Here is a 230,686-nt window from a genome sequence, read left to right on the forward strand (position 1 = left end):
GCAAGGTAGGCCGCTGTCCGGAGCGACCTGCCGACTTGCAGCGCCTGTTGAGCCTGAATTTTGATGTCGCCCGTTTGCATGGCTGCTGGTTCGCCATTGACCAAGGGGATGTGCGCCTGTGTGCCCAGCGTGAGTTGTTATCCCTCGATGAACCTGGATTCTGTAACACTGCTCGAGGTTTTATCGCCCAAGCACGCGAAGCTCGGACGTTTTTGCAGGCTTGAAGCGAGAAAGCGCCGCCTTGCACCGGCGCTTTCCCCTGGACTGTCAGGTCTTGAGTTCAAACCCCTCCTGTTTCAATAGCTCAGCCGCATTCTTAAGTGGCTCTGACGGCCGTGACAGCTCACCGTCAAAGCTATAGCCAATGGGCGTGTCCTGGTCTTCACCGTAAATGAAATTGATACGCCCGAGCGTTTTGGTGACGCTCAGCGTCGCCCCGCTGTTATAGCTGACCAGCGGCGTTGGAGACGTGAAGGGCTCTGCCTGGGTGACCGAATGGAAAACCGTCAGCCGCATGATCCGCATGTTTTTGCGATTTTCCAATTGGGTCGCGAGTTGGCCCTGGGTCATCGTGCCGTTGCGGCTCCCCTCATCAATTTCGTCGATCAGTGAATCCTTCGGCTCCAGACGGACGCGGGCAAGCGTACCTTCACTCGCTTGCATTTCCTTGAGCATGGCCTTGAGTTTCGGATCCCGGTTCATCAGGTCGGCGACCTTCGAGGCATTACCGGGAGCGCTCAGGTTGCTTACCGAGCTGATGATTTTGGTGATCATGCTCGGCTGATCCAGGCCCGAGAGATCGGTTTTGCTCGTCTCAAAGCGAGCGTTGCTCAATACGCTGTGGTTGTTGGTCGATGCCTCCTGTCGCACCGTTGCACGTTTCAGCTCCCGCAGGGCCTTGTATTGCGCATCGCTCTGCGAAGACTTACCGGCAAACAGCTCGTTAAGACCATCAAGCTGCGCCTGAATCGCTTCCTCAGGGCTCTTGCCGGTGTAGCGTGCATTGAGTGGGTCGGCCAATTCAGCCAGGCTGGTTTTCATGGCATTGTCCTTGAAGGCGTCCGCCAGTTTGGTCGACAGTTTTTCGAGGGTTTTCGAGGTCATTGGCGTCGCGACCTCATAGCGGAACTTGACCCGTTTGGTGGTTCTTGCCTCCACGGTCACCGATGCAGCCACGCCCAGGTTGTTGGTGGCCGATTGCGTGCCTGGCGTGGGCGCCGGTCCGGAGGCAGGGGTTATCGTCGGGTCGGTATGGGTGCCGCCAAGCTGTCCGCGCAGCCCTCCACCGAGGGCCAGGCTGTTGAACAAGCGTGGGCGATTCTTCCCGCCCTCGCGCAATTGGACCTTGTCATTCTTCTGCTCCAGGGAATAATCGGTGTAGGTCAATAGATTGACCGTGACATTCGCGGCGATTCCCAGGCGCGCCACTGCCGAGAGTGGCTTGCTGTCGTTCTCGGACAGGCCGAAACCGACGCGCAGTTCGGCGCTACCGCCTGCGGTGATATCGAAGTTGAACCGCCGGGCTTCGTACGTTTCGTGGTCCACTGCTTTTTTCAGGACGTCCAGTGGATTGAGCTTTCCTTCGAACAGGTCATCGACGAATTCGTCGATGTTTTCATCGGGAACGCTGAAGACCACCCCGGCGCGTTGGCTAGCCGCCGCGGTGGCGGTCACGTCCACCCCCAGGCGAAAGTTTGGCCTCATCGTGCGGTTGTTACCGATGTCGACACTGCGAGCCGGATCGTTCTCGTCGAAAAAGCCCGGCCAGAAATCCTTGCCACCGCCGGTGCCCGCGCTGATATTACCCGCAGCCTCGTTTATCAGGTAAAGGGTGATGCCAGCATCGCTACGTTCGGCATTGAGGATGTAGTTCCGGTTGCCAGTGGCGCCAGCGGTCAGCCAAGGCCCCATTGCTTTATCGGCGAAGGTGGTGAACGGGCTGGTGAGGTTCAGCCCATAGCTGCGTTGCAAGGCGATTTCATCGTCGCCATGTTCCAATTGCTTGAGAATGCCTTTGAACTTGTCAGCGAGTTCTGCCTGGTTCTTGCTGCCGGTCGCGGCCCGCATGTTGACGCTGACGGCATGGTCGGGTTTTTTGAACGACTTCAGGAATGTCTTGACCGCATCATAGGCACTTTCCAAAGCGGCGTTATCGGTGAAGCCCATGTCGGTGACTTCTTTGACCGGGTTCTCCCCGTAGGTGGTATCGCGTAGCGTGGCCAGTTTCTGTTGTAGCGCGTCCATGTCGCTCTGCGGCGTGAGCATTTCGACCTGGTCCAGAAGCGAACCAAGGCTTTTCAAGGTCACCAGGTCCAGGGCCATGCGCGCTTTGCTCAAGCCATGATCGTCGCCGGCATCGCGACGTTGCCCCAAGGGAATATCGGCTTTTTGATGACTGAGTTTCAGGCCGTGGTCCTTGAGCGTGCCAAGCAATTGCGCGGTGCGATTTTGCTCCGAAGGGGCGATCTGGGTTAGCGCGTCCTGCAGCTCCTTGACCAAGTCATGACCGGAGCTTTTAAGGTTGAGGCGGGTGCCGAGGTCAGCGAGTTTTGTGCCGAATTGAGTGCGTATCGACGGCTTCGCCAGTTCGCCGTGCATATTGAGCAAACCGTCGCGCTGACGCATGTTCTTATACTGACCATAGCCCTGACCGATGGACATCAGTGCCGTGTAGCTATGCTTTTCCAACTCGTCGCGAAAAGCCTCCAATTCCTTGATCAGTGTGGCGCCCGCGGGCCCCAGTTCCAGCCGGGCGATGCGTGCCTTGAGGTCGTTGCCCGGGAGCGGGGGCCTTCCTCCGGTTTCATGAATCAGCTCCAGTTGCTTGAACAGGATCGACTGGCTGTCATATACGTCTTTCAGGCCGTCCCGGCCGTGATAACGGTGTTGAATATAGTTGCCGACATTCTTTGTCCAGCGGGGCATTTCCAACGTGTTCTTGTACACGTTGGCGCGAATGAATTCACTTTTGCTGGCCCGGTTGCCTTTTTCCATGCCGCCACGGCCTAGTACGTTGACGTCCACTCTGGCGGTCAGCCCGGTGCCTGGAATACGCGCGGTCTTATGCGTTCGCTTGATTTGGGCGTACGTATCGTTCAGGCCATTCTCTTCAACGGGCCGCGGCGTGAACGGCTGCCACTGGCCGCCCTTGAGCTGCATCGGCACGGGCTCCTCTTCATCCTCAACCAGGGCGCTGAGCACATTGTTATCGTTGCTGTAGAGCGCACTGACCGGTTGCCCCCCTGGCGTGGGCACAGGTGTCCATCTGGCTCGGAGATGGTCAGCCAGATTCACCGCCTGCCAATCCTCCTTGGAGAGGCGGAAAAGCTCGCCGGTGCTGGTGAGTGCGTGCAGGTTATGCTTCTCGTCCAGCGACAGCGTCTTGATATCACCTTGCATCCCGGGAAATTCCAGCGTGATGGGCTTGCCGTCCTTGCTGTGAGCGGTCAGGCAATGGGTGTCGTCGAGTGCGACGAATTGTGTGTCGCTGACCATGGCGAAGGCCGTGATCACCCGGTCTTCGAGCCCTTCGATTTCTTTGCCCATGGCGACCTTGGTCGAACGCGGCGTTTGAGCCAGCGCTGTGTTGGGGCTGAACGCGACGCTGGGGTGTTCGGGGGTTACATCAAGTTTGAGGAGCTTGCCGCCCTTGAGCACATAGGCGTTGCTGTCGGCCCCGCGTTGCAGGCGATCGATGTCCTTGATTCCTGCGTCCTTCCAGCACTGAGCAGTGGCTTCCCAGCGCTGGACGCGTCCGGCGCTGAGGCCTACCAGCCCTGACCTGTCCAGGTTGAGCCGGTCAGCTGCCGGGGGCGTTGCAGGCACCGTCAGCCCCCGTACATTCTGCAGAACCAGCGCGCTGCTCAGATTCCAGCCGCTTTCGAGGCGGGAGCCCTGTTCATCGAGCACGTGGGAGTGTGTTTCACCCTGACGATTCTTGACCAATGCATGGACACGCCCATCGTCACCGCTGATGAACCCGCTGACGCTGTGATGGCCGCCCATCGCCTGGTCGGCCAACCGATAATCTGCCTGTTCGGGCGTGAGCTGCAGCACGGGTTCGTCGTTCTCAAAGGCGCTGCGGTCTGCGCTGTAGAGCCGGCCCTGGGTGTCAGCGACAAATAACCGGTCGGCGCTCAGGCCAACGGCAGCCGCCCGGGCTTGACCGCCGTCGAGTTCCAGGGTTTTTGTTGTTGCCTTGCGCGGCCCATCGATTCCAGCGCGCATATCAGCCAGCAGGATCACCTGGGGTTGATCGCCGCTAAGCAACGCAGCTGTACTGTCTGATGCAATCGAAAATGACTTGAGATCAGTGACCTCAATGTGTGGCATCAAGGGGCTGGAGAGATCGACGACGACATCATCACTTTTGGCGTAGATCGAGCCGTTCCCGCCCGTTGCGAGACTGTTGAAGGCGAGGTCTTCGGTGCCTTCAGGCGCCTTCCAACGGGCGGCCATCGGATCAAACTGATACAGCCGGTCTTCATGCACACGCAGGCGTTCGCCATCGTGCTGATGATGCACGCCGGTGAGATGGGCGATGTGTGCCTTGCCTGGCAATTCCTGGGTCTGACTGCCGTCCGAAGTATTGACGTGGACCTGGTTGGCTTCGCGTTGCAGGCTTACGGCCTGTGGGCCATTACCAGTGACCTCGAGTGTTTCCTTGCTGCTGCGGATTAACGCCAGGGCACTGTCGTCATGCGTCAGATGTAACAAGTGTCCATTCTGCTCCAGCAATTGATGCCCTTGAACGCCTTGCTGACTCTGATGGGCCAGATAAGTTTGTCCTGGCTTGGCGAGGACATTGCTCAGCAAGGGCGCCAGGCCAGAGGTGCTGAACGTGGAGAAATCCGCCTTTCCATGGGCATCCAGCGCGATAGCGCCCTGCGGTTGTGCATGGCTCGCGAGGGTGTCTGGCGTCAGGTCGAAACGTCCGCCACCGCTGCGCTGCAACACAGGCCCCGTCGGTGGCGGGAGGGGAGGCGATTGATTGGATTGCTCTACCGCGCCCCCAGAGCCGCCGGCCTCGTTCGGATCGGGACGCAGCAGTGACTGGCGCGTGCCATCGGCACCTTGCAGCCGGCTCTGGGGTGAGCGCGCCATGCGCGCTGCCTGCGTTGCAACCTGTTCATTCGACAGCGGACGAAGGGGCTGGGTGTTTCTCGGCTCGCGCGGCTGGACAGGTTTTTGCCGAGGATGTGTGATTTTCTGGAACAGCTTGCCGGCATTTTTCAGCATTCGTTTTCCCACGCCGCTCAGAGAGTGGGAGGAGCCTTGGGTCGGTTGTTCGGTTCGTTGGAGCAGACCTGAGTGAGGGCGTGAGCCTTCTAGTGGCTCTGGTTGAACGATATTACTGGTGGTGCGGTTGACTGTTGGTGCCGGCATTTCGTATCTCCCCGTCCATGTCATGGTCTGACATCAGCTTCGGTTGCATTCTGGAAAGCTCCCTTTGTCGTTGAGTGGTGCGCAACGCTGACAGGTTCCGTGCAGCGATAAGTACATCAGCTGTCTGCGAAGCTTGGGGCTACCGGGAACGCCTTCTTTAAGGGAACCGGAACGGCACGCACGCCACGTAGGGGGACACCACTTGGACATCCTGCCAATGCCAACCGCCACCGCTAACGCCCCGAACCCACGCTCGCTTGCCCGTTCGATTCAAATTGCTATCTTGGCGTTGGGATCCCTGTGTGCAGGCTGCCAGACAGTTGAATATTCGCAGCCTCGCCTGGAGCGCACGCCGCGCCTGGCGGCTGGCCTGGCTTATAAACCGGATGGCTACTCATTGAATGCGGAGCCCGAGGCCTTGTTCAGCGACTTGCCGCGCTACAACGGCGAAGATGTCTGGCTGCGGATCGCCCAGCGAAGCGGGTTGGCGCAGGGGCAGAGCATCAATAAGCGGATCGCCGGCCAGCGTGACTGGCTGCTAAGCCATCCAGGTTTTATGCACGAGGCCAGCCGCAGTGCCGGCCCTTACCTGCATTACATTGTCGAGCGTCTGGATGAGCGCCAGCTGCCGCTGGAGCTGGCGCTGTTACCGATGATCGAAAGCTCCTACAACCCGACGGCTTATTCCCCGCGCGCGGCGGCGGGGCTGTGGCAGTTCGTTCCCGCTACAGGGCGCGATTTCAATTTGCACCAGAGCGCCACGTACGATGCACGTCGCGATGTAGTCGCCTCGAGCAAGGCGGCGATGGATTACCTCACACGCCTGCATGATCAATTCAACAATGACTGGCTATTGGCTCTGGCGGCCTACAACGCCGGCGAGGGCACCGTCGGGCGGGCCATCGAAGCCAATCGCCGGCGCGGCTTGCCGGTCGACTATTGGCACCTGACATTGCCCAGGGAAACCGAGGACTACGTGCCTCGGTTGCTGGCGCTGTCTTTGATCGTCCGAAGCCCTGAAATTTACGGTGTACAGCTCAATCCGGTGGCCAATGCGCCTTACTTCGACGTGGTTGAACTTAACCACGCCGTGGACCTTGACCAGCTCGCGAGCATGGCAGGGGTCGGCAATAGCCAGTTGTTGAAGCTGAACTCGGCTTTTTTGCGCAAAAAGACCCTGGATGGGCCGAGCCGATTGCTGATACCACGGGCTCAGAGTCAGGCGGTGAAGGCGGGCATTGAACGACTCACCGGCGGCTTTGCGGTAACCCCCGTTGTTTTTAAGCGCAACGAAAGTCCAGTGACTGAGCGCCGGCCAGTGCGCCCGACATTGAAGTCAGCCAAGGTGGTCGAGCCTGCGCTGCCAGTCCCTGTGGTCGACAGCTCAACCCTGTCTCAGACGGCACAAGCGACACAGCCGATCGAAGACCGTTCGTCGCCACGCAGACGTGAATTCACTGAGTATCACGTAGAGGGCGAGAGGATGATCAGCCCGCGAGTGGTGGTTTACGCCAGTGACCCGCGCCAATAAAAATCTGAATTTCGCCCTTTCTTAGTGCGCTTTTCGCGCCTGCCATCCAGATGCGGCTTTTGTGACGGGCTCCACTGGCCGCGTGCGATCGGTTTTTTTTGCCTGGGAGCTGATCACCGCAGATTTTTTTGAACGAAAAGCTTTTGAACTTTCCTCGGTTTTTGTGAGCCGATTTTTACTACATATTTAGTAATACTATTTTTTGCGAATGACCCACGCCAGAATATTACAGCGCGTATCCGCGATGCCCAAAACCTCCCGCTACGAAAATTGATCCGATTATCGGGGTCAGCTGATTCCTCGGATCCAATATTTTTAATGTCGTCAGACGACTCCCGGGACCATTCGGATTCCCGACTCCGTGATGGCGCAAAGCTATCGTCGGCTCGGCCCCCAAAAACCGGAACACCTTAGGTGCTTAAAGCAAGTATCTCGGTTTTCGTTCGGAAAACCGAATGCTCTATCGTCCTTCATTTTCCTTATTTAACTTTTGATGGGAAGTTGGAGAATTTTTATCTGGCATGATTATTTGAGTTAAAGTTTTGCTAGTAAAGCATCCACATTCAAGGGCTATCGAGTCATGCCGCTTATATGTTGTTGGGTTGAAGTTAGCGGCGGGCGAGGGTCGGCAGTATCTTGAACTTTTCAGTGCTATTTTTCAATTAACTCGGCCTTTATTGAAGTGTGATGTAGCTCACGTTATGTGCGGGCGTTGTTGATTGAGCCTGAGCCCTGTGTTAGCTGGAGCGCCGAGTGCGAATTCTTCTCAGGAGTGCTCCGGAGCCTGCGGGGGTAGGGGGAATCCTACTCTTTGCCGATGTGGACAGAAGTGCTTGACTGGACCGAGATAACGTTTATTTAATTACCTGTCTTGAAGATCTCTCAGGCCTTGGAGCGTTCATCGGCAAATGATATTGCGCTGGGTTTTTATAGGGGAATCCAAGATTTTGCTTGTTGGTCCAGGGAACTAAATTTGTATATTTCTGCCTTGTAAGGCGTGCGATTAATATTCGCCTACATCCACAGAGAGAGTGTTCGATGGGCACCAGAAACGATGTCGCTGGTTACGAGGGTTGGGGCAGCACCGCATTTTTACTCAGTCATAAAATTGAAATAAATGATGCTTTTCTCGACATGGATCTGTTGTTGTGCGGAGAGACGGGCTCCGGCAAGGATGCGTTGGCCAGCCATTTCCATGAGCGGTCCAGCAGGTCCGGGCCATTTGTAGGCATGAACTGCGCCGCGATTCCAGAACAGCTCGCCGAAAGCCAGCTGTTTGGCGTGGTCAATGGGGCGTTTACCGGCGTTTGTCGCTCCCGCAAGGGCTACATCGAAGCGTCCGCAGGGGGCACGTTGTACCTGGACGAGATCGACAGCATGCCGTTGAGCTTGCAGGCAAAGTTGTTGCGTGTCCTGGAAACGCGGGGTGTTGAACGCCTCGGCTCCACGACCTTCATTCCCGTGGATCTAAGGGTCATTGCATCGGCCCAACGGCCGCTGGATAAACTGGTGGAACAAGGGCTTTTTCGTCGCGACCTGTTTTTTCGGCTTAACGTGCTGACGCTCCACTTGCCAGCCCTGCGTAAGCGCCGCGAACAGATCCTGCCATTGTTCGACCAGTTCACCCAAAGCATCGCCGCAGATTTTGGTCGTCCCGCTCCCATTCTCGACAGCGCTCGGGTGCAACTTTTGCTCAGCCATGATTGGTCGGGCAACATTCGTGAACTTAAATCGGCCGCCAAGCGGTTTGTGTTGGGGCTTCCATTGCTGGACGCGGAGGCGGTAGCAGTCCGCAGCCCGGCACCCGATTTGCGCGCTCAGTTGCGCATGATCGAGAAAACGCTCATCCAGGATGCGCTGAAGCGGCACCGGCAAAATGTGGCTGCTGTGGTTCAAGAGTTGGAGATTCCCAGGCGCACCCTCTATCACCGCATGAAGGAGCTGGGGGTCGAGGCGCAGCTCACTGCTTGGACTTGAAACTGCAACGCTGCTGTATTCGCGCAAACCTGATGGGCTAGAGGTCGTGGATGAGTCTTGATGATGGGTTCGAAGAAGATTTTGCCGAAGAATGCATTCCCAATCTGGATATCGTCGCCGAAAGTATTTCACAGCTGGGTATCGATGTACTGTTGTGCGGGGAGACCGGCACGGGCAAAGACACGATCGCGCAACGCATCCACGTGATGTCAGGCCGCAAGGGGCCGCTGGTGGCGATGAACTGCGCGGCGATCCCCGAGTCATTGGCCGAGAGCGAGTTATTTGGTGTGGCCAGCGGCGCCTACACCGGGGCGGATCGTTCGCGGGTCGGTTATATCGAAGCGGCACAAGGCGGCATCCTGTACCTGGATGAAATCGACAGCATGCCGCTCAGCCTGCAGGCCAAGTTGCTACGCGTATTGGAAACCCGTGCGGTTGAGCGGCTGGGCTCAACGTCAACCATCAAGCTCGATATCCGGGTAATAGCCTCGGCACAACGTTCGCTGGGCGATGCGGTGGAGCAGGGACACTTTCGCCGCGATCTGTACTTCCGCTTGAACGTGCTGACCCTCAAACTTGCGCCGCTGCGTACGCAGCGTGAGCGCATCGTGCCGTTGTTCAACCGTTTTGCTGCCGCAGTCGCCAACGATCTTGACTTGCTGTCGCCCCATGTCACCTCTCTGTTGCAACAGCAACTGCAGGCACACGACTGGCCCGGCAATATCCGTGAGCTCAAGGCTGCGGCGAAGCGATTCGTGCTCGGCTTTCCTGTGTTGAATGCCGGGCCGGTCGAAGAAGAAAACCCGGCCGGTGGGCTCAAGTCACAGCTGCGAGTGATCGAAAAAGCCTTGATCCAGCAATCGCTCAAGCGCCATCAAAACTGTGTCGATGCGGTCAGCACCGAACTGGGCATGCCACGCCGTACGCTCTACCGGCGCATCAAGGAACTGCGCATCTGATTTTTTTGCGCAGGGGCTGGAACCGATCCGCCGCTCGTTGCCACCTAGTCAGTACCAAGCAATCACGCTGGTGCATACCAAGGGGTAATTTACGATGTCTAGAGTTAATGGCAACGGCGGTGGTCAACAGTACAACCTGCCTCCGAGCTCCAGCAACAACAACCAGGCTCTCGATGCACAGACAAAAGCCAGTAAGGAACAGGATGCCAACCAGGCAAAACTGATCGCGTTGCAGTCGGCGGAAACCATCAAGAAGCAGACCCTGGACGTGTACAACGCCATTCAGTCGGGCAAGGACGATTCTTCCAACAAGAAGATCAGTGCCACGGCCCAGAGCGCGAAAGGCGTTAGTTACTAATTCTTTCTGATTGCCCCCCCCTCGTCAGAGGGGGGTTGCTACTTGAGGATGGACGTTCCATGCACAGTCCCAACAGCGTTAATTCACTGCAAGGCTCGGCGTTGGTGCTCGTCTTGCCGCTCGACAACAGCGCGACCGCTGGCTCAAGCAAGTCCAGCAAGGCGCTACAGGATGTGATCGCCCAGTTGGTCAAGGCGCTGACGAAAGACGGCCAGTTGGACGAAAGTTCGCCCCTGGGCAAAATGCTCGCCAAGGTCATGGCCGCCCTGGGCAAGCACGGGAGGGGCGCCGAAAATATCGCGGCAGCGCTCGACAAACTGATTCACCAGAAACTGGGGGATAATTTCGGCGCTGGCGCAGACATGGTGTCCGGTGACGGCGGTTCGGGTGCCGGGCAGTCCGATTTGATGGCAAAGGTGTTGAACGGCCTCGGTAAAGCCTTGCTGGATGATCTGTTGACCAAGCTGGGCGACGGTGCAAAGTTCTCCCGGGACGACCTGCCGATACTGGCGAAGGTCGCGCAGTTCATGGATGACAACAAGGCTCAGTTCCCACGTCCAGACTCGGGCTCGTGGATGAAGGAACTCAAGGAAGACAACTTTCTGGACGCCGATGAAACCGCGAAATTCCGTTCGGCCCTTGACCTCATCAGTCAGCAGTTCGGCCAGCAACAGAATGATGCGAGCCCCGTTGACGGTGGTCTTGGCAGCCTTGTAGGCAACACTGAAAATTCGCCCGTTTCGCTGGGGGATTCTGACCTCGATACCCAACCCGTTTCCAACCTCAATGGCAACGGTGACGCCAACGAAGGTATCGCTCAGGCCTTGGGCGAACTGGTGGAGCGTGGCGTGCAGTCGCTGTTGTCTGGCGGAGGTTTGGGTACGCCGCTCAATAACTCGCCGCAGCTGCAGGCCACCACCCCGGGTGGCGATACATCGAAGCTCGATCTGGGACGGCTATTGGGTGGGTTGGTCGAAAAGGGCTTGGAAGTCTCCCTGAAAGGCAATGACTTGCAAGACAGTGCAGCGCAAGCCGCGGCCCAGATAATCAACGTATTGCTGCAAGGCAACAATAAACAGTCAGTGGCCTGACGGAGAACGCATGTGAGCATTTCCCACGTTACTCACCTGAAAAACATTTCGCCGGAGCTTGGGCAGGATGTGCAACAAGCGATCGTCTCCGAGCCGGTCCAGGCAGATGTCGATCTGTTCAACGCGGCGGTACGTCCGGATAGCTCACAGGCGGGTTCCCATCTGTCCGATCAGGTAGCCGGGGCATTGTCCGAACGCCTCGGCGATACCGAAAAGCTTTCGCAGCAGGCGCTGCGAGCGGTGAAGAAAGTCGCTGGTACTGAAGACAGTGCGGACATTCTCCAGATGGGCCGTGCGCTGTCGCAATGTTCGTTGCAAATGGCGTTAACGACCAAGGTCGTGAGCAAGAGTGCCCAGGCGCTCGATAAGCTGACCAATCTGCAGTAGAGGTTTTCCGTGAGATTCTTGAGCGCAGGACTGCTGCTGTTGTGCATGCTGTTGCTCGGCGGCTGCAGCGACGAAACTGATCTGTTCACCGGTTTGTCCGAGCAGGATGCCAACGAGATCGTTGCTCGTCTTGCGGATCAGCACATAGATGCGCGAAAACGCTTGGAAAAAACCGGGGTGGTGATCACTGTCGCCACACGGGAAATGAATCGTGCCGTGCGTGTGCTGGACGCCGCGGGCTTGCCTCGGCGTTCGCGTACCAGTTTGGGAGAAATCTTCAAGAAAGAAGGCGTGATCTCGACGCCTCTCGAGGAGCGGGCCCGTTATATCTACGCCTTGTCCCAGGAGCTTGAAGCGACCCTGTCGCAGATCGACGGCGTGATCGTTGCCCGGGTGCATGTGGTGTTGCCTGAGCGTGTCGCACCGGGTGAGCCGATTCAACCTGCCTCCGCCGCGGTCTTTATCAAATATTCCGCCGCGCTCGATCCTGATAGCGTACGCGGGCGTATTCAGCAGATGGTCGCGAGCAGTATTCCGGGGATGTCCGGACAGTCTGTCGACGCCAAGAAGTTTGCCATCGTCTTCGTGCCCGCCGCGGAGTTCCAGGAAACCACCCAGTGGGCCAGCTTTGGCCCGTTCAAGATTGACAGTGCGAACCTGGCGTTCTGGGACCTGATGCTCTGGCTGATACCCGCGGGCGCGGTGTTTTTTCTGCTGATCGTCGCACTGCTGTTGCGCGGTGACTGGCGTGCCGCCTTGTTGAGTCGAATAGGGCTCGCTCGCCGCAATCATTCGAACCTACCGGCCCGCGCATGACGAGCCTGCCCCCTGAGGATCAATGGGTCCGTTGGTGGTGCAACCCCTGGGACTGGGCCCACCCGGGCTGGCAGAGCCGGTTTGCCGATTCGGTGGGCTTATCGACCCGTGCCTGCGAAGCGCTCATGGCCAGCCGCCACGGGGCGTTTCTGCAAAGCGTCGGCATCGATCCCAGCCAACCACCGATGGCCCCCGAGCCGGTGTTGCGTTGGCTCCAACTATCGACGTCACAGCGCGATCGGGCGTTGGCGCTGGCGCAGTGCATCTGTTTTGCCCAGATAGAACGTGACGGGGTCGATGGGCAGTGGTGTTGGGCGGTGACCAGGGCGCTGCGCCCCGGCACCTGGCTGAACCCCGAAAGTGACGATGTTCGGCCTTTGCTTGGCGCCTGGCTCGGGGCCGCGTGCTGGTCGCGATTGCGCCTGGCATGGGCGCCCGGGGACGTAGCCGAGCGCCCGGCGCAGGCTCCTGAACACAAACTCCAGACGTTGTGGCAGGCCATCCTTTGGCGCGTCATGTCGAGCTGAGCCCCTTTTTCCCCCGCGCGCCAGGAGTTGTCCATGCTCGCTAAACGCAGTATTGCTCTGACGGACGCAGCGGTGTTGCCTGAGCCGATTTTACGCCATGAAGACATCGCGGGCAGCCTGCGTGCGTGCGAGGTTCTCGTTGATGCGCGCCGACAAGCGCAGCAGATCTTGGTGCGTCAGCAAGAACAGAGTGACCGCCTTCATGCCCAGGCATTGGCCGGTTTCTGGGAAACGGCCAACGCTTTTCTCGCAGAACTGAAGGTCCAGCGAGACGCATTCGAGCAACAAGCAATGGACGCTTTGGAAACGTTGCTGAACGAGGCGTTGCGGCATTTGCTCGACGACACAACCCTGGCGGAGCGAACGCGGGCACTGGTAAAAAATCTGGCCGCCAGCCAGCCCGATAAAACCGTCGCGACGCTCAGCGTTCACCCGGATATGGTTGATCCCCTGGCCGAGTGGCTGGCGCAGAGCCGGTTTTCCGAGCATTGGCAGTTGCGCGGCGATGCAGCCATGGCGCTGGGCACTCTGCGCCTGAGCGACGCCAACGGCGCGTTCGACATTGACTGGGCAAGCCTTCGCGACGGCTTGCTGAATGTTGATCGAGCCGATTGAAGACTACTTGAGCGGGCTTTGGAACCGCTTGGCCGTTTGCTCCACTCAAGGGATGAACCCTTCAGCAGGAGTACCGGTGAGTGATCAACTTCAAGAGCTTGCAAAACCACCTCGACCACTCGATGAGTCGCGCCCAGTCCGACATGGATGATGCGGCGATGGACGCCTCGGAGAGTGGTTCCGTCGAAGACCTGCAGGCGTTCAACGATGCCCAGCGGGAAACTGATGTCGCCAGCATCGCCGTCAATGAAACCCTGCGAGCCAAGCACGGCATCACCAAAGCGATCATCGATGGAATTCAGTGACTTCGCCGACATCCTCGACCAGTGGTCCAAGCAGCTTGCGCCGACGCCGCTGGATTGCTGGATCGATGACGCCAACGCACGGCTGGCGGTGATCGGCGGTGGGGTGTGCTGCAGCATCGATTTACTCGATCCCTATGATGCCTGCGACCCACAAAGGATCGGAGCCTTGCTCAGCCAAGGTGGCGCCAGTCTGGCGTGTTCCTGTGAGGGCGCGCTGGCCATCGATCCGCAAACCCGCTGTGTAGTTCTGGTCAGCTGGCTGCCGGCCCCGTGTAACGCCGATCATTTGCTGGACCGTCTGGAAAGCCTGGCCAACCAGCGTGCGGCCATGCTCAGCCTGATGCACGTTGCCATCCACAATCAGGCGCCATTGTCCGGCCGCACCAACCTCAATCACCGGCAATCAGGAGTGTGAAATGCGCAAGGCCTTAATGTGGTTGCCTCTATTGTGGATCGGAGTGACCCCCGCCACTTGGGCAGCCATTCCCGAATCCTGGAAACATACGGCCTATGCCTATGACGCCCGCGAGACTGAACTGGCGACCGCGCTGGCGGACTTTGCCAAGGAGTTTGGCTTGGGGCTGGACATGAGCCCTATCGCCGGCAAACTCGATGGCCGCATCCGCAGCGAGAACCCCGAGGGCTTCCTGGAGCGGCTGGGCCAGGAATACCATTTCCAGTGGTTCGTTTATAACGACACGCTGTACATCAGCCCGTCCAGCGAGCATACCTCTGCGCGTATCGAGGTCTCATCCGACGCGGTGGATGACCTGCAAACCGCCTTGACCGATGTGGGCCTGCTGGATAAGCGTTTCGGCTGGGGCGCATTGCCGGACGAAGGCGTGGTGCTGGTTCGTGGTCCGGCCAAATATGTCGAGTTGGTGCGTGACTACAGCAAGAAAGTCGAGCCGCCGGAAAAGGCCGACAAACAGGACATCGTGGTGCTGCCCCTGAGGTATGCCAACGCAGCGGATCGCACCATCCGCTACCGCGACCAGGAACTGACAGTGGCCGGCGTCGCCAGCATTCTCCAGGACCTGTTGGAAAGCCGCTCGCGAGGCAACGACATCAGCAGTGTCAAGCTGCTGTCGGGGGCCGTTGGCAACAGCGGTTCGAGCGTCGGCGCGCAGGGCTCCGTAGGACTGCCTTACAACATCGGCTCCGGCGGGTTGGACACCGGCATCCTGCAACAAGGCCTCGACAGGGTCCTGAGCTACGGCAGTCGCAAACCTGGCAAGGGCAAGGAAGGTGGCCGTGCGAGCATTCGTGTCAGTGCCGATATACGCAACAATGCCGTGCTGATTTATGACTTGCCTGAGCGCAAGGCCGTGTACGAGACACTGGTCAAGCAGTTGGATGTCCCGCGCAATCTGATCGAAATCGATGCCGTTATCCTGGACATCGATCGCAATGAATTAGCCGAGTTGTCCAGCCGCTGGAATTTCAATGCGGGCAGTTTCAGTGGCGGCGCCAATCTGTTCGACGCCGGAACCAGTTCGACGTTATTCGTTCAGAACGCCAGCAAGTTTTCGGCGGAACTGCATGCCTTGGAGGGGAATGGGTCAGCATCGGTCATCGGTAATCCATCGATCCTCACGCTTGAGAACCAACCCGCGGTGATTGATTTGAGTCGCACGGAGTACCTCACCGCCACGTCTGAGCGGGCTGCCACTATCCTACCCATCACCGCCGGTACGAGCTTGCAAGTGATTCCGCGCTCGCTGGACCACGAGGGCAAGCCTCAGGTACAGATGATCGTCGACATCGAGGACGGTCAGATCGATGTATCGACCATCAATGACGCGCAGCCGAGTGTGCGCAGGGGCAACGTCAGCACTCAAGCGGTGATCGCCGAGCATGGCTCACTGGTGATTGGGGGCTTCCATGGACTTGAGGCCAATGACCGGCTCCACAAGATTCCCTTGCTGGGCGACATTCCCTACATCGGCAAGTTGCTGTTCCAGTCTCGCAATCGTGAGTTGAGCCAGCGCGAGCGGCTGTTCATCCTGACGCCGCGATTGATTGGCGATCAAGTCAACCCGGCGCGCTACGTGGAAAATGGCAATCCCCACGACATCGATGACCAGATGAAAAAAATCAAGGAGCGACGCGACGGAGGAGAGCTGCCGACCCGGGGCGACATCCAGAGAGTCTTTACCCAGTTGGTCGACGGTGTCGCTCCCGCGGGTATGCGCACCGGCGAAACCTTGCCATTTGAAACCGACAGCCTCTGTGACCCGGGTGAAGGCCTGACGCTCGACCATCACCGTTCGCAGTGGTTCGTGCAGAAAGACTGGGGTGTTGCGGTGACCGTGGCGCGCAACAATACCGACAAGCCGGTACGTATCGACGAAAGCCGATGCGGCGGTCGCTGGGTCATCGGCGTTTCCGCCTGGCCTCATGCCTGGCTGCAACCGGGCGAGGAAAGCGAGGTGTACATCGCCATGCGCCTGCCACAGATCTCAAAAATGGCCAAAGAGAGCCGACCGTCGCTGCTCCGGGGAGTGAAACCATGAAGACCGCCAGTGTTGCCCTCCTGTTCGTGCTGTTGGCTACCCTGATCGGGTGCGCCACGCATGGTTGCTCCGGGTACGCCTGCAAGCGTCCGGACTCCAATGACCGCGAGCTGGTCATCTGGTGGCCAGCGGATATGCGCGAAGGCTTGCAGGAAAGTGACAAGGATCGCGATTACACCGTCGTGCAATTGAAGGATTAGAAATGATCGAGGTCACGGAAAAAGCGGCTTTCTACGCACAGGTGGCCGCCCGGCGCATGGCGGTCTGGCCGGTAGCGAAAGGGGTCGTGTTTGCCAGTCGCTGTGAACATCATGACTGGGGCATCGCGCTGCACATCGAAGGCCGTGCCCTACGCCCCGAGCAACTGAATGATGCGCTGCAACGGCGGTTCACCCAGGCCGAGCAATTCAATCATTACTACCTGTTCCTCGATGTCCGTAACGATTTGGTCGTGTGGCATGCGGTGAGTGACGCAGCCGCCACCGTCGCAAGCCTGGATGAGATCCGGGGCCATGCCTTGCAGCTGGCAGGGTTGGATCACCTGGGCGAATCCACCCACTGACCACAGCCATGTTGGCTATCCACCGAACGCGTGGCTTCACGTTAATGCAAGTCAGTTAAACCGTGGGAGCAAAGCTTGCTCGCGATAGCGGTGGAACAGCCAGTGCAGTTGTCGATTGACTTACCCCATCGCGAGCAAGCTTTGCGCCCACGGATTTTGCACCTTTTGATCGCGGATTGACCGGCATAAGGCTTCACGGTGTGTCGTCGATGCGAATCACTTCGTCGGTGACTTCATCGAGCTGGCGGACCATCTTGTAGATATGAGCGACAGCCAGCAGTGTGGGCCGGGGGATGTATTTGCCAGGCTTGACCTTGTACAGGGTGCGTGCGAGCCAGATGTTCTGTACCACCGGGATCCCGGCTTGTTTGGCGCGTGCGATCAGCGCCAGTGCGTCTTCGTCTTCGCCTTTGCAATGAATCCTGGGCAGTGGTGTTTCCCCTGGGCGGTAGTAGAGAGCCACTGCGTAGTGGGTCGGATTGACCAGCAGCATGTCCGCTTCCTCCACCGGCTTTGGCGCCGCGCTGGGTTCCTGGTTGAGGATTTCATGGGCCAGGTGCCGACGATGGCCTTTCACGTGGGGATCGCCTTCGGACTGTTTGTATTCCTTCTTGATGTCTTCATGACTCATGCGCAGTTTCTTGGCGTGGAAGTACTTCTGCATGGCGAAGTCGATCATGGCGATCGCCAACAGCAGGCCCAGGGTTACCCGCAAAATGTGCCGAAACAGCTCCACCAGCGCATGCAAATACGTCGTCAGATCGCTGTTGGCCAGTAGGACCAGCGTCCCCAACGCAGGTTTGATCAGTGCATACATCGTTGCGCCGATGGCGGTGGCCTTGAGTACGCTGAGCAGCAGGTTGGTGATGTTTTGCCCCGAAAACATCTGCTTGGCGTGGGAGAAGGGGTTGATCTTGTTGATGTCGACTTTCAATGCTTTTGGCGCGAACAGAAAACCGATCTGTACCCAGGTGCCGAGCAGGCGCATCAGCATGGCCAGGCCGACGCTGCACAGCGTGAAATAAAGCAGCATGGCGAGGCCTTCGCTGGCGATCACCTCGACCGCCGATGTGAACGGGGAGCCGATGCTTTTAAACGAAAGCGCCAGCAATGCCTGCAGGCGATCGATGCTTTCATCGGCCAGGCTGAAGGTGATTTCGCTGACGGCCACCAACGTCATCAGTTTCCCCAAGTCCTGACTTTGACCGACCTGGCCTTTTTCCCGGGCGTCGCGTAACTGTTTGGGGGTGGCTTTTTCGGTTTTTTCGCTCACGGCACCTGCACCAGAAGGCTGAGCAGCGACTTCAGATCGGCCAGTTCCGCCAGTTGGCCGTTGCCCAGTTCCAGTAGCGTGGGCAAGTAAATCAACAGGAATGCCAGGCCGGCCATGCTCTTGGCCGGCATGGCCAACACCGAGACATTGAGCTGTTGCGCATACAATCCGATGATCGCCAGTGCTGCCTCGATCAATAGCAACAGGCCAATGAAGGGCGCGGCATATTGCAGCATATGGTGCAGGGTCTGGCTCAGTTGATCGAGAAACACATCCAATCCGTCCACTGTCATCCCCGGTAGCCAGGCCGTGGGCGGCCAGACCTCATAGCTGTCCCAGATGACCTGGGTGATCAGCGACAGGCCACCAGATAGAATCACCAGCATGATCAGGGTTTCCTGGAACAACTCACCCAATGGGGTCGCGTCCGGCCCCAGGGTCGGGTTCATCTGGCCGCCGCTGAGTGCGCCGCGCTGGCTGTCCAGCAGGGCGCCGACCGAGGCGAACATCCAGAACGGGGCATACAGCAGCAGCCCCAACAACGTACCGAGTACGGCTTCCTTGAGCAGTAGGCCGCCAATGGCCAGCCAATTCTCGTCGAGCGAGCTCAAGGCGCGGCTGATGCCCGGCGCCGGGATCATGGCGACGACCGCCACCACGGCATAACGCAACGGACCCTTCAGGTATTTGAAACAGAACGCCGGCACCAACAGCATGCAGGGCAGCAAGCGCGCCATCGCCAGGCCCATGCCCAGCATCAGCTCGAAGGCGTCCTGCGCATTGAAGGGCATTTAGTGGGCGACTCCAGATCGTGCAATCAGATCAAAGGACATGTTGATGAACTGGATCAGCTCGACACCGATCCAGCGGCCGGTCATGGCCAGGGTCAGCCCGACCGCCCCCAGTTTGATACCAAATGGCAGGGTCTGATCCTGGATCTGCATCAGCGCCTGCAACAGCGAGGTGACCACGCCGACCAGCACCGCAACGCCGAGCGGCGGGGCGGTCAGGATGACCACCAGGAACATGCCTTGCTTGAACAACGCCAACGCTTCCATGGCTGCCTCACATGTACGAATAAAACAGGCTGTCGAGCAGGCGCGACCAACCCGAGACCAGCACGAACAACAACAGCTTGAGGGGCAGTGACAGGGTCATGGGCGAAACCATCTGCATGCCCAGGGCCAGCAACAGGTTGGAAACGATCAGGTCAATGACGATGAACGGGATGTAGATCAGAAAGCCGATCTCGAAACCGGCTTGCAGCTCCGACAGCACAAATGCAGGAATGGCCAGCAACAAGTCATTTTTGCTCGCTTGATCGGCCATTTCCTTGGGCCACATGCGCTGGGTGTTGTCGAGCAGATGGTTGATGACATCGGGATCGGTGTTACGTGTCATAAAGCGTTGCAGCGGCTCGATCACGGTTCTGACACTGGCCTGGAGCTTGTCGGTGTCGCCCAGTTCCAGCGGATGAGCCTGCACCCGTTGCTGGATTTCGTGGGCCACCGGGGCCATGACGAACATCGTGGCAGCCAGGGCGATGCCATACAACGCCATGTTTGGCGGGACCTGTTGGACACCAATGGCGTTGCGGGTGATCAGCAGCGTCATGGCGATCTTCAGAAACGCGGTACAAACGATCAACAGGAACGGAATCAGCGACAACGCTCCAAGAAACAGCGCCAGTAGAACCGGATTCATGCCCTCCATGATCATGATGGGGTCGCCAGCCGGATGATCTGCAGGCCAAGCCGGCCATCGATATCGACCAGTTCGCCCTCCGCCACCACGTGCTCGCCGTGGCACAACGTGGCGTGGCCGGGCGCGATGCCACTGACTTCGACGATGGTTCCGGTGCTCAACCTTTGCAGTTCGCCGAGGGTCAGCTTGAGTTCTCCGCAGCGCAGGGTCAGGTCCAGTGCCAGCGATTGAAGTCCAGGCGCGTCAATCCGTTCCGGCTGCTCGTGAGATGCGTAATGGTCATGCTCCTCGAACGGCTCGGACAGCGGCGGGACAATGTCCGCCTCATCGGTTTCGTCTGGCGCAACGTCATAGTCGTTGAGGGTTTCGACCTCGTCATGATAGAGATCTTCAGTGCTCATCGAGCGGGGGCTCCTCGTGATTTAGCTGCAAGAAAAGTTGCTGCGCCCGGTCGGTGGCCTGTACCGCCCAGCGTCGTCCAGCGAGGGCGAGATGACCTTGGCCGCGGCTGTCGAACTGGCAACGGGCGGGCAATACCACGTCACCCGGGCGCAATGAACTCAGTTGTTCCAAGGTCAATACCAACTCGCCAATCACCAGTGGCGTGGTCACTTGCAATGCTGGGTCCAGCGGTTGCTGGCGGGCTTGCCAGGGGGCTGAGCGCAACAGCCGAAGCAGGGTGTCGGGCGTCGTATGCAAATGGGCGTGGAGGGTCTGGCCGGCGCGGCGAACCTGGAGACGGCAGCCGACAGTCGCTGTCGCCGGGTTGTCGAGCAGCGGCTCAACCGGCGCGAGCAAGGCGGCGATGGCCGGGCTCAAACGCTGATTGAAAAACTGCCAGTACCAGGCCTGGTGCTCGCCCGTCAGGGTCAACGGTGCATCGCCGAGCAGGCTTAGCAGCGCCTCGGCATCAGTGAGGCACAACGCACCGACTGCGCTGTTGAACCAAACGCCGGCGGCGGGGATGGCGGTCTCGGTCAGTGGTGGTAAAAGCGTCAGTTCGGCGTCCTGGTCCCGGGTGCGCAAACCCAGGCGTTGGCCCGCGCCAAACTCACGGCTGGCGCGGGCCTGGAGCCCATTGACCTGGCGTAGCTTCAGCGTGTTCATGTCTCAAGGTCTTCGTGCAGGTCCAGTTCGACGTCCAGGCCCAACGCTTGCGAGAGTGAGTCCCGGCAGGCACTAACATGTCCTTGCAGGCGCTTGAGCACGTCGCGGCGAGCAAAGCCGAGCTGGACGTTCCAGCGATTATCGATTTTCTGGGAGTGAACCCGCACGCAACCGAGGTTGGGCATCATCAGGGTGAAACTGAGCGGACCTTCCGGCTGATCCGGCAGGCTTCGCGCCAACTCGTCGATCAATTGGCTTGGCACCTGCTCGGCTCGCACCGGGAACGTGACGCCGCCACCACCGGCGAAGCCTTGCTGGTCAGGCTCGGCGCCCACTGGCAGCACCAGCAGTTGCGAAAAAAACAGGCCGTCGGTGCTCATTGGTGTGTCCGGCGACTGTTTGTTCAAGGTTGTTCGATTGACGTGTGCATCGCTGCGGCCTAGGGAGCCAAGGACGGGCCGTTTTCCGCTCGAAGGGGGCGTCGGTAACTCTGTGGGTGCAGGGTGCGGCGGCGCGGTCGGCGGCTTTTGCGCCGGCTTGATCGGTGGAGTCATCGGCTTTTAACCTTCTTCACTGAGGGTCTCGCTCAGGCAGGAGAGTTTCTCGACTGCCCGTTGAAAAGCCTTGGCTTGCAGGCGTTTGCGTTCAAGCAAGGCCTGTTGCTCGGCGATCTGCAATTGCTGTTGCTGCACGTCCTGGCGGATCAAGGCGAGGCGGTCGAGCATGTTCTTCTCTTTCTCGTGCCAACGATCTACGTCCTTCAGACTGATGGTTTTTTCCAGATGAGCCGCCGACAGGCTTTGACGGCGCTGCCGATGGTTGTCGCGCTCCTGACTCAATACCAGCCTGGTTTCTGATAAGTGGTCGAGCATTGAATTCAGTTCCACCTGGGCCTGGCGTTGCGCCCGTTCGGCGCTGGCCTGGCGGTGTTGGCGCAGAGGGGTGATCAGGCTGATCACCTGTTCCAGGGCGACCCGCTGCGGATCTTCTTCCAGGGCTTCTTCCACGGTTAGGCCGGTAACCGCGAGGTGAGCTGCAGCAGTTCGTGCAGGGTTTGCTCCAGGGCAACCGGCTCGCGCAGGTCCTGGCGAAGGAAGGCGTTGATGGCGTCATTCAGTTCTACGGCGCAATCGGTGACTGGATCGGCGCCGGCCTGGTATTCACCCAGGCGCAGGAGCATCTCGACTTGCTTATAGGCGGCCATCAGTTGGCGTAAGCGGTTGTTTGCCCGCTGGTGGTCGCGGCTGCTGACGTTGCTGAGGATCCGACTGATGCTGGCGGACACATCGATGGCCGGATAATGTCCGCGCTCGGCCAGCTTGCGCGACAGCACGATGTGGCCGTCGAGCAGCGAGCGCACCTCGTCCGCCACCGGATCGTTCATCGAGTCCTGTTCGATCAGTACGGTATAGAGCGCAGTGATCGAGCCGTTTTCGCTCATGCCGGCGCGCTCCACCAGACGTGGCAGCAAGGTGTACACCGACGGCGGCAAGCCACCGCGGCCCAACGGTTCGCCGGAAGCGATGCCTATTTCACGCTGTGCGCGAGCGAACCGGGTTAACGAGTCGAGCAGCAGCAGTACCTTCTGGCCCCGAGCGCGAAACGCTTCGGCGATAGCCGTCGCGGTGAACGCGGCGCGGGCTCGCTCCATGCTGGACCGATCGGACGTAGCGCAGACCAGTACCGAGCGGCTGCGCAATGTTTCGTCCAGTTCATGATCGAGAAACTCGCGCAGTTCACGGCCCCGCTCGCCGATCAAGCCAAAGACAATGACGTCGCAGCCCATGTTGCGGGCCAGCTCCGCCATCAGGGTTGTCTTGCCGCAGCCAGCGCCCGCGAACAACCCGACACGCTGGCCTTCGCCCAGCAGAATGGCGCTGTCGATGGCGCGCACACCGGTGGGCAGGGCGTTGCTGATACGCGGTCGCTGGGTCGGCGGTAGAGCGTCGGCGATGACCGGCAGGGTTGTGCGGCGATCGTCCGGACCTGCGAAGGCACCCAGGCAATCACCGAGCAGGGGCCGTCCGAAGCCATCCAGCACACAGCCGAGCAGGCTGTCATCCACGCCAATTCGGTGGGCCATGCCCAGCGGACGAATCGGTGCGCCCACCTGAATCCCGTCCGGGGCTCCAAGGGCGCTGAGTAAAGTGCAATCCTGAGTAAAACCGACGATTTCGGCGAGCAGCAGGCTGCCGTCCGCCTTGCTCACTTCACACAAGTCACCGACCTTGGCGGCGGGAATCTTGCACTCCAGCAAAATGCCGCGCACCGCGCTTACCCGACCACTGACACGCACGGCGCAGTGGCGCGCAAGACGCTCCAGATGCCGGTGCTTCCATTGGTTCAGCGCCGCATTCACCAGTTCACCTCGATGTGCCGGTCACCGTCGAATTGCAGGCGCTGAGCGTCGATACGGGTCAGGCGCAGGCCTTGTACCTCATCGCCTACGTACAGGCGACGTCCGTCGGCTGTCACCAGATGGGCATGCGGTCCGGTCATGATTTGCACAATCACGAAGGGCAGGCCATTGCGCGCACTGGCAACGTTGTCGAGCACCGTCACTGGCGATTCGTAGCTGTCCTTGAAGCGTTGCAGCATGCGTTGGTACACCAGCAGCGCCTCGTCCTTGAGATTGCCATTGAGCACCAGCCCCTGCGGCGTTTCCTCGACGCTTACGTCAGTGAGCAGACGGTCGCTGAGCATTCTGTCGAGCGTGCGTCGAGCCGCGTCCGTGCTGGCCAGGCGGGTGCGTTTGTCGGCTACCTTGCGGGTGTCGTTTACTGAGGCCTGCGCAGGTTTTTCCGGCGCTGCCGGCTCTACCTGAGCGATGCTATCTGGTGGTGGGGTCGTGGCGGTCGGGCGGGTCAGGCTCCAGGCGCTGCCGATGATGCCAATCAACACGCCGGCAACGATTCCGGTGGTACGGTTGAGAAACTGCGAACGCGGTTTGACTTTTTCCAGGGGGGGCGTGCTGCGTAACGGTTCGGCCTCGACCTTTGGCTGCTTGGGGATGAGCGCCGGTACTGTTGGCCAGGTATCCTCGGCGGGCGAGACGCACAGCCACACCGAGCCCAGCATAAAGGCGTTGTTGGGGATCAGTTCGACGCTGGCCGTGACGTTTCCTTCTGCATCGCAGACTGAGCCCTGTTCGGCTTCCAGGCTCCAACTGTCGTCCGACCGTTGCAGGCGGCAATGCAGGTCCGCAATGCCAGGGTCATCCAGGGACAGGTCCTGCTGTTCGGCAGCGCCAATCGACCACTGCTCGCCGATCAACGGCAGGGCGGCGCCTTGATGCTGGCCGTTCAGTACTCGTAATTCAAACATCAAAAAAACTCCCGATGCTGAGCAAGACCGGCTTAAGCGGCATGATCGCTATCCATTGCTTCGAGATCGTCTTCCAAATCGAAGCGACCCATGACCTTGACCTTGGCCGCGTTGCTGATCTCGGCGAACGACAGCACGGGCACGTGATAAAACTCTTCCTTGAGCAGTGTGCGCAGCGGGCTGCGCAGGTCTTGCGCCACCAGCAAGACGGCCTGCTCGGGGGTTCGCACGGGAAAAGCCATGTGCAATTGCTGCACGAGTGTCTGGCTGATCTCGCTGCTCAATGAGAAGAAGGTTTCGGTTTGCGTCTGACGCAGGCCATCGCGCAGCAAGCCTTCGCTTTCCGGTGTCAACAGCCACACCATCAGGCCGTCGACACCACAGTACTGGTGATAGATCTGCGTTTTGAGGGCGATACGCACGTAGTCCGTCAGCACGCTGATGTCACGTTCGTGCTGGCAATGTTCGATCAGGGTTTCGGCGATCAATCGGATCGCGCGTAGCGGCACGCACTCTGAGGCTAAACGTTGCAGGACCGCCGAAAAACGCGTCAAGGTGATCACCCGTTGCATTTCCTGGGCGAGTTCGGGTTGCTCGGATTCCAGCCAGTTGAGAATCGCCTTGGTTTCCTGCAGGCCTATGAATTGCGGCCCGCAGGACTGCAATGCACGCTCCATGCGTTCGATGATCAGTGTGCTGGCGTCGACCATGGCGAGCGCGCCGTCGTGCAGGTCCGGCGTGTTGGCAGGCAGCCAGACCCATTGCTCTTCCTGGCGGTCGGCGGTGCCGGGTATGGCTGTCGAAGGGGCCTCGCTGTCCAGCAAGCGTTCATCCACCGCGACATGGGTATGAGAAAAGGTCGCCTTGAGTAACGGTACGTCATACACGGTGAAGCGAAACTCATCCGGCGACAGGTGATCGACGTACTCGATGATGAACGAGGGCAGTGTCAGGCCGTACTGCACCACCAGGCGGTTGCGTCGCTGGCGTATTTCGCTGACCAGCGCGTCGATCCGGCCAGAGTCCTGCCCAGGATGAAACTGGAGCACGAATTGCCGGCTGGGAGAGAACGTGCGCAGGTCCTCCTGGCCGTTCATTTCCGGAGCGACGACCACCGCGCTTTCCTGTTCCGCCTTGGGTTTGGCCCGCTGCAACTGCAACAGGCCGCCGCAGCCACAGATGATGGCGATGGTGATGAACACCCCCGTCGGCATTCCCGGCAACATGGCAAAGCCGAACATGGCAACAGCGGCGATGATCCAGGCCTTCGGCTGGCTGGTGATCTGCTCGGCGATCTCCCGGCCGATGTTGGCTTCCACGCCGGCTTCGGTATTAGGCACACGGGTGATGATCATGCCGCAGGTGACGGAGATCAGCAGGGCCGGAATCTGCGCGATCAGGCCGTCGCCGATGGTCAGTACGGTGTAGAGCTGCAAGGCATCACCGGCGCTCATGCCGTGTTGCACCACGCCGATGGAGATCCCGCCGATCATGTTGATGGCAACGATGATCAGGCTGGCGATAGCGTCGCCGTTGACGAACTTCATCGCCCCGTCCATGGCACCGAACAATTGGCTTTCCTTGTTCAGCTCGGCGCGACGGTTGCGTGCTTCATACACGCTGATCAGATTGGCACGCAGGTCGCTGTCGATCGACATCTGCTTGCCGGGCATGGCATCGAGGGTAAATCGCGCACCGACCTCGGCCACCCGTTCCGAACCCTTGGTAATCACTAGGAAGTTGACCACCGTCAGGATCAGGAAGATCACCAGGCCCACCGCCAGATTGCCACCGACCACAAATTCACCGAACGCTTCGACGATGTGCCCGGCATCCTGATTGAGCAAGATCAGCCGCGTGGTGGAAATCGACAGCGCCAGGCGAAACATGGTGGTCAACAGCAGCACGGCGGGGAACGTCGAGAACGCCAGGGGGCGGGGCAAGTGCATCGCCAGCATGATCAGCAGGCAGGAAATACAGATGTTGACCGCGATCAGTACGTCGACCAGCCCGGTGGGCAGCGGCGTGATCATCATGAACACCACGGCGATCACGAAAAGCGCGCCCACTATCTCGGAACGGCGCATGGCGGAGAGGGCAATCATGTTCAGCGCGTTGATGACTTGATGCATCAGGCAAGGCCCCCGTAAAGCTGTTTTTGTTCTTGCTGCGTGAGTTCGGCCATCAGCGTCAGTAGGTTGCCGAGTGCGTTCTGGCGGCTTTTCATGTCTCGCCAAAGCAGGATCGGCAACTGCAACAGCATCGGGCGCAGGCCGTTAAGGAATGCCAGTTGGTGCTTGAGTGGCTTGCCGGCGATGTGCTGGGTCAGTTGCAGGGTCTGGCTCAGATTCATGCCGTTGGCGGTGAGCGTCAGCAAGTGCTTGAGAAAGGCCGGCGGGTCGACATTCAGTTCGGGGTTCTTGGTGCGCATGCGGCCCAGCAGGTGTTCACAGCCATGCAATAGCGTCGTTACGTGTCGGGCGGTATTGAGGCCGTGCATCAAGGTGCGCAATTGTTCGTGGGACGCGGAGGGGGTCAAGGCCGACAGGTCGTCGGCGATCGCGCTGCGCATGTCGCGCAGGTTAAGGTCGAATTGCCCAGGCTCCTGCTGCTCGTCGAGCAGCGCTTCGATCAGCCCGGTGATATTCGGCTGTCCGGAAACCGCCACGCTGTAAAGGTTGCGCAAAGTCACTCGGCGTTTGCTGTCCAGGCTTGGGCGAGCGAACGCCTTGGCGGTATTGATCCCGGCCCGAGCCCGTGGTCCGTACTTGCGTCGCAACAGCTTCAAGTGCTGGGTCAGTACAACGTGCTCGCCCGTCGCGCCATCGGACTGGGCTTGCTTGCGGGCTGCTTGCAGCAGCACATGGGCCTTGGCTGCGTCGCCGTCGGTGTAGGCAAGGACCTGTGACAGATCCGCCGAATTCTCCATCTGCAGTTTCTTGCGCAACATTCTGGCGGCGTTATCCAGCCCGGTGTCCTGCGCGCCCATCAGCAACTGATAGAGCTCGCCCAGTTTGACCGCTCGCGACTGCAGGGCATTGATGCTGGCGATCAGCTCGCGCTGACTCAGGATACGGCTGTGCTGCACCAGCGCTGCGGCGAAGCGCGAGACCTGTTGCGGCGAAGTCCCTGCGTTGTGCTGAACGACGTGTTGCAACGGCTGCGCAACGGGCACCGCCACCCGGGTGGGCGCGACAGCGGGTGGGGGCTGCAATAGAGATGGCGCGACGATTTTCATAGGGCGATTCTGAACCTGGTCATACCCCGCTGAGTGGGCCGCACACCGAGTTCAGTTCCCTGCTGGAGCACACCGCGCGTCTGTGCCAAATGTCGTCGAGCCAGAAAGGCAGTTGTGCAATATTTTGTATCTAAAAAAATATTGAAATTAAAATATCGTTAATTTTCAAAAGCTTGAGCTGTAGTTTGGGTTGGTATGGATATCGCTATAGGGATTGCCCACGGTAGAGAAGGGTAATTCCCATGTTGCAACGTTTTGTAGTTCTTGATGGAGCATCCCCCCATTCGCAGGCGTCGCCCTCCGGGATCCGTCAATTGAGCAGCGAACAGATAAAGATGCTCAGGGCGTTTATTCAGAAACGGGTAATGAACCCCGATGATGTCGATGATCTGCTGCAATGCGTTTTTCTCGAGGCCTTGCGCAGCGAGCATAAATTTCAACATGCCAGTAAACCGCAGACGTGGTTATGTGGCATTGCGCTGAACTTGATCCGTAACCACTTTCGCAAAATGTACCGGCAGCCGTTTCAGGAAAGCTGGGAAGATGAAATGCATTCCGAACAGGACGGGCATGGGGACATCGGCCATCAGGTGGACGGCCATCGGCAATTGACGCGGGTGATCCAGGCGATTGATTGCTTGCCGCCGAACATGCAGAAGGTGCTGGAGGTCTGTCTGGAAATGGACGGCAACTATCAGGACACGGCCAGCAGCCTCGGCGTGCCCATTGGCACGGTGCGTTCGCGGCTTTCACGGGCGAGGGTGCAGCTCAAGCAACAAATAGATCCGTTTGCCTGAGCGAGTCTTTCGATCGTTTTTCGGGAACCAACTTTGTTCGCCAACCACACAGTTGCCATCCTTCATTCCCGGATGGCGACTTCCCATGCGAATTTCCAGTTCTCCCTACAGCGGTAACGTGCATCGACCCACCTCTGGTGAACTGGCGGGTGATATGCCAACTGCCCGGGCTCCACGTGACAATGGCGGCGCCCAGGTCGGGGTGCAGTTCGGCCTGGACACGGCGGACTCATTGGGCGTGACGCAAAATGCCACGCAGGCGGCAGGGTCGTTCCTGAATCAACTGTTCCAGGGCAAAGGGGATACCAAGACCCAGTCGCCGTCATGCGGTTCGCCAAAACAGGTCACCCCCAGCGCTCCGGTTGCGCCTGCCAAAGCTCCGAGCACCGATGCCTCCGACCCCGCCAACGCGCCGAAAGCGGCCGATGCGGCCTTTCTCGATAACTCCGATTTCTCGTCCCCTGAAGCCTTGAAACGCTGGGAACCATTGGTGGCGCATTTGCCGCCCGAGGAGCGTCTGCAAGCAGAAAAGGAGCTCAACCGGCCGATTGCGGCCGCGCGAATGGCCAGGGGCGATGGGCCCGAAGCGGCCCAGGCGATGGCGTTCATCAACGCCAACCCGGCGCTGAAAACGGCGGTGGATGTCGCCCAGGGTGGCGGCAGCGCGGATGGCAAGATCACCAACAAAGACCTCAAGGTGTTCGCCAAGAATATGGAGAAGGCCGCCGACAAGGCAGACAAAGATCTGGCCAGGTATCAAAAGGATAATCCCAACGCCGATCCGCAATCTCTGGAAATGGTACGCAATGCCTCGTTGATGCAAGCGAACCTGCCACTGGTAACGGCTGCCGATCCCCACAACGCAGTGGGAGCCGCCAACAAGACCAAGGTAGACGGTAATATCAGCGCCGATGACTTGAACGGTTTGTCCAAAAACAACCCCGGGCTCTCGGGGGCGCTCAAGCAATCCTGCAACACGTGGGCACAGCCGGGCTTTCTCGGCCAGCTTGACGAGGCGGGGATGAGCGGGCGCGCCAAGGCCGCACACAGCCCCGACCTGTTGTTCAGCGCCAAGAACCTGAGTGAATGGATCAAGAAGAGTGCGCCCACCAACGGCGGGCAGTTCGCCGGGATGCTCAGCGATGCCGCGACCCTCAACGCGGTGGCCGGCATCGATATCAGCAAGCTCGATGAAAAAGTGTTCACGCAACCCAAATCCTATACAGGGGCGCAGAAGGCCGCCGTCATGGTCAAGTTGCAACAGACCCAGCAGAGCGTGATCGCCGGGCGCAGCTTGCGTAACACCGAGAAAACCGAGCAGGGGCTGGCCGACAAAATCGCTCAACTACAGGCCGATCCAGGCGTGCAGGCGTATCTTAACAAGAGCATCCCCGAGCAGGAGCGAGCCCTGGTGGGCAGCGATGCCGCACTGCAAAAGGCCGTCAAGGAACAGGCGAAGAACGTCAACAGCGGCAAGGCGCTGCAAATCGACATGGAGACCGCTGACAGGGCCGTCGACAAACATAACCCCATCGCCGACTACAGCGGTGCCATCAGCGGACTGTCCGCCCAGTTGGAATTGCAGAAAGACCTGTTCCCCGAAACCAAGGTGCCGAGCGCTGCCGACGTCCTGGACAAGCGTGTGGAGTTGCACGCACGAATCGGTGAGTCCTATGCGCGCAACTTCAGTGAAGGTGGGGCGCTGAAGCAATTGCTCGGACAGAAAAACGTCGATGCCAATCAGGCCCTGCAAACAGCGGATGCGCGCAAGGCCGCCTACGACAGTGTCATGCCCAGCGATCTCACCGAAGGCCAGCATGAGAACTACCTGGACGCCACGTTTGCGCAGCTACAGGACACAAAAAAGGGTCGCAAGCTGCTCGAAGGCAAGACCGATGACGGCGATAAGGGGCCTTCGATGGCGAGCCAGATCGCGGCACAAATGGGCCCCAAGGCGCTTCAGTCGGTCATGGGCTTCGCCTCGGTCTCCGACATGCTTGCCCACGGCGACAAGCTGGGCGCGACACAAACCATTTACGACAGCACCAAACTGGCTGGACAGGCGGCCAAGGAAAGCATCGAGGCGGGTGCCAAGCTGCTCGGTCGTGAGGCATCAGGTGGCCTCGGCCGCATGGCCGGTCAACTCGCCGGCCGTGCCGTCGCCATGGTCGCCGGCGAAGCCACCGGCCTCGCCGCTGGGGCTGCGCTGGGGGCGGCGATTCCGGTGATTGGCTGGGCCATCGACGGTGCCATGGCCCTGGGGCTCGGCATTTCGATGATTATCGACGCCGTCAAGAAGCACAAAGCGCAAAAGGCGTTCGACCATAACGTCGACCCGGTATTGAACCAGTTCGGCATCGCCAAGGCGCATTGACATCCTGCGGAGATTATTTGATGAGACCCATCGGTGGCCCTGCGCCGCGCTACCAACCACCTGAACCTTCAACGCAGGCCTCGGCCTCGCGATCCACTCAACAGCCGCAGGCTCCATCCAACGCTTCGGAAGAAGCGCCTGTGGCGCCGACGTTGGGCAATCTGCAGCGCTATCCCGGTGGGCGCTATGCCCATCTGGGCGAAGCGATCGTCCACATGAAGGTTGCCGACCCAGGCAAGAAGCGCCAGGGCGAACATGGAGCGAGTGCCGCTACCGCAACACCCGTGGCCACTCCTCAGAACGTTGCTTCATCCTCTCGGCAGATCGCCGGGGGAACGGTTGAAAGCGTTTTCTGCACAGACCTTGCAGAGTTGGCGAGCAGGAGCGAGAGAACGCATACCTATCTGGCTGATCCCGCCGTAGCTTATGGCCATGCCGCAAAAGTACCTCATGCGATAGGCCATAAGATTCTTGGTGATGCAAAACGGTATATCGAATCGAGACTTCAACCGCATGGGCTGAAACTGGACGATGTGTTGACGAAGGCCACCGACAAACGCCTTGAGATTAATCTCAATTACCTCGAAATGAGGGATTACGTGGGCCGGGAGGGTTTTTGGGTTCAAGCAGATGGCGATCGACTCAGAGAAAAGCTGATGGACAAAGCGGATGCTTACCTCAATCACTTCCTTGCACTGGACCTGCCCGCGCTTGCTCCACTGGCTGGGTTAAAGAGCAAAAACAGCCTTGGCGTCATGCGCGAGCTGCTTCAGGACGCCCCCGGCCTGGTGATTGGCGAAGCGCACAGCTCCAAATCCAGCAAGCGTGTGGTGATCGACAACATCAAAGCGTTGAAGGCCGCCGGCGTGACCACGCTCTACCTTGAGCACCTGTGCGCAGATTCCCATGGCAAAGCTCTGGACGATTATCTGGCGGCGCCCAAAGGCAGCCCGATGCCTGCCAGGTTGAAGGTCTACCTCGACACGCTGACCATGGGCAATCTGCCTCCCAATGCAAAAAAACCTGCGCAGGGTTTCACCGAGCTGGTCCAGGCGGCGAAGGAGGGCGGGTTGAACATCATCCCACTCGATACCGCCGAAACCTATGCCACGTCAGAGGCCTCCGGCAATACGCGCACTAAAGTGATGAACTACTACGCCGCGGAAAAAATACGGTTGAGCAAACCCGAAGGCAAATGGATTGCTTTCGTTGGTTCTACACATGCCACCACCTTCAAGGAGGTGCCGGGGCTTGCGCAGTTGCATGGGGTCAGGAGTCTGATTGTGGATGATTTCGGCAGTAAGGCCCGGGGGGCGGAAATTGAGGTCAATGTGGAGGGCTATGGTGAGGAGATTAATCCGGATGTAGTGATGTCTTATAAGGTTTGATGGGCAGGTGCTGCTGACTATTGAAAACCTCCAGGTTGGGCTGGTTTAGCGAACGCCAGGGAGGTGAGTGAAGGGGTGCTAAGCCAAGTCCAGCGCTCCCCAACTGCTGAACGTGAATGGCGTGGCGACGAAAAGCAGCCGCTACGGGACTGTGGCTGCCAAAAGGTCGGTCGCTCTCCTTGGGGGCCTTCTGTAAGCGTATGGACAAACCATCTTGCACGACTAAGCCGGACGCCAGCGATGCTGCAGCAACGCTGCAATCTCGCTCGCCCGCTGCAAATGAGTTTGATGAAAACCGAGTTTTCGTTAATTACCCCATCTCGCTGCGATAAAACGTCTTTCGATCACACTCGTTGAATAATTAGGCGGCGTTTTAGGCGCGCAGTAAAAGAACCAGACGATTTGTAAGAGCGCCGGGGTACAGCGGCAGAACTCGATGAATAGCTGTGCTGGCCAGTGAATGAAGAACCAACGGTTCAACGTCATAAGACTCAGGAAGAACCCAAGGACCAGCCGGGCGCTGGGTGCACCGAGTGCCTGCCAGCTCATCGGACGTGATCGCGGAATCGAAGCGATATTGAGCCGCGGTGACTATGACGCAGAACTGGCAGAACGATATGGATGGGTTACGCGATCTATCCCTGATGAGGAATTGGACAGACTTTTGAAGGGCATGAGGTTCCGACTTGCGTTATTCGACAAGTCAGCAGTGGCTGCCGCCAAAGCCCAGAACAACAGAGCAACACTGCCGCCGGATGCTGATCTCCTGACAGCCTATTATGAGTACGTTGAGTCGCTGACGTGGGCGAGGGGGCAGGCGGGATTGCCTCAGCTTCGGATGCACATTGCTGAAAAAGGGATCAAGGAGGTGGAGTCGCGCCTGGGGTACTACATAGGTCTCACAAATCAACCGCCTTTGATCTGGCGAAGCTTGTTATTGCAACTCTAGCGACTTTATTGAGCGATTTAGGTCGAGGGGGCATAATTTCTTCGATCCACAATCAGGTCTGGTCACTAGGTCGCCCAGGTGTGGGGTCAGTTGTGTCCCGGTGTATTGCCCAGGGCGGGCAGTCGTTGCGGTAATGCTGGCGAGCGTATGGCGCCGGCAGTGCGCTAGACCTTTGTGCGAATCTACCGCGAGAGCGTGGACGACAGCGCTGAGGCAGCCAATGACTGGGCCGGTCGCATCGAACGTGGACACGCCGCTACGTGGTGGATATCTTCTCCTGAGAGCAGGATCACGATTTCGCAAGTCCCCGTGGCGTGCGGACATGAAACTCTTCAAAGTGCCATACCGCTGGCCGATTGCATTCATGTGCGGATTGGGCCTAGCACCGTTGCGACGAGCTTCAAGGAGAATGGCTTGCCGTCGACGCCATCAGATAAGCTCAGGGGCGAGCTGCCGTGCCGTCTGGCAGTCGCGCATTGGTCCAGTTTGGTATGCCACCCTGGCACGGATAACGCTTGGCTTTCTCTTCGTCGATGTCCACGCCGATGCCCGGGCGGTCATTGAGGTAGGCATAACCTTGTTCGATTTCCGGGCAGCCGGGGAAGACGTCCAGCAGGTTGTCGTTGAGCGGGGTCCATTCCTGAATGCCGAAGTTGGTGGTGCTCAGGTCTAGATGGAGGTTGGCGGCCATACCAATCGGCGAGATATCTCCCGGACCGTGCCAGGCGGTGCGTACACCGTGGAACTCGGCAAAGGTGGCAATTTTTTTCGCCGGTGTGATGCCACCAATTGTGCTGACATGGCACCGGATAAAATCGATCAGGTTGTTCTCGATCAGCGGTTTGTATTCGTTGACGTTGGTAAACAATTCGCCCATGGAGATAGGTGTCGAACTCTGCGCGCGCAGGGTTTTCAACCACTCAATGTTTTCCGGCGCAACCGGGTCTTCGAGGAAAAACAGCTGATGTTGTTCGAGGTTTTTCGCAAGCTGCACGGCAGCGATGGGTGATACGCGTTCATGGACATCGTGGATGAACTCGACCCCGAAGCCAAGTTTTTCACGCAGGTGGTCGAACAATTTCGGTACGGCGCGCAGGTAGGCATCTGGGTCGAAATAGATACCATGGGTCTTGTTGCGCGGCGAAATCTTCGGCTGGATGTTTTTTGCTCTGGCCAGTTTGCCGGCGATCAGCTTGAGGTCTTCGGTGCCGGAGCCGCCGTACATGCCCATCTGGCAGCGCACATGCTGATAGCCTTCCTCCATCGCGGCACGAATGCTGTCTTCCACCGCCACTTCATCTTCGCCGTCGCAGTGACGATACAACGGCACACCATCGCGGCAGCGGCCGCCGAGCATTTGGTAAACCGGCATTCCAGCGACTTTCCCCTTGATATCCCACAACGCCATGTCCACACCGGACAATGCATTGTTCATGATCGGCCCAGAGCGCCAGTAACCGCTGACTGCGGCCGATTGCCAAATGTCCTCGGTGCGTAGAGCGTCCTTACCGATCAAGAAGGGCTTCATGTACTGCTCAATGGCTGCTTCCACTGCAAAGATACGTTGGGTGAACGTCGCACAGCCCAATCCGTAGAGCCCTGGTTGGTTGGTTTCGACTTTCACCACCACCAGATCAATCCCGCCAGGGGCGGTAAGAATCGTTTTTACATTTGTGATTGTTATAGATTCCATCTCGGTCTCCTTTGAGCCGTCGTTTCGTTTAAGTTTTGAGCCCGTCGCCAGCGATGGCCCGTGACTCATTGATCGCGTCTACATTGTTGGCCATCGCTTCGTTGAGGGTTTCGGCCGCGGCGACGGCATCATGGTTCTTGATGGCCATGTAGACTTTGATGTGCGCGTTGACGCTTTCCAGGGTGACGCCCAGCACGCGATTGAGTTCTTCGAGGTAATACAGATAGATATGCCGGATCGAATCCATGGCGTGGATGAAGATCTTGTTGTGCGAAGCCTTGACGATTGCGTAGTGGAAATCGAAGTCGGCCTGGGAATAGCGCTTGTAGTCATCCTTGTTCACCAGCATCCGGTTCAAGGCCGCTTCCAGCAGCGCGATGTCTTCGGTAGTGGCGTTCTTCACTGCCAATTCCATGCAGCGAAACTCCACGGCCTCGCGAAAAACCCGCATGTCTTCGAATTCTTCCTGAGACAGATGCATGATCGGCTTGTTGTCGTTGAGCAGGCCATGTTGTTCAAGGTCCTTGATAACGAAAGTGCCCTTGCCCTGATGCGTAATCACGATGCCCAGGCCGCGCAACCGCTGGACGGCGCTGCGCACGCTGACTCGACTGACGTCGAAAGTGGCGATCAATTCCGATTCGGAAGGCAGCTTGCTGCCGGGCAGCCAGACCCCCTCCAGAATGTTGCGTTTCATCTGCTCGTAAACGATGTTGACGGTGTTGTGGGTTTTGCCAGTCTCGTCGTTCATTTGTTGTTGTTCAACTCGTCACATAAGTTGTGACCTTTGTAGCATCTGCCGCCGTAAAAAGTCAAAAGTAAATACATCTCAGCGAAAAATCTGATTTATTTTCTTGATTATTGCCATAAAACGGGATCACGATAGGGGTAGCTTGTCCTATGAGCTAGCATCTGTTGGACAACTTGTTAGCTATGTTGCGTGGGTAAGGCGTCAGTCCCAGGCGCGTCAACCTCATGCCAAGAATGAAAACCGTTGAAAGGAGAGGAAATCATGTCATCACTTTTCGATCTGAGCGGACGCACCGCGCTGATAACCGGCTCCACCCGCGGCTTGGGTTTCTCCTATGCACTGGGGCTTGCGGAGGCGGGCGCCACGGTGATTCTTAACGGCACCGACGCAGCGCGGATGGAAGACGCCATCGGTCAGCTCGCCACCAAGGGGCATCGTGCCACGGGGCATCTTTTCGATGTCGCGGACGAGTCGGCGGTAGAGGCGGTGTTCCGTGAACTCGACAGCCAGGGCGTGTTGGTCGATATCCTCATCAATAACGCCGGGATCCAGCACCGGCAGCCGATGCTTGAACTGGCGCTGGCCGATTGGCAGCGTGTACTTGACGTTAACCTGACCAGCGCTTTCATCGTTGGGCGAGCAGTAGCCAAGCGCCTGGTGGCCGCTGGATGTGGCGGCAAGATTATCAACATCGGTTCACTGACCAGCGAAGCAGCGCGTGCCACGGTCGCGCCTTACACCGCTGCCAAAGGGGGTATCAAGATGCTAACCAAGGCCATGGCCGCCGAGTGGGCGCAGTTTGATATTCAGTGCAATGCCATCGGCCCCGGCTACATCCTTACCGAAATGAATTCTGCGCTGGTGGACAACCCGGACTTCGATAGTTGGGTCAAAAGCAGCAACCCGACGCAACGTTGGGGGCACGCCGATGAGTTGATCGGCACGGCGGTCTACCTCTCATCCCAGGCCTCAAGCTATGTGAGCGGCCAAATCATTTACGTCGACGGAGGCTGGCTGGCCACCCTGTGATTTGACTCGTCCGACATAACGGTCGCGGCTGATCGTGGCCTAAGAACTTACCTGATAAATACAAATAAATAGGTAGTGCAATGAAACCCACACGCGCAAGACTTTCGGTCTTGGCCATGCTGTTTGTGGTCACAGCAATCAATTACATGGACCGCGCCAACCTGTCTGTCGCCGGCTCGGCGATTCAAGGTCAATTCTCCCTGTCTGCGACCCAGTTGGGCCTGCTGTTTTCGATGTTCACTTGGTTCTACGCCATGAGCCAAGTTCCGGTCGGCTATGTGCTCGACCGCGTAGGTCCGCGGCGTTTGTACGGCAGCGCGATCATCCTGTGGAGTTTCTTCACCCTCCTCATGGGTTTTGCGTCCCATCATATTTTTGCCACCGCGTCGGCGTCATTTGTAATGCTGTTGGTCTGCCGCGCCTTGATTGGTGTCGCTGAGGCGCCGTCGTTTCCCTCCAACACCAAGATCATCGCCAACTGGTTTCCCGATCATGAGCGGGCGCGGGCCACGGCGGTTTATTCGAGTGCGCAGTACATCGGGCTGGCTGTGCTCACGCCAGTGCTATCTTACATCGTCGCCACCTGGGGCTGGGAAGCGTCGTTCTACATTTCAGGCGCGGTGGGCATCGTGTTCGGCATCTATTGGTTAATCGCTTATCGTGACCCGCAGGACAGCACCAAGGTCAACCAGGCTGAACTGGACATGATCCGCGACGGCGGCGGTTATGGCTCAGAAAATCAGCGCGACAACAGCTCTAAGGTCAACTGGCCGGACGTGCGCCATGTACTGCGTCAGCCAACCGTATGGGGGCTATTTATCGCGCAGTTCGCCGCGTCCTCAACCCTGTATTTCTTCCTCACCTGGTTCATCGTCTATCTGGAAAAAGGCCTGGGCCTGTCGATCGCCAAAGCCGGGATCGGGGCTATGTTCCCATACTTGATGGCCATGTGCGGCGTGCTATGTGGCGGTGTGCTCAGCGACATGCTGCTCAAGCGCGGCCACTCGCGCACCAAGGCGCGCAAGATTCCGGTAATGCTCGGACTGGCGGTGACGACCAGCATCTGCCTGGTGAATTTTTTCGAAGACCAGCCGGTAATCGCCATTGCGATTCTGTCAGTGGCGTTCTTCGCCAATGCCTTCTCCAATCTTGGCTGGGTGGTGTGCAGTGACGTGATCCCGCGTCACCTGATTGGCACTTTGGGTGGTTTTCTGAATATTTTCGGCAATCTGTCGGGGATCGTCAGCCCCATTGTCATTGGGGTGATTCTGGAGCGCACGCACAGCTTCCAGTACGCAATGTTCTACATAGCCGCCGTCGCACTGATGGGGTTTCTCGCTTACACGTTTCTGGTGGGCAAGATCGAGGTCGTGGAGCTTCCTAACGCCGAATCCAAATCCGATCGCCCTTTGGGCAAACACTCCGAGGCATGAGGTAAATCACAATGGCCATTCAAACAATAGAAAACCGCGCTTGTGTCGCCTACGGGATCAAGGACGTTCGCCACACGTCGCTGCCACTCGCGTACTCCGCCGAGGAGCAAGTGTTGATCAAAGTCAGTCGTGGCGGCATCTGCGGCTCCGACATCCATTACTACCAGCATGCCAAGGCCGGGATGTCGATTCTCAAGAACCCGCTAGTGCTGGGTCATGAATTCATCGGGGTGATCGCGGCAGTGCCGACCGGCAGCGCGCTCAAGGTGGGCCAGCGGGTCGCGGTCAATCCGTCGCAGCCGTGCAACAAGTGCGCGCTGTGCCTGGAGGGCAAACAGAATGTTTGTCGCAGCATGAAATTCATGGGCAGTGCGCAATTCAATCCCCATGTAAATGGTGGTTTTTCTGAGTACGTCGCGGTTACTGAGCAGCAGTGCGTGCCGTATGCCGACAACTCCAAAGACAGCGTGATGGTTTTCGCTGAGCCTTTGGCGGTGGCGATTCACGCGGTGCATCAGGCGGGTGGCCTGGTCGGGAAAAAGGTTCTGGTCACCGGTTCCGGTCCGATTGGTTGTCTGGTAATGGCTGCTGCCTTCAACGCCGGCGCTGCCGAAGTGGTCGCTACCGACATGAGCGAGCGTTGCCGTGAACTGGCAGTGCAGATGGGGGCGACCCTTGCGGCGGACCCGACCGATACCGAGTCCACGGCACAATGGGCCGAGGAGGGTGGTTACTTCGATGTCTGCTTCGAAGCATCTGGTTCGCCGGCAGCGATCGCTTCCACAGCATCGTTCACTCGCCCGAAAGGCACAGTGGTGCAATTGGGGATGGGCCACAACACGGTCGAGATGCCGCTGGGCCTGCTGCTGGTCAAAGAGATAAAGCTGGTTGGGTCGTTCCGATTTATCGACGAGTTCACCACCTCGGTGCGCTGGCTGGAGAGTGGTCGTATCGATCCGCTGCCGCTGCTGTCCGCCGAGTTCAACCAGGACCAGGTCGTCGAGGCGTTGGAGCTGGCCGGTGACAAGAGCAAAGCGGCGAAGGTGCAGCTGATCTTTGCTTGAATGCTGCTTTAAGTGCATCAGCCCCTCTCTTGCGAGGGGCTTTTCATGACCCGTATCGGATAGTTGAACTTCATGACTTTCATTACGCCGACCCAAGCGCCTTTACGTATCGCCCTTATCGGCGAATGCATGATCGAGCTGCAACAACGCCCCGACGGCCAACTGCTGCAAAGCTTTGGGGGTGATACTTTGAACACTGCGGTCTATCTACGGCGTCTGGCTGCCGCGGATTGGCAGGTGTCCTACGTCACCGCGTTGGGTGATGACAGTTTCAGTGAGACCATGTGTGCTGCCTGGGCAGATGAAGGAATCGACCTGTCACTGGTACGGCGTTTGCCGGGACGCCTGCCGGGGTTGTATTGCATCCAGACCGACGCCCATGGCGAAAGGCGCTTTTTGTATTGGCGCAACGAAGCCGCCGTACGCGAATGCTTTACCAATGCGACGGCTGCGCAGGTGTTGACAGCGCTGGACGATTACTCGGTGTTTTATCTGAGTGGCATAACTCTAGCGGTGCTCGGTGAGGCTGGCCTTGATCGCTTGTTGCCACGGCTGATAGCGGCGCGCGCTCGCGGCGCTAAACTGGTGTTCGACAACAATTTTCGACCTCGCCTGTGGCGCGACCGTCACCACGCGTCAGACACCTATCAACGGCTGCTGCCGCATCTGGATCTGGCTTTGCTGACCTTGGACGATGAGCAGGCATTGTTCGAGAAGACTGACGTCGAATCGATCCTCAATCGCTATCGGCAAATGGGTGTAAGTGAAGTGGTGATCAAACGTGGCGCGCAGAGCTATCTGGTCCAGCACGACGGCGCGTTGCATGAAGTCTGTGCGACAACGGTCGACAGGGTAGTCGATACCACGGCCGCCGGCGATTCGTTCAGCGCGGGCTACCTGGCGACCCGGCTGCACGGCGGCTCCCCACAACATTCGGCTGCAGAAGGTCATCGGCTGGCAGGGCGAGTGATTCAGTATCCGGGAGCGTTGATTGCGCGGGAGGTGATGCCGGACTGACGACTACTGTTTCGCCGCTTTTCCTGAAACGGTCGAACGGTGCTCTTTCTGTTTGCGAAAACAAAGCGCTTAAAAACGATAACTTTCGGGGAGGGCAGCAGACGGGGGAGACTTACAGATTACTTGGAGCAGCCAGCTTGTTGATACGTAATCGGGCGCAGCGGAACCCAGTAGCGTATCTTGGATTAATTCCCTTTCTTGCTCTTGATACAGCCAAAAAACAAGTCCAGAATTGAGTCTTTTCCTGCTCCGGAAAGAAAAGAAACCCCTTAGATTTCAATGGGTCGGACACCAGATACGAGTCTCGTTTCCCGCTCCAAGATTCAGAAAAAAGCCACTCAGATGAGTGGCTTTTTTTTTGCTTGTTTCGAATCTAGGTCTTTGTAACTGATAAGCCAGAAGGCTTGAAGCTATCGTGCGTAAATGGCGGTGGACACAGCTCCAGCGTGGTGCGGGGCGAGCTATTTTCTTGGCTCGGTGTTTTGTAGAGACCAATATGACTGGAAGGCCTCGGTCAGCATGCTGATCGAGGCAGGCGAGAGTGGAATGCAAATCCTACCCATCCAACTGGGTTCGGTGATGGATGGGAGTCCATCGTTCCGCGAAATCATCTCGCGATGGAAATCGGAAATTAGGCGATCTAACCGCCTCAATTTGAGCAGAGACTGGGGCAGTCGCAATTGTCAGCTCCGGCTCGAATCACTCAGGAGTCCGCGGAAGCGTCAGAAGCGTACCTCCTTGCCTAGCTGAAGCGTAGGCCGCGTCCATGACCTGCATGATGGCCTCGGCATCTCGTAATGATGCAATGGGCTTGGCCCCGTTACGGCATTCAGCAAGCACTTGCTTGACGAACAATGGGTAATAGACGTCTGTGTCCAGTTGTAGCCGGCGGCTTCGAGTGCCGGCCGCAAGGTTATGTCTATCCCTTATTTCGATTCGGTCGGGACCGGATTTGGCATACAGGTGATCAGATGAAAGGGTGAAGGAGAACTCGCGCTGCTCATCAAAGGTACTAGGGAAACTGTATCCCGTTTCCACGACACCGATCACACCATCTTCAGTCTGCAGGGTCAATAACGAATAGTCTTCGACGGCACCCCGGTGCGTAAGAGAATTCATGACGGCCGAGACTCGCGCTACCTCCTTGCCGGTCAATAGCCTGAAGAGATCGATGAAATGCGTAGCCACGTTGATCGTGGATCCGCCCCCAGAAAAAGCGGGATCGATGGCCCAGCCTGAGCCCGCTGTTTCATAACGAGCGGGCGGACCTACGATGAAACGGAAAGACATGTAGGTGAAGTTCGCGGCCAAGTGGCCCTCAGCATCTTGCAGTGCGCTAAGCAGTTCACTCATACGGAAGATCAGCGGTACAGCACAGTAGAGATCGGCTTGCTCGACCAGCTCACGTAGCCGTGTAACCTGCGCCATGTTGACGCCGCAGGGCTTTTCCAGGGCAAAGGGAATGTTTCGTGCGATCACGGCCTCTGCCAGCGACGGCATTTCCGAATGCCTGCCGAACACGAAAGCAAAATCGACGTCCTCGCGCTCAAGCAACTCATAGGAGGAGCTATACAACGGGCATTTGAATCGCTCGGCAATGGCCTCACCCTTCACGTGCTCCGAATCCGAGACAGCCACCACTTGGACCCCATTGGTCTCGAGGGCATTCAGATACAGCGGGACATGCCAATGGCTGACCTCCAGCAACGCAACTTTCATAGGTACTCACTCCTGGGGTGGTGCTATTACGTTATCGGGGTGGTAATCGAACCCAAGGAAGCGCAGGGCAAGCAACGCCTGACCTCTATGCATGGGACCCCCGTCCTGGGTGCGACAACCTCGTTTACGCGCAGCGTCGCAAAGCGGTGTCGAGTCCGGCGAGTTGATGATATCCACGACGAGGGTGCCGGGCTCGAGTCGGTTGGGGTCCACAGGCATGGGATCATTCTTGCTCATGCCAAGCGGCGTGGCATTGATCACGATTTCATAGCCATGGGGGTCGGGTGGGCCGGAATGCATGATGCAACCTGTCTCGGCAGCAACGGCTTTCACCAGATCTTCGGCTCGGTGCTCGTCGACATCGGAGATAGTCAAAGATCGAGCACCCGCCGACGCGACGGCAAATGCAATTGCTCTGCCTGCACCTCCAGCACCGACCAACAGGACTTTTTTATTCGCTGGGTGATAGCCTTCCCATTGCATGCCAAGCACACAGCCGAGGCCATCGAATACGGCACCGACCCAGCGTCCGTCTGCCTCGCAACGAATGACGTTGATTGCACCGATCTGGCGCGCAGTAGGGTGAAGCACATCCACGATGTCCAGCATGCTCTGCTTGTGCGGCATGGTGACCAGCAGTCCAGCGAGGTTGCGCACGGCTCGCACGCCTCTGACAAACTCAGCCAGGTCCCCCGCGCCGATCTCCAATGGAATACAGACGGCGTCAGCCTGTGCTTCCGCAAACAACTTATTCAACAGCATTGGAGACTTGGCGTTCTTGAGTGGATCGCCTATCAATCCATATATACGCGTAGTGCCTGTGATGCGTGGATGCATGTCAACCTACTTGTCGTTGGCTATTGCACGCCAGTTGCCAGTATGCAGATATCGAAATCCACCCCTGACAGGGCGTGCGTATTCACTGCCGTGCTGCTCGAAGCGTTGTGCAAAATGCTGAGCAGCATGGCGGTGGTGAAGGGGCGGCCGTCAGGAGCGCATCACTGGCGCTGCTTTTTTAAACGCTTGATTGGAGGCATTGGCGTTCAACTTGGTATTGGATTTTTCCCGCACCTCTTCGTATTCCTCCTCTGACATGGGGACAGCATTGGGGTCACCGAGGTCTTTCAGACGAATCCGGAAGGTTTCCCGGGTAGTAATAGCGGCAATAGCGGAAATTACACAGATACCAAAAGTCAGTGCCCCGATTTTCAGAGGGATATTGTCGCTACCGGGAGGTGCAACGGATACGAAAAGGGCCGGCAGAAACGCTGTGCAGGCCACGCCTATGTTCTGCCCAATGGCCATGCCGGTAACACGTACCTGTGTACGGAACAGTTCCGGGAACAGACTCGGGAACACACCATTAAAGCCTTGGTAAGCCACACCCCACATCAGCAGCGATAGAATCAGCGAAAGCCACATATTGTGAATGCTGATTGCGTAGAGGTAGCCAAATGACAACATGCCGCCGCACAGAACGCCAACGATCACCGGAGGCTTGCGGCCAATTCTATCGGAGAGCTTACCGACGAAGGGGATAAGGATAACTGCGCATATGTTGCCTAGCACCGGTATCCACATGAATAAGCCAGAAGGAAATCCAATGCCGTAGGCGGGTTGCACGGCATAAGTCGCACCGAATACAGAGGCGACGATTGCAAGTACCGCAGAGAGCGCCATGCAGATGACGCGTAGCAGATCGCCCCAACTCTGCGTGAGCACTTCGATCACAGGTAGCTTACGGGGCTTGGTCTGTGTCTGCGCCTCAGTGAAGATCGGAGCCTCATGAACCTGACGACGGATGGTCCACCCCATGACGAGCACCCCTGCGCTGAGCAGGAATGGAATCCGCCAGCCCCAAGAAGCAAACTGATCGGCTGGCATGAACTGGGCAAGCGGCAGGAAAACCGCAGCGGCTAGCAGTTGCCCGGCTTGGACGCCTTGAAGGGTAAAACTTGCGAAGTAACCGCGACGCCCATCAGGCGCATGTTCCAGGATCATGGAACTGGCGCAAGACATTTCACCCGCGACCGCAAAACCTTGAATCAGGCGCAACAGTATCAATAGGGCAGGTGCCCAGATACCAATCTGTGCATAGGTAGGAAGCAGGCCGATGCACATCGTCGACGCGCCCATCATGAACATACAGTAGACGAGCACTGTCTTGCGTCCATGGCGGTCGCCCATGTGCCCTAAGACCACAGCGCCCAGCGGCCGGGCGATATAACCAACGCCGAAGCTGGCCAGCGAAATGATAATCCCAACCGTTGGGTTGTCTGACGGGAAAAACAGCTGTGGGAAAAGTAGCGCTGCCGCAGTGGCATAGATAAAAAAGTCGTAGTACTCCAGCGCCGAGCCTATCCAGCCGCTCGCTGCGGCCTTTTTTGACTGACGCTTGGAGTGTGGATCGCCTTGAATGCTTTGGCTCATGACATGTCTCCGGATTCTTGATTGTTGTTATTGTAACGTCGTTCCATCAGTAATTCTGTTACCAGCTTCTCCGCCTTGTCAAGGGAGTCCTTTGGCTGATCAAGGCATGGCACTGGTTATCTGCGGAGTGCGTCGCCACGTCGAGCGAGCACGCTGGAGCCCGCTCACGCAATAGAACGAATGGTTGTTAGGAGGATGAACTACAAGCGATCTCTCGAGGGACGTCCGTCGATGAGCCTCGAAATGTTCAACGGATTCGCGTTCTTGAGCGCATCGGGAAGCAATGCGTCGGGGTAGTTCTGGAAGCAGGCTGGCCTCAGGAAGCGGTCGATGGCCAAGGTGCCGACCGAAGTGCCACGGCTATCGGACGTGGCAGGATAAGGGCCACCGTGCACCATTGAATCGCAGACCTCGACACCCGTTGGGTAGCCATTGATGAGGATGCGACCAACCTTCATCTCCAACAAAGCAGTCAGCTCTGCAAATTGCGTAAGGTCTTCTGGCTCGCCAATCAAGGTTGCGGTCAATTGTCCGTGAAGGGCATTGATGGCCGCGTTGAGTTGGACCTGGTCAGTGACCTCGATGAAGATGGACGTGGGGCCGAAGATTTCTTCTTGAAGAATCTTGTCGCCGTTCAGCAGCAACGCAACGTCGGCTTTGAACAACTGTGGCTGGGCCTGGTGGCCCTGTTGGTTGCTCCCAGCCAGGTGCGCGATACCGGGGTGCGCGTGCAGGTTCTGCAAGCCGGCCGCGTAGCTGCGCAGGGTGCCCGCATTGAGCATTGTCTGTGCCGGTTGGTCGTTGATCAACGCTGCCACTCGGTCCTGAAACGCAGTGAACGCAGCTGAGCGAATGCCAACCACCAGTCCGGGATTGGTACAAAACTGCCCACAACCTTGAACCACCGAGGCGGCAAGATCGTGAGCGATACTGTCGGCTCGACGCGAGAGTGCCTCAGGCAGGATCACGACCGGGTTGATGCTCGACATCTCGGCGAAGACTGGAATGGGCTCGGGGCGAGCGGCGGCCATATCGCACAATGCTCGACCGCCTTTGAGCGAGCCAGTAAAACCCACGCCCTTGATGAGCGGGTGTTTTACCAAGGCCTCGCCTACGCCACTGCCATAAATCATATTGAAGACACCGGCGGGCATGCCACTGCGCTCGGCCGCCCGGATAATCGCGTTGGCGACCTGTTCAGCAGTCGCCATGTGACCGCTGTGGGCCTTGAATATCACCGGACAACCTGCCGCGAGGGCCGAAGCGGTATCGCCGCCGGCCGTGGAGAAAGCCAACGGGAAATTACTTGCCCCAAACACAGCGACCGGACCGATTGCGGTGCGGTACTGGCGCAGGTCAGGGCGTGGCAACGGTTTGCGAAGGGGCAGTGCCTGGTCGATGCGAGCCCCATAGAAATCACCACGCCGCAGTACGTTTGCAAACAAGCGCATTTGACCGCTGGTACGTGCGCGCTCGCCCTGGATGCGAGCGACAGGCAGTGCAGTTTCACGGCAAACCAGCGCAATGAACTCATCGTCCAAAGCCTCTAGCTCTTGCGCAATGGCATCAAGAAATTCAGCCCGTTTGCTCGCGCTCAGAATGCGGTAGCTGGAAAAAGCATTGTTGGCTGCATGAACTGCGTCCTCGATTTCTTGCGCAGTCGCCTGGTGGAAAGCATAGGGTAAGGTTTCCCCCGTGCTGGCATCCACGCTCTTGACGATGATGGTGCCAGCGGCGCTACGCTGACCGCCGATAAAGTTCTGGCCGGTGATGAGGGACATGGTTGTCTCCAGGTTGAATGTGCATGTGATAGAAGGGCAAGGCGTCCCGAGGACTGAAAATCAGGTGACGGCGCCGATCTGCCAAGGCACGAACTCGTTTTGTCCGTATCCGTGTTGTTCGCTCATGCTGCGTTCGCCCGAGGCAATGCGCAGCATGGTTTCAAAGATCGCTGCGCCGCACGCCTCGATGGTCAACTTGTCTTCAGCTATTTCGCCGCAGTTGATGTCCATGTCTTCTCGTTGACGCGCCCATAAGGCGCTGTTGGTTGCCAGCTTGATTGATGGGGCAGGGGCACAGCCATAGGCCGATCCGCGCCCGGTGGTAAACGCAATCAGGTTCGCCCCACCGGCGACCTGACCGGTTGCCGAGACCGGGTCATAGCCAGGGGTGTCCATGAAAACCAGCCCGTTGGCCGTGACGGTCTGGGCGTATTCGTAGACATCCATCAGGTTGCTCGATCCCGCCTTTGCCACAGCGCCCAGTGATTTTTCCAGGATGGTGGTCAAGCCACCGGCCTTGTTGCCGGCAGAGGGGTTATTGTTTAGTTCGGCCCCCATACGCTCGCAGTACTGTTCCCACCAATGAATGCGAGCGATGAGTTTTTCGCCGACTTCACGGCTGACAGCCCGCCGGGTCAGCAAGTGTTCGGCACCGTATATTTCTGGGGTTTCGGAGAGAATCGCGGTACCGCCGCAGGCGACCAGACGATCCACCGCGTTGCCTAGCGCCGGGTTGGCAGTAATGCCGGAGTAGCCATCCGAGCCACCGCACTGAAGTCCGACGGTCAGATGGCGAGCGCTGACGGTTTCACGCTGAATTTGGTTGGCTTCGCCAAGCAATTGCTTCACGTGGTCAATGCCACTGGCGATGGCCTTGGATGTACCGCCACTGTCCTGGATATTGAATGTGCGTAGGGTATTGCTGCGGGTGAGTCCTTGCGTTGTGAGTAATGAGTCGATCTGGTTCGTCTCGCAGCCCAACCCGATCACCAACACGGCCGCAAAGTTGGCGTGGGTCGCATAGCCGGCCAATGTCCGGCGCAACATGCTCAAGCCGTCGCCTGCAGGATCAACGGCGCAGCCGGCGGAGTGCGTGAGAGCGACAACACCGTCGACGTTTGGATACGCTTGCAGTGCAGCGGGATTGATGTCCCGGCGAAAATGATCGGCGATGGCCCGGGCGACTGTGGCAGAGCAGTTCACGGACGTGAGAATGCCGATGTAATTGCGCGTCGCGACGCGTCCGTCCGGGCGTACGATACCCATGAACGACGGGGCTTCACTGGGCGCGACGTTGGGCTTTGCATCGACGCTGAAAGCATAGTCTCGAGCGAATTCCCCCATCGCCAGGTTGTGCACATGGATATGCTCGCCTGCTTCTATGTCGACAACGGCAAAACCAATGATTTGCCCATAACGCCTCACCGGTTGGCCAGCTTCGATACGTCGGGAAGCCACTTTATGGCCCGGTACGATCGCTTGCCGGATGGTCACGCCTTCCTGTTCAAGGATTTCGCCAGCGAGTAGCGGTCGGCGTGCGATCAGCACATCGTCCAGCGGATTCAAACGCAGCACAGCTGCTGCGCCGGTTTTCATGATCAGTTCCATCGCATCCTCACGGGCTGCTGGGTGGTGGGCGGTCGCTAATAGCGCCGCACTTTTGTGCCGGCACTATAGGATTCACGGAAATGGCTGCCTAATGAGAGCTTTCGATTGCTCGATAACTTTGCCTCATCGACTTTTTCTGAAATGGCTGCGGTGTCTCTTCTCTGTAGCCGTTTGCCGCTGTTCGGCGAACGCTAACAAGGTCGCAATAAGCGTCCTTGTCGGCTCTGACAGGGGCTCATCCTTGCGAGTGATAACCCCGTAATCCTGGGATTCAACGTTGAAGGGCGTGTTGAGGATTTGAAGCTGCCCATTTTGCAGTTGTGACTGGACCATGGACTCGGGGAGCATGGCGAGCATTGGCCCGGACTGAAGCAACTGCAGGAAGGTTTGCATCGAAATGGTCTCCACCGTGTTGGTCGGCGGGACGATCTTGAACGTCCTGAAAGCGCGCTCCATGCGTTGTCGGATCGGTGTATTGAAGGGATACATGACCCATGGCCATTCACTGAGTGCTTCAGTGGGGACCTCTTCAAGCCGGCACAGAGGGTGTGTGCTGTTCGCGACAAGGCAAAAGGGTTCAGGTCCCAGCGACGTAAATTCGAACGGCTGACAATCTTCATCGGTGAAGCGCGCGATGATCAAATCGAGTTTCTTTTGTTCGAGCATTTCCAGCAGATGGTTACTGGTTTGTTCGATCACTTCGATAGAAAGGAGGGGGCGCTCCCGTTTTATGCTGGCAATGGCTTCAGGCAGCACCACGGATGTCGCGGCGAAAATGGTGCCGACTTTTAAATGACCATGCCCGCCTTTTCGCAGTTTGTTGACTTGGTCGACGAACGACTCCGTGTCTTCCAAGGTAATACGCGCAAAACGGGCTACGAACTCCCCTAGTTCGGTAAGAACCAGACTGCGCGTTTGACGCTCAAACAGCGGAAAACCGAGGAGAAGTTCCAGATCACGCAGCAATTTGCTGATGGCCGGCTGCGTAACATTCATGTGTTCGGCGGTTGTGTGCATGTTACGGGTCTTGGCCAAACTATTGACCAGTACCAAATGTTTGATCTTCAGCCATCGGCTGACACTGGCAAAAGTAATTTGATCATTTTCCATCGGATAAGGCCTTGTCTGTCGATAACGAAACAGCATTGATGAGTGAGATTCTTTCATTGGGATTTACGGGGGCAGTCCATTAGTTTTACGGCTCTGATGACCAACTGATCTGGAAGCTCCATGGCGAATTTGAAACTGACGCGCGAAAACACCCTGCCAGTGGATGGCCTGGCCGGAACGTTGATCGGCCGTGCCTGGATCCCGGGGACGATTGCCGGTCCCTCGCCGGTGGTGCTGCGCGATGAAGGTGTGTTCGATCTTTCTGAAACCTTTTCGACAATCAGCGAACTGCTGGAACACACCTCGCCGTTGTTGGTTGTTCGTCAGACGCCAGGCAGGTACATCGGGACTGTCGAGCAATTGCTTGGGAACACCGGCAGTCATGCCGATCCCGGCAAGGCATCGCTGCTGCCTCCGGCGGATCTGCAAGTCATCAAGGCGGCCGGGGTGACGTTCGCGTCCAGCATGATTGAGCGGGTAATCGAGGAGCAGGCCCGAGGCGATGCTGCCAAAGCCGAAAGTGTTCGTCGCTTGGTGCAAGAAACCATCGGCGATAACTTGCGGGCAATCAAACCGGGTTCGCCAGAAGCGATGCGTCTTAAAGCAGTGCTGATCAAGCAGGGTATGTGGTCGCAATACCTGGAGGTCGGTATCGGTCCGGATGCAGAGATTTTCACGAAGGCACCGGTTCTGGCTGCAGTGGGCAGCGGTAGCGAAATCGGCATTCATCGCAAGTCTGAATGGAACAACCCGGAGCCGGAAATTGTGCTGGCGGTGAACAGCCGAGGCCAAGTGCATGGCGTCACCTTGGGCAATGACGTCAATTTGCGTGATTTCGAAGGCCGCAGCGCACTGTTGTTGAGCAAGGCCAAGGACAACAATGCGTCCTGCGCGATCGGCCCGTTTATTCGTCTGTTCGATGAAGCGTTTACGCTCGATGACGTGCGCAACTGCGTCGTGGATCTGCAAGTCCAGGGCGACGACGGCTTTACGCTTGAAGGCAGCAGTTCCATGGCTCTGATCAGCCGTGACCCGTTGGATCTCGTGGCCCAGACAGTCGGCGGGGATCACCAATACCCGGATGGCTTCATGCTTTTTCTCGGGACATTGTTTGCGCCTACCCAGGATCGTGAGGAGCCGGGAAGTGGCTTTACTCATAAGCAGGGTGATGAGGTCAGCATCGGGAGTCCGTTGCTTGGCACGCTGCGTAACACCGTCACCTACAGCCATGAGGCTGCGCCCTGGACTTTCGGCTTGCGAGCAATGATGCACAATCTTGCTACCCGCGGACTTCTGTAGGTAAGACAGGGTGGTGAGACGCATTGGGCGTTCTTCCGCGAAGATTGAACATGCACAGGCGCTTGTCTATGGATAAGGAGCCGGACCCGAAGGGTCGGTTTTTATCCCTGTCAGGCGCCCCACGTCCCGGAGACCCGGCTGCGTGGCCCGCTCTGTCTCGATAAGGCCAACCCGGTGCAAGCGGGTTTGACTTATCCGGGGACGCCTGCATACTATTGGAACGCGGTTCCAGTACGAACAATGTTGCTCGAATTCACTTCATTGTCAAAGATAAGTCGAGAAAAATATGAGAGTCGTTAAAGGTGCTGTTGACCGTTGCCTGGAGGCGATTGAACTGCTGGCCCGTGAGGCTCGCTGGATGCGGATGTCCGACATCGCAGCCGAGCTGGGCTTGGAGAAGGGGCCCGCTCACCGAGTGCTTGCTCAGTTAGTCGAGCAAGGATGGGCGGAGCAGGATGAAGCCACCTCGCAGTACCGCTTGACACTGAAGCTGGCACTGTTAGGGCAGCGTTATTTACATGGCATTGGCTTGCCTGAATTGGTCCAGCCGATCATCGAGCAAGTGGCTGTTCAATGTCATGAGTTGGTGCGGTTGACAGTGGTCAACGAGGGCACCTTGTCCTGGTTGTCTTCGGCCCAAGGCGCCGCGCCGGGGCTTATGTATTCGCCGGCCATGGATAAACCGATCAATCTTTATGCAACCGCCAATGGCAAAGCCTGGCTGGCAACAATGTCCGACGAACTGGCCATTGAGCATGCGTTGCGTAGCGGGCTGGGGAAAGCTGACGCGGGGATGGGGCACGGGCCGAAGGCGGTCAACAGCATCGAAGGCTTGTTGGCCGAGTTGGCACTGACCCGAAAGCGCGGGTATGGCTTAGTCATTGAAGAAGCCGAGGCGGGTGTCTGGGCGATTGCAGTACCGGTCAAGCTGGTTCCATCCGGCACTGTGGTCGGCACGATGAGTATCGCCGGTCCGGTGTTGCGCATGCAGTCCGAGCGTTATGACGAATTGCATGCCCTGCTGGAAGAGGCCGCCAACAAGCTGGGTACGGTTTGGCCGCGCCAGAACAATGTGCATTCGGAGAGCGTATGAGCCAACTCGCACCTGTATGGACCAAGGCGGGGGCAGGGCTGGAAGTCGCCGCTGCCGCTCTGGTTCGTGCACGGCTTGAGGGGGGCGGCTGGCATCCTTGCCTGGCCCGAACCTGCCAGGCAGTCTCGCAGAAGGTTTTGCCATTCAACAACACGTGGGCCTATTGGCTGGAAAAACCGTGGGGGGCTGGAAGTGTGCATTGCCGCCGGCGGGTAAGTGGATCGTCGCCCCGATCTACAGCGACAGCATTGTAGAAGGCGAACATTACCGACTGGCCGCTGACGCCGATAAGGCGCGCATCGAGCCCGAACTGGCGTGTGTCCTTGCCCAGGATTTGCCGGTACGTGTCGAGCCCTATACCGCTGAACAGATCGCTGCTGCGATCAGCGGTGTGCGCTTGGCACTGGAAGTGATCGACTGCCGTTATACCCATCCACAGACACTGCCGTTCGAGCAATTGCTCGCGGATGGTCTATTCAATCACGGCCTGGTACTTGGGGCGCCAATCACGCTGTCGAACCCTGCCAGCATGCCCTCTGAACTGGCTATCACCTTGAGCGATGCAACGTCGGAGCTCGTCAGTATCAAGGGCCGCCATCCGGACGGGGATCCGTTGTTGCCGATCGTCTGGCTGGCCAATTTTCTGTCTACACAAGGGATAGGGCTGCAAGCAGGGCAGGTGATTATCACCGGGTCCTATGCAGGTGTTCTCGATGTGCCCGTTAACCAGCCACTGCATGTTCAGTTCGGCGAAGCAGGCTTATTGTCTGTCCATTTCTCAACGCTGGAGGAGTAACAAATGCGCTTAGTTCGTTTTGGTTTACCGGGTCAGGAACAGCCGGGAATCCTGGATTCGCAAGGATTTGTTCGAGACCTGTCGGGCATTGTCGATGACATCGATGCGTCGGCCCTGAGCCCGTCAGTGCTTGAAAAGTTGCGCGCGGTTGACGTTGAAAAGCTGCCCGTGGTGGCGCCAGGCACACGTCTTGGCCCATGCGTGGGCAGCGTACCGAACCTGATTTGCATCGGTCTGAACTACTCCGATCACGCGGCTGAAACGAATACACCCATCCCGAGCCAGCCGGTGGTCTTCAACAAACACACCGCGTCCATCAGCGGCCCCAATGACCCAGTCATCTTGCCAACGGGCGCTCAGAAGCTGGATTGGGAAGTCGAATTGGCCATTGTCATCGGTACGCCTGCCTGGCAGATCGATGAGTCGCGGGCATTGGATCACATTGCCGGTTACTGCCTGGCCAATGATGTTTCCGAGCGGGCTTATCAGCTTGAGTACGAAGGCCAGTGGACCAAGGGCAAAAGCGGTTTTTCTTTCGCGCCTCTGGGACCTTGGCTGGTTACCCGTGACGAAATTGCCGATCCGCAGGCGCTTGACCTCTGGCTCGACGTGAACGGCAAACGTCTCCAGACCGGCAATACCCGTACGATGATCTTCAGCGTTGCCCATATTGTCGCTTACCTCAGTCGCTTCATGCCACTAGTGCCGGGTGACGTCATCATTACCGGTACGCCACCCGGTGTGGGGCTCGGGCAGAAGCCGCCGGTATTCCTCAAGGCGGGTGACACCATGCGTGTCGGTGGCCAAGGACTGGGTGAACAATTTCAGACCGTGGTTCCTTACGTTGCTGAAATGGGGGCTGCATGGGTTGCCGGTCGCCATCCCAATGTTGACTGACTCTCGCTAGAGGAAAAATGCTATGAGCTTTGCAGGAACAGGTGTGGTCGCGATCTGGCATGATCTTTTGCCCGAAGCGCGGGATGAATTCTATGAGTGGCATAACCGTGAGCACATGCCTGAGCGGGCTGGAATTCCAGGCTTTTTGCGGGGACGCCGGTACATCGCCTTGGATGCCGGGCCGACCTATTTCAACCTCTATGAGGCTGACACTGTGCAGGTTTTGGGCGGGCAGGATTATTTATCGCGCCTCAACAGTCCTACGGCATGGACCCAGCAGTCGGTGAAATCCTATCGCAATGTCGCGCGATCCATTTGCGAAGTCACTTACACCAGCGGTGTGGGGCAGGGCGCGTATCTGTTAACGGTTCGTTTCGATGTTGTCGAAGAGCGGCATAAATCGGTGTCAGACGCATTGCGCCAACGCGTGCTGCCTCCCTTGGCAGATAAACAGGGTATTACGGGCGTGCATTTGTGTGTGGCCGATGAGGCCGTGAGCAAGGTTGAAACCGCAGAGAAAAAAGCCCGTGCCGAAGGCACCCAGATACCAGCCTGGATCGTCATGATCGAAGGTTGCGCACCCGACTACGTTCGCGTCGCCGGCGAGTCTTTTGTGGCCGAGCTGCAACGGCTGTTGGAGGGGCAATCGATAGGGCCGGAAACCACGCTCTATCAATTGGAATACACACGTTGCAAAACGCCGGGAAGTGCGGGTTGATCGCCGAGCGTTCGAGTAAGTTTTAACTGTCCAGTCGTTGTTCTCATGCAATTCCTCACGAGCGTGCCGATACAGGCATTGAATTTAGCTCGCGTCTGCGCACGCTCGGGTTTTGCTTAAGGCGATATTAACCAATTATCGAGTGGCTCAATAACGGGCTAGTACAAGAAAGATAAGGTATTTATTCAGTCGCTCGGAAGTTAGTTCTTCGGGCTATCTGTGCATGCGTTGCCACGAGCTAAAAATAGCAACAAAACAATAATAATTCATTGTGAGGAAACATCATGCGCCACCCGGTAACTGTCCGCAGCGTGCCTGCACATCAATCGTTCATCAGCCTGACTCTTGCGTTCTGCGCGGGTTCGTCAGCTGTTGTTCAAGCCGATCAAAATAGCGGTTTTGTCGATGGCGCTACGGCCACCCTCAATTTGCGCAACGCTTACATCAACCGCAACTTCACCAATCCGAACAACGCCCAGGGCAAGGCCGAGGAGTGGACCCAGAGTTTCATCCTCGACGCCAAGTCCGGTTTCACCCAGGGCGTGGTCGGCTTCGGCATGGACGTGCTGGGCCTGTACTCGGTCAAGCTCGACGGTGGCCGTGGCACGACAGGGACACAACTGCTGCCGGTGCATGACGACGGTCGCCCCGCCGATGACTTCGGTCGCTTGGGCGTCGCCCTCAAGGCCAAGGTCTCGAAGACCGAGCTGAAGGTCGGCGAGTGGATGCCAGTGCTGCCGATCCTGCGCTCTGACGATGGCCGCTCCCTGCCGCAAACCTTCCGCGGCGGCCAGGTCACTTCCACGGAAATCAATGGTCTGAGCCTCTACGGCGGGCAGTTCCGTGGTAACAGCCCGCGCAATGACGCGAGCATGGAAGACATGTCGATGAACGGCCGCGGCGCGTTCACCTCCGACCGCTTCAACTTCGGCGGCGGTGAATACGCCTTCAACGAAAAACGCACCCAGGTCGGCGTGTGGTACGCGGAACTATCCGACATCTACCAGCAACAATATTTCAACCTGACCCACAGCCAGCCCATCGACGACTGGACCCTGGGTGCCAACCTCGGCTACTTCATCGGCAAGGAAGACGGCAGCGCCTTGGCCGGCGACCTGGACAACAAAACCGCGTTCGCCATGCTCTCGGCCAAGTACGGCGGCAACACCTTCTACGTCGGCCTGCAGAAAGTCGGCGGCGATGACGCCTGGATGCGCGTCAACGGTACCAGTGGCGGCACTCTGGCCAACGACAGCTACAACTCCAGCTACGACAACGCCAAGGAAAAATCCTGGCAACTGCGCCACGACTTCAACTTCGCCGCCGTCGGCGTGCCGGGCCTGACGTTGATGAACCGCTACATCAGCGGTGACAACGTGCACACTGCCACGGTCGACGATGGCAAGGAGTGGGGGCGGGAAAGCGAACTGGCCTACACCGTGCAGAGCGGCGCGTTGAAGAGCCTTAACGTGAAATGGCGCAACTCGACGATGCGCAGGGATTACAGCACCAACGAATTCGATGAGAACCGTATTTTTATCAGTTACCCCATCTCGCTGCTATAAAACATCATTTGTTCTCCCCCTCATGAGTAGCGGCGTCCAGGGACGCCGCTATTTTTCCTTTGGTTGCACTAACTTCCGCGCCAGCGCCAAGGCTTCATCTTCAGTGGTTGCGATGAGCATGGGATAACCCCAGAATTTTTCATACATGATTGCGAACGCTTTGCCTGCCAGCCGTTTGGCGAGATTTGATTCGATATGAATCGAGGCTTTGACATAACGCTTGAGTTCGCTTTTGTGGCGCTTCATCCATAGGGCTGATTGTTTCAGTTCCTCTGGTGAGTGTTCCGGCTGCTCCTTGTCCAGACCTTCATTGCTTATCAATACGAAGGGCTCATTGCGAGCAAGCAAGGCTTCAAACTCGGCAAGCGATTCTTCCTGGCTATGGCCCAGTGTGGTTTTTTGCAACCAAACGAACGGAAAGTGTGTGGCGTCTATACGCATTTCTCTAGTCCTTCGACACGTTGCCAAACCGCTGTGATGTCCTGCGGTTTCAGGATACTCTGCAAGCGATCCGGCTTAATTGCACAGGCTGGCCACAATATTGTTCAAACCAGCCATTTTTATTGTTTGAGGGCTTAGCGTGGGGCGAACACCTGTTATGGCGAACACTGCTAAAAAAGACAGGATTGCCCACTCAGATGAGTGGTTTTTTTTGCCTGAAATTTGGGGGCGCGCGATACCCCAGCAGTGTGGCGAGGTCACCCAACTCCATCGTTCGGGGCATCCTGTCGTTGATTGAGGGAAGCACGCTCGCACCTAATCTGCGATGCCGCTCGAGGTTGTCACTTAGCTGCCGCTGAGGGTATAGCGCGGCCACGGCGAGGAGTGGGACAAGTCGCAACGTCCCGCGCTGTAGACGACGCGCTGCAAAATCTTCCGTAGCAACAATGAGAGGTGGGCCGGTTTCAGTGCTACAGTCTCGCCCTTCCAGGGTGAGGGTACATCATGCGGTTGATGCTAACGGCTATGACCATGGCGCTGCTGCCAGGGTGCGCGACTGTCAACGAAAGCTCCAGCTACGGGCACATGTGCGGCCTCCATCCTTACTGCGGCGTTACTGTCGATCTGGAGATCATCAAAGGCGCGACGGACGACAACGCTGGGGCCATGAGTGCCCTGACGCCGTTTGCAGTCATTGACCTGCCGTTCAGTTTCGTCGCCGATACGCTGATCCTGCCGTACACGATTTTTCATATGAAGAGTGCCGACGAGTAGCGCTGGCTGATCTCGACCATCAGGACGGCTGCGACAGGGCCTGGTTGAAGAGCTGAGGCTACGCTGATCGGAGCTGAGCTTCGATCGCTGTCTTATCGATGACCGACCAGACCTCGCGGATCCTGCCGTCCTCGAACGCGTAGAAGACGTTTTCGGCGAACGAGATGCGTGTCCCATTCACCGCCAGGCCCAGGAATTCCCCAACCGGTGCGCAATTGAAGGCCAGGCGAGCTGCCAACTTAGGTGGGTCGATCACCAGGAATGCAATCGCAAAGCGCAAGTCGGGGATAGCCCGATAATCTGCTTCCAGCATGCTTCGATAGCCGTGCAACCCTAATGGTTTCGCGTTGTGAACCACATCCGGGTGCACAAAATGGCCCAGGTTTTCCCAGTCCTGTGCATTCAGGCAGGCGATGTAGTCGCTATAAAGATCGGCAAGGTTCGGGCTCATGGGGCTGATTCTCCTCTTCATGTCTGTTCTTGCCTTTGCGATCCTAGGTCCGATTGTGATGTCTCATCAAGGCAGTGAGCAGAGTAGAAAGTCAGCGGTGTAGGTGACAGTGGTCATCGCGTTGCTGAACGACCATGGCGGAGCGTCCGGCGGACACGGGGACGCCGACGCGATGGCGCCAGGCAATGCTGACTTTCAATAGGGTTGAACGGCGGCCGGCGAACTTCCGGTCGCGGGCCAGTGAAGGTTTTACAGCGTGATGCTGGCGGCTGGGTAGAACAGAATATTGAGTACGAAGAGGATCATCCAGAAACCGATTTCGAGCGTTTCGGTAATAGGCTGGATCTGTTTGATTGCGCCGTAGACATGCACGAAGAACATCAGCGTGAAGACCACGAAAAGAATATCGAAGGCATAACTGAAACTGGTGCCGGTGGTGGCTGAACGCAACATCGCTACTTCAACGACAAGGATGAATGCACCGAGGCAACGGCCGAAATAGATAGCCAGATGTTCGTGTTCGGGGACGCTCCAGCGCATAAGCCGGGCCCATTGGAGCGGGGCGAAAAAGATGGGCAAGGCAAAGAAGAGGGTGGTCACCACCATCAGGGTTGTGATGTATTCCTTGCTGTATTGCGCATAGTAACCAAGCATTTAAGAACTCCTTGTCTCATCCGCACGCCTAGGCGCCCGGCAGTAATTATTATTGTGAGCGGCGTGAAGTGTTGCGAGGGCTGACCAGAAGCGTCAATTGTCCAAAAGCGCCTGCTACCAAAAGCGCGGAGGGGAGTAGTACCACTTACACACGCAGTTTCGACCGATGGCCGTGGTATCTGGGCGGAACTCACTGCGGCGAGGGCGACTGGCGTTTGCGCGGCGCGAAACGGGTAGTGTTGAGGTTGAGCACAACTGTGGGTTAGAGGCGAAATCGCCCACGGAAGCCAGGGGATCGCTTCCCAAACAAAAAAGAGCATTTCGGCACGCTTATCGAGCATTTCGGCACAGTAGCCACGCTTTGTTCAACCTAGACTCGAGCTTCACTCTAAGACTCAGATGGAGCCGCGATGAACATCAGATCAGTCCTGCCTGCACTTTCCATGGCAGTAGCATTCAGTGGATATGCCGCCGACTTCTCACTGACCAGCCAGGATATTGCTGACAACCGTCCGCTGACCAAACGCGAAGTGTTCCAAGGTTTCGGTTGCGAAGGTGGCAACACTTCTCCTGAGCTTTCCTGGGCAAACGCTCCCGCCGGTACCAGAAGTTATGCAATCACGGTCTATGATCCCGATGCGCCGACCGGTAGCGGTTGGTGGCATTGGACGGTGGTCAACCTGCCGACTTCTACCCATAGCTTGCCAAGAGGCGTGGGAGCGAACCTGCCTGCCGGCGCAGTACAAGGGCGGACCGATTATGGCCGGCCGGGATTTGGCGGGGCTTGCCCACCTGTAGGGGATAAACCCCATCGATATCAATTCACCGTATGGGCGTTGAAAGTAGATAAGCTACCGCTCGACAGTGAGGCCAGTGGTGCCTTGGTTGGCTACATGCTCAATGCCAACGCCCTTGCCAAAGCGACTATTACTTCAACTTACGGACGTTAAGAACGATGCGCCCTTGTGACGGCATACAGCACCGGGAAAACATTATCGATGCGTGTGTCATACGGGCGCGACAGCCATTGACCTTGCCAAGGATGCCGGTGTTCGTGACCACCTTGTGTCGGGTGCGACAAGGGGAAAAGCTGTTGCAATGGGATGATCGGGAGATGCGCGCCGGGCCGCAACATCTGATTCTGATGCCTGCCGGACGCGAGCTGGGCTTCTCAAACTTCCCCGGACTTCACGGTCACTACATCGCCGATGCAGTCACCTTTCCCATCTCGATATTGCGTAACTTCAGCGCCCGGTATAGCCAGCAGATCATGAGCCGTCAGGGTGTACTGAAGACCGATCTATGCGTCCCTCTGGACAGGCACACCACACAGGCGTGGGATCAATTGTTGGCCTCTATCCATGCGAACTCCCCGGATGCATTACGCGCGCTCTATGGGGAGGCGGTTCTTCTGAGTCTGTGCCTGGGTGGCCAGGCCGGACCTCTGCTGATGGGACGCAACGACCCCGTTCGTGAACGTGTGCAGCAGATCGTCATGGGCAACCCGGAGAAAGACTGGACGGTTGCGACCATCGCACAACGCCTGAACCTGGGTGAGTCGACGTTGCGTCGCCAATTGGCGAATGAGGGGGACAGTTTCAGGAATATCCTGGAGAGCGTTCGACTGGCGACGGCGTTGCAAGGGTTGCAAACAACGTCTCGCCCTATCGGGGAAATTGCTGCGGCCTGCGGTTACGCCTCGGCTTCACGTTTTGCGGTGCGCTTTCGCTCACACTATGGTCTGTCGCCACGTGAATTGCGGGCAGGGATCTAGGAGCCGTCATGCAGACATCACTGGACCATTTAGTCGTCGTGGCGCCTACGTTGGAGGCGGGTGAGCGCTTCGTGAGTCAACGATTGGGTGTGGAGCTTCAACAAGGCGGCTGTCATTCGCTTATGGGAACCCACAACAAGCTGCTGCGACTGGGGACGAGTTTCTATCTGGAAGTGATCGCTATCAACCCGGCGGCCCCGCCTGTAGGGCGGCCTCGCTGGTTCGCCCTGGACGGGTTACCAGACAACGCGTCTCCTCGGCTGGCCCATTGGGTTGCTGGAACCGACAGCCTGAAATCGCTTGGCTCGATGTTCGCGGAAGTCGTCGGCCAGGTACAGCCGATGAGCCGAGGTGAGTTGTGCTGGGATATTACGATTTTGGCGGACGGTGGATTGCCTTTGGGGGGAGCCGCCCCCAGCCTGATTCAATGGGGACAGCCGGCGCACCCTGCAGCGATGCTTGAAGATAAAGGTTGCTCATTGCAGATGCTCGATATTTTCCATCCTGCGCCAGAGAGGATCAGCCACCTGCTTGATGCCATGAATTTTTCCGGGCCAGTTCGGCTTCATCGATGCGATAGCATTGAAGCGTCACGCTTGGTTTCCTGTATCGAAACACCAGCGGGGCTCAGGAATTTATAGGGTGTCGCGTCCTGAATAAGGTTTACACCTTCTGACCCTAGGAACCAATGGATTCAGGAAAAAGGCGCAGTCAGCTTGATTACGCGCTGGCTTTAAAACAGGCGCTGGCCTGATGAGTACCTCGTGATACGGAGCTGAAAATATGTCCCTGAGCATCAAGACCCCTCTTCTGGAATCCCTGCCTTTTAGTCAACTGGCTGGCACCAAGGTATGGATGAAAATGGAGGCAGCACAACCTTCTGGCTCGTTCAAGATTCGTGGAGTGGGGTACGCCTGCGAGCAACATCATGCCCGGGGTGCCAAGCGCTTTATCTCTTCGTCAGGCGGCAATGCCGGACTGGCGGTTGCCTATGCCGGGCGTCGACTTGGCGTTCCTGTCATCGTCGTTGTTCCAGAAACCACTACTGAGCGGGCGCGAAACCTGTTGGGCTTGGAGGGGGCTGAAGTAATCGTTCATGGCAAGTCTTGGTTCGAGGCGAATGAGCTTGCCCGTTCGTTGCTGACATCTGATGACGCCTTCATCCACCCGTTCGACGATCCGCTCCTGTGGGAAGGGCACGCCTCAATGATTGATGAGGTTGTTGCCGAAGGTGTCCGCCCCGATGCCGTCGTGCTCTCTGTCGGCGGTGGTGGCCTTCTGGCCGGTGTCGATAGGGGCTTGTGCCGTAATGGCCTTGGTAGCATCCCGATCTACGCCGTCGAGACGGAGGGAATGGCATCGTTCAATGCGTCTATCAAAGCGGGGCAGCTAACGGAAGTAACGGTGTTGTCCGGAGCGGCAACCTCGCTCGGTGCCAGGCAGGTTTGTCAACGCGCATTCGACATTTCGAAAGAGCGTCGAGTGGTACCGGTGCAGGTTACTGATCAAGAGGCTGTTGGCGCGTGCCTAGTTTACCTGAATGACCACCGTACGCTGGTCGAGCCAGCCTGCGGGGCGGCCCTGGCGCTGCTCTACGGAAACAAAGTGGCCCTGAGTGATTTCAGCAACGTGTTGGTCATTGTGTGCGGTGGCTCCACTGCAACCATCGAGTCACTGTCCAGCTTCCGAGGCTAACAAAAACAGTTCTTGGGTACGTGGTGGTTAGCCAGATGCAGGTGGCGTCGACGGGAATACGCCGGTGCTCGCGGCGTTAGTGCAAGACGCGCCAAACAAGCACCGGTCCGTCCGCGCTACGGCTCCAGTCGCAACAGTTCTTGTGCATTCCCTCGGGTGACCTGCTGCGCTCGCTGACTGCCTAATCGCATCCGTTCGAACCAAAGCAAACTGTCTACCTGCCATTGTTCGATATCAGGTTGAGAGGTCTGGCCCAGGTCGGAACTATAGAGCGCCCTGGGCACGTCGCGCAGGACCTGGGTGAAGTCTTCCCATGACTGGTAGCCGAGCAGATAGGTCAGTGCGGTTTGTTCGGTGTAGACCATGGGCGCTTGAGCCAACTCCAGCAGGGCACCGGCGTCCAAACCGGTTAAAGGATTGGCCGGTTGGTTGAGCATCAATCGGGGCACATCCAACCGAACCGCCGCGTCGATCAACAGACGCACTTCCTGGGCGTCGGCATGGCCGGTAGAGATGACGATCGGGTAGTCCCGGGCCATCCGCAGCACATCCAATGTTTGTCCGTTCAGTTTCCCTTCGTGGCTGACGGTCAGCGGCCGGATCGGGTATTTATCCAGGATCCAATGGGCACTGTTGCGCTTGAGGCGGGACTGGTGGGTGCGACCCGTGACGGTGGGAAGGTGCACGATCAGCCGGGCTTCGCTGTCTCCGTGTTGGCACAGCGAACGCTGTACCACTCGGAAATCGATACCGCCGACGATTTCATTGAGTACCACCGAGCCGGAGACGGGAAGTCCTTCCTGTCGGGCCTCCCAGGCTTGTGAAGCGCTGCAGCCCAGGTGGTTCTTCAGCACCACCCAGCCGTTCAGCGAGCTGTAGCGCCGACCGGTCTCCATCACACCGTGGCGCCGCAGGTAGGCGTCGGGACCTGCGTGATAATGCACATCGATAAAGTCAGCTTCGAGTAAACGCCGTGGGTGGCTCATGCGGCCACCTCCAGATTGATGCCCAAGTGCTCGCGCACGGTGCGCATGACCAATGCCGGCGCGTCGAGCAATGGGCGCATGCCGCCATCGGGAATGGGTAAGCGGTAATGGCGGGCCTGCTCGTTGACATGCACGTTGATACCGCGCACCAGCTGTGACTGTTCACCATAGACCGTCAGTAACGCACCGGGAAAACTGTGGCTGGCCTGCCGCAGATCGAGGCGATTGAGCAGCCGGAAACCCAGGTGCAGGCGCTTGGCCTGGAGTGCGGCACTGGCTTGGTCGATGTCGATTGGCCCGCTGGGGCGTGTCCGGGTCGCCGGTTGTACGAATTGATCGAGCAGTTGAAGCGCTTGTTCAAGATCGCCAAGCAGGGCCAGATCGGCCATTTTCCCCAGTCGACCATCTAGAATTCCATCCGCCAGCGCAGGGGAGGACAGCAACAGCACATTGCTGACCCGGGTCGCGAGGCGGGTGCCGAGTAACGCCTGGACGACCGCGCCACCCAGGGCCGAGCCTACCAGCAGATCGATATGGCCCAGCGCCGACAACACGTGTTGCCAACGCTGCGAAAAATCTTCAAGGGATTCGCTCTCGTCAGCCAGCAGCGATAGCGTGTCGAATACGACCACCCGGTAACCCGCTTTTACCAGAGGCGCGATCATGGGCTGGAAGAACAGACCTTCATCCCAAACGGGCATGACCGGTGACATGACCACCGCCAGTTGATTGCCGTTGCCCCATTGGCAGCTTACTGCATTGGACGTTTGCATAATCTTTCTCCCGGGTGCTCAAGCGATTTTGTCGAGAGCCAACAGTTGTTGACTGTTGCGCAGGATTCGCGTGGTTTCGCTCAACAAATCGTGGACGATCTGGCGTGCCGGCTTGATGTCGCCGACCAGATCCAGAACCTCACCTGCCCATATCGCGCGGTTGTCGAGATCGTCGGCGAGAACCGCCCGGGCATAGTCCTGTCGGATCGAATCCGGCGCCTCTCGCAGTGCCTCGTCGCGGCCCAGCCACGCTTGCGAAAACCGGTTGGCGATGGCCCGGCCGCTGTAGTGTTCAGGCCATTCGATGCCGCGCACCAGATCGAAAATTCGCGTGCGCACCGTGTCCGACGTACTGGATTCGATCAGGCGCTTTTTGAACGCGGCAGAAGGCAGGGCCTCCTCGGACGCGAGGAAGCGTGTACCTAACATGACTCCGTCGGCCCCCAGCATCAATGCTGCCGCCACGCCACGCCCATCTGCGATACCTCCGGCCGCAATCAGCGGAACCTTGTCGCCGACTTGATCCTGCACGGCGGGCAACAGTGGCATCAGGCCGCGGCGCAAGCTATGCCCGCCTGCCTCGGCGCCTTGGACGATCAGGGCATCGGCCCCGGCGTCCAGGGCCGCACTGGCCTGGTCCAGCTCATGGATCTGCACGATAACTTTTGCGCCGGCCCGATGAATGATCGGCACGAATGCCGCAGGATCGCCAAATGACAAGGCTATGGCGTTGGGTCCGTATTCCAGTGCCAGATCCAGCAGCGCCATGTTCCGTGCCACGGTGAACATCACCAGGCCGACGCCCCATGGCTGTTTCAGCTCTCGCATGGGCGCCAGCTCGGTGCGCATCCACTGTTCGTCGCCGTAGCTGGCGCCGACCAGCCCCAATCCACCGGCCTTGGATACCGCGGTAGCCAGTTTCGCCCCCGAGGCACCCCCCATGGGCGCGAGGACGATGGGGTGGGAAATATTGAAGCGTTGTGTAAGGCGCGTGTTGAGATCAGCCATATCGATACTCCTGTTGTCGTACGGACAGGCCAGCGGGGCCTGCCCGTTTCGGCTTTTTTTTCACTCAGTGATGAGGGCCGCGGTCAGCGCCTGGGGAATGAAATCGCTCACCTGGTAAAGGTGAAACTCCCAGGTCCCGGTGTCCTTGAGGCCCGAATAACGTGACATGAATGACTCGTCCTGAAACAACGAGTCGAAGGCTTCTTTGCTGGTCCATTGCGCCTGGTTGATGACGGTCTTCCCGTCGAGGCTTTTGTACAGTCGGCTCCACTGGAAGGCCGGGTAGGTTTGCGCCACGTACTGGACGGTATCGCGCAGGACGGCCAGGGCGGCATCTTGCTGGCCTGGATTCACATGGACGACGTTCACCAGAAAAATGGCTTGGTCTTCGCCCGATTGTGGCGCCTGGAATTGTTCGATCTGAGTCATGAGTCATTCTCCTGGAGATGGGGGTGGGTCATTGCGTCAGCCGGGCGGATATCGCCGGGCTGCCGTTTTCCCAAAGCAGTGGATTGATAGGCTCGGCGAACTGGACTGCGTCGACGCGGCCGATGATCACATCGTGGGAGCCATAGCTGAGGCGTTTGTCCAAGGTGCAGATAAGGCTCGATTGCGCATCCGCCAGGCAGGGCAGACCCTGGACATCTTCCCATTGCCCGTGGGCGAAACGTTCGGGGCCTTTGACCTGCCCGGCGAACACCGGCACCAGAGCGCTATGGGCCGCGCTCAGTAGATTGACGCTAAAGCGCCCGGACAGCGTGAGCGGGCTGTGGAGGCTGGCGGAGCGGTTGACGCAAATCAGCAGCGCAGGGGGCGAGGTGCTCACCGAGATCACGGCAGTCGCGACCATGCCCACGGGGTCATCGCCGTCGCGGCTGGCGATGATCGCTACGCTGGACGTCAACCTGCGCATGGCGTTCTTGAACTGATCCGTCAATTCGCCCGGATCAACGTCGGTAGGAATCGGCAGGATCGCGACGTTGCCCGAAACACTGCGGGCTCGAGAATATCTGCTCATGCCACGGCCTCCATGATCCTGACAGGCTTGTGCGGCGCGCGCTGGCCGGCTTGCTCCATCAACGGCAACACTTCCTTGACGAAGCGCTCAAGCCCGCTCTGGTAGTCCAGCCAGGTCAGGTTGATGCCGTCCACACCCAGGTCGGACCAGCGCTGCATCTGGTCGACGATCATTTGCGAGGTACCCACCAACGGCACGCCAGCAAAACCCGCCTTGAAATGGAAACGGAAACGCTCGGCATCGGCGGCGTCCTTGAACATACCGCTCTGCACACCGATCTCGCGGGTCACGTTATCCAGCGCGGCGTCGTCTCCATGCTGGGTCACGTAGTAGTCGAGCTTCTGGTGCGCCTGGCTCAGGGTGTCTTCGTGAACGACGTAGGCATACACCCATATCTGCAGTTCCCGGCCATGTTCCAGGCGCGCAAGGTCGCGGTAGGCCTTGATCTGTTCGCGGATGGTGTCGTCGTCATCTTCGTGCTTGAGGATCAGGAACGCGGCGTCGCAGTGCTTGGCACAGAATTGGCGACCCCTTGGAGAGCCGCCAGCGTTCATCAGGAACGGCCGGTTGATCGGCTTGGGTTCGGCGTAGCCTTGCTTGACGTTGAAAAACTCGCCCTCATAGTCGAAGTATCCGTTGGCCTCCCATGCTTTTCTGGCGATCTCTATCCATTCATCGGCATGGTCGTAGCGTTTGTCGTGGTCACGCTGGTGACCATTGAACATGCCCATTTCCTGGCCGAACCAACCGCAGATCATGTTCAACCCGAAGCGGCCGCCACTGATGTGGTCGATGGTCGCCGCCTGTTTGGCGGCAAACAATGGGTGGACCGTGGACAAGTGCGACGTGGTGAACAGTGCGATCTGCTCGGTGACCGATGCGAGGCCAGCGGCCCAGGTGTAGGTTTCGTAGGAGACGCCCATCGGATTGCTGGCGCCTTCCCAGCCGCGCCAACGACCCACGGGCAGCAAAAGCTCAAGGCCTGCTCGATCGGCCAGGGTGGCGATTGCCAGGTTGCTTTGCCAGTCAGCCGCTCGGTGGCGCTCCGGAGCGGTGGTCAGCGTGCAGCCGCCTTCAATATTGAAGCCGAACACGCCGAGTTTGATTTTGTTCTGGCTGTCGCGCACCGGATTCGGTTTGCGAATGGAAACGTTTGCAGTGGTCATGTCATGAGTACTCTTTCAAATGAATGGAATAAGTCGTAACTCAAACGTTGGCTTGCTTTTCCTTGGGTGACAGCCAGGGCTGGTCGTAGCGGTGCAGGGCGCGGGCCTGTTCCAGGGTGGCGCCATCGCTCACGCTCTGGATGATGTCTTTCTCGGTCTGCTCGACGGCCTGGGCGCGTTGGATGACCTGTTCGGCCTTGTCGGCAGGTATGGCGAGGCAGCCGCTGCTGTCGCAGATCACCAGGTCGCCTGGATTGACCGTGACGCCGGATATCTGCACGGGAACCTGGGTTGCCTTGAGCTGCACTCGGTTCTTCGCCGATTGCATGAAGCGGGCGCGACTGAACAGTGGGTAGTTCAGGCGTTGGACCGTATCGATATCCCGCGCGGCCCCGTCGATCAGCGTGCCGCGAATGCCCCGGCTTTTCGCGACGTGGGTCAGGATGTCGCCCCATGTCGTGCAGTCGGTGCGCCCAGGGTTGCTGGACACAATTACCGCGTCGGACGGCACCTCATCGATGTAGTTGGCAGCGGTCCTGAAGCCGCTTCGTTGATGCACGGGCTCATACAACACCGTGTAGGCGAAGCCCACGCAGCGGGTTCCCGGGACCTGCTGATTGAGACCTGCCAGGCCCCCGGCCAGTCCCAGGCTGTCGAGTGCGTCCGACAGACTGGCGGTGTCGAGTGCCTCGCAGGCTTTGAGCAGTGCATCGTTGTCTTTCACGACGGGAGAAATGATCGCGTTCATGCGTGGGCTCCTTTTTTCAAGGCGTGCTTGTCCTGGTTTACGGACTGCCGGGATGTCACCCCGTCAAGCAGTGCCGCCCCTTCGAGGGTGTGCTTGACGATGGCCGTCGCGACTTCGAAGGTGCTGGCCGTTCCGCCCAGGTCGTAGGTGCGGCAATCACTGCGTGCCACCTGGGCAACCGCGTTTCGAGTCGCTTGGGCGGCGTGGGCATGTCCAAGGTGTTCAAGCATCAGCGCGACGGACAGAAACATCGCGCTCGGGTTGGCCCGGTGCTGGCCCGCATAGGCGGGCGCGCTGCCGTGCACGGGTTCGAAGTAGGCTCCCTGGGCCCCGATGTTCGCGCTGGGAGCCAGGCCCAGGCCACCCATGACGCCAGCCCCGAGGTCGGAAAGAATGTCTCCGAACATGTTTTCCGCCACGATCACCCCGAAGCGTTCTGGCCGTCGAACCATCCACAACGCAACGGCGTCAACGTTATCGATGTTGCATTGGATGTCGGGGAAATCCGCGGCAACCGATTCCAGGATCTCTCGGGCAAACGCGCCGCTGTACCGCAGGACGTTGGGCTTGTCCGCCAGCGTGACGCGGTCGTAGCCTTGTTGGCGCGCGTGCTCGAACGCAAAGCGGAACAGCCGCAAAAGCCCTGCGCGGGTTTGCAGACGCACCGTCATCGTGGCGTCGGTGCAGCTCTCGCGCGTCCACGGCGCTCCGTTGCGTTCGCGCTCAGCCAGTATCGGCTCGAAGGCTTGCGGAATGCTGGCGAAATCCAGCCCGGCGTACAGGCCTTCGGTGTTCTCTCGAATCACCGAAAAGCGATAGCGGTTATTGCCCAGCACATCGGTAACAGGCCGCACGTTGGCAAACAGCCCGAGTTTCTGGCGAAGCTGGATTACTGGCGAAACATAAACCCGCCCGGTCCCCCTGAGTGTTGACGAAAGTTCTGCTTCTGCTTCACGAAGAGGCTTGCTGGTAATGGCTCCCAACAGCGTTGCGTTACTTTCGTTGATCAGGTCCCAGGTTCTATCCGGAATGCAATTTCCCTCCTTCTGCCAGCAGCTCCAACCGATATCTCCAAACTTCAGATCGATGGGCAACTCAAGGGCTTCAAATAGCGGCAGTACCGCCTCGGTGACTTCGACGCCTATGCCGTCGCCTGCCAGAACACATACTTGTTGGCGCTGGCTCATTAGCGAATACCTCCACTTGCAAGTGAGGGCGACAGAGTTGTCGGTAACGGCTTTATAGGTTTTTCCGATTTGCGGTTGCCTTGTTCATGCAATATTTGCAAAGCATGGAAAGTTGAAGCGGGGCGGTGCGCCTTTATCACTTCATCTAGGCGTTGCTGAACATCGAAGGGCATGTTGTAAGTGCCCATCATGACATCCGTCAGCGACAACGGAAGGCTGCTGGCCGGCACAGTGTCGGCGGTGAGCTGGGATAAATGCAGGGCGCTTACCAGATCATAGTCATTGCGAATACCGGCACGCTGCAGGTACGCGACAAACACACCCAAGTGCAGGTTGCCGGCTCCCTTTCCCATGCCGCAAATGGATGCATCGATGTATTCGGCCCCGGCATCCATGGCGGCGATTGAGTTGGAAAGCGCCAGGGAGAGATTGTTATGGGCATGAAAGCCCAGGGGAATCAGGACCCGGCTGGATATTCGCGTGATCAGCCGGTCGACATCGGTCGGAATCATGTTGCCGTTTGAGTCCGCAAACACCAGCAAGTCTGCCCCGGCGTTTTCCGCGCGCAGGCTCATATCGGATATTTCCGCGGGCCCCAGCGTCGTGACGTGCGTGATATTCGCGCTTACCTGGAAACCGTAGGACTTGGCTAGCCGCACGGTGGCCAGCCCATCTTCCAGGCGGTCGCGGCGCAGGCAAACCCTGATCATTGATACGCCATGCTCTTGAAGCAACTGGAAATCGCTGGTATCGACGTTGTGCGGGTGCACCATGACGCACAGGTCGATCCTACCCGCTGCGGCCGCATGGACCGCGTTCAGGTAGCGAGCGTCGACAGCACTGGTGAGACCATGCTCATGCTTGCGCACAAACGAACCGTTGCGGTAACCGATCTCGCAATAAGGAATGCCGGCTTCGATCATTTGAGAAATTGCAGATTGGGCGTAATCAACAGTAAAGTTGAAATCATTACGGTACCCACCATCTCGCAGCGTGACATCGATAATCTTTATCTGGTTCATGAATACAGTCCCTTTATCATGTTTCGAAGGCACGCAAGTGTGCCGTTTTTACTTCGAATAAACAGAGGCAACCAGGAGTAACAATGTCTTGCGCAGCCGAATACGTATAACAGTCTGCCGGTAGCGGCAGCATTATTCATCGTACGGGCAGGGAGATTTATTATTGTAGGAATGCAGCGATACAGCTTTGTTTGAGGTCACGCTTTAAGCGGCAGCTAATTTGCCTGACCTGGTTCGATACTGGACAATATCCCACAGGTTGTAAACAGGTTGTTTTTAACAGCGGCTGTTAAAAATTTCCCAGTCGAGTCGAACCATTCATTAGCGATGTTGCTGGGCAAAACAATGAATGACGAAGTCCATCATTGCCCGTATTCCGGGGGCATTTCGCATGTCGCGATGGACCACCAGCCATAATTCAGCATGTAATGGCTGCTCTTCGACCGGGACCCTTTGCAATCCACCTGAGGCATCGCTCATGAATACAGGCAGCAACGCGATACCAGCCCCCGCCCTGGCCGCTTCGGCCTGTACATCGAAGGATTTTACCCTTAACACCACGGGCCGTTGGCCTGCCGCATTCTCCAGCCAGATGCGCTGAGGGGAGGGTTCCTGCTCATCGTCATGGGCAATGAATTCATAGGCTGAAGCCGCTCGGTCCTGGAGATAGGAGGGTGCGGCGAAGAAGCCGAAGTCCAAGGTGCCGATCTTGCGCACGACCAGATCCGTCTCGGTCGGGCGCCCGACGCTGATTGCGATATCCGCTTCGCGCCTGGCCATGGAAGCCATGCGTGGGTTGGACAGGATCCGCACGTTGACGTCAGGGCATTGTTCCCTTAACCGGCCCAGATGTGGCGCAATGAAGTGTGTCGTCAGGTGGGGAGGCGCGCTAAGGGTAATGTCCGCGACTTTATCGGTGCGAATCGCGCAGACCGCGCGACTCAAGGCACAAGCCGTTTCCTGCATGCGGTTACCCAATTGGGCGATTCGTTCGCCGTTTTCGGTCAACTCGTATCGGTGGCTGCGTCGGTCCACCAAGCGTATCTTCAGGGCCGTTTCGAGGGCGGCTATCCGTCGTGAGACGGTGGCGTGCTCGACGTTCAACGATCGTGCCGCAGCCGCCAGGGACCGTATCCTCGCAAAGGCAATGAAGTATCGAAGGTTTTCCCAGTCGAACTGGGTGCTGTCCACAGGGAAATCGACGGTTTGCGTGGCTGTGAGTGAGGTGCTGCTAACATCCATATCGTGACTCCGTCCGAGTGGTTCTGACCGATAGAAACTCCGCTGAGTTTGAAAAAGACCGTGGCTTGCCACGGTCTTCAATGAATGACTTTAGTGCAAAACCGCTTGGGTTTCCGGCGTAAGACCTGGCTGTCGCGCCCCGTACACGAGCACCTTGGTCGCGATTGTCGCGGCTGCCAACGCGCAGAAAACAAGGCCGTTGATGATGGTTCCTTCCATGCCCATGCGTGCCAGGAACCAGCCACCGGCAGTTGCGCCGAGCGTCACGCCAAGGTTGATGAACGAGATATACAGACCGGTAACAAATTCAGGAGCCTCCGGGGCTTCGGAGGTCAGCCAGACCTGGGTCACGATCAGGCCACTGGTATGGGTGGCACCCCATAGGACGATGATCAAGACCATCGGCAAGATGGCCGGGCTGGCAAAGAAATGCAGGATCAGGTACGACGCGCCCAGCATGATCGGATGCATCAGCGTGGTACCTACCTTGTTCCTGGACAATAAACGGCCCGCCAGCAGATTACCGGCCACACCGCCCACGCCGAACAGGATCAACAGGGCACTGATCACCTCACCGCTCATGCCGGCTTCACGAGACAGGTACTCGGCGCTGTAGGAATACACCGAAAACATCGCACCGAAGATCAGGGTGGAGGCCAGGATATTGAGCCACAGCGTCGGTTTGCGCAGGATAGCCAACTGTTCCCCGTAAGGCGTCCGCTGTCCGGCAAAGGTATCGGGTAGCCGGGCGATGATGCCCAGCCCGGCAATCACATTGACCACGGTGCAGAACAGAAAGGCCGCTTCGTAGGAGAAGCGAGCGGCGATCCAGGTGGTGATAGGCACGCCGAGAACCATGCCCATGCTGGTGCCGACAAATGCCTTGGCCGTCGCCTGCGTAGCCTGTTCCTTGGGATAGAGAGAGGCCACCGCGACGAACGCCAGCGAGAAATACACCGGATGGAAGAACGCCGGAATGATCCGCAGGACCGCCAGTGATCCGTAATTGGGCGCATAAGCCGACAAGGCGCTGGCGCCGGCGAAAATGAACAGTGACAAGGTCAGGATCCGCTTGCGGTTGTAACGCGAGAGCAACAGCACCATGAAGGGACCGAACACCGCGATGATCAGGGCGAACAGGCCTACCAGATAACCCGCCTCCGAGGCGCTTACGCTGTAGCGTTCGATGATCACGGGCAAGATACCGACCACGCCGAACTCGATGGTGTAGACCCCGAACAGACCCAGGGCAATGAAGAACAACGGGTTGAACATTTTCATGGCCGGTCCTCCAGGGTCACGATGACTTTACCGAACTGCTCTCCGGCTTCCAGGTAACGATGGGCCTCGACGATTTCTTCGAAGGCAAAGGTCTTGGCGATCACCGGGGACAGGCTGCCATCAACCAGGCCGCTGGATACGAACCTCTTGCCTTGGGCAAACAGGACGGGATCGTTGACGATTTCATGCAGAAGGTATCCCCGCAACGTCAGGCTTTTTCCCAGCACGGTGAACAGCGGAAAGGGCGAAGGTTCGCTGCTCAGGGCGCCGTATTCGATGATGATGCCGCCGCGACAGGTGGCGTCCGCCAGTTGCTCGATAGCCGGACCGCCCACAGGATCGAAGACAACCCGTACGCCATTACCGGCGGTGATGTGCTCGACACGTGCTGTCAGGTCTTCCACGTCGCTGACGATCACATGGACGGCACCGGCTGCCAGCAGTTTGCGCACCTTCTCCTCGCCACGGGTCACTGCGATAGGAATCGCTCCTACCCGGTTCGCAATCTGGATGGCGGCCAGGCCTACGCTGCTCGACGCCGCGGTTATCAGCACGAAATCTCCCGCATCCAGCTTTGCCACGGGTAACAAGGCGCCCCAGGCCGTGAGATATTGCATCCAGACTCCAGCGGCCTGCTCCATGCTGAGCGAGTCGGGATGCCGGACCAGCATCGCCGCCGGGACGACCGCTCGCTCGGCATAGGTTCCCCATTGAGCGATGCTCGAAGGGGGACCAGGCTGACCGGATCACCTATTTCAAAGTCGTGTACGGCGTCGCCCACGGCTTCGACGAAACCAGCAGCCTCGTACCCGAGTCGGCTGGGGAACTCAGCCTGTTCAAGGTATTGACCGCGCCTGAACATCGACTCGGCGCGGTTGAGACCGATGGCCCTGACTTGGATGCGAACCTCATTGGGTCCGGGCTGGGCGACCGGTAAATCCTCGATCCGCAGAACCTCTGGATCACCGTACTCATAAAACCGAACGACACGTGTCATGGTATTTCTCGCAAGGGTTGGGAACGTTTTCAGTCTAGGGGCGCGTCCAATGCAGAAAAACGCGCTGGAGTTCCGGTGTTAACGGATATATGTGTCCGCAATGGCAATCGGTTTTCGCTGTGGTAGCCGGCGGCCGACGCTGCGAACCAGCACGTAGAAGAGCGGGGTAAAGAGCAGCCCGAATGCAGTCACGCCCAGCATGCCGAAGAACACCGCGACGCCCATGGCCTGGCGCATTTCCGAACCGGCACCGGTCGAAATCACCAGGGGAACAACGCCCATCACGAAGGCAATCGAGGTCATCAGGATCGGTCGAAGCCTCAGCTTGCTGGCCTCCCAGGCGGCGCTCAGAGGGGTATGCCCCTGGCGCTCCAGATCCCTTGCAAACTCAACGATCAGGATCGCGTTCTTGGACGCCAGGCCCACCAGCACCATCAGGCCGATCTGGGTGAAGATGTTGTTATCGCCTCCAGTCAGCCAGACGCCCGCCAAGGCAGAGAGCACACCCATTGGCACGATCAGAATCACCGCCAGCGGCAACAAAAGGCTTTCGTACAGTGCCGCCAATACCAGGAAAACCAGTAGCGTGCTGACCGCCAGCACCCAGCCGGTCGCGTTACCGGCCAACCGCTGCTGGTAGGTCAGATCGGTCCACTCCATGCGTATGCCCTGGGGCAGGGTCTGCCGGGCGATGCGCTCGATGGCCGCTTCCGCCTGGCCCGAGGAATAGCCAGGAGCAGGCGCGCCATTAACGTCCGCCGCTGTAAACGCGTTGTAATGCACGACCATTTCGGGCCCGTAACCGGGGTTGACCGACAACAACGTCGATAGGGGCACCATGTCGCCGTATGCATTGCGTACCTTCAAGCGCGAAATGTCTTCGGGATTAGCCCTGAAGGGTGCATCTGCCTGCGCCCGAACCTGGTACACGCGCCCGAAAAGGTTGAAGTCGTTGACGTACAGAGAACCCAGGTAAATCTGCAGGGTCTCGAATACGTCTGTCACCGAGACGCCGAGCTGCTTGGCTTTGACCCGGTCGAGATCGACATCCAGCTGAGGCACATTTATCTGGTAACTGGAGAACAGTGGTCCCAGTTCCGGTGCTTTGGCAGCCTCGGTCATGAACGCTTTGACCGCGCTGTCGAGAGCGACATACCCCAGGCTCGCCCGGTCCTCGATCTGCAATTTGAATCCGCCGAGCGTTCCCAGGCCCAGGACGGGTGGAGGTGGGAAGACCGCCGTGAAGGACTGCGCAATCCTTTTGAATTCGCCATTGAGGTCTGCCGCTATCCGGTTCGCTCCCAGCGCGTCGCCGGAGCGTTCGGCAAATGGCTTGAGAATCACGAAAATGATTCCGGAGCTTGAAGAGTTCATCAGGCCGTTGACGGACATGCCGGGAAACTCGAGGGTATGGGCAACGCCAGGGTGTTTGAGCGCGATGTCATTCATTTGCTGGATGACATGCTCGGTGCGATCCAGCGAGGCGCCGGCGGGCAGTTGGGCGAAGCCCACCAGGAACTCCTTGTCCTGGGCCGGAACGAATCCCGTCGGCAGGGTGTGGCTGAGCCATGCGCAGGCACACAGCAGAACGCCGAATAAGGCGAACGTCCTGCCTTTGTGTGCCAGGACCCCGCGCACGCCGGCGCCATAGCGGTCCTCGGCTTGCTTGAACCGACGATTGAAACCCTGGAAAAATCGCCCCATGACTTTGTCGATCCCACGCTCCAGTGGATCCTTCGGTGCGCCGTGGGGCTTGAGCAGCAGGGCGCAGAGGGCTGGGGAAAGCGTCAGCGAATTGAACGCCGAGATCACCGTGGAAATCGCAATGGTCAAGGCGAACTGGCGGTAGAAGCCGCCGGAAAGACCGGGCATGAACGCCAACGGAATGAATACGCAAACCAGCGTCAGGGTGATGGCTATGATCGGTTTGCTGACTTCTGCCATCGCTCGATGAGTCGCCTGGTGAGGGGACAAGCCTTGGCTGATATTGCGTTCGACGTTTTCCACCACCACGATCGCGTCATCGACAACGATGCCGATCGCCAATACCAGGCCAAACAGCGACAAGGCATTGATGGAAAATCCGAAAGCCAGCAAGAACGCCAGTGTGCCGACGACTGATATCGGCACGGCCAGCAGCGGGATGACGGATGCACGCCAAGTCTGCAGGAACACGATGACGACCAGCACGACCAGCACGATGGCTTCGAACAGGGTACTGATGACCGCGTCGATGCTGGAGCGAACGAACTGGGTCGGGTCGAAGACGATTTTGTAATCGACGCCCGCCGGCATATCGGTCTTGGCTTGAGCCATGATCTCCCGGGCACGGGCAGAGATATCCAGGGCGTTGCCGCCCGCCATCTGGAACACCCCGAAGCCCACCGCTGGCTGTCCGTCTACCAGCGAGCGAAGCGCGTAGGTGGAAGCCGCCAACTCGATCCGGGCCACATCGCGCAAATACGTCACGCCCCCGTCCGGCACCGTCTTGATGACGATGTTGCCGAATTCCTCTTCGGTTTTCAGGCGACCCTGGGCATTGACCGAGAGCTGCAGCGGGACGCCGGCGCGCATGGGCGAAGCGCCTATGACGCCGGCCGCGACCTGGATGTTCTGCTCCCGGATGGCCTGGACCACCTCACCGGCGGTGAGGCCTCGCTGCGCCACGCTGTCGGGGTCGATCCAGATCCGCATGGCGTAATCGCCGCCGCCCCAGATACGTACTTCGCCGACGCCAGGTATGCGCTCAAGCTGGCTCTTGATGTTCAGGATGCCGTAGTTGCGCAGGTAGTTGGCGTCGTATTCATTGTTGGGCGACACCAGATGGATCGCCAGGGTCTGGGTCGATGACGATTTGCTGGTGGTGACGCCCAGGTTCAACACGTCGGCCGGAAGGCGCGGCAAGGCCTCGGAGACGCGGTTCTGCACCAGTTGCTGAGCCTTGTCGGGATCGGTACCCAAGGCGAACGTCACGTTGATCGCCAACGTCCCATCGCTGTTGGCCTGGGATTGCATATACAACATGCCTTCCACGCCGTTGATGCGCTCTTCAAGGGGCGCGGCAACGCTTTCAGCCACCACCTTGGGGTTGGCGCCTGGATATTGAGCGTTCACCACGATCAGCGGCGGCACGACATCGGGGTATTCCGACACTGGCAAACGCGCCAATGAGAGGATGCCGGCCAACAATACAAGGGCGCTGAGTACGCCGGAAAAAATCGGGCGGTCGATGAAAAATCCGGAAATATTCATCACTGTTGCGCCTGTGGCTGTGACGGTGCGCGTACCGGCGCAACCTGGGTGCCCGGCGTCGCCAGGTGCAAGGAACTCACGACAACCTGTTCCTCGGGTTCGATACCTTGATCGATGACACGTAGCGCACCCTGGCGTATCCCAGGCTTGACCTGCCGGTACTGGACGCGGTCTTCGGCATCGACTACCAGCACGTATTTTTTGTCCTGGTCGGTGCCGATGGCGCTGTCGTCAACCAAGGTAGCGGGGCGGCTGGCACTGCCCGGCAGCAGCACCCTGGCAAACAGGCCCGGGCGCAGTTCCCCGTTGCTGTTGTCGAAACTGGCCCTGACCCGGATAGTGGCCGACCGGGTGTCCAGCCGGTTGTCCAGGGAGCTCAGCTTGCCTTTGCGCGGATAACCTTCTTCGTGGGCCAACCCGAGCATGACCGGTACCGCATCGCCCGCCGGGCGGCTGCCCAGGTAACGCAGAAAGGTTTGCTCATCCACGTCGAAGTCAGCGTAGATCGGCGAGATCGACACCAGATTAGTCAGGGCCGTGGATCGTTCGCCCACATCGACGATATTGCCCGGTGTCACTTCTACCCGTGACGCCCGACCGTCAAACGGCGCGAGAATGCGGGTGTGTTCAAGATCGAGCCTTGCCAGCTCGACCCTGGCCTGGGCCTCATTGACCCTGGCCTGGGCTTCGTTGGCGCTCTGTATGCGCTTGTCCAGGTCGGTTTTTGCGATGGCATTGCTGGCAATCAGATGCTCGTAGCGCTCCAGCTCTTTCTGGGCAAACACACTCATCGATCTGGCAGCCACAAGCGCGGCTTGAGCTTGTTGCAGCGCCGCTGCATAAGGCCGCGGGTCGATTTCGAACATCAGGTCGCCTTTACGCAGCATCGCGCCGTCCTTGAAGTGCACGCTGATGAGCGTGCCGGCCACTAGAGGCTTGATGACTGCGGTGTCGGTGGCGACCAGGCGACCGGTATAGCTTTGCCAGTCGACGACATCACGGGTGACGGCGGCCATCACTTGCACTTGGGGCAGCGGTGCGGGGGCGGGGTTAGCCTGGGCAACGGGCGACTTCATGCTGATCGCGAAGCCGGCAAGCGCCGCCAGCACCAATGCGCCTAGTGCCCAGGCGGGCACGCCGCTCAACCTGCGAGTAAACGATGACATGGCAAGCATCCTTTCTAAATGGAGAAAATCAGATTTGAGGGACACTCAATGGCCGCTCGATCGGCTTGGCCTTGCCCCAGCGCCGCATGGCGGGCTGCTCAACGAATTTGAATAGCAACCAGCCACCCAGGAGCGACAGGCAGAACGTGGCGGCAAGAATGAAAAACGCCGGTACAACGGCAAAACGTTGTCCGTCCAACAGTGAGGTCACACACGTCATGATCAGCAGGTGGATCATGTAGAACCCGAACGAAATCTCTCCCAGCCAAACCATCAACGGATGCCGAAACCAGGACTTGCGTTGCGCAACGTCGGCGGCAGCCAGGCTGGTGATCAGTAAGGCAATCGGGATGACAGTGGTGAGTGACAGCCTGTAGATAAAGGGCACTTCTCCTGCGAGGAAGTAAGCCACCGCCGCCAACGCCAGGGCCGGTGCCAGCGGGATGGAAATCCAGCGCCCCGTCGTCAGAATACGCGCCATCAACATGCCGAGAACGAACTCGAACAGCCGCAGTGGCGGAAAGAAGTAAGCCAACCACCACTGATTCAGGGAGATCGGGTATTCGGCGATCTGCGGTTGGTCGTTGACAGCTTCGGCAATGAGCCAGTGAGTTGCGGCCATGGCGCAGACCGTCATGCCGGCGGTTAGCCAAAGTCGGTTCTCAGGGACCTTCCACAACGCGCGCAGGAGGAACGGGAACGCCAGGTAGAAAACCAATTCGCAACACAGCGACCAGGACGGGCCGTTGACACTCAGGAACACCGACATATCCGGCACCCAGGCATGAACCAACAGCAGGTTGGGCAACCAGGCGCTGACGGCGGTCAGCGGTACGGCAAACAGGATCATCGCCAGGACGAAGGTGATCAGGTGGTTAGGGTAGATCTTTACCAGGCGTCGGCGCCAGAACGCCCCGAGCGTATCGTTCCTGCGGGCGGACCAGGTAATGACGAAACCACTGAGCATGAAAAAAAACGACACCCCAACCCACCCACCCACGCTGAACAAGCGCTGGAAGCCGGCGACGATGTGCTGGTCGGCAAACGGATTGAATCCGATGATCTTCGTCAGTGAGGCGTGAAAGAAGAACACCAAGGCTGCTGCGACAAATCGAAACCCCGTCAGGGAATCCAGTCGCACGTTGGCATGGTTGTGGTACAGGCGTGAATGCGTCATGAGTCGATACCTTTCAATAAAGATCCGCGGCACTGGCGAAGGCCTTGGTGCCTGGTCAATTCCATGGGGCAGGTAGCCAAAACAAAGCTGGACAACTCAAATTGCATTCGCATGAAGGCCGGCTCTCAAGCCGGTCTTTTCATGATGGACTCCTTATCGCAACGCCAGGCAGGCGTGATTCAAGCGCCGTATACGGCGTTGCACAGATCGACGGTGAACTGCCCGAACATCCCTTCGAAGGCGGTGTTGGTGAATGCCACGACGGAGATCTCTTGTGCCGGATCGACAAACCAGGAATGACCAAAAGCCCCGCCCAGGCGCCAGGTACCGACAGACTCCGGCACCTGCGCCGCCTGTGGGTCAGTCAGCACGGTGAACCCCAGGCCGAACCCACGGCCTGGCCAGTTGGCGAGTTCCAGGTCGCCGGTCTGGACGGTTCCCATTTCCTTGGCCAGACTCGCTGGCATGAGCGCGCCGCCGCCCTGGCGCAAGGTTTCCAACAGGGTCAGGAACTCTTCGGCGGAGCCGACCATCCCGGAACCTCCTGAAGGGTAGGCGCTGCTGTCGAGGGCCCGATCCGCCTCCATGCGGATGCCAGCGGTGTTCTCGAAAACCTCGATCACTTCGACGCCCTTCATGCGACGTGGCGCGGGATCGTCGTTCAGATAGGCAGCCGTCAGCCGGGAAGTGTCGACGACATTGAAACGGGTGTCGGACAGGCCGAGAGGCTCGCACACCAGTTGCGAGATCGCGTCGGCCAGGCTGGTTTCACACACCCGTGCGATCAGTGCGCCCAACACATCGGTCGCGATGGAATACCCCCAATGGGTGCCAGGGCGATACAGCAGCGGCGCGGTAGCCAGCCGCCGGATGTTTTCCTCCAGCGTCAGCGGCGCGCTTTCCAGCCCGTCACACACACCCGCCTGCGCATAAGCGCCGCCACCCTGGGCTTCGAGAAAACCGTAATTAAGGCCGGCCGTATGGCTGAGCAATTGTCGTAGGCTGATGGACACGCGGGTGCCGTCCGCCAGGGTTGGCTGGAACTCCGGTAACCACCGAGCGATAGGATCATCCAGGCCGATGCGGCCCTGGGCAACCAAGGCCAGGGCGGCCGCCGACGTGATAGGTTTTGTCACCGAAGAGAGCCGGAACAAGGCGTCGGTGCGCATCGGCAGGCCAGCCTCCCGGTCAGCCAGCCCCGCGGCGTTGCGATAGGTGATCTCGCCACGACGGGCGACCAGCACCACGGCTCCCACCAGGCGTTTTTCTTCGATAGCGCTGTTCAGTGCGGCGTCGATTCGCGCCTGCATGGGGTCAGTGGCGATAGCGCTGGAGTGTTGAATGGTTTCTTTGGCGGTCATGATCGCGATTCCCTGCTGTAATGGACGTCGCCATGCTAGGTCGCAGACGGCAGGGGAAACAGAGGCTAGAATTCCGGACACATCGGACGTTTCGTTCCGCAATGCATAACGCAAACTCAAGGAGAGAGCGTGGACAACCTCAGCGGAATCTCGGTTTTCGTCCAGGTCGCCGAAACCCGCAGCTTCGTCGCGGCGGGACGACAACTGGGCGTGTCGTCATCGGCAATTGGCAAAAGCGTCGCGCGCCTGGAACAACGCCTGGGCGTCAGGCTGTTTCATCGCAGTACCCGCAGCATCAACCTGACGGCGGAGGGCATGCTTTTCCTGAACCGCTGCCAGCGGGTGCTCAATGAACTGGAAGCGGCGGAGCTGGAGTTGTCGAGCACCAGTAGCGAACCGCGCGGCAAGCTGCGCGTGAGCCTGCCTTTGGCCGGGCAGTTCCTGTTCACGTTGTTGTCCCGCTTTGCCAAGCGATACCCGGACATCCATCTGGAACTCGACTTCAGCGATCGCTTGGTGGATGTCGTGGAGGAGGGCTTTGATGCGGTGGTCAGGACCGGTGAGTTGAATGACTCCCGCCTGGTGGCGCGGCGATTGGGCGCTTTCCGTTTCCTGCTGGTGGGCGCCCCGGCCTATTTTCAGGCTCAGGGTACGCCCGCGGACGCCGACGACTTGAGCAACCATGACTGCCTGTTATACCGGGTGCCATCCACCGGCAAGCTTGAGCGCTGGCCGCTACCGGATAAAGCCCGCAACGGCGCGCAGGACCTGCGGGCCGTGCTGGTCTGCAACAATATCGACATGCTTTTCAACGCTGCGATCGAGGGTCGGGGCATCGCCTGCCTGCCGGAGTTCGCCGTCAAGGAGGCCCTTGAGTCCGGAGCGTTGAAGGCCGTGCTCACCCAAGAGGTAACCCGCACCATCCACTTCAGTGTGCTGTGGCCGCCGAACCGCTTCATCACACCCAAGCTGCGCTGTTTCGTGGATTTTATTTCCGTGCATATGTAAGGGGCGCGGCGTGGAACGATGGTGGGTGCAGGACAGGACCAACACATTCTCATGCCTGAGGGGAACAGTTCGTGCAGAACCAGTAAGTGGAGTGGCCAACTAGTCTCGGACACGACGTTAATTTTTTCTCGGCCTGCGCCGGCGCCAGCCCATGAGCGGTCATGTAGCCACGCTCGGTATTCCTGGGTTATGGCGGGTGCAATAAGTCTGCGCGTCGCTCGCGTCCCACCGTCACCACACGACTCAACAAGAAGGACTCAACACAGTTTGATTCAAGTCAAACAACGACGCTCGTCGGGCGTCATGCTCTGAGCCATACGTTGGGGCAGGGCCCGGTCATGACAGTCAAAGGATTCGTTGATGTGGTTCATACCTTCCGCGCCCGCTGGCGGGGAATGGCGGAGCGGTTCCCCGGTTTTCGATCTGGCGCAAGCGTCTGGAGGAGGGAGGCAATTATCTTGTTGGCCACCCTGGTGATGCTGGCGATGGGTTATTTCGTCACGCTTCACTTCGCCTCGCGTGCCGTACAGTCTTTGATAAGCACCTGCACCGCGCAGCTGGAAATTGAATTTGAAATAGCCGAAATAGATTATCCGCGAAGGGCGTCGCCGCGAGCCCTATGTCAATGCGTGGCCCAGGCGCTCTTGGAAAAAAACAGCCTCGTTTCCCTGGCATTGGTCGATGGTCTGGGTCTTGATCCGATCAACCTTGAACCCGTGACTGAGGAGGATTCGCAGCAGTGCATAGATGCCTTATGGCTTCCCGATATCGAACTCGGCGGGCTGGCCCGTTGAATAGGCGCGGTTGCCCTGACCTGGTGTGTTGATCAACTCGTCCGCTTGGTCATGTCCAGGTGGCCGTTCGGTTACGCATTCACTGCCTCGTCGTTCGGACTCCAGTCCGACTGGAACTGCGTTCTGATTGGCCGCCTGCCTTGGCATGCCATCTTCAGACTTCGTTAAGACAAGGCCTCGATACTCCCCAGCAACACGTTTATGGAGAGCATCGGCCCATGCCTGATTTCGATTGGAATATCCACTTGCCCCTGGCTTTCGGGGGCGCCGGACAGCCTCTGCGCCAATTGCACCACGGTCTGCCGGCTCACCCTCGGCGTGCTGAGTTCGAAGCGTTTATCCAGCAGCGTTTCCGCCAGGTCCATGGCGCCGATATTCGTCACTTCATGCCAGAGCTGTTCGGACTCGATGATGCCGGCGGCACGCTCTGTGCCGTAGCTGGGGTACGCCGCGCTGCGCAAGAACCACTGTTTCTCGAACGTTACCTGGATGAGCCCATCGAGCCCTTGATCAGCGCTGCGGCCGGTCGTCCGGTTGACCGTGCCGGCATCGTCGAAGTGGGCAACCTGGCCGCCTGCGACACCGGTAGCGCCCGGCTGAGCATCATCTCCATCACTTACTTGTTGGCCGTCGCCGGCCTGGAGTGGGTGGCGTTCACCGGCAATGCCGGCCTGGTCAACAGCTTCCATCGCCTGGGCCTCAAGCCCGTGACCCTGTGCCCGGCTGATCCACTGCGCCTGGGCGAGGATCGTCATCTCTGGGGGCGTTACTACGACACTCAGCCGTGGGTCCATGTCGGAAACATCCGCGCGGGTTTCATTCATCTGCGCAACACCGGCTTGTTCAGTCGACTGGAGCTGTCCACCGCGCCTGGGGAGAGCAGCCATGTCGCCTGAGATGCAACGATTCCAGCAAGCCCTGCGTGGGCATTCCGAGCGCCAGGGGCATGCCATTGCTCTTTGGGGGGATGAGGCGCAGATGGATTACGCCACGCTGTTTGCCGAAGTCCAGCAGCGCCAGCAACGGCTGCGGGATGAGCAGATCAGCGTGGTTGCGCTGGCCTTGGACAACGGCATTGACATGATGCTCTGGGATCTTGCCGCGCTATTCGAAGGACTGGCCTGCGTCATCCTGCCCGGATTCTTCAGCCCGGCCCAACGTCGCCACTGCCTGGAGCAGAGCCAGGCCGAGCGGGTGATTGCAGAGCCAGCCTACGCCGCAGAACTTCAAGCCGCCGGCTACCGGCACAGTGGCGAATTCTGGCAGCGACACTTCGCCGGGCCGAACCGTCTGCCGGCGGGCACCGCCAAGCTGACCTTCACCTCCGGCACCACGGGTACGCCCAAGGGCGTCTGCCTGAGCGCCGACAGTCTGCTGCGGGTTGCCCGCGAGCTGGAGCAGGCCAGTCAACCGGTCGAGGCAAGGCATCACCTGGCCTTGTTACCCCTGGCGATTCTGCTGGAGAACCTTGGCTGCTATGCGGCCCTGTATGCCGGTGCCATGCTCAGCGTGCCCAGTCAGCGAACACTCGGGATCCAGGGCGTCAGCGGGGTCGATCCGACACGCCTGCTGGGCTGCCTGGCCGAGCGGCGGGCGCAGAGTCTGATCCTGGTTCCACAATTGCTGCTGATGCTGGTCATGGCCGCCGAACAAAAGGCGTTCAACCCCCACCTCGTGCGGTTCGCCGCCGTGGGTGGCGCTCGGGTGTCCCACGATCTGCTCAGACGGGCCGAAGCGGTAGGCTTGCCGGTGTTTGAAGGCTATGGACTGTCGGAGTGCGCGTCGGTGGTGTGCCTCAACCGGCCACAGGCTCATCGCTGTGGCAGTGTCGGCCGGCCGTTGCCCCATGTGCAGCTTCGCCTGGCCGATGACGGCGAAGTCATGATCAAGGGCGCGACCCTGCTCGGGTACCTGGGGGAAGCCCCGCACTCGGACCCGTGGTGGCCCAGCGGTGACCTGGGGGAATTCGACGATGACGGTTTCCTCTACTTGCGGGGTCGCAAGAAGCATCAGTTCGTCACCAGCTTTGGCCGCAACGTCAACCCCGAGTGGGTCGAGGCCGAGCTGACCCAGGGCGGCGATATCGCCCAGGCCTTTGTCTATGGCGAAGCCTTGCCGCACAACCATGCCTTGCTCTGGCCCACCCGCGTCGACTGCACCCCACAGATGCTGGAGCTGGCAGTGAGCCGGGCGAACGCCAACTTGCCCGGTTACGCGCAGGTCCATCGCTGGACGCGACTGGACGAGCCTTTCACTGCGGCCAATGGCTTGCTCACTGCCAATGGGCGCTCGCGCCGGGAAGCCATTGTCGAGCACTACCGAACCTTGCTCACCGAATCCGTTCTGTCCGAGGAGTCCCCTTCATGAGTTTTTTCGACACCCTGCAAGAAGCCACGCAGCAAGAGCGCCATACGCTGTTCAACCTGCCGATCATTCGTGATGCGCTCGACGGTCAGGTCAGCCTGGGCGCTTACCGGGCGTTTCTGATCCAGGCCTATTACCACGTGCGCCACACCGTGCCGTTGATGATGGCGTGTGGCGCGCGCCTGCCCGCGCGCCTGGAATGGTTGCGCAAAGCCGTGTGCGAGTACATCGAGGAAGAATATGGCCACGAACAATGGGTGCTGGATGACATAGCCGCCTGTGGTGGCGACAGGGACGCCGTGCGCGACGGGCAGCCGTCGTTGCCGATCGAGCTGATGGTCAGTTATCTCTACGACCTGATCGCCCGGGGCAATCCAGTCGGATTGTTCGGCATGGTCAATGTGCTCGAAGGCACCAGCATCGCCCTGGCGACCCACGCCGCCGACAGCATCCGCCAACACCTGGAGCTACCGCCCGCGGCATTCAGCTACCTCAGCTCGCACGGATCGCTGGATATCGAGCACATGCAGACCTACCGCGGCTTGATGAACAGGCTGGACGATCCGGCGGACCAGGCTGCGGTGATTCATGCCTCCCAGGTGGTGTACCGGCTTTACACCGATATGTTCCGGGGCTTGCCCCGTGACGGGGAGCATGAACATGCGCCTGTGTGATGCGCGGGTGGTGTTGACCGGGGCCAGCGGCGGGATCGGCCTGGCGATTGCTTCGGCCCTGTGTGCCAGTGGTGCACGGGTACTGGCCGTGGCCAGGCATGGCGAAACCTTGCAGCCGCTGATCGAACGCTACCCGCAACATTTGTACTGGGTCGGTGCCGACCTGACTTTCCTGGCTGACCGGCGCAAGGTCCTGGCCTCCGCCGAGGCGTTGGGTGGCATCAACTTGCTGATCAATGCCGCCGGTGTGAATCACTTCGCCATGCTCGAGCAGCTCGATGACAGTGAAATCGCTGCCATGCTTGCGCTGAACATCACGGCGCCGATCTGTCTGACCAAACTGCTTCTGCCGTTGCTCAAGCGAGCCGACAGCGCGATGGTGGTCAACGTCGGTTCGACCTACGGATCCATCGGCTACCCCGGCTATGCCAGTTACTGCGCCAGCAAGTTTGCCTTGCGCGGATTTTCCGAGGCCTTGCGCCGGGAACTGGCCGATACCCGTGTCGGCGTGCTCTACGTGGCGCCACGGGCTACCCGCACCGCGATGAACACGCCGGCGGCCGACGCCCTGAACCAGGCGCTCAAAGCCAATGTCGATGACCCGCAAACGGTCGCGTCGGCGGTGATCCACGCCATCATTGGTGATCGTCGCGAGCTCTACCTGGGCTGGCCCGAGCGGTTTTTCGTAAGGCTCAACAGCCTGCTGCCCAATCTGGTCGACCGTGGTCTGCGCAAGCAATTGCCGCTGATCCGTCGTCTGAGTCATAAACCCGAAAACGAGCAACCCAAACCATGAAGAGAATCCTTGTCGGTTTACTGCTGGGCACCTTGGTTCAAGGCGCCTGGGCCCTGGATGCCGCTGATCAGCAACGCCTGCATGACATCCAGCAAAGCTGGGCACATATACAATATGATCTGCCTGAGGGACAACGTGCCGAGGCCTTCGAAAAACTCGCCGTCCAGACGTCGGCCTTCAAGCAGGAGCGCCAATCGGTGGCCGAGGCGTGGATCTGGTCCGGCATCGTCAACAGCAGTTGGGCCGGTGCCAAGGGCGGCATAGGGGCGCTGAGCAAGGTCAAGGACGCCAAGGCTGATCTGGAAAAGGCCCTGACCCTCGATCCCCAAGCCCTGCAAGGCTCGGCCTATACCAGTCTCGGCGCATTGTATGACCGGGTGCCGGGCTGGCCTCTGGGATTCGGGGACCCGGACAAGGCCGAGCCGTTGCTCAAGCAGGCATTGCAACTTAATCCCAATGGTATCGATAGTCTGTACTTCTGGGGCGATCACCTCTACCGTCAGAAGCGCTATGGTGAAGCCAGGGTTGCCTTGCAAAAAGCCTTGTTGGCAGCGCCCCGGTCAGGGCGGGAAAGCGCCGATGCCGGGCGTCGCAAGGAAATCGAAGCGTTGCTGGCAGATGTGAACAGGAAACTCGACTGACAGGAGTGTGCGTGCGTTTATTACTGATCGAGGACGATGTGGCGCTGGGTGAAGGCATCCGTCAGGCACTGATTCGCGAGGGCTATACCGTCGACTGGCTGCAGGACGGTAGCAGTGCCCTGCATTCGTTGCTCAGTGAAGCCTTTGACCTGGCGGTACTTGATCTGGGCCTGCCCCGTATGGATGGTCTGCAAGTGCTGCGTCGCTTGCGCGAGAGTGGTAGTAACCTGCCGGTACTGATTCTCACTGCCCGCGATGCGACCGAAGACCGCATCGCAGGGCTGGATGCCGGGGCCGACGATTACCTGGTCAAGCCCTTCGACCTGGCAGAGCTCAAGGCCCGGCTACGGGCCCTGCTGCGGCGCAGCGCGGGCCGTGCCCAGGCGCTGATCGAGCACGCCGGCATCAGCTTGAACCCCGGTACGCAGCAAGTCAGTTACCAGGGCAAGCCGGTGGCACTGACGCCCAAAGAGTATCAACTGCTCCACGAATTGCTCTCACCGCCGGGGCGGGTCATGACCCGCGACCATCTGATGCAACTGCTGTACGGCTGGAGCGAGGAAGCTGAGAGCAACACGCTTGAAGTCCATATCCATCATCTACGCAAGAAGTTCTCCACCGACCTGATCCGAACCGTTCGCGGTGTCGGCTACCTGGTGGAGGAGCACCGATGAGTTCGATCCGCCGCCGTACCCTGACGTTGATCCTGGGCCTGCTGTTCCTTGGCCTGTTGATCATCACGGTCTTCAATCTGCACGACAGCAACCACGAAATCGCCGAGGTCTATGACGCGCAACTGGCCCAGAATGCCCGTTTGCTGCAGGGCGTCATGCGGATGCCCATGGCGAGCAAGGAGCATGCCGAGCTGTACCAGGCGTTCAACTCGGCCTTGGGGCAGGCGGAGCCCAAGGTCGATGGTCATCCCTACGAAAGCAAGATTGCCTTCCAGGTCTGGAACGCACACGGTTCCGTGCTGGTCCACACCTCCAGCGCGCCGTCCTTCACTTCGCCACCGATCGCTGCCGGTTTCAGTGAGGTGATGGACCAGAAGAACCACACTTGGCGGGCGTTCGTGCTGGACGACCCGCAGTACGGCCTCAAGATCTGGGTGGGGGAGCGCGACGACGTGCGCGCCGATCTGGTGGATCGCATCGTTCGGCATACCGTGCTGCCCAACCTGATCGGCAGCGTGCTTCTTGCCACGGTGATCTGGTTGGCCATCGGCTGGGGGCTCAAGCCCTTGGTGGACATGGCGGCGACATTGCGGGCCAGGCATCCAGGCTCACTCGAACCCCTGCAGATGATGCCGTTGCCGACAGAACTTGAGCCCATGCAGGCGGCGCTCAACCGTGTATTGGCGCAGATCCAGGAAGTCATGGGCCGTGAGCGGCGTTTTATCGCCGATGCGGCCCATGAGATGCGCACGCCCCTGGCGGTACTCCGGGTGCACGCACAGAACCTGATGGAGGCGGGGGATGAACAAAGTCGTCGCGAGTCCCTGGAGCATTTGCTCGCCGGGGTCGATCGCACCACGCGCCTGGTCAACCAGCTGCTGACCATGGCGCGGCTTGAACCGCGGGTGATTGCCGAGGCGCCTGCCCCGATCGATCTGGCTGCCACGGTGCGTGCAGCCCTGGTGCCGATGACGCCTTGGTTATTGAGCAAGGGACTCGAGCCAGTGCTGGATGTCAGCGACGACATCGGCCTGGTTCGAATCGATCCGGTGGCCATTGATATTGCCTTGAACAATCTGGTGACCAACGCTGCCAGGTTTTCGCCAGCCAATGGCGTCATTACGGTACGGCTGGCCAGGAAGGATGATTGTTATGAACTGTCGGTTGAAGACCAGGGGCCGGGTATCGACGAGGCCGAGCGTGAGCGGCTCTTCGAGCGGTTCTATAGCCGTGGCAATGATCAGGGCGCGGGGTTGGGCCTGACCATCGTGCGCACCATAGCCGAGCGCCTGGGCGGGCAGATCCATTTGGAGAACCTCCCTGGAGGAGGGCTGTGCGCCACCTTGCAAATGCGCGACGCTCAGGCACTCCAGGCCTCTGCCAAGCTGTTTTCAGGTCAAAAATGAATGGCTGTGAACCCCTGCGATTTCGCTGGCCGCGCTGCGCGCCGTGCATGTGACGCCAATCAACGTGGCAGAAGCCAGGCCTGAAGCGGTTGCTCTACAGGTCATCGGCGATGGGCATCTGCCTCAATCCAACTGCTGCGGCGCAATCACCCACAAGCTGCACGGCATCTTGTACAGCAGACTTTCCACAGTACTTCCGATCAGCTTGTCCAGGCCGCCATAGCCCACGCGACCCATGACGATGACATCGATGTCGTGGGCCCCGGCGTAGCTGGCCAACACCTTGGCCGGATCACCCATGATCATGCGGCGTTGTTCCGGGGCGATGCCGTTGCGTTCGGCCAATGCGTCGAATGTCGCACCCTGGGATTCATAAAGCTGTCGGGCCAGCGTCGAGGAAAAGAATGGCGAGCCATTGCCAAAACCGTATTCGGCGGCAGTGATGGAGGACAGGTCATAGGCGTAGATGACTTCCAGTTCCGCATCGCAGCTGGCAGCCAGTTTGTTGGCTTCGCTCAGGATCCGGTCGTTGAGCCCTTGGTAGCGGCCATCGTGGTGGAACGGATCGACGGCAGCCAGGATTTTACGCGGACGTGCATGAACCACTTTGTTGACGAAATGCAATGGCACCTTGCATTCATGCAGCAGGTGCACGTCCAAAGGCGTGAACATCATGCGCGAGATCCAGGACTCAGGGTCCACCGTCTTGATCAGTGCCTCCATCGATGCTTCTTTGAGGTGGACCAGGATTTCCTGCAAGGGGCGCTCCACCCACTGCACTTCTGTCGTGACCTCAAGGCCGAGCTTGCGCAGGGGTCTGGCTTTCTCTTCCAGCCACTGGCGGTGGCGTTCGATGTAGCCCAGGCGCATCTGCTCCAGTGCCTGTTCGTTGACCAGGCCGGCCGTGGCCAGGCCTTCCAGGTAATCAAAAGCGACAATGTGCAAGGCGGCGCCCTCGGCCTTGGCCAGGGCGGCTGCCCGGTCGAACGCCGGGTTGTGTTCCATCAGTGGCGAAACGACCAGCATCAAGCGTGGTTGCGTAGACATGACAAACCTCCTGGGCAAAGACCTGTTGGCGCCGGGCGACTTTCGCGCGGGCTGTTTCCGCTATCGATCATGAGCGTGGTGAGCCTGGGTAACTTGATTTGCATCAAACACGTTTGAAAGCGTCGCATCGGTGCCGACCGAGCAACAGCGCAATGATTGATCATGATCAACCCGTCCAGCGTAATCGGGCGCAGGCTGGTGCCTGATCTTGAAATCCAGGCTCACCCGCCATGGGAGGTTGGTCATGATTATTCGGCTTGAGGAGCGGCAGGCAGAAATGCGCTGGATGGTGCACCTGGATGCCTTTTGCATAGGTTTCAGGAGCGCTGGTGAAGCGCTGTCGTTTACCAGGACATTGCAGGCGCGGATCGACGCGCCCCATGTCTGGCCGCAAGACGTGATTGCGCGCGCACAAGCGTCGCAGATCGTTCATGCGGCGTCCCGATGAACGTGCGTCAAATGGCGCCGTAGAGCCATGGCCGTGATCGAGGTCCTGGGCTTTGTCAACGCTGGCGCGGCGCTGGGAATCGGCCTGCTCGTGGGGCTTGAGCGTGAGCGGCGCAAGGGTGAGGAGGGCCGGCGCGATTTTGCTGGCCTGCGTACCTTTGCCGTTACTTCGATGTTGGGGTATGTCACGGCCTGGACCGGCGGACCTTTATTGCTAGGGTTTGTTGCGCTGGCACTGGGCGCATTGGTCACCATGGCGTATTGGAAAAACCTGGCCGAAGACCCTGGCATCACCAGCGAAGTCGCATTGTTCGCGGTGTTGGTGTTGGGCGCGCTCTGCGTCAGTGCACCGGCCTTGGCTACTGCGATAGGCGCGGTGATGGCGGGGCTGCTGGCCAACCGTCAGGTGCTGCACCATTTTGCCCGCAGCCAGTTGACCGCTGCCGAGTTGCGCGATGGCCTGACGCTGTTGATCGCCGCGCTGGTCATACTGCCCCTCACCCCGGACCGTTACCTGGGGCCTTACAACGTCATCAACCTTCGCACCATTTGCGCCCTGACTGTCATGTTGATGGCGGTAGCGGCACTGGGGCACGTCGCGGTTCGCACCCTTGGCAATCGCTATGGCTACGCCCTCGGCGCCATTGCATCGGGGTTTGCCTCCGCTACGATGACGGTCGCGACCATGGGACACATCGCCGCGAAGGAACCGCTCAATATGAATGTGCTGAGCGCGGCCGCAGTGCTGGCCAACCTGGCGACCCTGGCACAGATAGCACTGATTCTCGGGGCGGTGGAGCCGGCGCTGCTGCGTTGGCTGGGATGGCCGCTTCTATGCGGGGCGGTGACCATACTGCTCTACGCCAGCGCATTGATGTTTACCCGGCCCAGGGCGCCAACCGAGGAGAGGATCAAGCACGGCGGCGGGGCCTTCAGTCTGAAACTGACGTTGATGGTAGTCGTGGCAATGACCGTCATCACGGTTGTGTCGTCAGCGATGCTGAACGCGTTCGGGCAGGCCGGGGTGGCCGTCACCGCGATTTTCAGTGGCCTGGTAGACGCCCATGCCTCGATGGCCTCCATTGCGTCGTTGGTCAAGGCCGGTCTGCTGCCCTTCGAGGCGAGTGCCGTACCGGTGTTGTTAGCGATGAGCAGCAACTCCCTGAGCAAGTGCGCGGTGGCCTGGCTCAGTGGCGGGCGAAAGTTCGCCGTGCAGGTGATTACTGGCCAGGCGTTGGTAACGCTGGCGGTGTGGGCGGGATTGCTGCTACCGAATTTTTGATCCTCAATGATGGCCAGTTGAGGAAGATCAAGTCTGGCTTGCGCCACAGGTTCATTCTGGAGCCTCGATCCTTCAACGGGCTGTCGCCCTATGTCGAGGTGTTTCATGTCCCAGACTCAACGTTTATTGCTGTTGGCGCCTGACGCCATGACCCGTACGCCTGCGTTCGACCGTGCCACCGAGCTGGCGCTGGCGATGGACCTGCCGCTGCATATCGTCGCCATCGATTATCTGGAGGTGCTGTCGGTGGCCGGTCTGTTCGCGCCCGACCAGGTCAAGAGCGCCCGCGACGGTTATTTGGAAACACATCGACATTGGCTGTGGCAACAGGCCGAGCTGGCACGGCGGCATGGGGTCGAGGTGACCTGTGAAGTGGTCTGGAGCAAGGATGCCCATCAAGGTTTGCAGCAATACATCAAGGAATTGCCGCTGGCGTTGATCATCAAGGATGCACAGCCGGAGCCGGCGCTGAAACGGATCTTCTTCACGCCGTTGGACTGGCGCTTGCTGCGCGACTGTCCTGTACCGGTGCATCTGGTCACCGATTCGCGCAACCCCCGGCCTCGGCGAGTCCTGGCGATCGTCGACGTGCTGCGTAGCGAGGAACAGGACCTGGTGTTCAACGACCAGATCGTCAACGCCGCCGTCAAGTTGGCCGAGCAATGCAACGCCGACGTCGAGTTGCTGCACGCCTTTGACTGGACCGCCATCTATGCGACGGACATGGGCGTCGGCGCGCTCCCCCTGGCGACTGGAATCTATGAGGCATTGGGTGAGGCGCAGCACGAGGTGTTCGAATCCCTGGCGGAGCGGCATGGGGTCGCGCCGCACAAGCGTCATTTCGTCGAAGGGGCACCGCTGCCGGGTATTTGTAAGTTCGCTCACGACCACCAGGTCGACGTGATCGTGATGGGGACCACGGCACACCATGGCCTGGACAGGCGCCTGGGTACTACCGCCGAGCTCTTGCTGCAACGAGCCCCTTGCAGCGTATGGGCGATCAAGCCGCAGGCTTGACCGGAGTCACCTGCGCGGGCCCCTTTCTACAGGGTACCCGCGCAGCCTCGTCGCTAAAGGTAGAGGCGATGAATGACTTGCCGGGTGTCCTCGGGGTCGGTGCGGGTCTCGAACCCCAGGCTATGAGCCAGGTCGCGCATGGCGGCATTGCTGGCGGAGTCGACGGAGTACATCTGGCGGTAACCGTTTTTACGCGCCGTTTCTATCAGGTGTTCCATCAACAGCGTTCCCAGTCCCAGGTGTTGCCATTGGTCGGCGACGGTCACGGCGCACTCGCATTCGTGATCAGAGGTCGCGCAGTAACGGCTGACGCCGATTTCGATCAACTTGCCATCGTCATGGACCAAGGCGATGTAGGCCAGGCGAGTCTTATAGTCGACTTCCATTAACTGATCGAGCATCGCCGTCCCGGGCTCATTGATTTGCGATAGAAAGCGCATGTGCCGCGATTCTGGAGACAGGCGCTTGATGAAGTCATATTCGCGCTGGCGATCCTCTTCCCGCAGCGGCCTGATCAGCACATGCCGGCCGTCTTTGAGCGCCTGAATCCAGTGCTTGCCGCTGATGCTGGCATACAGCGCGGCGGCGCGTTCGTTATGGGCTTTGACTGTGAGCATGATCGATCCTCCGTCGGATAAGCGTGCAGTGCGAAAAAAGTTTCGCATTCGTGCAGTTCTACGCCGGTGGCGGCAGTCGATTCTGATCTGGATCAGCCTCGGCGTACCCAATCGTCGATTGCACTGAGGTTGATTCAGATCAAACCGCTTGGGGCGTCGATGGGCGCACGCTGCAGGTCATGTCGGACAGTGTCCGGTGCGAGGTGCCGGCTCCCATTGAACAACCGGGTGGAGGTGTGCGATGGAGCAATACCAGCGTCTGCTGTTGATCGTCGAACCCGACTTGCACCCCTCTGCTGCGATGCGCAGGGCCTGCGCCCTGGCCCGGGCCAGCGGTGCCGAGTTGCATTTATATGTATTCGTCCAGCCGCTGGCACATACCCACCTATGGAGTGAGAAAACAGACGAAGCGAACGTGCAGCGGCATTTGCATCGCTATCGCCGCTGGATGGCAGAGGAGGCTGCGCTGCTCAAGGAGGAGGGGTTGAATGTGTCGACGCGTGTGGTCTGGAGCACTCATCCTCTGCTGGACATCCTTCGTTACGTCGAACAGTTGCAACCCGATCTGCTGATCAAGGATGTCACCCTCGAACCCTTGCTCAAGCGGGTCTTTGCCACACCCCTCGATTGTCATCTGTTACGCGATTGCCCGGTGCCGGTGCACCTGGTCAACCAGGCCGTTCACGGCATGCCGCGCCAGGTGCTGGCAGCAGTGGATCCCTCCGATCCCCAGGCCGATGCCTTGAATGAGCAGATTGTCCAGGCCGCCGGGGCGTTGGCCCGGCAATGCGACGCTCCGTTACACCTGTTGTATGCCTGCGACCTGTCGGCGGCGTTCAACGGAGAGGCGTCGCTACTGGCAGGGGCCTGGGACGACGATTATGTCGAGGCCCTGCGTGAGTCGTTGCATACGGCGTTCGTCAACCTGGCCGAGCGCTGCGGTGTGCCGGCGCAGCGAAGGCATTTCGTCGTTGGCCTGCCGATACCGGTCCTTCATGAACTCGTCGATGAGCTAGAGGTTGATGTGGTGGTGATGGGGACCGCACACCGGGTCGGCCTGGAGCGCTTGATCGGCAGCACGACGGAGCGGGCCTTGTATTCGATACCGGGTAGCCTGTTGGCGGTCAGGGGATGAGCACGATGGCGCCATTGACCTGTCCGCCGCGTAAGACTTCCAAGGCTTGATTGGCTTCGATCAAGGGCAAGCAGGTCACGCTGCAATGCACGGGGGTGTGTTGCAGCTGCTGGAAAAATGCCACGCCATCGGCACGAGTCAGGTTGGCCACTGAACGCACGCTGCGCTCCTCCCATAGCAAGCGATAAGGAAAACTCGGAATGTCGCTCATGTGGATGCCGGCGCACACCACGCAGCCACCTTTGGCGGTGGCCTTCAAGGCCAGCGGCACCAGCTCGCCCACGGGTGCGAAGATCAGGCTGGCGTCGAGCAAGTGTGGCGGGAGTCGATCCGATGGGCCGGCCCAGGTTGCGCCGAGTGATCGGGCGTAAGCCTGGCCAGCGTCATCGTCGGGCCGGGTAAAGGCGTAGACCTGCTGGCCTCGGCCCACGGCGACCTGAATCGCCAGATGAGCAGCGGCGCCGAAGCCATAGAGTCCCAGATGAGGGGCGTCTTGGGCCATTTGCAAGGCTCGGAAACCGATCAGCCCCGCACACAACAAGGGCGCCGCTTCGGCCGCATCCAGGGCGTCAGGGAGAGGGAAACAGAAACGCGCGTCGGCGACGGTGTAGTCGGCGTAACCGCCGTCCAGCTGGCAGCCGGTGAACAACGCCTGGTCGCAGAGGTTCTCCCTTCCCGAGCGGCAGAACTCACAGATCCCGCAGGTCCAGCCCAGCCAGGGGACACCCACTCGTCGACCGATCCAGTCGGTGGCTGTGTCCGTGCCGACAGCGGTGACTTGCCCGACGATTTCATGACCCGGCACCCGAGGCAGCCGGGCCTGGGGCAACTCACCATCAAACAGATGCAGGTCGGTGCGACATACGCTGCAGGCCAGGACTTTGATCAACAGTTGCCCGCGTGCCGGCACCGGCAAGGCGCGTTCTTCCAGCTTCAAGGGTTGGCCAGACGAGTGCAGGACCATGGCACGCATGAGGATTCTCCTGTCTGAGCAGACGGTTCCATGCCGATGAGCCCGAACCTTCCAACACCCTAGCCTCCCGGGTTCTGATGTAAATCAAGTCGGGATCATTCCTGCGTTCCAGAATCCACCCATGGCACGCTGTTCGACGGCGGCTCCGACGACCGGCAGGAAGCGCTGCCAACCCATCTTGTCTGGAGGACGCGATGAGTGATTTTCTCAGTCCCGATCAACTGGAAGGTATCGATGCCTATTGGCGTGCTTCCAATTACCTGGCGGTGGGACAGATTTACCTCAAGGACAACCCCTTGCTGCGCAGGCCTTTGCAAGTTGACCAGGTCAAGCCGCGCCTGCTCGGCCACTGGGGCACAACGCCCGGGTTGAACCTGATTTATGTGCATCTCAACCATCTGATCAAGACCCACGACCTGGACATGATCCTTGTCACGGGGCCTGGGCATGGCGGTCCGGCCATTGTCGCCCAAAGCTACCTGGAGGGGAGCCTCACCCAGTATTACCCCGCGATTGAACAAAACGAGAACGGCATGCTGCGCCTGTTCCGGCAGTTTTCCTGGCCGTATGGGTTGTCCAGCCATGTTTCTGCGCAGATTCCAGGTTCCATCCACGAGGGGGGAGAATTGGGCTATTCCCTTGCCCATGCCTATGGGGCGGCGTTCGATAATCCAGGGTTGATCGTGACGTGTGTCATTGGCGACGGGGAGGCAGAGACCGGTACGCTGGCGGCGAGCTGGCACTCCAACAAGTTTCTCAACCCCGCGCGTGACGGCGCCGTCCTGCCGATTCTTCATCTCAACGGTTTCAAGATCGCCAACCCCACGCTGCTTTCGCGCATCAGCGAGGACGAACTGTCGGCCCTGATGTATGGCTACGGCTACGACCCGTTTTTTGTCGAAGGCGACGACCCGCTCGTCGTTCATCAGCAGTTGGCCAAGACCTTGGATGAGATGCTGCTCAAGATTCGTGACATCCAGCGCAAGGCCCGTACGGACTCATCGGGACGCACTGTGGAGCGCCAGCTCTGGCCACTGCTGATCTTGCGCACGCCCAAGGGCTGGACCGGCCCCAAATTTGTCGATGGTCAGCAGGTTGAAGGTAGCTGGCGCGCCCACCAGGTCCCACTGAGTCACCTCGAACAGCCTCGGCATTTGACACAGCTGCAACAGTGGCTCGAGAGCTATCGACCCCAGGAGTTGTTTGACGCCAACGGCGCGTTGCGGCCTGACATCGCCGCGTTAGCGCCGACAGGCCATCGGCGTCTGGGCGCCAACCCCCATGCCAATGGTGGTTTGCTTCTCAAACCCTTGGAAATGCCCAGGTTCAACGAATATGCCGTGCAGTTTTCCGCGCCGGGTGCCATCGAGGCCGAGGGCACCCGTGTATTGGGCGGATACCTGCGCGATGTGATGAAGCACAACCTCAAGGCTGCCAATTTCCGTCTGTTCGGGCCCGACGAAACTGCCTCCAATCGGCTCGATGCGGTATATGAGGTCACTGGCAAGACCTGGTTGGCCGCGCTGGAAGCAGGGGATACCAACCTGGACAGTGCGGGACGTGTAATGGAAATCCTCAGTGAGCAGGTGTGTGAGGGCTGGCTGGAGGGGTATCTGCTGACCGGACGCCATGGGTTGTTTTCCTGCTATGAAGCCTTCATCCACATCGTCGATTCGATGTTCAATCAGTACGCCAAGTGGCTCAAGACCGCAGCCCAGGTACCGTGGCGCACGCCGATCGCATCGCTCAATTACCTGCTCACCTCCCATGTCTGGCGACAGGATCACAATGGCTTTTCCCATCAGGATCCAGGGTTCATTGATCTGGTGGCGAACAAAAGTGCCAACGTGGTGCGCATTTACTTGCCCCCCGATGCAAATTGCCTGTTGTCTGTGACCGATCATTGTCTCAAGAGTCGCAACCACATCAACGTGATCGTGGCCGGCAAACATCCGCAGTGGCAATGGCTGGATATCGACTCTGCGATTCGCCACTGCATGGCAGGTATTGGCCGTTGGGCTTTTGCCTGCAAGGACGATGAAGATCCGGATGTGGTAATGGCCTGTGCCGGTGATGTACCGACTCTGGAAACCCTGGCCGCCATCACGTTGCTGCGCCAGTACGTGCCGGACCTGCGTGTACGGGTCATCAATGTGGTGGACCTGCTGGTGTTGCAACCGCCGCAACAACATGACCATGGCCTGTCGGATGCTGAGTTCGACGAGCTGTTCACCGTGGATAAGCCGGTGATCTTCGCCTTCCATGGCTATCCGTCGCTGATCCATCGGCTGGTCTATAAACGTCATAACCACGACAACTTCCATGTCCACGGCTTCATGGAGCAAGGCGCAACCACCACGCCATTCGATATGGTGGTGATCAACCAGCTCGATCGTTATCGATTGGCCCTTGACGTTATCCAGCGAGTGCCACGGCTGAGTCCGCTGGTCGACAGCGCCCGTGATCGATATTGGGAAACCATGGAAAGGCATCAGCTCTACGTCATCGAGCATGGGCAGGACCTGCCCGAGGTACTGGAGTGGCGCTGGACGCCCACATCGCCATGACGGCCGCTATTTATCATGGCATCAAGCGCTGCATCGTGGCGTTAGAGCCTGTCCCCGGAGAACCATCATGAGCCAGTATCAACGCCTGCTGCTGATCCTCAACCCGGCGCAAAGACATTCGCCGGTCCTTCATCACGCCGCGGCCCTGGCGGCAGCCAGCGAAGCGCATCTGCATGTCACCGCATTGATTCCTTCGCTGGATATCTTGTCGCTGCTCGAACAGGAACCTCGTGAAGAGGCGCGGCAGAACTATCTTCAGGACCAGCGCAATTGGCTGGAGGAAGAGGCCGACAAAATGCGGCACAGGGGCTTGCGTGTCACCACCGAAATAGCCTGGGCCGAGACCATGGGCGAACAGATCCTGCAGCACGTCTCGCAGTTCCAGCCTGACTTGCTGATCAAGCAGGTCCAGCATGAGTCCCTGCTCAAGCGCGCATTCTTCACCCCACTGGATTGGCAACTGCTGCGCAAATGCCCCGTTCCGTTGTACATGGTGGGCGCGGCCGGTCACGCCTTGCCGCGCAAAATAGTCGCGGCTGTGGACCCTTCCAGCGCCTTTGCACAGAACAGCGGGCTTAACGACCGGATTATCCGCCAGGCACTTGGCCTGGCGCTGCAATGTGACGCCCAGTTGCATCTGGCTCATGCCTACGAGGGGTCGTCGGTCTATCTGGGAGATGTAGGGGGCGGCGGCGTGTTGCTGTCGCAGCTCAGCAAGGAATTGCGCAGAAGCCTGGAGAAATCCTTTCTGGAACTGGCCAACCTGTTCGGTGTGCCTGCCGAACGCAGGCAGTTTCTGCTGGGTCATCCGGTTTCGGCGCTCAGTGAGTTTGCTCTGGAGCATGACGTGGATGTGATCGTCATGGGCCGCTCCCAGCACAATGATCCGTTTGGACTGCTGGGCAGCACGACAGAGCACATCCTGTATCAGGTGCAGTGCAGTGTCCTGGCGGTCTGACGAAGTCAGCCCTGGCGACCGAGTGGTTGACGCAAGTCACCGGCTGCCTGGGTGAACAATGCGATCAATAGCTTTCCCATCGTTTGTCCAGGAGCACCGCCATGCGCATGACTTTTCTCGGGGCCGCAGGCACTGTGACCGGCAGCAAGTACCTGCTGGAACATGACGAACAGCGCATCCTGATCGACTGCGGTCTGTTTCAGGGCTACAAGCAGTTACGCCTGCGTAACTGGGATCCCTTCGAACTGCCGATGCAGGACCTGGATGCGATCGTATTGACCCATGCCCATCTGGACCACAGTGGATACTTGCCGGTCATGGTGCGCAATGGATATCGCGGCCCCATCTACGCCACACCCGCGACCTGTGAGCTGGTGAAAATCCTGTTGCGCGACAGTGCCCGCTTGCAAGAAGAAGAGGCCGAATACGCCAATCGCAAGGGGTTCTCCAAACACACGCCGGCCTTTCCGCTGTACACCCGTGAACATGCCGAACGGGCGCTCAAACTATTGCGTCCGGTCGCGTTCGAACATTCGCTGGAGATCGCCCGGGGCATCGCGATCCTGCTGCGCCGCGCCGGGCACATCCTGGGCGCCGCCACCGTTCAGGTTCAGGCCGGTGGCGTGACGCTGGTCTGTTCAGGTGACCTGGGCCGGCCCGAGGATCCGGTGATGTTCGCGCCGAAAGCCATCGAGCAGGCAGATGTCCTGCTGGTGGAGTCCACCTACGGCGACCGTCGGCATCCGCATGAATCGCCGGAAGATCAACTGGCCGAGGTCATTACCCGCACCGCGCTGCGCCGGGGCATCACCCTGGTGCCCTCGTTCACGGTCGGTCGCGCTCAATTGTTGATGTATCACCTGTATCGCCTGAAACAACGCCGGGCGATCCCCGATATCCCGATCTACCTCAACAGTCCCATGGCCATCGACGTGACCCGGCTGTATCAGCGCTTCGCTGATGAACACCGTTTATCCCGGGAGGAGTGCGAAGGCATGTGCCACATCGCCCACCCGGTGCGCTCGGTCAAGGATTCCATGGCCCTGGACCTGCAGCGCACCCCGGCGGTGATCATCGCCGCCAGTGGCATGGCCACCGGGGGACGGGTGTTGCATCACCTCAAGAGCCTGGCGCCCAATCCCATCAACACCCTGCTGATGCCCGGCTTCCAGGCCGGCGGTACGCGAGGCGCGAGAATTGTGGCGGGCGAGCCTGCGGTGCGCATCCACGGTAAGGATGTACCGATCAATGCTGAAGTCGTGCCTATGCAAACACTGTCGGCCCATGCCGATGCCGACGAAATCATGCAATGGCTGCGAGGCTTCAAAACGCCGCCACGGCAAACCTATGTGGTGCATGGGGAGCCCAATGCGTCCGATGTCTTGCGCCACCGGATCTGTGACGAGCTGGGTTGGTCGGTGTCGGTGCCGGCGTACCGCGATAGCGTGGAACTCTGAACGATCGCCTTCGCGAGCGGGCATGACACAAACTTGTTCGGTCAATCGGCGCAGGCATGAAAAAGCCCCTCGTCGTTGGCCGGCGAGGGGCAGGCTTCAAAGCAGTCAGTCAGACTTGATCGGTACGACCTTTTCCGCTTTGATTGCTTCTGGTTTTTTCGGCAGTGTCAGCGTCAGCACGCCCTTGCTGAACTGGGCTTCGATCTTGTCGCTATCGATGCCTTTTGGCAGGCTGAACACGCGTTCGAAGGAACCGTAGTGGCGTTCGGACAGGTGATAACCCTTTTTCTTTTCTTCCTTGGCTTCCTTCTTTTCCCCCTTGATGATCAGGTTGCCGTTGGCCAGGCGGATCTCTATGTCTTTCTGATCCATGCCAGGCAGCTCGGCGGTAATTTCAAAGTTTTTTTCCTTTTCGCTGATGTCCACTGCCGGCAGGCTGGCGGAGAACTCACGGCGCCAGAAGGGCTCTACATCGAACAGTCCGCGGCTGAAGGTTGAGAGCGCTGTGCCCCGGTTGAAATCTTCAAACAGGTGATCCACCTGCTGACGAAGTTTTTCCAGCGGATGCCAGGTATCTGTCCTGGCGGAATGCTGGACTTTCTGGTCGGTGTGGACCGGCATCTTTTTCACTGAATTGGACATTGGATATTCCTCTTTGGTGATGTCCGGAGGGCGCCAGGCTCCATCGCCGGGCACCGTTGCCGAACGGGTCAATGCACGCCTGCGAACCTACAAAGACAGCTGGCCGGACCAGAGCATCCAACCGGCAAAGATGGCTGCCACCCAGATCACCAGCAGCAGGCTCCAGCCGAAGCCATTAAGGGCACGGTCGGTTCTGGCCCGTTGAGCGCTCAGGTAAATCAGCGAACCGGGGGCATAGAGCAGGGCGCTGAGCAGCATGTACCGGGGGCCGGCGGCGTAGAGCAGCCAGACGCAATAGCCCGTCGCGACCACGGCGATGGCCATGTCGCGCAGTTGCAGCCCACGATGACCGGCGTAGGTCTGGCCTTGCCAGGTCATTTTCAGTGCATACAGGCCACTGAACAGGTAAGGCAGCAGGATCATCGAGGTGGCGAGTGAAATCAGGGCCAGGTAGCTGGCGCTCGAATACAAGGTCAGCAACAGGAACAGTTGAATGCAGCCGTTGGTGATCCACAGCGCGTTGGCAGGTGCGCCCTGTTGATTTTCACTGGCCAGCAGTCGGGGCATGACCTTTTCCTTGGCAGGGGTGAACACCGATTCGGCCGCGAGCAGCGTCCAGGCCAGCAACGCACCACCCACCGACACAATCAGGCCGATGCTGATCAGCACAGCACCCCAGGGCCCGGCAACCACTTCCAGCACTCCTGCCATGGAAGGGTTCTTCAGGGCGGCCAGTTCGGGTTGCCTGAGAATGCCCAGCGACAACAGGGAAACAGCGATCAGCAACAGCAATGTCAGGATGAAGCCAATCACGGTGGCTCGGCCGACATCAGCCCGCTCGGCTGCCCGGGCAGAAAATACGTTGGCGCCTTCGATACCAATGAACACCCAGACCGTCACCAACATGGTGCTCTTGACCTGGTCCAGCGTACTGCCCAATGCCGGTGCGCCCCAGAAATCCGTCAGGAAGGTGTCCTTGGAGAAGCCGGCAATGACCAGGCCGATGAACAGCAGCAGCGGCACCACTTTGGCGATTGTGGTCATGGCGTTGGCTTTGGCGGCGGTGCGCATTCCGCGCAGGATCATCCAATGCAGCGCCCACAACACGACGGACGCGCCAGCAATCGCGGCTTTATTGTTGCCTTCACCGAATACCGGAAAAAAGTAACTGAGGGCAGCGAACAGGATCACCAAGTAACTGACGTTGCCGATCCAGGCGCTGATCCAGTAGCCCCATGCTGAGTTGAATCCCAGGAATTCACCGCCCAGCGCACGGGCATAGGCGAACACTCCGTTGTCCAGTTCCGGTTGGCGATTGGAGAGCGTCTGGTAAACCAGGGCCAGCGAGAGCATGCCCACGCCAGTGATGAGCCAGCCGATCAGGATCGCGCCGGCGCCGGCGCTGGCCGCCATGTTCTGGGGCAGGCTGAAGATGCCGCTGCCAATCATCGAGCCGACAACCAGGGCGACCAACAGGCTCAGCGACAGGCGTCGGGGTTCGACCTTGCGCAAACTGCCAGCCAGAGGATGAGGTTTGACGGTCGGGACGAGCGGTTCTGTACCGTGCAGTTGTGTTGCCATGATCTAAGCCTCCATGAGACGGGAGGTTCGGTAACCTTCGTCGATACAAAGGTTCGAACGCTACGTCTTAATGTCGGCCTGGAGGCGCAAGGGGGTATTGATGTAGATCAGATGTGATGCAAGGCAGGCATTACAGCTCGGCATGACGGTGGCAACCGGCGACCTTCTGCTTGAGCCCGGGCAGGTCCAGGATCGTGACATTGCGTCCACGCATGTCCACCAGTTCCTCCTGGCGCAGGTGGGCGATGCCCCGGCAAATCGTTTCCAGGCGCAGGCCCAGGTAGGAGCCGATCGCCTCTCGGCTCATGCGCAGGACAAACTCCCGCGAGGAATAGCCGCGCATACTGAGCCGTTGCGACAGGTTCAACAGGAACGCCGCCAGGCGTTCGTCGGCGCTCATGTTGCCGAGCATCAACAGCATACTGTGGTCGCGCACGATTTCCTGGCTCAGGAGCTTGTTCAGGTTGTGTTGTAGCGAGGGTAGGTCGTGGGCCAGTTTTTCCAGGAGGTTGAAAGGCAGCGGGCAGACTTCGCTGTCTTCCAGGGCAATGGCATTACAGGCGTAGTGATCGCTGCTGATAGCGTCCAGGCCGAGCATTTCGCCTTGCATCTGGAAACCGGTGACTTGCTCGCGACCGTCTACCGAAAGAACGCTGGTCTTGAAGAAGCCCACTCTCACCGCATACAACGAGCGCAATGGGTCGCCGGTGCGATACAGCGCCGCGCCTTTCTTGACCTTGAGCCGCTGGGTGATCAGGGTGTCGAGGCGCTCGACCTCATCGCCCGTAAGGCCGATTGGCAGGCACAGTTCCAGCACGCTGCAGTTTGAGCAAGCGGTTCGGAGGGCATGTACCTTCAAAAGGCGCGATTCCAGCTCGACCATAGGGAAAAATTCCTTTAATTGGAGCAAGCATAGAAGACCGACTCAGAACCGTGCCTGTTTTTTGTCGCCTAAATCCTACCGGCTGTCGATTCAGCGATGGGTTGCGATCCTTCAAGCCAGTCACAAAGATGGGAGGCACGCGGCGCTTCGCAGCCCCGGTCAGACCAGCAATAAATGATCGTCCACCTCTCTGACTCCAGGCACAGACCAGGCTGCCCGCTCCGCTGATCGGCGTTGACTCCATAAATGGACCTTGCCGTCGAGTCTTACCACATCGCCGTCGACCTTGACGTGAATCTGTTTGGCATCGAGTTCGGCACTCCGCTTGAGGGCATCCTCGATACGACGCTGGATATCGCCTGCGTCCGCCCGTGGGCGCAGGGTGAGTCTGTTTTTTACACCCACCACGCCGGATAATTTGAACACTGCCCGTTCAGCAGCTTCCCTCTGGTACTGCCAATCCACTTCGCCTTCCAGGGCGACCCAACCATTGTGCACGATCAGCTTGATGTCGCCTTCAGGGACATCGGAGCTCCAGTTGAGAATGTTCAGCGCGCGATTGGCAATGACGTCATCTGTCGTACCGGAGTTCTGGTTCGGTCTGACCTGTATTTCCTCAGCCACGGCGCGCACCCCTTTGACGCCCTTGACGGCACGTTCCGCGCTGATTTTCTGGGCGAAGCTACTGACGTGTCCAGAAAGGGTGACGACGCCGTTGTCCACGGCCACGCCTATATTTGCGGCGTTGATATCAGGTTGGAACTCGAGTGCTTCGAGAAGAGTGTTTCGCAGGCTCAAGTCGCTCATTTCAGGATCCTCCATGCAACGGTGGAAAACGCGGAGCCGTTAAATACCCGGCCTGCTTTTTTTACGCCTGAGTGACGCAGTGACATTGAGCTAAATCAATAAGGCTCAAGCGAGCACACAATGCGGTAATCGGCTTTTCCATGGAGCCTCAAGCCATCTGCGAGATTGCACGGCGAAATCGCAGTAATGCCGCTATGAAAAACAGCGTGCCGATCGAAGCAATCGCCAGGAATTGCGGCCAGACAATCGCCAGTCCCGCACCCCGGTACAAAATGCCTTGGGCGAAGCTGACGAAGTGTGTGGTGGGGGCGGCCAGCATCAGGCTCTGCACGAGCTGCGGCATGCTTTCGCGTGGAGTGGCCCCGCCGGAAAGCAACTGGAGCGGCAGCAGGATCAAAATGCTCAGCAGCCCTAATTGAGGCATGGAGCGCGCCACGGTGCCCAGGTAGATACCGATGGAGGTGGTTGCAAACAAGTGCAGCGCGGTGCCGAGCAGGAACAAGCCGATGGAGCCGCTGATGGGCACGGCCAACCAGCCCTGGACGATCACCCATATGGCAAAAGCGGTGGCCAGCAGCACCACCAGACCCATGGACCAGACCTTGGCCAACATGATCTCGAACGCCCGTAGGGGCATCACCAGCAAATGTTCCAGGGTACCGTGCTCACGTTCTCGAATCAGTGCTGCACCCGTGAGGATGATCGACACCATGGTGATGTAATCAATCAGTTGCATCACCGAGGTGAACCAGGCCTGGGTCAGGTTGGGATTGAACTGCATGCGCATGGCCAAGCCCACCGGGGGGCGTGGAGCATCGCGCAAACCTTGGACGAATTTGCCGACTTCAGTGGCAACGATGGTCTGGATATAGCCTGCGCCTGTGAAGGCTTGGCCGATCTGGGTGGCATCGACGTTGAGCTGCAGGCTTGGACGGCGTCCAGCGAGGACGTCCTGCTGAAAGTCAGGCGCAATATCAAGGGCGAACGTATAACGACCGCTGTCCATACCCGCATCGACCTGCTGGCTGTTGATTTTCGCTGGAGGCAAGAAGTAGGGCAGTTGAAAAGCCGCGTTCAATCGTTCGGAGAGTTGCGAGTGATCTTCATCGACGATAGCCAGCGGCGCGTGGTGCAACGCCTCGGGTATGCCCGAGGCGGCAGTGTAGATGCCGAACGAGAAGGCCCAGACGATCAGGATCAGCATCGCCCGGTCGTGGTACAGGCTGCGGAACTCCTTGATGCCCAGGCGCAGGATGTTCAGGAGACTGTGCATGGCTAGCGCTCCTGTTTGTGCAGGCAGAGCACACTCAGGCCAATCAGGATCGGCACCGTCACCAGCAGTTGCAGGAAATAAGGCGCCAGCGCCTGCAGCTCCAGCGCCTTCGAAAACACCCCTCGGCTGATCGTGAGAAACTGTGCGGTGGGATACACCTTGCCGACCAGAGCGCCGAAACCCTCCAGTGAGGAAACGGGGTTGATCAATCCGGAAAACTGAATGGCCGGCAGCAGGGTGGCAATGGCGGTGCCGAAGACGGCCGCAATCTGGCTGTTCATGAACGTCGACAACCACAGGCCCAACCCCGTGGAGGTGCCGACATACAGCAACGCCCCCAGGCTCAGCACCCAGAGACTGCCTTTGAGCGGCACGCCGAACACCCAGACGGCCAAGGCACACATCAGTAAAAAGTTGAGCATGCCCATGGCGACGTAGGGCAGCTGTTTTCCCAGTAGGAACTCCAGCCGGGTCACGGGCGTGACATACAGGTTGATGATCGAGCCCATCTCCTTTTCCCGTACCACCCCCAATGCAGTGAGCATGGCCGGGATCATCATCAACAACAGCGGAATAATTGCCGGCACCATGGCTTGCAGGCTTTCCACATCCGGGTTGTAGCGGTAACGCACTTCCACGTTGGCCAGCGCCGCTCCGTTATAGCCGAGCTCTGCCAGGTAGCCGCTGTGCAAGCCGTTGACATAACCCTCTATCGTGCGTGCGCGCATGGGCATCGCACCGTCCACCCAAGCGGCTACCGTGGGCTGGCGGCCGCGCTTGAGGTCGCGGCCGAAATTGGGCGGGATTTCCAGCGCCAGGGTGATTGAACCGCTTTGCAAGCGGGTCTCCAGGTCGGCGTAGTCAAGCAGCTCGGGTTGTTCGATAAAATAGCGCGACCCGGAAAAACTGCGGACATAGGCCAGGCTGGTGGTGGTCTGGTCTCGGTCCAGGACCGCAAACGACAGGTCTTCGACGTCCAGGCTGATGCCGTAACCCATGATGAACATCAGCAATACCGTGCCCAGCGCCGCCAATGTCAGGCGGATCGGGTCGCGGCGGATTTCCATGGTTTCGCGTTGGGCGTAACTGAGCATTCGCAGGCCGCTGAAGCTGTTGCGGCGCGACTTGGAGGGTGCCTCGGGCGGCGTTTCGATACCGGGTGATTGCTTGCTCGGGTTCTCGGACTGCGCTGGGGTTGCCTCGCTGCCGGCGGCTTGCTCCAGGTATGAAACGAAGGTTTGCTCCAAGCTGGCCAACCCCCGCTCAATGATCAGTTGCTCGGGCGCGCCGCTGACCAGTACCCGTCCGGCATGCATGAATGATATTCGGTCGCAGCGCTGCGCCTCGTTCATGAAATGGGTGGAGATGAATATAGTCACACCGTCATTGCGCGACAGGTCGAGCAAGTGCTGCCAGAAAGTGTCACGAGCGATGGGGTCTACCCCAGAGGTGGGCTCGTCGAGGATCAGCACGTCGGGTTTATGGATCAGCGCCACGGCCAGCGACAGGCGTTGGCGGATACCCAACGGCAACCGGTCGGGAAGGTCGTCAAGGTTCTGTTTCAGGCCGAAACGTTCGGCGGCCTCGTGGACGCGGCTGTCAATTTCATCCCTGGGTACATGGAACAACTGCGCATGCAGCACCAGGTTCTGCCGTACCGTCAGCTCGTTATAGAGGGAGAAGCCTTGAGACATGTATCCCACCCGCTGTCGGGTCTTGAGGTCGTTCGGGTCGACTTGCTTGCCGAACAGCCAGGCCTGCCCGGAGGTGGCCGGTAACAAGCCGGTCAGCATTTTCATGGTGGTGGACTTGCCGCAGCCATTGGAGCCCAGGAAACCGAAGATCTCTCCGCGCTCGATGCGAAAACTGGCGCTGTCCACTGCTGTGAATGCGCCGAAGCGACAGGTCAGTTCCCGGGCCTCGATGGCGATCACCGGCTGTCCAGAGTGTTCGACGCGCGGCGTGATCACCAGCGGTGTGTGGCCCCGTCGACGGTCGGGTGGCAGCAGGGCGATGAACGCTGCTTCCAGGTCCTGACATTCGGTCCGCTGGAGGATTTGCGCAGGTGAACCACAGGTCAATACCTTGCCGGCGTCCATCATCAGCAAGTGATCGAAGCGCTCAGCCTCTTCCATGTAGGCCGTGGCCACCAGCACGCTCATATGGGGCCTGCGGGTTCGCAGGTCGGCAATCAACGCCCAGAACTGATTACGCGCCAAGGGATCGACGCCGGTCGTGGGCTCATCAAGAATCAGCAGGTCGGGGTCGTGAATCAGCGCACAACACAGCCCCAGCTTCTGCTTCATGCCTCCCGACAACTTACCTGCCGGGCGATCCGCAAAAGGGGTCAGCCCGGTGCTCGCCAACAAGGCATCGATGCGTTGCCGACGTTCATGCCGGCCCTGCCCGAACAGGCGGGCAAAAAAATCCAGGTTCTCAAGTACGGACAGGGTCGGGTAGAGATTCTTGCCCAAACCCTGTGGCATGTAGGCAATGCGGGGACACAGGGCTTCACGATGACGGGCGTTGGCTATATCGCCGTTCAACACAGTCAGGCGTCCTTGCTGTACGGTCCGGGCCCCTGCGATCAACCCCAACAGGCTGGACTTGCCGACACCGTCCGGGCCGATCAGGCCGACGGTGGCGGTGGCGGGAATATCCACTGTGACGCTGTCCAGGGCGATGGTCTTGCCGTACCGCAACCCCACGTCCTGCAGGCGTGCTGCCCAAGCGAACCCGTCGGTCATTCTGGCACCTTGATTTTCAGTGCTGCTGGCCATTGGGCTTGAGGGTTCAGCCGAACATGGGCCACGCCAGGTACGCCGGTTTTCACCTGGCTGAGGTGCTTGCGCAGCAGTTCGGGGTCTATCCGCGCCTTGATACGGAACATCAGCTTTTCCCGTTCACTGGTGGTTTCCACCGTCTTCGGCGTGAATTGCGCAACACTGTCCACGTAGCTGGCAGTGGCAGGGATCACGTATTGCGGCACGGCATCAATGATCACGTGCACTTCGCTGCCGATAGCCACCCGACCGGCCTGCTGAGTCGGCAAAAAGAACGTCAGGTACACGTCGCTCAGGTCCACCAGGTTCAGGACCTTGCCTCCAGCGGGAATCACTTCGCCTTCTTCGGCGATGCGGTATTGCACCCGTCCATCGCGAGGCGCCTTGAGCTCGGTATCGGCCAGGTCCGCCTGCAAGCGTTGCTCGGTCGCGGCTGCCGCCTCGATGCTGGCCTGGGCCTCCTCGACTTGAGATTTGGCGGCTTCGATCCCGGCCTGGGCCGTCAATACTTGTGAGTTGGCTGCCGCCAGCGCGGCCTGACCGCTGTCGAGCAGCGCGCGGTCGTCATCCAGCTGCTGGCGGGCGAGGGCGTTGCGGCTCACGAGGATTTCCGTGCGGGCAAAGCGCTTCTGTGTGGCAATCAATTCAGCTTGGCGCTGGGCAACCACCGCCCGCGCGGTAACCTTTTCGCTTTCCCGTTGCGCGACGAGCGCGGCTGCGGTGAGTTTGGCGGTACGGGCCCGCTGTAACTGGGCCTGGGCCTGGAGCAGTTCGGCTCGCAACGCCTGGGTATCCATGCGCGCCAGCACCTGACCGGCGGCGACCTGCTCGCCCTCGGCCACCAGAATGGTGCTGATACGCCCGGCCAGTTTGCTCGCTACATCGACTTCGGTGGCTTCAATCCGCCCGTTGCCGGTGGCGAAATCGGGGTCTACAGGGGCGGGTTTGAACAAATACCAGGCACCCAGGACGGCCATGAGAGCCAAGCTCCCCAGAGCCCCTCGTTTAAGCCACTTGCCGGTTAGGTCATTCATCCCTGCCTCTCAGGTCTCAGCGAAGATTGGTGCTGAGGGAGGATAGGGCCGGAGTGAGAGTCGCTATGTTGATCTGCGTTAAGGATCTGTTTCTTAAATGCAGAAATTGAAGTAGCGCATGGTACTCCGTGAGTGAGTGGTGTTTTTGTGCGCGACGTCCTAGGCGGTCGGTATCTGCCGAATCCGTGCGCAGTCGTTCCAGCTCCTTCTCCACCAGTGCCATATCAATGCGGCCGCTGTCAGCCAGTGTGGCCATGCGGGTGATGGACGCAGAGAACTGTCGGAAGTTTCCGCAGTAGAGATAGCCGTGACCTGCCACCCCCGCACAGGTCCGTACGTGCGGCACTACCGCATACGGCCCCTGCTCGGGTATGTGACGCGAAGCGAGCCTCTGAGCGAGGGCCGGGTAGGACAATTCCTACCCGGCCCTCTGTAATCCCTAGTCCTAAATAAGATTGCTCTGATTCTAGGGGGTAGTGGCTCCTGGCTATTATTTGAGGGCCAGGATGGCATCCTGATGCGTCCCCAAGCCCACCACGCTTGGTTATTGCATCCGGCAATTCAGGGAAGGTGGTCGCGTACAGAGCGAGATTTGCATCGTGCTGACATATATCGATGTGGCTGATCTTTGCGTAGGCATGTATATCCAGAAGCTGGCCAGATCCTCTGAAGAACGTGCGTTCTGGAATGAAAGCTTTCTGATCCAGAATGAGGTGGTACTGGACAGAGTCCTTGCATCAGGCGCTGTCGGTGCGTGGATTGACCCGTCCAAAGGGAGGGCCGAACCCGCCCCTGTGCCTGATGAAGCCGTTGTTCAGTCTGGGCAAGATGCCCTGCAGTCCCCTTGCTCCTCGAGCCGATCGTGCTCGGAAGCGTCCGGTCCGCGTCCGCGGGTGGCAATGAGTGAAGAGCTAGTGCAGGCGGTGAAGCTGTGCGCCAGATCCAAGACTGCGGTCATGGAGATGTTCGGCGACTTACGGATGGGCCGGATCGTTCAGTTGGATCGAGTCACGGACATGGTGGGTGAAATCTCCGACTCACTGCTACGTCATCCAGACGCATTACTCAGCCTCGTGCGCCTCAAGGTCGCAGATGAATATACCTACATGCATTCCGTGGCGGTCTGTGGGTTGATGATTGGTCTGGCACGTCAGTTGGACTTGCCGCCGCTCCTGGTTCAAGAGGCCGGGCTGGCGGGCTTGCTGCATGACGTGGGCAAGATGGCCATACCCACGGCGATCCTGGCGAAACCCTTGCCACTGAATGAAAGCGAACATACGACAATGCGCACGCACCCGGAGGCGGGGGCCAGGATGCTGGCGGACAGTACGCATTTCACTCCCCGGGTGCTGGACGTTTGTCTGCATCACCACGAGAAGGTCGACGGCAGCGGCTATCCCCATAAGTTATGTGGCACCCAGATCAGTCTGTTTGCACGTATGGCGGCTGTCTGTGATGTGTATGACGCCGTGACCTCTGACCGTCCTTATCGGGATCGCTGGGGGCCCGCCGAATCGATTCGAAAGATGGCGGGATGGGCCGGGCATTTTGATGAGAAAGTGCTTCATGCCTTCGTCAAATGCATTGGTATCTACCCGGTGGGTGCGTTGGTGCGGCTTCAAAGCAACCGGTTGGCGGTGGTGATGGAGCAGCATGCCGGGTGTTTGCTCACGCCCCGGGTGAAGGTGTTCTATTCGGTGTCGAGTCGTACGCCGTTGCCTCCCGAATGTATTGATCTGGCCTGTGGGCAAGACAGCATTGTCAACTTCGAATCAGAGAAAGCCTGGGGGTTCAAGAACCTCGAAGCACTCTGGATGGGCCAAGGACCGGGTGAGGCGTCTCGATTTGGCTGACCTGTGCGAGTCTGTAGTTTTCAACCAGCGCTTGTCGCTGGTTTTTTTTGGGCCGTTGTTCAGCGTGCTTGTAGCGGTCAGCTAGGAATTTTCCTACCGCAAAGCCGCAATCCTTAGATGGAAATAAGGATGCTCCGATAGTTTGATTGCCATTATTTAGCCATTGTTTCTCCAGGCCAACAAAACCGAGCACCCGGTGGTGGGTGTCTTGCGCGGGGTCCGGTCGGATCCGCACTGAACTGGAGAGATGAAGGTGAAAGGACAGGTAATTTCCTCCCCCCTGATCTTGATGCTACCCGCGGGTTTGACGGGCGTGCTCGGTTGCGTCGTGATGCTGTTCAACGCGGACTTCAGCTTGCGCAGTGCGGCCAGTTGCGTACCGGTCTTGGTTGGCTCGTTGCTGATGGGCGTGTGGACCCAACGTTTATTGAGCGCCCGGCAATGCGCCGGACAAGGCGACGATCAGCCATCTCGGTTTTCTTCTACCGTCTCACCTGATGATGGGTTGGGCGAAGTGTGCGCGCAGGTACTGCCGATCTGGAGCCACCAGATCGATGCCGCACGGATCCTCAGTGAAGAATCGATTTTCAAGCTGAGTAGCCGATTCGCGACGTTGTCGGGGGACATCAGTGCTTCTGCCTCCCAGGGCGCCGGCCAGCGTTCGGGAGCACGGCTGCTGGACATACTTGAAGTGGGCCAGCGGGACCTGGATTCGATCATGGTTGCCCTGCGCGATGCGCTGTTGCGCAAGGAGTCGGAGCTCAAAGAGGTATTGCTCCTTTCCGACTTCACTTCCCAACTGCAGGAGATGGCCCAGTTCGTCGGTGACATTGCCCGGCAAACCAATCTGCTGGCGCTCAATGCCGCCATTGAAGCGGCTCGGGCAGGCGATGCCGGTCGCGGCTTCGCGGTCGTGGCGGATGAAGTGCGCAAGCTGTCCAGCCTCTCCGGGCAGACGGGGCAGAAAATCAGCGAAACGGTCAACACCGTCAATGCCGCCATCTCCCGCACCGTCGAGCTTTCTCGGCACCAGGCACAGCAGGACTCACAAACCCTGGCTCACTCAGAACAACTGGTGTCCCAGGTGATCGAGCACTTCCGGCACAACGCCCAGGCCATCGTCGATACCAGCAGCAGTCTTCAGCAGCAGAGCGAAAACGTTGCCACCGAAATATCGGGGGTGCTGGTCGCTTTGCAATTCCAGGATCGAGTGGGCCAGATGCTTTCGCTGGTCAACAACGACCTGCTCAAGCTGCACGGGCATCTCGTCGAGCGCCAGCAACTCGCACTCGCCGGTGGCACGCCAGCGCCGATCATCGCGAACACCTGGCTCGAGGAATTGGCAAGCACCTACACCATGCCTGAACAGCACGCGATCCATCACGGTAAGCCTGTGGTGAGCAGCACTTCATCCGAGATCACTTTTTTCTAGGAGTTTCCCCCATGGGCAAAACCATCCTGATTGTCGATGACTCTGCCTCCATTCGCCAAGTGGTGAGCATCACCTTGAAAGGCGCTGGATACGAAGTCATCGAAGGTGTCGACGGTCGCGACGCGCTGACCAAGCTCGACGGACGCAAGATCCATTTGATTGTGAGCGACGTGAACATGCCGAACATGGACGGCCTGAGCTTCGTCAAGGCCGCCAAACAACTGCCGGCCTACAAGTTCACGCCGGTGATCATGCTGACCACCGAGACCGGAGATGGCATGAAGCAACAGGGCCAGGCCGTCGGCGCCAAGGCCTGGATGGTCAAGCCCTTCCAACCGGCTCAGATGCTTGCGGCCGTCTCCAAACTGATCATGCCGTAGCGCCGCCAGAGTCCCTGGAAAGGAGATTGTCATGACGAATACCACCGCAAGTCTGCGTCGAATCCTGGTTCTCGAAGGACCCCTGACCATTTACACCGCCACCGAACGCAAAGACCTGTTGCTGGAGCTGTTTCCCCTGGCTCAGGAGGTCGAGATGGATCTGGGCGGCGTGGACGAAATGGATACCGCCGGACTCCAGCTACTGGTGCTGATCAAACAGGAGTCACTGCGCCATGGCTCCAGCCTGCTGCTGAGCAATCCCAGCACAGCCGTGCTTGATGCACTGGACATGAGCGGATTGCACAGCTTTTTCGACGAGTCGGCTCCGACTCGTCAGCAGAGAGGTTGAAACCATGAGTTCGCCCATGAATCTGGACGACGTGCTACGGACGTTCATCGCCGAAAGCCAGGAGCTGCTGCTCCTGATGGAAGATGCCCTGTTGCAGGTTGAACAGACGCCGGATGATGCCGACACAATCAATGCGTTGTTTCGCGTCGCCCATACCATCAAAGGTTCTGCCGGCCTGTTCGGCTTCACGCCGATCGTTGCCTTTACCCATGTGGCCGAAAGCGTGCTGGATCGGGTCCGTGGCCATGAACTGCGGGTGGACGAGTCGCTGAGTGCCTTGTTCCTGGAAGTGCGAGACCACCTGTGCACGCTGATTGACTTGCTGGACTGCCACGGCGACCTGCAAGGCATGACCGCCGAGCATGAACGGCAGGGGGCGGCGTTGGTGGAGCGTCTGAACGGCTACCTGGAGCACCGTCACGAGGCGGTGCAGCCCCTGGCAACGGCTGAGCCGGCGCAACCGGCGTGTTCCGCCCGTTGGCACTTGTCTCTGCGCCTTTCCCCCGACGTCCTGCGCAACGGTATGGACCCGCTGTCGTTGCTGCGCTACCTCAACACCTTCGGTCAAGTCAGCGCGGTCGTGTGCATCACCGATGGCATGCCGGATATCTCGACCATGGAGCCGGAAACCTGTTACCTGGGGTTTGAGCTTGGGTTTGTCAGTGACGCCGACCAGGCCATCATCGAAGGTGCCTTCGACTTCGTCCGCGAGGGTAGCCAGATCTGCGTGCTGCCGTGCAATGGCGACCTGACCGGTTTCCGGGCCCTGATTGGCCGCCTCGACGCTGAACCCGATGCCATGATCGAGGCCTTTATCGCCTGTGGCTCCGTGACTCGTGAAGGTTGGCTGGCGAGTCCGGCCTCGACTGATTCGGCGACCGTCGCGATGCCTCCCGCGGCGCCAGACCAGGTGGCTCGCGACGATGCGGGCAAGAGCCGGGGGGCGAAGGAGGCGCGTCCAGCCGAAGGTAATCTGATTCGCGTCGATGCGGGCAAGCTGGATCAATTGATCAACCTGGTGGGCGAGCTGATCATCGCCGGTGCCGGTGCCCATCTGGGGGCCATCCAGAGCGGAATTGGCGAGCTGATCGAATCGACAAGCTCGCTCTCGCGTCTTGTCGAGGAGGTGCGCGACTGTGCCCTGACCCTGCGAATGGTGCAGATCGGCGGCACCTTCAACCGCTTCCAGCGGGTGGTGCGCGATGTATCCAAGGAGTTGGGCAAGGACATCGCCTTGCAGGTGCTTGGGGCGGAGACCGAGCTGGACAAGACCGTGGTCGAACGCATAGGCGATCCCCTGACCCACCTGGTGCGCAATGCCATGGACCACGGCATCGAACCCTCGCAACTGCGCCGCGCCCGCGGCAAGCCGGAGCAGGGTACGGTTCGCCTCAACGCCTATCACGAGGCAAACAGTATCGTCATTGAAGTCAGTGACGACGGCGGTGGCCTGAACAAGCAACGCATCCTTGCCAAGGCAATGGAGCGTGGACTGATTGTCGAAGGGCAACAGTTGGCTGACGGCGACATTCTCAATCTGATTTTCGAACCCGGTTTTTCCACCGCCGATCAGGTCAGCAACCTGTCCGGGCGCGGGGTGGGGATGGACGTGGTCAAGCGGAACATCGTCGCCCTGCGAGGCTCGGTCAATCTGGAAAGCGAGGAGGGGGTGGGGACCACGGTGCGTATCCGCCTGCCGCTGACCCTGGCCATCATCGATGGCTTCCTGATCGGTGTGGGCAGTGCCTCTTATGTCGTGCCGCTGGACCTGGTCGAGGAGTGCATCGAGCTTTCGACGGACGACTGCAGCCACCAGGATTTCCTGGACTTGCGAGGCTCGGTACTTCCAGTCCTGCGCCTGCGCGAGATGTTTGCCATCGATGAGCCTAATCATGGCCGTGAAAACATTGTGGTCGTGCATTACGCCGGGATGCGGGTAGGCCTGGTGGTCGATCAATTACTGGGGGAATTCCAGACGGTGATCAAGCCGTTGGGCAAGATTTTCGGTACAGCTCATGGACTGGGCGGCTTCACCATCCTGGGGAACGGAGCAGTAGCGTTGATCCTGGATATTCCCAAACTACTAGGGCAAGTCGCCAGCCAGCAGTCGCACGGCACGCTCCTCAGCCCTGAATTGACTCAATAGTTCTCCCTGGAGTACAGCATCATGACCGTCAAGAAAAATATCTCGCTGCTGGTCGCCTCAGCTCTGTTGGGCATCCTGATCCTGGTTGGCCTCTGTCTTTATCTGATGGGCGGGGTCAGGACCACTGCCAGCTATGCGCAAGTCAATACGGTGCCCAGCCTGCAGTTGCTGGATGAAGTGGCCTTGTCCCTGGCGGACGACCACAGCCGGCAATGGCAGAACCTGTCCGGACCTGCCGGCAGTCCTCGGCAGAGCGATAAGGAATCGGTGCTCCAGGCACTGGATCGCTATCAGAAAGCGTTCATCTCCGACGATCGTGATGCAGCGCTGCTCAGCGCCTTGCGCAGCACGGTCAATGAATACAATCGGGGCGTGGAGCGTTTCGACAACGCCCTCAGGAATGCAGCCCCGGAAGCCCGCAGTCTGTTGGTCGACTTGGAAGTGACGCGTGAAAAGGTGACTTCCGCCTTGGCTGATATCCGTCAGTACAACCTGGACCTGGGAAGTAAAGGCGCGGCGATCGCGGCCTCGACCGAACGGACGGCGATCTACAGCATAACCTTGGTCGGCGGCGCCACCTTGCTGGTGATCGGCCTGATCGGCTTCTTCCTGGTACGCCGGTTGCTCAGCACGTTGGGAGGCGAACCCGACGATGTACGGCTGCTGGCCGAGCGATTCGTGGCCGGTCAGTTGGACGTGCAGGGCGGCAACCATGGTCTTGAACGTACCGGACTGATGGGGACCATGGACCGTCTGAGCGGGACTTTGAATCAGTTGATCGGCGAAATGAATCACATGTCCGCGGAGCACGACAAAGGCGACATCGATGTGCAGATCGATGCGGCACGCTTTGCTGGCAGCTATGGGCTGATGGCCCAAGGCATCAACGATATGGTCAGCGGGCATATCAGCGTCAAGAAGCAAGCCATGGCCTGTATCAAGTCGATCAGCGAAGGCGATCTGCAGGCCCCGCTGCAAGCGTTCCCCGGCAAGAAAGCCTTCATCAACGTCACCATCGAGCATCTTCGCAGCACCATCATGGCGTTGATCGAAGAGATGCGTCACATGTCGGACGAACATGAGAAAGGCGACATTGATGTGCAGATCGACGTCCAGCGATTCCAGGGCTCGTACCGTCAGATCGCCCAGGGTATCAACGACATGGTCAATGGCCATATCAGCGTGAAAAAACAAGCCATGGCGTGCATACGCTCCTTCGGCGAAGGGGATCTGTCGGCACCATTGGCCCGCTTCCCCGGCAAGAAAGCTTTTATCAACGACAACATCGAACAACTGCGCAGCAACATCCAGGCGCTGATCGAAGACACCCAGATGCTGAGTGAGAACGCCATGATCGGCAAGCTCGACACCCGGGCGGACAGTACCCGCCATCAAGGGGATTTCCGCCGGATAGTGGCTGGGATCAACAGCACGCTGGACTCGATCGTTGCCCCGCTCAGCGAGGCGATGGAGGTCATGGTGGCGCTGTCCAATGGCGATCTGACTCGCAGCGTCAAGGGTGATTACCAGGGCAGCCTGCAAGACCTGAAGCACGCGGTCAACGAAACGGTGGGCAAGCTCTCGCAGATCATTGGTGAGGTGCGCAGCTCCGCTGACTCGCTGTCCAGCGCCTCGGAAGAAATTTCCGCCACGGCCCAAAGCATCAGCCAGGCGGCTTCGATACAGGCTGCATCGGTTGAAGAGACGTCGGCGTCGATGGAGCAGATGTCAGCGTCGATCTCCCAGAACACCGAGAATGCCAAAGTGACCGATGGCATGGCCGGCAAGGCGAGCAGGGAAGCGAGTGAGGGCGGGCAGGCGGTCAAGGACACCGTTTCGGCCATGAAAACCATCGCCGAGAAGATCGGGATCGTCGATTCGATTGCCTACCAGACGAATCTGTTGGCGCTCAACGCCGCCATCGAAGCGGCCCGTGCCGGCGAGCACGGCAAGGGCTTTGCGGTGGTTGCCGCCGAGGTGCGCAAACTCGCCGAACGCAGCCAGGTCGCGGCACAGGAAATAGGCCAGGTGGCCAAGAGCAGTGTCGCCCTGGCTGAGCGGGCCGGCAATCTGCTGGATGAAATCGTACCCTCGATTACCAAGACCTCCGATTTGGTCCAAGAGATTTCCGCGGCTTCTGAAGAACAATCCATCGGCTCGGAGCAGATCAATACCGCCATGTCGCAGATGAGCCAGATCACCCAGCAAAACGCCTCGGCCTCCGAGGAACTGGCCGCCACCGCCGAAGAAATGAGCAGCCAGGCCGAGCAACTGCAGGAATTGATGGGGTTCTTCACCCTGCACGGTCGGGCTGCGGTGTCTGCCGTACCGCGGGCCGCTTCTTCCAGCCTGGGTAGCATGCAAAGCAGTGAGCATGCCCAGGAAGGCGGTTTCATTCGCTTCGGGAGTTGAGCCATGGAACCTGCAGTCTTGAGCCATTTCGAGCAAGTGCCGCAGAGTCCGAGCGACAGTGAGTTCCTGCAGTTCCTGACGTTCGTGTCCGCCAGAGATGTCTATGCGATCGACACCTTATGCGTGCGGGAGATCATCGAGTACGGCCAGGTCACAAGCGTGCCGATGATGCCGGATTTTATCCGGGGGGTGATCAACCTGCGCGGTTCGGTGGTACCGGTGATCGATCTGCAGGCGCGCTTTAGCAAGGGCGCCACGCAGCAAGGTATCAGGACCTGCATCGTTATCCTGGAGCTGGTGCAGGAGGACGAGCCGCAAGTGTTGGGCATCGTCGTCGACTCGGTCGGGGAGGTGATGGAGATCGACCTGGCCGACATCAAGGCCGCTCCAGCGATCGGCAACCGGATCCGTGAAGACTTCATTCGAGGGATGGTCAAGGTGCGAGGAACCTTCCTGACCGTGCTTCAGATCGACCAGGTGCTGTGTGTCAACGAGATCGCCAACCAGTTGCACTAATCGGTAGCGATCAGGCGTGCCCACGTTGTCTTGAGATGGATGCTGCCCTCTACGGCGGATCCCGAGGAGTGAACCATGTCCATATCCGCCTCGCGCCTGCCGACCCCAGGGACGGCAGCGCCACAGTACCTGACCTTTAGCGTGGGCCGGGAGATGTTTGCGGTAGGCACCCTGTGCGTAAGGGAGATTGTCGAATACGGTCTGATAACCCCGTTGCCAATGGCGCCGCCGACGGTGCGAGGCATCACCAATCTGCGCGGGGCGGCCATTCCCGTGCTGGACCTTGGCCTGTGTTTTGGCGGTGCGCCGACCCTGGAAAACCCACGTACCTGTATCGTCATGCTGGAGGTCCGTGGCAGCGGCGTCGCAGGCCTGGTGGGCATCATTGTGGACGCGGTCAGCGAAGTGCTGGAGATACCGGCCGAGCAGATCGAGCCGGCACCGGCGCTCCAGGGACGCCTTAGCCCCGCGTTTGTAGTGGGGATTGGCAAACTCAGCGACCATTTCGTTCTGTTGCTGGACATCGAGCACCTGCTCAATAGCGATGACTGGACGGCGCTAGGCCATTCGGACATTGATGCAGGCGAGCTGAAACCATGAATGTCGTTCTCTCCGACAACGAGTTCCAGCAGTTCCGGGCAATGATTCACGAAATTGCCGGGATCAGCTTGTCCGCTGCCAAGAAGCAACTGGTCAGCGGCCGCCTGGCCAAGCGCTTGCAGTTTTTCAACTTGACCACCTACGGCAGCTATTACCGCTTGCTGATGAAAGACCGGACCGAGTTGCAAATGGCGGTGGACCTGCTGACCACCAACGAAACCTACTTTTTCCGCGAACCCAAGCATTTCGAGTTCCTGCGTGACGCAGTGCTCCCCGAGCTTCGCGGCAATGGTCCGGTGCGCGTCTGGAGTGGTGCCTGCTCCACGGGAGAAGAGCCCTACACCCTGGCCATGGTCTTGGCCGACAGCCTGGGCACCCGGCCATGGGAGATCCTCGCGTCCGACATCAGCACTCGGGTGCTGGAGAAAGCCCAGTGCGGCCGTTACCCACTGGACGGTATCCGTGGCATTCCCGAGGCGCTGTTGAACAAGTACTGCCTGAGGGGCGTGGGCAGCAACAATGGCATTTTCATGGTTGATCGAGCGCTGGCGTCACGTATTACCTTCACGTCGATCAACTTGAACAATTCGCTGCCCTCGGTGGGGCAGTTCGACGTGATTTTCTTGCGCAATGTGATGATCTATTTCGATAACCACACCAAGTCCGAGGTGGTGAAACGCCTGAGTAAGCACCTGAGGCCAGGCGGCTACTTCATCGTGAGCCACTCAGAAAGCCTGAATGGCATCACCGAAGAATTGCAATTGGTCAAACCTTCCATCTACCGCAAACCGGGTGCTTGAGATGGCTCGGGTGATCGAATACTTCCTGCAGCCTGGTGACGTGGCGTTTGGAGGGCGCCAGATGCGTTTGTGCACTGTGCTCGGGTCTTGCGTGGCACTGGTGTTCTGGCATCCGCAACGCTTGTTGGGCGGCATGTGTCATTACATGTTGCCTCGGCGAGGGCGGTGCGACGTGGGAAGCCTTAACGGTCGTTATGCTGCGGATGCGTTGGCGCTGTTGTTCGAATGCATTCATCGGACGGGGGCCCGGCCCGATCAGTTCGAGGTGAGCCTTTTTGGCGGGGCTGACATGTTTCCCGGGGTGAAACGCTGCAACGACATCGGGATTGGCCAGCAGAACATCGATGCCGCCAGGAGCCTGATCCAGGCCCATGGATTGCAATGCCGGGTCTATCACGTAGGCGGCCGCGGGCATCGCCACCTGGTGTTCGATGTAGGCACCGGACGTCTGCAACTCCATCATGGCGATTCTGCGCTCAAGGTATTCGAATCACCCAAGCGTCATGCCTGAGGCAATCGAGTCCATCGTTTCAGACCAGCCCTTCATTCAAGGCGTAGCGCACCAGGTCGGTGCTGGTGGCGAAGCACATCTTTTCCATCAACCGAGTCTTGTGAGTGCTGACGGTTTTGTTGCTGATCACCAGTTGCTCGGCGATCTGGTTGACGCTCAGCCCTTGAGCCAGCATGCGCAGGATCTGGAATTCCCGTGAAGTCAGGCTTTGCGAGGCGTTGTCGGGTGTTACACCGCTGCTCTGGAGTGCGATCTGTTCGGCCAGTTGCGGATCGAGGTAGCGTGCGCCGGTGCTCACCTTGCGAATGGCCGCCAGTAGCGCTTCCGGCTCGCGGTCCTTGGTCATGTAGCCCGAGGCCCCGGCGCGCAGCGCGCGTTGGGCGATGTGAGCTTCGTTGTGCATGCTCAGGATGAGCATCGGCAGCTTGGGGTAATGGGCATGGATGCGACCGATCAAGTCCTCGCCACTGGCGCCGGGCATGGTCATGTCCAGCAGTAGTACATCGACGTCGGTATGGCGCAACAACTCCAGAACCTGGGCACCATTCTCCGCTTCCGCCACCACGGAAAAATCCTTTACCAGCGCGAACAATTGCTTGAGGCCTTCGCGCATGATCGTGTGATCGTCGGCCACCATTAAACGGATCATGAGTCTTGACTCCTTGGAGCAGGTACACGCAGTTGAACGGTTGTGCCGCTGCCAATGCTGCTGGATATGGTGGTGGTGCCTCCCAAGGTCAGGCCTCGTTCGCGCATTCCCAGCAAGCCGAGGGTCTTGGAGGATTGGTCACGTTGTTCAAACCCTTTGCCGTTGTCGGCGATCTCCAGCGACCAACCATTATCGCTTTGCTCGAACGCGATATTGACCCGAGTCGCTTCGGCGTGCCGGGCAATGTTGGTCAGCGACTCCTGGGCGATTCGAAATGCCGCTGTGGCACTGGCATCGTCCAGGCAGATTTTCTGCGGGTGGATCTCCAGGTTGCAGTCGATGCCCCATTGCTGCCTGAACGTGTCGGTCAGCCACTCCAATGACGCAACGATGCCCATGTTGAGGATGGAAGGACGCAGGCTGGTGGAGATGTTCCTGACCACCTGCACCGTTTGGTCGATCAGTTGCAGCAGGCGTGCAACTTGTTCGGTGAGCTGGGGCAATTGCTCCGCGTATTGGAAGCGCAGCAGCGAAGTGCCCATGCGTATGGCGGTCAGATGTTGTCCAAGCTCATCGTGGATTTCCTGTGCAATCAGCTTGCGTTCCTCTTCCCGCGCACTCTCACGACTGGACATCAACTGGCGCAGTTGCTTGTTGAGCGATGCCAGGCGCATTTCCGCCAGGCGCAGCTGCGAAATATCCCGAACGACAGCCAACACAGTGGCAATTTTCCCCTGGATGTTCTGCTCTGGAACGAGACTGATGTGATAGACGCGTTGCAGTCGATGTTGCGCGGTGAGCACGTATTCGTGCTCCAGGGGCTGGCCCTTTTCGACGGCCTCGATAACCGCTTCACGGAACAATTGGCTTTGCAGGTTCTTCGGCAGGATTTCGAGTAGATCCCTGTGCAGCAAGTCGCTGAGCGGGCGATCCAACCAGGCTTCCAGGGCCGGATTGACGAACAACAGTTCTCCCGTCGGACTCAGTCGCGCAATGCCGTCCGGAGAGTTTTCAACCAACGTGCCGATTTCCTGTTGCCGGGCCAGTTCGTTGCGCTGGGCTTCGCGGATATCGGTGATGTTGCGAGCAATGCAAACCAGGCGATGCAGGCGTCCATTGGGATCAGCCACGGGCACCAGGTTGAAGTGCACGACGAGTGAGCGCTGACCGCAGGGCAGGTGTGCGTCCAGCTCGATGGGGGCACCCACGGCAATGCAGTGCAGGCAGATAGCCTCGACGATATTGGCGGCATCTTTTTCCAGGCACTGGCCCAACGGTTGACCGATCATGTCCGAATGACGCTTGGCGAGCATCTCGCACAGCTTGGGATTGGCTTCCAGGCAACTCAACTGTTGCTCGGCATCCACGGCGAGCAGGCAAAGCATGTCTTGCGAGTGGTCGAAGACTTCGCGATAACGACGTTCGCTCTGGGCCAGGTGGCTGTGAGCTGAACGGCGTTCCCACGCAATGGCACCGATATGGCTGGCCATTCGAGCATGCTTGCGGTCCTGCTCGCTCAGTTGGGCTTCACCGCTGACGAGCAACAGGATGGCTCCCATCGCGATGCCGTTCTTATCGATCACCGGTTCTACCCAACAACCTCGATAACCTGCCTGCACGGCGGGCTGGCAGAACGCGAAAGCAGGGGCATTGCTTTTCAAGTCTGCTAGGAAGTGAGGGTGTTCGAACAACTCGGGATGGCGATCGAGGTCCTCGGCCAGGCAGGTCTCGATCCAGGAGGCGTCTACGGGAGGCGCCCGAAGCGGGTCGTCGCCAGGCACTGCCTTGAAAGCCATGGCGTTACCAAAGTCGGGTGTCAGGATCTTCAGGTAGGTGCTGAGCAGCGGTAGCACCTCGATCAACGTGTCGTTGGTGACCATCTTCTGGAAAATGGCCGAGCGCGCATTTTCGGCGCGCTCCTGCCGGCGCAGCGCGCTGACATCCTGGGCTGTGACCAGCACCCCGCACAGCTCGCCCGTTTCGTCGTGCTCCGGCGTCAGATTGCACAGGTAGTCCACGGAGCGACCGGAATACGAATCTCTGCTTTCCAGCAGGAAGGTGTTTGCCACGCCCGTCGATAAGGTGAGTTTTACCTGCGTGCCAAAGTATTCATCAAGCGGATCGGCTGTCGAGGTACGTTCCGTGATGTGAGTGTTGGGAAAGCTTCGGGCGCGTTCAAGCTCGGGATTGGCATAGATCTGCTGTCCAAGCCGGTTATAGCGAAGGATGATGTTCTGTGAATTCTTGGCCAGTAACAGGTATTTTTTTTCGTTATTGAGCAATGCCTGGCGCAAGGCGAGATGCTCGCTGATGTCTTCGAGCTGCGACACAAAGTAAAGCGCCTCGGCATCGTGGTTACGGGCGACGCCGACTGTCAATCGTGCCCAGAGGATGCTGCCGTCTTTACGGATGTAGCGTTTTTCCAGGGTCAGGCTCGTGCGTTGTCCCTGGATGAGCCTGTGCAGGTCGTCCTTGCTGACATCGGCATCGTCCGGATGAGTCAAGCGCTGGAACGACGTGGCGCGAAGCTCTTCTTCGCTGTAGCCAAGCATCTGGCACAGCATCCGATTGGCAGCGATCCATTCACCGTTCATGCGCAGTAAGGCCAAGCCCGTACCGGCGGAGTCGAACGCCAGGCGATAATCCTGTTCAGCAATGGGGATGTGTTCGGTGCGGCGGATTTTTACCAGGTACGTGGATTTCTGGGCGTTGTAGTCCAGCTTTACACTCAGCGTGTCGCCACCGGTCGACAGACTTTCGAAATGCCAGTTTCCCTTGAGTCGGGCATGGGTGAGGTGCTGTTCAAAGGTGAGCGGCTTGAGAGAGAACAAGGCGCAGGAGGGAACGAGGGAGGCGGCGCTTTCGCTGAGCCCAAGCAGCCCGCTGGCGCAATCATCCATGATGAGTAGCGCCCCCTGGGCGTCGAGCAACAAGACTCCCACGTCAACCGCGTCCTGCGTAAACCGTGTCGCTACCGCAATGGCTGAGTCCATTCGCCCATCCTCTGGTAACACGTTCCTGAGCATAGCTTAAGTTTTTGAGCTGAAATCCAGTGTTCGACTATGGTCTCTGGATTACCTGCTGTTTCTGATGAGCGCTTGGTGTATACCTGCAAAATGGGACCCGCCGGCGGCGACGTGGGCAGGAATTCTCTTGGACAGAAATCAAGGATGAGACCACAATGATATTATTGTGACATCAATTGTGCAGCCTAAGCAACGAGGGTGCCTATGCAAGCAGCGCCAAGGAAAAGGGTCAGTTTGCGCAGATGGATCTGGCGGGCGTTTGCCAGTACCAGTCTGTTGCCGCTCGTCTTGGTGGAAGGTGTGCTGATCACCACCTATTTCATGACCAACCAGTCCATTCGACGCTCCCAGATCGAATACCTGCACCAAAGTGCGACACGAGACATACAAGTATCGGTTCAACAAAATGCCCTGTTGGTGCAGGGGCAGTTGGAGCAGATTCACAAAGCGATCAGTCTCTATGCCAAGTCCACGGAACATGAACTCACCGAGGACCAGCCTCGGATAGCGGCATCTTTGTCAATGAGTGCCGACGGCGTCCGTTACAGCGCAGTAAACGACGGGACGTCCGCCTCGTTCTATTCCAATGTCACTCCGCCGCAAAAGCAGGACCTCTACAAGATATCCCTGCTGGCGAATCAGGATTTCATGATGAAGCAGTTGAAGGACGGAGATCCTTTGATTGCCAGCATCTATTTCAATAGTTGGGACAGCTATAACCGGATTTATCCCTGGTTCAATACGCTCGAGCAATACCCGCATGATATGGACATCACCCAATACAACTTCTACTACCTGGCCGATGCAAAACATAATCCTGACAAAAAAATAGTCTGGACGGATGTCTATCTGGATCCCGCCGGTCAGGGATGGATGATGTCTGCCATTGCACCGGTTTACAGCGGGGATTTCCTCGAGGGCGTCGCCGGCGTCGATGTCACCGTGGATGGCATCTTGAAGCGAATAGAACAGTTGAAGATGCCTTGGAATGGCTACCTGATGCTGCTCAACAGCAAGCTCGATGTCATGGCCGTACCCAAGGCGGGGCAACGTGATTTTTCCCTGCGAACCGCCGAGAACCAACCTGCTGGCGAGCCGGTTGATCGCGAGCGCTTGCAATCGTCGGATTTGAACCTTACGCGTCATCCGGACCTCGCCAGCCTCAACCAGAATCTACCCGGCCATCCCGAGGGTGTCGTTGCGCTGACGTTGAATGGACGCCCTCATCTGGTTGCCTGGAGCAGTATTCCTTCTACCGGCTGGCTCTTGCTGGCAGTGGTGGACGAAGCGGCGGTCATGCAGGAAACCAATCTGCTTGCCAGTCGTTACCGCGAGGTGGGGTATCTATTGGTCGCGGGGTTGGTGCTGTTCTATACCGCGTTCTTCGCCTTCATGTGGTGGCGTACACGCGACCTCAGCCGCCAACTGAGCAAGCCGGTGCAAGGGGTTTCGCGCATGATGCGCGAGATCGGTCGAGGCCACTGGCAACCGACCGCAAGCCCTTCCGACATCACCGAACTGTGGTCAATGTCCAACCATGCATTGGGCATGGGCAGGCAGTTGGCCCAGGCCGAGTTCATTCGCAGCTCCACACAGCAGCGCCTTGAGTTGGTCATGGAGAGTTTTGCCGAAGGGCTCTGGGAATACCACCCGCAACAGCGTCGCTTCATTCTCAAGGGGGCCCTGTGTCAGCGCTTTGGCTTTGCCACCAATGAGGTGCCGATGGCGACATTGCTGAAGAACATCCCCGCTGAAGACCGGCAGAGCTTCACGCAGTTCCTGGAACAGGCCAGGGGCAGTGCCAGCGTGGCGCCGGAAGCCGAGTTTCGGATCAAGGACATGCATGGAGAGTTGATCTGGATACTTTGCCGGGGCCGCACCCTGGAACCCTCTCGGCTTGATGATTCCAGTGTCGTGGTCGTGGCGTGTGTCGACATCACGACGCTCAAGCAGACTCAGTTGGATCTTCGAGAGAAGACCCTGGAGGCGGAGGCCGCCAGTACTGCCAAGTCCAAATTCATCTCCAGCATGAGCCATGAACTGCGTACGCCATTGAATGCAATCTACGGGTTTGCCCAGCTGGGGCTCATGCAGTTGCCTGCCCAGGAATCGGAACAGACGGTCTACCTGCAGGAAATCATCAAGGCCAGTGAACACCTCATGCAGTTGGTCGACGATCTGCTTGATCTCTCCAGCCTGCAGGCTGAGAAGCCCCTGCTGGACCTCATACCCGTGCATGTGGCAAGCCTGTTATCCAATTGCGCTGACATGGTCCAGCAGCAAGTCTGCGCGCAGGGTCAGACCTTGCACATCAATCCGCCTCCGGATGCATGGTATGTCTGGGCGGACAAGCGTCGGCTCAAGCAGGTCCTGATCAATCTGTTATCCAATGCAATCAAGTACAACCGGCCCGGTGGGCACATCACGCTGGGGGCTGTGGTTGTCGACGACGGAGCCAGGCTTCGACTCTATGTAACGGATACCGGAGCGGGCATTTCCCCGGCTCTGCAGGGCGAGCTCTTCAAGCCCTTCCAGCGGCTGGGTAAAGAGAACTCTTCCATCCAGGGAACCGGCATTGGCTTGGTGCTGTGTCGAGACCTGGCGCTTCTGATGCATGGCACCATGGGCTTCTTAAGTGAGATGGGAGTGGGGAGTACCTTCTGGGTCGAGCTGTGCTCGTCGGCCTTTCCTGCCCCCGGGAACGCGTCCATGGTCTCGACGATTGCCTTGCCGAGCGTCCTGTTGGTGAGTGACAACCCCAAGGACGGTCAAGTGGTCCGGGAAGCATTGAACGGCGACTTTCAGTTGGAGCGGGTCGATACGTTGCTCGACGCCAGCCTCGTGCTTGGCACCACGCCTGTCAGCGTATTGATCGTCGCCACGGCGGACCCTGCGTCCGTGCTGGACACTTTTTTCAGCGGCCTGCGCATGGATGCCTCCAAGTCTGTCATATCGATCGTCGTGGTTCGTGGGGCCGTCGATCACGTGTCAGTTGATCACCTTGGGTGCCAGGCCATCGTGTCTGCTCCATTGGAGGCGCAGAGTATTCGTCGTCTGGTCTTGACGCTCACCACGGGGAGGGCAGACGCATGTTTGCCAAAATAAATGCGCACTGCAGGATCGTGATCATCGATGATGTGGCCACCAATCTTCGGCTACTGGATTCATGTCTGCGGGCCGTAGGCCTGTCAAACATCACGACATTCAACAACTCTGCACAGGGACTTGACTGGCTGCTTTCGAATGCCTGGGACCTGGTGTTGCTGGACCTGGACATGCCCGCACCCGATGGCTTTGAGATCCTTGACCGACTTGGTTCCCGTGACCGCACCGAATCCCCGATCATCATCGTAACGGCCTTGAGCGACCAGCAGAATAGGCGAAAAGGACTGGAAAAGGGCGCCAACGATTTCATTTCAAAACCTATCGATCTGCCCGAAGTGCTGCTCAGGGTCCGTAATTGCCTGGAACTGGCGCAGGCCGCGAAGCTACTGCGCGACGTCAATAGTGAACTGGAGCGCAAGGTGGAGTTGCGCACGCTCCAGCTGGCGTCCAGCTACCGGGCGATCAGTAGCAGCTTGAGTCGGGCAGCCAGCTATCGTGACGATGAGACGGGACACCATATCGTTCGGATTGGCGAGTCCGCTGCCTTGTTGGCCAAGGCAATCGGCATGCCTGCGCAATGGTGCGAGCTCATGAGGATGGCTGCGCCGATGCACGATATTGGAAAAATCGGTATTGAAGATGCCATTCTGCAAAAGCCTGGCGCGCTGACACCACAAGAGCGGATCATCATGCAGGACCACGCCCGCATAGGTTACGAAATCCTGCATGACCCCGAGGGCTCTCCCTTGACGGATCTGGCCGCGGAAATTGCCTTGGCGCATCATGAGCGTTGGGATGGCGCCGGCTATCCCCAGGGATTGCGTGGCAAGGAGATCCCATTGTCCGCAAGGATCGTGGCCATCTGTGATGTGTATGACGCCGTAAGGATGCCCCGCGCCTATAAACAGGCTTGGGACACCGAACGCTCGAGACGTTATGTCATCGAGCAATCCGGTACTCATTTCGACCCTTTCCTGGTGGACGTTTTCTGTAATCTCTTTGACGAAATAGATCGCTTGCGCCTGTCCGATACGCGGAATGACTGAAGCGTATCGACGAATGTGTTCCTCGCTGAATGGGTGAACGACTGGTGTAGCGGCTGGCCGAATCCTGGCCAACCGCTTACTTGCCCCCGGTCACGTCGAGGAATGTACCGGTAACGAATGACGCCTCCGCGCTGGCCAGCCACAGAATGGCCCGCGCCACTTCCTCCGGCTGACCGCCTCGGCCCATGGGGATCGTATCCTTGACGCGATCGACCCGCCCCGGCTCGCCGCCGCTGGCGTGCATGTCGGTGTAGATGTGGCCGGGGCGAATACCGTTGACGCGTATCCCTTCCCGGGCCACCTCCTTGGCCAGCCCGATGGTGAAGGTCTCCAGGGCCCCCTTCGATGCCGCGTAGTCGACATATTCATTCGGGCTGCCGAGGCGCGCCGATGCCGAGGAAACATTGATCACGACGCCCCCCGGGCCGTTGTGCCGGTGGGACATGCGTTTCACCGCCTGTTGGGCACAGAGCATCGGGCCGATGGCGTTGACCGCAAAGATGCGCTGCATGCGCTCGAAGCCAAGGTCCTCCAGGCGCGACTGAATGGACAACACTCCGGCGTTATTGACCAGTACGTCGATGCGTCCGAACGAGCGGTCGATGGCTGCGAACAACTTGGCGACTTGCTCGGGATCGGCACTGTCGGCCCGCATGGCCAACGCCCGGCGTCCCGTTGCCTGCACATCCGCCGCCACGGCCAGCGCCGAGGTCTCGTTGGCTACGTAGCTGATCGCGACGTCGTAACCTCGTGCGGCAGCTAGCCGCGCGGTAGCGGCACCCACTCCGCGACCACCACCGGTGATCAGCATCAACGGGGCCTGCGAGACGTTATCCATCGAGAGTACCTCTTGTAGCGGTGAGAAAATGGCGTATCAACCGATCATGAGGGTGCCGCTGACGATCACCGCGCACGCCAGGACGCGGCGGGCGGTAAGTGTTTCGCCGAGGAACACGGAGCCGATCAGCGCCGCAAACAGCACGCTGGTTTCGCGCAATGCCGATACCGCGCCCAAGGGCGCTTCGTTCATGGCGTAGATGACAATTCCATAGGCCAGCAAAGAGACCAGCCCGCCGACCACGGCGGTCAGCATTCCGGGCCGGACGCAGAATAAGCTGCGGGCGTCGCGCAAGCCGATGTACACCCCAGGCATCATCAAGCCCCACAAGGCGCACATCCACACGGTGTAGGCGAGCGGGGCGCCGGAGAGCCGGGTACCGATGCCGTCGGTGACGCTGTAGGCGGCGATGAAGCAGCCGGTTCCCAGGGCATAGGGCAGGCTCGGGACAGACAGTCTGCGTCCCCGGAAGGCCAGTGAAATGATCCCGACTGATACCAACGCAATACCCAGCAATGTGCCGGGGGCGATGCGTTCTCCGGCAAAGACGGCGCCGCCGAGGGTGATCAGCGCCGGTGACGATCCTCGGGAAATCGGATAGGTCTGTCCCAGGTCGCCGACCCGGTAGCTGCGCACGAGAAACAGGTTGTAGCCGACGTGCAGCAGTGCCGAGAGCACCATGTAGCCCCAGCTGGCCGCCGCCGGCGGCACCATCAACGTCGCGGCGATGACACTGGCGATAGCGATGGCGATGCACATGATCGTCATCGACCATAGCCGATCGGAGCCGCCACGCAGCAACGCATTCCAGCTGGCATGCAGGAGCGCGGCGAAAAGAACCAGCAAGGTGATATGGATTGGCATGCGCCATCTTATGCAGCCCGATGGCTCGAACTACAGCGAAGTCTCCTCATCGTTTCATGAGCAAACGCTCATGCATCATGCATAGGCGCGTTGGACTTTCAGCGCCTCGCCGTTCAGCCATTGGCGGAAGTTGACTATGTGTGGCTGCGATTCGGTGCCTTTCGGACAGACAAAATAGTAGGCAAGGGGGGAGGGGAACGGCACATCGAACAGCCGCACCAGGCGACCATCGCTGATCTCGGTTTCAACATGCCCGCTGCGCACCAGGGCGACGCCCTGGCCGAGTAAAGCGGCCTCGACCGTCATGTTGCTATCGCCAAACCTGACGCTTTCCTTGAGCGGCAAAAACTCCAGCCCGACCTTTTGAAACCAGGCCTCCCATTTTGGCACCAGGTCGGCGCCATCCCGGGTCAGCAGCGGGTAGTGCAACAGCTCGGCAGGGTTGCGCGGTGTTCCGTATCGCTGCAGCAGATCGGGGCTTGCCACTGGAAACACCTGTTCGCCGAACAGGAACTCTGAATACAAGCCCGGGTAGATGCCTTTGCCGAGCCGGATCGCGACATCGGCCTGGGCGTCGGAGAAGTGGATGATCTTGTCCGTGGTGTCCAGCGAGACCAACAGCTCGGGATGCTGGCGAGAGAGACTTGGCAAGCGTGGCAGTAGCCATTTCAGCGCAAAGGAATACGTGGTGCTGACCTCGAGCCGGACCCTGCCTTTCTGCTCGCGCAGGTCGGCCAGGGTCGCCTCCAGGCTCATGAAGAACTCCCTCACGATGGGCGCCAGTGTAGCCCCCGCTGGGGTAAGGCTTAATGACTTGCCGCGCTCGAACAGCTGCAATCCCCAAAGCGCTTCGAGGTGCTTGAGCTGGTGACTGACCGCGCTTTGAGTGACATGCAATTCGTGTGCGGCAGAGGTAAAGGTCGCGTGTCGGGTGGCGACTTCAAAGGCACGCAATGTAGCGGTAGGCGGCAGATCTCTCATGGATAGGGTTTCCCGGCGAGTCGTCAGAACGGGCGCGTCATGAATGCCGGTTCATGATAGTGCATCGTCGGGATGCGTCGATCAGCATCGTGCCGCAATGGACTACTTAAGGTATGCCATGCGTCTTTTGACTTTGTAGCAATCATTGATATCGAGCGCCTTCTGGTAGTACGCCAGTCGCTGTGCACGATTGTTGTCGCCCAACAGTCGGTAGATTTCGGCCTGGTAGTCTCGACTGCCGCCCCACTGCATGGCGAAGCCCACCGGTTCTTCTTGCCTGCACTCAAGCCTGACAACTGGCTGCGGGAAATAGTGTTCGTAGAGGGGCATGCTGGTTTCCAGCGCCTGCAAGGCTGTTTCGTACTGGGGCGTATCGGTGAACGCCAAACACCAATATGCAATTTCAAGTGCAGGCGGAGCGAAGCCTTGGGCGAGGCTCCGTTCAAACAAGGGGCAGGCTTTGTCTTTGATCACGTCGCTTGGAGACAGCATCACGTAGATAAGTCCCAGTCGATACTGGGCTACGGGATGATCAAGGGCCGCGGCTTGTTCAAGCAGCGTAAAGGCGGGCTTGAGCAGTGCGCCGCCTTCTTGCGCCAGGGTCAGGGAACGTTCTCTCTCCTCTGCGCTTGTCGCAGGGGTATCGGCAGTGACCGCTTCAAGCTTTCGATCCGCTTGTGCCAGGTGGGCAATCGCCTCCTGGTAAAGGCGCTCGCCACGAGGATCGATGTGCAGCGTGTTGGCCATGCTCCACTGAGGTAGCAGGCACGCTAACAGGGTGTAGCGCCAGCGGTTCAAGCGCACGATTGGCGTCCTTGCATCAACTATTCGACTGGCGGGTAGGGTATCCGAAATCCGGAGGGGGTAGTGGAGCGCCTAACTTGAGGTGATGAGGGGATTGCATATGGAGGTGCAAATTTGTGACTAAATTGTATTTTGGTCATTGCTTGTCACCCCATGGGGTGACAGGTAAGCTGGCGCCATGAATCCATCATCCTTCCCTTCGCGCAACGTCCGTGGTCCTGTCGACCATGAAATCCGAGCCCAGATTGTCGCAGCGGCAAATGAGCATTTCAGCCGCTATGGCTATGGCAAAACCACGGTATCGGACCTGGCCAAGGCCATTGGTTTTTCCAAGGCCTACATCTACAAGTTCTTCGATTCGAAACAGGCCATCGGCGAAGCCATTTGCAGCAATTGCCTGGAGACGATTGTCACGGCCGTGGACGAGGCGGTCAGCGTGGAGTCCCTCAGTGCCACCGAGCGCTTTCGCCGCTTGGTCAAAACCGCGGTCGTCACCGGTGTCAGCCTGTTCTTCAACGACCGCAAGCTCTACGACATTGCGGCATCCGCGGCGTCAGAGAGTTGGCCTAGCGCCCAGTTCTACGAGGCCAGCATTCGGGCATTCGTGCGGCAGATCGTCTCTGATGGGCGTGAGCTGGGTGAGTTCGAACGCAAGACGCCCCTGGATGAAACGGTCAATGCCATCTATCTGGCGTTGCGTCCGTACATCAATCCATTGCTGTTGCAATACAGCCTCGATGGCGTTGAAGAGGCATCCACCAGCATCGCCAATCTGGTGCTGCGTAGCCTGATGCCTTGAGTCCCGACGGTACAGGTACAGCGGTCAGCTGCGTTTCCCTCAATTCATAAAAGCAGGAAGCCGTATTTCCCTGCGAGGAATCGCCACGCCTGGATTGTGACCATTGACTAAAATGGTTACTCGGTAGAGAGTGAGTGTCTCGATGACCCCTTACCAGAGGAACTGCTATGTCGAACGCTAAAGTTGTCCTTGTCACCGGTGTTTCATCGGGCATTGGCCGTGCCACTGCCCAATTGTTTGTCAGGCAAGGTTGCCAGGTGTTTGGCACCGTACGCAGTGTTACCCAATCGGACCCACTGCCGGGTGTCGAACTTGTCGAGATGGATGTTCGCGACGACGCTTCCGTTCAACGCGCCATCGAAACCGTGATCGCTCAGGCCAAACGCGTTGATGTGCTGGTCAATAACGCGGGTGGATCGTTGGTAGGCTCGGTAGAAGAAACGTCGATTGCCGAAGCCCAATCGTTATTCGATACCAACGTGTGGGGTGTCCTGCGTACGACACACGCGGTACTGCCGCATATGCGTGAACAGCGTTCGGGAAGAATCGTCAACGTCAGCTCGGTATTGGGTTTTCTTCCTGCGCCGTACATGGGCCTTTACTCGGCCTCCAAGCACGCTGTCGAGGGGATGTCCGAGTCTCTGGATCATGAAGTGCGCAAATTCGGTGTCCGCGTGGTGCTGGTCGAGCCGTCATTCACCAAGACCAACCTGGATCTCAATGCGCCGCAAACGGCTGGCAGCATTCCGGCCTATGCCAAAGACCGCGATGCGGTGACCCGTGCGATTGTTAAAAGTGTCCAGGGAGCACCGAGCCCCGACGGCGTGGCGGCGACGATTGTCGAGGCGGCTTTGGGCGTGTGGAAAATGCGTCGCACGCCCAAAGGCGAGGCCTCTCTCTTGCGCAAGCTGCGCCGTTTCATGCCGGCAAGTCCGGTCGACTCCAGCCTGAGAAAAACCTTTGGCCTGAGCTGAGGCATGCCTGCGAGCTGTGACGACCTCAGGGAACGCATGCTTGGTGAGACCGTGCTTATCGATGGCGATCTCATCTACTGGAGCAGGGACGTGCGATCAGCGCGTAGCCACGGGTTGGGTTTCAATCGGCTGCCAGCCACCGCCGAGTGCCCGGAATGCCGCGACCGCTGCGCGTGCCGACTCCGTTTGGGCCTGCGCTCTGGCGTCGGATGCCTGCAGCAGTGTTTCATCGGCGTGCAGGACGTCGATCAGGCTGGCCGAGCCTTTCTGGTAAGCGATGAAGGACGACTGTCGAGCATGGGTCAAAGCGCTTTCACCCCCGGTCAGCGTGGATGCCTGTGCCTCGCGGTTGACCAGCGCGGAGAAGGCGTTCTCGACGTCTTCGGTGGCACGCAGCACTGACTGGCGATAGGCGGCAAGCGCTTCGGCTTCCTCTCCTTTCGCCTGATCGATCTGCGCGTTGATTCGGCCGAAATCGAAAAGTCTCCAGCGCAACCCCAGGACCCCCGAGGCCTGGCTGGCCCCGCTGGAAAACAGATGACCGCTGGAGACGGCTGTTGCGCTGCCGATCAAGGCGCTGAGCGAAAACTTCGGGTAGTACTCGCTGATCGCCACGCCGATGCGGGCATTGGATGCCGCCAGTTTACGCTCGGCCACGATGAGGTCTGGCCGGCGGCGCAGCAGATCGGCGGGCGCGCCGGCTGAGGTAATCTGCGGCGCCTGAGGAATCGTCCCCGTCGTGGTCAATTGAGCCCGGTGAGTGCCGGGTGGGGTGCCGAGGATGACATCCAGTGCGTTCATTGCAGCATCCAGGCCGGTGTTGAGGACCGGCACTGTGGCTTGAACCTGCGCAAGCGCACCCTCGGTCTGGCGAACCTGAAATTCGGCGGCAAGCCCTTTGCCGTGGAGCAGTTGTACTTTCTCCAGTAGGTCTTGTTGGGTCTTGACCTGTCGATTGGCAATGGCCAGCCGGGCCTGCAGGCCACGTAGGGTGATATAGATGTCCGCGGTCTGCGCGGCGACGGCCAGGCGCGTCGCGCTGAAGCCGGCTTCGGACGCCTGGTATTCGGCCAGCTCCGCCTCGCGGCCTCGACGTAAGCCGCCGAACGCATCCAGCTCCCAGCTTGCGCCGAGGTTCAGTTCATACAAATTGCCATAGCGATCATAGCCAGGCGTCGAGTTGAGCACCTGGCCCAATGGCGTTTCGACGGACTGATAGGCGCGTGCGGCTTGTCCGCTGATGTTGCCCGACGGCAACAGGGCAGCGGTTGCCGCGCCAAGCCCCGCGCGAGCCTGGGCGACCCGTGCGGAGGCCTGGGCCAGATCGAGGTTCTGCGCAAGCGCCTTGGCGATGAAGTCACTGAGCAATGGATCACCGAAGCCTTCCCACCAGTTGGCAAAGTTTGCCGTGCGGGCTGCCGTCCTTTGTTGAACGGCGGATTGAGCCTGGTAGCTATCCGACAGCGGAGCGTCCGGACGCTGATAGTCCGGGCCAACCGCGCAGCCCGCCATTAAGCCGGTATTCACAAGCAGAGCAAGCGTACGGAGGGAAGGCATGACGACTCCAGGTTTAGCCAGATACTGTTCGTGACGATATTACCAATTGGTCACTCGTTGTCAATGGAGGTGCATGGGGCTAAGCTGGAAAAATGACTAAACACATGCATGCACCCCAGATACGTGGGCCGTCAGACCATAGTGTCCGCGATCAAGTCGTGGAGGCTGCCACGTTGCGCTTTGGCCACTATGGATATGAGAAGACCACCGTGTCTGACATCGCCAAGGCCATTGGCTTCTCCAAGGCCTATATCTATAAATTTTTCGATTCCAAGCAGGCGATCGGAGAGGTGATCTGTACCAATCGTCTGGTCATGATCATGGCGATTGTGGATGCAGCGATCGAGGATGCACCGACGGCTTCCGAGAAGTTGAAGCGTCTGTTTCGGGCACTGGCGGAGGCGGGCAGCGACTTGTTCTTTCATGACCGCAAGCTCTACGACATTGCCGCTGTTGCCGCTCGCGAGCAGTGGCTTCCTGCGCAGGCGCATGACGAGCGCTTGCGCCAACTGATCCGGCAAATCGTCCTGGAGGGGCGTGAGTCCGGGGAGTTCGAGAGGAAAACCCCATTGGATGAAGCCGTCCTGGCGATCCACCTGGTCATGAAGCCCTACGCCAATCCCGTGCAACTGCAATACAACCTTGATACGGCCTCGTCGGCGGCAGCGCTTCTGTCGACGCTGATGTTACGCAGCCTTTCAGCGCAGTCGTTCTGATATTTTGTGACTGTTGACATTATTGGTCACTAGACTGAAGATGCATTCCTGTTCTATTTTTTGAGTAGCGAACCATGCTTCGGCTAAAACCTGTTGCCGTCTGCTTAATGCCTCTCGTCCTGGCGGCGTGCGGTAATTCATCGACCGCCGTCGACGCACGCACCCAGCCCCCTCTGGTGAGGGTCGCGGGCGTCGAGAACTCGGTCGACATCGCGCGTTCGTTCACTGGCGTTGTGGTCGCTCGCGTCCAGAGCGATCTTGGCTTTCGAGTGTCGGGGAAAGTGCAGGAGCGTCTGGTGGATGCCGGCCAGACGGTCAAGCGTGGCCAACCACTGATGCGCCTGGACCCGGTCGACCTTGGTCTGCAGGCACGTGCGCAGCAGCAGGCAGTGGCCGCCGCCCGGGCGCAAGCCAAGCAGACGGCGGATGACGAGGCCCGTAATCGCGAGCTGGTGGCGGCAGGGGCGATCTCGGCCTCTGCATACGACCAGGCAAAGGCCGCGGCGGACACGGCAAAGGCGCAGTTGAGCGCGGCGCAGGCGCAGGCCGATGTGGCAAGCAATGCCATGGGCTATGCGACCTTGCTGGCCGACGCCGATGGCGTTGTGATGGATACCCTGGCCGAACCCGGCCAAGTCGTCAGCGCGGGACAGCCTGTCGTCAAGCTGGCACGCGCCGGACAACGCGAAGCCAGCGTCGATCTGCCCGAAACGCTGCGCCCGGCCGTGGGCTCGGTGGCCCAGGCGACGTTGTACGGTAACGGCAAGGTAGCCACTGTTGCGAAGCTGCGGCTGCTTTCCGATGCCGCCGACCCGGTAACGCGCACCTTCGAGGCCAGGTACGTGCTGGAAGGCGCGCTGGCTAATGCGCCACTCGGTTCGACCGTCACGCTGGATATCGCCCAGGACAAGTCGCCAGGGCAAGCACTGCGAGTGCCTGTCGCGGCTGTTTTTGACGCGGGTGATGGCCCCGGTGTATGGGCGCTTTCCGGCGAACCGGCAAAAGTCTCGTGGCGTCCGGTCCAGGTCCTCGGTCTGGGCGATGACACGGCCACGGTCGTTGGTAACCTCAAGCAGGGCGAACAGATCGTGGCCTTGGGCGCGCATTTGCTGCACGAGGGTGCTGAGGTTCGGGTGGCGCAACAGGAACAGGTGGTCGCCAAGGGGAACCAGCCATGAGCGAGGGGCGTTTCAATCTCTCGGCCCTTGCCGTTCGTGAGCGATCGATCACCCTTTTCCTGATCGTTCTGATCACGCTTGCCGGGGTCCTGGCGTTCTTCGGCCTGGGGCGTGCGGAAGACCCTCCCTTCACTGTCAAGCAGATGACGATCATCTCTGCCTGGCCGGGTGCTACCGCGCAGGAAATGCAGGACCAGGTGGCCGAGCCGCTGGAAAAGCGCTTGCAGGAATTGAAGTGGTACGACCGCACGGAAACGTACACGCGCCCGGGGCTGGCCTTCACCATGGTGTCGCTGCTGGACACCACGCCGCCAGCGGAAGTGCAGGAAGAGTTCTATCAGGCCCGCAAGAAAATTGCCGATGAGGCGAAAACCCTGCCGGCCGGTGTCATCGGGCCGATGGTCAACGATGAGTTTTCGGACGTGACCTTTGCGCTTTTTGCGTTGAAGGCCAAGGGCGAGCCGCAGCGCTTGCTGGCCCGCGATGCCGAGTCGCTGCGCCAGCGCCTTCTGCATGTGCCGGGGGTGAAAAAGGTCAACATCATCGGTGAGCAGTCCGAACGTATCTTCGTGTCGTTCTCCCATGATCGGCTGGCAACGCTTGGGCTTTCCCCCCAGGACATTTTTGCCGCGCTGAACAGTCAGAACGTGCTGACGCCCGCCGGCTCCATCGACACCAAGGGACCGCAGGTGTTCGTGCGCCTGGATGGCGCGTTCGACAAACTCGAGAAAGTTCGTGATACGCCGATTGTGGTGCAGGGGCGGGCACTGAAGCTCTCGGATGTTGCGACGGTGGAGCGTGGCTACGAAGACCCGGCAACCTTTCTGGTCCGCAACAAAGGCGAGCCCGCCCTGTTGCTGGGTATCGTGATGCGCGAAGGCTGGAACGGCCTGGACCTGGGCAAGGCCCTGGATGCCGAGACGGTCAGTATCAACGAAGGCATGCCGCTGGGCATGACGTTCACCAAGGTCACCGATCAGTCGGTGAATATCAGTTCGGCCGTCGACGAATTCATGATCAAGTTCTTCGTCGCGTTGCTGGTGGTGATGCTGGTCTGTTTCCTCAGCATGGGCTGGCATGTGGGTGTGGTGGTGGCGGCGGCCGTGCCGTTGACCCTCGCTGTGGTGTTCATGGTGATGGCCGCCACCGGCAAGAATTTCGACCGCATTACCCTGGGGTCACTGATCCTGGCGTTGGGCCTGCTGGTGGACGACGCCATCATCGCCATCGAAATGATGATGGTCAAAATGGAGGAGGGCTACGACCGGATCAAGGCCTCGGCCTATGCCTGGAGCCATACCGCCGCCCCCATGCTCGCGGGTACGCTGGTGACGGCTGTCGGCTTCATGCCCAACGGCTTCGCGCACTCGTCCGCGGGCGAGTACACCAGCAACATGTTCTGGATCGTGGGCATTGCCCTGATCGCGTCTTGGGTGGTCGCTGTGGCCTTTACGCCTTACCTGGGTGTGAAGTTGTTGCCGCACGTCAAAAAAGTCGAGGGTGGCCACGCGGCCATCTATGACACACCTCGCTACAATCGTTTTCGCCGGTTGCTGACACGGGTCATCGCTCGCAAATGGCTGGTGGCCGGGACGGTGATTGGCTGTTTTGTCGTAGCCATCCTTGGCATGGGCCTGGTCAAGAAGCAATTTTTCCCCGCCTCTGATCGCCCCGAAGTCCTGATTGAAGTGCAGATGCCTTACGGCACTTCCATCGAGCAGACCAGCGCGGCGACGGCCAGCATTGAAGCCTGGCTGCAAAAGCAGGACGAAGCGAAAATCGTCACGTCCTATATCGGACAAGGTTCGCCGCGTTTCTACCTGGCGATGGCGCCGGAGCTACCCGATCCCTCATTCGCCAAGATGGTGGTGCTGACAGGTAGCCAGGAGGAGCGTGAAACCCTCAAGCACCGTCTCCGCCAAGCGGTGGCTGACGGGCTCGCGCCTGAAGCCCGTGTGCGGGTTACCCAACTGGTGTTCGGTCCGTATTCCCCCTTTCCTGTCGCTTACCGGGTGATGGGACCGGATCTCGCCAGGCTGCGTGAGATTGCCGGCCGGGTCGAGGCTGTCATGCGGGCGAGTCCCATGATGAGGACCGTCAACACCGACTGGGGGACGCGCATACCGACACTGCACTTCTCATTGGACCAGAACCGGTTGCAGGCGGTTGGGCTGACGTCCAGTACGGTCGGCCAGCAATTGCAGTTCCTGCTGTCGGGTATCCCGATCACGTTTGTGCGCGAAGACATTCGTTCCGTGCAAGTGGTGGGGCGTGCAGCGGGCGATATCCGCCTCGATCCGGCAAAAATCCAGGGTTTCACATTGGTGGGCTCGGCCGGCCAGCGGGTTCCGTTGTCGCAGATCGGCAGTGTCGAGGTGCGCATGGAAGATCCGGTCCTGCGCCGTCGTGACCGTACGCCCACCATCACGGTACGCGGGGACATTGCCGAGGATCTGCAGCCGCCGGACGTTTCCACGAAGATCCTGGACGAGCTGCAGCCGATCATCAGCACACTGCCGGCCGGATACCGCATCGAGCAAGCCGGTTCGATCGAAGAGTCGGGGAAAGCCTCAAAGGCGATGTTGCCGCTGTTCCCGATCATGATTGCCCTGACGCTGCTGATCATCATTTTGCAGGTCCGCTCAATGTCCGCGATGGTGATGGTGTTCCTCACTGCGCCGCTGGGATTGATTGGTGTGGTGCCGACCCTGCTCATCTTCAATCAGCCGTTTGGCATCAACGCCCTGGTAGGCCTGATCGCACTGTCGGGCATCCTGATGCGCAACACGCTGATCCTGATCGGGCAAATCGATCACAACCAGAAAGAAGGGCTCGATCCATTCCATGCGGTTGTAGAGGCGACGGTGCAACGCGCCAGACCGGTACTGCTCACGGCGATGGCCGCCATCCTGGCCTTTATCCCGCTGACTCATTCCGTGTTCTGGGGAACCCTGGCTTACACACTGATCGGTGGGACATTCGGTGGAACCGTGATGACGCTGGTATTCCTGCCGGCGATGTATGCCATCTGGTTCAAGATCCGTCCTGACAACACAACTAGAACCGAAGCATTGGCAGCCAACTGAACGTCGACTCAGAATCAAGAGGGTTTCATGATGAATTCCAATGATCAAAAGCGAATCGTAGTCACAGGCGGCGGTATTGTCGGCCCCCTGGGATGCGGCACGGAAGAGGTCTGGCGCAGGTTGCTGGACGGCCGTTCGGGTATTCGCAGCCTGCCGGACGAAATCGGTGAGGGCACCGGCGTCGCAGTGGCGGGGCAAGTGCCGACACTGGAAGAGGATCCCGTTGCCGGTTATGCGCCCGACCGCATCATTGCGCCCAAAGAGCGCAAGAAGATGGACCGCTTCATCGAATTCGCGCTCATGGCCGCCCATGAAGCGTTGGCGCAGGCAGGCTGGCATCCCACGGATGAAGCGCAACAACAGCGGACCGCGACCATTATCGCTTCCGGTGTTGGTGGTTTCGGCGCGATTGCTGAAGCCGTACGGACCACGGATGCTCGTGGGCCGCGTAGATTATCGCCGTTCACCGCACCGTCATTCCTCGCCAACATGGCCGCGGGTCATGTCTCTATCCAGAACGGCTTCAAGGGCCCGCTCGGCGCGCCGGTGACGGCTTGTGCCGCTGGCGTACAAGCCATTGGCGATGCAGCGCGACTGATCAGAAGCGGGGAAGCCGATATCGCCATTTGCGGCGGCACCGAAGCGGCGATCGACCGGGTGACGCTGGGCTGCTTTGCTGCCGCCCGCGCGCTGTCCACCGGGTTTGCTGAGCGGCCACAGGAAGCATCGCGTCCGTTCGATCGCGATCGCGACGGCTTTGTCATGGCCGAAGGGGCAGGGCTATTGGTGATCGAGTCGCTGGAACACGCGCTCGCCCGCGGAGCGACGCCCCTGGCGGAACTGGTGGGGTACGGCACCAGTGCGGATGCCTATCACCTGACCGCAGGGCCGGAAGATGGGAATGGAGCCCGGCGCGCCATGGAACAAGCCTTGCGCCAGGCGGGTGTCAGTGCTGGCGAGGTACAGCATATCAACGCCCATGCGACTTCGACGCAGGTGGGCGATAAGGGCGAACTGGCGGCAATCAGGTCCGTGTTCGGCGACCACTCAGGCGTGGCGATCAGCTCGACCAAGTCGGCCACGGGGCATTTGCTGGGAGCGGCGGGGGGCATCGAAGCGCTTTTCACGGTGCTGGCTTTGCGGGACCAGATCATTCCCCCGACGTTGAATCTCCTCAATCCCGACGAGGCCGCTAGTGGGCTCGACCTGGTTGGCCTGACGGCACGCAAGGCTTCGATCACCTATGCGCTCTCGAATGGATTTGGCTTCGGCGGCGTCAATGCCAGCGTTCTGTTCCGTCGCTGGGAGCCGGCGCCATGATCACGACGTGAATGTTCTGCGTAGGTTCTCATCGTGAGTATCGATTCTGAATGTTCTGTTTCCCATAGAGGAAAAGACCGTGACTTCATTTTCCCAGCTGGTTAATCAGTTCGACCCTGACAGGCCTTTCGCGGCCCCCGCCAATTGGCTGCAAGGCAGGACCGTATTTGGCGGGCTCTCCGCGGCTCTGTCGTTGCAGGCGGTGCGCTTGGTGAATGGTGGGCAACTGCCGCCGTTCAAGTCCGCCCAAGTGTCCTTCATCGGCCCGGTGACGCAGGCACAGACGTTCAATACCAGCGTCTTGCGCGAGGGTCGATCGGTCACCTCGGTGGCGGTTGACTGCCTGTCGGGGGATGAACTGGCGCTACGCACGACGTTGCTGTTTGCCCATCCGCGTGCCAGTCGGATCCGGCACGACTCATGGGAATGTCCGTCCGTGGGAGCGCCCTCCGAGCATCGGACGCTGGAGCTGGACAGACGAGTTGCACCCGCCTGCGCCTACAACTTCGAGATGCGCCCGGCCGGCGGATCGCTGCCGGTGTCGGGTGCTGAAAATCCTGAGCTGCTGATGTGGGTGCGTCATCTGGACGCCCAGGGGGTCGATCCGGCCGTCGCGTTGATCGCACTGGCCGACAGCTTACCGCCCGCGGTCATGACCTGCTTTACCGAGCCGGCCGCCATCAGTTCGGTGTCCTGGACCATCGACCTGCCGCAACCCGCCGTGGTCGGCGAATGGTTCCTGATCAATTCGTTCAGCCAACAAACCCAAGAGGGCTATTCCGTCCAGGATATGGAGATCTGGGATGAAAGCGGTCTGCGGGTGCTGTGGGCACGCCAGACCGTGGCGATTTTCGCTTGAAGCCGAAAGAGCCGAGGCCACTGTTTTCCCTGCAACACCTAGCTGTCATCACCCTAGAGATCCAATAATGAAAAAAATGATCCTCAAGACTCCGCTTGGCCTTGCTGTAGCACTGGCCTCTTCGCAACTGTTCGCCAGCGGCTTTGCGCTCAATGAACAAAGCATCAGTGGGATGGGCACCGGTTTTGCCGGTCGATCCTCTTCCGCCGATGACGCGAGCACCGTTTTCGGTAACCCGGCAGGCATGTCTCGCTTGAAGCGAGAACAGGTCAGTGTGGGCGCTGCAACGCTGTTCGCCAAATCAGACATCAGCCAGACGCGCAGCACATTCGGCGGCCAGCAAGACGGCGACATGGTGCCCGTGGTCACGGTGCCCATGGGTTACTACGTCAATCCCATCGATGAACATTGGGCGTTCGGTGTCGGCTTCTACGCGCCGTTCGGTCTGATAACGGATTATGGCAGTGGGTTCGCCGGTCGTTATTTCACGAACAAAAGCGAGGTCAAGACACTGACCTTCCAACCGACGGTCAGCTACGCCTTCAATGACAGGGTTTCCATCGGTTTCGGTCCGACCATCAACCGCATCAGCGGTGAGTTGTCGGCAATGGTCTTGACCCCCATCAGCCCCGGCACCAATGACGGCAAACTCAAAAGCAAGGGCGATGACACCGCCCTGGGTTTCAACGCCGGTATTCTGGTGCAAGCCACGGACAGCACCCGGGTGGGCATGACCTACCATTCCAAGGTCAGCTATCACTTGGACAATGCCAAGACCAAAGTCACCGGAGGCGTCTTTTCCCTGCTGGGGCTCAGCGGTGAAAGCTACGATGCTTCGCTGGACGTGGACACCCCGAGTCCGTGGACTTCTCGGTGACCCAGCAACTCAATGACGATTGGACCCTGTACCTGGGCAGCACCTGGACACGTTGGAGTCGCTTCAAGGACATTACCATCGAGAACAGCGGATTGCCTGCGGCGCTGAGCGGCACGTTGAGCAGTGTTACTGAAGAGGAGAACTGGCACGACACGTGGGCGCACGCGATTGGCGCTTCGTACCAGCTCAATAAGCAATGGGTGCTGCGTACTGGCTTTTCGGTGGATCAGTCCCCCACCAACAACACCAACCGTTCGCCACGGATTCCAACGGGAGACCGCACGGTGGTCAGCTTGGGCGCCGGGTGGACGCCGGTGGACAATGTCACCGTCGACCTCGCTTACTCCTATCTGTGGGAAGAGAGCGTGAAGGTCAACGACGCTTCAGCCAGCAGGGGCGCCTACAGCTCCAAATACAAGAACAGCGCCAGTGGGTTCGGCACTTCCATCACTTATAAATTCTGATTCGTTAACGATGAAGCGCCTCTGCGAACGGAGGCGCTTTTCAGTGTTTTGAGGCAGATCCCGGCTTTTGGTCTTCCTTATGTATTCGAGCCCTGGATTTCCAACGTCGGTACCATGCGAATGGCCTTGGAAAAATTCGCCAGGTTCACCGATGTTCTGCTGACCACCCGGTGCAGTTCCTCGACCTTGTCGGGTTCAGCGTCCGTACTGATACGTACTACATAGCCAACTTCGTCGTACCCTGGGTTGACGTTCTCATCCAGGCCGAGAAAACCGCGCAGATCAAGGCGGCCATCGGTCTCGATCTCCAGGCTCCTGATCTCGATGCCCATGGCGGCGGCGTTTGCCACATAGCCGACTGACAGGCAAGCGTTCAAAGCGGCCATCAGCAGTTCCTGAGGATTGGGAGCGGAATTGGTGCCCAGCAACTCTGGCGGTTCGTCGGCGGCAATTTCAAAGTGGCGCTGGTGTGTTTCGCCACCCAGGGTGTAGTGATTGACGGTCGCCACTGTGCGCGTCTGATGCTGCCATTTTGTCTTCACGCTGAAGCGAACTTCGCCTGCCGCCGGTGATGCGGCCACGCTTTTCGAAAACTGCTGCAGGGCAGCGACATCAATGCCGTTCAGGTTATTGCTCATCTCATATCTCCAGTCGTCGGGGACGGAGCGATGAGGGAGCTCTCTCTTTGAAAAAGACAGCTCCCTCGGTCGCTTTAGCCTTTCAGGCGCTCACGCAGTGTTTCGGCAAGGGGGACGGCCGACGCCGGGCTTTGGCCAGACATCAGCAAACCGTCGACGACCACGTGCGGTTCCCAGTTGGCTGCGCTGCTGTACTTGGCGCCGCGTACCTTCAGTTCATCTTCCAGCGAGAACAGCAAGTGATGCAGCAGTTCGATCTCGCTGTCTTCGGCGTTTTTGAAACCAGTGACGTTCAGGCCCTTGACCAGATACTCGCCGTCGCTTTTCTTGACGTCGCGCAGGATGGCCGGTGCATGGCAGACCATGGCAATCGGGCGGTTGGATTCGTAGAAGTCGCGGATCAACTTGATCGCATGGGAATCGGACGCCAGGTCCCAAAGCAGGCCGTAGCCGCCGGGGAAGAAAACGGCGTCGAAGCCGCTGTAATCGATGTTGCGCAGCTTGCGGGTGTTTCTGGCGGCAAACAGGGCGACCGGATCGGCGAGGAAGCGATCGGTGTACTCGGTGGTGAAGGGCGCCTTCATGCTCAACAGATCAATGGGGGCCTCGCCGCCAGCCGGAGATGCGAAGACCACCTCATGGCCTGCTTCGGTCAGGATGTAGTAAGGCGCAGCCAACTCGTGAAACCAGGTGCCGCTCTGCTTGCCGCTGATGCCCATCTCGTCGAGGGACGACATGATGAGAAGGATGCGTTTCTGTTTATTGACATGGCTCATGGTGATTCTCCCGTTGGATTTGAGAAACGAAACCGGGGCATAGCTCGACGCTTCTGCCACCCAAGCCAGGGTCAGTGATGCACGCAAGAAAATCTATTTTATGAAAGGCAGCGTCAAATGACTCTGCTGCCCTGGTTTCTTGGGTTAATCTCCCTGGCTTGGTTGGGATTTTCCGGTTATTTCTGGCGGTCAACAAACGAGATTAAATGTGTTTTATCGATAGAAAATCTTCTAGCCTTGTGTTTGCTTCAGGCAGGTGCAGTTCTTCTCGAGGAAGAGAGCAGTTGGCTGGCGATGGGCAGGCTGGCGCTTACCGGCTGATAGTCATTTCGCCGTGGCCTTCGACGGGCGTGTTCACGCCCGAGTCTGGGCTGCTCTCAAGCGGTAGGTCGACGCATGGCGAGAATAGCCGCGCCGAAGCCGATGAACGTCGAGCCCACCAGCCTGCTGATCCACACGGAGAACGCCGGGCGGGTCAGCAAGCCTTTGACCTGAGCTGCCGCGAGGGCGTACACGCTCAATGATGTCAGCGACAACCCCATGAAGATTGTCGTGAGTAGCAGGAATTGCGGCAGCAGCGCTGCGCTCTGGTCGATGAATTGTGGGAACAGGGCGGTAAAGAACATGGTTGCTTTGGGATTGGTGGCGGCGGTGAGGAACGCCGACTTGTAGAGCTTCATTCGCGACGGGGCCGCTGCTTTTCCGTCCGGCTGCACATCCTGGGCGAGGATCGGACGTTTGTTGAACAACTGCTTCGCACCCAGGTAGAACAGGTAGCCGGCCCCCAGGACTTTCACCGCGTTAAACATCCATTCGGAGCTGGCGAGCAAGGCGCCCAGGCCGGACATCGCTGCCGCCGACAAACAGAACAGTCCGCACGCATTGCCCAAGGATGACCACACCGCGTAACGCGGCCCGTACGCCAGACTGTTGTTGATCGCCATTAGCGTCGCAGGTCCAGGGCTAGCGATAGCAATCGCGGCGACCAGGGTAAAGGCCAAGACTGAGTGCAGTTCCATGTTTTCACGTTCATAAGTGGTTGGCGGGGAGGGGCATAGTACAGGACTCTCTGCATCTGCCTGATGCCGAGCGCGAAAAACTTGGGCTCTGGGGCGAGGCAAGGGCATTTCGTCGATGAAGCTGACGGCATGGGGCAGGTCGTTGAAGAGGGTTTTGAGGCCAGCGCTTAAGGGCTGGCGTTGGTCGCCTTCGCCGAACTCCAGAGGGGTTGTGCTTGACTGCACAGCGTCGAGCGCCGCGATGACCACGGGGGCGTGCAGCGGCTTCATGCCGGCGGCGACCAGTTGCTCGGCGTAGGCGACGCTGGTGGCGTGGAGGGTTTGTTGGGCGGCGATGCGGGCGGCGTTGTCGCGTTGGGTGAGTTCGGCTTTGAGTCGGTGGTTCTCTGCTTCTAATGCTGTGGTGTTTGGGGCGATTTCGCTGAACTCGATGACGCCGGGTTCGCCTTCGGCCAGCTCGATGGGGCGCAGGCCTTTGACCGCCGGTGGTTGGGCGCCGAGGAAGCCGACGTGGCGCAGGTAGTAGACGCCGGGCACGGGGTTGTTGGCGGCGGTTGGGTGGTAGAAGGACGCGGAGATTTTCTTGTAGCTGCCTTTGGCGATTTGCTCGGCGAAGGAGGTGTCGATTTGCTGGGGCTCGGCGATGAGGCCCTGGGCGGTGGCGGTCAGGGATTTGACCCAGCCGGCGGCCGGGGCGTCGTGTTGCGGGTGGCCGATGACTAGGGGGGCTTCGTGGAGGGTTGGGTTGTAGGCGGCGACGGTGGCGGCCAGGTCGGTTTCGGTGAAGTGGAAGGTGGTGCCGCATTGGGCGGTGTGGGTGCCGGGTTTGAAGATGTGGAGTGGGTTCATGGGGGCTGCGCTTGATGGGGATGGTTTGAGCAGTTTCGGGGCTTCGGGCGGGTTGGGCTTTTAATCGGGATTAGGGAGGTGGTGCCCCGAGGTTGGCGTGGTTGAGATGGACTAGAACGTCAGCGGAAGACGCGAACTTTTGCGAGCAGGCGTCGGCTTTGATGGGCGCATTGGGGTTGATCGCGGATGATGAGGTCGGCTGCCGAGGGGCAAGGCCTCTGACGCGTTTTATAACGTATTTATGCCGGGGATCTGAGGTTGCCGCCGGGCAACGTGAGTTGGGCTGGTGCACGCGGGCGACAGGCGCTTATAGCGCTGAGTGGCTCGACGCCCTCTTACCGGGTGGGCGAGTCGGCGGCTATGTAGGTTTGGGGCTACAAAGGTCCGACTCGGCCTCACGTTACAGGCTGGGTGCTAGCGTGGATCGACGTTATCCAACGCCCGGTTTGCCAATAGCTCGCTCAGCTCGATCACCTGCTGGATACCCAGCGCAACGTGTCGGCGCGACCCGTCCAGGTCGAACGCCAGGTCGTTGATCATAGCGTTGGCCGAGGCCAGGTTTTCGCTGAGGTTGGCGAGCAGGCTTTCGGTGTCGATGCCGGGGATGACAGTGAAGAGCTGACCTGGTGGTGGGTCGGTTTTGGCGTCGGTTTCTTTCGGTTTCAGATAGAAGTCCAGTGCACGATCGTTGGCTTCTTGGACTTTCTTTGGGTCGAGGCCGTGGGAACTGGGGTCTGTTTGCGGAGGGTTGGGAGTTACTTTGAACATAGTTGTGACTCTAAGAGGTAGTGGAGCCGCCTTGTCTCGCTGCTAAACGAAAAAGGGTGGCGGCTGTACGCGGGTTAGCAGACCGGACCTCTTAACCGGCAGACCCGAAGGTCTCCCGCGCACAACCGCCATTACATAATGAGCGGGCTCTAAGCCTGCCGGCATATGTGTGGCACTGTGCGTCAAAGGTTCTGGGCTGCTAAACCCGATCGCTGATTTTCAGCGACTCGGAGACAATAGAAGTCGGGGCCATGGCGCACAAGCGGGCGGATTCTGGCTTAGTTGTAGGCAAAGGCGCAAGGTGGCGTAGCCTTGGGACTAGGGCTCGGTGTTACGGGCTACGTATGGTCGCAGGACTCGATGCATACCGTCATTAGAACCAGAGACGGCCCCTCGTGTTAACTGGGCCTCGCGAGGCGCTCATGATGGCGGCGTAGGTCGATGTCCACTCTGCGTTGAGGTACTCGTTCCAATCCTGTGGGAATTGTTCGTGGTTGTTCATGGGGGCCGGATCAGACGTAGGGAACCAGGCAGTCTGTGCGGGACCAAGCTAGCCCTTTACAGTTACTGTGGTGCCTTATGGGGCTAGCGTAATGACCGGTAAGCTGCCGTTCTTGAAGAGCCGCTACCGGTCAATACAGAGGCCAACGCCTAGCAATAGCGCAGTAATATTTACTAGCTCTCCTGTAGTTTTTGTCTTAGTGGAAAGCTATTTTTTACTACCTGATTTATTTCTTCCTCGGTAAACCCAATGACTTTCAGAAAGTGCAAGTTAAATATGGATTCCATTTTTTTACAAAGAACCCAAAGATCTCTTCCCTTGGCAGACTCCTCTTTCAAGTCCTCATTGTAATGAGTTAGATAATTTCTTGTGTCCACAATTTTTCTTAGCATCTTGTTTCTCTCTGCGCTCGTTCCTAGGTGCTTTTTAAAAGGCTCTATAATTCTTTTTAATCTCTTGCCAAGATTGATTTCGTTTCCATGCATTAGTCTGCCGCGTAACCACTCGACGTGCTCTTCTGGACACTCACTAAGGATTTTTTCAACCACTACCTCAAAAGACCTTGGCTCCATCAGCGTTTCGCTGCTGGTTCTTCGATGGTAAGTCTCTAGCCCTTGTGCTAACGCCAAAAATTTACCTTCAAGGTATTTTTGAGCGCCAGTTTTTGTCGAGAAATATAAGTTTAACGCTGGGTATAAATACTCATAAGCGTTTAACCAGTTATTGAGCACCTGCTGGGCGTTAACCGTAATGGTACGGAAGCTAAAAAGCATTGAGTGCCAATCTTTTTTTGGTTTTTTTTCAGTAAATGGAATGCTTTGATAGTAGATTGATATTGGGGCGGGATATTGTTTGTTGTTCACGCTATCCTGTATTTCAGACGAGGTCGCCGTAACATTTTGCAGGGTAACGATCTCATCTATGGCAAAGCACATTAAATTGGTTAATTTAAAGGCGATAATTCTAAATTCACTTAGCTCGCGCAATTCCTCTGAGCTGAGCCGAAAGTAGGCTCGCTGAGTGATTTTGGCCTCTGTGATATGGGGGAACCCTGGTAGGGTATATGCGAAGCAAATTTTAAGCGTCATCCCGTTATCGAGAGAGAAATTTTTTTCTTTGGGCGGAGAATAGTTAATTGTTGCAGTCCCAGCACTCCAGGTACTATCTACGTTAATGCCGCTAATACCAATCCATTCATCTAAGCAGTCGACCGAAAACGAAAAAGTATTGAAAGTTACAATTTCATCCCTGCCCCATGCAGCCCCGCCGAAAACTATACTTGCGCGAATTCTAGATTTAGATATGCCGCCAAATGAAATGTTCTTTTCTATATAAAAGCAGTCATCGAGAGTTACCAGTCCGACTTTTTCGACGTGACCAACTATTCGGCTTACACTATCATCCTTATTTAGTAAGCCGGCACCATCATTGAAATGACCAATAATTTCTAGTTCAATTTTTCCGCCATTATCAAATGATAGTATCCCGGGGATTTTGCTCCCTTCCTTTTCAGGCAGCCAGAAGTAACCTGTTTTTTTGTATTCCTCTTCAATTCTCATATCATATCCCTTTTAAGTTTAGCTAAAAATAGGTACTAGGAGAGGCAGAGAAAATATCACTTGCAAGATACTCCATGTCTCGAGTCCTGGCAGAGCCATTCCGGAGTTCGCCCGCTGCTGCCCGTTATGACAGAAAACGATCAAAAGCGGACTGAAGAATTGGGTGCTCACGAAACTTTGGATAATGTAAGCGATTTTAAAATAGAGCTAGTCCTCGCTACAGTGGTTGTCAGGTGCGGTAGGCGACTCACAGATCTATCGGCTAATCTCTACCGAACTATCTGAGGTCGTCAGGAAAATCACCATATGGTCCCCCAACGCCCCATGCCTACGCTTGACGCCACCAAGCTTCGTGAGAATGCGCTTACCTCCATCCGGTTAGGCGTCGAGGACTTCGAGCGCTGCAGGCACCCTGAGGGAGATCCAGCGCGGGCGCTCTCGGCTATTCGAAATCTCTTCGCTGGAGTACTGCTGCTATTCAAGTACAAAATTGCTACGTGTGTCGATGATCCTGCTGATGCGGCGGCTCTGATCTTCAATCCGCCGGAGGTACTGCCTCATTCAGATGGCAATGGAGGTATCGACTGGATACCAGTCGGCAAATTCAAGACCACCACAATCGATGTTGGAACGATTCAAAAGCGTTTCGAAGCTTTTGAAATCGATGTTGACTGGGATGTGATCGAGAAGCTACAGGCGTGTCGCAATCATCTGGAGCACCTGCATCCAGCTCACACTTTAGGTGAGGTGGCCGATTTCGTGGCTGAACTATTCCCAGTGCTCCGGGATTTCATTCAGACAGAACTGGGAGAATCGCCAGCAGCAATTCTTGGCGATGTCTGGCAACTGATGCTGTTGCATCACAGGTTTTTTGTAGACACCACCCACCAATGCGAAGAGGCTTGGGCAGAGGCTTGTGTGCCAAAAGGGATCGAACCATGGCTGAAAGAATGCAAGTGTCCGGAATGCGCTTCCGCCTTATTAGCACCTGCGCAAGAAAACCTGGACGCAGGCGATACGGTTGAATCCAACGATGATCGCTTTCAGGCTACATGTATCGCCTGCGGATGCGTAGTACTGATAGCCCAACTCATGATCGACGCGTTAGAGAAAGCCCATAGCTATGATCCACGTGACGGGGATGAACCCCACCTAGAACGCTGCAATCAATGCGGCAGAAATACGTTCCTAATTCATGAGCAGTCCTGTCTGTGGTGCGCTGCGGAACTTGAATATACAGAATGTGAAATATGTGACGAAAATTTGGGGCAAGAAGACCAGGACAACGGCGGACTTTGTTCCTATCATGCTCATTCTTATGAGAAGTTCATGAGAGATGATTGATTAAACATAGACACAGCTTATACCCATCCCTAGATGCCTTTGTGGGCATCCTTGAAATTACAGTGTATAAGGATGCGATGCGCTGGACAGTAAACATCTATCCCCTTATAAAAAATAAAGGGATAGACTTTTCTTGGAAAATTACTTCGAGAGAAAAAACTTTAAATTTGAAGGGAAACGCCATAAACGGATCTAACCTGATTGTCGTATTTCGAGCAACCGGACCGAGCTAATAAACGTTGGACGTGAGCATCATAGATCCCTCCAGCTGGGCTCAACACCTTCAAGGTATTAGTAACCAATGGCTCTACGGCCGTTTCAATTTGACTCATATACATCTTAGCCTGATCAGCTAGGCGACTCAGTTTAGTTGGGTCCCGATCCTTGTCCAAGATCATACGATCGGTTGATTTTATCAGGTTTCTGAATGTAGCGAAGTGAGACTGAGATTTCTGAAATTTTTCCAATAATTGGTAATCAATAGGAATCGAAATCAGATGATCAAATGCATTGCTCCATGGATAATTGATGATTCCTTGATCTCGGTGCTGTGCGGTAACCAGCTCTCGCCATCTCGAGCCACTGTCCGTGACCAATACCGAACCAGTGACTTGCGCTACAAATAATGCCATTTCATAGTTTGGCCCCATCCTAAACTGAAACAGCTGACTTGCCTTATCAGAGTCTAGTGGTTGCAGCATGGTCAGTGGTGAATTTTCCGAACTTTTCTCCAGCTCAACGATAGCATCTTCTGCATGTTTCTCAGTTAATCCGAATTGACTAACCAGCACTTTAATTTTCACATCCCTCGGCATCAACGCCATCGAATTTAGTAAATCTTCAGTCGTTAATCTGAAAGATAGTTTTTTATCTTGTTCGGAGGTTATGTCAGGAGTGCGTGGCTCCGCACGGGCACTAGCCATTTCCATCATTGCGCTCATCAAATCAAGGTCGAACTCAATGGGATTGGGGATAAGATTTACTAAGCCAAGCCCGATAAAAGGCTCCATGTTCAGCATGAAAAGAAAGTCTTTCAATGCCTGATATTTATGTTTTTCTGGCGACTTGACTGGACTGAATTCCGGCTTGATATTATTAGGGTTGATTATTGGGTTTTCTATTAATAGCTCATCAAATAAAGTTGCCATTGGCAGCGCATGTGTACCAATCGTTCGAACATCTAAAATCCCACTGTAAAGCGCGCGAAATTTCCCATCGGACTTGGGTAGCAATGAATAGACATCAGTTTCACGGGGCCATAAAGTAGAATAGAATTCATAGATCCGTGATATTTGGATGTTGGATAGCTCACGTCTGACGTCCACCCATGTCTTACCACTGTCGAGGCCTAACACTCCCCGAATACAATTACAAAATGCCAGATTTCTCTCTCGAATGCTTGCCACGCTCCAAGTCGTTCGAAGATCTATAGGAATGCTCCGGCAACAGTTTTTGTACTTCCGACCGCTACCACAACCACAAAAATCATTACGTCCAATCTGAGCCTCATTAATGTTCTTGTTCAGTAGTTTATTTTTTGGCGTTGTCCTGCCAAATGCGTCTTGATAGTGAACTGAGCCATCATCAAAACGCGCATAGATTTCCCCGCCGAATCTGTGAAGTTCATTCTTCGGCGGCAATAGCACATGCTTAATTTCACCCCAATCACATTTAATATTGTTTTCAGGATAAAGCCATTCTTCTTTTCCGGCGGCTACCGATGAGATAGCTCTACTTTTGATGATGTGATTGATTTGGCTGACTTCAACTGCCGAGAGCTTGCGAGAGCTAATGAACTCAATGGTGTTTACCATACTTGGGCGAAAACGAGTAGGGTTGGTTCGTTGTTCGAGAGGATTAACATTATCCGGTTTTTTGGCATACTCAAGATTTGTTAGAATTAAACAACGGTTCTTGCTTAGCGGAAATATTGTCTGCGAGCCCTTTAATGAGATATCTGGATCATCTGGATATCCGCACAACTTTGATGATGGAGGGCATGCGTAGTTATAAACCGTGACGGGATGGTCGGAAACGATGAATTTAATATCGGAGTCCTCGGCTGACACTAGCTCCCGCACTCCTTCACTCCATAAAGTGCAATGCATTGAGCGTAACGACTGCATCTCCATCATAAGTTGCAGCTGACTTAGCTCTGGATATTTACTTTTGATCCAATCCAGCCCTTTAGGGGTTCGTAGTTTTTGTGCATCGAGATAAATAAAAAAATTTTGAAAATTATGATGCCACTGGGATTGGTCGTTGCTCAAAAAAGCGCGAATAGCTTTGGAGCCATTATCATCAATAGGTCCGAATAGCTTGTGCTCTATATCGTCATTTATTTCGGCACCGAAAAATGTTGAATACAGGTCTTTTCTATAGAATTGTTGAGCGGGTGTATGCCACCGTTTAGAAATTACTGTTTTGGTATTGCCATTCTTCAAATCTATTTCTCGATGCGAGAGATAGCAGAGCTGGTCGTCTCGATCTTTCATAAAACCTTTTTGATACCATTGCGGTACAAAATGATTGTCTCTGGTTTTGCTTGTTGCACCCCGATCAGAAAAATCCCCCTTCATTTAATGTTAGTCCTTTTTGTCAGAATTGATTTAATGGGTGAACATAGTGCTTAAGGCTACGCCGGTGAGCCTTTATATACTAGTTGGGCTAATGCTAAATCAAGGATGGCCTTTTCCGCTTCAGGCTGCAGATTGCCTTCAGCATCCATTGGTAGATACGGACGGCCCGGAATGTCACCCCATAGCTGTGGAAAGTCCGCCTGATCTCCACCGAACTGCATCATCGCCGCATAAGGCTTGTTGCTTCCCACCAGCGCCGAGCTGTCCGTGACTTGAGTGGTGATCGAAGCAGCCAAGCCGGCAGCGCTGACTTGCAGGATGTTACCGGGCCAATGACCGGTCTTTGCCCGGCGCTCGGTGGTAACGTCGGAAAGCCGGGGCCATTCGGGCCGACCTTCATGTTCGAAGTTCTCGTCGGTCTGGCTGGCGAGTTCGGCGGCCAGGCTGTGCATGAGGGGGGTGAGGTCGCCGATGGCCTTTTCCACTTTGCTTAGGGTTTGTTGCAGGTGTTGGTGGTTCAGTTCGAGGGTGAACATGGGATGGGTTCCGCTCTGGGGGTGTGGTGGGGCTGGAAGTGTTTGGGGCTGCTTTGCAGCCCAGCGGGAGCAAGCTCCCTCGCCACGGAAGAGCTTTAAGATCAAAAGATCGCAGGCTGCGCCAGCTCCTACAGGGGGTGCGGGGTTCATGCGGTCGGTGGTGGATTGGCCTGTTTGCGTTTTAGGGCTTCGGCCAGGCCGGTGCCTGGGGCGTGGTTGAAGCCGGGGTCGGTGCGGAATGTGATGGCGTGGCCTTGGGCGTTGGTGATTCGCAGGCCCGTGACGGTCGCGGTTCTGGTCTCGCCGGTGCGTTTGTCGGTGCCGGTCTCGACGGTTTCGGTGATGGTTTTCCCGTGGCTGGAGATGACGGTGAGCCCGCGACGCTTGACGGCGGCCTCGCTCAGGGCGATGACGCGGCAGCGGCAGTTGAAGCCGTTGGGCGGGAAGATGGTTGACCAGATGGGGTCGTCGTGGCGGAAAACCTGGCCGTGCATGGCCCGGTGGCTGCTGCGGGTTTTGCCGTCGAGGACGGCGATGTACATCCAGTATGGGTGGGTCTCGGTGGTCTGTTCCAAGCCGGCTTTGCGGCCGGCCATGTAGGCGCTTTGTAGGTTGGTCTGGTAGATGGTTTTTAGGCGTCGGGGGCTGCCGAGTTGGACGGGCTCGGCGTTGCCTTGGCTGTCGACGACCACTTGGCGGCCCCACCAGCCTTGGGCTTGCAGGACGGGTTTCAAGTTGGCGGTAAATTGCTGGAGGGTTTGGCCCTGTTGTAGGGCGGTTTCCAGGGCAGCACGTATGTCGCTGAGCAGGTCCAGGCGCATGGCTTTGGCGACGGTAAATGCGTGGTCGTGGGCTTGGTCGAGGATGTCTTGCCAATGCCAGGTGATGGTGTAGCCCTTGGCTTTGAGGTAGGCGATGGCGTTGGCGGGTTCGAGGCCGAAGATGGCCTTAAGGTCTGCGGGGTTGAGCTGTTTTGTGGGGTTGGCCATGTCAGTCTTCCCGGTCTGTGGTTGCGCTTAGGCGGCCCCAGGTGTCGGCCAGGAACAGGCGGTTGGCGAGGTGTTCAGCCAGTTGGTTCAGGGGTTCGGCCGGTAGGCTGTTGATGGCGTGGTCCAGCGCGGTTTGATCCGCTGCCGGGTGTTGTGTCGGTTCGGCGAATTCGGTTTTTTCGTCACGGGCCGGTGCTGGCTGCAGGTCGCCGTCCTGCAGGTTGTAGGTGCGCTGCCAATAGGCGTGGGTGAACCGCACGCCGGACTCGGTCAGGGCCTTGTCGCGCTGGGCCAGGCTTTTGTCGATTTCTTCTTGTTGCCACAGGGCGTACTGAGGGGCCGCGACGTCGGGGCCGAAGTTGATGTCGACGACGTGGCGTATGCAGGTGTTGAGGGCCGCGGCGGCAATGCCGGCGTCGCCGTCGCGGATGTCTTGGGTGACTTCGGCGCCGGCCGTGGCGCTGGCGCGGTTGCTGTCTTTTTCGGTGGTTTGGTTTTGCCCGAGCATGGCGACGTTAATTTCGCTGCGGCAGTACTCCAGCAGTTGCCGGTAGACGTCGGCGCTGCCGGCTTTACCGGCGGCTTCGATGATTTGCACGCTGGCGTCGTCGGGGATGGCGGCGACGGCGTCCTGGACCATGGCTTCGAGGCTGTCGAGCAGCAGATGGGTTTCGTCGTCGCTGGCGCCGCGCGGGTGTTTGCCGATGACCCAGGGGCTGCCGTATTTTTCGGTGAACTGCACCCAGAATTTGAGGCCGCCTTTCATGAAGGTGGCCGGCCAGAAGCACATGCTCAGGTCCGGGAAGCCGTAGGGGTTGGCGTAGGTGGCGTCTTGGCGGGCGACGATGAAGCGTTGCGGGTCGCATAGCTCGCCATCGGGGCCGGCGTCTTTGGCGCGAAAGCGCAGCGCGTTGTTTTGGTCGTAGAAGAACCATGTGGCGGATGTTGCCGGGGTTGTGGTTGCGGATGCCGCGGGGGGGGGGCGGGTCGCATGGGGGACGCCTCCTGTCGTGGCGCCCTTTGGGTTGGGCGCTGGATGTGCTTACGCCGTTATGGTGGGTGGCTTGGGCTGGAGGGGCTTTTAATCGGGTTTAGGGAGAGGGTTAGCGGAGCAGACAACAAAGATATTCTGTTGAGGTAAGCTGGGCAAACCAGCATCCGAGTACGTAGGTATGGCACAACAGCCGCCTAGGTCTATGCGTTAGCTCAGACATCACGAGGTCAAAAAATGGAAGCTGACAACTCGATGGTTGGATCGATCGATGAAGAGATGCGCGAGATTATGCGTCTACTGGAGAGCGCTGAAGGTACTCGTGAATTGCCACGACTCCTGTTGGGTCCCAGTAAGGAGGATCTCGCCCTGATCGGCGAGCTTATCCAAATGTACTGCGTGGCAGACGCATTCTGCCGTGGGCTCATCGCCATGCTTCAAGAGCGTCGGTTTGGGACTCCAAGTGATTCGGCATACTCGCTGAACGATACCGACGTCCTGCTCCACACAAAAAAAGAAGCTCGTGAGACTGCCCTGAATATCGACAAGGCCGGCATCATCTCCGCGGTGGAGACGTTTGAGATGCACAGAGTGTTCCGACACACATTCTCTCACTGGGTCGTTCAACGGTACTCGGATGGGAAGCACCTAGTGGCTCTCTCGAGAAGCGCGCCAGACGCAAAAAAACGCGATGGTATCGCGCTGGAAGGTGGCAACGCGAAGCTGATGGTTTTCCGGATTGACCTGCTGATGACGGAGCTGGCTAAAATCAAAGGCCACTGCAGATTTTTGTCGCAACTCCACACTTATCTGGAAGGCACTCCTGCAACTTATGAATGAGACGAAATAGGTAGGGCTGCGCCCTCATAGGTATCACGTCCCCATCTGCGAATACCATCAAAACGCCTTCAGAATCCCAGCCATATGGACAATCATGTCAGCTTATGGTTGAGACTGAAAAAAACGCATCCATCGTGCTTAGGTCTGCAACGTTAAATCTGCCATATTGAATCAGTCATAGGGGCGTTTGTGGCTGGGCTCATCACAATTATCTTGTGAGGAAAGCAACGGAGGGTCTTCGACGTGTTCCCATTCCAAGTACCACTCGTATGTTTCGTTGTCAGCCTTGAGTTCATGTTTAACCGTCCAGCCAAGCTCCACTAGCTTTTGAGCCCTGTGAGAGCCGTGTGCCTTAGTCATTCTCGGGGCTTTCATAATTGTCATCGCTTGTATGATTGCTGGGGATTCACTACTTTGGGCCTGGCATGCGTGTCTCATCCCGCACCTGCATCAGCGCAAATCCCAGCAGATTCAAGCCTTTCCACAAATTCGGATTGTTCGCATCCGCGTTGTCCTGTGCGAGCCCTATACCCCAGATGTTATCAACCGGGCTGGCTTCGACAATAATCCGCGAACCAGTTTGTAGAAGATATTCGTTCAACTGCGGATTCTGAGAGAACTTGGCCTGATTCGCTCGAACGACGATGTCGTATCGGTGCTGCAGCCAAACTTTATCATTGAAACCGCGCACGTTGCGGCCAAGGGCTTTGGCGGCATTTGGAGTAGGTGCGTGGAGCACCTGCGCACGAATTTCCTGATCGTCAAACAAGGCTGCTTTCTCGGCCATCATGAAGTGTTCGGCAGTCGGGTAATGTTGCCCCTGGACAGTGAACCCAGCCTCGAACCATTGGCTGAAGCACGAAGCTGTGACGACAGTTTTACTACGCTGATGCCCCCAGAAAAACGTAAAGCTCAGCTGTTCTCCAGCGTTGAAACGGGCGCACAGCTGTTCGAGATGTTCAGAGTCGTTCAATTAGATATCCTCGCTAACAGGCTCGAAGTTAAAGCTATTGTGCTGACCAAGGCAACCACGAAGCTTGGTAGATCGAACGTCCACCGATTGAGGCATCATCGCACCTCTTCAATCTAATCAAGATCAACCGATGCCAAACACTTTGAAAACTTTGGCCTGCTTCACGATGCTTTGGGCCACATTAGCCAGTGCAACTTCACCGTGTACAGGTGACGGGTGCATCGACGAAGCATCGGCGTCCTTTGTTGCGCCATTTGATTTTATGGAGGCCAAGTGCTCTTCGGTGAATCCTGGTATGCGGGTGCGATACTCTGCGGTGGCCGCCCATTTCCTACAAGATTCAGATGCAGATTTCCTCAAAAAACTGCGGGCTTCGGAAGCCTACGCTCGCGTGTTCGCCGAGATAGAGTCGAAGGCAAACTCCTTAAATTCAGATGAACTCGGCAACGCTTGTGAGGCGTTTTCGAAAGAAACCAAAGCCCAAGCCGTACGGACGCGCTGACGGTTATCAGCCGGGCAAGGTAATTTCCTACCGAAACTCAGATCCTTGTTGGCGCAGCACTTTTGACCTAGGGGTTCGCACTTTGCAGGCAGTCAGCTCGGTTGAGTGTGTACTCATCCAAGTGGCTTTGGATCGAGCCGAGAATCGGCTCTGTACCGCCTTGGCGAACGGCAGTCACTTGGGCCTGCCACCAGCTGTTGGCAAAGACGGCTGCCGAGGTGCACTTGCCTAAGGGTTGAAACACGGAGCGACCGAATTGCGCGTAGCCCTCTTTAAGCAATTCTTTGAATACTTGGCTATGAGCGGCCAGTTCAGGGAGCTGGTTGGCCTCGAGTAGGTGCATCCCTTCAGTCATCGCGCTATCCAGTTGCGATAGGTATCGGGTTGCACTGCTCAAGGCCTGTGCACTGGCGCGGTTGTGCCGGGCTGTGGGGGGCAGTGCTTCAGTTTCGATGCCTGGTGAGGGAGCACTCGGTTCGGGTTTGTTCGGCAGGAATGCATATGCCATGAGGCTTGCGATGATCAACCAGCCGACGATCAATGCGATTTTTTCGGCGGCGGGCCGATCTTTCCATGGTGTGGTGTGTTTTTTCTCAGATATTGAAACCTCCTTTTAACGTGTCGTTGGTCGTCCCTGACCGTTAAAGCTGGCAGTTACAGCGCGGTCTGCCGGTCTTATTTTTGTGATGCCATGATCGACAGATCTACGAGGAATTCAACGGCACCAATCAAAGTGACTTGGCGCGTAAGTGGGGGTGTCGCTTCAATGGATCTATAAGATCGTTAAAGCGGTTTGAAAGGATGAGATCGTCCGCCGCCAAGCCGATATCTTCGCCCCGCCAGATGATGGCTAAGCGGGGCTATTCCTGTTGCACCGGCCGCAAGGGTATTGCATAGGCTGTCCCAATTTGTGCCAGCCTATCCCGGACTGTGCCTGCGCGGCCACGGACGTGCCTACCCATGCCTGAAACGAGGTCAGTACCGTCCCAGGCGTGCATCCACCGAATACGCCCCGCCGCCGCGCGCCACGATGTAGAGCGCCAGAAACCCCATCAACACCGGAAACTCGATGCCTCGGTCAATCCAGGGCCATGTCGGTCCCAGCGCATAGCTGATGGCAAGCATTTGAAGGGCGATAAGCAGTGCGACCAGCCTCGTGGCGAGGCCCATCGCCAGCAGGAGGGCGCCTGCTGTTTCCAGCAGCATGACCAGAAAAGCGAGTTGCGCAGCAAAAGGCAGCCCCATCACGTTCTGGATGAGGTTGATCGATGCGCCCATGGGATCGGCCATCGAGCCGTGGGAGGTTCGCAGCGCCTTGGGGAGTCCGTGGGTCAACAGCACGACAGCGAAGACGGTTCGCAGCAAGGCGTACAGATAAGGTTCGAGGTCCGTGGCTCGTGTGCTCAGCGTGGTCAGAACGGAGCGTAATGGCGATGCGGTTTCGCGTGTCATGGGGAGTCCTTGCGCAGCGGCGGATGACTAGGAGCCGGGGTGTCGGTACGGGCTCCGGGACAGACGGTGCGGTGTACCTGGGCGGGCTTGCGGGCATTCTTCTTGTTTGGGGCGTAGAGATAAATCCCGTGAAGTTGCCATGTGAATTCAAGGCAGAACAACAATCGGCCGGCCCCAGGTCTGCGTACAACGCCAAGCCATAACCCTTCGGTAGGATTCAATCTTTTCTATTTTATGAAACCTAACGATCGAAATTAGGCGTCTTTTTAGATAAGTGAATTGCCCGCAGAATTTCCCTCATTGCGGTTCACCAAGGTGGTGGGCCCTTCCAGAGGAAATCGCCATGACTCATTCCAACCTGTCGTCCAGCACTCTTGCCACCACTGCCATCGGTTCCGCCAGCACACTGTCTTCATCGGTTGCGCTCTCCGGTCGTATCTTGCTGAGCGCTATCTTCCTGCTCTCCGGCGTCTCCAAGATCAGCGCGTCAGCCGGCATGATCGCTTACATCGGATCGGTCGGCCTGCCGTTCCCGAGCCTGGCGCTGGCCATCGCCATCCTGGTGGAAGTGGGCGGGGGCATCGCGCTGGTCTTGGGTTACCGCACACGACTGGTCGCGGCCGGGCTGGCCCTGTTCAGTGTCGCCACCGCGTTGGCGTTCCACAATCAACTGGGCGACCAGAATCAGTTCATCCATTTCTTCAAGAACATTGCCATGGCGGGCGGCCTGTTGCAGGTTGTCGCCTTTGGTGCCGGTCGTTTCAGCCTGGACGCGCGCCGCGCGTAACTCGAAGCCGGCACCCCGCCGGCTCGCCATTCTTCTTATGAGGTGAGATATGAAAGCGATTCGCGTAGCGCAATACGGGCAGGTCGAAGGTTTGTCGTTCGAGGAACTTCCATCACCAGTGCCAGGCCAGGGGGAGGTGCTGATCGAGGTGGCCGGTAGCGGGGTGAATCCGATTGACTGGAAGGTTCTTTCCGGTGCCATGAAGGCTTTCATTCCGCTGCAGTTGCCCTACACCCCTGGCGTCGAGGTCGCCGGTCGTGTGGCGGCCATAGGAGAAAACGTCACGGGCTTCGCCATCGGCGATGAGGTGTTCGGCTTTATCAATATCGTGGGTGGGTACGCCACTGAGGTGGTCGCCAGTGCGGACCGTCTTGCGCATCGGCCCAAGCGGCTGTCAGCGTTGCACGCCGGCGGTGTCCCGGCCGTCGCCTTGACCGCATGGCAGGCCCTGCATGAGCACGGGCAGATCAAGGCCGGCCAACGGGTGCTGATCCACGGCGCTGCGGGTGGCGTCGGTAGCATGGCGGTGCAGATGGCGCGTATTGCGGGTGCCACCGTTATCGCCACCGCCTCGGCGCGCAACCATGACTACTTGCTCAAGTTGGGCGCCACGCAGGTGATCGATTACAACCAGGCGGCATTCGAGGCCGCAATCGAGCCGGTCGATGTGGTGCTGGACCTGGTCGGTGGCGATACCCAGGAACGCTCCTGGTCGGTGTTGAAACCCGGCGGAGTGCTGGTGTCCCCGGTGAGCCCACCCGATGCCAGGCGGGCCGAGGCTGTTGGGGCGACCGGTAAGCATTTCGCTACACGCTCCGATGGCGCGCAGCTTCAGGAGATCGCCGCGCTGTTCGAAACCGGCGAGCTGGTAATCGAGGTCGAGGTGCTGCCTTTGTCCCAGGCGCAAGACGCACTGCGCAAGAGCCAAGACCGGCATATCCGTGGCAAGCTGGTGCTCGACGCCCGTCGGTAAGCCGGGAATCGGTAGCGAACCAAGCCGGGCAGAAGCCCGGCTTTTTTCATCGGCGATTTCCCCTGGACAGGGCATCTCACGTCTGGCGGTAAGCGCTGGGCGTGACACCCACCTCGCGACGAAACACCTGGGAGAAATGGCTGGGGCTGGAATAACCGACCTCCAGTCCGATGTCGATGATACTGCGGTCGGTTTCCAGCAACAGGTGCCGGGCGCGACTCATCCGCAGGCGGATGAAGTACTGCGAGGGCGACAATCCGGTCGCGCGCTTGAATACCCGGCTGAAGTGGTACTCGCTCAATTCGGCGATCCGGGCCAGTTGCGCCAGGTTGAACTCATCGGCCAGGCCCTCGTTCATTGCGGTCAGGACACGGCGCAACTTATACGCTTGCAGCGCGCTGCCGCGTCTCTGGTTGCCGTGTGGATCGGGGTAACGACGGATCAAGTGCACGGCCAGTGCCACGGCCAGGCTATGAACGAACAGCGGGCTGGGCTGGCGTTCTTCGATGAGTTCGATGCGCAACTGCTCGAGGATGAAGCGCACCCGCTCATCCCGGGCGCCGGAGATGTCCAGAAAACTCACGGACGCGCAGTGCTCGCCGAAAAGATCGCGGGCAGCCTGGTCGATCAGCGACAGGTCGAGATACAGGTGCATCACCTCGAAGGTGTCGCCCTCCAGGGTTTGCCAACGCATTTCATAGGGTTCGTGGGTATGGGTGAGGAAAAAGTCGCCGGCCTCCACGGTGGTGGCTGCCCATGCGCCGTCGAGGGCGCGCTCCTCGACCCTGGCTTTGCCTGCCAGGACCAATACCAGCAACGGTTCCACGACGGCGGGTACCCGTATCGGCTCGATGACGCTGTGATGGCTGAACAACTGGACGACCACATCCTGCAGGTGCGGGTGTGATGGCAATGCCTGGGGTGTTCCCGGCAGGTGGCGGGGCATGGTTTCGGCCATGATGCGTTGGGTATCGCCGGCTGCCAGGTCATCATATTCAGACGGGTGCACAGGAGGCTCCTTGTACAGAACTGTTCGCGGGTGAACGCAAGGTCTGGCCTTATCCACTATTCAGAAGTCGGTTACCTGTGCCTTGAAGCGCTCGATCAACCAGCGCGTCGCGGGCCCGGGTGGCATGTCCGTCCGGTAGATGGCGTCAAAGGCATAATCGCCGCCGGCGCAGTCGGGCAATTCGAGATGCACCAGTCGGCCGCTGGCCAGGTCGTCGCGCACCCGGTCGATGGGCATGTTGCCCCAGCCGATGCCCTCGCGAAGCAACATGTGCTTGGCGCCCAGATCCGCCAATCGCCAGGTACGGGTGCCGATCACCGCGAACTCTTGATCTTCGGTAAGACGGGAACGGTCAGTGAGGACCAATTGGACGTGGGAGCGCCCGGTACCCGGCGCATGTGGCCCCGGTTGTGCCAATGGGTGATCGGGTGCAGCGACCGGTATCAAGGCCACCTTGCCCACGCCGATACGCTCGATGCCGTCGAGGTTATTGGTCAGCGGGCCGCTCACCCCCAGCGTGGCCATGCGGTCGAACACCCGCTGCGTCACGCCGCCCAGGGCCTCGATATGCAAGTGCAGCGACACGGTCGGGAACTGTTCGCGAAACGCCTTGAGCGCGTCGACCATCCGTTCACTGGGCAGCATTACATCGAGTACCAGGTGCACTTCGGCTTCAAGGCCGTGCAGCAGCCCGCGAACCTTGGCCCGCAGGCCGTCGATGCCGTTGTAGATGGTGCGTGCTTCGGCCAGCACGGTGCGCCCGGCATCGGTCAGTTGGGGTTTGCGGGTGGTCTTGCGGTCGAACAGGCTGACGCCGAGCTGCATTTCCAGGTTGGCGATCGAGTAGCTCACCACGGAAGTGGCCCGATGCAGTTTGCGCGCCGCGCCGGCGAAGCTGCCGACATCGACCACGGTCAGGAATACACGGAGCTGGTCGAGGGTGGGCGTGCCTGGGTCTGAAATCATTGCTAATCGCTCGAACGTTTCATGGATGTTATCCGGATTTTTCGCACAAGCGCAAAACCCCGACAGCCTCGGCAAACCTGCGAAAGCCCGGCGTTCCCCGTTGCGAGACAGTGAAGCCGTCGATAACGACCGCGCCCCAGGGGCGCCGAGCCGGCGAATGTCTCCTCGGCTCGCAACGCAGGAGAACATCATGACTGTTATCAAGCACGCTCTACCCAACGAAGTCGAAGGCAAAGTCGCGCTGGTCACCGGCGCAGCCAGTGGCATCGGCAAGGCGATCGCATTGCTGCTGCATGCCCGTGGCGCCAAGGTCGTCGCCGAAGACCGCAACCCCGCCGTCGAAGAACTTGCGCGCCCCGGGCTGGTGCCACTGGTGGCCGACATCACCGAGGACGGCGCCGCCGAGCGCGCGGTGGGATTGGCCGTGGAGCAATTCGGCCGGCTGGACATCCTGGTCAACAACGCCGGGATCATCATCAACAAACTGGTGATCGACATGACCCGCGAAGACTGGGAGCGCATTCAGGCGGTCAATGCCACCGCGGCCTTCCTGCATTGTCGCGAAGCGGTCAAGGCCATGATGCCCAACAAGGCCGGAGCCATCGTCAACATCGCATCCTATGCTTCCTATTTTGCCTTCCCGACCATTGCCGCCTACACGGCATCGAAAGGTGCGTTGGCCCAACTGACCCGGACACTGGCGCTCGAAGTGATCGGGCATGGCATTCGTGTCAATGCCGTCGGCGTCGGCGATGTGGTGACCAACATCCTCAACGATGTGGTCGATGACGGTCCGGCTTTCCTGGCCCAGCATGGAGAAGCCGCCCCCATCGGTCGCGCCGCGCAACCGGAGGAAATCGCCGAAGTCGTGGCTTTTCTCGCTTCGGACCGCGCCAGCTTTATCGTCGGTTCGGTGGTCATGGCCGACGGCGGCATGACCGTCACTGCCGGTTGATCAATCTGGTGGTACCGTTGCGTTCACTTCAGTTCAGGCATTGCGCGCCGGCTCTGGCGACTTGGGCGTCCTGCTCGGCCTTGACCCCGGACACGCCCACAGCGCCGATCACCTGACCGTCGACAATGATCGGGACGCCACCCTCCAGGGACGTCAACAGCGGCGCGGACAAAAAGGCCTGGCGTCCACCGTTGACCATCTCTTCATAACCTTTGGATTCGCGCCGGCCGAGGGCCGAGGTGCGGGCTTTTTCGGTGGCGATGTAGGCACCGATGGGCGCGCAGCCATCGAGGCGCTCCAGGGCCAGCGGGTGACCGCCATCATCGACAATCACGATGGCGACGGCCCACTGGTTGCTGTTCGCTTCATCGCGGGCGGCCGAGAGAATCCGGCTGACTTCGTTCTGGCCGAGTACGGCTTTGCTTTTCATGGGAGCTCCAGGTTTAAGGCAGCGCGGCTTCGACCCACTCGATCCAGTGCCGGACCGGGGTCCGTCCCGCGCCGTCGAGATGGGTCTGACAGCCGATATTGGCGGTGACAATCACGTCGGGGCGCCCGCTTTCCAGGGCGTTGAGTTTGTTGTCACGCAGCTGCCGGGACAGTTCGGGCTGGGTGATCGAATAGGTGCCCGCCGAGCCGCAACACAAGTGGCTGTCGGGCACCGGCGTGAGGTTGAAGCCCAGCTTCGTCAGCACCGCTTCAACGGCGCCGCCCAGTTTCTGCGCGTGCTGCAAGGTGCAGGGGCAGTGGAAGGCCAGGCGCTGGTCGCTGTGGATGCTCAGTTTTTCCAGTGGCTCTTCGCGCAGTACTTCAACCAGGTCCTTGGCCAGGGCGCTGACCTTTTTCGCCTTTTCGGCATAAATTGGGTCGCTGCCGAGCAAGTGCCCGTAATCCTTGATGAACGCGCCACAACCGCTGGCGGTTTGCACGATGGCCTCGGCACCGTTCTCGATGTTCGGCCACCACGCATCGATGTTGCGGCGCGCACGATCCAGGCCCACGGCCTGGGCGTCCAGATGATAGTCCACGGCGCCGCAGCAGCCGGCTTCGGCAACGGGTGTCACACTGATCCCCAATCGATCCAGGACCCGGGCGGCGGCCGCGTTGGTATTGGGCGACAGGCTCGGTTGTACGCAGCCTTCGAGCATGAGCACCTGTCGGACATGGCGGGTCACCGGTCGCGGTTTGGCGGCAGGGACATGGCGAGGTAACTTGCCGCGCAGGGTGTCGGGCAGCCATGGCCGAAACACCCGGCCGCCGCTGACCAGTCCCTTGAACACGCCGGGATTGGGCACGACCGCTCGCAACCCCTCGCGCAACAGGCGCTGGCCGAGAGGCCGTTCGACCGCCGCATCGACTACGGCGCGGCCAATGTCCAGCAGGTTGTGGTAGTCGACCCCGGAGGGGCAGGTGGTTTCGCAGTTGCGGCACGACAGGCAACGATCCAGGTGCTGCTGGGTCTTCGCCGTGACCGGGTTGCCTTCGAGTACTTGCTTGATCAGGTAGATACGCCCTCGGGGGCCATCCAGTTCATCGCCGAGCAACTGATAGGTCGGGCAAGTGGCATTGCAAAAGCCGCAATGCACGCAGGTGCGCAGGATGCTTTCGGCCTCTTCGGCGCGGGGCAGTTGGCGGGCCTCTTCGCTCAAGGTGGTCTGCATGGTTCAAAGCTCCGCGTAGAGGCGACCGGGGTTGAAGATTCCCTGTGGGTCGAGCCGTTGCTTCAGGTTCCGGTGGTAGCGCATCAGTGCGTCAGGCAGCGGTTGGAATGGACTGTCGATCAGTCCGTGGTCGTAACAGGTCACATGACCGCCAACGCCTTCGACGATCTGACGAATGAACGCGGCTTCGGCACCGGACTTGAGCCAGCGCTGGGCACCGCCCCAGTCGATCAGTTGCCTGCCAGGCAAGGGCAGCCACGCTGTGTTGTGTGGCACGGACAGGCGCCACAGCGGTAGATTTTCATCGAAGAAGCTCAAGCGATGTTCGTTCAGATCATCCCAATACGACGCGTCCAACACCTCGCCGCCCAGTCGGTCATGGGCCGCCGCCACCGAGCCTTCGCCGCCTTCGAGCCGCAGGTGCAGGCGTTGGCCATCGTGGCAGGCGGCGCTGATCGGCAGCGGCTGTTGGCCCCATTCCGCCAGGCGCAGCAAGGCGCGATCGCTGTCCATTTCCAGGCTGATGCTCAAGGCTTGCCGAGGTTTGGGCAGGACTTTGAGCGACACGTCGGTGATCACCCCAAGGGTGCCGAAGCTGCCGGCCATCAGGCGCGACAGGTCGTAACCGGCGACGTTCTTCATGACTTCGCCACCGAAGCGCAGATGCTTGCCCTGGCCGGTGATGACCCGCGTGCCGAGGACGAAGTCCCGCACCGAACCCGCCCACGGGCGGCGTGGGCCGGAGAGTCCGCTGGCAATCATGCCGCCCACCGTGGCGTCGCCGAAGGAGGGTGGTTCGCAGGGCAGCATTTGCTGCGAGGCGCTCAGCACCTCGGACAGTTCCCGTAGGGGCGTACCGCAACGCACGGTCACCACCAGTTCCGTCGGGTCATAGCTGACGATGCCCCGGTGGACCCGGGTGTCGAGGCGCTCCCCAGTGACCGAACGCCCCAGGAAGGCTTTGCTGTTGCCACCGTGGATCCACAGCGGCGTGGCGTTCTTCAGCGCCTGGTTGACCTGTTCCAGCAACGCGTCGCTGGCGTCCCTATCGTGTGTGCTGTGCATCAGAAACGCTCCAGCTCAGGGAAGGGCAACTGCCCCAGGTGCACATGCATGGCGCCAAATTCGGCGCAGCGGTGCAACGTCGGAATATTCTTGCCGGGGTTGAGCAGGCCGCTCGGATCGAAGGCGGCTTTGACGGCGTGGAATACGGTCAATTCGTCGCTGTTGAATTGCGCGCACATCTGGTTGATTTTCTCGCGGCCCACCCCGTGTTCGCCGGTGATGCTGCCGCCGACTTTCACGCACAGTTCGAGGATCTTGCCCCCCAGGGCCTCGGCGCGATCGAGCTCGCCCGGTTGGTTGGCATCGAACAGGATCAACGGGTGCATGTTGCCGTCGCCGGCATGAAACACGTTGGCGACCCGCAGGCCGTACTCGGCCGACAAGGCGGCGATGGCGTGCAATACGCCGGGCAGCTCCCGACGCGGGATGGTCCCGTCCATGCAGTAATAATCCGGCGAAAGGCGGCCCACGGCAGGAAACGCATTCTTGCGCCCTGCCCAGAAACGCACGCGTTCTGCCTCGTCGCGGGCCTGGCGCACTTCGGTGGCGCCGGCCTGCTCCAGCACCTGACGCACACGGGCGCAATCATCATGGACGTCGGCTTCGACGCCATCGAGTTCGCACAACAGAATGGCTTCGGCCTCCACCGGGTAACCGGCGTGAATGAAGTCTTCGGCGGCGCGGATGGCCAGGTTGTCCATCATTTCCAGTCCACCGGGAATGATGCCCGCGGCGATGATGTCACCCACTGCGCGACCGGCTTTTTCGACCGAGTCGAACGCCGCCAGCAACACCTTCGCGGTCTGCGGCTTGGGAAGCAGCTTGACCGTGACTTCGGTGATGACCCCGAGCATGCCTTCGGAGCCAGTGAACAACGCCAGCAGGTCCAGGCCCGGCGAATCGAGCGCATCGCTGCCCAGGGTCAGGTGTTCGCCCTCGACGGTGAGAATGTCGACCTTGAGCAGGTTGTGTACGGTCAGACCGTACTTGAGGCAATGCACGCCACCGGCATTTTCCGCGACGTTGCCGCCGATGGAACAGGCAATCTGAGAGGAGGGATCCGGCGCGTAGTACAAGCCAAACGGCGCGGCCGCCTGGGAAATCGCCAGGTTGCGCACCCCGGGCTGGACCCGTGCGGTACGGGCGGCCGGGTCGATGTGCAAAATGTTGTTGAAGCGCGCCATGACCAGCAGAACGCCTTTTTCCAACGGCAGCGCACCACCGGACAAACCGGTCCCGGCCCCCCGGGTGACGACAGGCACCTGCCGTTCATGACACAGCGCCAGCACGCCCCGAACCTCGTCGAGATGGCGGGGCAGTACCACCAGCAGCGGCGTGGTGCGATAGGCGGAAAGTCCGTCGCATTCATAGGGCATGAGTTCTTCGCGCTGGTGCAGGATCTCAAGGTCCGGCAAGCGCGCCTGCAAGGCCTGCAGCAGCGTGGCTTTATCCACGGCAGGCAGGGCACCATCAACGCGTTCATCGTAGAGAATGTTCATAGTCGGCCGGCGACACTCGGTTGTTTTTATTTGAGGTCAGGTTCCGCATGCAGCTGACTTGCATCATTGGTCCGAGGCGATCTACTGTCTATGTCTTGTTGAGGTGGTCGAACCAGTTTTTGACCGGCTATTTTCTTGTTGTTTTTAATAAGCCATTTAAAAACAACAAGTTGTGGTAAGTACTAAGTCGGCTTGAACACCATGGCTAAGCTGGTCATACCAGTTGGAGGCGCAATGGACGACACCCAGACCCGTCGTAATCTGCAAGTGGCCGATGTGGTTTGCGAACGCATCGAGCGTCTGATCGTGGACGGTGTGCTCAAGACGGGGCAGTTGTTGCCGTCAGAGCGTCGACTGACGGAAAAGCTCGGTGTTTCACGCACGGCGCTGCGTGAAGGGCTGAAGCTGTTGCGTGCTCGCGGGATCATCAAGACGGAGCAGGGCAAGGGCTCGTTCGTCGCCGACCTGTCGGGCAACAGTGCCGCGTCACCGTTGATGCACCTGTTCAGCTCACAGCCCCGCACGCTTTACGATCTGTTCGAGGTCCGCAGCCTGCTCGAAGGCGAGTCCGCACGGTTGGCGGCCTTGCGCGGCACGGAGGCCGATTTCGTCCTGATCACCCGCAGCTACGACGCGCTGCTGGACGCCCACACCCGCGCATTGGAGCCCTCCGAACACGCCCGGCTCGATCATGCGTTTCACCTGGCAATCTGCGAGGCGTCGCATAACCCGGTGCTGGTGCAGACCTTGCGCTCGCTGACGGACCTGCTGCTCACCACGGTGTTCGCCTCGGTCAACAACCTCTATCACCGCGCACCGCAGAAGCGGCAAATCGATCGCCAACATGCACGGCTTTATAACGCCGTAACCGGACGCCTTCCCGAGCAGGCGCGCAAGGCCGCCGTTGCGCATATCCAGAGCATCTGCGACAACCTCAAGGAAATCGAAAGCGAAGAGCAGCGTCTGGTGCGTGCCACGTTGCGACTTGAAGGGTGGGCATGATGCGGCACCTGGATCATTTGTCCTTGCGCCTGTTCATTCTGACGGAGCGGGTTTTCACCGATCCGCCTTCTGCGCTGGGGAGGTACTTTCCGCTGTTTGCACAAAACCGCGTGCCATTTGCTGATACAGCTCGGGCCCCATCCGGGAGCTGACGGCTTTGGCGACAAGGGCAACGCCCATAAGGCTGATAACCATTCCATGACTGTCGATCATCTCCATGACGATGATGGCTGAGGTAATGGGCGACTGGGTCACGGCGGCAAGAAAACCCACCATGCACAGGGCAATGACCGGTTGTACGCCAAGGTTGAACAGATCTGAGATGTTGGCGCCGATCGCTGCGCCCACTGCCAGGCAGGGAGCAAAAATCCCGCCGGGGATACCAGAAAAGTACGTCACCACCGTGGCAATGAAGCGGGTCAGGGCGGCATGCCACGGCAGGCCGATGTCAGATGCAATGACGTGGTTGGTAACGCCATACCCGCTGCCAAATGACATGCCGCCACTGAGCATGCCGAGCGCCGCCACAATCAGTCCGCAGATGCCGGCGAACCATACCGGATGCTGATGCCGCCACTGCCAGATCGGGGAGTGCCGATAACGCTGGGGCCATAACAACATGCGGCTGAAGAGTCCACCCAGCAGGCCGCAACCAACGGCAATCAGCAGCGCTGGCAGGATGATATCCATGCTGGCGTCTTGCACGCCGAAATGGCCGAAATAGTTGTAGTTTCCCTGCAAGGCAATGGCCACCATCCCGGACAGAATAATGGTGCTGAGCAAAACCCCGCTGGTACGTGTCTCCAGGCGCCGTCCCAACTCCTCCACGGCAAAGGCGATGCCCGCCAGCGGGGTATTGAACGCAGCCGCGATCCCGGCAGCGCCCCCGGCAAGAATCAGATCTTCACTGCGTATGATGCGTGCGTTGGGCAAGTAGCGATGGAAGAAGTGCATGACTGAAGCCGCCACCTGCACTGATGGCCCCTCCCGTCCGGCCGAGAAACCACCTGTCAAGGCAAGGGTGCCCAGGCCGATTTTGGCGAAGGCGATCTTTAACGACACCAATTGGCTGACGGGCTTACCCTGACGCGCCAAGCGGGTAGCGGCGATCACCTGGGGAATACCGCTGCCCTGGCAACCGGGCAAGAAGCGGTTGGTCAGCCCGACCACCAGCATGCCGATCAGAGGCGTATAGATAAACGGTAGCCAGGGGCGTTCAGCGGTTTGCAGCGCGAATTGATTCAGAGCCAGGTCGGCCAGGCGAGCGAACATGACGACGAGCAAGCCGGCGAGGGTGGCGGCCACCCACAACGTGACACGGGTGCGCCAGCGCATGGAAGCAAATCGACGACGTAGCAAGATGAATGGTCTGATCACTCAGGTGGACCCCAGTTGAGAAAACGTTCGGGAGCTGCGCTAAGCCTAACCGTAAATGAGTACTCATGCCGATGAGCGAAGCCGGATCCCGCTCACGAGCGCCGCAACGTTTCGATGGTTTCGATCAGGGCGTCATAGGACACAGGCTTGCCGAGGTGTTGATCGAACCCTGCCGCATGGGATTTCTGAACATCGCTATGGGTGCCGTAACCGGTGAGGGCGATGGCCGGGACGTTTTTCGCCAGCGGTAGCTGGCGTAGCGCACTGATCAGTTGATGGCCGTTCATGACCGGCATGCCCAGGTCGGAAATGATCAGGTCGAAACGCCGGGATTCCGCGGCCTTCAGTGCCTCCAGCGGCTGGTCAAAGGCCAGGACCTGGGCGTCTTCCATTTCCAGCAGCATCTTCATGGTTTCCAGCACTTCCGGCGAGTCATCCACCAGCAGGATGTTCAAACCATCGAGCTTGCCGGTCGCCGATTCGATCGCCGCGACCGGGACGGTTTCGCTCTGCGGGGCGGCCAGGGGCAGGCAGACGCTGAAGGTGCATCCGGCGCCGAGTCCTGCCGAGGTCACCTGGACGGTTCCATGCTGAGCCTCGGTCAGCTGTCGTACCAGGGACAGGCCAATGCCCAGGCCTTCGCGCTGATGGTGAACGTGTTGTTTTTCCGCCTGGCCGAACATGTCGAAGACGTGTTCGAGGTTTTCCACGGCAATACCGATGCCATTGTCCTTGATGTCGATCCGCGCCATTTGATCCTGACGACGGGCGATCAGTTGAATGTGTCCCATGGATGGGGTGAATTTCAGCGCGTTATTGACCAGGTTCCAGATGATCTGGTCCACCCGGATCGGATCGGCATAAACGACCAGCGGTTCATCTGGCAATTGCAGGTCGATCTGGGTCTGGTGTTGTGCGTTGATCACCACGGTGTAGATGTCGCGAAGCACATCGGTCAAGTCGATTCGCGATGGTTGCAGCTTGAGTTTTCCGGTGCGTACGCGGGCGACATCCAGCAGGTCGTCAATGATGCGTGCCTGGCTGTTGACCGCATCGCAGATGGTGTTCACGGCTTTGGCCGCCGGACTGGATGTACGAGTGATCGGCAAGCGACGCAGCATTTCGGCATTGAGCTGGATGAGGTTCAGCGGATGCTTGAGCTCATGGGACATGACCGCAAAGAACTCGTCCTTCAGGGAAATGGTATTGCGGGACTGTTTCAGTTCCTGGCTCTGTTTTTCGTGTTCCTGCTGGTGCCCGGTCAGGTCGCGGGCGATTTTCACGTAGCCTTGCAGGTGATCGCCGCTGAGCAGCGTGACCTCGCCGCTGCAATAGAAAAGGCTGCCGCCCTTGCGCAGGTGCCAGCGTTCATCTTTGGCGCGACCGTGGGTACGGGCAGTCTTCAGCTCAGCTTGCGGCGCACCGTTGGCACGATCCTCTTCGGAGAAAATGAACTCGTAGGAGGCGCCCTCAGCCTCCGCTTTGGTATAACCGAATATCAGCTCGGCACCCTTGTTCCAGTGGGTGATCACGCCGCCTTCGTCGAGGATGATGATCGCGTAGTCATGGGTACTTTCCGCCACCAGGCGCATGCGCTCTTCGCCCAGGCGCAACTCCTCTTCGGCGGCGCGGCGGGTGGTGATGTCGATGAAGGTCAGCACCGTGCCGTCAATATGGTCTTCGCTGGAGCGATACGGCAGCAACCGGGCAATGTACCAACGCTTGTCACTGATGCTGCTGACTTCACGTTCGATCATGTTCAGTGACTCGAATACTTGCGCCGCATCGTCGGCCAGGTCGGTGTAGTCCAGGCGATGGGTGATGTCGAGCAGTGAACGACCGGTGTCCACCGGCAGCATGTTGAAAATCTCCGTGGCCCGGGGCGTGAACCAGCGGATGCGCATGCTACGGTCGACAAACACCGTGGCGATGTCGGTCGAGGCGATGAGGTTGGTCAGGTAGTCGTTGACCTTGTCGGTTTCTTCAACTTTGGTCTTGAGCTCGAAATTGACCGTCAGCAGTTCCTCGTTGATCGACTGCAACTCTTCCTTGCTGGTTTCCAGCTCTTCGGTAGCCGAGCGCAGCTCTTCGTTGATGGCCTGCATTTCCTCGTTGGACGCTTTCAGCTCCTCGTTGGAGACCTCCGACTGCTCGATCGTGTCTTGCAGGTGCAGCTTGGTGCGTTGCAGCTCGCGTTCGAGATTGGACAGGACCTGGCTTTCGGTCTGCACCTGGGCCATGGCCGCTTCCGCCGAGTCGATGTCACTTTCCTCGAAGATCACCAGCAGGTAGTCGCTGTCCGACTGCTCGTCCCTGTAGGGTTGGACGATCATGTCGATCCGCAGATGCCGGTCTTCATACTTGATCGATACGTCCCGCGACTTGACCGCCAGACCACTCTGTTGCACCTGGAACAGTGCGGTGCGGATTTCCAGGCGCAGCTCCGGCAGGATCAACGTCAGCAAGTTGCGCGACAACTCGCCGCCGACGTGCCGCAGGTAGCGCCCGGCGCCTTCACTCATGTGCAGGATATCGGCGTTGGTGTCGACGATCATGCTCGGCGGCGCGGCGCGTTCGATGGCGCGCCGGTGGATGTCGGCGAACGACAGCTTGGGTTGCACGTGGTTCTTCAGCTCGGGAAGCGAGTGGCCGGTGCTGCGGGTGTAGCCACCCCGAGGCATGGTGGGAACGCGGCGGCTGTTGGGGCTTGTGCTCTTGGCCCGGAAGATCCGGTTGCGCTTGTCCACCGGGTTGAACAGCTCATGGCAGGCATCGGCGCTCTCGGAGGTGCCGAGAAACAGGAAACCGCCGGGGCGAAGCGCGAAATGGAACATCTGCAGGATTTCGCGTTGTACCTCCCGATCCAGGTAGATCAGCAGGTTGCGGCAGACGATCAGGTCGATCTGCGAAAACGGCGGATCCGCCAGCAGGCTGTGCTTGGCAAACAGCACTTTTTCACGGAGCTCCTTGCGAATTCGATAGTGATCGTCTTCCTTCACGAAATACTGGCGCAGGCGGGTCGGCGGCACATCGGTGACGATGGCCTGGGGGTAACGACCGGCCCGCCCGAGGCTGATTGCACGCTCGTCGATGTCCGTGGCAAACAGTTGCAGCTTGGCTTTGCTGCCCTTTACCTGCAGCTGGTCGTCGAGCAGCATCGCCAGGCTGTAGACCTCTTCCCCGGTAGAGCAACCCGCCGACCAGACACGCAGTTCTTCATGTTCCGGTCGTGGCGGCGTCAAGGTGGCGACCAGCTGCGGTATCACATCGCGCTCCAGCGCTTCGAAGGCCTCGCGGTCGCGGAAAAAGTTGGTGACGCCGATCAGCATGTCCCCCAACAGCGCCTTCGGCTCTTCTGGATTGCCTTGCAGGTACTGGGAATAGGTCGCCAGATCGGGCTGGGTGGTGACTTGCATCCGCCGTTCGATCCGCCGAAGCACCGTGGCGCGTTTATAGTGCTTGAAGTCGTGACCGGTGCTGCTGCGCAGGTAGGCCAGGATCTCGTGTAGATAGTGCTCGGCGGCGACAGCTTCCTGTTCGGCGTGATTTTCCAGTCCAGGATCAATGGCGCTGGGAAGGGTGATCGCTTGGGAATTACGCCACAGTTCGAGGATTTTCTGCGGCATGTCCACTACCGGCAAGACCAGGTCGACCATGCGTGTTTCGATGGCGGCGCGGGGCATGCCGTCGAACTCGGCGTCTTCCGGCGATTGCGCCAGGGTGACGCCGCCCTGTTCCTTGATGCGCGACAGCCCCACGGCACCGTCCGAGCCGCTGCCCGACAACACTACGCAAAAGGCCCGCTCACGGTGAACATTGGCAAGGTCGCGGAAGAACAGGTCAATGGCGGAGTGGCGATCGAGGGTAGAGGCGACGGGACTGATATTCAGATAGCCATCGTTCATCGCCAGTTGCTGGGCTGGCGAAATGACATAAACGTGGTTCTTTTCAATGGGTACAGTCTGGGTGACCTGCACAACCGGCATGTTGGTCGATTGCTGAATGATCTGGTCGGCAATGCTTTGATGGTCAGGCGACAGGTGCAGGACGATCACGAAGGCCATGCCGGTTTCCTGCGGCATGTTCTCGAAAAACAGCTTGATCGCCTGCAAACCGCCCGCAGACGCGCCAATTCCGACGACGCCAAATTCAAGGTGGGAGGCGGTTTTACTCAACGGTGATGGCGTTGTCATGGGGCTTCTCTTGATAAAGCGACGACCTGACGCCGCGCACACACACATCGGACTTTTGCCTGGGGCAGGCGAATATTGGCGAAGCGGTGGAATGCTGCACCAGAACGTCATTGTACGCTATGTGGTAAGCAGGTCTTTGGAAGCGATTCGCGTTGAGCGAACGGTTATCCGAAAACAGCGCTATCGGACCCCGATTACCGATCAGGCTTTTGCTGATCGAGCGCAGCAACATACGCGCTGAACATGTCCGCCATGCCATCGGCGTATGCCGCGATTTGCGCGTCGGTCCGTGGGCTTCCTGAAAAATCCTTCCCTACGGAACTGAGCGTGGTCAGGATCAGATCGCAGGCCGCCGAACGAGTAGGCTCGCTGACGTCGGGGAGCAACTCGAGCATGAAACTGGCGAAGATCCGCTTGCCTGTCGCGCGCACTTCGTGGGCTTGCGGTGCGTCGCGATAGAGCGGTGCGGCGTCGTTCAGCGCGCCACGCATCGGCGCTTCTTCGCACTCGGAACGAATGAACGCATGCACCAGGTTGCGCAGGCGATCCAGGGGCGGTTCCTCCAGGCTTTCCAGAATCCGGCACAGCATCTGGGTGGTCTGTTGCCACTCATCGCTCTGCAGCCGGAACAGGATCGCGACCTTGTTGGGAAAGTACTGGTACAGCGAGCCGATGCTCACGCCGGCCTTTTCCGCGACGCGAGCGGTGGTGAAGCGAGCGGCGCCTTCCTTGGCCAAAACCTGAACAGCGGCCTCTAGAATCGCCGCCACCAGCTCGGTGGAGCGTGCCTGCTGTGGCTGCTTGCGTGAGGAAATACGGGCGGTCTGGCGCTGGGTCATGGGCGGCTCGGTCGTCGTGGGGAAACGCGAATAGCGAATGGGGCGAATCACTCGCATCATTTAAATGCGACGAATCAGTCGCATCTTAGTCCCCTATCGATGGAAAGCAATCATGACTACTTTGACCACTGAACCTCTGGCGACCCTGATCGAACGCCTCTACACCCAGGCCAGCGCGGCCACCAGTCCGGTGCTGAGCACGGTGCCGAGTGAAGAGCGCGAGCGGCTGATGCGCAGCAAGACCGAATACCTCGACCTGTACGGAATGCTCAAGGACTTGTGGCTGCCGGTCTCCCGCGACACGGGCAAGCTGCTGTACATGCTCGCACGCAGCGCAAAGGCCAGGGCCATTGTCGAGTTCGGCACGTCGTTCGGCCTGTCTACCCTGCACTTGGCTGCGGCGTTGCGGGACAACGGCGGCGGCGTGCTGATTGGCAGTGAGTTCGAGCCTTCGAAGATCGCCCTGGCGCGTCGCCATTTCGTTGAAGGCGCCGTCGATGACCTGGTGGACATCCGCGAAGGTGATGCGCTGGTTACCCTGGCCAGCGATCTCCCGGAAGCGGTCGACCTGCTCCTGCTCGATGGCGCCAAGTCGCTGTATGGCGACGTGCTGAGCCTGGTTGAAAAACACCTGCGGCCGGGCGCCCTGGTGGTGGCGGACAACACCGATTACTGCCCTGAATACCTGGCTTACGTGCGTTCACCGCAGAATGGCTACCTCTCCGTACCTTTTGCCGATGACATTGAAGTGTCGATGCGTCTGGGATGATACGGGCCTCTTGAGGGGCTGCCGGGATCGGTGGCTGTCGGTTGTCCAACCCGACGGCCGATCAACCCAGCCTCGCTGCGGCCGCTTCATGCACCGCCTCGTCCCAGGCAGGCGTTGCAGGGAACAGCTCAAGCAGAAAGGCGATGAAGGCTTTTACGTTGGGACTGCCGCGTCGGCTTTCCGGCCACAAGGCGGTGATGGAGAAGCGTTCCGCAGTGAACTGGGGGAGGACTGGAATCAGTTCTCCCCGGCGAACATAGGGCGCAGCCACGTAGTGCGGGGTGATACCGATGCCCCCGCCCGCCGCCATGATAGCCGCCACCGCGTCGCTGACATCCACGGTGAATGCGACGTCGGGGCTCCACTCAAGTTGTTTGTCATCCGCCTGATAGGACCAGCGCAGACTCTGCCCGGTGCTCTGGTAGCGAAAGTTCACGCACTCATGCTCCGCAAGATGCTCGATGGTCGCCGGTATACCTTTTCGCTGCAGGTACTGGGGCGACGCAAACGCGCCGATTCGATGGGGCCCCAAGGGCCGCGAAACCAGACGTGAATCGGTGAGGTTCCCCACGCGAACGGCCACGTCGATCCCTTGCTCGATGATGTCGGAATACTGATCGCCGAGTCGCAAGTCGATTGCCAGATTGGGGTATTGCTCACGAAACCTGGGCAATGCAGGCGCCAGGATGTTCACACCGATGGGGAGGGGGGCGGTGACTTTCAAGACACCTGAGGGCTCGGCGCGGGTTGCGACCGCAGCCTGATCGATTTCTTCGACCTCTCGCAGAATGCGCAATGCACGCTCGTAAAGATCCCGCCCTTCAGGCGTGAGGGTCAGGGAGCGCGTCGTGCGGGTGAACAGCATCAGCCCGAAATGCTCCTCAAGCCGCTGCACGCTCTTGCTGACGGCGGAGGGGGACACCGAGAGCGCCCGCGCCGCAGCGGTATAGCTGCCCAGGGAGGCGGCCCGCGCGAATGCGATGAGTCCGGTAAGACGGTCGAGACCAATTTGTGCCTTCATGGCACTAGTAAAGCGACTTGCGCCCCAATTATCAATCTACGATCACAGCCTTACGCTTACTCCATCGCACGCCATCCTGGCGTTCACTGGAGCCTCGACATGACCATCACCCCAACACTTGCATCCAATCTCACCGGCCGTACGGTCGTCATCTTCGGCGGTACATCGGGCATCGGCCTGGCCGCCGCGATACAAGCGAAGGCCGCCGGGGCCAAAGTCTTGGTCATCGGCTCGGATGCGGCCCGTGCCGAGCAGGCGTCGAAGGAACACGGCTTGGACGGCTGGCGCGGCGCCGACGTGACCCGCCGTGAGGCGGTCGAAGCGGCTCTGGCGGATATTCCGGTGGTGGATCACCTGGTGCTGCTCGCCGGTACGTTCGTCACCGGAAGCATCCTGACCGCCGACGTCGATCATCTGCGCCGGGCGTTCGATGAGCGTATCTGGGCGTCCATCAATGCGATCCGTATCCTGGGTGACAGGTTGTCCAAGGCGGGATCGATCACCTTCATCTCGGGTGCGCTCGCTGATCGACCCAATGCCCATGGCACTGCCGTCATCGGGGCGGCATCGGCCGCCATGGAGTCGCTGGCCCGTGGCCTGGCCCTGGAGTTGGCGCCGATTCGGGTGAACACCCTGTCGCCCGGCCCGATCGACACCCCGATCTTCAGCAAAGCATTGGGCGAAGGCCGTGACGCCTACGTGGCTTCCCTGGAGCAGACCTTGCCGCTGCGTCGCATTGGTACGGCGGAGGAAGCCGGTGCTGCAACGGTGTTCTTGATGACCAACACGTTCATGAACGGTGCCGTGCTCAACGTTGATGGCGGTGCTCGATTGGTCTGATCTTGAAGGGACGAACGGACACCCCTCGGTAGAACGACAGGATGGCGAGTATCTGCACGACGACGGCGCCTGTCACGACGGCGATGATGGCTTGATCCGGGTGGCTGAAGGCGGTGCGCACCAGGCCGAAGAATGCAGGGGCGAAGGCATAGGTGGCCTGGCTGATCGCGACCATCAGCGCGATGACCCTGGCGGTGTGTTCACGGCTGAACTCGGTCTGTGCGATCAACGGCGGCAGGGAGGTGGCGTTGCCGATGCCTGAGCCGATCAGCACCACCGCCATCCAGGCCACTGACGGGTGGAGGTCCAGGCCGAGGAGCATCAAGGTGCCCAGCATCTGGATGGCATAGCCCAGGCACGCCAGTAGCCTGCGGTCGATGCCTTGGATCATCAGGCGCGCCGCGATGTAGCGCCCGCCCATGGCACTGGCGGTGGCCAGGCCCATGGCAAGTGAGGCGTCATGGGCTCCCAGGCGTCCCGCCAGGATCGAGTACAGGTGGGCGATCAAGCCGATCTGAGCGAACAACCCCAGGGACATGCCGGTGGCCAATGTGCGGAAATTGGCCACCTTGAGGGTCTGCACGACAGTCCATGGAACGGCACTGCTGGCGGGTATCAAGGGTTCCGGCTGCTCGGCGTTGTCAGGATGCTGTCCCAGGCGTTGTGGGGTTTTGTTGAAGACCAGGAAGGCGAAAATGCCGATGAGCAGCACGGCCGCGAGGCTGATCACCAGCGCTGCCGTGGCAAAGCCAAAACCCTCGATCAGCCATACCCATAGGGGCGAAAAGACCACGCCGCCCAGGCTGGCGCCGTTGTAGGCCTTGCCCAGGGCCTTGGGCCTTTCCTTGACGTACCACGGCGCGACCAGGGTATTGACGGCCGCGGCCCCCAAGGTCACCCAGCCGATACCCGAGCACAGGGCACCGGCATACAGCACCCAGAGCTGGTCGGCTTGGGCCCAGATGTTCACACCGATACCCAGGACGATGCTGCCCAGCAGAGTGATGGTTGGAATGCCGAAGCGTGCGTAGAGCCTGGGTAGATTGGCGATGACGATCGTGCCGCTGAGAAAGTGCAAGGTGACTGCAGTCGACACCTGGGCGATGGGCCAACCCGTGCGCTCCATGACCGATTGCATGTAGATCGGCGGGCCATAGAAACCGATCCCCCAACCGATCATCGCCAGGATGAACGTGCAGGTCAGTACGGTTTTTCCAAAAAAACGGCTGTGTTTCATCGCCAACTCCTCCATGTGGGCTCACAGCGTATGCGTCAGGCAGATGTCTCACTTCGAGGCGCAACGAACAATGGATGTTTCGCCGCACATGCAGGTGGCGAGGGGGAGGGTGAGGACGGGGTAAGATGACTCAATGAAAAACGCCACTGTCCCTGGCCGGGACAGCGGCGTTGACCTCCAGTCTTTCGCGCTTACTTGTAGTGTTGCTCAAACATCGCGACCTGTTCCGGCTTGATCAACTGGAAGGGGACCCACACTTCCGCCTCGACCGGCTCGCCCTTGATCATTTTGACGGCCGCTTGCAGCGCGGCGGTCGCCTGGGCCTTGGGGTCCTGAAACACCGAGGCGACCAGCATCCCGCGCTTGATTGCCGCCAGCCCGTCGGGCAGGCCATCGATGCCGACAATCGCGATTTCGCCCTTGGCTTTTCCCGCTTGTTGCAGGGCCATGGCCGCGCCGATGGCCATTTCGTCGTTGTTGGCGACAATGGCGTCGAACGAGGTACCGGCCAGCAGCCAGTTGCTGGTCAGGTCCATCCCCTTGGCCCGTTGCCACTCGGCACTTTGCTGTTCGACGATCTTGATCCCGGGGTAATCCTTGAGCACCTGTTTGACCCCTTCGGTGCGGTCGTGCGTAGCGTTCTGCGCGAGGTCGCCCATGATGATCGCGAGGGTGCCTTTACCGTTCAGTTTTTCCGCCAGGTAGTGCATTTGCAATTGGCCGGCCTCGATGTCGTTCGAAGCCACGGTGACCACGCCCTTGGGCAGGACGCGCTCGTCCGGATGACGGTTGACGTAGACCAGCGGCACCTTCGCCTCGACGGCGGCGCGGGTCATGTTGGTAGTGGCGGCGGTGTCCACGGGCAAGACGATGACCGCATCGACCTTCTGGTTGATGAAGCCCTGGACCTGGTTGAGCTGGCGCACCACATCGCCCTGGGCATCCTCGAACTGGATCTGGACGTTGTCTTTCTTTGCGGCGTCTTCCAGGCCGCTGCGCACATAGGTCATGAAGTTGTCGTCAACCCTGGCGATGCTGACGCCGATGCGATAACTGGCGGTGGCCCATTGGCTGAAGGCGAAGAGCAGCGTGGCAATAAGCAGTGTGCAACGACGCATGGTGATATTCCTTTTGTTGTTATGAGTCGATCAGGCGTGAAGGTTGTCGGCGCACCTCGATTCATGCCCAAGGGCGCCGCCGTTTCATCGATCCAGACTAAACGCTTGCCGGAAGCGTTGAAGTGCCGCCTCGCTGTCGCCGCTAGCCCAGCCCTCAAGGCCGACGACACCGGTGTATCCCATGTCGAACAAGGCTTTGGCAATGGCCGGGTAGTGGATTTCGCCGGTCCCCGGTTCCATGCGGCCAGGGACGTCGGCCACTTGGATTTCGCCGATGGCGCTGCCGGCGCGCTGGATCAGTTCGATCAGGTTTCCTTCACCGATCTGTGCGTGGTAGAGGTCCAGGTTCAGCTTCAGATGAGGGCTGCCCACGGCCTCGATCAGCGCCAGGGTGTCATCGGCGCGAGCGAACGGCGTGCCAGGATGGTCTACCTCGGTGTTGAGGTTTTCCAGCAGGAACACCCGGCCGGCGTCTTCACCCAGGCGCGCGATTTTTTCCAGGGTCTTGCAGGCGTTCAACCACATGCGGCCGGTGGTGAGGGCCACCGGTTTGACCGGCAAGCCTTTGTCGCCCAGGCCTGTGCCATGCAGGTTGAGGCTCGGGCAGTTCAACCGGGCGGCGACGGCCAGGGATTCCCGTGCGCTGTCGAGCAGGTGCTGGATGTCCTCGGGGTCGGTCAGGTTGCCCGCGATGTAGCCGGTCATCGAGGTGAAGTCGGCGCCGGTGGCGACCAGGGCGGCAATGTCCTTCTTCGTCCAGTCCCAGATTTCGGCGCTGAAGCCCAGTGCGTGAATCCGTTTGACCCGCTCGGTGAACGGCAGGTCGAGGAAAACCATCTCGGCGCTGATCGCCAGTTTGAACGGAGTGAAGCTCATGGTCGGCCTCCTTGCACGCGCACGGGCTGGCCTTGCTGGAACGACTCGATGCAGGCGCGGGCAATGGCCAGGGCAGCGCGGGCGTCTTCACCGCTGGCGAGGGGCTTTTCGCCGGTGCGCAGGCAACTCACAAAATGGTTGAGCTCGGCCACATAGGCATCCCGTAGCAGGTCGGTGTCCAGGCGCTGTGTGTCGGCCTGGATGCCATCGGCCAGGTAGCGAACCAGGTCGGAGTCATTGACGGCGCCCATGGTCAACATGCCGGCGCTGCCGAACACTTCGCCCCGGACATCGTAGCCATACACCGCCTGGAAATTCGCCTCGGCGGTGGCGAGGGCGCCGTTGTCGAAACGCAGGGTCACCATGGCGGTGTCGAGGAAACCCTTGTCCTTGAAGTCTGGCGCGATCAGGGCATCGGCCATCACGAAGACTTCGACGACCTCGGCCCCAGGATTGAGGTAACGCAAGGTGTCGAAGTCGTGGATCAGGGTTTCGAGGAAGATCACCCACTGCGGGGAGTTGGCCGGATTGTTCAGCGCCGGGTCGCGGGTCAGCGACCGCAGCAGTTGCGGTGTGCCGATGCGGCCGGCGACCACGTCCAGGTGCGCGGTGCGAAAACTCTTGGCGAAGCGGCGGTTGAAGCCGACCTGCAAGGTGACCCGGGCATCGACGGCAGCGGCGATGGCGCGGTCCGCTTCGTCGAGGGTGATCGCCATGGGTTTTTCACAGAACACACTTTTGCCAGCGCGGGCTGCGCTGATGACCAGCTCGGCGTGGCTACGGGCCGGAGCGGCAATCAGTACGGCGTCGATCTCGGGGTCGTCGAGCAATTGCTGTGGGTCGGTGTAGACCCGCTCCACCCCCAACTGTGCCGCCAGGCGGGCGGCTTGGCCCGGTGTCGGGTCGGCGATGGCAGCCAGGCAGGCGCCGGGAATGTGTCGGGCTGCCGTCAGGCCGTGAAAGCTGCCCATGCGGCCGGCGCCAATGAGACCGAGGCGGATGATCTTGGATGTATTCATGAAACGCACTTCCCCTTTTTTTGTTATCAGCAGGATTGTTTTCGCTGTACAGGCAGGGGAGCAAAGCCTGTGCCAATGCATATCTTATTGATAAGTAAGCATTTATTCCTTATCTAGCGAAATAAGTGTTAATTCTCATGACATGCCTATACTGCACATGTACATAAAATGAACATTGGAGCTTTTCGTGATCCCGGCACCCATCGCTGTCAGCGAGCAAGACCTCGACTACATCGCGTCACTCGGTCCGGCGTCGTTGAGTGACGGACCGATTGGCGCTTTGGAGCAGGCCTGGCTGGCTTGCCTGGACGGATGTATCGAGCGGCCTGATGGGGTCCGGCAGGTGATCTGGAACTCCTGGTTGCGCAGCGTCGAGGCCGGCCTTGACCCCGAGGACGGCGCGTATCGTTTTGTCGATCCAGCCGACCTGGCCGCAACGCTGGCCGCCCATCGCGTGATGATCGCAGTGGCGGCCGAGGTCATGGGCGGGTTGTTGGCCTACAACCCCAGGGGCCATATCAACCTGACCGACGCCGAAGGGACCACATTGTATTTCTGCGGCAGCGATCTCACCCCGGTGGGCAGCCGCTTGCTGGAGTCGGTGCAGGGCACCAACTGTACGGGGTTGGCATTGGCTGAAGATCGGCTGGTCTATGTGCTGGCCGAAGAGAACTTCGGCGTCGGCTTGCGCAAGCGACGCATGCATTGCGCCGCCGCACCGATTCGCGATGCCCGGGGACGGACCCTGGCGATCCTGACCCTGACCGCCGAGCCGGGCTGGTTTCATTTCCACACGTTGGGCACCGTGCAAGCCGCTGCCGAAGCCGTATCACGGCAAATGGCGCTGCAGGCCTTGCTGGAAGAACAACAGACGATGCTTGAAGTGCTCAACGAAGGCCTGGTCGTGCTGGACGACCGTGGCTGCATCAGGGCCATCAACGGCTATGCCCGGCAGTTGTTTCGCGTCGGGCGGGATCTGCTGGGCCAGCCGTTCCAGCGCTTGGGCCAGAGTGAGCTGACCGATGAGATCCTGCTGCGTGGCGGGGAAGGGCTGCGGGATCTGGATTGCACCTTCGAATTGCATGATCGCAGCCACCTGGCCTGCCTGGTGTCGGTGTGCTCACTGGAGCAGGGCGGGCGCATCGTTTCGCTGCGGGAAAACCGGCGCATCCGCGAAATCACCCGGCGGATCATCGGCACCCAGGCCAGCTACACCTTCGACACCATCCAGGGCAGCTCCCGGGCCATCCAGGACGCGTTGCACCTTGGACGAATCGCCAGTCGCAGCGACTCCACCACGTTGATCCTCGGCGAAAGCGGTACCGGCAAGGAGCTGTTCGCCCAGGCGATCCACAATGCCAGTGAGCGTCGCAGTGGCCCATTCGTGGCGGTCAATTGCGGGGCGATCCCACGAGATCTGGTGCAGAGCGAATTGTTCGGGCATGTCGAGGGGGCCTTCACCGGTTCGGCTCGCGGCGGATCCGCCGGCAAGTTCGAGTTGGCCGATGGCGGCACAATCTTCCTCGACGAAATCGGTGACATGTCGTTCGGGGCCCAGGTCAGCCTTTTGCGGGTCTTGCAGGAAGGCGAAGTCACTCGCGTGGGGGCGAAGAAATCCCAGCGAGTGAACGTGCGCATCATCGCCGCCACCCATCGCAACCTGAGCCAAGCGGTGGCTGACGGCGCGTTTCGCGAGGATCTTTACTATCGGCTCAACGTGCTGAATCTGACGGTCCCGCCGCTGCGCATGCGCCGGGAGGACGTACCGTTGCTGGCGCACCATTTCCTCTCTCGTTGCGCTCGCTCACTGCGCAAATCGGTGCGCGGCATCTCGCCCCAGGCGCTGGACGTGCTGTCGGCCTACCACTGGCCAGGCAACGTGCGTGAGCTGGAAAATATCATCGAGCGTGCGACCAATCTGGCGGTCAGCGAACAGCTGCAGCCGGATGATCTACCGCTGGAAATCAGGCAGGGCCTGCGGCCGTCATCGCCAGGGAATATGCCTGAGCGACCGGCAGCCCTGGGCCTCGATGCCCATGAAATGAACGCAATTGTCGCCGCCCTCGAGGCCACCCGGGGCAACATCCGCCTGACTGCCCAGCAACTGAACGTTTCCCGGGGTGGGCTGTACAACAAGATGAGTCGGTACGGGTTGAGGGCGGAAACGTTTCGTTCCGGGGGTAAGGCTGCTCACTCAAGTCAGTAGATGAACCTGTGGCGAGGGGATTCATCCCCGCTGGGGCGCGAAGCGGCCCTAAGATTTTGGGGCTGCTACGCAGCCCAGCGGGGATGAATCCCCTCGCCACAGTGAACCGGGCGAGTCTTGAGTGAACAGCATTGCACTCAGGGACGAGCATTCTCCGAGGTCATGATCTGCAACGGGATATGGATGCGATGTCGCACCGGATCGAAGGCTGGCGCGGTCTGCAGCTCCACCAGTAGATCAACCAGCGCTTGAGCCAGCAACCGCGGCTGGGAATCGATGACCAGGCTGATCAGGCCCTGTGCAAGAGCCTGGCGCGACAGCTCGGTGGACTCCTGCAAGATGCAGCACAGCGACGGCCGACTCGGCAGTTGCGACAGGGCGCTGATAATGCCGTCGCCGCCACCACCGACCACACACAAGCCACGCAAGTCGTCATGTCGCGCCAGCAGGTCCAGGGTCGCCTCTTCGGTGATGTCGTCGTTGTCCAGGTTGATTAACGCCTCCAGCGGTCGCAGGCCGGGAGCATGCTCGGCCAGGTAGCTGCGCAGCCCGTCGATCCGGGCCTGGTGGCCGAGGAAACGATGGCCACCGAGCAACACCCCGACACTGCCCTCATGGGTTCCGCAGGTGTGGGCCATCAGCCAACCCATGGTGCGCCCGACTGCATGGTTGTCCTGGCCGACGTAAGGCTCATCGGCCGTTTCATGTATGTCGGACAGCAGCGCGATCACCGGCACGCCAGCGGCCCTGATCTGGGCGATGCTGGCGTTGATCAACGGGTGCGCGAAGCTGACCACTGCCAGGCCGTCGCACTGCACCGCCAATTGTTCGATCTGGGCGATGATCGCGCTGGGTGTGCGATCGAAGACGTACTCGAATTGAATGCTCAGGTTGGCGCCGGCCTGACGTTGCGCCGCTTCCGTGATAGCGGCGGCCACATTGCCGTAGAACGCCTGGGCGGTGCCGAGCAGGAGAATGCCGAAACGGTAGCTGGGACGGCGCTCACGGATCCGTTGGCCGATCAGTCGGGCGGCGAAATAGCCGACCTTTTCGGCGGCCTGGAACACCTGCTCGGCGGTGGCCGGGGTGACCGGCGCCCGGGCGTTGAGCACCCGGTCCACGGTCGCGACACTCAACCCCGCGTACTGGGCGACGGTGGCAATGGTTGGGCGTTTGGTGGTGTTGGTCATGGCAGGCCCCACAGCGCATTGATAGAAAACTATCAAGCTTCGATGGGCCTGGATGATAGCTTGATAGGGAATCAATTCAAGGGCTTGAGGCTAATCGGCGCGCTCTCTATGGTTTCTCCAACGATGCGAACCTGCATCGAGCAAGGGTTCAACACCATCAAGCTTGCGGAGAACAATAAAATGTCTGAACAAAACGCAGCCTCCGGCCACCGCGATAAACCCGCACGCCGAGACTATTCACTGCTCGGTCCCGAAGCCGCCAAAGCGGCGCAAAAAGGCCTGGTGTCCGCCAGCTGGTACCAGTCGCCGATCTCGCGTAAACGCATGAAGGAATTGATGCAGCGCCGCGACGGCCCGGCACTGCGGGACACTGCGATCTGGTTGCTGTCGATGATCGTCACCGGTTTCGGTGGTTACTGGTTCTGGGGATCCTGGGCCTGCGTGCCGTTCTTCTTCGCCTATGGGCTGCTCTACGGCACGGCGTCGAATGCCCGTTGGCACGAAACCGGTCACGGCACCGCATTCAAGACCCGCTGGATGAATGACGTGGTCTACCAGGTGTCGAGCTTCATGTTCATGTTCGAGCCCCATGTGTGGCGCTGGAGCCATGCTCGGCACCATACCGACACCATCATCGTCGGGCGCGATCCGGAGATCGTCGAGCCGCGCCCGCCAAGCCTGATCAGCATGGTGCTGAGCCTGATCAGGATGCCTTACGCGATCAAGACCATGGGGTCGGTCTGCCGGCATGCGACCGGGCGGATGGCGGAAGAAGAGCAGACCTTCATCCCCGAGTCCGAGTGGCCGAAGATCTTCCTGGCGGCGCGGGTCTGGCTGATGATCTATGGATTGACCGTGGCGGCGGCACTGTACCTGCAGAGCTGGTTGCCGCTGATGTTCATCGGCCTGCCGACGCTCTATGGCGGCTGGCTGTCCTACGTGTTCGGCCTGTCCCAGCATGTCGGCCTGGCTGAAGACGTGCTCGATCATCGCAGCAACTGCCGCACCATCTACATGAATCCGGTGCTGCGTTTCCTCTACCTGGACATGAACTATCACCTCGAACATCACATGTATCCGATGGTGCCGTTTCATGCACTGGCGCAGCTTCACGAAGAGATCCGCCACGACTGCCCGCCGCCCTATACCAGCCTGTTGGAGGCGTTCAAGGAAATCCTCCCGACCATCTGGAAGCAGCGCAAAGACCCGAACTATTTCGTCCGTCGCCCTTTGCCGCCACGCACGGCGCCGACCGCCAGCACCCAGGCTGAAGCGACACCGGCCTGACCCTTCCCGTTTTACCACTACGAGAGAACGCGCCATGACCGATCAATGGATCGACGTTTGCGCCGTGGGCGAAATAAACGAAGAGGATGTCATTCGTTTCGACCACGGTCCGCAGACCTACGCTGTCTACCGCTCCGCTGACGATGAATTCTTTGCCACCGCCGGCCTGTGCACCCATGAATCCATCCACTTGGCCGACGGTCTGGTGATGGACCATGTCATTGAATGCCCCAAGCACAACGGGCGCTTCGATTACCGCTCCGGCAAAGCCCTTGGCGCGCCGGTGTGCGTCAACCTCAAGACCTATCCGGTCCGGGTCGAGGCGGGGCGGGTCCTGCTCGGTATTGACGTTTAACGACGTGGAGGTTGTACCATGAAAGCTGACAACGCTCCCTTGGTCATCGTCGGCGCCGGACATGCTGGCGGCCGTGCGGCGTTGACCCTGCGCGAGGAAGGTTATAGGGGGCGCTTGATTCTGATCGGTGATGAAGCCCATCCACCCTATGAACGTCCGCCACTGTCCAAAGGGCTGCTGCAAGGCACGGCTGAATTGGGGGGATTCAGCCTGTGTGACAGCGACCGGCTCACCGAACTGGGCATCGAGCACTGGGCTGGCAATCCGGTGGAGAGCCTCGACCCGCAACGACACCGGCTGCAGTTGGCCGATGGTCATGGGTTGCACTATGCACGGCTGTTGCTGGCGACCGGGGGCAGGGCGCGGCGATTGACGTCGGTGCCCGAGGGTCTCGCCAATGTGCTTTATCTGCGCACCCATGACGAAGCGCTGAGGTTGCGAGCTTCGCTGCAACCCGGCAAACGATTGGTCGTCATCGGTGGAGGCTTCATCGGCCTCGAAGTGGCCGCCACCGCGCGCGCCTTGGGCTGCACCGTCACTGTGCTTGAAGCAGGGCCGCGACTGGCGGGCCGCATCCTGCCGGAGCGACTGTCCCACGCGCTGCTGACATTGCACCGCAGCCAGGGCGTGGACGTACGGCTGAACGTCGCCATCGAGGCGGTGCAGGGCGACACTCGCGCCGAGTCAGTGCAACTGGTCGACGGCGAGTTGCTGCCTTGCGACCTGGTCGTCGTTGGCATCGGCATGCAACCCAACATCGAATTGGCCGCGTCCGCCGGACTGGTCGTCGGTCAGGGCATCCGTGTCGATGCCCAACTGCGCACCAGTGCGCCGGACATCTTCGCAGCGGGGGATGTCTGCGAGTTTCGGCTGCATCCGCAGGGCGTTTTTCAGCGCCAGGAAACCTGGCGCAACGCCGAAAACCAGGGGCGGCATGCAGCCCTCAACCTGCTGGGCCACGAGTTGCCCTTCGAGGTGATCCCCGGCTTCTGGTCCGATCAGTACGACTGGGGACTCCAGACCGTGGGGGTGATTTCAGATAGGGAACCGACAACGAGCCGCCCCCACGCAAACGACGGTTTCCTGATGCTCTATCTCGATGCCAAGCATCGCCTGCAAGGCGCCTGCGGCTGGGGGCAGGGCAACAGCGTCGCCAAGGACATCAAACTGTGTGAGCGGCTGATCGCCAACCAAAACCGCCTCGCCGTGGACGCTTTGGCCGATCCCGATGTGTCGCTCAAACAATTACTGAGAAGCTGACATGCGCGAGTTCCTGGTTTTTCAATCGCTCTGGGCCATGCAGGATCACTGCGGCCAATGCGCGCTTCCCCTCGAAGCGCAGCTGGAAAAAATTGCTGCCGCTGGCTTCGATGGCATCACCGATCATTTCTGGGAGGCTTCCCACGCTGCGCGTCTGCACGCCGCCGCCAAGGCGTTCGGTCTGCAAATCGAAGGTCAGCTCTTTCCCCGTACTGTGGATGATCTGGCGGCCGCCCTCGATGTCGCTGCTCGCCATGGCTGTCACCATCTCACGCTGCAGGCCGACGTCCGACCACGCACGCTGAGGCAGGCGATCGCACTGGTCGAGGGTTGGCAACGCCTGGCCGAACAGGTGGATTTTCCGATTCTCCTTGAGACCCATCGTTATCGCCTGAGCAATGACCTGTTGTTCACGTTGGACTTGCTTGAGGAGATGCCCGACCTGAAGCTATTGGCGGACCTGTCTCACTATGTCGTGGGGCGCGAGATGCCAGAACCGGTCGCCGCTGAAGACGACGATTACATCCATCGCATCCTGCGTCACAGTTGGGGTTTTCATGGACGTGTCAGTAATGGCGAACAAGTCCAGGTGCCCTTGAGTTTCGCCCAGCACCGACCCTGGCTGGAGCGCTTCCTCGGCTGGTGGCGCTACGGAATCGAGGATTGGCTGGCTCGGCCGAACAGCCCTGCCAGCCTGTCCTTCACCTGCGAACTCGGCCCGCCACCCTATGCGATCACCGGGGCCGATGGGCGCGATGTCAGTGATCGCTGGGAGGAGGCGTTGATGTTGAAGCAGTGGATGCGTGAGGTCTGGAGGGATTGTCACGTTCCGGGTGGAGGCTGATGGATGAGGGATGACAATGGATGGCTATCGCGAGCAGGCTCGCTCCCACAGAGGGCTGTATGTACAGAACTTTAATGAGCACCCCGGAGTGTGGGAGCGAGCCTGCTCGCGAAGACGTCGGCACAATCAATATCCCTGCAAGCTGACCCGCCGCTGGACAGACAGATTGTGCTGCATAAAGCCTTCAACAAAATTTTTCCTGCGATTTCATTGCCTGAAAACGAGACGGCGTTACTTGCGATGCGTGCGGTAATGGATGACACGAAATCCGTGCCCTTAAACAAGGCCAACGCGTAGGAGAATGCCATGACCCAGCGGATCGCTTTCATCCATACCGTCGGTTTCCTGGTCGAGGAGTTCCGGGCGCGTATGCGTGCCGAGATGCCCACCGCCGATTGCTTCCATGTCCTTGACGAAAGCCTGCTGCAGGACCTGTTGCGCGGCGTACCGCAGCCGCAGGTCTACCAGCGCGTGGTTGATCAGATTGTGCTGGCGGCGCGAGCGCAACCTGACCTGATCGTCGTCACCTGTTCATCGACGTCTCCGGCTGTCGACATCGCGCGGAGCGTCGTGTCGCAGCCGATCCTGAAGATCGACGACCCGATGGCCTCGGAAGCGGTGCGCCGTGGCGCGCGCATTGGCCTGCTTTGCACGGCGACCAGTACGGTGGAACCGAGCCGCGCGCTGTTGCACGCCCATGCCGCAGCGCAAGGGCGCGACATCACGATCAAGACGGTGCTATGCCCCGACGCCTACCAGGCACTGATGGCGGGCGATCGGGCGCGGCATGACGGGATTCTCCTGGAAGCGGCCACCGGGGTTTCCAACGAGGTGGATGTGCTGGTGCTCGCCCAGGCATCGCTGGCGCATCTGCGCGACCTGCTCGCGGCAGAGTTGAAATTTCCGGTATTGGCAAGCCCGTCGTTATTGATGGGGGAAATCGCCAGACGCTGTGCCGAATGAGTCGATAAGGGTGACACATGGAGGCCGTGGCAGATTGTGCTGCACATGCCCCCAAAACAAGTTTTTCTGCGATTTAATGCGATGAAAACGAGACAGCTCTGCAGGCGGTGCATGGCGTAATGATCACCATGAGGTTGTTGGAAAAACGGCCTGCATTGCCCGGCTTGATAACCCCCATCCAGATGAGACTCTTGGCATGTCACCCTCGATAAAACGCATCCCCAGCGATGAAAAGCTTCCTTCCCATGCCGATGTGGTGATCATTGGCGGCGGGATCATCGGCGCGACTGCCGCCTATTTCCTGGCGAAACGGGGACTCTCGGTGGCGCTGGTCGAGAAGGGCTATGTCGGCGGCGAACAGTCGAGCCGCAACTGGGGCTGGTGCCGCCAGCAGAATCGCGACGCCCGTGAGCTGCCTCTCTCTGGTATCGCCTTGCGGCTGTGGGATGAACTCACGGCGCAGATTGGCACCGATCTCGGATTTCGCCGCTGCGGCCTCAAGTACGCGACCGACGACGCCAAGCAGCTCGCCGAATGGGAAGCGTGGCTGGATATCGCGCGCCAGTTCGACATCAAGACGCGGATACTGAGCCCCGGGGAGGCGACGTCAGCGATTCCGGCTGTCGGTCGGCAATGGCTGGGAGGCGTGCATTCCGTCGATGACGGCAAGGCCGAACCGGCTATCGCAGCGCCGGGGATCGCCGAGGGCGCGCGTGCCCTTGGCGCCAGCATCCACCAGGACTGCGCCGCCTACGGTCTGGATATCACCAATGGCGCAGTGACCGGGGTGATCACCGAAAAAGGCCTTATCCGCACCCAGGCGGTCCTCTGTGCCGCCGGCGCCTGGGCCTCGGCGTTCTGCCGACGACACGGGTTGAATTTCCCCCAGGCGAGCGTGCGCCAGACTGCGCTGCGTACGCGCCCGGCGCCGAACCTCGGGGATGCGATCTACACGCCGGATTTCGCGCTCACTCGCCGTCTGGATGGCAGTTATACGATCGCCATCAGTGGCAAGGCCCGGCTTGATATCACGCCGCAGGGCCTGCGCCATGGGAAGGCTTTTCTGCCCATGTTCGTCAAGCGGCTGGCCGCCATGGAGTTCGGCATCGGCAAGGCCTTTATCCATGGTCCCGAAGGGCTGGCGGGCTGGGGTGCGGACAAACCCCTGGCCTTCGAGCGCAACCGTGTACTCGACCCCGAGGCCAGGCCCGAGGCTATTGCCGAGATCCTGAAGCGGGTCAGGACGCGCTTCCCGGCCCTGGCGAACATTGAAGTGGCTGAAACCTGGGGAGGCTACGTGGACTTCACGCCCGATGCCGTGCCGGTGATCTCTGCCGTGGAGGGGCTGTCAGGTTTCGTCCTTGCGGCGGGCTGTTCCGGGCATGGGTTCGGTCTGGGGCCGGGGATCGGCTATCTGGCCGCTGAGCTGGTCGCCAACGATACCCCCTGTGTCGATCCCAAACCCTACCGTCTTTCGCGCTTGACCGATGGTTCGAAAATGAACGTGGGCGCGATCTGACCCCTGACGGCCACTCGATTCGAGTGGCTTTTTTCAGGGCTGAGGGAGTTCGGAACTGCCCTTTACTTGATCGCTTATAAGCTGGGCCAGGATCTGCACCGGTTCGGTCAAGGTCTGTCGAGGTCGATGCACCAATCCGATTTCACGATGGAACGTATGGGGTCCGAGATCGAGTGCGCGTATGCCCGCTGGCCATTGCCGATGGGACACGGTCTGTGGCACGAGGGCTACGCCTACGCCATTTTCCACCAGTCTGATGATGGCCTCCAGTTCATCCAGCTCACAGACTTCACGCAGGGTGAAATGCATCTGCCGCAGGAAACGATCGACCTGCCTGCCGCCAAAGGACGAACGGTCGTACCGAACGAAGGGGTGGTTGGAGAGCAGCTCCGACCAGTCTCCTTCCGGGACATCACGGGGCACGATCAGGCGATAGGGCTCCAGCGCCAAGGTGGTCCAGCGCAGATCACTCTGGAGAGAGAAGGGTGGGCGAATGATCACCGCCATGTCGATTTCGCCGGCATCCACAAGGTTGACCAGCTCCATCGACAAGCCCGGAATGACTCGCGTCCGGCATTGCGGGCATTGTTGGTGGAACCGGGCCAGCGCGTCGGGTAAGTAAGAGCGCTGGACGGATGCGATGGCGCCGATATTCACCAGGGTACTGGCCGGCAGTCCCACGGTGGCGGAGCCCAGGTTGTCGTAAAGGCGAAGCAGCTCTTGCGCCTGCAGGAGTATCTGATGGCCCATCCGGTTGAGGTGGGCCGAACGGCCTTTCCTGTCGAAAATCTCGAAGCCGAGCTCTGCCTCCAGACGCTGGATCTGGGCACTGACCGCTGCCTGGGTGAGGCCGATCCTGTTTCCCGCAGCGGCGAACGTACCTTCCCGGGCCACGGCGACAAGTGTCTTGAGTTCTTTAATCATTCACAAATATTAATTGTGCTTCTGAAAAAAATTATATTGATTTTTCTTGATGATTTTCCGGCTTACGCTCCACGTTCATCCACAAATATCAAATATTGGAGTGCTGATGAGTCTTTCGCCTTTCCACCTCGCGATTCCTGTTTACGACCTGGCAGCCGCACGATCCTTCTACGGCGAAATCTTTGGCCTGGAAGAGGGGCGTTCCAGCCCCCAGTGGGTTGACTTCAACTTCTATGGCCACCAACTGGTCATTCACGAGCATCCCAAAACGGCTTCGCAGGAAGACGTTCACAGCAATCCGGTCGACGGACACGATGTTCCCGTTCCGCATTTCGGCGTTGTCCTGGGTTGGGAAGAGTGGGAGGCGCTGGCGGAGCGCTTGAAGTCCTTTGGCATTGAGTTCGTGATCGAACCGTACATCCGTTTCAAAGGGCAGGTGGGTGAGCAGGCCACCATGTTCCTGTTCGATCCATGCGGCAACGCCCTAGAGTTCAAGGCATTCAAGGATATGAGCCAGCTTTTCGCCAAATAATTCGCCATTGCCGGGACGCTGATAAACCCGTGAAACAGTCGGCGCCAATAGTTTGGCGTCCGCCTGTCTTGTTCTTGATTGGATCCAATAAAATCTCTTGTTGTTAACAAAATATTGACGATATCATTTGGCCACGCGAAGGCAGTCGTTTGCCGTTATACGAGCCCGAATGCTTCTTACCCTCGCAGTGAAGGGCTTATGAATCGGACAAATGATATTGACAACCTGATGAGCAGGTTCGGAGAGAGTGCGGCCAGCTATATCGAGATGGATAATTCCTTTAATTACAAGGAACTGTCCGAATCTCCGACGCTTGCTGCTCCTGTGACTCCTGCGCAAACGGAAAAATCGACAGGGGCTGTCCTGCCTGAGCCCGCCGAGATGCCGGACCTGCTGCCTGTCACAGTAGCGACGACGCTTCATCCGCTGGAGCGACGCGTCGAGCCGGTGCTCGATGAGCTGCTCCAGACCATGTCGGCCGGCGATGCGGTATCCGAACCTGTATCAGCCCCCGCCAATGCTTGTTCCTTGCGTTCCTTGCTGGCTGAAGTCGCCCTTGAGCGCCAGGCAGAAGCGCGTGCGCAGAACGAGGAGGCGTTACGCCGGTCGATCCCGAACAGCCTTGCGACGGTCACCCCGGCTCGGGTCATTGCGGTGGTATCGCCAAAAGGTGGCGTGGGCAAAAGCACGCTCTGCGCGGCGCTGGCTGGCGCGCTAGGTGCCAAGGGACGCAGGCTGGCCATCGATCTGGATCCGCAGAACGCTTTGCAACACCACCTGGGTGTCAGTCCGGATGTCGCCGGCATGGCCCGCGCAAGCCTGACCGGCGAGTGCTGGAGCGGGCTGCTGCTCGATGGCATTGGCGGAACGCGCGTCCTGCCCTTTGGTTCGGTCTCCGAGCAAGAGCGTCGAGCGCTTGAGCGTTTCCTTGAGGACGACGCCCATTGGCTGGCGCGGCAGTTGTCGCGCATGGATCTGGTGGCCGACGATGTCGTCATTCTCGATACCCCCCTGGCCGCACCCTGTATCTGGAGCAGGTGCTCGATGTCGCCGATCAGGTGATCGTCGTCATCACGCCGGACGCGGCCTCGTTCATGACGTTGGACTCGATCGATCGATTGCTCGAAGGGCGTGCCAATCAGGCTTCGCAGCGTGACTGTCACTACATCGTCAACCAGTTCGATGCCTCGCGCACGTTCTGCCAGGACATGCTGGAAGTGCTCAAGCGTCGCTTTGGTAAACATCTGATCGGTGTCCTGCCGCTCGATCACGCTATCAGCGAAGGCCTCGCTTTTGGCGTCAACCCATTACTGGAAGACGATGACTCATCTGCGCGGCAGGAAATCCTGGCCATTGCCGATGCGCTGAAGTCGCCTGTCCGGACCTCTGCATTGGCAGGTAGTCGCGCATCATGAGTCAACCCAACGAGCAACATGAAGCGCCCGGCCGCCTGCAACGCTGGGCCCAGACTCTAGCGGACGGGTTTGACCGTCTTTCGCAAGGTGTTCGCCGCACCTTGCAGATCGGTATTCTGCTGGTCTCGCTTCTATTGGCGCTGTTCATTATCACGGTGCCTTTCGATCTCCAGTCACAATGCTATTTCGCCGCAGGCTGTTTTGTCGTCGCGCTGATACTGCGCAAACAATCCGGCCGATTCCCGGTGGTGCTGCTGATCGGTCTGTCGCTGACAGCTTCGCTGCGCTACATGTACTGGCGGATCACCTCGACCCTGGGCTTCGACGATTGGCTCGACATACTGTTCGGCTATGGCTTGCTGGCGGCGGAACTCTACGCGCTGATCGTACTGATCTTCGGTTACCTGCAAACCGCCTGGCCCCTGCGGCGCCAACCGGTGCTGATGAGTACGCCGCCTTCCGAATGGCCGGTGGTGGACGTGTTCATTCCGACGTACAACGAAGCGTTGGATATTGTGAAGGTGACAATCTTCGCCGCCCAGGCGATCGACTGGCCGAAGGACAAGCTGCGCGTGCACGTGCTGGACGATGGACGTCGTGAAGACTTCCGGATCTTCTGCGACAGCATTGGCGTGAACTATCTGGCCCGTGACAACAATCGCCATGCCAAGGCCGGTAACCTCAATGAAGCGCTGAAAGTCACGGAGGGAGAGTTCGTCGCGATCTTCGACGCCGACCACGTACCGACCCGTTCTTTCCTGCAGATCTGCCTGGGCTGGTTCGCCAAGGATCCAAAACTGGCGATGCTGCAGACGCCGCACTTCTTCTTTTCGCCGGATCCGTTCGAGAAAAACCTCAACACGTTCCGCTCCGTCCCGAACGAAGGCGAGCTGTTCTATGGCCTGGTCCAGGACGGCAACGACTTGTGGAACGCCACGTTCTTCTGCGGTTCCTGCGCCGTGATGCGCCGTACCGCGCTGCTGGAAGTGGGCGGCGTCGCGGTGGAAACCGTGACCGAGGATGCGCACACCGCCCTGAAGATGAACCGCGCCGGCTACAACACCGCTTACCTGGCCATTCCGCAGGCGGCAGGCCTGGCTACCGAAAGCCTTTCGCGTCACATCAGCCAGCGCATTCGCTGGGCACGCGGCATGGCGCAGATCTTCCGAACCGACAACCCGTTGATGGGTCGCGGCCTGAAACTGGGGCAGCGGCTGTGTTACCTCAACGCCATGTTGCACTTCTTCTATGGTCTGCCGCGTCTCGCATTTCTGACGGCACCCTTGGCCTATCTGTTTTTCGGGGCGCAGATTTTCCACGCCTCGGCATTGATGATCACCGCTTACGTGCTGCCGCACATCTTGCACGCCAGCTTGACCAACTCACGGATCCAGGGCCGTTTCCGGCACTCGTTCTGGAACGAGGTCTACGAGACGGTACTGGCCTGGTACATCATGGGGCCGGTGCTCATGGCGCTGGTGAACCCCAAGTTCGGCGGTTTCAACGTGACCGACAAGGGCGGGATCATCGACCGCAAGTTTTTCGAGTGGAAGCTGGCGCGTCCCTACATCGTTTTGTTGACCCTCAATGTCGCGGGTATTGCCTTCGGCCTCTGGCAATTGTGCCAGGGCGAGGAGGGCGCGATGACCACGATCCTTATCAACATGGCCTGGACGCTCTACAACGTTGTCATTACCAGCGCATCGGTGGCCGTAGCCAGTGAAACGCGCCAGGTGCGCAGCGAGCCGCGGGTTGCCGCTGAACTGCCGGTGCGCATTGAGCTGGCGGATGGGCGCACGTTTGACGGCATCACCCAGGACTTCTCGCAGAAGGGGCTTGGTTTCCGTCTGCCGGACGGCGTTGAAATCGCCCAGGGCGAACGCATCCGCATGACGTTGTTTCGCAACCAGCAGGCCAGTGTGTTCCCCGGGACCGTGATGTTCAGTCGCGGCACTCTCCTGGGGGCTCAGTTCGACCCGCTGAGCCTGCGTCAGCAGAGCGAGCTGGTGCGCCTGACGTTCTCGCGCGCCGACACCTGGGCATCGACCTGGGGCGGTCGGCAGGTGGACACGCCGTTGGCTGCATTGCGCGACGTCGCTTTCATCGGCCTGGGGGGTATCTACGAATTGTTCAAGGCCACCCTCGCCGAGCTGCAAAGATTCCTTTCTGCCCGCCGGCCGCCGTCTTCCCAACCACTCGAAAACCTTATGGACAAGCAATGAGCGCTAAGCATTTTTCAGGCATTTTGGCTTCAACGTTGCTGGCTTTGAGTGGTGGCGCGGCGTTCGCCGATACGGCGCCGGCGGACATGGGCAATGGCTACAACCTGACCCTCAAGCAGTTGGGGCGCGCCTATCCGATGAACCTGCACGGGGTCGAAGCGACCGATAGCGTCAACTTTGACGTGCGTGCCGATCAGGTGGTGACCGGCGCGCACCTGACGCTGCAATACAGTTATTCGCCGGCGCTGCTGCCCGATCTGTCGCAGATCAACATCATGGTCAACGACGAAGTCGCGGCGAGTGTGCCGCTGCCCAAGGAAAACGCCGGCACGCTGCAGAAGCAGACGGTGGAGATTCCCCCGCAGTTGATCACCGAGTTCAATCGCCTGAGCGTGCAGTTCATCGGCCACTACACCATGAGCTGTGAGGATCCTCAGCACTCGAGTCTGTGGGCCAAGGTCAGCAACGATTCTTCGCTGCAGATCCAGACCTCGCCGCTGGCCTTGCCGAACGATCTTTCACTGATACCCGTGCCGTTCTTCGATCGGCGCGATGCCCGCCCCCTGGATCTGCCGATCATCTTCAGCGCCGCGCCGGACAACGGCACCCTTGAGGCTGCGGGGGCGCTGTCGTCCTGGTTCGGGGCCCTGGCGAGCTATCGCGGGGCGACCTTCCGGGTCCAGCTCAATACGCTGCCCGCCCAGGGCAACGGTGTGATCGTGCTCAGCGGCGACGCGCCTGCGCAGATTGGCGGATTGTCGATTCCCGCGCCAAAGGGCCCGACCCTGAGCATCCTGACCAACCCGAATGACGCCAACGGCAAGTTGCTGGTGGTGGCGGGGCGCAATACCGAAGAACTCAAGCTGGCCGCCATCGCGCTGACGGTCGGTGGCCAGGCGCTGTCGGGCAGCACGGTGGTCATCAACAAGCTCGATACCCTCAAGCCCCGTAAGCCTTACGATGCACCGAACTGGCTACCTACCGATCGCCCGGTCAAGTTGGGTGAGCTGATCGCGAGCAAACAACTGAACGTTTCCGGGTACAACCCGGGCGACATCACTGTACCGCTGAACTTCCCGCCGGATCTGTTCAACTGGCACCAGGATGGCGCACCGCTGAACCTGAAGTATCGCTATACGCCGCAGCCGAAATCCGTCAATTCATCCTTCATCGTCAGCTTCAACGATGGCCTGATCAAGTCCGAGACCCTGCCTTCGGTGGAGCGTCTGGACAAGAGCCTGTTGAGCGCGATCAAGGACGAGACCCTGGTGCGTGACATGCGCGTGTTGCTGCCGCTCAATTCCGTTGCGCTGAAGTCGCGCCTGCAACTGCGCTACATGTACGACTACATCAAGGAGGGGGAATGCCGCGACATCATCATCGACAACATGCGCGGCAGCATCGACCCTGAGTCGACGCTGGACCTGACCGATTACGACCATTTCATGGCCATGCCCAACCTGGGCGTGTTCAAGGACGCCGGCTTCCCGTTCACCCGCATGGCTGACCTGTCGCAGACCGCGGTGGTGCTGCCGGACCACGCCGGCACGGGTGACATAAGCGCTTACCTGAACGTATTGGGCCGCTTCGGTGACTCCACCGGTTACCCCGCGACCGGCGTGACGGTCATCCAGGCCGCACAAGCTCCGTCCTTTGCCGACAAGGACCTGTTGGTGATGTCGTCCGGTGACAACCAACCCTTGCTGAGCCAATGGGCGGATCGTCTGCCAGCGGCCGGTACCGGTCAGCAGCAACGTTTCGAAGTGTCTGACCTGACCCTGCGCATACAGGACTGGCTCAGCTCCGATCCTGAAGCGAACCTGCGCAAAAGCCGTCTGGCCATGGCGTTCTCCGGTGGCCAGCCAAACACCTATCTGACCGGCTTCGAATCGCCGCTCAAGAATGGCCGCAGTGTCGTGGTCATTGCCGGCGGGGATGCTGTCGGTCTGGCCCAGGCCACTGAAGCATTGGCCCGTACGGACCAGGGCGCAGGTTCCATTCAGGGCAGCCTGGTGGTCATCCGTGGCAAGTCCATCGAGCCGCTGGTGGCTGACGAACAGTATTTCGTCGGCAGTCTGTCACCGGTCAAGTACGTGCAGTGGCTGATGTCGCGCCATGTGGGCTGGACGCTACTGATGACCGCACTGGGTGTGCTGTTGCTGAGCGGCCTGGCCTACCTGGGGTTGCGTTCCAAGGCCAGGAAGCGACTGAGTGTCTGAGCGTGACCATGAGACCGTATCGATGAACGTGCGTCGCGCTCTATCCGGCGGTTGGCTGCGTGGCGCTGCCTGCGCAGTGCTGGCCTCCCTCGCGTCATTGACGTGCCTGCCGTCGTTCGCAACGGAGTCGGCGTGTGGGACTCGGGATTGGCCTTTGTGGGAGTCCTGGGCCACTCGCTATGTCCAGGACGATGGCCGGATGTTGTCTTCCAGTATGGAGGCCAACCACAGCACCTCGGAGGGGCAGTCCTACGGCATGCTCTTCGCGTTGATCGGTAACGATCCGGCGCGCTTCGAGCATCTGTGGACCTGGACCCGTGCCAACATGCTCGGCTCGGATCCCTCGACCCGTCTGCCGGGCTGGCTGTGGGGGCAGGGCAAGAATGGGCAATGGCAGCTTCAGGATGCGAATTCGGCCTCCGATGCCGACCTGTGGATCGTCTACTCGCTGCTCGAAGCCGCGCGGCTGTGGCAGCGTCCCGAGTACCGTGTCGATGCGTTGCAGTTGCTCAAGACCATTGAGTCGAAGCTGGTCGTCACGTTGCCGGGCCTCGGCAAAATGCTGCTGCCTGGCCCCGAAGGTTTCGTTCAGCCAGACCATCTGTGGCGCCTGAACCCGAGCTATCTGCCTCGGCCATTGCTCCTGCGGCTGGCCAAGGAACAACCGAAGGGGCCGTGGAAAGAAATCGCGGACAACACCGTCAAGCTGATCCGCAGCGCCAGCCCCAAAGGCTATGTCGCGGATTGGGTGGGCTATCGCGGGACTTCCGCGCAGTCCGGCCTGTTCGTGATCGATCCGATCAAGGGCGGCTTGGGCAGTTACGATGCGATCCGCGTTTACCTGTGGGCAGGGATGACACCCAAGACCGATCCCGCGAATCCAAAGCTTCTGGAAGCGCTGGATGGCATGACCCAAAGCACGGCGTCCAGCGGTGTCCCGCCAGAAAAAGCCCAGGTGGTTTCCGGTGCGCTCGATGGTGCGGGGCCGTTCGGCTATTCGGCGGCGCTGGTGCCGTATTTCATCGCCAAGGGGCACCCATGGTTGGCCGAGCAACAGCAACGTCGCGCCCAGGACAGTATTGCTGCTGCGTTCGCTAAAGGCCGTGACCAGGATGCCGATCCTCTCTACTACAACGTCATGCTAAGCCTGTTCGGGTTGGGTTGGGCAGAGAAGCGTTACCAGTTCCGTGATGACGGAACGCTCACTTTGTCCTGGGAGACGTCATGCGCCCGCGCCGCTCTACGCTAGCTGTTGCAGTTTTCATTGCGCTGATCGCTTCCGGTGCTCATGCCGAAGGCACGGACATCCAGGCCCAACTGGTCGAACAAGGCCAGTACTGGCAAGCCCGCTCGAATGCGTCGCGCTCTGCCGAGATCTGGCAGAAAGTCCTGCGCCTGGATCCGAATCAGGTCGATGCCCTCTATGGCATGGGCTTGATCGGCGTCAAGCAGAACAAGCCGCAACAGGCCCAGGAATACCTGACGCGCCTGCAGGCGTTGTCACCGCGACCCTGGATGGCTCGCCAGCTGGAGCAGGACATTGCGTTGGCCAAGCCGGAGAACAAGGCGCAACTGGATGAGGCCCGTCGCCTGGTCGACGCAGGTGAGCGTGACAAGGCGACCGAGGTGTTTCGCCGGATGTTCAACGGCCTGACCCCGGAGGGCACGGTTGGGCGTGAGTACTACAACAACCTGGCCTTCAACGCCGACGGCTGGCCCGAGGCACGCCAGGGCATGGAGCGTCTGCTGCGCGAAACCCCCGACGATGCGATCCTGGCGCTGTTTTATGGCAAGCAACTGATTCGTCACGAAGATAGCCGTGCCGAGGGCGCTCGCGTGCTCGCCAAGTTGACCAAACGCGTGGAAATCGCCGGCGACGCCGATGAAAGCTGGCGCTTGGCGCTGGTCTGGATCGGTCCGCCGAATGCTGCTCAGGTGCCGCTGTTCGAGGAGTTCCTGAGGGCTCACCCGGATGATCAGGAAATCCGTGACCAGATGAACAAGGGTCGCCAAAAAGCGGCTACCGCCGGCGGTTCCACCTGGCAGCAGGACCCATTGGTGGCCAGCGGCTTGCGTGCCTTGGAGAACGGCGATCAGGCCGGCGCGGAGAAGGCGTTCCAGACGCGCCTCAAGACCCGTCCGGATGATAGCGATGCCCTGGGCGGTCTGGGTGTGGTCCGTCAGCAACAGGGGCGTTTCTCGGAAGCCGAACAACTGCTGACCCGTGCGATCAACACCGGTGGTACCCGCTGGAAAACCGCATTGAACGGCGTTCGCTATTGGGCGCTGTTGCAACAGGGCCGCGACTTGCAGGCCAAAGGGCAGACCGCCAAGGCAACCGAGGCCGTCGCCCAGGCCATGCGCTTGAACCCCAATGGGGTCGACGCTCGTCTTACCCTGGCTGATATCCAGGCCCAGGCCGGCCAGTTCGACAGCGCAGCCGCCAGCTACCGTCAGGTACTGGCGAGCCAGCCTGGCAACCCACAGGCCATACGTGGCCTGGTCAATGTGTTGTCGCAAACCGGGCAGGCCGATGAAGCCTTGAGCCTGTTGGACAGCCTGCCGGCCGCTGAACAGGCCAAGCTCGGCAATACTGGCCAGTTGCGTGCCTTGCGCGCCACCCAGATGGCCAGTGTGGCCGAGCAGCGTGGCGATATCCGCAGTGCCCAGAATGCGTTGCTCGACGCCGTGAACAGCGATCCGGATAACGTCTGGACGCGCTTCAGCCTCGCGCGCCTGTATCTGAAAACCGGCGAATCGAAAAAGGCCCGTGATCTGATCGACGCCTTTCTCAAAAGCCATCCGGACAACGTCGATGCGCTGTACACCAGTGCCTTGCTGTCGGTGGAGATGGAGCAGTGGAAAGACGCCCAGGTCACCATCAACCGGATTCCCGTCGACCGCCGCACTGCGGACATGAACGAGCTGGCGGATCGGATCACCTTGACCACGCAGATCAATCTGGCGGCGGCCATGGCCAAGCGCGGACAGCGTCAGGAAGCCCTGGCTTTGCTGGATCGCCTGCAACCGATGGCCGCTCGTAGCCCCGAGCGCACGGCGACCTTGGCGTCGGCTTATGTCGACGCCGGGGATGTCGAGCAGGCGCTGTCGATGATGCGTTCGTTGCTGACCCAAAGCAGCGCGCCGTCGGCCGATCTGATGCTGCAATACGCATCCCTGCTGCTCAAGACGGGGGATGATGCCCAGGTTAATTCGATCCTGAACAGCTTGCAGAACCAGCCGCTGAGCGTCGCGACCCGCAAGCGTTACGACGATGTGCTGTACCTGTACCGTATCCGTCAGGCCGACCGCTTGCGCGAGGGCGGTGACCTGGCCGCGGCTTATGACACGTTGGCGCCGGCGTTGGCCCAACGTCCGGGCGATGTCGCCGCGACCTCGGCCCTGGCCAGGATGTACACCGCCAATGGCGACAACGCCAAGGCCTTCGACCTGTACAAACCCTTGCTCAAGCGCAACCCGAACGACCCGTTGGTGTTGTTGAACGCGGCCGATGCTGCCGTGCTCGCCCACGACAACGGCTATGCGGAAAATGCGCTGGAACAGTTCATGGCGTTGCAGAACTACGATCCAGAATCGTTGACTGAAGTCGCACGCATCTACCGGGCGATGGGCAACAGCGGCAAGGCGACTGAAGTGCTGCGCAAAGCGGTAGCCATCGAGCAGAGCGAGAAGCAACGCAGCCTGGCCGCCCAGCCTGGTGCGATGAATGTGGCGGCGAATCCGTTCGCAGGTGGGGCGGGGCAGCGTCGGCAGGTCTTGCGCGCGCCGGCGTCGGCCATTCCGCCACCGGCAGAGGCCATTCTCAACGGCGGCGTCATGCTCGCCAGTGCCGATGGCGTGCCTGCCGATGCCTATCCAGGCCAGCCGCGAAGCAACGGTCAAACGGCCTCTGTGCGGGGTGCCGCGGTCGCGCAGAGCAATCCCTTCAATGCCCAGCCGCAACCTCGAACGGTACTGACCGTCGTCGATTCGACAAGCTCCGCTCAGCGCGCCCTCAACGATATTCTGCAGGAGCGCAGCGGTTACGTTGCCCAAGGCTTGAGCGTTCGCAGCAACAACAGCGAATCGGGCCTGAGCAAACTGACGGACGTTGAAACGCCGTTCGAAGTGAACGTGCCGGCCGGTGACAACCGTGTGGCCGTGCGTATCACTCCCGTTGCGCTCACGGCCGGCAGTGTGAAGGGCGAGGCCGCCAGTCGTTTCGGCGGCGCCTCCAGCGCAACCTCCGGTATCGGTTCGCAACGTGCCGAGGGCGTCGGCCTTGGGGTGGCGTATGAGCGTCCCGATGAAGGCATCAAGGCCGATGTCGGTACCACGCCGATCGGTTTCAAATACACGACGGCGGTGGGGGGCGTGAGTGTCGATCGCCCACTGAGCGATAACGGCAATTTCCGTTACCGCGTCGCGGCGTCGCGTCGCGCGGTCACCGACAGCCTGACGTCGTTTGCCGGCACCACCGACAAGCGTGCTGGCGGTGGATCGTGGGGTGGCGTGACCGCCAACGGTGTACGTGGCGAAATGAGCTACGACAACTCGCAGGTCGGTGCCTACGGGTATGGCTCCGTGCACGAACTGGTGGGACACAATGTCGAATCCAACACCCGGGGTGAACTGGGCGGTGGCGTCTATTGGTACCTGGACAACATGCAGGACCACTCGCTCACCGTTGGCCTCAGCGCCACGGCGCTGGGCTACGAGAACAACCAGGACTTCTTCACCTACGGGCATGGTGGCTACTTCAGTCCCCAGAGCTATTTCGCCCTGGGCGTGCCGGTGACCTGGCAGCAGCGCACCGAGCGCTTTACCTATCAGGTCAAGAGTTCGGTGGGCATCCAGCACTTCCAGCAGGACGGCGCCGATTTCTTCCCGAACGACAGCGACCGTCAGGCGGCCAACGATTCGCGCTACTCAGGACAGAGCAAAACCGGCGTGGGCTACAGCCTGGCGGCAGCCGGCGAATACAAGTTCGGTTCGCGCTTCTTCCTTGGCGCCACGATCGGCATGGATAACGCCAGCGATTATCAGCAATTCAATGGTGGCCTGTATGCGCGCTACATGTTCGAGGACATGACCGGCAGCCCGATGGCGCTCCCGGTCAGCCCTTACCGCTCTCCTTATTCGAACTGATTCCCGGAGATACCTATGCCAGCCTCTGCCCTTGCCGGCCTGACCCTTCTGGTGCTTGGCGAAAGCCATATGAGCCTTGCGGACCACCTGATGGAGCCGCTCAACGCCGATCTCACCCGCCAGGGAGCGATCGTTCATTCCATCGGCGCCTGTGGTGCCAGCGCTGGCGACTGGTTGATCACCAAGAAAGTCGATTGTGGTGCCGAGCAAAAGGGCACCGCCAAGATCGAGATCAAGGGCCGTGACGCGACCACCACGCCTATCGCCGAGCTGATCGCCAAGGACAAGCCCGACCTGGTGGTACTGGTCATCGGCGATACCATGGCGTCCTACGACAAACCGGCGTTTCCCAAGGCCTGGGCCTGGCAGAGCGTGACCAGCCTGACCAAGGCCATCGCCGCCACCGGCACCAAATGTGCCTGGGTCGGCCCGGCGTGGGGTAAGGCGGGGGGCATGTACCAGAAAAATGATCCGCGTACCCAATTGATGTCGCAATTTCTGGCCAGCAACGTCGCGCCTTGCACCTATATCGATTCGCTGACCTTCTCCAAGCCGGGCCAATGGGTCACCACCGACGGTCAGCATTTCACGGTCGCAGGTTACAAGGCCTGGGGCACTGCAATCGGTGCCGCACTGGGCAAGCTGCCGCCTGAAGCGCTGAGCAGCAAAGGGGCGAAAAAATGATCAACGCCAAGGTCCTGAGTGCGGCTGCGCTGCTGTTGTCGAGCTTGAACGTGGTGGCGGCGGACATCCCGCTGTACCCGACCGGTCCCGCCCAAGATGCCGCGTTCATTCGCTTCGTCAACGGCAGCGCCGAGCCGATGCAGGTCATTGCCCAGGAAGGCCAACCGCCGCTGAAGCTGGATGCGGCGCAGCCGGCTTCGCTGTTTTTCCCGGTCACGGCCAGTAGCGCTATCAAAGGCACCCTGGTCAGCGGCCAGCAGCGCCTGGCGCTGGACGTCAAGGCCGAGCCGGGCGAGTTCGCGACCGTGGTCGCGCTTCCGGATGGCAAGGGGCTCAGGCAAGTGACCGTGCATGACATCCCGGACGACTTCAATGGCCTCAAGGCTTCGCTGGGCTTCTTCAACCTGGACAGCAGCTGTGTCGACGCCAGCCTGCGCCCCGCAGGTCGCACCGCCGACCTGTTCAAAGGCGTGACCGAAGGCAACCTGCAACGTCGCTCGATCAATCCGGTGAAGTTGTCCGTGCAACTGGTCTGCGCCAATGCCAATGTCGGCCCCGCGCTGGATCTGGGTGAACTGAAGGCGGGCGAGCGCTACAGCGTATTGCTGTTGCCGACCGCCACCGGACCTCGACTCCTGGCCGCCACGGACACGTTGTCCCACTGATCGGATTGCGCTGTCGCCATGGTTTTCGCCTCGCTCGAGTTCCTGACGCTGTTCCTGCCGGCCTTCCTGTTGATCTACGCCCTGGTTCCCCACGGCTGGCGCAACGGGGTGCTGCTGGCGGGCAGTTGGTTGTTCTACGGCTGGCTGAGCCCGCTGTTCCTGTCGTTGCATGTCGTGCTGACCATCGTTGCCTGGGGCGGCGGCCTGCTGGTCGACCGTTGCCGCGAGGACTCCCGTGGACGCCTGCGGCTGCTGATCGCGTTGATCGTGTTCAACACCGCCGTGCTGTGCTGGTACAAGTACGCGAACATCCTCGCTGGCACATGGAGCGAGCTGATGACCCACTACGGCGCCATACCGCTTGAGTGGCAGAAGGTCGCGTTGCCGGCCGGGTTGTCGTTCATCGTGTTGCAGGCGATTTCCTACCTGGTGGACGTGCATCGCCACACGGTTCCGGTGGAGCGCAGTTTCATCAACTACGCCACCTACATTTCCATGTTCGGCCACTCGATTGCCGGCCCCATCATTCGTTATGACTGGGTCCGCCGTGAGCTGGTGGATCGCTGGTTCAACTGGCAGAACTTCACCCTGGGTGCCCGCCGCTTCATGGTCGGCATGTGCATGAAAGTGCTGGTGGCCGACACCCTGTCGCCGTTGGTGGACGTGGCCTTCCATCTGGAAAACCCGTCATTCGTGGACGCCTGGATCGGTTGCCTGGCGTACTCGTTGCAGCTGTTCTTCGACTTCGCCGGCTACAGCGCCATGGCGATCGGCCTGGGGCTGATGCTGGGGTTTCATTTCCCGGAAAACTTCAACCGGCCGTACCTGGCCAGCAGTATCCAGGACTTCTGGCGGCGCTGGCACTTGTCGCTGTCCAGTTGGTTGCGCGATTACCTGTACATCGGCCTGGGCGGTAATCGTCATGGCGTCTGGAAAACCTATCGCAACCTGTTCCTGACCATGGCCATTGCCGGGCTGTGGCATGGCGGCGATAGTTGGAACTACTTGCTGTGGGGTTCGGCCCATGGCGTGGCGTTGTGTGTCGACCGGGCATGGTCGCGTTCGAGCCTGCCTGCTGTCCCGCGTGTGCTGGCGCATGTGTTGACGCTGTTGTTCGTTTGCCTGGCGTGGACACTGTTCCGCGCCCCGGACTTCCACTCGGCCATGACCCTGTACGCCGGGCAGTTCGGCTTGCACGGGTTTGCCCTCGGCGATGCGCTGGCGGTGACGTTGCGGCCGGTGCAGGGCCTGGCGGCGGTGCTGGGCGTGGTGTGCGTGATCCTGCCGATCTGGCAGGTACGTTTTGAAAGACGAATGGCGGGCAATGCGTTGTATGCATTGGCTGTCGCCTTTTGGCCCGTAGCCGGTTTCCTGCTGTCGTTCGCTCTGATCGCCAGCCGTGAAGCCGTGCCTTTCCTGTACTTTCAGTTCTGATGACGACGCCAAAGAAGTCTCCGCCCAGCGCACCGACGCCCCCCAGCGACCTGGTGACCCGAACCAGCAAAGTCTCCGGCTACACACTGATCGGCTTGCTCGGTGTCGGCTTGATTTCCTGTGGTTGGCTACTGTTCAGCGGCAAGGTGCAAATGTTGCCGCCCAACCTGACCCGCGATGCGGCGATGCATGGCGACGTCACCCACCGTATCGCCAAGCAGCTGTCCAACGCCTGGTTTCCCGAACAGGCCGCCAATCTGGAGCGCGGCGCCAGTTGGCTGCTGTTCCATGACACCGGGCCCCGGGTTCGTCCGGGCTGTCAGGGCTGGCTGTTTCTGACCGATGAGATGCGCATCAACCACCACGCCCGGGCCAACGCCGAGGCCAAGGCGCAGGCAGTGATCGACGTACAACGACGGCTGAGCCAACGTGGCATTCAATTGCTCGTGGCGGTGGTGCCGGACAAGAGCCGTATTGCTGCCGCGCAGTTGTGTGGCCTGGATCGTCCGGCCGAACTGGCCCCTCGGGTGGAGGAATGGACCGCGACACTGAACCAGGCAGGGGTGTCGGCGCTGAACCTCGCGTCGACGTTGCAGCCGTTGGCTGCATCGGCTTACCTGCGTACCGACACACACTGGAGCGAGATCGGCTCCAATGCGGCGGCACGGGCAATTGCGCAACAGGTACAGGCAATGGGCATTCGCGCCACGCCACAAAAAACCTTTGCCACCCACTCCAGCGCGGCGGCCTTGCGTGCGGGGGATCTCGTGCACCTGGCCGGCATCGACTGGCTGCCGCTGAACTGGCAACCCACGCCGGAAACCGTAGCGGCCACGCAAGTCAGCGAGCAGCAGCAAGCCGTTCAGGACGGAGGCGACAACCTCGATGATCTGTTCGGCGACGGCGGCCTGCCCAATGTAGCGTTGATCGGCACCTCGTTCTCGCGCAACTCCAACTTCTTGGGGTTTCTCGAACTGGCACTGGGCGCTCCGGTGGGAAGTTTCGCCAAGGACGGTGGCGAATTCTCCGGTGGCGCCAATCAGTACTTCAGCAACCCGGCTTTTCGGGATACGCCCCCCAAGCTGCTGATCTGGGAGATTCCCGAGCGTGATCTGCAGACGCCGTATGAGGCTATCGGGATGTTGAGCGAGAAGGAGTGAGCCTGTGGACTGGATGATGTCCAGTCCAGAGACTCAATGGTTCAGTCCGTTCGTCAATCCTGGCGAATATCTGAGAAGCGATACTTCAATGCGAATGCCGCGGTTCACCGCTACGGGCAATCACCCGCAGATGCAAGGTGGCGGGTTCCAGGCAGCCCCCGGTGGAAAGTTGTCCCACCAGTTGCCGGTAGAGCTCCTGCCAGGGTGTCTGTGAGGGAGGCATCTGCGGTACCCATTCCCGTCGGCGCCGCTCCATCTCCGCCTCGTCGATCAACAGATTGACGGTACGGGTGTTCAAGTCCACTTTCAGGCGATCGTTGGTCTTGAGCAACGCCAGGCCACCGCCTACGGCGGCTTCCGGGGACATGTTGAGAATCGACGGGCTCGCTGAGGTGCCGCTCTGGCGTCCGTCGCCCAGGCACGGCAGCGAGTCGATGCCGCGTTTGATCAGGGCCGCCGGCGGTGCCATGTTCACCACTTCGGCGCTGCCCGGATAGCCCACGGTGCCGACACCGCGGACGACGAGGATACAGCGTTCGTCGATGTCCAGCGCCGGGTCGTCGATGCGTGCGTGATAGTCCTCCGGGCCTTCGAACACGATGGCCCGGGCTTCGAAACTGTTCTCGGCACCGGGTTCGGACAGATACGTCTTGCGAAAGGCCTCGCCCACCACCGACATCTTCATGATCGCACTGTCGAAGAAATTGCCACTGAGCACGATGAACCCGGCGCGGTGCTTGAGTGGCGTATCGAAGGGGTGGATGACGTCGACGTCGCTGGTCCGGCTGTTGCCCACGATTTCGCCAATGGTTCGGCCGCTGACCGTGGCGCAGTCTGTGTGCAAGCGCCCGGCTTTTTGCAGCTCATGCATGACCGAGGGCACGCCTCCAGCCCGGTGGAAGCCTTCACCCAGGTACTTGCCCGCCGGCATGCAATTGACCAGCAGCGGTACGTCTTCGCCAATCCGTTGCCAATCATCCAGGCTCAATTCGACACCCATGTGCCGGGCAATGGCTATCAGGTGCGGTGGGCAGTTGCTTGAAGCGCCCAATGCCGAAGCGACGGCGATGGCATTTTCGAAGGCCTGGCGGGTCATGATCTGCGAGGGACGAATGTCTTGTCGGACCAACTCGCAGATGCGCTTGCCCGTGGCATAGGCCATTTGTCCGCGCTCGCGGTAGGGCGCCGGAATGCTCGCGCAGCCCGGCAGCGACATGCCCAGGGCTTCGGCCAAGGCATTCATCGACAGGGCAGTGCCCATGGTGTTGCAGTGGCCCACCGAAGGCGACGCCGCAGTGGTCATTTCCATGAAGCCTTCGTAGTCGATTTCGCCGGCGGCCATCAGGTTGCGCGCATGCCAGAGTACGGTACCGGAGCCGATCAGATCGCCTTTGTAGTGACCGTCGAGCATCGGCCCGCCGGACAGGACGATGGCCGGCAGGTCGGTGGTTGCGGCCGCCATCAGGCAGGCCGGGGTCGTCTTGTCGCAACCCGTGGTGAGCACCACGCCGTCCAAGGGGTAGCCGTGGAGGATTTCCACCAGCCCCAGATAGGCCAGGTTGCGGTCCAGTGCTGCGGTGGGCCGACGCGACTGTTCGGCAATCGGATGCACCGGGAACTCCATGGGAATGCCGCCTGCATCGCGAATACCGGCCTTGACCCGTTGCGCCAGCTCCAGATGGTGGCGGTTGCAGGGCGTCAGGTCGCTGCCGGTCTGGGCGATGCCGATGATCGGGCGTCCCGATTGCAGCTCTTCGCGGGTCATCCCGTAATTCATGTAGCGCTCGACGTACAAGGCCGTCATGTCCGCGTGGGCCGGGTCGTTGAACCACTGTTCGCTACGCAGGCGGCGTTTGGGCGTGTCACTCATGATTCTTGTCTCTCTTATCATTGGATGAATCGACAAACCGCACCGGTGTCAGCGTACTAGCAATCCACGCGCGGCAAGATTGCGCAACAGGGCGCTCAAGCCAAACGTCCAGGGAGCGGCTTCACAGCTGTAAGTCACGCGGTTGTGCAGGCTGCCGAGCAATGGGCTGCTGATCCGGACTCGGTCACCCGATTTATGGGTGAAACCGCTGCCGACGGTGTCTCGGTCTTCGGTCGGGGCAAACAGGGTCCCCAGGAACAGCAGGAATCCGTCCGGGTACTGGTGATTGGCGTTGAGTGTCTGGGCTGCCAGGTCCAGCGGATCCCGGCTGATCTGGCTCATGGAGCTCGACCCCCGCATCCGATAACCGTCCTCGCCCTGGACTTCCAGGTCGACCACGCAGGCGCGCACGTCGTCCAGGCTGAAGTGCTCATCGAACAGGCGAATGAAAGGGCCGATGGCACAGGAGGCATTGTTGTCCTTGGCCTTGCTCAGCAGCAGTGCGCTGCGTCCTTCGAAATCCCGCAGGTTGACGTCGTTGCCCAGGGCGGCGCCATGGACCTGGCCACGGCTGTTCACCGCCAGCACCACCTCGGGCTCAGGATTGTTCCACTGGGAGCCGGGGTGGATACCGATGTAGCTACCGCTGCCCACGGCGGCGAGTACCGGCGCCTTGGTGAAGATTTCCGCGTCTGGGCCGATGCCGACTTCCAGGTATTGCGACCACATGCCTTGCTCGATCAGCAGCGCTTTCAGGCGCATGGCCTGTTCGGAGCCCGGTACCACCGAGCGCAGGTTGTCGCCGATCACACTGCGTACGGTGGCTCGCACGGCATCGGCTTTTTCCGGATCACCGCCGGCCTTTTCCTCGATCACCCGCTCGATCATGCTGGCGGCGAACGTCACGCCGGCGGCCTTGATCACTTGCAGATCCAACGGTGGCAACAACGAAGGCCTGGAGGGATCGGACTCAGGCCCGGTGTTGGCGAGCAGGGCTTCAATGCTGGCGATGAAGGTGCCTGGCGTTTGCCTCACGGCTGTCAAGGGAGACTCGGTTTCCAGCAGGTCGCTCAAGGTCGCGAAATGCTCCGACAGATCGAACACACCGTCGTTGCGCAACACAATCGGCGAGGGCCCGGCGATTCGCCCGGGCACCCAGGCGCGGCCAATCAGCGTTCCGGCCAGGCCGTCGGAGGGCAATGTATTCTCGGGCGTAAGCAATAGCGACATGGCAGTTCTTCCTGGTTCGTGATTGTTTTCACGCTAGGGTGGGCGGACGATAAACTCCAATGAGATATATTCAGTAATCGATAACGAACGGTTATTGCAGGCTCGAGGAAATCGCCCATGTCAGATGTATCCTTTTCCAGCTTCTGCGGCTGGCTGAAATTCCGTCATCTGCTGCTGATCGATACCTTGGGCCGCACTTGCAACATGCACCTGGCGGCCCAGCAGATGAACCTCAGCCAGCCGGCCATCAGCAAGATGCTCAAGGAAATCGAGAGCCTGCTCGGCTTTGCCTTGTTCGAGCGGCGACCGCGCAGCATGCCGCCCACGGCGTTGGGCGAGCATGTGTTGCGGTATGCGCAGATTGCCTTGAATGACGCGCGTTCGTTTGTCGAGCAAATCAGCAGCCTGCGCGAGGGAGGGCATGGCTACCTCAAGGTCGGCGGGATTTTTGCCGCGACGGCGGTGGCTCTGCCCGAGGCAATTTTGCAGATCAAGCAGCGTTGGCCGTTGCTGTCGATTGAGGTAGTGGAGCAGACCAGTAACCACCTGATGGAGATGCTCGAAGAGAAGAAGCTCGATCTGGCGGTAGCCCGTTTCACCGATCAAAGCCAGCAGCAGCGTTATGACTTCCAGCCCCTGGCCCCGGAACCGTTCTGCATTGTGGTCAACAGCCGCCATCCCCTGGCCGACGCCGGGCCGACGTCCTTGCGGCAGTTGGTGGATCTGCCGTGGATTCTCTATCCGGTCGGCACACCCATTCGCGCGCGCATGGAACTGGCTTTCGCCGAGGCTGGGGTAGGCATGCCGCGCAACACTGTCGATACCATTTCAATGCAGACCTTTCTCCAGGTCCTGCAGCGCGGTCCGATGATCGGGATGTTGCCCAATGCCATGGTCGATCCATTGCTCGAGAGCGGCCAGTTGAAGACCCTCGACACCCCGCTGCACCTGGTGCCGCAGGATTATGGCATCCTCACGCGCAGAGGCGAGCCATTGATGGGCGCGGCGCTGGAGTTTGCACAAATCCTCAAGGACCACGCTCGCCTGGACGACGGTCCCGCCAATTGAACAACTGGAAAGCGGCGACTGCTGCGATAACGGAACGTTATCGCTTAATCAAAAAATGCCATTGGGAAAGAATCGTTTCACGGTCGTAGAGTGAGCCCCAGCTCCCATCCGATAAAAACAATCAGGCATGTCCACGTGCCCAGGGGTTATCACATGCAAACCGTCTCCGAGCATTTACCTGCCCAGGCGCAAACCGGTGAACTTGATTTCGAAGACCGGACCTACCGTAAAGTCGTCTGGCGCATCCTTCCCGTCCTGCTCCTGTGTTACATGGCGGCTTACCTTGACCGGGTAAACATCGGTTTCGCCAAGCTCGACATGCTCAACGAACTGCAGTTCAGCAACACCGTGTATGCCTTGGGCGCCAGTATGTTCTTCTGGGGCTATTTCCTGTTCGAAGTCCCCAGCAACCTGCTGCTGCATCGCTTCGGCGCGAGGTTCTGGATTGCCCGGATCATGCTCAGTTGGGCCGTGATCTCCATGGCCGTGGCCTACACGGTGCCGCTGGCGGGTTTCTTCCATATCGAATCGAGCACGATGTTCTACGTGCTGCGCTTCCTGTTGGGTGTCTGCGAAGCGGGCTTCTTCCCCGGCGTGATCCTGTACCTCAACTACTGGTTCCCGACCCATCGGCAAAGCCGGGTGATGTCCGGCTTCCTGTTGGCGTTGCCGGTCAGCCTGACGCTGGGCGGAATCCTCTCCGGTTGGCTGATGAACAGCATGCAAGGCGTGCAGGGGCTGTCCGGTTGGCAATGGATGCTGCTGATCGAAGGCATCCCTTCGATCATCATGGCGTTCGTGGTGATTGTCTGTCTGGCCGATAACATCGATAAGGCAAAATGGCTCTCTAGCGCGGAGAAAAACCTGCTCAAGGCCAATCTGCAGACGGACAACCAAGGCAAGGCCAGCCGTTTGAGCGAGGTGTTCCTCAACCCTCGGGTGTGGTTGCTGGTGCTGATCCTGTTGACCTTCAACACAGGCTTCTATGGCCTGGCGTTCTGGATGCCCTCGATCATCAAGAGCACCGGGATCACCAATAGCTTGCACATTGGCTTGCTGACCGCGATTCCTTACGCGGTGGCCGTCGTGGCAATGTTGCTCAACGCACGGCACTCCAACCGCACCGGCGAGCGGCGCCTGCACGCCGCCATTCCAGCCTTCATCGGCGGCGTCGGCCTGATCCTCAGCGCTTTCTTCGCCAACAATCTGGTGCTGTCCGTACTGTTCCTCAGCGTTGCCGCTTCGGGGATTCTCAGCCTGATGCCGATTTTCTGGACTCTGCCTGGGACTCTGTTGTCGGGCGTCGCGGCAGCCGCTGGCATCGGCATGATCAACGCCATTGGCAACCTGTCGGGCTTCACCGGCTCGATGATCACCGCGGTAGCGGAAACCCTCACGGGCAACATCAATAACGGCACCTATGTACTGGCCCTGTGTCTGTTGGTCAGCGGTGGACTGATCCTGGCCATCCCCGCCTCGATGCTCGCCCGAACCCCCAAGGTCGCCGTCACGTCAGCAAAACTGGAGGTCGCTTGAATCTGCTCAATAAGCGCGTATTGGTCACGGCCGCAGGGCAGGGCATTGGCATGGCCAGCGCCATTGCCTTCGCCCGGGCCGGTGCCGAGGTCTTCGCCAGTGATATCGATATTAGTGCACTGAGGGGCATTGAAGGGGTCACAGCCATGACACTGGACGTTACGTCTGCCGAGGCCATCGACACGGCCTGTGAACGAATCGGTGGCCTGGACGTGTTGTTCAACTGTGCCGGTTACGTGCACAGCGGCAACCTGCTGGAGTGCGACGAATCGGCCTGGGCGCGCTCGATGGACCTCAACGTCACGGCGATGTATCGGACCATCCGCGCATTCCTGCCGGGCATGCTGGCCCGTGGCGGTGGTTCGATCATCAACATGTCGTCGGTGGCGTCGAGTATCAAGGGCGTGCCGAACCGCTTCGCCTATGCGACCAGCAAGGCCGCGGTGATAGGCCTGACGAAGGCCGTCGCCATTGACTTTGTCGGCCAGGGCATTCGCTGCAACGCGATCTGTCCGGGTACGGTGGACTCGCCCTCGTTGCGCCAGCGCATTGCCGCCCAGGCCTTGCAACAGGGCGTCGATGAGCAGCAGATCTATCATCAGTTCCTTGAGCGCCAACCCATGGGCCGAATCGGCAGCACCGAGGAGATCGCGCAGTTGGCTGTCTACCTGGGCAGCGATGCGTCGACCTATACCACCGGCGCTGTGCATGTCATCGACGGCGGCATGAGCCTCTGAATCGTCTTTACGTTGGATTTGAATGAGGAACACTCGATGAAACTGTTGCGTTATGGTGAAAAAGGCGCGGAAAACCCCGGTCTGTTGGATGCCGAGAATCGGATCCGCGACCTGTCGGGGCACGTGCCGGACATCGCAGGGCACGTCCTGAGTCCGGAGGGGTTGGCAGCGCTGGCCGACCTCGACCCGCGCAACCTGCCTATCGTCACCGGACAGCCACGGCTCGGTGCCTGTGTCGGGGACGTCGGCAAGTTCATCTGCATCGGCTTGAACTACGCCGATCACGCGGCCGAGTCGAATATGGACGTGCCAAAGGAGCCGATCATCTTCGGCAAATGGACCAGCGCCATTTGCGGGCCGAACGACGACATCCAGATCCCCCGCGGCTCGCTCAAGACCGATTGGGAAGTGGAGTTGGGCGTCGTCATCGGCAAGGGCGGGCGCAACATCGATGAAGCGAAGGCTATGGAGCATGTTGCCGGCTATTGCGTCATCAACGACGTATCCGAGCGGGAGTGGCAGTTGGAGCGGGGCGGCACCTGGGACAAAGGCAAGGGCTTCGATACCTTTGGCCCCCTGGGACCGTGGCTGGTCACCCGGGACGAAATCGACGATCCCCATGACCTGGACCTATGGCTGGAAGTAGACGGGCACCGCTACCAGAACGGCAATACGCGAACGCTGATCTTCAGCGTACCGCAGCTGATCGCCTACCTGAGCCGGTGCATGAGCCTGCAGCCGGGGGATGTGATCTCGACCGGGACACCCCCGGGGTCGGCTTGGGCATCAAGCCGCAACCAGTGTTCCTGCGCCCGGGGCAGACCGTGCGCCTGGGCATTACGGGGCTGGGAGAGCAACGCCAGGTTACGGTGCAGGCGGAGTAATACCGGACCGTTTATCGCGTACGGGCTCGCCCAGTGCCTCCAGTGCTGCCCTGGTCGCTGAACTCAAGTTCCCAGCACCAGGGCCGGGCCGTCACCCTCCGGCAATGCGATGGCTGAGTCGCCCGGCGTCAGGATCACCTTGCGGCAGTCCTCCTGCTTCTTGTCGAAAATCTCGTACCCCTCGGCGGCCTGTTCCAGCGACATCCGGTGGCTGATGATGACCTCTGGCGCCAGGCGACCGGTCTCGATGTGGCCGAGCAACTCGGGAAGATAGCGCTGCACATGGGTCTGTCCCATCTTGAACGTCAGGCCTTTGTCGAAGGCATCGCCAAACAGGAAGCCGTGGATGAAGCCGGCATACACCCCCGGCACGCTCACGACCCCGCCACGGCGGACGGCCGCGATGCACTGGCGCAGGGCTTTGCCGCTGCTGCCTTCAAGCTTGAGCGTGGCGAGCACCGTCTCGGTGGTGCTGCCTTTGGCCTCGAAGCCCACCGCATCGACCACGCCGTCGACACCGCGCATGCCTTTGGTCTGGCGAATGATCGTGTCGGCGGGGTCGTCGTCTTCATCGAAGTTGATCGGAATCACGCCATAGGTTTGCTGTGCATAGGCGAGGCGATAGGGGTGGTGATCGACCATGAAGATCTGCTCGGCGCCCAGCATCCGAGCGCAAGCGGCACTCAACAAACCGACCGGCCCGGCGCCGTAGATGGCGATACTCGAGCCGTTGCCGATGCCTGCGTTGGTGACCGCCTGGAACGCGGTGGGCAGGATATCCGAAAGAAACAGCACCTTCTCGTCCGAAAGGGTCCCAGGCACTTTGAAGGGGCCGGTGTTGGCCTTCGGCACCCGTACATATTCGGCCTGCCCGCCGGGTACACCGCCATACAGATGGCTGAAGCCGAACAGCGCGGCGCCGGGTGGGATGGCTTTCTTGTTGAGGATGGCGCCGCGACCGGTGTTGGTCGTCTCGCAGGCTGCGAACAGGTCCATCTGGCAGAAAAAGCAGCTGCCGCAAGCGATCACGAACGGGATCACCACGCGGTCGCCGGGTTGAACGGCGGTCACTGCGGGACCTGCTTCTTCGACGATTCCCATGAACTCGTGGCCGAAGATGTCGCCATGTTCCACCGAGGGGATCTTGCCACGATAGAGGTGCAGGTCCGAACCACAGATGGCGGTCGCCGTGACGCGCAGGATGATGTCGTCGCTGTCCACCAGAACCGGGTCTGGAACGGTGTCGACTTTTACAGTGTGCGCACCGTGGTAAGTGAGTGCTCTCATGACGTCCTGCCTCTCTCTGATTAGCATGTTGGTAAAGGGCAGAGGGAAGATGCCGGATGGAAGTTCAGAGAGATCTCGCGGCGCGGGGACTGGCGGTCATCGCGAAAGCGGCGGGTCAGTTTGGGTCGGTGTGGCGTGCGCTGGCGCCATCGCGAGCAGGCTCGCTCCCACAGATCTTGCAATCGTCCGAAAGCCCTGTGGGAGCGAGCCTGCTCGCGATGACGGCAGCCCGGCTAGCTGACGGCCGCCTGCTGAACCTTGCGATGCACCCACCGCGCCCCGTCCTTGAGTTCCAGGACCTGCCAGTGAATATGCTCCAACGAAGCGTTGTGCCCGACGCTGATCAGGATCGTCTCCGGCAGCGTCTGCTTGAGCAACTGATAACAACGCAGCTCGTTGACCGCATCCAGTGCCGAGCTGCTTTCGTCGAGGAACAGCACCGTCGGACGGGCCAGCAGGGCGCGGACGAACGCGCAGCGTTGCTGCTCGCCAACGCTGAGGGTCTGGGCCCAATCCCGTTCCTCATCCAGTTGATCGCCCAGGTGTTGCAGGCCAACCTGCTCCATCACCTGGCGCAACGCGGCATCTTCTTCGGGCCGTGGCGGGTTGGGATACCAGAGCGCCTCGCGCAGGCAGCCCAGCGGCAGGTAGGGTTTTTGCGACAGGGTCAGGGCCCGCTCACGGTCGTAGCGGCTGGTGCCGCGAGCATGGGGCCAAAGCCCGCTGATGGTGCGAAGCAAAGTCGATTTGCCGTAGCCGGACGGCGCACTGATCATGAGGCTGTCGCCTGGCTTGAGCGACAGGTTGAAGCCCTTGAACAATTGCCGGCCGCTGGGCAGCCAGACGTCCAGGTCCTTGATATCGAGGCCACTGGCCTGCTGTTCGAGCCGGACCTCGGACTTGATTTCGAGGTGATCCAGGCGCTCCTGGAAGCCGTTCAAACGGTCGATCACCGACTTCCATTCCGACAGTTCCGGAAACACGCTGACCAGGTAGGCGATGGCCGCATGGACTTCGCCGAAGGCTGCGCTGATCTGCGTCAGGCGACCCAAGGGGAACGCGCCGGCAAAAAACTGCGGCGCCATGATGAACATGGGGATGACCGTGGCGCTGCGCAGGTAGAAGGTCGAGTAACCCATGATCAGCTTCTGCTTCTTGACCAGCGCCCAGAAGTTTTCCAGCGCCGCCTCCAGGCGTTGGTTGAAGCGCTCGTTCTCCACCGCTTCGCCGCGGTATTGGGCCACCGAGTCGGCGTTTTCCCGCAGGCGGATGAGAGAGAAGCGGAAATCCGCTTCACGCCGTTGTTGCATGAAGTTGAGGCTTGGCAATGCGCGCCCCAGCCAGAACGCCAGGCCGGTACCCAGCAACGCATACACCAGTGCGATCCACACCAGCAGCCCCGGAATGACCACCGATTGGTCATCGAACGGCACGCTGACCAGGTTCGACGCCTGCCAGAGAATATTCAGGAAGGAGAACAGTGACACCACCGACGTCAACAGCCCCAGGCTCAATTTGAGCGACTTTACGATAAACAGGTCGATGTCCTCGGCGATCCGCTGGTCGGGGTTATCGACCTCGGTCTCGCTCAGCCTCAGCTTCTGGTAGCGCTGGCTGCCCAGCCATTGGTCGAGCATGTTCCGGGTGGCCCAACGGCGCCAGCGTATGGTCAGCTTCTGCTGGAAGTGGAACGCGCCCACGGTAAACCCGGCCATGCCGACCTGCAGCAGGATGAACTGCAGGCTACCGACGAGAAAGCCGTGATAGTCCAGGGCCTGCAACGCGTTGTAGAAATGCAGGTTCCAGAAGTTGTTGAGAATGTTGATGCCCACCAGGCACAGGGTCATCAGCACGGTGCCCAACAGCAGCAACAGGGCCGGGTATTTTTCCTCGGATGTCCAGAACGGCCGCGCGAGACGCCAGAAAGTGCGGAGTGTGTGCATGTGGTCTTGGTAAGCCCGGTCGCTGACGACGTTGAGTTTGCAGATGAGGAAGGATAGGATCAGCCAATGCTAATCGTTTGCATTAATTAGGGAAAGGGAGACCCGCCATCGAATTTCCAGAATGGCTCAATCAGGCCTGGCCGCCGATACAGCGGGTGATCCGGCAGGGGGCTGGCGAGCAGCCCTCCGTTGCGTTGAGCCGACTTGCCGACCCTGAGGTGCTGCAACCGCTGCTGGCCCGCTTTGCCCTGCGTTATCCGGGGGTGAATCGCGCCGCCGTGGCGTCGCAATGGTCGATGAACTACATGAGCATCGTCCTGCCAGCGACCCTGGCCTGTGTGTTGACCCGCCACAGCGCCATCGATTTCTGGGGCGAAGAGGCGGTGCTGTTGCACGATGACGGTCAGCCTTCGGCCCTGGGGCTGGCAAGCCGACTACCGGCTTTGGGCCCGGACGAGCGCGGGGCCTACTGGTCGCGGTTGGTCCACGAGCACCTGGCGCCGCTGTTCGCGACCCTGGCCGCCGCCGGAGGGCTGGCGCCGAAGATACTGTGGGGCAACATGGTTGCCATCTGGGATGGTGCGTTCGCGCGAATGGACCCCGACCTGTCCCGGGATGGGTTCGCCGAGGCGCACCAGTGGCTGGAACCGGTCACAGTGAATGACGGGCGCCTGAAGCTGCGGGGCCTGCAACGCATGGTCGAATCACCCGCGCCGCAAATCTGCCCATGTTTGCCCTTGCGCCGGCATTGCTGCCTGCATTACCAACTGCACGAGCCCGTCGAAGGCCAGCCGCCGGTGCTTTGCGAGTCCTGCCCCAAACTGCATCGCCTGCCCCTGGCGGAGCAGGTGAGCTATCTGCATTACATCTATGAAGAAGCGTGAGCCTCGCCAGCAGGGGTAACGCTGATGAGCCTGTGGCGAGGGGATTTAGCGAAACGTCGCACCGCCCCGCTGGGCTGCAAAGCAGCCCCAAAGCCCTGCTACTCGGTATATCAGGTGGATTGAGTCGCCTGTGTAGGGGCTGCTACGCAGCCCAGCGGGGCGGTGCGACGTTTCGCTAAATCCCCTCGCCACAGGTTTTTCGTTGCCTTAAACGGAGAGCATGGCCGGCGTCTTCATGGCGGCTTGGGGCGCGATTTCGCTGAGCTGGCCATGCTCGATGCGAATCAGCCGGTCCGCCAGGCCGAAGTAGGCATCGTCATGGGAAATGACGATCAGCAGTTTGCCGCGCTCGCGCAGGTCCGGCAGGATCCGGGTGTAGAAAAAGTGTTTGAACACCGGATCCTGGTCGGCCGCCCACTCGTCGAACAGATAGCACGGACGATCATCCAGGTAGGCGCTGAGCAGCGCCAGGCGCTTGCGTTGCCCGGTGGACAGCGCCAGTGTCGTCAGCTTGCCTTCCTCGATGTGCACCTTGTGATCCAGCTGCAGGTGGATCAGGTAGTCCTGGGCCTGCTTCACCAGGTGCGGATCGTCGCCATCGAACAGGTTCTCGAACAGGCAGAAGTCGGTGAAGATCGCCGAGAAGTGCTGGCGGTAATGGTGGTTGTCATTGCTTGAGGAGACTTGCTCGTCGAGCATGATGTCGCCGCCTTCCGGCCGGTAGAGGCCCGTCAGCAACAAGGCCAGGGTGGTCTTGCCGCTGCCGTTGCCGCCGGTGATGAACACCACTTCGCCGGCATTCAACGTCAGGTCGATGGGGCCAAGGGTGAAATGACCGTCTTCGCGCTCGCGGTAGTAGGTGTGGCTGACCTGTCGGCATACCAGGCTGCGAACCTGGGTCGGAGAAAGGGAACCGTCGGCCTCGTCGGCGGTTTGCATCTCACCTTCCAGGGCACGGATCTTGTTCAGCGCGACGCTGGCCCGGCCCAGGGTCGGCAAGGCGTGCATCAGTTCCGACAGCGGCGTGATCATGTACAGGATCGCCAGGATATAGCCGGTCACCAGGCTGGCGCTCAGGTCGATGAACTGCGGCGCGGCGAACAGCACCACGCCGATCAGCAGGTAGAACACCGCATTGCCCCAGTTCAGCACGAGGGCATAGATGCTCATGCCCCGTACAAAGTCCCGGCGGTACTGCTGGCTCACCGGTATCAGCAGGCGCGTGAAGAAGTGCTGCCGGCGCGGGTGGTTGAGTTGCAGCTCTTTGCTGCCGTCGGTGAGCAGGCGGTATTGGTCGAACAACTGGTCCTTGAGCTCCCGCGCGCGGGAGATCGAAGTCAGTGCCCGGCGCTGCGGCCAGTTGAAACTGAGGCTGCCCAGGGCAATCAACAGCATCGTCAAACCGAGCAACGGCAGGCTCAGCCAGCCCAGGTAGGCCAGGCACGCGGCGATGATCCCGGCATTGACCAACAGGATCGGCACCAGCTCCACCGCCTGGCTGATGGTCTGGGTGTCGTCGGTCAGCATCGCCAGCAGACGGTGCTTGCCCAGGCGTTGCAACTGCGCGTAGGGCGTGTCGATCAACTTGGCGCTCAGGTGCAGGCGCATGTCGTTGACCGCCCCCTGGCCCAGGCGCAGCAGGCTGATGTCGGAGATCACCCGCGATATCGCCACCAGCACCACCAGGCCACCGAAGTACAGGCCGTCCACCGGACGCAACTGATCGAACACCGTCAGGCTGTGGTTGATGTTGGCGATCAGCCCGGCGGCCGCGAGGCCGCAGATCAGGCCCGTCAGGGTCGCCACCAGCAGTGCGCGCCATGAGCGTTTAGCCATGAGTAACAACAGATCCATTTCAAACCGCTCCGTGTGTCGCAAATGTCTCGAGATGCGCCGCCAATTGCTGATGCAGGGCGCCTTGCTCGAGGATGGTGAGGTGCTGCGCCTGGACGACTTCGCGGGTCAGCGGCCCGCTGCTCAGGCGTTCCCAATGCGGGTCGACGAATTCGGCCTGGGCCAGGGTGTCGCTGGCCCACCAGACATGAACCGGGCAGCTTAACCGTGCAGGCTTGAAGCTGGCCAGCAGGCGCTGCGTGTGTTGCTGGTAGCGCAGCCGCGTTTGCAAGTGGTCCCAACTGTCGCCATCGAGTTGCAGGCCTTGCTGGCGGGCCCACTGCACCAGTTCCGCCAGGCGCGCCGCGGGGGGCAGGGCGCCCAGTTGCGCGGTCAATCCGGCGATGACGGGCGGCGGCAACTGACGCATCAGCGCCTGGCTGTCCAGGGTCAGCGCCTGCGCAGCCGACTCCAGCAGCGCCTCGACACTGTCTTCCGGCGCCTGATGCTGGTACTGCGAGTCGATGATGCCGAGAAAGGCCACTTGCTCGCCCTGGCTTTCCAGGCGCGCGGCCGCGGCAATCGCCAGCAGGCCACCGAGGGAGAAGCCCAGCAGGTGATAGGGCCCGTGGGGTTGCTGTTGGCGCAAATGCTCGACATAGAGCGCGGCGAGGCTCTCGATATCACCGTCCAGCGTGGTGCTGTCCTCGGCCAAGTAGGCCGCCTGCAGACCCCAGAGGTTCCAGGATTGCAGAGGGGCCAGCAGCGTGCGGTAGTCCTGCACATGGCCGGTGGACGGGTGGAAGCAGAACAGATTGGCGGCCTTGGCGTTGGGCGCTGACAGCCGGACCAGCGGCGAGAGCTTGAGCTCGGCCTGCACCAGCGCCGCAAAGGCCGAGACGCTGGGGGCGTTGAACACCGCATTGACCGTCACCGGTGCCGACAACGCGGTCTGCAGGCGACTGGCAAGCGTCACCGCTGCCAGGGAGTGGCCGCCCAGTTCGAAGAAGTCATCGTCGATGCCCACCCGCTCCAGGCCCAGCACTTGCGCCCAGACGTCGGCGAGCAAGGCTTCCAGTGGTGTGCGCGGTAAGGCACTGCCGACCGTGTCGAGCACCTTGTCCGCCCATTGCTGCAAGGTCTTGCGGTCGAGCTTGCCGTTACCCATCAGCGGCAGTGCTTCGACAATCCGCAGGGTCGGCAGCATGTAGTCCGGCAGGCAATCCTGGGCCTGGCCGTGCAGCCGGGCGACGCTGGTCGAATGCCCGGGTATCAGAGTCATGAAGGCGAACAGTTGCTGGCCGAGTTCGCCCCGAGGGATGCATTCCACGGCGGCTTGGGCAACCCCGGGCAGGCCGGTCAATTGCGCCTGTATCTCGTCGAGTTCCACGCGGAAACCCCGGATCTTCACCTGGCGATCCGCACGCCCAGTGATTTCCAGGCTGCCGTCATGAAGATAACGGGCCATGTCGCCGGTGCGATACAGGCGCTCGCCGGGCAGTTGGGCCAGTTCGATAAAGCGATCGGCGCTTTGTTGCGCGTCCAGATAACCCCGTGCCAGTTGTGGGCCGCCGATGTACAGCTCGGCGCTTTGGCCAGGAGCGGCCAGGGCCCGCTGGTCGTCGAGCAAGTACAGGCGCATGCCGTCGAGACGGTCGCTTAGAGGCAAACGACGATAATCCACCGCCGGTTCGACAGCGTGCATCACCACCCCGACCGTGGTTTCGGTAGGGCCATAATGGTTGAAGATCATCAGCATAGGTGCGTGCTGGCGAATGCTCTGCAACAGACGCCGCGAGCAGCTTTCACCACCGAGGATCAATTGTTTGCGCGGCAGCACCGCAGCGCTTTGGGCGTGGATCAACCAGGCATCAAGCAGCGACGGCACGATCTTCAAGTGATCGATCGGGTACTGCGCCTGCCACGCTGCCCAGGCCTGGGCGTCCATGGCGGTTTCCTTGTCCAGCAGGTGCAATTCGCCGCCGCTGAGCAGCGCCGGGAACAGCAGGGTGTAACCGAGGTCGGCCGCCAGCGACGTGACCACCGCGCTGCGCTCGCCCGCCGCCAGTTGCAAGCGTCGGGAGACGCTGGCGACATAACTGCCAAGCTGCCGGTGTTCGACGATGACGCCTTTGGGCGTGCCGGTGCTGCCCGAGGTGAACAGCACGTAGGCCGCGTCCTGGGGTTGGATAGCGACGTCCGGCGCGCTCGTCGGCCCTTGCTGCCAGGCGGCTTCATTGCGCAGGTCGAGACTGCCGACGGACGGCAGGGCGGGTGCGCTGCCGGCCGCGCCGCTGAGGACGAAGGTCGGTTGTGCCTGCTGCAGGATCGCCAGGGAGCGTTGCGCGGGCTGCTGGGCATCCAGCGGGATGAACGCCGCGCCGCTCTTGAGCACGGCCAGCATCGCCAGCACCATCTGCACCGAACGATCCAGGTACAACGCCACGCGGTCCTCGCGGCCGACACCCTGGGCGCGCAGGTAATGGGCCAGTTGGTTGCTGCGTGCGTCCAGTTCGGCGTAGCTCAAGTGCCCGTTGTGATCGCGCAGGGCCAGGTGCCCAGGGAATTGTGCGGCACATTCGCGAAAGCGCGCCGGCACGCTGGTAAACGCCGGCGGCACGTCGAGCGGGGCCTGCACGGCAGCCAGCGTCGCCGCGAAGCCCGGGGCCTGCAACGACAGTTCCGACAGCGGTTTGTCCGGGTAGGCGAGGGCGTCGAGCAGCAGCGACTGCAACTGTTCCAGCAGTGTCGTGGCGGCCTGTTCGCTGTAGCGGCTCGGCGGGTGAGACAGGTTCAGGCGATAGTCGCCGCCGATGGTTTCGGCCACCAGCAGCAGTTCCATGCCCGACGGGACAGCTTGGAGGTCCAGCACGGCAAGCGTCGATGCGCTGCTACCGAAGACACCGAGTGGCCCAGGCAGGCGAGCACCCCATTGAAAGCCGTAATGCGCGGTTTCGACCACCTGCGCGGTGCCGGCGCCGCAATACTCCTGCCATTCGGTGGCGTGTTCGCAGAGCGTCTGCAGCTTTGCCAGCGCCTGGGCAAAGGAATGCTCGGGAGCCGCTTCCCAGCGCAAAGGCAGGGGCTTGGCGAACAGACCCCAGCAGTCGGCGAGTTCTTCGTAGTCGTCACGGCAGTCATGCACCCAGTTCAGGGTCAGCGCCGGGCTGTCGCCGCTGCTCAAGCGCTGCAACAGGACGCCCCAGGCCGCCATCAGCACCTGCTCGTGGGAGGCCCCGTGACGCTGGCAAAAACGGTCCAGGGTCATGCCCAATTGCGGGTTTGCAATCAGGCGGGTGGTCACCGGCGCCTCGGCGCGATCGCTGCGTACCTGGCGGTAGAGCAATTCGCCGGCCGAATCGTCCAGCGCCTGGGTAGCCCAGAAGCGCCGGCCCTGCTCGGCATCGTCGTCAGCCTGCAATTCGTAGAGCCAGGCACTGTATTGGGTGTAGGTCATGGCTTCGTCGTCGAGCACCGGTGCCTGCGCCGATGCCAGTGCCTGCACCAGGCGCAGCAAGGTCCCGCGGTCCGCGCTCAGCGCGGGCAGTTGCAGCACGACCCGGTGCCGGTCGGCATCCACCGATTGAAGCTCGACGGTGATCCCATCGGCTGCGGTGACGGTGGACTCAATGATCTGCAACGGCGTCAGCAACCCGGGCTCCGGTCGCACCCGCAAGCGCAGGGCCTCATGGCAAGCACTCAACGCGGCGAGCCGTTGTTGCAGGCGCTCCAGCGCCAACGCCCCGCGAATTTCCAGCTCCAGCCGTACCGGCGGCAACCCGCCCAGCCATTGGCTGCGCTGCTGCGGCGAGAGGGCGAAGGCTTCTTCACGCTTTTCGTAAGCCGTCATGCCTGCACCTCCGCCACCGGCAGCGCCTGCGCTTCAGGCAAATGCTCCTTCAGTTCTTCGCGGCGCATCATCTGGCCCATGGCAACACAAATCTTGCGCTCGCCTTCAAAGGGGTCCCGGGCGTGGGCCACCAGCATGTTGTCGAGCATCACCATGTCACCTTTTTGCCAGGTAAATCTCACGGCGCAGTCCTCGTATGCCGCGCCGATCACGTCCATCACCGCATCTTCGATCACGCTGCCATCACCGTAGTAGACGTTGCGCGGCAGGTGCTCCGGGCCGAACAGATTGATCAGGTTGCTGCGCACTTCAGGCTCCAGGCAGGCGGTGTGGTGCAGTTGCACCTGGTTGAAGAACGACAGCTCGCCGGTCTCGGGGTGCTCGACAATCGCCGGGCAGTGCTGGGCGATACGCAGGTTATCGGCCCCCAGCCATTCCCAGCGCATGCCCGATGCCCGGCATTGGCGTTCGACTTCCTCGCGTTGTTCGGTCTTGAAGAAGTCCTGCCAGCGTACGTCCAGCTTGTCGGTGAAGTGGCGTACATAGAGCAGGCCGTGGGTTTTCAGGCGGGTGACGATGTCGTTCGGCAACCGCGCCAGTACCTGCCGGCAATCGACGATGGGCGTGCAGCCGCCTACGGGGGACGGTGTCTCGCAATAGAACCACTGCTTGCGCGGCCATTGCGGCAGGTGCGAGCTCTCGTTGTGGAAGAGAATCATGTGTTGTTCCGGGTACGGCGTGGAATGGTAGATGTTCTTGCCGGAGGTGTTCTTCGGCAGATCGCCGTAAGTCCCATAGAGGTCCGGTTCGATGGCCTGGGCGAACTGTTCGAACGCGGCGGCGTCCGGCAGGTTGAAGCCACGGAACAACAGGCCGCCGTGGGTGCGCAATTGCCCGTTGATCCATTCCCGGGCTTGCAGCGCCCAGTGCACCGGATCCAGGTCACCCAGCAACGGTTCGATCACCAACGGCAGGGGTTGTCCAGGGATCAGGCTGCGGCTGCGCACCTGTTCGTGGGCCAGTTGGCTGACGGCGGTGGCGCGGGTCTGCTTGAGCTTGCTCAGCTTGGAAAGCTTGCGGGCGCTACGGGCCGTGGCGTCGTCGGCGGGCGAGTCGGGCAGGGCGGGCGCTGTGCTGCCCTGGCCTTCCTCGAGGCGCCAGGACCAGTTGTCCAGCGCCTGCCCGGAGACCGAGGCAATCTGCTCGACCAGGCTTTCGAAACCTTGCTCGAAACGCCGGACAGTCGCTTCCTGCAACACGCTGGTGCGATACACCCAGCGCACGTTCAGGCCCTGTTCTTCATCTTCTTCGACAAACACCGCGAGGTCGAACTTGCTGCTCTCCTGACGCGGGACCAGGTGTTCCACCGCAAGGTCCGGCAAATTGGCGTTGCCGCTCGGTGTGTTCTGCATGACGAACAGCACCTGGACCAGCGGGTTCACCCCCGGCGTGCGCGGCGGTTGCAGCTCCTCCACCAGCTTGTCGAACGGCACTTGTTGATGCTGGAAGGCCGACAGGCAATCTTCACGCAAGCGTTGCAGGCGAGCGTCGAAGGTGTCGCCTTCGGTCAGGCGTGCGCGGATCGGCAGCACGTTGACGAAAAACCCGATCAGGTGTTCCAGGGCCGGGTGTTCGCGGTTGGCCAGGTCGGTGCCGACGATGAAATCGTTGGCCCCGGTGGCACGCTGCATCAGGCTGTTGAAAGCGTTGAGCAGGACCATGAACAGCGTCGCCCGCTGCGCTTGCGCATACGCCTTGAGCACCTGGGTCTGGGCCGGTGTGAAGCGTTGCTCCAGGGCCGCGCCCTGGTAATCGGGACGTGCCGGGCGTGGGTAATCCAGCGGCAGCGGGATCAGCGTCGGTGCGCCGTCCAGTTGGCGCCGCCAGTAGTCGATGGCCCGTGCCAGCAGGTGTTGCTGTGCTTCGCTGCGTTGCCAGTGGGCATAGTCGGCGTACTGGATCGGCAGCACCGGCAGGGCCGGCGTCGAACCGCTGGTGTATGCCTGATAGCCGATGATCAGTTCCTGGACGAGGATGCCCATGGACCAGGCGTCGGTGGCGATGTGATGCAGCACCAGTTGCAGCACATGATCATCCGTGCCCAGGCGCAGCAGGTTGGCGCGCAGCATCGGCGCCTGTTGCAAGTCGAACGGGGTGCTTGCCTGCTCATCAATCAGGCGTTGCATTGTGCTTGCCTGCGCTTCGCCGACCAGTTGATCCAACTCGGTCGGCGTCAGGTCGACCCGTGGTGCCGGGCTGATCACCTGGCAGGGCTGATCACCGTTGAGGTGGAAGGCGGTGCGCAGCGACTCGTGGCGTTCCAGTACAGTTTGCAATGCTGCTTGCAGCGCCGGGATGTCGAGCGCCCCGCGCAACCTCACCACCGTACTCATGTTGTAGGCGGCACTCGGGCCTTCGAAGCGATCGAGGAACCACAAGCGCTGCTGGGCGTAGGACAACGGCAGCGGCTGGTGACGTTGCGCCAGGGCGATTTCATTGTCGCCCTCGGCCACGACCTGGGCGTCGCGTTGCCGGTCGACCGCCGTGGCCAGTTGCTCCAGGGTGCCGCGTTCGAACAGCGTGCGCAGCGGCAGGCTGACGTTCAGGCGGCGACGAATCCGCGACAGCACCTGGGTAGCCAGGAGCGAGTGGCCGCCGATGGCGAAGAAGTCATCGTGCACACCGACGCTGTCCAGGCCGAGGATCTCCTGCCAAAGTTCCGCCAAGACCTGCTCGGTGGCGGTGCGCGGTGCCACGCACAGCTCATCGGCGCTCTCGGCCTGAGGCACGCCTTTGGCGGCGAGTGCACGCCGGTCGACCTTGCCGTTGGCATTCAGCGGCAATTGCTCAAGCGCCAGCCAGCGGGCCGGGACCATGTAGTGCGCCAGTTGCGTGCCCAGGTAAGCGCTCAGCACCTGTTGCGCGGATTCACCGCCCAGGTCGGCGGCGCTGTCGAGCACGTACCAGGCGACCAGTTGCAAGGCGCCCCGGGCGTCGGGCAGCGCCAGGACGGCAGCGCTGTCCACCGCCGGGTGCTGCATCAGGCGGTTTTCGATCTCGCCCAGTTCGATACGGTGACCACGGATCTTCACTTGCTGGTCACGGCGGCCGAGGTACTCGATCACGCCATCGGCGCGCATCCGGCCGATGTCGCCGCTGCGGTACAGGCGTGCGTCCGCCTGGAACGGATGCGGGACAAAGGCTTCCTGGGTGCGCTGCGGGTCGCGCAGGTAACCGCGACCCACGCCGACGCCACCGATGCACAACTCGCCGGGAACGCCGATGGGCACCATGCGCAGCTCCGAATCCAGCACGAACACCTGGTTGTTGGCGGTCGGCTTGCCGATGGGCATGTGCAGGCAATCGTCGGTCGGCGCCTCGGTGATCGGGTGGAAGGCGACGTCGTCCGAGCATTCCGCCGGGCCGTAGGCGTTCATCAACGGGATGGCCGGGAAGCGTGCGAACCAGTCCCGCGCCAGGGCCGGTGGCAGGGCCTCGCCAGTGGGCAGCAGCCAGCGCAGGCTTGCCAGGTTGTGATGCGCCTGACTCTCCTGGAGCATGCCGCGAATCAGCGCCGGCACGGTTTCCAGCAGCGTCAGCCCGTGTTCCTGAACGGCGTCGAGCAGGGCCACCGGGTCGTGGGCCTGGGCATCGGGCAGGATATGCACGGTGGCGCCGAACAGCGGCGCGGCGAGGAACTGCCACACGCAGATGTCGAACGCCGCGGACGCCGTCTGGGCAATCCGGTCGTGCTCGCCCAGGCCCAGGCTCGGCACCTTGCCGAACATGTTGTTGAGCATTCCTCGTTGTTCGACCATGACCCCTTTCGGCGTGCCGGTGGAACCCGAGGTGAAGATCACGTAGGCCAGCTGGTCGGGGTATGGGCGTAGCTGACCGGTGCTGGTGCGCCGCTTTGCCAGAGCGCTTGGGCGATCAGGCAGGTGGGTTGCCGGCGCAGCTGCGGCAGGACGTTGTCCAGCGTCGCCGTCGCGTGCTCGCAGACCAGCAGCAGCGGGGCTTCGCCGAGGTTCAGCAGTTCCGCCAGGCGGGCGGGCGGTTGCTGGATGTCCAGGGCCTGGAACGCGGCGCCGACCTTGAGCGTGGCGATCATCATCGTCAGCAAGGCCAGGCCACGCTCGGCAAACAGCGCCACCAGGGTTTCCGGACCGGCGCCGGACGCTTGCAGCGAGTGGGCGATGGCGTTGGCGCGGCGATCCAGTTCGGCGTAGGTCAGCGATTGGCCCTGGCAGACCGCGGCGAGGTGTTGCGGACGGCGCTGCACCTGATCGGCGAACAGCGCCGCGTAGCCGCGCTCCAGCGGGAAGTCCACGGCGCTGCGGTTGCATTCGATCTGCAATTGCTGGCGCTCCGCTTCGGGGAGCATGTGCAGGCTGCCCAGGGACGCCTGCGGCTGATCGAGCATGCTCGACAGCAGTTGCACCAGATGACCGAGCATGCGCTGCACGGTGTCGGTGCTGAAGCGCTGGCTGTCATAGGACAGGCGAATGCCCAGGCGATCGCCAGGGTACAGCACCACCGTCATCGGGAAGTTGGTGTGCACCCGGTCTTCGTAGATGTCGATGCTGAAGGCATCCAGTTGCACGCTGCTGATGTCCAGCGGGGCGTTCTCGAACACCACCAGGCTGTCGAACAACTGCTGGCCACGGGGCACTTCGCTGCAACGCTGGATGTCAACCAGCGATGCGCTTTCGTGCTCGCGCAGCTGCGCGTTGTGCGACAGCAATGCCTGCAGCCAGTCGGCGACCGGCGCTTGCGGGTCGACGTCGACCCGCAGCGGCAGGCTGTTGATGAACAGCCCGACCATTTCCTCCACACCGGCCAGATCGGTCGGACGACCGGCCACAGTCACACCGAACAGCACGTCGCGGTTGCCGCTGTAGCGCGACAGCAACAATGCCCAGGCGCCCTGGATCCAGGTGTTGGGGGTCAATTGATATTGCTGGCACAGCTGCTGCAAACGCTGGGTCTGGGCGATGCTCAGGGTCTGGTCGAAGTCGCCGACCTGCTCCGGTGCCTGCTCGGGACCGGCTACGGGGCTGTCCACGTGCAGCGGCGTCGGCTCGCTGAAACCGGCCATTTCCGCTTGCCAGAAGGCGTGCGCGGCGGCCATGTCATGGCGCTCCAGCCAACTCATGTAGCCTCGGAACGACCGCAGGCGCGGACGGGCCACGGGCTCTTGGCGCACCAGGGCCTGGTAGATCGCCAACAGATCTTCCATCAACAAACCAAAGCACCAGGCATCGGTGAGGATATGGTGGAAGCTGCGCACCACGGCGAAGCGGCGCTCATCGAGTTGGAACACCCGCAGATGGGTCAGCGGCGCGCAGGCCATGTCGAAGCCTTGCAGGCGTTGCGCTTCCAGGGCCTGGTCCATCGCCAGGCGCTGCTGCTCTTCATCGAGATGGCGCAGGTCCTGCCAGTCGAAAGCCCGGTGGGTCTGCCGGTAGACGCATTGCAACGGCTCGTGGTCTTCCTGCCACCAGAACGCGGTGCGCATCATCGGGTGCCGTTGCAGGAACAGCTGCCAGGCCGCTTCCATGGCCGGGCGTTGCAACACGCCGTCCCAGCTGTAGCGTTGCTGCATCAGATAGATGCCGCTGTGGGGTTGCAGCAGGGTGTGCAGGAGCATGCC

At 59.8% G+C, this 230,686-nt stretch carries 189 protein-coding genes and 8 pseudogenes (2 of these 197 only partly in view); 103 read left to right on the forward strand and 94 right to left on the reverse strand.

The features are described from left to right. Window positions 1-224, forward strand: partial view of a type III secretion system chaperone gene (locus PCOSP_RS12185; protein WP_434702660.1) — the 3' portion only. The gene continues 166 nt to the left of window position 1, outside the view; the window shows 224 of its 390 coding nt (coding positions 167-390); the start codon falls outside the window, past its left edge; it ends in the stop codon at window positions 222-224. A 43-nt stretch (window positions 225-267) separates the two neighbouring features. Here PCOSP_RS12185 and PCOSP_RS12190 read toward each other — a convergent pair whose 3' ends face one another. Next, the gene (locus tag PCOSP_RS12190) at window positions 268-5,385 is read right to left on the reverse strand and encodes an AvrE-family type 3 secretion system effector (RefSeq protein ID WP_464711426.1); all 5,118 of its coding nucleotides are present in this window, start codon (window positions 5,383-5,385) and stop codon (window positions 268-270) included. 217 nt (window positions 5,386-5,602) lie between these two features. Here PCOSP_RS12190 and PCOSP_RS12195 point away from each other — a divergent pair, with 217 nt between their 5' ends. From PCOSP_RS12195 to PCOSP_RS12260, 14 genes are all read left to right on the forward strand, one after another. Next, complete coding sequence (locus PCOSP_RS12195; RefSeq protein WP_464711428.1) at window positions 5,603-6,916, forward strand: lytic transglycosylase domain-containing protein; 1,314 nt, start codon at window positions 5,603-5,605, stop codon at window positions 6,914-6,916. 1,038 nt (window positions 6,917-7,954) lie between these two features. Then, window positions 7,955-8,893, forward strand: coding sequence for a sigma 54-interacting transcriptional regulator (locus tag PCOSP_RS12200; protein ID WP_464711429.1), 939 nt, complete (start codon window positions 7,955-7,957; stop codon window positions 8,891-8,893). Between the two features lie 50 nt (window positions 8,894-8,943). Next, window positions 8,944-9,852, forward strand: a complete 909-nt coding sequence (locus PCOSP_RS12205; protein ID WP_464711430.1) for a sigma 54-interacting transcriptional regulator — start codon at window positions 8,944-8,946, stop codon at window positions 9,850-9,852. A gap of 94 nt (window positions 9,853-9,946) precedes the next feature. Continuing rightward, window positions 9,947-10,210, forward strand: a complete 264-nt coding sequence (locus PCOSP_RS12210; RefSeq protein ID WP_464711431.1) for a type III secretion system major pilin HrpA — start codon at window positions 9,947-9,949, stop codon at window positions 10,208-10,210. 59 nt (window positions 10,211-10,269) lie between these two features. Next, a complete protein-coding gene (locus tag PCOSP_RS12215; RefSeq protein ID WP_464711432.1) occupies window positions 10,270-11,301 on the forward strand; it encodes a harpin HrpZ family protein in 1,032 nt (343 codons plus the stop codon). Window positions 11,302-11,313: 12 nt separating this feature from the next. Further along, entirely contained in the window at window positions 11,314-11,688 is a 375-nt protein-coding gene (sctI, locus tag PCOSP_RS12220) for a type III secretion system inner rod subunit SctI (protein WP_464711433.1), read from the forward strand. Window positions 11,689-11,697: 9 nt separating this feature from the next. Further along, the gene (sctJ, locus tag PCOSP_RS12225) at window positions 11,698-12,504 is read left to right on the forward strand and encodes a type III secretion system inner membrane ring lipoprotein SctJ (RefSeq protein WP_434702650.1); all 807 of its coding nucleotides are present in this window, start codon (window positions 11,698-11,700) and stop codon (window positions 12,502-12,504) included. Continuing rightward, complete coding sequence (locus PCOSP_RS12230; RefSeq protein ID WP_464711435.1) at window positions 12,501-13,031, forward strand: type III secretion protein; 531 nt, start codon at window positions 12,501-12,503, stop codon at window positions 13,029-13,031. Before sctJ ends, PCOSP_RS12230 begins: the two co-directional genes overlap by 4 nt. A gap of 33 nt (window positions 13,032-13,064) precedes the next feature. Next, the gene (gene sctL / locus PCOSP_RS12235) at window positions 13,065-13,646 is read left to right on the forward strand and encodes a type III secretion system stator protein SctL (RefSeq protein ID WP_434702647.1); all 582 of its coding nucleotides are present in this window, start codon (window positions 13,065-13,067) and stop codon (window positions 13,644-13,646) included. Between the two features lie 80 nt (window positions 13,647-13,726). Further along, complete coding sequence (locus tag PCOSP_RS12240; protein ID WP_434702646.1) at window positions 13,727-13,951, forward strand: type III secretion protein; 225 nt, start codon at window positions 13,727-13,729, stop codon at window positions 13,949-13,951. Beyond that, complete coding sequence (locus PCOSP_RS12245; protein WP_464711437.1) at window positions 13,938-14,366, forward strand: type III secretion system chaperone family protein; 429 nt, start codon at window positions 13,938-13,940, stop codon at window positions 14,364-14,366. The genes PCOSP_RS12240 and PCOSP_RS12245 overlap by 14 nt, the downstream gene beginning before the upstream one ends. A gap of 1 nt (window position 14,367) precedes the next feature. Next, entirely contained in the window at window positions 14,368-16,467 is a 2,100-nt protein-coding gene (gene sctC, locus PCOSP_RS12250; RefSeq protein ID WP_464711439.1) for a type III secretion system outer membrane ring subunit SctC, read from the forward strand. Next, window positions 16,464-16,667 carry an HrpT family type III secretion system protein gene (gene hrpT, locus PCOSP_RS12255; protein WP_464711440.1) on the forward strand — a complete coding sequence of 68 codons (204 nt, stop codon included), beginning with the start codon at window positions 16,464-16,466 and terminating at the stop codon, window positions 16,665-16,667. Before sctC ends, hrpT begins: the two co-directional genes overlap by 4 nt. A gap of 2 nt (window positions 16,668-16,669) precedes the next feature. Then, window positions 16,670-17,029, forward strand: a complete 360-nt coding sequence (locus tag PCOSP_RS12260) for a type III secretion protein HrpV (protein WP_464711441.1) — start codon at window positions 16,670-16,672, stop codon at window positions 17,027-17,029. 193 nt (window positions 17,030-17,222) lie between these two features. Here the strand turns inward: PCOSP_RS12260 and sctU are convergent, their stop codons facing one another. Genes sctU through sctW form a run of 12 tightly spaced genes read right to left on the reverse strand, consistent with a single transcriptional unit; the run spans window position 17,223 to window position 27,675 of the window. Next, the gene (gene sctU / locus PCOSP_RS12265) at window positions 17,223-18,302 is read right to left on the reverse strand and encodes a type III secretion system export apparatus subunit SctU (protein ID WP_464711442.1); all 1,080 of its coding nucleotides are present in this window, start codon (window positions 18,300-18,302) and stop codon (window positions 17,223-17,225) included. Beyond that, on the reverse strand, window positions 18,299-19,093 hold the full coding sequence (gene sctT, locus PCOSP_RS12270; protein WP_464711443.1) for a type III secretion system export apparatus subunit SctT: 795 nt from the start codon (window positions 19,091-19,093) through the stop codon (window positions 18,299-18,301). Before sctT ends, sctU begins: the two co-directional genes overlap by 4 nt. Next, a complete protein-coding gene (gene sctS / locus PCOSP_RS12275) occupies window positions 19,094-19,360 on the reverse strand; it encodes a type III secretion system export apparatus subunit SctS (RefSeq protein WP_464711445.1) in 267 nt (88 codons plus the stop codon). It lies immediately after the preceding gene. A 7-nt stretch (window positions 19,361-19,367) separates the two neighbouring features. Then, window positions 19,368-20,021, reverse strand: coding sequence for a type III secretion system export apparatus subunit SctR (gene sctR, locus PCOSP_RS12280; protein WP_464711446.1), 654 nt, complete (start codon window positions 20,019-20,021; stop codon window positions 19,368-19,370). Next, a complete protein-coding gene (locus tag PCOSP_RS12285) occupies window positions 20,018-20,407 on the reverse strand; it encodes a FliM/FliN family flagellar motor switch protein (RefSeq protein WP_464711448.1) in 390 nt (129 codons plus the stop codon). Before PCOSP_RS12285 ends, sctR begins: the two co-directional genes overlap by 4 nt. Further along, complete coding sequence (locus PCOSP_RS12290) at window positions 20,397-21,113, reverse strand: type III secretion system protein (protein ID WP_464711450.1); 717 nt, start codon at window positions 21,111-21,113, stop codon at window positions 20,397-20,399. Before PCOSP_RS12290 ends, PCOSP_RS12285 begins: the two co-directional genes overlap by 11 nt. Then, window positions 21,110-21,667, reverse strand: a complete 558-nt coding sequence (locus PCOSP_RS12295; protein WP_464711451.1) for a type III secretion system HrpP C-terminal domain-containing protein — start codon at window positions 21,665-21,667, stop codon at window positions 21,110-21,112. Before PCOSP_RS12295 ends, PCOSP_RS12290 begins: the two co-directional genes overlap by 4 nt. Window positions 21,668-21,673: 6 nt before the next feature. Further along, complete coding sequence (locus PCOSP_RS12300; RefSeq protein ID WP_434702625.1) at window positions 21,674-22,120, reverse strand: type III secretion protein; 447 nt, start codon at window positions 22,118-22,120, stop codon at window positions 21,674-21,676. A gap of 2 nt (window positions 22,121-22,122) precedes the next feature. Continuing rightward, window positions 22,123-23,472 carry a FliI/YscN family ATPase gene (locus PCOSP_RS12305; protein ID WP_434702623.1) on the reverse strand — a complete coding sequence of 450 codons (1,350 nt, stop codon included), beginning with the start codon at window positions 23,470-23,472 and terminating at the stop codon, window positions 22,123-22,125. Continuing rightward, window positions 23,469-24,437 carry a type III secretion system inner membrane ring subunit SctD gene (gene sctD / locus PCOSP_RS12310; protein WP_464711453.1) on the reverse strand — a complete coding sequence of 323 codons (969 nt, stop codon included), beginning with the start codon at window positions 24,435-24,437 and terminating at the stop codon, window positions 23,469-23,471. The genes PCOSP_RS12305 and sctD overlap by 4 nt, the downstream gene beginning before the upstream one ends. A 32-nt stretch (window positions 24,438-24,469) precedes the next feature. After that, window positions 24,470-26,569 carry a type III secretion system export apparatus subunit SctV gene (gene sctV, locus PCOSP_RS12315; protein WP_434702620.1) on the reverse strand — a complete coding sequence of 700 codons (2,100 nt, stop codon included), beginning with the start codon at window positions 26,567-26,569 and terminating at the stop codon, window positions 24,470-24,472. After that, entirely contained in the window at window positions 26,569-27,675 is a 1,107-nt protein-coding gene (gene sctW / locus PCOSP_RS12320; protein ID WP_464711455.1) for a type III secretion system gatekeeper subunit SctW, read from the reverse strand. Before sctW ends, sctV begins: the two co-directional genes overlap by 1 nt. 242 nt (window positions 27,676-27,917) lie before the next feature. Between sctW and PCOSP_RS12325 the strand changes: the two genes are divergently transcribed. The 4 genes from PCOSP_RS12325 (at window position 27,918) to PCOSP_RS12340 (ending at window position 33,183) form a co-directional block, all read left to right on the forward strand. Further along, window positions 27,918-28,472 carry an RNA polymerase sigma factor gene (locus PCOSP_RS12325; RefSeq protein ID WP_464711457.1) on the forward strand — a complete coding sequence of 185 codons (555 nt, stop codon included), beginning with the start codon at window positions 27,918-27,920 and terminating at the stop codon, window positions 28,470-28,472. Window positions 28,473-28,557: 85 nt separating this feature from the next. Further along, on the forward strand, window positions 28,558-30,846 hold the full coding sequence (locus PCOSP_RS12330; protein WP_464711459.1) for a type III effector HrpK domain-containing protein: 2,289 nt from the start codon (window positions 28,558-28,560) through the stop codon (window positions 30,844-30,846). A 20-nt stretch (window positions 30,847-30,866) separates the two neighbouring features. After that, a complete protein-coding gene (locus PCOSP_RS12335) occupies window positions 30,867-32,234 on the forward strand; it encodes a membrane-targeted effector domain-containing toxin (protein ID WP_464711461.1) in 1,368 nt (455 codons plus the stop codon). Window positions 32,235-32,694: 460 nt separating this feature from the next. Next, window positions 32,695-33,183 (forward strand): hypothetical protein, encoded by a 489-nt coding sequence (locus PCOSP_RS12340; RefSeq protein ID WP_464711462.1) that lies wholly within the window; start codon window positions 32,695-32,697, stop codon window positions 33,181-33,183. A 439-nt stretch (window positions 33,184-33,622) separates the two neighbouring features. Here PCOSP_RS12340 and PCOSP_RS12345 read toward each other — a convergent pair whose 3' ends face one another. Beyond that, the gene (locus PCOSP_RS12345; RefSeq protein ID WP_464711464.1) at window positions 33,623-34,945 is read right to left on the reverse strand and encodes an enolase C-terminal domain-like protein; all 1,323 of its coding nucleotides are present in this window, start codon (window positions 34,943-34,945) and stop codon (window positions 33,623-33,625) included. Next, complete coding sequence (locus tag PCOSP_RS12350) at window positions 34,905-35,627, reverse strand: FadR/GntR family transcriptional regulator (RefSeq protein WP_464711466.1); 723 nt, start codon at window positions 35,625-35,627, stop codon at window positions 34,905-34,907. The genes PCOSP_RS12345 and PCOSP_RS12350 overlap by 41 nt, the downstream gene beginning before the upstream one ends. A 261-nt stretch (window positions 35,628-35,888) precedes the next feature. Between PCOSP_RS12350 and PCOSP_RS12355 the strand changes: the two genes are divergently transcribed. The 4 genes from PCOSP_RS12355 (at window position 35,889) to kdgK (ending at window position 40,170) form a co-directional block, all read left to right on the forward strand. After that, on the forward strand, window positions 35,889-36,656 hold the full coding sequence (locus PCOSP_RS12355) for an SDR family oxidoreductase (protein ID WP_464711467.1): 768 nt from the start codon (window positions 35,889-35,891) through the stop codon (window positions 36,654-36,656). Between the two features lie 80 nt (window positions 36,657-36,736). Continuing rightward, a complete protein-coding gene (locus tag PCOSP_RS12360) occupies window positions 36,737-38,089 on the forward strand; it encodes an MFS transporter (RefSeq protein WP_464711468.1) in 1,353 nt (450 codons plus the stop codon). Between the two features lie 11 nt (window positions 38,090-38,100). After that, entirely contained in the window at window positions 38,101-39,153 is a 1,053-nt protein-coding gene (gene idnD, locus PCOSP_RS12365; protein WP_464711470.1) for an L-idonate 5-dehydrogenase, read from the forward strand. Between the two features lie 72 nt (window positions 39,154-39,225). Next, window positions 39,226-40,170 (forward strand): 2-dehydro-3-deoxygluconokinase, encoded by a 945-nt coding sequence (kdgK, locus tag PCOSP_RS12370; RefSeq protein WP_464711472.1) that lies wholly within the window; start codon window positions 39,226-39,228, stop codon window positions 40,168-40,170. A gap of 699 nt (window positions 40,171-40,869) precedes the next feature. Here the strand turns inward: kdgK and PCOSP_RS12375 are convergent. The 6 genes from PCOSP_RS12375 to PCOSP_RS12400 form a co-directional block, all read right to left on the reverse strand. Then, window positions 40,870-41,889, reverse strand: a complete 1,020-nt coding sequence (locus PCOSP_RS12375) for a Gfo/Idh/MocA family protein (RefSeq protein ID WP_464711474.1) — start codon at window positions 41,887-41,889, stop codon at window positions 40,870-40,872. A 6-nt stretch (window positions 41,890-41,895) separates the two neighbouring features. Next, window positions 41,896-42,726 carry a shikimate dehydrogenase family protein gene (locus PCOSP_RS12380; protein ID WP_464711476.1) on the reverse strand — a complete coding sequence of 277 codons (831 nt, stop codon included), beginning with the start codon at window positions 42,724-42,726 and terminating at the stop codon, window positions 41,896-41,898. A gap of 150 nt (window positions 42,727-42,876) precedes the next feature. Beyond that, window positions 42,877-44,319: an MFS transporter gene (locus tag PCOSP_RS12385; protein WP_464711477.1), complete on the reverse strand. Its 1,443-nt coding sequence runs from the start codon at window positions 44,317-44,319 to the stop codon at window positions 42,877-42,879. Window positions 44,320-44,519: 200 nt separating this feature from the next. After that, entirely contained in the window at window positions 44,520-46,100 is a 1,581-nt protein-coding gene (locus PCOSP_RS12390) for an aldehyde dehydrogenase (NADP(+)) (RefSeq protein ID WP_464711479.1), read from the reverse strand. Window positions 46,101-46,160: 60 nt separating this feature from the next. Next, a complete protein-coding gene (locus tag PCOSP_RS12395; RefSeq protein ID WP_464711480.1) occupies window positions 46,161-47,708 on the reverse strand; it encodes a UxaA family hydrolase in 1,548 nt (515 codons plus the stop codon). 123 nt (window positions 47,709-47,831) lie between these two features. Further along, window positions 47,832-48,818 (reverse strand): LysR family transcriptional regulator, encoded by a 987-nt coding sequence (locus PCOSP_RS12400; RefSeq protein WP_464711482.1) that lies wholly within the window; start codon window positions 48,816-48,818, stop codon window positions 47,832-47,834. Between the two features lie 120 nt (window positions 48,819-48,938). On the opposite strand from PCOSP_RS12400, the gene PCOSP_RS12405 reads away from it, so the two are divergent. The 6 genes from PCOSP_RS12405 to PCOSP_RS12430 all read left to right on the forward strand — a co-directional run bounded on the left by PCOSP_RS12405 (window position 48,939) and on the right by PCOSP_RS12430 (window position 55,186). Then, window positions 48,939-50,117 carry a fumarylacetoacetate hydrolase family protein gene (locus PCOSP_RS12405; protein ID WP_464711483.1) on the forward strand — a complete coding sequence of 393 codons (1,179 nt, stop codon included), beginning with the start codon at window positions 48,939-48,941 and terminating at the stop codon, window positions 50,115-50,117. 286 nt (window positions 50,118-50,403) lie between these two features. Continuing rightward, entirely contained in the window at window positions 50,404-51,210 is an 807-nt protein-coding gene (locus PCOSP_RS12410; RefSeq protein ID WP_175361432.1) for an IclR family transcriptional regulator, read from the forward strand. A gap of 97 nt (window positions 51,211-51,307) precedes the next feature. Continuing rightward, window positions 51,308-52,006 carry a fumarylacetoacetate hydrolase family protein gene (locus PCOSP_RS12415; RefSeq protein WP_464711485.1) on the forward strand — a complete coding sequence of 233 codons (699 nt, stop codon included), beginning with the start codon at window positions 51,308-51,310 and terminating at the stop codon, window positions 52,004-52,006. A gap of 3 nt (window positions 52,007-52,009) precedes the next feature. Then, window positions 52,010-52,903, forward strand: a complete 894-nt coding sequence (locus PCOSP_RS12420) for a fumarylacetoacetate hydrolase family protein (protein ID WP_175361434.1) — start codon at window positions 52,010-52,012, stop codon at window positions 52,901-52,903. A gap of 22 nt (window positions 52,904-52,925) precedes the next feature. Beyond that, complete coding sequence (locus PCOSP_RS12425) at window positions 52,926-53,621, forward strand: DUF4286 family protein (RefSeq protein WP_175361435.1); 696 nt, start codon at window positions 52,926-52,928, stop codon at window positions 53,619-53,621. A 284-nt stretch (window positions 53,622-53,905) separates the two neighbouring features. Further along, window positions 53,906-55,186 (forward strand): OprD family porin, encoded by a 1,281-nt coding sequence (locus PCOSP_RS12430; RefSeq protein ID WP_464711487.1) that lies wholly within the window; start codon window positions 53,906-53,908, stop codon window positions 55,184-55,186. Window positions 55,187-55,234: 48 nt separating this feature from the next. Here the strand turns inward: PCOSP_RS12430 and PCOSP_RS12435 are convergent, their stop codons facing one another. Then, window positions 55,235-55,627, reverse strand: coding sequence for a hypothetical protein (locus PCOSP_RS12435; protein WP_464711489.1), 393 nt, complete (start codon window positions 55,625-55,627; stop codon window positions 55,235-55,237). Between the two features lie 504 nt (window positions 55,628-56,131). On the opposite strand from PCOSP_RS12435, the gene PCOSP_RS12440 reads away from it, so the two are divergent. Next, complete coding sequence (locus tag PCOSP_RS12440; RefSeq protein ID WP_464711490.1) at window positions 56,132-56,401, forward strand: YceK/YidQ family lipoprotein; 270 nt, start codon at window positions 56,132-56,134, stop codon at window positions 56,399-56,401. Between the two features lie 58 nt (window positions 56,402-56,459). Here PCOSP_RS12440 and PCOSP_RS12445 read toward each other — a convergent pair whose 3' ends face one another. Together PCOSP_RS12445 and PCOSP_RS12450 are read right to left on the reverse strand one after the other, a co-directional pair. Further along, a complete protein-coding gene (locus tag PCOSP_RS12445; RefSeq protein WP_464711492.1) occupies window positions 56,460-56,852 on the reverse strand; it encodes an ester cyclase in 393 nt (130 codons plus the stop codon). Window positions 56,853-57,101: 249 nt separating this feature from the next. Then, window positions 57,102-57,506 (reverse strand): hypothetical protein, encoded by a 405-nt coding sequence (locus PCOSP_RS12450; RefSeq protein ID WP_464711493.1) that lies wholly within the window; start codon window positions 57,504-57,506, stop codon window positions 57,102-57,104. Between the two features lie 410 nt (window positions 57,507-57,916). Between PCOSP_RS12450 and PCOSP_RS12455 the strand changes: the two genes are divergently transcribed. The 4 genes from PCOSP_RS12455 (at window position 57,917) to PCOSP_RS12470 (ending at window position 60,975) form a co-directional block, all read left to right on the forward strand. Beyond that, complete coding sequence (locus PCOSP_RS12455) at window positions 57,917-58,456, forward strand: kinase inhibitor (protein ID WP_432780421.1); 540 nt, start codon at window positions 57,917-57,919, stop codon at window positions 58,454-58,456. 5 nt (window positions 58,457-58,461) lie between these two features. Further along, window positions 58,462-59,280, forward strand: a complete 819-nt coding sequence (locus PCOSP_RS12460; protein WP_432780422.1) for a helix-turn-helix transcriptional regulator — start codon at window positions 58,462-58,464, stop codon at window positions 59,278-59,280. 8 nt (window positions 59,281-59,288) lie between these two features. Then, entirely contained in the window at window positions 59,289-59,921 is a 633-nt protein-coding gene (locus tag PCOSP_RS12465) for a VOC family protein (protein ID WP_175361439.1), read from the forward strand. Between the two features lie 142 nt (window positions 59,922-60,063). After that, complete coding sequence (locus PCOSP_RS12470) at window positions 60,064-60,975, forward strand: pyridoxal-phosphate dependent enzyme (RefSeq protein WP_464711495.1); 912 nt, start codon at window positions 60,064-60,066, stop codon at window positions 60,973-60,975. Window positions 60,976-61,091: 116 nt separating this feature from the next. Here PCOSP_RS12470 and PCOSP_RS12475 read toward each other — a convergent pair whose 3' ends face one another. The 16 genes and pseudogenes from PCOSP_RS12475 to PCOSP_RS12550 form a co-directional block, all read right to left on the reverse strand. Next, complete coding sequence (locus PCOSP_RS12475) at window positions 61,092-61,961, reverse strand: DUF6282 family protein (protein ID WP_464711496.1); 870 nt, start codon at window positions 61,959-61,961, stop codon at window positions 61,092-61,094. After that, window positions 61,958-62,734, reverse strand: a complete 777-nt coding sequence (locus tag PCOSP_RS12480; protein ID WP_139642072.1) for an alpha/beta hydrolase — start codon at window positions 62,732-62,734, stop codon at window positions 61,958-61,960. The genes PCOSP_RS12475 and PCOSP_RS12480 overlap by 4 nt, the downstream gene beginning before the upstream one ends. Before the next feature lie 18 nt (window positions 62,735-62,752). Further along, window positions 62,753-63,742 carry an NAD(P)H-dependent flavin oxidoreductase gene (locus PCOSP_RS12485; protein WP_139642074.1) on the reverse strand — a complete coding sequence of 330 codons (990 nt, stop codon included), beginning with the start codon at window positions 63,740-63,742 and terminating at the stop codon, window positions 62,753-62,755. 60 nt (window positions 63,743-63,802) lie between these two features. Continuing rightward, window positions 63,803-64,171, reverse strand: coding sequence for an antibiotic biosynthesis monooxygenase family protein (locus tag PCOSP_RS12490; protein WP_139642076.1), 369 nt, complete (start codon window positions 64,169-64,171; stop codon window positions 63,803-63,805). 28 nt (window positions 64,172-64,199) lie between these two features. Further along, window positions 64,200-64,760: a flavin reductase family protein gene (locus tag PCOSP_RS12495; RefSeq protein ID WP_139642078.1), complete on the reverse strand. Its 561-nt coding sequence runs from the start codon at window positions 64,758-64,760 to the stop codon at window positions 64,200-64,202. After that, the gene (locus tag PCOSP_RS12500) at window positions 64,757-65,926 is read right to left on the reverse strand and encodes an LLM class flavin-dependent oxidoreductase (protein WP_139642080.1); all 1,170 of its coding nucleotides are present in this window, start codon (window positions 65,924-65,926) and stop codon (window positions 64,757-64,759) included. The genes PCOSP_RS12495 and PCOSP_RS12500 overlap by 4 nt, the downstream gene beginning before the upstream one ends. Window positions 65,927-65,966: 40 nt before the next feature. After that, window positions 65,967-66,674, reverse strand: coding sequence for an RraA family protein (locus tag PCOSP_RS12505; RefSeq protein ID WP_139642082.1), 708 nt, complete (start codon window positions 66,672-66,674; stop codon window positions 65,967-65,969). Beyond that, complete coding sequence (locus PCOSP_RS12510; protein ID WP_139642084.1) at window positions 66,671-67,861, reverse strand: isocitrate/isopropylmalate dehydrogenase family protein; 1,191 nt, start codon at window positions 67,859-67,861, stop codon at window positions 66,671-66,673. The genes PCOSP_RS12505 and PCOSP_RS12510 overlap by 4 nt, the downstream gene beginning before the upstream one ends. After that, window positions 67,861-68,883: an aldolase catalytic domain-containing protein gene (locus PCOSP_RS12515; protein ID WP_175385472.1), complete on the reverse strand. Its 1,023-nt coding sequence runs from the start codon at window positions 68,881-68,883 to the stop codon at window positions 67,861-67,863. The genes PCOSP_RS12510 and PCOSP_RS12515 overlap by 1 nt, the downstream gene beginning before the upstream one ends. 321 nt (window positions 68,884-69,204) lie before the next feature. Continuing rightward, window positions 69,205-70,125, reverse strand: a complete 921-nt coding sequence (locus PCOSP_RS12520; RefSeq protein ID WP_139642520.1) for a LysR family transcriptional regulator — start codon at window positions 70,123-70,125, stop codon at window positions 69,205-69,207. A gap of 90 nt (window positions 70,126-70,215) precedes the next feature. Next, window positions 70,216-71,406 carry an MFS transporter gene (locus PCOSP_RS12525; RefSeq protein WP_464711500.1) on the reverse strand — a complete coding sequence of 397 codons (1,191 nt, stop codon included), beginning with the start codon at window positions 71,404-71,406 and terminating at the stop codon, window positions 70,216-70,218. Further along, a pseudogene (locus tag PCOSP_RS12530) lies at window positions 71,403-72,403 on the reverse strand (zinc-dependent alcohol dehydrogenase family protein). Before PCOSP_RS12530 ends, PCOSP_RS12525 begins: the two are co-directional and overlap by 4 nt. Window positions 72,404-72,481: 78 nt before the next feature. Then, complete coding sequence (locus PCOSP_RS12535; protein ID WP_464711501.1) at window positions 72,482-75,655, reverse strand: efflux RND transporter permease subunit; 3,174 nt, start codon at window positions 75,653-75,655, stop codon at window positions 72,482-72,484. Continuing rightward, complete coding sequence (locus PCOSP_RS12540; RefSeq protein WP_464711503.1) at window positions 75,655-76,821, reverse strand: efflux RND transporter periplasmic adaptor subunit; 1,167 nt, start codon at window positions 76,819-76,821, stop codon at window positions 75,655-75,657. Before PCOSP_RS12540 ends, PCOSP_RS12535 begins: the two co-directional genes overlap by 1 nt. A gap of 28 nt (window positions 76,822-76,849) precedes the next feature. Then, window positions 76,850-77,998 (reverse strand): acyltransferase family protein, encoded by a 1,149-nt coding sequence (locus PCOSP_RS12545; protein ID WP_139642098.1) that lies wholly within the window; start codon window positions 77,996-77,998, stop codon window positions 76,850-76,852. 179 nt (window positions 77,999-78,177) lie between these two features. After that, entirely contained in the window at window positions 78,178-79,308 is a 1,131-nt protein-coding gene (locus tag PCOSP_RS12550) for a serine hydrolase domain-containing protein (protein WP_373682431.1), read from the reverse strand. Between the two features lie 180 nt (window positions 79,309-79,488). Here PCOSP_RS12550 and PCOSP_RS12555 point away from each other — a divergent pair, with 180 nt between their 5' ends. The 9 genes from PCOSP_RS12555 (at window position 79,489) to PCOSP_RS12595 (ending at window position 87,716) form a co-directional block, all read left to right on the forward strand. Then, entirely contained in the window at window positions 79,489-80,367 is an 879-nt protein-coding gene (locus PCOSP_RS12555; RefSeq protein WP_139642102.1) for a LysR family transcriptional regulator, read from the forward strand. A 338-nt stretch (window positions 80,368-80,705) separates the two neighbouring features. Next, complete coding sequence (locus PCOSP_RS12560) at window positions 80,706-81,161, forward strand: hypothetical protein (protein WP_139642104.1); 456 nt, start codon at window positions 80,706-80,708, stop codon at window positions 81,159-81,161. Window positions 81,162-81,379: 218 nt separating this feature from the next. Then, window positions 81,380-82,057, forward strand: a complete 678-nt coding sequence (locus tag PCOSP_RS12565; RefSeq protein WP_464711506.1) for a thermostable hemolysin — start codon at window positions 81,380-81,382, stop codon at window positions 82,055-82,057. After that, window positions 82,047-83,528, forward strand: coding sequence for an AMP-binding protein (locus tag PCOSP_RS12570; RefSeq protein ID WP_464711507.1), 1,482 nt, complete (start codon window positions 82,047-82,049; stop codon window positions 83,526-83,528). Before PCOSP_RS12565 ends, PCOSP_RS12570 begins: the two co-directional genes overlap by 11 nt. Further along, window positions 83,525-84,199 (forward strand): TenA family transcriptional regulator, encoded by a 675-nt coding sequence (locus tag PCOSP_RS12575; RefSeq protein ID WP_139642110.1) that lies wholly within the window; start codon window positions 83,525-83,527, stop codon window positions 84,197-84,199. The genes PCOSP_RS12570 and PCOSP_RS12575 overlap by 4 nt, the downstream gene beginning before the upstream one ends. Next, window positions 84,186-84,995, forward strand: coding sequence for an SDR family oxidoreductase (locus tag PCOSP_RS12580; RefSeq protein ID WP_139642112.1), 810 nt, complete (start codon window positions 84,186-84,188; stop codon window positions 84,993-84,995). The genes PCOSP_RS12575 and PCOSP_RS12580 overlap by 14 nt, the downstream gene beginning before the upstream one ends. Continuing rightward, complete coding sequence (locus PCOSP_RS12585; protein WP_139642114.1) at window positions 84,992-85,636, forward strand: tetratricopeptide repeat protein; 645 nt, start codon at window positions 84,992-84,994, stop codon at window positions 85,634-85,636. Before PCOSP_RS12580 ends, PCOSP_RS12585 begins: the two co-directional genes overlap by 4 nt. Before the next feature lie 11 nt (window positions 85,637-85,647). Beyond that, window positions 85,648-86,310 (forward strand): response regulator, encoded by a 663-nt coding sequence (locus PCOSP_RS12590; RefSeq protein WP_139642116.1) that lies wholly within the window; start codon window positions 85,648-85,650, stop codon window positions 86,308-86,310. Further along, on the forward strand, window positions 86,307-87,716 hold the full coding sequence (locus tag PCOSP_RS12595; protein ID WP_464711508.1) for a sensor histidine kinase: 1,410 nt from the start codon (window positions 86,307-86,309) through the stop codon (window positions 87,714-87,716). The genes PCOSP_RS12590 and PCOSP_RS12595 overlap by 4 nt, the downstream gene beginning before the upstream one ends. A gap of 123 nt (window positions 87,717-87,839) precedes the next feature. Here PCOSP_RS12595 and PCOSP_RS12600 read toward each other — a convergent pair whose 3' ends face one another. Then, a complete protein-coding gene (locus PCOSP_RS12600; RefSeq protein ID WP_139642120.1) occupies window positions 87,840-88,763 on the reverse strand; it encodes a universal stress protein in 924 nt (307 codons plus the stop codon). 244 nt (window positions 88,764-89,007) lie between these two features. Here PCOSP_RS12600 and PCOSP_RS12605 point away from each other — a divergent pair, with 244 nt between their 5' ends. The 3 genes from PCOSP_RS12605 to PCOSP_RS12615 all read left to right on the forward strand — a co-directional run bounded on the left by PCOSP_RS12605 (window position 89,008) and on the right by PCOSP_RS12615 (window position 91,509). Beyond that, the gene (locus PCOSP_RS12605; protein ID WP_139642122.1) at window positions 89,008-89,211 is read left to right on the forward strand and encodes a hypothetical protein; all 204 of its coding nucleotides are present in this window, start codon (window positions 89,008-89,010) and stop codon (window positions 89,209-89,211) included. 33 nt (window positions 89,212-89,244) lie between these two features. After that, entirely contained in the window at window positions 89,245-90,492 is a 1,248-nt protein-coding gene (locus tag PCOSP_RS12610) for an MgtC/SapB family protein (RefSeq protein ID WP_139642523.1), read from the forward strand. Between the two features lie 105 nt (window positions 90,493-90,597). Beyond that, entirely contained in the window at window positions 90,598-91,509 is a 912-nt protein-coding gene (locus PCOSP_RS12615) for a universal stress protein (RefSeq protein ID WP_464711511.1), read from the forward strand. Between the two features lie 53 nt (window positions 91,510-91,562). Here the strand turns inward: PCOSP_RS12615 and PCOSP_RS12620 are convergent, their stop codons facing one another. Beyond that, window positions 91,563-92,126, reverse strand: coding sequence for a GNAT family N-acetyltransferase (locus PCOSP_RS12620; protein WP_139642126.1), 564 nt, complete (start codon window positions 92,124-92,126; stop codon window positions 91,563-91,565). Window positions 92,127-92,367: 241 nt separating this feature from the next. Between PCOSP_RS12620 and PCOSP_RS12625 the strand changes: the two genes are divergently transcribed. Beyond that, window positions 92,368-93,261: a universal stress protein gene (locus PCOSP_RS12625; RefSeq protein WP_464711513.1), complete on the forward strand. Its 894-nt coding sequence runs from the start codon at window positions 92,368-92,370 to the stop codon at window positions 93,259-93,261. Here PCOSP_RS12625 and PCOSP_RS12630 read toward each other — a convergent pair. Next, window positions 93,251-94,234, reverse strand: a complete 984-nt coding sequence (locus tag PCOSP_RS12630) for a zinc-dependent alcohol dehydrogenase family protein (RefSeq protein WP_464711515.1) — start codon at window positions 94,232-94,234, stop codon at window positions 93,251-93,253. The two genes, PCOSP_RS12625 and PCOSP_RS12630, sit on opposite strands and share 11 nt — an antisense overlap. Before the next feature lie 194 nt (window positions 94,235-94,428). Between PCOSP_RS12630 and PCOSP_RS12635 the strand changes: the two genes are divergently transcribed. From PCOSP_RS12635 to PCOSP_RS12645, 3 genes are all read left to right on the forward strand, one after another. After that, window positions 94,429-96,801 carry a phosphoketolase family protein gene (locus tag PCOSP_RS12635; RefSeq protein ID WP_464711517.1) on the forward strand — a complete coding sequence of 791 codons (2,373 nt, stop codon included), beginning with the start codon at window positions 94,429-94,431 and terminating at the stop codon, window positions 96,799-96,801. Window positions 96,802-96,868: 67 nt separating this feature from the next. Beyond that, window positions 96,869-97,759 (forward strand): universal stress protein, encoded by an 891-nt coding sequence (locus PCOSP_RS12640; RefSeq protein WP_464711519.1) that lies wholly within the window; start codon window positions 96,869-96,871, stop codon window positions 97,757-97,759. 101 nt (window positions 97,760-97,860) lie between these two features. Continuing rightward, on the forward strand, window positions 97,861-99,216 hold the full coding sequence (locus PCOSP_RS12645) for an MBL fold metallo-hydrolase RNA specificity domain-containing protein (RefSeq protein WP_175361481.1): 1,356 nt from the start codon (window positions 97,861-97,863) through the stop codon (window positions 99,214-99,216). A gap of 105 nt (window positions 99,217-99,321) precedes the next feature. Here PCOSP_RS12645 and PCOSP_RS12650 read toward each other — a convergent pair whose 3' ends face one another. From PCOSP_RS12650 to PCOSP_RS12685, 8 genes and pseudogenes are all read right to left on the reverse strand, one after another. Further along, a complete protein-coding gene (locus PCOSP_RS12650) occupies window positions 99,322-99,858 on the reverse strand; it encodes an Hsp20/alpha crystallin family protein (protein ID WP_175361482.1) in 537 nt (178 codons plus the stop codon). Window positions 99,859-99,945: 87 nt separating this feature from the next. Then, on the reverse strand, window positions 99,946-101,439 hold the full coding sequence (gene arcD, locus PCOSP_RS12655; protein WP_139642140.1) for an arginine-ornithine antiporter: 1,494 nt from the start codon (window positions 101,437-101,439) through the stop codon (window positions 99,946-99,948). A 130-nt stretch (window positions 101,440-101,569) separates the two neighbouring features. After that, complete coding sequence (gene fnr, locus PCOSP_RS12660; RefSeq protein WP_139642142.1) at window positions 101,570-102,322, reverse strand: fumarate/nitrate reduction transcriptional regulator Fnr; 753 nt, start codon at window positions 102,320-102,322, stop codon at window positions 101,570-101,572. Window positions 102,323-102,481: 159 nt separating this feature from the next. Continuing rightward, a complete protein-coding gene (locus tag PCOSP_RS12665; RefSeq protein ID WP_464711520.1) occupies window positions 102,482-103,129 on the reverse strand; it encodes a BON domain-containing protein in 648 nt (215 codons plus the stop codon). A gap of 148 nt (window positions 103,130-103,277) precedes the next feature. After that, complete coding sequence (locus PCOSP_RS12670; protein ID WP_464711521.1) at window positions 103,278-104,402, reverse strand: ABC transporter permease; 1,125 nt, start codon at window positions 104,400-104,402, stop codon at window positions 103,278-103,280. A gap of 2 nt (window positions 104,403-104,404) precedes the next feature. Continuing rightward, the gene (gene rbbA, locus PCOSP_RS12675) at window positions 104,405-107,149 is read right to left on the reverse strand and encodes a ribosome-associated ATPase/putative transporter RbbA (protein ID WP_464711522.1); all 2,745 of its coding nucleotides are present in this window, start codon (window positions 107,147-107,149) and stop codon (window positions 104,405-104,407) included. Further along, a complete protein-coding gene (locus PCOSP_RS12680) occupies window positions 107,146-108,162 on the reverse strand; it encodes an HlyD family secretion protein (RefSeq protein WP_464711523.1) in 1,017 nt (338 codons plus the stop codon). The genes rbbA and PCOSP_RS12680 overlap by 4 nt, the downstream gene beginning before the upstream one ends. Window positions 108,163-108,406: 244 nt before the next feature. Continuing rightward, window positions 108,407-108,514: pseudogene (locus PCOSP_RS12685) on the reverse strand (hypothetical protein); the annotation flags it as partial. Window positions 108,515-108,818: 304 nt separating this feature from the next. On the opposite strand from PCOSP_RS12685, the gene PCOSP_RS12690 reads away from it, so the two are divergent. The 10 genes and pseudogenes from PCOSP_RS12690 to PCOSP_RS12735 all read left to right on the forward strand — a co-directional run bounded on the left by PCOSP_RS12690 (window position 108,819) and on the right by PCOSP_RS12735 (window position 119,218). Continuing rightward, a complete protein-coding gene (locus tag PCOSP_RS12690) occupies window positions 108,819-110,072 on the forward strand; it encodes an HD-GYP domain-containing protein (protein ID WP_464711524.1) in 1,254 nt (417 codons plus the stop codon). Window positions 110,073-110,901: 829 nt separating this feature from the next. Then, window positions 110,902-111,504: pseudogene (locus PCOSP_RS12695) on the forward strand (methyl-accepting chemotaxis protein); the annotation flags it as partial. Between the two features lie 11 nt (window positions 111,505-111,515). Next, window positions 111,516-111,884 carry a response regulator gene (locus PCOSP_RS12700; protein ID WP_139642155.1) on the forward strand — a complete coding sequence of 123 codons (369 nt, stop codon included), beginning with the start codon at window positions 111,516-111,518 and terminating at the stop codon, window positions 111,882-111,884. Window positions 111,885-111,915: 31 nt separating this feature from the next. Further along, on the forward strand, window positions 111,916-112,233 hold the full coding sequence (locus PCOSP_RS12705) for an STAS domain-containing protein (protein ID WP_139642157.1): 318 nt from the start codon (window positions 111,916-111,918) through the stop codon (window positions 112,231-112,233). A gap of 16 nt (window positions 112,234-112,249) precedes the next feature. After that, on the forward strand, window positions 112,250-114,379 hold the full coding sequence (locus PCOSP_RS12710) for a chemotaxis protein CheA (RefSeq protein WP_464711525.1): 2,130 nt from the start codon (window positions 112,250-112,252) through the stop codon (window positions 114,377-114,379). Window positions 114,380-114,400: 21 nt separating this feature from the next. Further along, window positions 114,401-116,791 (forward strand): methyl-accepting chemotaxis protein, encoded by a 2,391-nt coding sequence (locus PCOSP_RS12715; RefSeq protein ID WP_464711526.1) that lies wholly within the window; start codon window positions 114,401-114,403, stop codon window positions 116,789-116,791. Between the two features lie 3 nt (window positions 116,792-116,794). Further along, window positions 116,795-117,307 (forward strand): chemotaxis protein CheW, encoded by a 513-nt coding sequence (locus PCOSP_RS12720; protein WP_139642164.1) that lies wholly within the window; start codon window positions 116,795-116,797, stop codon window positions 117,305-117,307. A gap of 75 nt (window positions 117,308-117,382) precedes the next feature. After that, window positions 117,383-117,907, forward strand: a complete 525-nt coding sequence (locus PCOSP_RS12725; RefSeq protein ID WP_464711527.1) for a chemotaxis protein CheW — start codon at window positions 117,383-117,385, stop codon at window positions 117,905-117,907. Beyond that, entirely contained in the window at window positions 117,904-118,707 is an 804-nt protein-coding gene (locus PCOSP_RS12730; protein WP_139642168.1) for a CheR family methyltransferase, read from the forward strand. The genes PCOSP_RS12725 and PCOSP_RS12730 overlap by 4 nt, the downstream gene beginning before the upstream one ends. Window positions 118,708-118,768: 61 nt before the next feature. Beyond that, window positions 118,769-119,218, forward strand: a complete 450-nt coding sequence (locus tag PCOSP_RS12735; RefSeq protein ID WP_464711528.1) for a chemotaxis protein CheD — start codon at window positions 118,769-118,771, stop codon at window positions 119,216-119,218. Between the two features lie 19 nt (window positions 119,219-119,237). Here PCOSP_RS12735 and PCOSP_RS12740 read toward each other — a convergent pair whose 3' ends face one another. Together PCOSP_RS12740 and PCOSP_RS12745 are read right to left on the reverse strand one after the other, a co-directional pair. Next, entirely contained in the window at window positions 119,238-119,867 is a 630-nt protein-coding gene (locus PCOSP_RS12740) for a response regulator (protein WP_139642172.1), read from the reverse strand. Continuing rightward, window positions 119,864-122,860, reverse strand: coding sequence for a sensor histidine kinase (locus tag PCOSP_RS12745; RefSeq protein ID WP_464711529.1), 2,997 nt, complete (start codon window positions 122,858-122,860; stop codon window positions 119,864-119,866). The genes PCOSP_RS12740 and PCOSP_RS12745 overlap by 4 nt, the downstream gene beginning before the upstream one ends. A 267-nt stretch (window positions 122,861-123,127) precedes the next feature. Between PCOSP_RS12745 and PCOSP_RS12750 the strand changes: the two genes are divergently transcribed. Together PCOSP_RS12750 and PCOSP_RS12755 are read left to right on the forward strand one after the other, a co-directional pair. Further along, window positions 123,128-125,998 (forward strand): ATP-binding protein, encoded by a 2,871-nt coding sequence (locus PCOSP_RS12750; RefSeq protein ID WP_464711530.1) that lies wholly within the window; start codon window positions 123,128-123,130, stop codon window positions 125,996-125,998. Continuing rightward, window positions 125,983-127,044 (forward strand): HD domain-containing phosphohydrolase, encoded by a 1,062-nt coding sequence (locus PCOSP_RS12755; RefSeq protein ID WP_464711531.1) that lies wholly within the window; start codon window positions 125,983-125,985, stop codon window positions 127,042-127,044. The genes PCOSP_RS12750 and PCOSP_RS12755 overlap by 16 nt, the downstream gene beginning before the upstream one ends. Before the next feature lie 76 nt (window positions 127,045-127,120). Here the strand turns inward: PCOSP_RS12755 and PCOSP_RS12760 are convergent, their stop codons facing one another. From PCOSP_RS12760 to PCOSP_RS12775, 4 genes are all read right to left on the reverse strand, one after another. Then, on the reverse strand, window positions 127,121-127,882 hold the full coding sequence (locus PCOSP_RS12760; protein WP_464711532.1) for an SDR family oxidoreductase: 762 nt from the start codon (window positions 127,880-127,882) through the stop codon (window positions 127,121-127,123). A 36-nt stretch (window positions 127,883-127,918) separates the two neighbouring features. Then, window positions 127,919-128,746 (reverse strand): EamA family transporter, encoded by an 828-nt coding sequence (locus PCOSP_RS12765; protein WP_464711533.1) that lies wholly within the window; start codon window positions 128,744-128,746, stop codon window positions 127,919-127,921. A gap of 75 nt (window positions 128,747-128,821) precedes the next feature. Next, window positions 128,822-129,727, reverse strand: a complete 906-nt coding sequence (gene gcvA / locus PCOSP_RS12770; RefSeq protein ID WP_139642184.1) for a transcriptional regulator GcvA — start codon at window positions 129,725-129,727, stop codon at window positions 128,822-128,824. 102 nt (window positions 129,728-129,829) lie between these two features. Beyond that, window positions 129,830-130,531: a hypothetical protein gene (locus PCOSP_RS12775; RefSeq protein WP_368372906.1), complete on the reverse strand. Its 702-nt coding sequence runs from the start codon at window positions 130,529-130,531 to the stop codon at window positions 129,830-129,832. Between the two features lie 178 nt (window positions 130,532-130,709). On the opposite strand from PCOSP_RS12775, the gene PCOSP_RS12780 reads away from it, so the two are divergent. Next, window positions 130,710-131,330, forward strand: coding sequence for a TetR/AcrR family transcriptional regulator (locus tag PCOSP_RS12780; RefSeq protein WP_139642191.1), 621 nt, complete (start codon window positions 130,710-130,712; stop codon window positions 131,328-131,330). Between the two features lie 167 nt (window positions 131,331-131,497). Further along, the gene (locus tag PCOSP_RS12785; RefSeq protein ID WP_464711534.1) at window positions 131,498-132,304 is read left to right on the forward strand and encodes an oxidoreductase; all 807 of its coding nucleotides are present in this window, start codon (window positions 131,498-131,500) and stop codon (window positions 132,302-132,304) included. 96 nt (window positions 132,305-132,400) lie between these two features. Here PCOSP_RS12785 and PCOSP_RS12790 read toward each other — a convergent pair whose 3' ends face one another. Then, on the reverse strand, window positions 132,401-133,861 hold the full coding sequence (locus PCOSP_RS12790) for an efflux transporter outer membrane subunit (RefSeq protein ID WP_464711535.1): 1,461 nt from the start codon (window positions 133,859-133,861) through the stop codon (window positions 132,401-132,403). 92 nt (window positions 133,862-133,953) lie between these two features. Between PCOSP_RS12790 and PCOSP_RS12795 the strand changes: the two genes are divergently transcribed. The 6 genes and pseudogenes from PCOSP_RS12795 to PCOSP_RS12820 all read left to right on the forward strand — a co-directional run bounded on the left by PCOSP_RS12795 (window position 133,954) and on the right by PCOSP_RS12820 (window position 142,361). Then, complete coding sequence (locus tag PCOSP_RS12795; RefSeq protein ID WP_464711536.1) at window positions 133,954-134,577, forward strand: TetR/AcrR family transcriptional regulator; 624 nt, start codon at window positions 133,954-133,956, stop codon at window positions 134,575-134,577. 74 nt (window positions 134,578-134,651) lie between these two features. After that, window positions 134,652-135,755 carry an efflux RND transporter periplasmic adaptor subunit gene (locus tag PCOSP_RS12800; protein ID WP_464711537.1) on the forward strand — a complete coding sequence of 368 codons (1,104 nt, stop codon included), beginning with the start codon at window positions 134,652-134,654 and terminating at the stop codon, window positions 135,753-135,755. Beyond that, entirely contained in the window at window positions 135,752-138,841 is a 3,090-nt protein-coding gene (locus PCOSP_RS12805; protein WP_464711538.1) for an efflux RND transporter permease subunit, read from the forward strand. The genes PCOSP_RS12800 and PCOSP_RS12805 overlap by 4 nt, the downstream gene beginning before the upstream one ends. A gap of 27 nt (window positions 138,842-138,868) precedes the next feature. Beyond that, window positions 138,869-140,161, forward strand: coding sequence for a beta-ketoacyl-ACP synthase II (gene fabF / locus PCOSP_RS12810; RefSeq protein WP_217510090.1), 1,293 nt, complete (start codon window positions 138,869-138,871; stop codon window positions 140,159-140,161). Window positions 140,162-140,240: 79 nt separating this feature from the next. Further along, complete coding sequence (locus tag PCOSP_RS12815; RefSeq protein ID WP_464711539.1) at window positions 140,241-141,020, forward strand: thioesterase family protein; 780 nt, start codon at window positions 140,241-140,243, stop codon at window positions 141,018-141,020. A gap of 67 nt (window positions 141,021-141,087) precedes the next feature. Further along, window positions 141,088-142,361: pseudogene (locus PCOSP_RS12820) on the forward strand (OmpP1/FadL family transporter). A 77-nt stretch (window positions 142,362-142,438) separates the two neighbouring features. Here PCOSP_RS12820 and PCOSP_RS12825 read toward each other — a convergent pair. Both PCOSP_RS12825 and PCOSP_RS12830 read right to left on the reverse strand, forming a co-directional pair. Further along, window positions 142,439-142,999 carry an OsmC family protein gene (locus PCOSP_RS12825; protein ID WP_139642207.1) on the reverse strand — a complete coding sequence of 187 codons (561 nt, stop codon included), beginning with the start codon at window positions 142,997-142,999 and terminating at the stop codon, window positions 142,439-142,441. A 74-nt stretch (window positions 143,000-143,073) separates the two neighbouring features. Then, entirely contained in the window at window positions 143,074-143,775 is a 702-nt protein-coding gene (locus PCOSP_RS12830) for a type 1 glutamine amidotransferase domain-containing protein (protein WP_041021715.1), read from the reverse strand. 117 nt (window positions 143,776-143,892) lie between these two features. Between PCOSP_RS12830 and PCOSP_RS12835 the strand changes: the two genes are divergently transcribed. After that, a complete protein-coding gene (locus PCOSP_RS12835) occupies window positions 143,893-144,096 on the forward strand; it encodes a hypothetical protein (RefSeq protein WP_464711540.1) in 204 nt (67 codons plus the stop codon). A 56-nt stretch (window positions 144,097-144,152) separates the two neighbouring features. On the opposite strand, the gene PCOSP_RS12840 is transcribed toward PCOSP_RS12835, so the two are convergent. The 4 genes and pseudogenes from PCOSP_RS12840 to PCOSP_RS12855 all read right to left on the reverse strand — a co-directional run bounded on the left by PCOSP_RS12840 (window position 144,153) and on the right by PCOSP_RS12855 (window position 148,472). Beyond that, entirely contained in the window at window positions 144,153-144,794 is a 642-nt protein-coding gene (locus PCOSP_RS12840) for a LysE family translocator (RefSeq protein WP_139642213.1), read from the reverse strand. A gap of 216 nt (window positions 144,795-145,010) precedes the next feature. Further along, window positions 145,011-145,643: pseudogene (locus PCOSP_RS12845) on the reverse strand (phage protease); the annotation flags it as partial. Between the two features lie 414 nt (window positions 145,644-146,057). Continuing rightward, window positions 146,058-146,411, reverse strand: a complete 354-nt coding sequence (locus PCOSP_RS12850; protein ID WP_464711541.1) for a DUF6124 family protein — start codon at window positions 146,409-146,411, stop codon at window positions 146,058-146,060. 675 nt (window positions 146,412-147,086) lie between these two features. Further along, entirely contained in the window at window positions 147,087-148,472 is a 1,386-nt protein-coding gene (locus PCOSP_RS12855; RefSeq protein WP_464711542.1) for an ApeA N-terminal domain 1-containing protein, read from the reverse strand. Window positions 148,473-148,778: 306 nt separating this feature from the next. Here PCOSP_RS12855 and PCOSP_RS12860 point away from each other — a divergent pair, with 306 nt between their 5' ends. Beyond that, on the forward strand, window positions 148,779-149,816 hold the full coding sequence (locus PCOSP_RS12860) for a hypothetical protein (protein ID WP_464711543.1): 1,038 nt from the start codon (window positions 148,779-148,781) through the stop codon (window positions 149,814-149,816). A gap of 161 nt (window positions 149,817-149,977) precedes the next feature. Here PCOSP_RS12860 and PCOSP_RS12865 read toward each other — a convergent pair whose 3' ends face one another. The 4 genes and pseudogenes from PCOSP_RS12865 to PCOSP_RS12880 all read right to left on the reverse strand — a co-directional run. Beyond that, a complete protein-coding gene (locus PCOSP_RS12865) occupies window positions 149,978-152,395 on the reverse strand; it encodes a DUF4238 domain-containing protein (RefSeq protein WP_464711544.1) in 2,418 nt (805 codons plus the stop codon). A gap of 56 nt (window positions 152,396-152,451) precedes the next feature. Next, on the reverse strand, window positions 152,452-152,931 hold the full coding sequence (locus PCOSP_RS12870) for a phage virion morphogenesis protein (RefSeq protein ID WP_464711545.1): 480 nt from the start codon (window positions 152,929-152,931) through the stop codon (window positions 152,452-152,454). Between the two features lie 146 nt (window positions 152,932-153,077). After that, a complete protein-coding gene (locus PCOSP_RS12875; RefSeq protein ID WP_464711546.1) occupies window positions 153,078-153,920 on the reverse strand; it encodes a phage head morphogenesis protein in 843 nt (280 codons plus the stop codon). 1 nt (window position 153,921) lies between these two features. Further along, window positions 153,922-154,848 (reverse strand): annotated as a pseudogene (locus tag PCOSP_RS12880) (phage portal protein family protein); the annotation flags it as partial. Window positions 154,849-155,148: 300 nt separating this feature from the next. Between PCOSP_RS12880 and PCOSP_RS12885 the strand changes: the two are divergent. Then, complete coding sequence (locus PCOSP_RS12885; protein WP_464711547.1) at window positions 155,149-155,751, forward strand: hypothetical protein; 603 nt, start codon at window positions 155,149-155,151, stop codon at window positions 155,749-155,751. Between the two features lie 409 nt (window positions 155,752-156,160). Here the strand turns inward: PCOSP_RS12885 and PCOSP_RS12890 are convergent, their stop codons facing one another. After that, a complete protein-coding gene (locus PCOSP_RS12890; protein ID WP_464711548.1) occupies window positions 156,161-156,724 on the reverse strand; it encodes an NADAR family protein in 564 nt (187 codons plus the stop codon). 130 nt (window positions 156,725-156,854) lie between these two features. Between PCOSP_RS12890 and PCOSP_RS12895 the strand changes: the two genes are divergently transcribed. Beyond that, window positions 156,855-157,226, forward strand: coding sequence for a hypothetical protein (locus PCOSP_RS12895; RefSeq protein WP_464711549.1), 372 nt, complete (start codon window positions 156,855-156,857; stop codon window positions 157,224-157,226). Between the two features lie 67 nt (window positions 157,227-157,293). On the opposite strand, the gene PCOSP_RS12900 is transcribed toward PCOSP_RS12895, so the two are convergent. Both PCOSP_RS12900 and PCOSP_RS12905 read right to left on the reverse strand, forming a co-directional pair. Then, the gene (locus PCOSP_RS12900; protein ID WP_464711550.1) at window positions 157,294-157,767 is read right to left on the reverse strand and encodes a hypothetical protein; all 474 of its coding nucleotides are present in this window, start codon (window positions 157,765-157,767) and stop codon (window positions 157,294-157,296) included. A gap of 434 nt (window positions 157,768-158,201) precedes the next feature. After that, window positions 158,202-158,678, reverse strand: coding sequence for a DoxX family protein (locus PCOSP_RS12905; RefSeq protein WP_464711551.1), 477 nt, complete (start codon window positions 158,676-158,678; stop codon window positions 158,202-158,204). 343 nt (window positions 158,679-159,021) lie between these two features. Between PCOSP_RS12905 and PCOSP_RS12910 the strand changes: the two genes are divergently transcribed. Beyond that, window positions 159,022-159,465, forward strand: a complete 444-nt coding sequence (locus PCOSP_RS12910; protein WP_265069176.1) for a DoxX family protein — start codon at window positions 159,022-159,024, stop codon at window positions 159,463-159,465. A gap of 49 nt (window positions 159,466-159,514) precedes the next feature. Then, a complete protein-coding gene (locus PCOSP_RS12915) occupies window positions 159,515-160,438 on the forward strand; it encodes an NADP-dependent oxidoreductase (protein WP_464711552.1) in 924 nt (307 codons plus the stop codon). Window positions 160,439-160,514: 76 nt separating this feature from the next. Here PCOSP_RS12915 and PCOSP_RS12920 read toward each other — a convergent pair whose 3' ends face one another. Then, complete coding sequence (locus PCOSP_RS12920; protein WP_464711928.1) at window positions 160,515-161,396, reverse strand: helix-turn-helix domain-containing protein; 882 nt, start codon at window positions 161,394-161,396, stop codon at window positions 160,515-160,517. Window positions 161,397-161,507: 111 nt separating this feature from the next. Beyond that, window positions 161,508-162,413 (reverse strand): LysR family transcriptional regulator, encoded by a 906-nt coding sequence (locus tag PCOSP_RS12925; protein ID WP_175361514.1) that lies wholly within the window; start codon window positions 162,411-162,413, stop codon window positions 161,508-161,510. Between the two features lie 190 nt (window positions 162,414-162,603). Between PCOSP_RS12925 and PCOSP_RS12930 the strand changes: the two genes are divergently transcribed. Beyond that, window positions 162,604-163,368: an SDR family NAD(P)-dependent oxidoreductase gene (locus PCOSP_RS12930; RefSeq protein ID WP_139642230.1), complete on the forward strand. Its 765-nt coding sequence runs from the start codon at window positions 162,604-162,606 to the stop codon at window positions 163,366-163,368. A 28-nt stretch (window positions 163,369-163,396) separates the two neighbouring features. Here PCOSP_RS12930 and PCOSP_RS12935 read toward each other — a convergent pair whose 3' ends face one another. The 4 genes from PCOSP_RS12935 to glcD are packed head-to-tail and all read right to left on the reverse strand — an operon-like array spanning window position 163,397 to window position 167,593. Then, the gene (locus PCOSP_RS12935; RefSeq protein WP_024776341.1) at window positions 163,397-163,798 is read right to left on the reverse strand and encodes a heme-binding protein; all 402 of its coding nucleotides are present in this window, start codon (window positions 163,796-163,798) and stop codon (window positions 163,397-163,399) included. Window positions 163,799-163,811: 13 nt separating this feature from the next. Beyond that, window positions 163,812-165,029: a glycolate oxidase subunit GlcF gene (gene glcF / locus PCOSP_RS12940; RefSeq protein ID WP_139642232.1), complete on the reverse strand. Its 1,218-nt coding sequence runs from the start codon at window positions 165,027-165,029 to the stop codon at window positions 163,812-163,814. A gap of 3 nt (window positions 165,030-165,032) precedes the next feature. Next, window positions 165,033-166,094: a glycolate oxidase subunit GlcE gene (glcE, locus tag PCOSP_RS12945; RefSeq protein ID WP_175361515.1), complete on the reverse strand. Its 1,062-nt coding sequence runs from the start codon at window positions 166,092-166,094 to the stop codon at window positions 165,033-165,035. Further along, the gene (gene glcD / locus PCOSP_RS12950; RefSeq protein ID WP_175361516.1) at window positions 166,094-167,593 is read right to left on the reverse strand and encodes a glycolate oxidase subunit GlcD; all 1,500 of its coding nucleotides are present in this window, start codon (window positions 167,591-167,593) and stop codon (window positions 166,094-166,096) included. The genes glcE and glcD overlap by 1 nt, the downstream gene beginning before the upstream one ends. 234 nt (window positions 167,594-167,827) lie before the next feature. On the opposite strand from glcD, the gene glcC reads away from it, so the two are divergent. Then, window positions 167,828-168,595, forward strand: coding sequence for a transcriptional regulator GlcC (gene glcC / locus PCOSP_RS12955; RefSeq protein ID WP_139642238.1), 768 nt, complete (start codon window positions 167,828-167,830; stop codon window positions 168,593-168,595). A 54-nt stretch (window positions 168,596-168,649) separates the two neighbouring features. Here glcC and PCOSP_RS12960 read toward each other — a convergent pair whose 3' ends face one another. The 3 genes from PCOSP_RS12960 to PCOSP_RS12970 form a co-directional block, all read right to left on the reverse strand. Continuing rightward, complete coding sequence (locus tag PCOSP_RS12960; protein WP_217510089.1) at window positions 168,650-169,930, reverse strand: chloride channel protein; 1,281 nt, start codon at window positions 169,928-169,930, stop codon at window positions 168,650-168,652. A 134-nt stretch (window positions 169,931-170,064) separates the two neighbouring features. After that, a complete protein-coding gene (locus tag PCOSP_RS12965; RefSeq protein WP_464711554.1) occupies window positions 170,065-174,165 on the reverse strand; it encodes a CheR family methyltransferase in 4,101 nt (1,366 codons plus the stop codon). A 194-nt stretch (window positions 174,166-174,359) separates the two neighbouring features. Continuing rightward, a complete protein-coding gene (locus PCOSP_RS12970; RefSeq protein WP_175385438.1) occupies window positions 174,360-175,004 on the reverse strand; it encodes a TetR/AcrR family transcriptional regulator in 645 nt (214 codons plus the stop codon). A gap of 112 nt (window positions 175,005-175,116) precedes the next feature. On the opposite strand from PCOSP_RS12970, the gene PCOSP_RS12975 reads away from it, so the two are divergent. Next, window positions 175,117-175,773: an O-methyltransferase gene (locus tag PCOSP_RS12975; RefSeq protein WP_175385437.1), complete on the forward strand. Its 657-nt coding sequence runs from the start codon at window positions 175,117-175,119 to the stop codon at window positions 175,771-175,773. A gap of 61 nt (window positions 175,774-175,834) precedes the next feature. On the opposite strand, the gene PCOSP_RS12980 is transcribed toward PCOSP_RS12975, so the two are convergent. Next, window positions 175,835-176,794, reverse strand: a complete 960-nt coding sequence (locus PCOSP_RS12980) for a LysR family transcriptional regulator (RefSeq protein WP_464711556.1) — start codon at window positions 176,792-176,794, stop codon at window positions 175,835-175,837. A 99-nt stretch (window positions 176,795-176,893) separates the two neighbouring features. Between PCOSP_RS12980 and PCOSP_RS12985 the strand changes: the two genes are divergently transcribed. Beyond that, window positions 176,894-177,634 carry an SDR family oxidoreductase gene (locus tag PCOSP_RS12985; protein WP_139642250.1) on the forward strand — a complete coding sequence of 247 codons (741 nt, stop codon included), beginning with the start codon at window positions 176,894-176,896 and terminating at the stop codon, window positions 177,632-177,634. On the opposite strand, the gene PCOSP_RS12990 is transcribed toward PCOSP_RS12985, so the two are convergent. The 4 genes from PCOSP_RS12990 to PCOSP_RS13005 form a co-directional block, all read right to left on the reverse strand. After that, the gene (locus tag PCOSP_RS12990) at window positions 177,603-178,871 is read right to left on the reverse strand and encodes an MFS transporter (RefSeq protein WP_464711558.1); all 1,269 of its coding nucleotides are present in this window, start codon (window positions 178,869-178,871) and stop codon (window positions 177,603-177,605) included. The two genes, PCOSP_RS12985 and PCOSP_RS12990, sit on opposite strands and share 32 nt — an antisense overlap. A 191-nt stretch (window positions 178,872-179,062) precedes the next feature. Then, window positions 179,063-179,989 (reverse strand): sugar ABC transporter substrate-binding protein, encoded by a 927-nt coding sequence (locus tag PCOSP_RS12995; RefSeq protein ID WP_464711560.1) that lies wholly within the window; start codon window positions 179,987-179,989, stop codon window positions 179,063-179,065. Between the two features lie 84 nt (window positions 179,990-180,073). Further along, on the reverse strand, window positions 180,074-180,865 hold the full coding sequence (locus tag PCOSP_RS13000) for a TIM barrel protein (RefSeq protein WP_041021745.1): 792 nt from the start codon (window positions 180,863-180,865) through the stop codon (window positions 180,074-180,076). After that, window positions 180,862-181,884, reverse strand: a complete 1,023-nt coding sequence (locus PCOSP_RS13005) for a Gfo/Idh/MocA family oxidoreductase (protein ID WP_464711563.1) — start codon at window positions 181,882-181,884, stop codon at window positions 180,862-180,864. Before PCOSP_RS13005 ends, PCOSP_RS13000 begins: the two co-directional genes overlap by 4 nt. Before the next feature lie 187 nt (window positions 181,885-182,071). Here PCOSP_RS13005 and PCOSP_RS13010 point away from each other — a divergent pair, with 187 nt between their 5' ends. Continuing rightward, window positions 182,072-184,090, forward strand: coding sequence for a sigma-54 interaction domain-containing protein (locus PCOSP_RS13010; RefSeq protein WP_175385433.1), 2,019 nt, complete (start codon window positions 182,072-182,074; stop codon window positions 184,088-184,090). Window positions 184,091-184,227: 137 nt separating this feature from the next. Here PCOSP_RS13010 and PCOSP_RS13015 read toward each other — a convergent pair whose 3' ends face one another. After that, complete coding sequence (locus PCOSP_RS13015; protein ID WP_464711565.1) at window positions 184,228-185,280, reverse strand: LacI family DNA-binding transcriptional regulator; 1,053 nt, start codon at window positions 185,278-185,280, stop codon at window positions 184,228-184,230. Window positions 185,281-185,460: 180 nt separating this feature from the next. On the opposite strand from PCOSP_RS13015, the gene PCOSP_RS13020 reads away from it, so the two are divergent. The 6 genes from PCOSP_RS13020 (at window position 185,461) to PCOSP_RS13045 (ending at window position 191,508) form a co-directional block, all read left to right on the forward strand. Further along, window positions 185,461-186,567 carry a fatty acid desaturase family protein gene (locus PCOSP_RS13020; RefSeq protein ID WP_464711567.1) on the forward strand — a complete coding sequence of 369 codons (1,107 nt, stop codon included), beginning with the start codon at window positions 185,461-185,463 and terminating at the stop codon, window positions 186,565-186,567. Between the two features lie 34 nt (window positions 186,568-186,601). Next, window positions 186,602-186,922: a MocE family 2Fe-2S type ferredoxin gene (locus PCOSP_RS13025; protein WP_041021749.1), complete on the forward strand. Its 321-nt coding sequence runs from the start codon at window positions 186,602-186,604 to the stop codon at window positions 186,920-186,922. An 18-nt stretch (window positions 186,923-186,940) separates the two neighbouring features. Then, window positions 186,941-188,182 carry an NAD(P)/FAD-dependent oxidoreductase gene (locus PCOSP_RS13030; protein WP_464711568.1) on the forward strand — a complete coding sequence of 414 codons (1,242 nt, stop codon included), beginning with the start codon at window positions 186,941-186,943 and terminating at the stop codon, window positions 188,180-188,182. Between the two features lies 1 nt (window position 188,183). Next, the gene (locus tag PCOSP_RS13035; RefSeq protein ID WP_464711569.1) at window positions 188,184-189,026 is read left to right on the forward strand and encodes a sugar phosphate isomerase/epimerase; all 843 of its coding nucleotides are present in this window, start codon (window positions 188,184-188,186) and stop codon (window positions 189,024-189,026) included. A gap of 306 nt (window positions 189,027-189,332) precedes the next feature. After that, complete coding sequence (locus PCOSP_RS13040) at window positions 189,333-189,989, forward strand: aspartate/glutamate racemase family protein (protein ID WP_139642279.1); 657 nt, start codon at window positions 189,333-189,335, stop codon at window positions 189,987-189,989. A gap of 196 nt (window positions 189,990-190,185) precedes the next feature. Continuing rightward, window positions 190,186-191,508: an NAD(P)/FAD-dependent oxidoreductase gene (locus tag PCOSP_RS13045; protein ID WP_175385427.1), complete on the forward strand. Its 1,323-nt coding sequence runs from the start codon at window positions 190,186-190,188 to the stop codon at window positions 191,506-191,508. A gap of 33 nt (window positions 191,509-191,541) precedes the next feature. Here PCOSP_RS13045 and PCOSP_RS13050 read toward each other — a convergent pair whose 3' ends face one another. Then, window positions 191,542-192,432 carry a LysR family transcriptional regulator gene (locus tag PCOSP_RS13050; RefSeq protein WP_464711571.1) on the reverse strand — a complete coding sequence of 297 codons (891 nt, stop codon included), beginning with the start codon at window positions 192,430-192,432 and terminating at the stop codon, window positions 191,542-191,544. A gap of 106 nt (window positions 192,433-192,538) precedes the next feature. Between PCOSP_RS13050 and PCOSP_RS13055 the strand changes: the two genes are divergently transcribed. From PCOSP_RS13055 to PCOSP_RS13105, 11 genes are all read left to right on the forward strand, one after another. Continuing rightward, window positions 192,539-192,964: a VOC family protein gene (locus PCOSP_RS13055; protein ID WP_139642285.1), complete on the forward strand. Its 426-nt coding sequence runs from the start codon at window positions 192,539-192,541 to the stop codon at window positions 192,962-192,964. Between the two features lie 198 nt (window positions 192,965-193,162). Beyond that, a complete protein-coding gene (locus PCOSP_RS13060) occupies window positions 193,163-194,026 on the forward strand; it encodes a cellulose synthase operon protein YhjQ/BcsQ (protein ID WP_464711573.1) in 864 nt (287 codons plus the stop codon). Beyond that, the gene (locus PCOSP_RS13065) at window positions 194,002-194,379 is read left to right on the forward strand and encodes a cellulose synthase operon protein YhjQ/BcsQ (protein WP_464711575.1); all 378 of its coding nucleotides are present in this window, start codon (window positions 194,002-194,004) and stop codon (window positions 194,377-194,379) included. Before PCOSP_RS13060 ends, PCOSP_RS13065 begins: the two co-directional genes overlap by 25 nt. Then, a complete protein-coding gene (gene bcsA, locus PCOSP_RS13070) occupies window positions 194,376-196,601 on the forward strand; it encodes a UDP-forming cellulose synthase catalytic subunit (protein WP_464711576.1) in 2,226 nt (741 codons plus the stop codon). The genes PCOSP_RS13065 and bcsA overlap by 4 nt, the downstream gene beginning before the upstream one ends. An 86-nt stretch (window positions 196,602-196,687) precedes the next feature. After that, window positions 196,688-198,820, forward strand: coding sequence for a cellulose biosynthesis cyclic di-GMP-binding regulatory protein BcsB (gene bcsB, locus PCOSP_RS13075; protein WP_464711930.1), 2,133 nt, complete (start codon window positions 196,688-196,690; stop codon window positions 198,818-198,820). A gap of 22 nt (window positions 198,821-198,842) precedes the next feature. Continuing rightward, window positions 198,843-200,069, forward strand: coding sequence for a cellulose synthase complex periplasmic endoglucanase BcsZ (gene bcsZ / locus PCOSP_RS13080; RefSeq protein ID WP_464711932.1), 1,227 nt, complete (start codon window positions 198,843-198,845; stop codon window positions 200,067-200,069). Next, a complete protein-coding gene (locus tag PCOSP_RS13085; protein ID WP_464711578.1) occupies window positions 200,045-203,968 on the forward strand; it encodes a cellulose synthase subunit BcsC-related outer membrane protein in 3,924 nt (1,307 codons plus the stop codon). Before bcsZ ends, PCOSP_RS13085 begins: the two co-directional genes overlap by 25 nt. A gap of 15 nt (window positions 203,969-203,983) precedes the next feature. After that, window positions 203,984-204,652, forward strand: a complete 669-nt coding sequence (locus PCOSP_RS13090; protein WP_139642294.1) for an SGNH/GDSL hydrolase family protein — start codon at window positions 203,984-203,986, stop codon at window positions 204,650-204,652. Continuing rightward, window positions 204,649-205,317, forward strand: a complete 669-nt coding sequence (locus PCOSP_RS13095) for an alginate O-acetyltransferase AlgF (RefSeq protein WP_464711581.1) — start codon at window positions 204,649-204,651, stop codon at window positions 205,315-205,317. Before PCOSP_RS13090 ends, PCOSP_RS13095 begins: the two co-directional genes overlap by 4 nt. 18 nt (window positions 205,318-205,335) lie before the next feature. Continuing rightward, the gene (locus PCOSP_RS13100) at window positions 205,336-206,751 is read left to right on the forward strand and encodes an MBOAT family O-acyltransferase (protein ID WP_464711583.1); all 1,416 of its coding nucleotides are present in this window, start codon (window positions 205,336-205,338) and stop codon (window positions 206,749-206,751) included. Then, entirely contained in the window at window positions 206,751-207,911 is a 1,161-nt protein-coding gene (locus PCOSP_RS13105; RefSeq protein WP_139642300.1) for an alginate O-acetyltransferase AlgX-related protein, read from the forward strand. The genes PCOSP_RS13100 and PCOSP_RS13105 overlap by 1 nt, the downstream gene beginning before the upstream one ends. A gap of 85 nt (window positions 207,912-207,996) precedes the next feature. Here PCOSP_RS13105 and PCOSP_RS13110 read toward each other — a convergent pair whose 3' ends face one another. Together PCOSP_RS13110 and PCOSP_RS13115 are read right to left on the reverse strand one after the other, a co-directional pair. Beyond that, a complete protein-coding gene (locus PCOSP_RS13110) occupies window positions 207,997-209,781 on the reverse strand; it encodes an IlvD/Edd family dehydratase (protein ID WP_464711584.1) in 1,785 nt (594 codons plus the stop codon). A gap of 48 nt (window positions 209,782-209,829) precedes the next feature. After that, window positions 209,830-211,011, reverse strand: coding sequence for a fumarylacetoacetate hydrolase family protein (locus PCOSP_RS13115; protein WP_464711586.1), 1,182 nt, complete (start codon window positions 211,009-211,011; stop codon window positions 209,830-209,832). A gap of 117 nt (window positions 211,012-211,128) precedes the next feature. On the opposite strand from PCOSP_RS13115, the gene PCOSP_RS13120 reads away from it, so the two are divergent. From PCOSP_RS13120 to PCOSP_RS13135, 4 genes and pseudogenes are all read left to right on the forward strand, one after another. Further along, window positions 211,129-212,079, forward strand: coding sequence for a LysR family transcriptional regulator (locus tag PCOSP_RS13120; RefSeq protein ID WP_139642307.1), 951 nt, complete (start codon window positions 211,129-211,131; stop codon window positions 212,077-212,079). Between the two features lie 153 nt (window positions 212,080-212,232). Then, window positions 212,233-213,615 carry an MFS transporter gene (locus tag PCOSP_RS13125; protein ID WP_464711588.1) on the forward strand — a complete coding sequence of 461 codons (1,383 nt, stop codon included), beginning with the start codon at window positions 212,233-212,235 and terminating at the stop codon, window positions 213,613-213,615. Continuing rightward, on the forward strand, window positions 213,612-214,352 hold the full coding sequence (locus PCOSP_RS13130; protein ID WP_464711590.1) for an SDR family oxidoreductase: 741 nt from the start codon (window positions 213,612-213,614) through the stop codon (window positions 214,350-214,352). Before PCOSP_RS13125 ends, PCOSP_RS13130 begins: the two co-directional genes overlap by 4 nt. Before the next feature lie 36 nt (window positions 214,353-214,388). Then, window positions 214,389-215,236, forward strand: a pseudogene (locus tag PCOSP_RS13135) (ureidoglycolate lyase). 63 nt (window positions 215,237-215,299) lie between these two features. Here the strand turns inward: PCOSP_RS13135 and PCOSP_RS13140 are convergent. Together PCOSP_RS13140 and PCOSP_RS13145 are read right to left on the reverse strand one after the other, a co-directional pair. Then, window positions 215,300-216,523 (reverse strand): zinc-dependent alcohol dehydrogenase, encoded by a 1,224-nt coding sequence (locus PCOSP_RS13140; RefSeq protein WP_041020521.1) that lies wholly within the window; start codon window positions 216,521-216,523, stop codon window positions 215,300-215,302. 233 nt (window positions 216,524-216,756) lie between these two features. Continuing rightward, window positions 216,757-218,466, reverse strand: a complete 1,710-nt coding sequence (locus PCOSP_RS13145; RefSeq protein ID WP_464711592.1) for an ABC transporter ATP-binding protein/permease — start codon at window positions 218,464-218,466, stop codon at window positions 216,757-216,759. A gap of 194 nt (window positions 218,467-218,660) precedes the next feature. Between PCOSP_RS13145 and fhuF the strand changes: the two genes are divergently transcribed. Next, complete coding sequence (gene fhuF / locus PCOSP_RS13150) at window positions 218,661-219,350, forward strand: siderophore-iron reductase FhuF (protein WP_464711594.1); 690 nt, start codon at window positions 218,661-218,663, stop codon at window positions 219,348-219,350. 207 nt (window positions 219,351-219,557) lie between these two features. Here the strand turns inward: fhuF and PCOSP_RS13155 are convergent, their stop codons facing one another. From PCOSP_RS13155 to PCOSP_RS13165, 3 genes and pseudogenes are all read right to left on the reverse strand, one after another. After that, window positions 219,558-221,204, reverse strand: a complete 1,647-nt coding sequence (locus tag PCOSP_RS13155) for a cyclic peptide export ABC transporter (RefSeq protein WP_464711596.1) — start codon at window positions 221,202-221,204, stop codon at window positions 219,558-219,560. Window position 221,205: 1 nt separating this feature from the next. Then, entirely contained in the window at window positions 221,206-225,033 is a 3,828-nt protein-coding gene (locus PCOSP_RS13160; protein WP_464711597.1) for a non-ribosomal peptide synthetase, read from the reverse strand. Next, window positions 225,030-230,686: pseudogene (locus PCOSP_RS13165) on the reverse strand (non-ribosomal peptide synthetase); it runs 4,551 nt beyond the window's last position. Before PCOSP_RS13165 ends, PCOSP_RS13160 begins: the two are co-directional and overlap by 4 nt.

Source organism: Pseudomonas sp. MAFF 730105, from assembly GCF_055380705.1.

What these genes read in the sequence shown, in the direction of transcription:
- PCOSP_RS12745 (WP_464711529.1), bottom strand. Translation starts at nt 122,860, where the DNA reads ATGGACTCAGCCATTGCGGTAGCGACACGGTTTACGCAGGACGCGGTT.
- PCOSP_RS12420 (WP_175361434.1), top strand. Translation starts at nt 52,010, where the DNA reads ATGCGCTTAGTTCGTTTTGGTTTACCGGGTCAGGAACAGCCGGGAATC.
- PCOSP_RS12430 (WP_464711487.1), top strand. Translation starts at nt 53,906, where the DNA reads ATGCGCCACCCGGTAACTGTCCGCAGCGTGCCTGCACATCAATCGTTC.
- PCOSP_RS12495 (WP_139642078.1), bottom strand. Translation starts at nt 64,760, where the DNA reads ATGAGCAGATATTCTCGAGCCCGCAGTGTTTCGGGCAACGTCGCGATC.
- PCOSP_RS12330 (WP_464711459.1), top strand. Translation starts at nt 28,558, where the DNA reads ATGCGAATTTCCAGTTCTCCCTACAGCGGTAACGTGCATCGACCCACC.
- PCOSP_RS12465 (WP_175361439.1), top strand. Translation starts at nt 59,289, where the DNA reads ATGCAGACATCACTGGACCATTTAGTCGTCGTGGCGCCTACGTTGGAG.
- PCOSP_RS12600 (WP_139642120.1), bottom strand. Translation starts at nt 88,763, where the DNA reads ATGTCTACGCAACCACGCTTGATGCTGGTCGTTTCGCCACTGATGGAA.
- PCOSP_RS12855 (WP_464711542.1), bottom strand. Translation starts at nt 148,472, where the DNA reads ATGAGAATTGAAGAGGAATACAAAAAAACAGGTTACTTCTGGCTGCCT.
- PCOSP_RS13025 (WP_041021749.1), top strand. Translation starts at nt 186,602, where the DNA reads ATGACCGATCAATGGATCGACGTTTGCGCCGTGGGCGAAATAAACGAA.
- bcsA (WP_464711576.1), top strand. Translation starts at nt 194,376, where the DNA reads ATGAGTCAACCCAACGAGCAACATGAAGCGCCCGGCCGCCTGCAACGC.
- PCOSP_RS12960 (WP_217510089.1), bottom strand. Translation starts at nt 169,930, where the DNA reads ATGCGCTGGCGCACCCGTGTCACGTTGTGGGTGGCCGCCACCCTCGCC.
- PCOSP_RS12740 (WP_139642172.1), bottom strand. Translation starts at nt 119,867, where the DNA reads ATGATCCGTTTAATGGTGGCCGACGATCACACGATCATGCGCGAAGGC.
- PCOSP_RS12570 (WP_464711507.1), top strand. Translation starts at nt 82,047, where the DNA reads ATGTCGCCTGAGATGCAACGATTCCAGCAAGCCCTGCGTGGGCATTCC.
- PCOSP_RS12755 (WP_464711531.1), top strand. Translation starts at nt 125,983, where the DNA reads ATGTTTGCCAAAATAAATGCGCACTGCAGGATCGTGATCATCGATGAT.
- PCOSP_RS12400 (WP_464711482.1), bottom strand. Translation starts at nt 48,818, where the DNA reads ATGGAAAATGATCAAATTACTTTTGCCAGTGTCAGCCGATGGCTGAAG.
- PCOSP_RS12550 (WP_373682431.1), bottom strand. Translation starts at nt 79,308, where the DNA reads ATGCAGGCGCGAATCGACGCCGCACTGAACAGCGCTATCGAAGAAAAA.
- PCOSP_RS13105 (WP_139642300.1), top strand. Translation starts at nt 206,751, where the DNA reads ATGACGACGCCAAAGAAGTCTCCGCCCAGCGCACCGACGCCCCCCAGC.
- PCOSP_RS12455 (WP_432780421.1), top strand. Translation starts at nt 57,917, where the DNA reads ATGAACATCAGATCAGTCCTGCCTGCACTTTCCATGGCAGTAGCATTC.
- PCOSP_RS12580 (WP_139642112.1), top strand. Translation starts at nt 84,186, where the DNA reads ATGCGCCTGTGTGATGCGCGGGTGGTGTTGACCGGGGCCAGCGGCGGG.
- PCOSP_RS12625 (WP_464711513.1), top strand. Translation starts at nt 92,368, where the DNA reads ATGGAGCAATACCAGCGTCTGCTGTTGATCGTCGAACCCGACTTGCAC.
- bcsZ (WP_464711932.1), top strand. Translation starts at nt 198,843, where the DNA reads ATGAACGTGCGTCGCGCTCTATCCGGCGGTTGGCTGCGTGGCGCTGCC.
- PCOSP_RS13115 (WP_464711586.1), bottom strand. Translation starts at nt 211,011, where the DNA reads ATGTCGCTATTGCTTACGCCCGAGAATACATTGCCCTCCGACGGCCTG.
- PCOSP_RS12285 (WP_464711448.1), bottom strand. Translation starts at nt 20,407, where the DNA reads ATGAGCACTGAAGATCTCTATCATGACGAGGTCGAAACCCTCAACGAC.
- PCOSP_RS13045 (WP_175385427.1), top strand. Translation starts at nt 190,186, where the DNA reads ATGTCACCCTCGATAAAACGCATCCCCAGCGATGAAAAGCTTCCTTCC.
- PCOSP_RS12215 (WP_464711432.1), top strand. Translation starts at nt 10,270, where the DNA reads ATGCACAGTCCCAACAGCGTTAATTCACTGCAAGGCTCGGCGTTGGTG.
- PCOSP_RS12440 (WP_464711490.1), top strand. Translation starts at nt 56,132, where the DNA reads ATGCGGTTGATGCTAACGGCTATGACCATGGCGCTGCTGCCAGGGTGC.
- PCOSP_RS12475 (WP_464711496.1), bottom strand. Translation starts at nt 61,961, where the DNA reads ATGAGCCACCCACGGCGTTTACTCGAAGCTGACTTTATCGATGTGCAT.
- PCOSP_RS12805 (WP_464711538.1), top strand. Translation starts at nt 135,752, where the DNA reads ATGAGCGAGGGGCGTTTCAATCTCTCGGCCCTTGCCGTTCGTGAGCGA.
- PCOSP_RS13090 (WP_139642294.1), top strand. Translation starts at nt 203,984, where the DNA reads ATGCCAGCCTCTGCCCTTGCCGGCCTGACCCTTCTGGTGCTTGGCGAA.
- PCOSP_RS12620 (WP_139642126.1), bottom strand. Translation starts at nt 92,126, where the DNA reads ATGCTCACAGTCAAAGCCCATAACGAACGCGCCGCCGCGCTGTATGCC.
- PCOSP_RS12200 (WP_464711429.1), top strand. Translation starts at nt 7,955, where the DNA reads ATGGGCACCAGAAACGATGTCGCTGGTTACGAGGGTTGGGGCAGCACC.
- glcE (WP_175361515.1), bottom strand. Translation starts at nt 166,094, where the DNA reads ATGCACAGCACACACGATAGGGACGCCAGCGACGCGTTGCTGGAACAG.
- PCOSP_RS13040 (WP_139642279.1), top strand. Translation starts at nt 189,333, where the DNA reads ATGACCCAGCGGATCGCTTTCATCCATACCGTCGGTTTCCTGGTCGAG.
- PCOSP_RS12965 (WP_464711554.1), bottom strand. Translation starts at nt 174,165, where the DNA reads ATGACAACGCCATCACCGTTGAGTAAAACCGCCTCCCACCTTGAATTT.
- PCOSP_RS12350 (WP_464711466.1), bottom strand. Translation starts at nt 35,627, where the DNA reads ATGAACGACGAGACTGGCAAAACCCACAACACCGTCAACATCGTTTAC.
- PCOSP_RS13160 (WP_464711597.1), bottom strand. Translation starts at nt 225,033, where the DNA reads ATGACGGCTTACGAAAAGCGTGAAGAAGCCTTCGCCCTCTCGCCGCAG.
- PCOSP_RS12705 (WP_139642157.1), top strand. Translation starts at nt 111,916, where the DNA reads ATGACGAATACCACCGCAAGTCTGCGTCGAATCCTGGTTCTCGAAGGA.
- PCOSP_RS12205 (WP_464711430.1), top strand. Translation starts at nt 8,944, where the DNA reads ATGAGTCTTGATGATGGGTTCGAAGAAGATTTTGCCGAAGAATGCATT.
- PCOSP_RS12835 (WP_464711540.1), top strand. Translation starts at nt 143,893, where the DNA reads ATGACTCTGCTGCCCTGGTTTCTTGGGTTAATCTCCCTGGCTTGGTTG.
- PCOSP_RS13140 (WP_041020521.1), bottom strand. Translation starts at nt 216,523, where the DNA reads ATGAGAGCACTCACTTACCACGGTGCGCACACTGTAAAAGTCGACACC.
- PCOSP_RS12345 (WP_464711464.1), bottom strand. Translation starts at nt 34,945, where the DNA reads ATGAGTCACGGGCCATCGCTGGCGACGGGCTCAAAACTTAAACGAAAC.
- PCOSP_RS12870 (WP_464711545.1), bottom strand. Translation starts at nt 152,931, where the DNA reads ATGTTCACCCTCGAACTGAACCACCAACACCTGCAACAAACCCTAAGC.
- PCOSP_RS13000 (WP_041021745.1), bottom strand. Translation starts at nt 180,865, where the DNA reads ATGAGCTTCACTCCGTTCAAACTGGCGATCAGCGCCGAGATGGTTTTC.
- PCOSP_RS12355 (WP_464711467.1), top strand. Translation starts at nt 35,889, where the DNA reads ATGTCATCACTTTTCGATCTGAGCGGACGCACCGCGCTGATAACCGGC.
- PCOSP_RS12930 (WP_139642230.1), top strand. Translation starts at nt 162,604, where the DNA reads ATGACTGTTATCAAGCACGCTCTACCCAACGAAGTCGAAGGCAAAGTC.
- PCOSP_RS12605 (WP_139642122.1), top strand. Translation starts at nt 89,008, where the DNA reads ATGATTATTCGGCTTGAGGAGCGGCAGGCAGAAATGCGCTGGATGGTG.
- PCOSP_RS13095 (WP_464711581.1), top strand. Translation starts at nt 204,649, where the DNA reads ATGATCAACGCCAAGGTCCTGAGTGCGGCTGCGCTGCTGTTGTCGAGC.
- PCOSP_RS12450 (WP_464711493.1), bottom strand. Translation starts at nt 57,506, where the DNA reads ATGCTTGGTTACTATGCGCAATACAGCAAGGAATACATCACAACCCTG.
- PCOSP_RS12515 (WP_175385472.1), bottom strand. Translation starts at nt 68,883, where the DNA reads ATGAACCAGATAAAGATTATCGATGTCACGCTGCGAGATGGTGGGTAC.
- PCOSP_RS12575 (WP_139642110.1), top strand. Translation starts at nt 83,525, where the DNA reads ATGAGTTTTTTCGACACCCTGCAAGAAGCCACGCAGCAAGAGCGCCAT.
- PCOSP_RS13030 (WP_464711568.1), top strand. Translation starts at nt 186,941, where the DNA reads ATGAAAGCTGACAACGCTCCCTTGGTCATCGTCGGCGCCGGACATGCT.
- PCOSP_RS12650 (WP_175361482.1), bottom strand. Translation starts at nt 99,858, where the DNA reads ATGTCCAATTCAGTGAAAAAGATGCCGGTCCACACCGACCAGAAAGTC.
- glcF (WP_139642232.1), bottom strand. Translation starts at nt 165,029, where the DNA reads ATGCAGACCACCTTGAGCGAAGAGGCCCGCCAACTGCCCCGCGCCGAA.
- PCOSP_RS12405 (WP_464711483.1), top strand. Translation starts at nt 48,939, where the DNA reads ATGGCGAATTTGAAACTGACGCGCGAAAACACCCTGCCAGTGGATGGC.
- PCOSP_RS12195 (WP_464711428.1), top strand. Translation starts at nt 5,603, where the DNA reads ATGCCAACCGCCACCGCTAACGCCCCGAACCCACGCTCGCTTGCCCGT.
- PCOSP_RS12910 (WP_265069176.1), top strand. Translation starts at nt 159,022, where the DNA reads ATGACTCATTCCAACCTGTCGTCCAGCACTCTTGCCACCACTGCCATC.
- fnr (WP_139642142.1), bottom strand. Translation starts at nt 102,322, where the DNA reads ATGGTCGAGCTGGAATCGCGCCTTTTGAAGGTACATGCCCTCCGAACC.
- PCOSP_RS12615 (WP_464711511.1), top strand. Translation starts at nt 90,598, where the DNA reads ATGTCCCAGACTCAACGTTTATTGCTGTTGGCGCCTGACGCCATGACC.
- PCOSP_RS12905 (WP_464711551.1), bottom strand. Translation starts at nt 158,678, where the DNA reads ATGACACGCGAAACCGCATCGCCATTACGCTCCGTTCTGACCACGCTG.
- PCOSP_RS13145 (WP_464711592.1), bottom strand. Translation starts at nt 218,466, where the DNA reads ATGCACACACTCCGCACTTTCTGGCGTCTCGCGCGGCCGTTCTGGACA.
- PCOSP_RS12470 (WP_464711495.1), top strand. Translation starts at nt 60,064, where the DNA reads ATGTCCCTGAGCATCAAGACCCCTCTTCTGGAATCCCTGCCTTTTAGT.
- PCOSP_RS12915 (WP_464711552.1), top strand. Translation starts at nt 159,515, where the DNA reads ATGAAAGCGATTCGCGTAGCGCAATACGGGCAGGTCGAAGGTTTGTCG.
- PCOSP_RS12875 (WP_464711546.1), bottom strand. Translation starts at nt 153,920, where the DNA reads ATGGCCAACCCCACAAAACAGCTCAACCCCGCAGACCTTAAGGCCATC.
- PCOSP_RS12260 (WP_464711441.1), top strand. Translation starts at nt 16,670, where the DNA reads ATGATCGAGGTCACGGAAAAAGCGGCTTTCTACGCACAGGTGGCCGCC.
- PCOSP_RS12540 (WP_464711503.1), bottom strand. Translation starts at nt 76,821, where the DNA reads ATGTCATCGTTTACTCGCAGGTTGAGCGGCGTGCCCGCCTGGGCACTA.
- PCOSP_RS12510 (WP_139642084.1), bottom strand. Translation starts at nt 67,861, where the DNA reads ATGAGCCAGCGCCAACAAGTATGTGTTCTGGCAGGCGACGGCATAGGC.
- PCOSP_RS12640 (WP_464711519.1), top strand. Translation starts at nt 96,869, where the DNA reads ATGAGCCAGTATCAACGCCTGCTGCTGATCCTCAACCCGGCGCAAAGA.
- sctT (WP_464711443.1), bottom strand. Translation starts at nt 19,093, where the DNA reads ATGCCCTTCAATGCGCAGGACGCCTTCGAGCTGATGCTGGGCATGGGC.
- PCOSP_RS13110 (WP_464711584.1), bottom strand. Translation starts at nt 209,781, where the DNA reads ATGAGTGACACGCCCAAACGCCGCCTGCGTAGCGAACAGTGGTTCAAC.
- PCOSP_RS13120 (WP_139642307.1), top strand. Translation starts at nt 211,129, where the DNA reads ATGTCAGATGTATCCTTTTCCAGCTTCTGCGGCTGGCTGAAATTCCGT.
- PCOSP_RS12585 (WP_139642114.1), top strand. Translation starts at nt 84,992, where the DNA reads ATGAAGAGAATCCTTGTCGGTTTACTGCTGGGCACCTTGGTTCAAGGC.
- PCOSP_RS12295 (WP_464711451.1), bottom strand. Translation starts at nt 21,667, where the DNA reads ATGACTCCACCGATCAAGCCGGCGCAAAAGCCGCCGACCGCGCCGCCG.
- PCOSP_RS12715 (WP_464711526.1), top strand. Translation starts at nt 114,401, where the DNA reads ATGACCGTCAAGAAAAATATCTCGCTGCTGGTCGCCTCAGCTCTGTTG.
- PCOSP_RS12505 (WP_139642082.1), bottom strand. Translation starts at nt 66,674, where the DNA reads ATGAACGCGATCATTTCTCCCGTCGTGAAAGACAACGATGCACTGCTC.
- PCOSP_RS12340 (WP_464711462.1), top strand. Translation starts at nt 32,695, where the DNA reads ATGAAGAACCAACGGTTCAACGTCATAAGACTCAGGAAGAACCCAAGG.
- PCOSP_RS12385 (WP_464711477.1), bottom strand. Translation starts at nt 44,319, where the DNA reads ATGAGCCAAAGCATTCAAGGCGATCCACACTCCAAGCGTCAGTCAAAA.
- PCOSP_RS12990 (WP_464711558.1), bottom strand. Translation starts at nt 178,871, where the DNA reads ATGAAACACAGCCGTTTTTTTGGAAAAACCGTACTGACCTGCACGTTC.
- gcvA (WP_139642184.1), bottom strand. Translation starts at nt 129,727, where the DNA reads ATGAGAGATCTGCCGCCTACCGCTACATTGCGTGCCTTTGAAGTCGCC.
- PCOSP_RS12800 (WP_464711537.1), top strand. Translation starts at nt 134,652, where the DNA reads ATGCTTCGGCTAAAACCTGTTGCCGTCTGCTTAATGCCTCTCGTCCTG.
- sctL (WP_434702647.1), top strand. Translation starts at nt 13,065, where the DNA reads ATGCTCGCTAAACGCAGTATTGCTCTGACGGACGCAGCGGTGTTGCCT.
- PCOSP_RS13060 (WP_464711573.1), top strand. Translation starts at nt 193,163, where the DNA reads ATGAATCGGACAAATGATATTGACAACCTGATGAGCAGGTTCGGAGAG.
- PCOSP_RS13100 (WP_464711583.1), top strand. Translation starts at nt 205,336, where the DNA reads ATGGTTTTCGCCTCGCTCGAGTTCCTGACGCTGTTCCTGCCGGCCTTC.
- PCOSP_RS12460 (WP_432780422.1), top strand. Translation starts at nt 58,462, where the DNA reads ATGCGCCCTTGTGACGGCATACAGCACCGGGAAAACATTATCGATGCG.
- PCOSP_RS12700 (WP_139642155.1), top strand. Translation starts at nt 111,516, where the DNA reads ATGGGCAAAACCATCCTGATTGTCGATGACTCTGCCTCCATTCGCCAA.
- PCOSP_RS12245 (WP_464711437.1), top strand. Translation starts at nt 13,938, where the DNA reads ATGGAATTCAGTGACTTCGCCGACATCCTCGACCAGTGGTCCAAGCAG.
- PCOSP_RS12390 (WP_464711479.1), bottom strand. Translation starts at nt 46,100, where the DNA reads ATGTCCCTCATCACCGGCCAGAACTTTATCGGCGGTCAGCGTAGCGCC.
- PCOSP_RS12670 (WP_464711521.1), bottom strand. Translation starts at nt 104,402, where the DNA reads ATGCACAGTCTCCTGAACATCCTGCGCCTGGGCATCAAGGAGTTCCGC.
- PCOSP_RS12720 (WP_139642164.1), top strand. Translation starts at nt 116,795, where the DNA reads ATGGAACCTGCAGTCTTGAGCCATTTCGAGCAAGTGCCGCAGAGTCCG.
- idnD (WP_464711470.1), top strand. Translation starts at nt 38,101, where the DNA reads ATGGCCATTCAAACAATAGAAAACCGCGCTTGTGTCGCCTACGGGATC.
- PCOSP_RS12230 (WP_464711435.1), top strand. Translation starts at nt 12,501, where the DNA reads ATGACGAGCCTGCCCCCTGAGGATCAATGGGTCCGTTGGTGGTGCAAC.
- PCOSP_RS12725 (WP_464711527.1), top strand. Translation starts at nt 117,383, where the DNA reads ATGTCCATATCCGCCTCGCGCCTGCCGACCCCAGGGACGGCAGCGCCA.
- sctD (WP_464711453.1), bottom strand. Translation starts at nt 24,437, where the DNA reads ATGTTTGAATTACGAGTACTGAACGGCCAGCATCAAGGCGCCGCCCTG.
- PCOSP_RS12935 (WP_024776341.1), bottom strand. Translation starts at nt 163,798, where the DNA reads ATGAAAAGCAAAGCCGTACTCGGCCAGAACGAAGTCAGCCGGATTCTC.
- PCOSP_RS12290 (WP_464711450.1), bottom strand. Translation starts at nt 21,113, where the DNA reads ATGAACACGCTGAAGCTACGCCAGGTCAATGGGCTCCAGGCCCGCGCC.
- PCOSP_RS12435 (WP_464711489.1), bottom strand. Translation starts at nt 55,627, where the DNA reads ATGCGTATAGACGCCACACACTTTCCGTTCGTTTGGTTGCAAAAAACC.
- PCOSP_RS12445 (WP_464711492.1), bottom strand. Translation starts at nt 56,852, where the DNA reads ATGAGCCCGAACCTTGCCGATCTTTATAGCGACTACATCGCCTGCCTG.
- sctS (WP_464711445.1), bottom strand. Translation starts at nt 19,360, where the DNA reads ATGGAAGCGTTGGCGTTGTTCAAGCAAGGCATGTTCCTGGTGGTCATC.
- PCOSP_RS12635 (WP_464711517.1), top strand. Translation starts at nt 94,429, where the DNA reads ATGAGTGATTTTCTCAGTCCCGATCAACTGGAAGGTATCGATGCCTAT.
- PCOSP_RS12325 (WP_464711457.1), top strand. Translation starts at nt 27,918, where the DNA reads ATGTTGCAACGTTTTGTAGTTCTTGATGGAGCATCCCCCCATTCGCAG.
- PCOSP_RS12920 (WP_464711928.1), bottom strand. Translation starts at nt 161,396, where the DNA reads ATGGCCGAAACCATGCCCCGCCACCTGCCGGGAACACCCCAGGCATTG.
- PCOSP_RS12895 (WP_464711549.1), top strand. Translation starts at nt 156,855, where the DNA reads ATGCCAAACACTTTGAAAACTTTGGCCTGCTTCACGATGCTTTGGGCC.
- sctV (WP_434702620.1), bottom strand. Translation starts at nt 26,569, where the DNA reads ATGCATCAAGTCATCAACGCGCTGAACATGATTGCCCTCTCCGCCATG.
- PCOSP_RS12785 (WP_464711534.1), top strand. Translation starts at nt 131,498, where the DNA reads ATGTCGAACGCTAAAGTTGTCCTTGTCACCGGTGTTTCATCGGGCATT.
- PCOSP_RS12830 (WP_041021715.1), bottom strand. Translation starts at nt 143,775, where the DNA reads ATGAGCCATGTCAATAAACAGAAACGCATCCTTCTCATCATGTCGTCC.
- PCOSP_RS12780 (WP_139642191.1), top strand. Translation starts at nt 130,710, where the DNA reads ATGAATCCATCATCCTTCCCTTCGCGCAACGTCCGTGGTCCTGTCGAC.
- PCOSP_RS13035 (WP_464711569.1), top strand. Translation starts at nt 188,184, where the DNA reads ATGCGCGAGTTCCTGGTTTTTCAATCGCTCTGGGCCATGCAGGATCAC.
- PCOSP_RS12560 (WP_139642104.1), top strand. Translation starts at nt 80,706, where the DNA reads ATGACAGTCAAAGGATTCGTTGATGTGGTTCATACCTTCCGCGCCCGC.
- PCOSP_RS12425 (WP_175361435.1), top strand. Translation starts at nt 52,926, where the DNA reads ATGAGCTTTGCAGGAACAGGTGTGGTCGCGATCTGGCATGATCTTTTG.
- PCOSP_RS12980 (WP_464711556.1), bottom strand. Translation starts at nt 176,794, where the DNA reads ATGAAGGCACAAATTGGTCTCGACCGTCTTACCGGACTCATCGCATTC.
- glcC (WP_139642238.1), top strand. Translation starts at nt 167,828, where the DNA reads ATGGACGACACCCAGACCCGTCGTAATCTGCAAGTGGCCGATGTGGTT.
- PCOSP_RS12970 (WP_175385438.1), bottom strand. Translation starts at nt 175,004, where the DNA reads ATGACCCAGCGCCAGACCGCCCGTATTTCCTCACGCAAGCAGCCACAG.
- bcsB (WP_464711930.1), top strand. Translation starts at nt 196,688, where the DNA reads ATGGGCAATGGCTACAACCTGACCCTCAAGCAGTTGGGGCGCGCCTAT.
- PCOSP_RS12380 (WP_464711476.1), bottom strand. Translation starts at nt 42,726, where the DNA reads ATGCATCCACGCATCACAGGCACTACGCGTATATATGGATTGATAGGC.
- PCOSP_RS13125 (WP_464711588.1), top strand. Translation starts at nt 212,233, where the DNA reads ATGCAAACCGTCTCCGAGCATTTACCTGCCCAGGCGCAAACCGGTGAA.
- PCOSP_RS12680 (WP_464711523.1), bottom strand. Translation starts at nt 108,162, where the DNA reads ATGGCCGTCCTGGGTGCCTGGTATTTGTTCAAACCCGCCCCTGTAGAC.
- PCOSP_RS12595 (WP_464711508.1), top strand. Translation starts at nt 86,307, where the DNA reads ATGAGTTCGATCCGCCGCCGTACCCTGACGTTGATCCTGGGCCTGCTG.
- fabF (WP_217510090.1), top strand. Translation starts at nt 138,869, where the DNA reads ATGATGAATTCCAATGATCAAAAGCGAATCGTAGTCACAGGCGGCGGT.
- PCOSP_RS12790 (WP_464711535.1), bottom strand. Translation starts at nt 133,861, where the DNA reads ATGCCTTCCCTCCGTACGCTTGCTCTGCTTGTGAATACCGGCTTAATG.
- PCOSP_RS13015 (WP_464711565.1), bottom strand. Translation starts at nt 185,280, where the DNA reads ATGACCAACACCACCAAACGCCCAACCATTGCCACCGTCGCCCAGTAC.
- PCOSP_RS13085 (WP_464711578.1), top strand. Translation starts at nt 200,045, where the DNA reads ATGCGCCCGCGCCGCTCTACGCTAGCTGTTGCAGTTTTCATTGCGCTG.
- PCOSP_RS12360 (WP_464711468.1), top strand. Translation starts at nt 36,737, where the DNA reads ATGAAACCCACACGCGCAAGACTTTCGGTCTTGGCCATGCTGTTTGTG.
- PCOSP_RS12885 (WP_464711547.1), top strand. Translation starts at nt 155,149, where the DNA reads ATGGAAGCTGACAACTCGATGGTTGGATCGATCGATGAAGAGATGCGC.
- PCOSP_RS12210 (WP_464711431.1), top strand. Translation starts at nt 9,947, where the DNA reads ATGTCTAGAGTTAATGGCAACGGCGGTGGTCAACAGTACAACCTGCCT.
- PCOSP_RS12985 (WP_139642250.1), top strand. Translation starts at nt 176,894, where the DNA reads ATGACCATCACCCCAACACTTGCATCCAATCTCACCGGCCGTACGGTC.
- PCOSP_RS12925 (WP_175361514.1), bottom strand. Translation starts at nt 162,413, where the DNA reads ATGATTTCAGACCCAGGCACGCCCACCCTCGACCAGCTCCGTGTATTC.
- PCOSP_RS12525 (WP_464711500.1), bottom strand. Translation starts at nt 71,406, where the DNA reads ATGAAAATGTTCAACCCGTTGTTCTTCATTGCCCTGGGTCTGTTCGGG.
- PCOSP_RS12490 (WP_139642076.1), bottom strand. Translation starts at nt 64,171, where the DNA reads ATGACTCAGATCGAACAATTCCAGGCGCCACAATCGGGCGAAGACCAA.
- PCOSP_RS12730 (WP_139642168.1), top strand. Translation starts at nt 117,904, where the DNA reads ATGAATGTCGTTCTCTCCGACAACGAGTTCCAGCAGTTCCGGGCAATG.
- rbbA (WP_464711522.1), bottom strand. Translation starts at nt 107,149, where the DNA reads ATGACCGACGGGTTCGCTTGGGCAGCACGCCTGCAGGACGTGGGGTTG.
- PCOSP_RS12710 (WP_464711525.1), top strand. Translation starts at nt 112,250, where the DNA reads ATGAATCTGGACGACGTGCTACGGACGTTCATCGCCGAAAGCCAGGAG.
- PCOSP_RS12480 (WP_139642072.1), bottom strand. Translation starts at nt 62,734, where the DNA reads ATGCAAACGTCCAATGCAGTAAGCTGCCAATGGGGCAACGGCAATCAA.
- PCOSP_RS12865 (WP_464711544.1), bottom strand. Translation starts at nt 152,395, where the DNA reads ATGAAGGGGGATTTTTCTGATCGGGGTGCAACAAGCAAAACCAGAGAC.
- PCOSP_RS13050 (WP_464711571.1), bottom strand. Translation starts at nt 192,432, where the DNA reads ATGATTAAAGAACTCAAGACACTTGTCGCCGTGGCCCGGGAAGGTACG.
- PCOSP_RS12995 (WP_464711560.1), bottom strand. Translation starts at nt 179,989, where the DNA reads ATGCGTCGTTGCACACTGCTTATTGCCACGCTGCTCTTCGCCTTCAGC.
- PCOSP_RS12520 (WP_139642520.1), bottom strand. Translation starts at nt 70,125, where the DNA reads ATGGATGTTAGCAGCACCTCACTCACAGCCACGCAAACCGTCGATTTC.
- PCOSP_RS12335 (WP_464711461.1), top strand. Translation starts at nt 30,867, where the DNA reads ATGAGACCCATCGGTGGCCCTGCGCCGCGCTACCAACCACCTGAACCT.
- PCOSP_RS12765 (WP_464711533.1), bottom strand. Translation starts at nt 128,746, where the DNA reads ATGCCAATCCATATCACCTTGCTGGTTCTTTTCGCCGCGCTCCTGCAT.
- sctR (WP_464711446.1), bottom strand. Translation starts at nt 20,021, where the DNA reads ATGATCATGGAGGGCATGAATCCGGTTCTACTGGCGCTGTTTCTTGGA.
- PCOSP_RS12825 (WP_139642207.1), bottom strand. Translation starts at nt 142,999, where the DNA reads ATGAGCAATAACCTGAACGGCATTGATGTCGCTGCCCTGCAGCAGTTT.
- glcD (WP_175361516.1), bottom strand. Translation starts at nt 167,593, where the DNA reads ATGAACATTCTCTACGATGAACGCGTTGATGGTGCCCTGCCTGCCGTG.
- sctC (WP_464711439.1), top strand. Translation starts at nt 14,368, where the DNA reads ATGCGCAAGGCCTTAATGTGGTTGCCTCTATTGTGGATCGGAGTGACC.
- PCOSP_RS12545 (WP_139642098.1), bottom strand. Translation starts at nt 77,998, where the DNA reads ATGACGCATTCACGCCTGTACCACAACCATGCCAACGTGCGACTGGAT.
- PCOSP_RS13005 (WP_464711563.1), bottom strand. Translation starts at nt 181,884, where the DNA reads ATGAATACATCCAAGATCATCCGCCTCGGTCTCATTGGCGCCGGCCGC.
- kdgK (WP_464711472.1), top strand. Translation starts at nt 39,226, where the DNA reads ATGACTTTCATTACGCCGACCCAAGCGCCTTTACGTATCGCCCTTATC.
- PCOSP_RS12190 (WP_464711426.1), bottom strand. Translation starts at nt 5,385, where the DNA reads ATGCCGGCACCAACAGTCAACCGCACCACCAGTAATATCGTTCAACCA.
- PCOSP_RS12850 (WP_464711541.1), bottom strand. Translation starts at nt 146,411, where the DNA reads ATGTTCAAAGTAACTCCCAACCCTCCGCAAACAGACCCCAGTTCCCAC.
- PCOSP_RS12860 (WP_464711543.1), top strand. Translation starts at nt 148,779, where the DNA reads ATGGTCCCCCAACGCCCCATGCCTACGCTTGACGCCACCAAGCTTCGT.
- PCOSP_RS12735 (WP_464711528.1), top strand. Translation starts at nt 118,769, where the DNA reads ATGCGTTTGTGCACTGTGCTCGGGTCTTGCGTGGCACTGGTGTTCTGG.
- PCOSP_RS12535 (WP_464711501.1), bottom strand. Translation starts at nt 75,655, where the DNA reads ATGAATATTTCCGGATTTTTCATCGACCGCCCGATTTTTTCCGGCGTA.
- PCOSP_RS12375 (WP_464711474.1), bottom strand. Translation starts at nt 41,889, where the DNA reads ATGAAAGTTGCGTTGCTGGAGGTCAGCCATTGGCATGTCCCGCTGTAT.
- PCOSP_RS12975 (WP_175385437.1), top strand. Translation starts at nt 175,117, where the DNA reads ATGACTACTTTGACCACTGAACCTCTGGCGACCCTGATCGAACGCCTC.
- PCOSP_RS12840 (WP_139642213.1), bottom strand. Translation starts at nt 144,794, where the DNA reads ATGGAACTGCACTCAGTCTTGGCCTTTACCCTGGTCGCCGCGATTGCT.
- PCOSP_RS12410 (WP_175361432.1), top strand. Translation starts at nt 50,404, where the DNA reads ATGAGAGTCGTTAAAGGTGCTGTTGACCGTTGCCTGGAGGCGATTGAA.
- PCOSP_RS13155 (WP_464711596.1), bottom strand. Translation starts at nt 221,204, where the DNA reads ATGGATCTGTTGTTACTCATGGCTAAACGCTCATGGCGCGCACTGCTG.
- PCOSP_RS13020 (WP_464711567.1), top strand. Translation starts at nt 185,461, where the DNA reads ATGTCTGAACAAAACGCAGCCTCCGGCCACCGCGATAAACCCGCACGC.
- arcD (WP_139642140.1), bottom strand. Translation starts at nt 101,439, where the DNA reads ATGGCAACACAACTGCACGGTACAGAACCGCTCGTCCCGACCGTCAAA.
- PCOSP_RS12485 (WP_139642074.1), bottom strand. Translation starts at nt 63,742, where the DNA reads ATGGCTGATCTCAACACGCGCCTTACACAACGCTTCAATATTTCCCAC.
- PCOSP_RS12395 (WP_464711480.1), bottom strand. Translation starts at nt 47,708, where the DNA reads ATGGAACTGATCATGAAAACCGGCGCAGCAGCTGTGCTGCGTTTGAAT.
- PCOSP_RS12645 (WP_175361481.1), top strand. Translation starts at nt 97,861, where the DNA reads ATGCGCATGACTTTTCTCGGGGCCGCAGGCACTGTGACCGGCAGCAAG.
- PCOSP_RS12630 (WP_464711515.1), bottom strand. Translation starts at nt 94,234, where the DNA reads ATGCGTGCCATGGTCCTGCACTCGTCTGGCCAACCCTTGAAGCTGGAA.
- hrpT (WP_464711440.1), top strand. Translation starts at nt 16,464, where the DNA reads ATGAAGACCGCCAGTGTTGCCCTCCTGTTCGTGCTGTTGGCTACCCTG.
- PCOSP_RS12500 (WP_139642080.1), bottom strand. Translation starts at nt 65,926, where the DNA reads ATGACCACTGCAAACGTTTCCATTCGCAAACCGAATCCGGTGCGCGAC.
- PCOSP_RS12565 (WP_464711506.1), top strand. Translation starts at nt 81,380, where the DNA reads ATGCCTGATTTCGATTGGAATATCCACTTGCCCCTGGCTTTCGGGGGC.
- PCOSP_RS12795 (WP_464711536.1), top strand. Translation starts at nt 133,954, where the DNA reads ATGACTAAACACATGCATGCACCCCAGATACGTGGGCCGTCAGACCAT.
- PCOSP_RS12760 (WP_464711532.1), bottom strand. Translation starts at nt 127,882, where the DNA reads ATGGATAACGTCTCGCAGGCCCCGTTGATGCTGATCACCGGTGGTGGT.
- PCOSP_RS12665 (WP_464711520.1), bottom strand. Translation starts at nt 103,129, where the DNA reads ATGAGCGACTTGAGCCTGCGAAACACTCTTCTCGAAGCACTCGAGTTC.
- sctW (WP_464711455.1), bottom strand. Translation starts at nt 27,675, where the DNA reads ATGAAAATCGTCGCGCCATCTCTATTGCAGCCCCCACCCGCTGTCGCG.
- PCOSP_RS13055 (WP_139642285.1), top strand. Translation starts at nt 192,539, where the DNA reads ATGAGTCTTTCGCCTTTCCACCTCGCGATTCCTGTTTACGACCTGGCA.